Raw genomic sequence first — 226,540 nt, 5'->3', positions numbered from 1 at the left:
TCTGGCCGACGATCAGACGGAGCGGGATTTCAACGCCGGCAAACCGGCTCGGTATCGCGTCTTCTACGAAAAGGGCGGCGTGACCGAGCAGTATCGGCTTCCGTTCTATGCCGTGCCGCCGTCTGCCGGTGAGGTTTCGGCCGCGCGCAGGGCGCTGTCCGAGGCCCGCCGCAACGAAAACCGCGATCTGCTCGAAGCCAGTCGCGACCGCGAGGGAACGCTCAATCGCTCCCTGGACGGAAACCCGCTGACAGGAGGGCTGGAAAATGCCGTTCGATGACACGCTTGCCGCGCCAGCGCCCGGCCTTCGGCTGGCCCAGCCGCCGGCGCGCGCCCCATCCATCCTGGAAACCGCCGGCGCGGCATTCCGGTCCGAAAACCTGATCGGCTCTATCGCGAGCTCTGAGCGGCTCCGGCACGTTCTCGACGGCAACTTTCATGACATCGATCGCGCCTACAACGTGTTCGATGATGTCGCCGGCTATGAGGATCACCTCGACGCATTCGAGAACGTCTTCAATCCCCGCCAGGCGGCGGCGCTCAAAGCCGATATCGACCGCGAAACGAAGGACCGGCAGACATTGGCCGCCTCGGGTTGGACGGGTTTCGGCATGACTGCCGGTGCCTCCGTCCTTGATCCCACGATCCTGCTGCCGGGCGGTGCCCTGGTGAAGTCGGGGCGGGCCGGCTATGCGGTCGGTCGCAGCGCGCTGAGCGTGGGTGTCGCCGCTGGCGTCGGCACCGCCGTGCAGGAAGCCGGCTTGCAGGCCAGCCAGGAGACCCGCACGGCCGGCGAGAGCGTGATCAACATCGGCGGGTCCGTCCTGCTCGGCGGTCTGCTTGGCGCAGGCGCGAGCCGTATCATGAACGGTGTCCAGCATCGCGCGGCCTCCAATGCCCTGAAGGCGGCCGAGCATCCGGAATTCGACGCGGCCACCGATGTGATCCACAAGGAACTGGCCGAGATGGGGGGCGCGCTTCGCAGCGCCGGTGCTGCCGCGGCGCCCGTCGACACGCTCGACGATTTCGGGGTCGCGGGCGCGGCGGCGTCGAAAGTCGCCAGGGCAACGGCACAACTCAACCCGCTGCTCCGCACCATCAACAGCCCCTCGACGCAGGCCCGAAAAGTTGCGTCCCAGATGATGGAAACGCCGGTCTACCTGAAGCAGAACCTTTCCGGCGAGGGCGACACGGCAGCTGAAACGGCCATGCACGAGTATACGCGCGGCGCCGTGGTAAAGGCGCTGGAGGCTCAGCAGAAGGCCTACCTTGCCGCCCGCAAGGCCGGCAATGTGATGACAAAGGCAGAATTTCGCGAGGCCGTCGGCCGGGCGATGCGGCGCGGCGACAAGAGCGATGTTCCCGGCGTGACCGAGGCCGCGCAGGCCTGGCGCACCAGCGTGATCGAGCCGCTGAAGCAGCGAGCGATCGCGGCCGGTATGCTGCCGCCGGACGTGAGCGTATCGACTGCCGAGAGCTATCTCACCCGCATGTGGAACCGCCCGGCGATCGAGGCGAACGAGGGTGAGTTTCGGGCGGTCGTTCGCAACTGGCTTTCTGGATCTCTGGATGATGCCATGCGTGCGGATAGCCAGAGGATCGACCGCCGCGCCAAGAAGCTGATGCGGGAGAAAGGCGATATCGAACTCGGCATTCTCCGCCGCGACGAGGCCATGCGCCGGCGGCTCGATGGTGGTGAGATCTCGCTCGACGATATCGACGAGGACCAGGTGATTTCGCTGGTCAGGCGCTTCACTGCCGGTGAGCGCCCTATGGCGCCAGAGAGCCTGAGCGTGTGGCTGAAGCGCCAGCGCGGCGGCATCTTCGATGCGAACGGCGATCTCGCGGCGGTGTTTCCAGAGGCGCGGTCGATCCCCGGCTTGTTGCGGAAGTCCCGAAAGGGCACCTCCAACCCGGTCGGCGGGGAGGGGCTCGACGATGTCGTGCTGCGCGCCTGGCAGGAAGGCTTTCTGAACGATGCCGGCACTGTGCCGCATGGTGCTGGTCGCGACGGCGGGCGGCCGAGCGTGCAGGATTTCCTTGATGCGCTGGCCACCGATCTGCGCGGCAGTCGGGTTGTGCGCCATGCTGACATCGAGGCGGCGCGGGTGGCGGATGACTTCGATCGGATGCTCGCGGCGTTGGATCGGATGGGTGTCGATTTCGCGCGGCCGATGTTCGGCACCTCGGACGATCTGAGGAACATCGCCAGCACGATCAATCGGGTTCTGAGCGATCTGGATCGGGAGAAGATCGGTAAGCTCGACGCCTCGCTTGCGGACGATCAGGCTCGCGGACGGTTCGATTTCCTCAATGATGCCGATCGCGACGCCTATATCGACGAGATCACCGACGACATCTTCGCCAATGTGACGGGACGTGGGGTCGATGGTGACATGCCTGCCGGTCTCGTCGTGACGAAGCGCGGGCCGCTGAAAGAGCGCGTGTTCAACATTCCCGACGAACTCGTCGAGCGATATCTCGACCACGATATCGAGATGATCGGACGGCGCTATGCGCGGATCATGTCGGCCGACGTCGAGCTGACCGAGCGTTTCGGGGACCCGACCATGAAAGGCCCGATTGAGGCGATCCGGGCCGAATACATCAGCCTCCGCCAGGCGGTCGAGGCCGATCAAGCGATGCCGGGCGCCGACAAGCTCAAGCGGCTGAAGTCGCTGAACAAGCGCGAGAAATCCGATATCCGCGATCTGGAGGCAGTCCGCGATATGCTTCGTGGGGTGTACAGACCCGAGGTGCAGAATACCTCATGGGCGCGCACGCTGAATGCTGCCGGGCAGTTCAACTATCTCCGGAGTCTCGGCGGCGTTCTGATTTCGTCGCTCTCCGACGCGGTGCGCCCGGCGATGGTACATGGCCTGACGGCATACATGCGTGATGGGCTCGTTCCGCTGATCCGGAACATGAAGGCCGTGAAGATGAGCCGGGAGGAGGCCAAGCTTGCCGGCGCGATCTCCGAAAAGCTGCTCGCGTCCCGGCTGGCGACGCTAGCGGAGATCACCGACCCGTATGCGATGAACTCGCCGTTCGAGCGGTTCCTCGAGAACGCGTCGACGGGTTTCACGCGGATGACAGGGCTGCTGCACTGGAACGATTTCCAGAAGGGCATTGCCTCGACGATGACCCAAAACCGCATCCTCGCGAATGTAGAGAAGGCGGCGGCCGATGGGTTCGATGCTCTGCCGGCCAAAGAGCAGGCCTATATGGGCTTTCTCGGCATCGGACAGGGCAGGGCCGAATATATCGGGCGGCTGTTCCAGCAGCATGGGGACACGCTGGACGGCGTGCGCGTGGCGAATACCGAGGCATGGGGCGAGGATGTCGCCGCGGCTAGCCTGCGCCGCGCATACCGTGCTGCGGTGAACAAGGATGTCGACAGCATCATCGTCACCAAGGGCGTCGGCGATACGCCGCTGTTCATGGGAACGCCTGTCGGGCGCGCGCTGCTGCAATTCCGAAGCTTCGCCATCGCCTCGAACCAACGGGTGCTGTTGCGCGGGCTGCAAGAGGACACCACTCGGATGGTCGGTGGCGTGGTCGGCATGGCGACGATCGGCGCTTTCATCTACGCGCTCAAGCAGATCGAGAGTGGACGCGAGATCTCCGACAACCCCGGCACCTGGATTGCGGAGGGCCTGGACCGCTCCGGCATTTTCTCGATGGGCTTCGAGGTCAACAATGCGCTCGAAAAGATCGGCGCCCCCGGCCTCTACACGGGCGCCGCAGCGTTGTTCCCAGACGCAAGTCAGCGCGCGCCGGCCAGCCGCTATGCCGCCCGCTCGAAAGTCGGATCTTTCCTCGGGCCGTCGTTCGAGACCGCCACCGATACCGTTGGTCTGCTGGCGCTCGGCTTCGAAAACATGCGGCGCGCGGCGACCGGTCAGGAGGCGGCAATCGGCGAGGGTGACGTTTCGGCCTTGCGGCGCATGACACCCTTCGCCTCGCTTCCGTACTGGCGCTGGCTGATCGACGGCATGGTAGTTCCTGAGCTGAAAGAGGCAACGAAATGAAGGTGACGCTGAGCGAGACCATGATGCAGGAAGGCCGGCAGTGGTTCGAGCTGACCCTGACCCTTCCGGATGGGCCGGAGCGGTTTCAAGCCGCTCTCACCCAGGCGGCGCAGGCGCATATCACGGACGTGCCGTCGATCGCCCGATGCCTGTCGCTCGCGCATGCGGCGATATCTGTTTCAGGCACTGAAGACCGGTGGGCGTCGTGGTATCGCGACATGAGCCAGCGGCTGATGCAGCGTGCCATAGAAGCGATGTCGCTGCTGGATGCGATGCCGGCGAGTTCGCCCTCGTCTGCCGGGCTGAACTAGCGCTGTTCCTCGTGGGTGTCGGCCGGATCCGGTGGATTTCTGCCGGCAACGCGAGCATCATTCATCGGGCGGAGCGCTCAGGTTTGCCTCGCGCTCGCGACGCTCAAGTTCAGCCTCTACCGCTTGGCGGATGAACTTGGCGCGGTGCTTCGGCTCCTTCGGGCTCGCTATATCCTGTGGCCCGACAAGGGCGTCGATACGTTCCAGCACACTGCTGGGAAAGCGCACGAGTGTCGGGGTCATGTTCAGCGGAGGTCGTCCCATACCGACTCTATAAACGATGTCGCTTATTCCTTCAATCCGCGTGAAACAGATATAAGCGATATCGTTAATTGACACATAAGCGATATCGTTTATAAATCCTTGTCAGCTGCCGATGTTCGGCGCCCACAGAACATTGATGAGGGAATAGTGATGGCTCTTGCACAACCAAACGTCGCCGCGGCAGCGCAGTCTGATGCAATCGACGCGATCGATCGGCTGGATGCCGGTATGGATCTGCTCCTGACGGCTCAGATCGCGCTTCTTGCGGACGGCTGGGTTGACGAGGAGGTGATCGAGGCGGTGCGCAACACAATTGGCAGAGGGCTCGATCATCTTCGTGCCGCGAGGTCGGTGTTGCATAGTCCGAATTGATGGGCTCGCCGGCTGAGTTTCGCCGGCTCGGTCAAAATCGGAGTAGACCATGAACACCGCATTCCTGCTCATGGCGCAGTACAACGCCGCCGCCATAATCCCGATCGAACTGGTCTGCCGCGACTATTTCAGCCACCTGACACCGGTCGAGTTCGCCCGCAAGGCAGGTGCCGGTCAGATCGACATACCGATCACGCGGATCGAGAACGGGAACCGGAAGGCCGCTCGCGGCATCCACCTTCAGGATCTCGCGAACTGGATCGATGCGCGGCGCGAGGCGGCGCAGAAGGAGTGCGACCAGCTGCAGGGGAGGCGGTAGGGCATCCCCACCTTGAGCGGCGCCAACCGCCACAGTACACTTCGACCGCGCGTGTTCGTGGCCCCCGCGCTCACTGCTGCCTGACCTTCAATGGTACGCGCAGAAATAGGGGCCACCTCGCTATCGTGACGGCGCGAGTTTCCGGCCGATGACACGTGAAGCCATTCTTCGGACGCTTGTCTATGTGGGCCTAATCGCCGTCTCGACCCTGCTCTGGTGGGGCATCGTGCAGTTGTGGCTCATGGCGGGCTCGCTGCCGGCGCCGATGTTGCCATAGTGGGTGCGTGTTTAGGATAGCGGCTTGAATAAGCGCCTGCTCGTTCATACCAGCCTTGCAACTTTTGGGACTGCACGCGAATTGTGGCGTGTGATACCCGGTGCGGTTTGTTGACGCCTTTCGCTTGGCGATTCAAACTCGTTAAGAAGCTCAACATAAAATCAAAAAGCAGATTCGTTCGGGTGAGGTGAGAAATGACAAGCCATCTACAGGCGCTGGTTGAGGCGGCGAAAAGGGTCACTACGACCCCCGAACACCGGGAGCAACAGCGGCGTAGCTTCGCCTACGGGAACACGCATTTCGAGAATGCTCAAATCACTCGCGAGATGATTGATCAGCAGGCCGAGAAGTTGATGAGGCAGAAGGCCAATGAGCGAAAGTGAGATGTTCTCTGGGCAGCGCCATAGCCGGGCTGCCGAGGCAGAGCTCCTTCTCGATCCCATCAAAAAGGCAGAAGCTGAAGCGCGAAATGGGCTTCGGCAGTACGATTTGGCCATTCGCATGGCACAGGAAGCAATAGACCGCGGCCAATTCAAACTGCGTGTTTCGGTGGTGCTATCTCTCCAGCGCGAGGCTCTCGAAGGCCTCAGCTCGTATGCGGGCAATTTTCGGCCAGCGGGTGTGGAGATTGAGGGAAGCGGACATCGGCCGCCAGAAGCCCATCTCGTAGCGGAGCTTGTTGAGGAGCTCTGCGACTACGTAAATGATAACTGGGCTGATCAAACAGCGCTGCATCTAGCATCGTACGTGATGTGGCGCCTTAACTGGGTCCATCCATTTTCTGATGGAAATGGGCGGACCTCAAGAATTCTATCCTATCTCGTTTTGTGCATCAAAACCGGATTCGTGCTCCCCGGTACGCCGACAATTCCCGACCAGATTGTCGACAACCGCGCCCCCTATTTCGCCGCGCTTGACGCTGCCGATGCAGCATACGCTTCCGGCCAGATTGATGTGAGCGAAATGGAAACCCTGCTTGGGGGCCTGTTGGCGGTCCAGCTCATGAAGTTTTACGAGCAGGCTGGCGGGAGCTTGCCGAACGTCGCGACCCAAACCCAGTAACCAATTCTGGGGAGGCGCGGTGAGTATGTGGTGAGCTCGCCTTTCGTTACCCCTTGAAAATCCAGTCAATCGGCCATTTTTATTGTCGTAATGGCTGCCTTCCTTCGGCAGGTCGGCGGGGGCAAGGTTGACGACGATCCGCTTCGGCGGCAAGGCGAGGCCGGAGGCATGCAGCGCGGCGCGAACCCGCTCGCGGCTCTCGGCGACCGCCTTGTCGGGCAGGCCGACGATGACGATGCCGGGAAAGCCCGGCGCGATCTGCACCTGCACGTCAACGGGCACCGCCTCGATGCCCTGGAACGCCACCGTCGTGACATGCGCGACCATTGCCCGTCACCCCCCGTTGCGGAATGACGTTACGTCAACTTGGGCGGGAAGACAAGAACAAGGCATGAACATCCGCGCCGGACCGGCGCGGGAACCTGTCGGTTCGTCTGGGGGCCTCAGCGCTTCGCTTCGACCGCGTCCCAGATCAGAGAGGCGATGTCGGCGCCGCCGAAGCGCTTCACTTCGCGGATGCCGGTCGGCGAGGTGACGTTGATCTCGGTCAGGTAGTCCCCGATCACGTCGATGCCGACGAACAGGAAGCCGCGCTTCTTCAGCTCCGGCCCGATCGTCTCGCAGATCTCGCGGTCGCGCCGGGTCAGCTCGATCGGTTCCGGGCGGCCGCCGACATGCATGTTGGAGCGGGATTCGCCATCCGCCGGCACGCGGTTGATGGCGCCGACCGCGACGCCGTCGACCAGGATGATGCGCTTGTCGCCGGCGCGCACCGCCGGCAGATAGCGCTGCACGACATAGGGCTCGCCGCGATAGGCGGCGGCGAAGATCTCGAGTAGCGAGGCGAGGTTCTGGTCGCCCTCGGAAAGGCGGAACACGCCGGCGCCGCCATTGCCGAACAGGGGCTTGATGATGATGTCGCCATGCTCCTGGCGGAAGCGGCGGATCTCGTCGGCATCGCGCGAGACTAGCGTCGGCGGCATCAGCTGCGGATATTCGGTGACGAAGATCTTTTCCGGCGCGTTGCGCACTTCAGCGGGATCGTTCACCACCAGCGTCTTCGGATGGATGCGCTCGAGCAGGTGCGTCGTCGTGATGTAGCCCATGTCGAAGGGCGGATCCTGGCGCAGGAACACGACGTCGAGCGTCGGGAGGTCGGTGCGCTCGGGGTCGCCGAGCGAGAAATGGTCACCCGGGACGTCGCGCACGGTGACCGCCTCGATCGCCGCCTCGACGCGGCCGTCGTTCAGCGACAGCCGGTCCGGCGTGTAGTGGTAGAGCTTGTGGCCGCGCCGCTGGCCTTCCAGCATGATGGCAAAGGTGGAATCGCCACGGATGTTGATGTTGGCGATGTGGTCCATCTGGACGGCGACGGAAAGCGACATGGAGGCCCCCAATGCGGAATAGGCCTCTTATGTCGTGTGGCGGGGCCGAATGGCAATGGCGCTGTCAGCGATCGGTTTGAAAAGCGTCGACGATGTGGTGCGGCAGCCGGCCGGGCAGCACCGCGATGACGTCGAAGCGCAGCATCAGTCCGGCCGCCTGCGGGTGGCGGGCGACGAAGCTTTTCGCCGCGCGCAGCAGCCGGTCGCGCGCCGCCGGCGTGATGGCGAGGATGGCGGCATCGCGGGTTCGCCGCGCCTTCACCTCGACGAAGACGAGCGTGCCGCCGCGCCGCATGACGAGGTCGATCTCGCCGAGCGGGCTGCGGAAGCGGCGGGCGACCGTGCGGTAGCCCTTCAGGTTCAGATAGAGGGCGGCGACCGTTTCGGCGAAACGGCCATGGCGTTCGGAGGCGCGGCGGTCAGGCCGCGCCATCGCCGTCGCGATCCGCGTCGGGATCGTCGTCATCGTCGCCGGTGGCTTCCGCCTTGAGGGCCAGCGCCCGCTGGTAGAGCTCGCGCTTCGGCAGCCCGGTCGCGGTGGCGGCGAGCGCCGCCGCCTGCTTCAGCGGATGCTCGACGAGGAGACGCTGCAGCAACGTGTCGACCTCCTCCGCTTCGGGCGCGGACTCCTGTGGCGGGCCGATCAGGATGACGATCTCGCCCTTCGGCGGCGCTTCCGCGCCATAGGCCTCGGCGAGCGAGCCGAGCGTGCCGCGCCGCACCGTCTCGAAGGTCTTGGTCAGCTCGCGAGCCACCACGGCCGGGCGGTCGGGCCCGAGCGTCTCGGCCATGTCGATCAGCGCGTCGAGGGTCCGGTGCGGGGATTCGTAGAAGATCAGCGTCGCGGGGATGGTGCCGAGTTCGGCGAGCCGCTTCCTGCGGCCGACGGTGCGGTTGGGCAGGAAGCCGGCGAACAGGAAGGTGTCGGTCGGCAGCGCCGCCGCGACCAGCGCCGACAGCAGCGCCGAGGCGCCGGGGATCGGCACGACGCGATGGCCCGCCGCCACCATGTCGCCGACGAGGCGGAAGCCGGGATCGGAGACGAGCGGCGTGCCGGCGTCGCTGACCAGCGCCACCACCTTGCCCTCGGCGAGGGCTGCCAGCAGCTTCGGCCGCTGCCGGTCGGCATTGTGCTCGTGATAGGCCAGGAGCTCGGTGTCGATGCCGTAGTGGCGCGTCAGCACGCGGGTGACCCGCGTGTCCTCGCAGGCGATGATGTCGGCGGCGGCGAGCGTCGCCAGCGCCCGGAGCGTGATGTCGCGCAGATTGCCGATCGGCGTCGCCACGACATAGAGCCCGGGCTCCAGCGCCGGCGCGCGCAGGGGCTGGCCGTCGATCAGGTAGCGCGCGCCGCCGCCCTGTGCCGTGGCATTGTCGCCGCCGCTCATAGCCGGGCCGCGCCGTTGTGGAGATGTGACACTCGACCTGAATTCACCGGATCGTCGCTCGTTGCCCTGAATTGCACCATGCCTTTCCAGTACAGTCATCGCACGCGAATGAACAGGAGAAGGCTGTGGGTTGGTTCCGTACCGAAGGGCTTGGCGAACGGGCGCGGGCGTTTGCGCCGATGCTGGCGGCGCTCGGCCTGCTCGCGGCCTGTTCCTCCACCCTCGACAGCGCCGGTGTCGCGCCGGGGACGCCCGGGACTGCGGCGGCGGGCGGCGAGACGCTCGGCAACGGCACGGTGCGCGTCGCGCTGCTGGTGCCGCGTTCGGCGCCGGGCAATGCCGGCGTGATCGCCACCAACCTGAAGAACGCCGCCGATCTGGCGCTGCGCGAATATCAGGGCCAGGCGAACCTGCAGATCCTGGTCAAGGACGACCGCGGCACGCCGGAAGGCGCGCGCGAGGCGGCGTCGGAGGCGATCGCGCAGGGGGCCGAGCTGATCATCGGGCCGCTCTTCGCCCAGTCGGTGGTGGCGGCGGCCTCGGTCGCCCGGCCGGCCGGCGTGCCGGTCGTGGCGTTCTCGACCGATACCTCGGTGGCGGCCCGAAACGTCTACCTCCTGAGCTTCCTGCCGCAATCCGACGTCGATCGCATCATCGGCTACGCCGCCGGGCGCGGAAAGCGCTCGATCGCGGCGCTGCTGCCCGACAATGGCTATGGCACGGTGATGCAGGCGGCGCTGCAGCGCGTCGCGACGACGAGCGGCGCGCGCATCGTCACCATCGAGCGCTATGGCGCCGACCGCACCGCCATGCAGCAGAAGGCCGAGACGGTCGCCAAGCTGGCGCAGAGCGGCCAGGTCGACGCCGTGTTCATGCCGGATGGCGGCGACGCCGCGCCCTTCCTCGGCCAGGTCCTGAGCGCCAACGGCGTCCGGCCCGGCCAGGTGCAGCTGCTCGGCTCCGGCCAGTGGGACGATCCGCGCATCGCCGCCGCGCCGGCGCTGAAGGGGGGCTGGTACCCCGCGCCGGATCGCGCCGGCTTCGCCGCCTTCGCCAATCGCTACCAGGGCGTGTTCGGCGCCGCGCCGGTCCGCACAGCCTCGCTCGGCTATGACGCGACCAGCCTCGCCGCCGGCCTTTCCTCGCGCTTCGGCAAGGATGGCTTCAAGCCGGCGAACCTCGCCAGCCCGAACGGCTTCATCGGCGTCGACGGTGCCTTCCGCTTCCTGCCGGACGGCACCAACCAGCGCCAGCTCGCGGTCTACGAGCTCGGTGGCGGCACGCCCGTCCAGATCGAGCGGGCGCCGCAGACGTTTGCGCGGACGGGAAGTTCGTAGGACCCCCACTCAACCCTCTCCCGCCAGCGGGCGAGGGGGATCGCCCGCGCTGGTCAGTTCCGCTTCAGTCCGATGAAGCGCAGAGGCCCAAACCCTCGCCCGCTGGCGGGAGAGGGTAGGGTGAGGGTCTTGCTTGTCTTACGCCGCGAGGTCGGCGACGACGGCGTCCAGCACGAACGAACCGGAGCGGGTGCAGCGGATGCGGTTCTCGTCGATCTGCTCGACCATGCCATGCGCGATCAGGTCGCCCAGCCGGCGCGGGTCGAGGTCGCGGCCGGAGATCGCCCGGTAGCGGCGCAGATCGATGCCCTCGATCAGGCGCAGCCCCATCAGGAGCATCTCGTCGCCGGCTTCCTCGGGGTTGAGGATGTCGTCGGTCTCGATGCCGTCGCCCCAGGATTCGACGCGCGCCAGCCATTGCTCGGGCTCGCGCGTGATCGCGGTGGCGTGGCGGCGGCCGTCGATCACCAGCCTGCCATGCGCGCCGGGTCCGATGCCGGCATATTCGCCATAGCGCCAATAGACGAGATTGTGCCGGCATTCGCCGCCGGGCACGGCGTGGTTGGAGATCTCGTAGGATGGGCGGCCGTGCTGCTCGCAGACCTCCTGCGTGATCTCGAACAGCGTCGCGGCGGTGTCCTCGTCCGGGATCGCCAGCTTGCCGGCCTTGTAGAGCTTCTCGAACATCGTGCCCGGCTCGATGGTGAGCTGGTACAGCGACATGTGGTCGGAGGCGCGCTCCAGCGCCTTGAGCAGCTCGGCGCGCCACATCTCCGGCGTCTGGCCGGGGCGGGCGTAGATCAGGTCGAAGGAGAGGCGCGGGAAGGTGGCGCGCGCGATGTCGATGGCGCGCATCGCCTCCTCGACATTGTGGATGCGGCCGAGCGCCTTCAGATCGGCGTCGTTCAGCGCCTGCACGCCGAGCGAGACGCGGTTGACGCCGGCGGCGCGATAGCCGCGGAAGCGTTCCGCCTCGACGCTGGACGGGTTCGCCTCCATCGACACCTCGACGTCGGGCGCGACGTTCCAGGCGGCGCCGATGGCGTCGAGGATGGTGCCGACCGTCTTCGGGTCCATCAGCGACGGCGTGCCGCCGCCGAGGAAGATCGAGTTGACCGTCTTGCCGGGCGACTTGGCGGCCATCGTCTGGATCTCGGTGACGAAGGCTTTCGCGAAACGCTCCTGATCGACCCCCTGATGGCGGACATGCGAGTTGAAGTCGCAATAGGGGCACTTGGCCGCGCAGAACGGCCAGTGCACATAGACGCCAAATCCGGGCTCGATCGGGGCGGTCATCGGCTCACGCCCCGAGCTCGGCGCGGGCGAACAGCGCGAAGGCGCGGGCCCGGTGCGACAGCGCGTCGGTACGCCCGGCCGACCAGCCATGCTTCTCGTCGGCAACCATCTCGCCGAAGGTCCGCTCATGGCCTTCCGGCAGGAAGGCGGGATCGTAACCGAAGCCCAGTTCGCCGCGCGGCGGCCAGACCATGGTGCCGTCGATCTCGCCGCGATAGTAGCGCGTCGTGCCGTCCGGGAAGGCGAGGCAGAGCACGGCGACGAAGCGGGCGGTCCGCTTGTCGGGCGTCACGGCGCCGGCCTGCTGCAGCTTCTCCTCGACATTGCGCATGGCGCGGGCGAAATCGCCGTCGGGCGCCGCCCAATCGGCCGAATAGACGCCGGGATCGCCGCCGAGCGCGTCGACGCAGAGGCCGGAATCGTCCGACAGCGCCGGGAAGCCCGACGCCGTCGCGGCGGCGTGCGCCTTGATCGCGGCGTTCTGCTCGAAGGTATTGCCGGTCTCGGGCGGCACGGGCAGGCCCAGCTCGCCGACCGAGATCACCTTGAGCCCGAACGGCGCCAGCAGGCCGGCGAATTCGCGCAGCTTGCCGGCGTTGTGGGTGGCGATGACGAGCGTGTCGCCCGCCGACAGGCTGTGTTCGGGCTTTGTCATCAGAGGATGGCCAGCTTCTGCAGTTCGACGAGGTCGGCGATGCCGCCCTTGGCGAGCTGCAACATGGCGGTGAGCTCCGCTTCGGTGAACGGCTTGCCCTCGGCGGTGCCCTGGATCTCGACGATGCCGCCGCCGCCGGTCATGACGAAGTTGGCGTCGGTCTCGGCCTCGGAGTCCTCGGCATAGTCGAGGTCGAGCACCGGCGTGCCGCGATACATGCCGACCGAGACGGCGGCGACGTGATCGCGGATGACCTTCGGGCCGACCATGTCGCGCGCCTTCATCCACTGCACGCAGTCATAAAGCGCGATCCAGGCGCCGGTGACCGAGGCCGTGCGGGTGCCGCCATCCGCCTGGATCACGTCGCAGTCGATGGTGATCTGCTTCTCGCCGAGATGGACGAGGTCGACCACGGCGCGCAGCGAGCGGCCGATCAGGCGCTGGATCTCCTGGGTGCGGCCCGACTGCTTGCCGACCGCCGCCTCGCGGCGCATGCGGTCGCCGGTCGCGCGCGGCAGCATGCCGTATTCCGCCGTCACCCAGCCCTTGCCCGAGCCGCGCAGCCAGGATGGCGGCTTCTCTTCGAGGCTGGCGGTGCAGAGCACATGCGTATCGCCGAATTTCACCAGGCAGGAGCCTTCCGCGTGCTTGGCAACGCCGCGTTCAAGCGATACCGCACGCAGGGCGTCCGCGGCGCGTTTCGAAGGTCGCATTGTGGGTATCCTGATTGTTTCGTTGGTCCGCTTGTACAGGCCGCCGGCGCGAAACGTAAAGCCCCGCTTGAACCGGCCGCGGAAATCGACACTTAATCAAGGAGATCGCGGAAATCCGCGCCCCGCAACGAGAGGACCCGCAGTCGTGACCGCCGAGCGCAGGACCCCAGAAGCGATGTCGTCGGCGCTCGCCGCGCTCGACCAGCGCTCGCGCGAGATCTTCCGGCGCATCGTCGACAGCTATCTCGAGACCGGCGAGCCGCTCGGCTCGCGCAACCTGGCCCGCATCCTGCCGATGGCGCTGTCGCCGGCCTCGGTGCGCAACGTCATGGCGGATCTCGAAGGGCTCGGGCTGATCTATTCGCCGCATACCTCCGCCGGCCGCCTGCCGACCGAGAGCGGGCTGCGCCTGTTCGTCGACGCGATGCTCGAGGTCGGCGACCTGACTTCGGACGAACGGCGCGCCATCGAGAGCCGGGTCGCCGGCGGCGGCGCCGGCCGCAGCGTCGACGACGTGCTGTCGGAGGCCGGGCGCATGCTCTCCGGCCTGTCGCGCGGCGCCGGCGTCGTGCTGGCATCGAAGAGCGACCAGCGGCTGAAGCATATCGAGTTCGTTCGGCTCGAACCGACGCGGGCGCTGGTCGTGCTCGTCGGCGAGGACGGCTCGGTCGAAAACCGGCTGATCGACCTCGATCCCGGCACGACGCCGTCGAGCCTGGTCGAGGCGACCAACTATCTCAACATGCATCTGCGCGGCCGCAGCTTGGCCGAGGCGAGGGCCGAGCTCAACCGCCGCCAGCAGCAGGCGCGTGCCGAGCTCGACCAGCTGACGGCGCGCCTGGTCGATGCCGGCCTCGCGAGCTGGGTCGAGGCGAGCGGCGGCCGGCCCGACACGCTGATCGTGCGCGGCCAGGCCAACCTGCTCGACGATGTTCGCGCGGCGGAGGATCTGGAACGCATCCGCCTGCTGTTCGACGATATCGAGACGCAGCGCGAGCTGGTCCGCCTGCTCGGCAGCGCCGAGGAGGGCGAGGGCGTGCGCATCTTCATCGGCTCTGAGAACAAGCTGTTCTCGCTGTCCGGCTCGTCGCTCGTCGTCTCGCCCTATCGCGACAGCGAGAGCCGCGTCGTCGGCGTGCTCGGGGTGATCGGGCCGACGCGGCTCAACTATGCGCGCATCGTGCCGATGGTCGATTACACCGCCAAGCTGGTCGGGCGGCTGATCGGCCCGTAGGCGCGGACGCGACCCTCTGCCGTCTATACAGCGTCACGGCGAGCCGATATGAGAACCCTTCAAAGATAACGGAGGCGACACATGGCGACGGGTACCGACAAACTGGTCACGGTTTTCGGAGGCTCCGGCTTTATCGGCCGTCATGTGGTGCGCGCGCTGGCCAAGCGCGGCTGGCGCGTCCGCGTGGCGGTGCGCAGGCCGGATCTGGCCGGCCATGTCCAGCCGCTCGGCGCCGTTGGCCAGATCATGCCGGTGCAGGCCAATCTGCGCTATCGCTGGTCGGTCGACCGCGCCATCGAGGGCGCCGACGCCGTTGTCAACCTGGTCGGCATCCTCAGTGAGAGCGGCCGGCAGAATTTCAACGCCGTGCACGATTTCGGCGCCCGCGCCGTGGCCGAGGCGACCCGCGCCGCCGGCATTCCGATCCTGGTGCACCAGTCGGCGCTTGGCGCCGACCTGAAGTCCGAATCCGCCTATGCCCGCAGCAAGGCGAAGGGCGAGGCGGCGGTGCTCGAAACCATGCCGGACGCGGTCATCATCCGGCCGTCGATCGTCTTCGGCCCCGAGGACAGCTTCTTCAACCGCTTCGGCGATCTGGCGCGCATCTCGCCCATCCTGCCGCTGATCGGCGGCGGCGAGACCAAGCTGCAGCCGGTCTTCGTCGGCGACGTCGCCGAGGCGATTGCCCGCGCGGTCGAGGGCCAGCTCGCCGGCGGCACCGTCTATGAGCTGGGCGGCCCCGAGGTGAAGACGTTCCGCGGCTGCATGGAACTGCTGCTCGCCGAGATCGATCGTTCGCCGCTGCTCGTCTCGGTGCCGTGGTCGGTGGCGCATTACGGCGCCACGTTTGCGCAGCTGCTGCCGAACCCGCTCCTGACCGTCGACCAGGTCCGCCTGCTCAAGCACGACAACATCGTGTCGACGCAGGCCGAGTCCGAGGGTCGCACGCTCGACGGCATCGGCATCGTGCCGAGCAACATGGCCGCGGTGCTGCCCTCCTATCTGCAACGCTTCAAGCCGCACGGCCAGTTCGACCACAAGCGCACGGCCTGATCGCCGGCGTGACGCCCCAAAAGAAAAGCCCCCTCCCGGCGTCGGGTGGGGGCTTTTTCTTGGGCGGGTCGATGCCGGCCGGCTTCAGCCGAAGGTGAGTAGCGCGGCGAGGCCGACGGCGCCGACGAGGATGCGCCAGTAGGCGAAGGGCGCGAAGCCGCGCTGGCTGACGAAATCGAGCAGCCGGCGCACGACAAAGACGCCGGCGACGAGGGCGGCGGCGAAACCGGCGACGATGTTCCAGGCGCCGGCCGCCGTGATCTGGTCGTGCGTCTTGTAGAGGTCGTAGGCGAAGGCGCCGACCATGGTCGGCATTGCCAGGAAGAACGAGAATTCGGCGGCCGAGCGCTTGTCGCTGCCGAACAGCATCGCGGCGACGACCGAGGCGCCGGAGCGCGACACGCCGGGGATCATGGCGAGGCACTGCGCCAGGCCGATGCCGAAATAGACGCCGAGCGGAAACTCCGTCGCGTCGTGGTAGCGCGGCCGGAGGTCGAGCCGGTCGACCACCAGAAGCACGAAGCCGCCGAGGATCAGCATGACGCAGATCAGCATCGGGCTCTCGAACAGCACCTGCTTGATGAAGCCGTGCGCGAGCACGCCGATGACGACGGCGGGCAGGAAGGCGAGCAGGATACCGGCGACGAAGCGGCGCGTCTGCGGGTCGCTGGGCAGATCGCGCAGCATCTTAACCAGTCGTCCGGAATAGACCGTCAGAATGGCCAGGATAGCGCCGAGCTGGATCAGCACCTCGAAAGCCCGGCCCGGGCTGTCGAAGCCGAGAAAGTGTCCGGCGAGCAGCAGATGTCCGGTGGAGGAGACGGGAATGAATTCGGTCAGGCCCTCGATCAGGCCGAGGACGAGCGCGTTCAGCAGGCTGTGGAGATCCATCATCGGTCCCAGGCGCGGGGTGGGCGGTCGAAAGCCGCGAATCGGCTTGATACTCGCCACAATCGGGGCCTATATGCGGGCGCTGACGCCGTTCCCGCAATCGCCTTTGCCGCGGCAGAATCGCTTCGCGCCCTCATTTCTCGATCTGCCATAGCCGATGCCGTTTCTTCATCATCACTCGTTTTCTGCCGCCTCGCGTTATGCCCGTCTCGTGCTCTCCGAGTATGACGAGATGGTCGAACTCGTCGAAGAGAAGCCGTGGGTGCGAAACGCCGAGCTTCTGGCCCTGAACCCGGCCGGCACGCTGCCGATCTTTGTTGACGACAATGAGACGGTGGTGGCCGGCGGATCGGTGATCGCCGAATATCTGGTCGAGACCAAGGGCGCCCGCATGGGCGAGGTCCGCCTGATGCCGGAGCACGCCGCCGATCGCGCCGAGGTGCGCCGCCTGGTCGAGTGGTTCTCCGGCAAGCTCAATGGCGAGGTGACGAGCTATCTCGTCAACGAGAAGATCTACAAGCGGCAGATGAAGGCGGGCGAGGGCAACACGTCGCCCGATCCCGCGGCGATCCGTGCCGCGCGCGCCAATGTGCGCTATCATATCCAGTATATCGGCTATCTGGCGGCGCGGCGGAACTGGCTGGCCGGGCGCGAGCTGACGCTCGCCGATTTCGCCGCTGCCGCCGAGATCTCCTGCATCGACTATCTCGGCGAGGTGCCATGGGAGGCGGACGAGGCGGCGAAGGCCTGGTATGCGCGGGTGAAGTCGCGGCCGTCCTTCCGGCCGCTGCTGAGCGACGCGGTGCGGGGCATCCCGCCGGCGGCGCATTACGCCGACCTGGACTTCTGAGCACGCCGACACCCAATTCGCTGACACCGAAGCAGCTGGCGGCCGAGAAGGCGCGGCTCGTCGCCGACGCCCGCGCCGAGGGCTTCGACGTCGTCCGCGTCGCGGCCCCCGACGCCATCCCGCTCGCGCCGGAGCGGCTCGCCGCCTTCCTGGCCGAGGGCCATCACGGCAGCATGGCGTGGATGGCGGAGACGGCCGAGCGCCGCGCCGATCCGCGCGTGCTGTGGGCCGATGTCCGCTCCGTCGTCATGCTCGGCATGAATTACGGCCCCGACCAGGATCCGCGGGCGCTGTCCGGCGAGCCGGAGCGCGGCAACATCTCCGTCTATGCGCGGAACCGCGACTATCACGACATCATCAAGGGCAAGCTGAAGCTTCTCGCCGGGCGCCTCGCGTCGCGCACTGGTGCCGAGGTCAAGGTCTTCGTTGATACCGCGCCGGTGATGGAGAAGCCGCTCGCCGCCGCCGCCGGCCTCGGCTGGCAGGGCAAGCACACCAATCTGGTCTCGCGCGAGTTCGGCTCCTGGCTGTTCCTCGGCTCGATCTTCACGGCGCTCGACCTGCCCGTCGACGCGCCCGAGCGCGACCATTGCGGCAAGTGCCGCGCCTGCCTCGACGCCTGTCCGACGAACGCCTTTCCGGCGCCCTACCGGATCGATGCGCGGCGCTGCATCTCCTACCTGACGATCGAGAATTCAGGCCCGATCCCGCGCGAGTTCCGCGCCGCGATGGGCAATCGCATCTATGGCTGCGACGACTGCCTCGCGGCTTGCCCGTGGAACAAGTTCGCCCGCGCCGCGTCCGAGATGAAGCTGAAGCCGCGGCCCGAGCTGGAGCGGCCGGCGCTCGCCGATCTCGCCGCGCTCGACGACGCGGGGTTCCGCGCCTTCTTCGCCGGCTCGCCGGTCAAGCGCATCGGCCGCGACCGCTTCGTGCGCAACGTGCTGGTGGCGATCGGAAACTCGGCGGAGCCGGCGCTGCTGCCGGCGGTGCGAACCCTGCTCGAAGACCCGGCGCCGGTCGTCCGGGGCGCGGCGGTCTGGGCGCTGTCGCGGCTCGCGCCGGATGAATTCGAGCGGGTGCGGATGGCCGCGCAGGCGGCCGAGAGCGACGAGGCCGTGAAAGAAGAATGGCGGGCCCTGGGACCCGCCATCGGATAGCCGTGGGATCGGCGGCGACGGCCGCTCAGCCCTTCAGGACCTTTTTCTCCGCCACCGTGGTGTCGGCGTTCAGGCGGTAGACGATCGGCACGCCGGTCTCGAGCTCGCGCTCGAGGATCTCGGCAGGCGTCAGGCCTTCCAGCGCCATGATCAGGGCGCGCAGCGAATTGCCGTGCGCCGCCACCAGCACCTTCTCGCCGCGCATGACCGGCGGCAGGATGTTGAAGATGTAGTAGGGCCAGACACGGGCGCCGGTGTCCTTGAGCGATTCACCGCCGGGCGGCGGCACGTCATAGGAGCGGCGCCAGATCTTGACCTGCTCCTCGCCCCACTTGGCGCGGGCGTCGTCCTTGTTGAGGCCCGAGAGGTCGCCATAGTCGCGCTCGTTCAGGGCCCGGTCGCGGATCGTCGTCAGGTCGTCTTGGCCGAGTTCGCCGAGGATCAGCTTCAGCGTGTTCTGCGCGCGGGAAAGTTCCGAGGTGAAGGCGAGACCGAAGGAAAGGTCGAGCGCCTTGAGCCGCTTGCCGGCGGCGGTCGCCTCGGCGACGCCCTGCTCGGTCAGCGCGGGATCGCGCCAGCCGGTGAACAGGTTCTTGAGATTCCACTCACTCTGGCCATGGCGCACCAGCACGAGAAGGCGATCCATACGGAAGGCTCCTTTTTCAGTTCAGTCGGTGAAGCCGAGCACGTCGGCCATGGAATAACGGCCCGGCTTGCGGCCGTGGGCCCAGAGCGCCGCCTTGACGGCGCCGCGGGCGAAGAGGGCGCGGTCCGAGGCGTGATGCGACAGCGTGATCATCTCGCCCTCGCCGGCCAGCATCACGGAATGGTCGCCGATGACGCTGCCGCCGCGCAAGGTGGCGAAGCCGATCGAGCCGCGCTCGCGCGGACCGGTGATGCCGTCGCGCACGCGGACGGAATGCGAGGCGAGGTCGATGTCGCGGCCCTCGGCGGCGGCCTGGCCGAGCATCAGCGCGGTGCCCGAGGGCGCGTCGACCTTGTGGCGATGGTGCATTTCCAGCACCTCGATGTCGAAGTCCTCGTCGAGCGCCTTCGCCGCCTGGCGCACCAGCTGCGCCAGCAGGTTGACGCCGAGGCTCATATTGCCGGCCTGCACGATGACGGCATGGCGGGCGGCGGCGTCGATCGCCGCGTGGTCGTCGACGGAGAGACCGGTGGTGCCGATGACATGGACGATGCGGGCCTGCGCGGCGATCTCGGCAAAGGCGAGCGTCGCGGCCGGCATGGTGAAGTCGAGCACGCCCTGCGCCTTGGCGAAGACCGGCAGCGGGTCGTCGGTGACGGCGACGCCGAGCGGCGGCAGGCCGGCGAGCACGCCGGCGTCCTGGCCGAGGAAGGGCGAGCCCTCGCGCTCGATCGCGCCGACCACGGCGACGCCCTCGGTCTCGGTGACGACGCGGGTCAGCGTCCGGCCCATGCGGCCGGCGGCGCCGACGATGACGAGACCCATATCGGTCATGGCGTATTCCCCCGAAGTTCAGTGCGCATATAGCAGGCCCGTCGCCCGCGCGGGAAGGGGCGGCAGGCTAGATCGCCGAGGCCACCTCGATTTCGGAGAGAATGGCCTTGGCGGCGGCCTTCGGATCGGCCGCCTCGATGATCGGCCGGGCCACGACCAGGTGGTCGGCGCCGGCCTTGATCGCCGCGGCCGGCGTCGCGATGCGCTTCTGGTCGCCGACGATCGAGCCGGCGGGGCGGATGCCGGGGGTAACGATCGCCATGCCGGCGCCGACGACGGCGCGCATGGCGGCGGCTTCCTCCGGCGAGCAGACGATGCCGTTCATGCCGGCGGCGCGGGCGTCGGCGGCGCGGCGGGCGACAAGCTCCGCCGGGTTCGTCGCATAGCCGGCGGCCGCGAGGTCGGCCTCGTCCATCGAGGTCAGCACGGTGACGGCGAGCAGGCGCAGATCGCTCGTGCCCTTGCCCTGCACGGCGGCGCGCATCGCCTTCGGATAGGCGTGGATGGTGCAGAAGTGCATGCCGAGCTTGGCGATGTTCTGCACGGCATGCTCGACGGTGTTGTCGATGTCGAGCAGCTTGACGTCGAGGAAGACCTTCTTGCCCTGGTCGACGAGCCGCTCGGCGAAGGCGAGGCCGCCGGCGAAGCAGAGCTGCAGGCCGACCTTGTAGAAGGTGACGGTGTCGCCGAGCGTCGCGACCATTTCCTCGGCCGCGTCGACGGTGGGCACGTCGAGGCCGACGATCAGGCGGTCGCGAATGTCGAGCAGGGGCATGGTCGAGCCTCTTGGTTCGGCCGCGGGGCGGCGTGTCGTATGAATTCGCGCGCGAGGGCGCGCAGGGCAAGGACTGGCGGCGATTTCCTGGCCGGGGAAGGATCGCGAGGCGTTTCGAGGGCCGCGGCTTCGGCAGGCGGGACGGATCAGTGGGTCCGTCTATAGACCCAGACGCGCGCCGGCGGAACGTTCTTCATCACCCAGCCGGTATGGGTCGTCGAGAAGAGGCTTGGATCGGGCGTGACGGGGGAGGCGAGGCCGTAGGAGAACTGGATGAAGGGCTGGCCGGGGGCAAGCCTGGCGAAGGCCGCCTGGATCAGGGCGCTGCGTCGCGCCGGCGGCTGGGTCAGGAGCGGCAGGCTGGAGATGACGGCGCTGACCGGACCGGACACGCAGCCAGCGAGCGTCCGCTCCAGCGCATAGGCATCCCCCTCGACGATTTTCACCCCCGCGAAGCGTTGTTCGAGCAGGCGGCAGAAATCGGAACTGTATTCGATCGAGACGATCCGCTCCGGGGCGACGCCGCGCTCGATCAGGGCCTGCGTGACGACGCCGGTGCCCGGTCCGAGCTCGATCACCGGCAGGTTGTCGTCCGGATCCACGAAGCTCGCCATCAGCTTGGTCAGCGCCTTGCCGGACGGGCTGACGGCGCCCATCGAGAGCGGCTTTTCAATCCAGTTCCGAAAGAAGCGGACCTCGTCGGCAACACGCGCTTTCAGCTTTCGCTTCTGGATTGAGGACATGGAAGACCCGAATCGTTGTGTGGCCGAACTATGCGCGCTTCATCGCGGCAATCCTGTGACGCCTATCGTGTCAGCCGCCGCCGAAAAAGTCTCGGATTCGGGCAAAGAATCCAGCGGATTCCGGGTTGGTTTCCTCCGAGGAGGCCTTCTCGAACTCCTCGAGCAGCTCGCGCTGGCGCCGCGACAGGTTGCGCGGCGTCTCGACGACGACCTGGATGTACATGTCGCCCATCTGGCTCGAGCGCAGCACGGGCATGCCCTTGCTCTTGAGGCGGAACTGCTTGCCGGTCTGGGTGCCTTCCGGAACCTTGACCCTTGTCTTGCCGCCATCGACCGTCGGCACGTCGAACTGGCCGCCGAGCGCCGCCGTGGTCAGCGAGATCGGCACGCGGCAGAAGATATCGGCGCCCTCGCGCTGGAACAGGCTGTGCGGCTTGACCGACAGGAACAAGTAGAGGTCGCCGGCCGGGCCGCCGCGCAAGCCCGCCTCGCCCTCGCCGGACAGGCGGATACGGGTGCCGTCCTCGATACCGGCGGGAATGTTGACGGAGAGCGTGCGTTCCTGCGTCGTGCGGCCGGAGCCGGCGCACTTGTCGCACGGATCGGAGATGATCTCGCCGCGTCCCTGGCAGGTCGGGCAGGTGCGCTCGATCGAGAAGAAGCCCTGCGCCGCGCGCACGCGGCCATGGCCGTCGCAGGTGGTGCAGACCTTGGGGTGCGAGCCGGGCTTGGCGCCGGTGCCGGAGCAGGCGTCACAGGCGATCTTGGTAGGGACATGCACTTCCGCGGTCTTGCCGGAGAAGGCTTCCTCGAGGGTGATCTCCATGTTGTAGCGCAGGTCCGCGCCGCGCTCGCGTCCGCCGGAACGCTGGCCGCCGCCGCGGCGGCCGCCGCCCATGAACTCGCCGAAGATGTCGTCGAAGATGTCCGACATGGACGAGGAGAAGTCGCCGGAGAATCCGGGACCGCCGCCGCCATTCTCGAAGGCGGCATGACCGAAGCGGTCATAGGCGGCCCGCTTCTGCGGGTCCTTCAGCATCTCGTAGGCTTCGTTGATTTCCTTGAACTTGGCCTCGGCAGTGTGGTCGCCGGGGTTCTTGTCCGGGTGGTACTGCATCGCAAGCTTGCGGAAGGCGACCTTCAGGCCCTTGTCGTCGCAATCGCGCGCGACCCCCAGCAATTCGTAATAGTCAACTTTTGCCATGCAACGCCCGTGGTGAAAGCGAGCCGAAACTCAAGAGTAGAGACACAACGGTGTCGTGCCGTGATAGAGGCCCGGCGCGGGGCGCCGGGCCTCCTGGTTCTTGCGAAGACCGATCAGTTCGACTTCTTGTCGTCGTTGACTTCCTCGAAGTCGGCATCGACGACGTCGTCGGAGCCGGCCTTCTCGGCATTGCCTTCGCTGCCGTCAGCCTGCTGCGCAGCGTACATCGCCTCGCCGAGCTTCATCGAGGCCTGGGCCAGCGTGTTGGTCTTCTGCTCGATGGCTTCCGGATCGTCGCCCTCGAGCGCCGTCTTCAGATCGGCGATGGCGGTCTCGATCGTCGACTTGTCGGCGGCCGAGATCTTGGAGCCGAACTCGCCGAGCGACTTCTCGGTCGAATGCACCAGCGCTTCGCCCTGGTTCTTCGCCTCGACGACGGCGCGACGCTTCTTGTCCTCGGCGGCGTGGCTCTCGGCGTCCTTCACCATCTTCTCGATGTCGGCGTCCGACAGGCCACCCGAGGCCTGGATGCGGATCTGCTGCTCCTTGCCGGTGCCCTTGTCCTTGGCCGAGACGTTGACGATGCCGTTGGCGTCGATGTCGAAGGTGACCTCGATCTGCGGCACGCCGCGCGGCGCCGGCGGCAGGCCGACGAGATCGAACTGGCCGAGCATCTTGTTGTCGGCCGCCATCTCGCGCTCGCCCTGGAAGACCCGGATCGTGACCGCGGACTGGCTGTCCTCGGCGGTCGAGAAGACCTGGCTCTTCTTGGTCGGGATCGTCGTGTTGCGCTCGATCAGGCGGGTGAACACGCCGCCGAGGGTCTCGATGCCGAGCGACAGCGGGGTCACGTCGAGCAGCAGCACGTCCTTGACGTCGCCCTGCAGCACGCCGGCCTGGATCGCGGCGCCCATGGCGACGACTTCATCCGGGTTGACGCCCTTGTGCGGCTCCTTGCCGAAGAACTGCTTCACGATCTCCTGGATCTTGGGCATGCGGGTCATGCCGCCGACCAGGACCACTTCGTCGATCTCGCCGGCGGTGAGGCCGGCATCCTTGAGCGCCGCCTTGCAGGGCGCGACGGTGCGCTGCACCAGATCGTCGACGAGCGCCTCGAACTTCGAGCGGGTCAGCTTGATGGCGAGGTGCTTCGGACCCGAGGCGTCGGCCGTGATGAACGGCAGGTTGATCTCGGTCTGCTGCGCCGACGAGAGCTCGATCTTGGCCTTCTCGGCCGCTTCCTTCAGGCGCTGCAGCGCGAGCTTGTCGTTGCGGAGGTCGATGCCCTGCTCGCGCTTGAACTCGTCGGCCAGGTAGCCGACCAGGCGCATGTCGAAGTCCTCGCCGCCGAGGAAGGTGTCGCCGTTGGTCGACTTCACCTCGAAGACGCCGTCGCCGATCTCGAGGATCGAGATGTCGAAGGTGCCGCCGCCGAGGTCATAGACCGCGATCGTCTTGCCGTCGTTCTTGTCGAGACCGTAGGCGAGCGCCGCCGCGGTCGGCTCGTTGATGATGCGCAGCACCTCGAGGCCGGCGATCTTGCCGGCGTCCTTGGTGGCCTGACGCTGGGCGTCGTTGAAATAGGCGGGCACGGTGATGACGGCCTGCTCGACCTTTTCGCCGAGATAGGCTTCCGCCGTCTCCTTCATCTTCTGCAGGATGAAGGCCGAAATCTGGGCGGGGGAGTACTTCTCGTTCTCGACCTCGACCCAGGCGTCACCGTTCGGCCCCTTGACGATCTTGTAGGGGACGAGGTGCTTGTCCTTCTCGACCATCGGGTCGTCGTAGCGGCGGCCGATCAGGCGCTTCACCGCGAAGAAGGTGTGTTCCGGATTGGTGACCGCCTGGCGCTTCGCCGGCTGGCCGACCAGTTTCTCGCCGTCGTCCGTGAACGCGACCATGGACGGCGTCGTGCGCGCGCCCTCGGCGTTCTCGATGACTTTCGGCGCCTTGCCGTCCATGACGCTGAGGCAGGAATTCGTCGTTCCGAGGTCGATACCGATGACCTTAGCCATATTCTCTCTCCTTTCGGCGGGCCGTGCGGACCCTCTCAGAGGCTTCCGCCGTTCCGGTCGCACCGGGACGGCCCCCATGAACACTACGATTTGCGTGGTCTCGGCGAAGGGCCGGCCTGCGCAGGTTCTGGGCGTATATAAGAAGATGCCTAAACCGCCGCAAGTCGGCTCTCAGCCTTGATATGGGTCGATGCGAAGAACCGAGGGAGGCAAGCCGCGAAATGCCTGAAACGCCATCGTCGCGCGAGCATGGCGCCATGCCGGAGGGGTTTCGCCTGTTGCCGAGCCGGTTCGACCGCGCCACGCAGGAGGATTTGCGCGATGCGATCCGCGCCGTCGCGGCCGCGGCGCCGCTCTATCGGCCGACCATGCCGCGGACCGGCAAGCCGTTTTCCGTCCGCATGACCAATTGCGGGCCGCTCGGCTGGGTCTCCGACCAGGCCGGCTATCGCTACCAGGCGACCCATCCGGTCACCGGCCGGCCCTGGCCGCCCATCCCCGAAATGCTGCTCGCGCTCTGGGAGGCGCTTTCGGGCTATCCGCATCCGCCGGAGGCCTGCCTCGTCAACTTCTATGAGCCGGATGCGCGCATGGGCCTGCACCAGGACGCGGACGAGGCCGAGTTCGCCGCGCCGGTCTTGTCCGTCTCGCTCGGCGATACCTGCCTGTTCCGGCTCGGCGGCGTCGACCGCCGCGACCCGACGCGCTCGTTCCGGCTGGCGTCGGGCGACGTGCTGCTGCTCGGCGGCGCGGCGCGGCTCGCCTACCACGGCGTCGACCGGATTTATCCGGGCACATCGACGTTGCTGCAACAGGGCGGGCGCATCAATCTGACGTTGCGGCGGGTCACCAGGCCCGGGCCGGTGTGAGCAGATTTCATCCGATTCCAATTTGTCGGTTAACAAGCCGGGTCATTCGGGTTAACAGCCGTCTTGGTCTGCGTTTCCATACCGCGAGGGAGACATCGTGCCGGAATCGAATGCCGTCCTGATCGTAACGGACATCCAGAATGACTTCCTGCCCGGCGGGGCGCTGGCCGTTTCCGACGGCCATGCCATCGTGCCGCTGGTCAACCGCCTGGCGCGCGGCTTCCAGAACGTCGTGATCACGCAGGACTGGCATCCGGCCGGCCACATCTCCTTCGCCTCGACGCATGCCGGCCGCCAGCCTTTCGAGACGATCGGGCTGCGCTACGGCCAGCAGGTGCTGTGGCCGGATCACTGCATCCAGGGTTCGTCCGGCGCGGAACTGGCGCCCGGCCTCGACATCCCGCATGCGCAGCTGATCATCCGCAAGGGCTACCACGCCCATACCGACAGCTATTCCGCCTTCTTCGAGGCCGATCGCAAGACCCCGACCGGGCTCACCGGCTATCTGTTCGAGCGCAACATCGAGCACGTCTTCGTCGTCGGCCTGGCGCTCGATTTCTGCGTCTTCTGGACGGCGCAGGACGCCCGCGCGCATGGCTTCCAGACCACCGTGATCGAGGACGCCTGTCGCGCCATCGACACCAATGGCTCGCTCGCCGAGGCCAACGCCATCATGGACAAGACCGGAATCCAGCGGATCCAGTCGACGGCCCGTCTCGGCTGACAGCTCTGGTCAGCCCCGGGCCAGCACTTGGTATTCCGCCACGGTCTCGGCGGAGGCGATCAGGCCGGCGAAGCGCTCGGGATTGTCGCGGATGAAGGCCGGCATGCGGTCCAGCGGTTCGATGCGCGGCGTCGCGGCGTCTCCATTTGCCACCGCCTGTTCCAGGATGGCGGCGATCTTGCCGATGATCGCCGCCTCGTCCTCCATGTCCGGCCGGACATGCGAATAGGCCATCATTTTCTCGCGCACCGCAGCGGGGCCGTTCATCGAGGTAAAGTGCCACCCCGCGTCGGGGACACGCACCCAAGGCCGTGGCCGGACGCCGAAAACCATCCGTTTCCATTGCCGCAGCACCGCGAGCACCCGCTTTTCCTTCGGTGCCCAGCCCGGCCCGCCCGAACGCAGCGCCTGCAGCTTGCGGATGTCGCCATGCCGCGCCATGCGCGGCTTGTCCCAGGCCGTCGAAGTCAGCAGGTTCAGAAAATAGGTGTGGTAGTCCATCTCGAGCAGGTGGACGGCCTTGGTGCCGTTCGCCCGGACGATCGCCTCGATCGCGTCCGCGCGCGGGATCTCGTCCACGTCGCAGAGGATGACATAGTCGTCCGGCGCAGCGTCTCTGAGGCCGCGCGCCAGCGCGTTGCGCTGGAACCGTTCCTTCTTGAAATAGTCGTGTTCCTTCTTGCGGCCGCCGAGCGGCAGGTCGTCGACGACGACATGCTCGATCTTGGGGAGGAACCGCGCGAAGCGGGCGCGATTCTCCTGGAAGACCAGCGGCTTGGGCTGGCCGCGGAAGGTATAGGGCGACTCGCACAGCACGAAGCGATCGACGACACCATCGAGTTCGTTCAGCCGCACCTCCAGGAGATCGAGCTCGTTGAAGAAGGTGAAGCAGTCGTAGACTTTCGGCATCGCGAGGCCCGGTGTTTGGCGGTTGTCCTGCCTCTTTAGCCGCCCACGTTGAAGGCCGCCAGTGCCGCCATGTTGACGATGTCGCTGTCGCGCGCCCCGAGCGAGAGGATCTGGACCGGCTTGTCGAGGCCGACCAGCAGCGGCCCGATGACGGTAGCACCGCCCAATTCCTGCAGCATCTTGGTCGAGATCGAGGCCGAGTGGAACGCGGGCATGACCAGCACGTTGGCCGGGCCCGACAGGCGGCAGAACGGATAGGCCGCCATCGCCTTCGGGTTCAGCGCCACGTCGGCGGCCATCTCGCCGTCGAACTCGAATCCGACGCGCCGCCGCTCGAGGATCTGCACCGCCTCGCGCACATGGCGGGAGCGCTCGCTCTCTGGCTGGCCGAAGGTCGAATAGGCGAGCATGGCGACGCGCGGCTCATAGCCGAGGCGCTTGGCGACGCCGGCCGCCTCGACCGCGATGTCGGCGAGCTCCTCGCCCGTCGGCATGTCGTGCACCGCCGTATCGGCGACGACCACGGTCCGGCCGCGGATCAGCGCGATCGACACGCCGATGACCCGGTGGCCGGGCCGGGTGTCGATGACCTTGCGGACGTCGTGCAAAACCGTCGAATAATTGCGCGTGACGCCGGAGACCATGGCGTCGGCGTCGCCGAGCGCCACCATGGTGGCGCCGAAATAGTTGCGGTCGGTGTTGATCAGGCGCTGGCTGTCGCGCAGCAGGTAGCCCTGCCGCTGCAGGCGCGCATAGAGGAAGTCGATATAGGCGGGATTGCGCTGCGACAGCCGCGCATTGTGGATCTCCATTCCGTCCCGGATCTCGATGTCGGCATTCGCCGCCGTCTCGCGGATGATGTCCTCGCGGCCGATCAGGATCGCGGTGCCGAGTTCCTGCGCCACGAAGCTGGCGGCGGCGCGGATGACCTGCTCTTCCTCGCCCTCGGCGAACACCACGCGCTTCGGATTGCGGCGCACGCGCTCGTAGATGCGGGCCAGCGTGCTGACGATCGGGTCGCGACGGGCCGAGAGCTGGATCTTGTAGGCGGCCATGTCCTCGATCGGCTTGCCGGCGACGCCCGAATCCATCGCCGCCTGGGCGACGGCGGCCGGAATGTCCGACAGCAGGCGCGGATCGAATGGCACCGGGATGATGTAGTGCGGCCCGAAACGGGGACGGACGCCCTGATAGGCGGCGGCGACCTCGTCCGGAACATCCTTGCGCGCCAGCGCCGCGAGGGCGTTGGCGGCCGCGATCTTCATGTCCTCGTTGATGGTCGTGGCGCGCACGTCGAGGGCGCCACGGAAGATGTAGGGGAAGCCGAGGACGTTGTTGACCTGGTTCGGATAGTCCGACCGGCCCGTCGCCATGATCGCGTCGTCGCGGATCTCGGCCACTTCCTCCGGCGTGATCTCCGGATCGGGATTGGCCATGGCGAAGATGATCGGCTTCGGCGCCATCGAGCGGACCATCTCCGGCGTCAGCGCACCCTGGGCAGAGACGCCGAAGAAGATGTCGGCGCCCTTCATCGCGTCCTCGAGCGTGCGCGCGTCGGTCGGCGAGGCATGCGCCGTCTTCCACTGGTTCATGCCCTCGGTGCGGCCTTGATAGACCACGCCCTTGGTGTCGCAGAGAATGACGTTCTCGGCCGGCATGCCCATCGCCTTGACGAGCTCGATGCAGGCGATGCCGGCGGCGCCGGCGCCGTTGCAGACGAGGCGCGTCGTCTTGATGTCGCGGCCGGTCAGGTGCAGCGCGTTGATCATGCCGGCGGTGGCGATGATCGCCGTGCCGTGCTGGTCGTCATGGAAGACGGGAATGTCCATCAGCTCGCGCAGGCGGCTTTCGATGACGAAGCAGTCCGGCGCCTTGATGTCTTCCAGGTTGATGCCGCCGAAGGAGGGCCCGAGATAGCGGACCGAGTTGACGAAGGCGTCGACGTCCTCGGTGTCGAGCTCGAGATCGATCGAGTCGATGTCGGCGAAGCGCTTGAAGAGGACGGCCTTGCCCTCCATCACCGGCTTCGAGGCGAGGGGACCCAGATTGCCGAGGCCGAGGATGGCGGTTCCGTTCGAGATGACGGCGACGACGTTGCCGCGCGTCGTGTAATCATAGGCCTTGGACGGATCCTCGGCGATCGCCTTCACCGGCACGGCGACGCCGGGCGAATAGGCGAGCGACAGGTCGCGCTGCGTCGCCATCGGCTTGGTCGGCGTGATCTCGAGCTTGCCGGGCCGGCCATGGGCGTGGAAGTCCAGCGCTTCGGCGTCGGTCAGCACAGGGCCGCTCTTGGCGGGACGTTTGGTCTCGGTCATCGTTTCGGGGCTCGGCGTGGGCGTTTCCGGGGGCGGACGGCATTCGCCGTCTCAAGATGTGGGACGGCGACGATATCACCGGTTTCTGTGATCTCAAGCGGATTGGTATTGTCGGCGAGGGTGAAACACCTTCAACGTTTTGCTAGCGTCCGGCCATGCTCGCGCCAGACCCCGCCACCGACACCGCCCTGCCTCGGCCCACGCCGATGATGGAGCAGTTCCTCGAGATCAAATCCGCCAATCCGGACAGCCTTCTGTTCTACCGGATGGGCGATTTCTACGAATTGTTCTTCGCCGACGCCGAAGTGGCGTCGCGCGCGCTCGGCATCACGCTGACCAAGCGGGGCAAGCATCTCGGCGAGGACATCCCGATGTGCGGCGTGCCGGTGCATGCCGCCAACGACTATCTGCAGAAGCTGATCGCGCTCGGCCATCGCGTCGCGGTCTGCGAGCAGACCGAGGACCCGGCCGAGGCGAAGAAGCGCGGTGGCAAGTCCGTCGTTCGCCGCGCCGTCGTCCGTCTCGTCACGCCCGGTACGCTGACCGAGGACACGCTGCTCGACGCCGGCCGCAACAATTATCTCGCCGCCATCGCTCGCCAGCGCGGCGCCGGCGAGGACGGCCAGGACCGGTTCGCCATCGCCTGGATCGACATCTCGACCGGCGATTTCCGCCTCGCCGAAAGTGACGGGCTCCGTCTCTCGGCCGATGTCGCCCGTGTCGACCCGCGCGAATTGCTGGTGCCGGACAGCTTCTTCGCCGATGAGGTTCTCGGAACCTTCGTACGTGAGCTGCCGGTTTCGGTGACGCCGCTGCCGGGCGCCTTCTTCGACGGCGCGACCGCGGCGAGTCGGCTTGCCGCCTATTTCGGCGTCGGCACGCTGGACGGGCTCGGCTCGTTCTCGCGCGTCGAGCTTTCGGCCGCCGCCGCCGCGCTCGCCTATGTCGAGAAGACGCAGATCAGCGAGCGGCCGCCGCTCGCCCGGCCGATCCGCGAGAGCGACGGCGCCGTCATGCTGATCGACGCGGCGACGCGCGCCAATCTCGAACTGGTGCGCACGCTCTCCGGCGAACGGCGCGGCAGCCTGCTCGCCGCCATCGACCGCACGGTGACCGGAGCCGGTTCGCGGCTGCTGGCCGAACGGCTCGCCAGTCCGTCGACCGATCCCGACCTGATCGGGCGCCGGCTCGACGCGCTCGATCACATGCTGCGTCTCGGCCGTCGCCGCATGGTGCTGCGCGAGGCGCTCGGCGCCAGCCCGGATCTCGCCCGCGCCCTGTCGCGCCTGTCGCTCAATCGCGGCGGCCCGCGCGATCTCGCCGGCATCCGCTTCGCGCTCGACGCGGCGGCGCGGCTGGCGACCGTCCTCGGCGAGGATGGCGCGGATCTGCCCGAGGAGATCGCGGCGGCGCGGACTTCGCTCGTCGAGGCGCCGCACGATCTCGCCGCCGAACTCGCGATCGCGCTTGCCGACGAGTTGCCGCTGCTCCGCCGCGACGGCGGCTTCGTCCGGGCCGGCTACGACGCCGACCTCGACACGACGCGGGCGCTGCGCGACGAGAGCCGCCAGGTGATCGCCGGCCTGCAGGCGACCTACGCCGCCGAGACCGACATCAAGGCGCTCAAGATCAAGCACAACAACGTGCTCGGCTATTTCATCGAGGTGCCGCAGCAGCATGGCGAGCGGCTGCTCGGCGCCGAGTTCGCCGGCCGCTACATCCATCGCCAGACCATGGCCGGCGCCATGCGCTTCATCACCACCGAGCTCGCCGACCTCGAGGCGAAGATCGCCTCGGCCGGCGACCGCGCGCTGGCGATCGAGCAGGCGATCTTCGATACCCTGCTCGCCCGTGTCATCGCGGTGGCCGAAACATTGCGGATGGTTGCCGCAGCGCTTGCCGTCATCGACGTCACGGCGGCGCTGGCAACGCTGGCCGAGACCGACAACTACGCCCGCCCGGTCGTCGACAATTCGCTCGCCTTCGACATTCGGGGCGGCCGCCATCCGGTGGTCGAGCAGGCGCTGAAGCGCGACGGCGGGGCCGCCTTCGTCGCCAATGGCTGCGATCTCGGCGCCCGCAAGGACGGCAAGCCGGGCCTGATCTGGCTGATCACCGGCCCCAACATGGCCGGTAAGTCGACCTTCCTGCGCCAGAACGGCCTGATCGCCATCCTGGCGCAGATCGGATCCTACGTGCCGGCCGAGAGCGCCCATCTCGGCATCGTCGACCGGCTGTTCAGCCGCGTCGGCGCCGCCGACGATCTCGCACGCGGCCGCTCGACCTTCATGGTCGAGATGGTCGAGACGGCGGCGATCCTGAACCAGGCGACCGAGCGCTCGCTGGTCATCCTCGACGAGATCGGTCGCGGCACGGCGACCTTCGACGGCCTGTCGATCGCCTGGGCGGCGATCGAGCATCTGCACGAGGTCAATTGTTCGCGCGGCCTGTTCGCCACGCATTATCACGAGCTGACGGCGCTCTCGCAGCGGCTCGACCGGCTCGAGAACGCCACCGTGCGGGTCAAGGAATGGAACGGCGACGTCGTCTTCCTGCACGAGATCGTCGCCGGCGCGGCCGACCGATCCTACGGCATCCAGGTGGCGAAGCTCGCCGGCCTGCCGGCCTCGGTCGTGGCGCGGGCGCGCGACGTGCTCTCGCATCTCGAGGAGACCGACCGGAAATCGCCGGCGGCGACGCTGATCGACGACCTGCCGCTATTTGCCGCGCTGGCCGTCAAACCGCAGCCTGTCGTGGCGGAAGATCCGCTCGGGCCTGCGCTCGACGGCCTCGCGCCGGACGAAATGACCCCGCGCCAGGCGCTGGAGGCGCTCTACGGGCTGAAGGCGATCCGCGCCGGCAGCGCCTGAGGCCTCTGCCGGCCGGGCGGGTCGGCCGCCGCCCTTGGCGTCGCGGCGAAAAGCGGTCTACGGTCGTTCCCTTCCTGCCACGACCAAGGGTTGCTCGCCTCCATGACCCGAACCGACAAAGCGCCTCCCGCCGGTTCTTCGCTCGCCGCGGAACTGCATGCGATGGCGTCCGGTCTCGACAAGGCCGCGTTGCGCGGCGCCGTGCTCGTGCATCTGAAGCAGGTGTTGCGCGATGGCCGGGCGGCGGCGGAGGCGCAACTGGTCGCCGACGGCCATGGCAGCGCCTGCGCGCGGCGGCTGTCGCAATTGCAGGACGACATCATCGGCGCGATCTACGAGGTCGCGCTGCGCCATGTCTATCCGGCCGAGAATCCGACCTCGGCCGAGCGCATGGCACTGGTGGCGGTCGGTGGCTATGGCCGCGGCATGCTGGCGCCGGGCTCCGACATCGACCTGTTGTTCCTGCTTCCCTACAAGCAGACGCCCTGGGGCGAGAGCATCGTCGAATTCGTGCTCTACATGCTCTGGGATCTCGGCCTGAAGGTCGGGCATGCCACCCGCAACGTCGACGAATGCGTCCGCCTCTCGCGCGGCGACATGACCATCCGCACGGCGATCCTGGAGGCTCGCTTCCTCTGGGGCGACGAGAAGCTGTTCTACGAGCTGACCCAGCGCTTCGACGCCGAGGTGGTCAGGGGCACGGGGCCGGAGTTCATCGTCGCCAAGCTCGCCGAGCGCGATGAGCGCCACCGTCGCCAGGGCGCCTCGCGCTACCTGGTCGAGCCCAACGTCAAGGAAGGCAAGGGCGGCCTCAGGGACCTGCACACGCTGTTCTGGATCGCCAAATATTTCTACCACGTCCGATCCGGCGACGCGCTGGTCGAGGCGGGCGTGTTCTCGCGCTCGGAACTGGCGCTGTTTCGCAAGTCGGAGGATTTCCTCTGGTCGGTGCGCTGCCACCTGCATTTCCTGACTGGACGGCCGGAGGAACGGCTCTCCTTCGATGTGCAGCGCGAGATGGCGGTCCGCCTCGGCTACACCTCGCATCCCGGCATGAAGGATGTCGAGCGCTTCATGAAGCACTACTTCCTGGTCGCCAAGGATGTCGGCGACCTGACGATGATCTTCTGCGCCGGCCTGGAGGAGGAGAACGCCAAGCCGACGCCGCTCCTGAACCGCTTCTTCCCGTTCGGCGCGCGCCGCCGCCATCGCAAGATCACCGGCTCCAGCGATTTCGTCGTCGAGCACGACCGCATCAACATGGCCTCGCCCGAGGTGTTCGCGCGCGATCCGGTCAACCTGATCCGCATCTTCCACCTCGCCGACAAGCACAACCTCGCCTTCCATCCCGACGCGATGAAGCAGGTGACGCGGTCGCTGAAGCTGATCGACGCGAAGCTGCGCGAGGATCCCGAGGCGAATCGACTGTTCCTGGAGCTGGTCGCCTCGCGCAACCAGCCGGAGGTCGTGCTGCGTCGGATGAACGAAGCCGGCGTGCTCGGTCGCTTCGTGCCGGATTTCGGCAAGGTCGTCGCGATGATGCAGTTCAACATGTATCACCACTACACCGTCGACGAGCACCTGATCCGCTCGATCGGCGTCTTGTCGGAGATCGACGGCGGCGATCGGGCCAGCGAGCACCCGCTCGCCAACGCCGTCATGCCGACCATCCAGGACCGCACCGCGCTCTATGTCGCGATGTTCCTGCATGATGTCGCCAAGGGCCGGCCGGAGGATCACTCGATCGCCGGCGCCCGCGTGGCGCGCAAGCTCTGCCGGCGCTTCGGCCTCTCCCCCGCCCAGACTGAGACCGTCGCCTGGCTGGTCGAGCATCACTTGCTGATGAGCATGACGGCGCAGTCACGCGATCTCGGCGACCGCAAGACGATCCAGGATTTCGCGGCGATCGTGCAGAGCCTGGAGCGGCTGAAGATGCTGATGGTGCTGACCATCGCCGACATCAAGGCGGTCGGCCCCGGCGTCTGGAACGGCTGGAAGGGGCAGCTGCTGCGCACGCTCTACTACGAGACCGAGCCACTTCTGACCGGCGGCCACAGCCAGGTGTCGCGCGACGAGCGCGTCGCCGCCGCCAAGGCGGAACTGGCCGAGGCGCTCGCGGACTGGCCGGCCGCCGAGCTCGACCGCTATCTCGACCGCCACTATCCGGCCTATTGGCTCCGGGTCGACCTGCCGCGCAAGATCGCCCATGCGACGCTGATGCGCGACGCCGACCGCTCGGGCAGGACGCTGGCGACGGCCGTCTCCACGCGGGCCTTCGAATCGATCACCGAGATCACCGTGCTGGCGCCGGACCATCCGCGCCTCCTGTCGATGATCGCCGGCGCCTGCACCGCCGCCGGCGGCAACATCGTCGACGCGCAGATCTTCACCACCACGGACGGGCTCGCCGTCGACACCATCTTCATCGCGCGCGAGTTCGAGACCGACGCGGAGGAGACGACGCGGGCGCTGAAGGTCGGCGCGCTGATCGAGCAGGCGCTGTCCGGCGCCGTGGCGCTGCCCGAGGCGATCGCCAAGCGGGCGAAGTCGCGCGCCCGCATCAAGGCGTTCACGGTCGAGACCAACATCCTGCTCGACAATTCCTGGTCGAACCAGTTCACGGCGATCGAGGCGTCGGGCCTCGACAGGCCGGGCCTGCTCTACGACCTGACCCGCTCGATCTCCGATCTCAATCTGAACATCGCCTCGGCGCATATCGCCACCTTCGGCGAGCGGGTCGTCGACGTCTTCTATGTGACCGACCTGACCGCCCGGAAGGTGATGAACGCCAACCGCGAGGCGAGCATCCGTCGCCGCCTGCGCCAGGCGTTCGAGGGAACCCAGCCGGCCGAGAAACCGGCCGTGCGCAAGTCGGGCTGAGCGCGGCGGACGTTGCGTCCGCGGCCTGCCTTACCTTCGCCGGCATGGCGTGCGAGGTGGAAATCGGGGCTTCCCTTCGGCTCCGATTTGAAGCAAGCAAGCCGCCCACGCCTCCTTTGAGCAATCCAGGCCGCCATGTCCCTTCTGAAGAACTTCGTCACCGTCGGCGGGTCGACGACGTCGAGCCGCTTGATCGGCTTCGTGCGCGACATGTTCATGGCCGCGGCGCTCGGCACCGGGCCGGTGGCGGACGCCTTCATGGTCGCCTTCCGCTTTCCCAACCTGTTCCGCCGGCTGTTCGCCGAGGGCGCCTTCGCCTCGGCCTTCGTGCCGCTGTTCGCCGGCAAGCTGGAGGTGGATGGCCGCGAGGAAGCGCGCCAGTTCGGTTCCGAGGCGCTGTCGGCGCTGTTCGCCTTCCTGATCGTGCTGACGGTGGTGGCGCTGATCGCCATGGTGCCGCTCATGTACATCATGGCGCCGGGCTTCGTGTCCGATCCGTCGAAATTCGACCTCGCCGTGCTGATGACGCGGATCTCGTTCCCCTATCTGACGCTGATCTCGCTGCTGGCGCTCTACAGCGGCGTGCTGAACGCCGATGGCCGCTTCATGGCGGCGGCGATGGCGCCGGCGCTGCTCAACGTCGTGCTGGTGGCGGCGCTCGCCTACATCCTGTTCTCGAAGCTCGAGAACACGGCCGAGGCCGGCATCCTGCTTTCCTGGGCGACGCTGATCGGCGGCGTGCTGCAGCTCGCCGTGGTCGTCATCGACGCCGGCCGCAACGGACTGCTTCTGAAGCTGCGCTGGCCGCGGCTGACCGCTGGCGTGCGCAAGCTGACGCGGCTCGCCGTGCCGGGCATGATCGCCGGCGGCGTCACCCAGATCAACATCGTCATCGGCACGATGATCGCCTCCTTCGCGCCGGGCGCGATCGCGATCCTGAGCTATGCCGACCGGCTCTACCAGCTGCCGCTCGGCATCGTCGGTGCCACCATCGCCGTCGTCATGCTGCCGGACCTGTCGCGGCAGCTGCGCGGCGGCCGCGAGGATCTCGCCCACCACACCCAGAACCGCAGCCTCGAATTCGCCATGGCGCTGACGCTGCCGGCGGCGATCGCGCTGTTCGTGCTGGCGAAGCCGATCGTCCAGGTGCTGTTCCAGCGCGGCGAGTTCGGACCGGAATCGACGATCGCGACCGCCCACACGCTGATGGCCTATGCGGTCGGCCTGCCCGCCTTCGTGCTGATCAAGGTGTTTTCGCCCGGCTTCTTCGCGCGCGAGGACACCAAGACGCCGATGTGGTTCGCCACCATCGGCGTCGGCGTCAACATCGTCGGCTCGCTCGCCCTGTTCCCGTCGCTGACCTATGTCGGCATCGCCATCGCCACCAGCATTTCGGGCTGGGTGAATGCGCTGCTGCTCGGCGTGGCGCTGCACAAGCGCGGCCATTTCGTGTTCGACGCCAAGGTCCGGCGGAACATGCCGCTGGTGCTGGGCGCGGCGCTGGCCATGGGCGCGGCCGTGTTTCTGGCGGCGTGGTGGGCGGAGCCCTATTTCGCCGACCACCGCATTGTCTTCCGCGCGATCGCGATGGGGACGATCTGCGCGATCGGCCTGATGCTGTTCGCGCTGTTCTGCCAGCTCGTCGGCGTGGTGCAGTTCGGCGCCGTGCTGGGCAAGTTGCGCAATCGCCGCTGCGGCTGAAGCCAGGCCGCTTGCGTGGCGCGCGCCGCCGCGCGATAAGGCGGCGGAAAAACGGGGTTTCCGATGACCGAATTCAAGACGCGTATCTTTTCCGGCGTCCAGCCGACCGGCAATCTGCATCTCGGCAACTATCTCGGCGCGATCGTCAATTTCGTCGCGCTGCAGGAGCAGAACGAGTGCATCTACTGCGTGGTCGATCTGCACGCGATCACCGTCTGGCAGGATCCGGTCGAGCTGACGCGGCAGATCCGTGAGGTCACGGCCGCCTTTGTCGCCGCCGGCATCGACCCGGTCCGGCACATCGTCTTCAACCAGAGCCAGGTTTCGGCCCATGCCGAGCTCGCCTGGATCTTCAACTGTGTCGCGCGCATCGGCTGGATGAACCGCATGACGCAGTTCAAGGACAAGGCCGGCAAGGACAAGGAAAACGCCTCGCTCGGCCTGCTCGCCTATCCGAGCCTGATGGCGGCCGACATCCTCGCCTACCAGGCGACGCATGTGCCGGTCGGCGAGGACCAGAAGCAGCATCTCGAGCTGACCCGCGACATCGCGCAGAAGTTCAACAACGACTATGCCGAGTCGATCGCCGCGCATGGCTTCGGCGACGCCTATTTCCCGATCACCGAGCCCGTGATCACCGGCCCTGCGACCCGCATCATGTCGCTGCGCGACGGTTCGAAGAAGATGTCGAAGTCGGATCCGTCCGATTATTCGCGCATCAACCTGACCGACGACGCCGACGCGATCGCGCAGAAGATCCGCAAGGCCAAGACCGACGCCGAGCCGCTGCCGAGCGAGACCGAGGGTCTGAAGGGCCGGCCCGAGGCCGACAATCTGGTCGGCATCTACGCCGCGCTCTCCGGCCTCTCCAAGGAGGCGGTGCTCGCCCAGTTCGGCGGCCAGCAGTTCTCTGCCTTCAAGCCGGCGCTCGCCGATCTCGCGGTGGACAAGCTCGGCCCGGTCGGCGGCGAAATGCGCCGCCTGATGGCGGATCCCGGCCATATCGACGCGATCCTCGCCGATGGCGCTTCCCGCGCCGACGCGATCGCCAGGCCGATCCTCGACGGCGTCAAGGACGTCGTCGGCTTCGTCCGCCGCAAGTAATGCCCTAGCAGGATGCGCCGGCCGGCGTCGCGCGCCCGCTTGCGGCGCCGCGCGGCCGGTGGCAGCATCGTGGTATGCTGATGAAGCGCAAGAGCACCGAGGCCGGTCACCGCCGCAAGTTTCTCGCGGTGATCGACGATACCCCCGAATGCTCGCGCGCCGTCATCTATGGCGCGCGACGGGCCGAGCGCACCAGCGGCGCCCTCGTCCTGCTCTATGTCATCGAGCCGACCGGCTTCCAGCACTGGATCGGCGTCGAGAACATCATGCGCGCCGAGGCGACGGAGGAGGCCGAGACGACGCTCGGCCGATTCGCCGACCTGGTCCGCCGCCATTCCTCGATCGAGCCGGAACTGGTGATCCGCGAGGGCACGCGCGCCGAGCAGATCACGGCCCTGATCGAGGCGGACGAGGACATCGCCATCCTCGTGCTCGCCGCCGGCACCGATAAGGAAGGGCCGGGGCCGCTGGTCTCCTCGATCGCCGGCAAGCTCTCGGCGACGTTCCCGGTGCCGATCACCATCGTGCCCGGCACGCTCTCCGACGACGACATCGCCGCCATCGCTTGAAACCTGACCGCAAGACTACGATTTTAGCGGCGAGGTCGTGATTCCGCTTGGATGGACCTGCCACACTGGCTAACATGCCTTCCTAGAAAGATTCTAAACAAGATCGCACGGAGCCCGCATCATGTTCATTCAAACCGAAGCGACGCCGAATCCGTCGACCTTGAAGTTCCTGCCGGGCCGTCTGGTACTGCCGGAGAGCACGGCTGATTTCCGTACCGCCTCCGAGGCCGAGCGTTCGCCGCTCGCCGAGCGCCTGTTCGCCGTCAACGGCGTCGCCGGCGTGTTCCTCGGCCATGACTTCATCAGCGTCACCAAGAAGGATGGCGAGTGGCAGCACATGAAGCCCGCCATTCTCGGCGCCATCATGGAGCATTTCATGGCCGGCGTGCCGGTCATGGCGACGCTGAAGCCGCATGTCGGCGACGAGGAGTTCTTCGACGAGGGCGACGCCGAGCTGGTCGAGACGATCAAGGAACTGATCGAGACGCGCGTTCGTCCCGCCGTGGCGCAGGACGGCGGCGACATCACCTTCCAGGGCTATCGCGACGGCGTCGTCTACCTCAACATGCGCGGCTCGTGCCAGGGCTGCCCGTCGTCGACGGCGACGCTGAAGCACGGCATCCAGAACCTGCTGCGTCACTTCGTTCCGGAAGTGCGCGAGGTCGAGGCCATTTCCTGAGCCGGGAACGCTCGACAGCGTGGCCCGCACGCTCTATCCGGGGCGCATGACCCTGCTCGCCATCGATACGGCCCTCGAGAACTGCTCCGTCGGACTTCTGTCCGGCGGTCACGTCCATTTGCGCGTGGAGACCATCGGCAAGGGCCATGCCGAGCGGCTGATGCCGCAGGTCGAGGCGGCGCTGGCGGAGGCTGGCGTCGAGCCTTCGGCGCTGACGCGGATCGTCGTCTCCGTCGGGCCGGGCTCGTTCACCGGCCTGCGCGTCGGGATTTCGGCAGCCCGCGGTCTTGCGCTTGTCAATCGCATCCCGGTCGTCGGCGTCTCGACGCTCGAGAGCCACGCGGCGCTCGCCGCGCGGGAGCGGACGCCCGAGAGCACGCGCCCCATCCTGGCCCTGCTGCCGGCGCGCGGCGACGAGCTCTACGGCCAGCTCTTCTCGGCGGCGCTCGATCCGCTCGACGAGCCGACGCTCGGCTCGATCGGTCAGTTTGCGGCGCTTTCCGACACTTTCGATGTCGATCTCGCCGGCGCCGGTGCGCCGCGCCTCGAGCGGCCGGAGCGGATCGTTCATGACCGCTCCGCGCCTGACATCGCCATTCTTCTGGAGCGGGGTGCCTTGCTGGATCCGGCAAGCCATCCGCCGAAGCCGCTCTACATCAAGCCGCCCGACGCGCAGCCGCAGCGTCACAAGGGAATCCAGCGCCGATGATGGACATGCTGCTGCGCCCCCGGATCATCATCGATCAGGCCGAGCCGGCCGACGCGGAGCTTCTGGCCGAGATCCATGCCGGCGGCTTCCGGCGCGGCTGGAGCGCCGACGAGATCGACGGTCTGCTCGCCGACGCGACCGTTTCCGGCCGCGTGCTCCGGCGCGAGACGATCTTCGGCGCGCGCCGGCCGCAGGGCTTCATCCTGATCCGCACCGTCGCCGACCAGGCCGAGGTGCTGACGATCGCCGTCGCCCCCGCCAGCCGCGGGCGTGGCTATGGTCGCCAGCTGATGGAGGACGCACTGCGCGGCCTCTATCGCGACCTGGTGCCGGAGATCTTCCTCGAGGTCGACGAGGGCAACGCCGCCGCGGTGGCGCTCTATCGCTCGCTCGGCTTTGTCGAAGTTGGCCGCCGAAAAGGTTACTATGGTGATGGCAAGGGGCCGGGGGGGACGGCCTTGGTCCTGCGCCTGCAGCTCCGATGAACCAGGCCATACGCCGCTTTGCGCGAGGGGGGCAGGAGATGAGTGTGACGCCAGAACTGCAGCATCCGACCAGTCTCGAGGACGCCTGCATCGAGAAGGGCATGCGCATGACCGAGCAGCGCCGCATTATCGCGCGCGTGCTCGACGTCGCCACCGATCACCCCGATGTCGAGGAAGTCTATCGGCGCGCCTCCGCCGTCGATCCACGTATCTCGATCTCCACCGTCTATCGCACGGTGAAGCTGTTCGAGGATGCCGGCATGATCGAACGGCACGATTTCCGCGATGGCCGCAGCCGCTACGAGATGGTGTCGGAGGAACACCATGATCATCTCATCGACCTGCGCAGCGGCGATGTCATCGAGTTCCGCAGCGAGGAGATCGAGGCGCTGCAGGAGCTGATCGCGAAGCGACTCGGCTATCGCCTCGTCGATCATCGGCTGGAGCTCTACGCCGTGCCGATCGACGACAAGGCGGCGAAGGGCGGCAAGGAAGGCGGCTGATGCGTCGCCTCCGGCTGGCGGGCATCCTGGTCGGCCTGCTCGTCACGACCCTGGCGCTGCTGCCGGTGCAGCTCTTCGCCATGCGCTTCCGGCCGAAGCTGGCGGCACGCGTCCCGATGTGGTGGCAGCGCGTCGCGGCGCGCCTGCTCGGCCTCAAGGTGCGGATCGAGGGCGCGCCGGCGACGGACCGGCCGCTTCTCCTCGTCTCCAACCACGTCTCCTGGGTCGACATCGTCACCCTCGGCAGCCTGTTGCCGGTCTCCTTCATCGCCAAGAGCGAGGTCGGCGGCTGGCCGGTGGTGAAATGGCTGGCCCGGCTGCAGCGCAGCGTCTTCATCGACCGTACGCGGCGCACGGCGACGGCGAGCGCCAACAGCGCCATCGCGGCCCGGCTCGCGGCGGACGAGGCGCTGGTGCTGTTCGCCGAGGGCACGACGGGGGATGGCGTCGCCGTGCTGCCCTTCCGCAGCGCGCTGGTCGGGGCGGCGCGCGATGCGGGCGGCGCCGACACGCCGATCCTCGTCCAGCCGGTGGCGATCGTCTATCTCGGCTTCCAGGGCCTGCCGATCGGCCGGCTGCGCATGTCGGAGATCGCCTGGCACGGCGACATGGATCTTGCGCCGCATCTGGTCGGGCTGATCGACATCGGCGCGATCGACGCGGTCGTCGCCTTCGGTACGCCGATCGTCTTCGGGCCGGACAGCGACCGCAAGGCGGTGACCGCCCGGGCCGAGGCCGAGGTGAGGGCGCTGGTCCGCTCCGTGCGGGCGCGAGGCCTGCGCAACGTTCCGGTCACGACAGCGTCACCCGACGCCGCTATTCTCAGCGGGGCAGAAAGCGGCTAGGAAGGGCTTGTGTCGGCACTGCTGCCGGCGCGGGCGATCCTGCCAGAGCCGAACCGTGGCGGTAGATAACCGGATCAATGACCGGAACCCAAGAAAAGAAGCGCGTCTTCATCAAGACCTATGGCTGCCAGATGAACGTCTACGATTCCGATCGTATGACCGATGCGCTGGCCAGCGATGGCTACGAAGCCACCGATAGCGCCGAGAACGCCGATCTCGTCCTCCTGAACACCTGCCATATCCGCGAGAAGGCGGCCGAGAAGGTGTATTCCGAGCTCGGGCGCCTGCGCGTGATGAAGGAAGAGGCGGCGCTCAAGGGCCGCAACGTCACGATCGGTGTCGCCGGCTGCGTCGCCCAGGCCGAGGGCCAGGAGATCGCCCGGCGGGCGCCGGTCGTCGATCTCGTCGTCGGGCCGCAATCCTATCAGCACCTGCCGCAGCTGCTGCGCGACGTGGCGCAGGGCAAGCGCGCCGTCGAGACCGAATTCGCCATCGCCGAGAAGTTCGACCGCCTGCCGGCGGCGACGCGCGAGCGCACCCGGGCGCGCGGCGTGACGGCGTTCCTCACCATCCAGGAAGGCTGCGACAAGTTCTGTACCTTCTGCGTCGTGCCCTATACGCGCGGCGCCGAGGTGTCGCGTCCGGTCGACAAGATCGTCGAGGAGGCGGCGCGGCTGGCCGATGCCGGCGTGCGCGAGGTGACGCTGCTCGGCCAGAACGTCAACGCCTGGCACGGCGTCGGCACGGACGGCCGCGAATGGGGCCTGGGCGAGCTGCTGTTCCGCCTCGCCGAGATCCCCGGCCTCGACCGGCTGCGCTACACGACCAGCCATCCGCGCGACATGGACGACAGCCTGATCGCGGCGCATCGCGACCTGCCGGCCCTGATGCCCTATCTGCACCTGCCGGTTCAGTCGGGCTCGGACCGCATCCTCGCGGCCATGAACCGCAAGCACAAGGCGGACGACTATCTCCGCCTCGTCGACCGGATCCGCGCCGCGCGCACCGACATCGCGCTCTCCTCCGACTTCATCGTCGGCTTCCCGGGCGAGACCGACGCCGATTTCGAGGCGACGATGCGTCTGGTCGAGACGGTCGGCTATGCCGCCGCGTACTCGTTCAAGTACAGCCCCCGGCCCGGCACGCCGGCCGCCGGCCATGATGACCACGTCCCGGACGCGGTGATGTCGGAGCGGCTGCAGCGCCTGCAGGCGCTGATCCTCGACCAGCAAACCGCGTTCAACCACTCCAAGGTCGGCGCCACGATGGACATCCTGTTCGAGAAGGCGGGTCGTCGGGCGGGTCAACTCATGGGCCGGTCGCCCTTCCTGCAGGCGGTGCTGGTCGACGCCGATGCCGCCCGGATCGGCTCGATCGGCCGGGTCGCGATCGACCGCCTCGGAACCAATTCGCTTTTCGGCACGCTTGCCGAGCCCGCTTCGACGTCGATACAGGAAAGCAACGCCGTGGAGGTCATTTCGTGAATGCACGCTCCAATACGCCGTCCTCGGGCGGTCGTGGCTCCGACATGGCGCATGCCTCCGATCTCGCCCATGTCGTGATCGCCTTCGATGACAACCGGCTGGCGAGCGAACTGCTGGGGCAGTTCGACCAGAACCTCGCCATCATCGAGCAGAGGCTTGGCGTCGAGGCGGTGGCGCGCGGCAACCAGGTGACCATCCGTGGTCGGCCGGACGCCTGCGCCCAGGCCCGCCTGGCGCTCGACCTGCTCTATGTGCGGCTGCAGCAGGGCCATGAGGTCGGCCCGGCCGATGTCGAGGGGGCGATCCGCATGGCGGTCGCTGACGACGAGCAGCTGTCGTTGCCGAGCCTCGAGCCGAAGGGCCGGCTCGCCATGGCGCAGATCTCGACCCGCCGGCGCACGGTCATGGCCCGCAATCCCGCCCAGGACGCCTATATCCGCGCCATGGACAGGGCCGAGCTCGTCTTCGGCATGGGGCCGGCCGGCACCGGCAAGACCTATCTCGCCGTCGCCTATGCCGCCGCGCTGATCGAGCGCGGCGACGTGTCGCGGCTGATCCTCTCGCGCCCCGCCGTCGAGGCGGGCGAGCGGCTCGGCTTCCTGCCGGGTGACATGAAGGAGAAGGTCGATCCCTATCTGCGGCCGCTCTACGACGCGCTCTACGACATGATGCCGCCGGAGAAGGTCGAGCGTGGCCTGACCTCCGGCATGATCGAGGTGGCGCCGCTCGCCTTCATGCGCGGCCGCACCCTCGCCAATGCCGTCGTCATCCTCGACGAAGCCCAAAACACCACCTCGATGCAGATGAAGATGTTCCTGACCCGCCTGGGCGAAGGCTCGCGCATGATCGTCACCGGCGACCCGACCCAGGTCGACCTGCCGCCCGGCCAGGTTTCCGGCCTGGTCGAGGCGAGCGAATTGCTGCGCGACGTGCCCGGCATCGTCCAGATCCGCTTCTCCGATGTCGATGTCGTCCGCCATCCCTTGGTCGGCCGCATCGTGCGGGCCTATGACAAGGCCCCGCCGCGTCCGCCGGTGACGCCGCCGCGCGTCCCCCGTTCGGGAGCGGGCGCATGAGTGGCGAGACGCTGCCGATTGCCATCGATCTGCTGGTCGAGGCGGGCGATTGGGCCGGGGAGGACGCGCTGGCCGGACTGGTGGCGCGCGCCGTGGAGGCGAGCTTCGCCGTCGGCCGGCTTCCGGCCATGCGGGGCTCGGAGCTCTCGGTCGTCTTCACCGACGACGCGCATGTCCGCCGGCTGAACGCGGACTATCGCGACAAGGACAAGGCCACCAACGTGCTGTCCTTTCCCGGCAGCCCTCCCGATTCCAAGCTGTTCGGGCCCCTGCTCGGCGATATCGTCGTTGCACGTGAAACAGTGGTCGCGGAAGCCGCCGAGCAGGGGCTGGCATTCGACGACCATCTGACCCATCTGCTGGTGCACGGGTTGCTTCACCTGTTCGGGCATGATCATCTTGAGGATGACGAAGCGGAACGCATGGAGGCTCTGGAGACGGAGATCCTGGCCCGCCTCGGGATCGCCGATCCCTACGCGGAAACCGCGTGACAGCGCGGCGGTAGCGAAACCACTGAAAACGACGGATGATGAGTGATACTGAGTCGCCCGGTTCGAGCGCTGAATCGAACCCCGAACCTCCAAGTAGCCAGGCCGCCGCGCCGGATATCAGGGAGGTTGAACGCGCGCCGGAGAGCTGGCTCGACCGGATCCGCCAGGCCGTCGGCCTGAAGCCGGCCGGATCGCTTCGCGACGATATCGAGGATGCGCTGGAGGCCGACGAGGAGGATGATACCTTCTCCGCCGAAGAGCGGCGCATGCTGCGGAACATCCTGAAGCTGCGCGAGGTCCGCGTCGACGACGTGATGATCCCGCGCGCCGACATCCTCGCGCTCGAGGTCGATGAATCGATCGGCGAGGCCGTCGCCGCCTTCCGCGATTCCGGCCATTCGCGCATGCCTGTCTATCGCGAGACGCTCGATGATCCGATCGGCATGGTCCATATCAAGGACCTGATGGACTACATGATGACCGCGGCGACGACGGATGCCGGGCTCGACTTGAGCCGCGTCAACCTCGCCACCACGCTGGCCGAGACGGCGGTCGTCCGCGAGGTGCTGTTCGTGCCGCCTTCGATGCATGCGACGACGCTGCTTTCGACCATGCAGGCGAAGCGCGTCCAGATGGCGGTCGTGATCGACGAATATGGCGGCACCGATGGCCTTGTCTCGCTCGAGGATGTCGTCGAAACCGTGTTCGGCGACATCGAGGACGAGCATGACGACGAGACCCCGATGATCACGCAGGAGGCGGAAGGCACCTTCCTGGCCGATGCCCGCGCGGATCTCGACGATCTCGAAAAGGTGCTCGGCACGCGGCTCGACCTTGGTTCCGAGCATGATGACGTCGACACGCTGGGTGGCCTGGTCTTCACCCTGCTCGGCCGCATTCCGGCGATCGGCGAGCGCATCGACGTGCCGGGGGGGCTCGAGTTCGAGATCCTCGAATCCGATCCGCGTCGGGTCAAGCGGCTGCGGATCCGCCGCCCCGACGCCGCCGCCGCATGACCGCAGCCGCAGCCTTCCGCTTGGTCGAGGACCGCGTCGCCGCGGTGGAAACATGCGCGTCCGGAGGCCATGGCTGCACGTTCTGAAACTGCGGTGGCGTCGGCCGGACTCCGGCGAGGTCTCCTGACCGCCGGCTGGCGGAGGCTGGCGGCCGCGATCGCCTGCGGCGCGCTGTCGGCGCTCGCCCTGCCGCCGCTCGGCTGGTTCCCCGTGCTCTGGCTGACGCTGCCCGCCTTGGTGTGCCTGCTCGACGGCGCCGAGAGTCCGGCCGGCAGTACCTGGCGTGCCCGGTTGCGGCCCGCCTTCGCGGTCGGCTGGGGCTTCGGCTTCGGCTATTTCGTCGGCGGCCTCTGGTGGATCGGCGCCGCCTTTCTCGTCGACGCGGCCGCCTTCGCCTGGCTGATGCCACTCGCCGTGCTGGCGTTGCCGGCGGGCCTCGCCCTGTTCTGGGGCGCGGGCGCGGCGATCGCGCGGCTGTTCTGGCCGCCTGGATGGCGGCGCGTCGTCCTGCTCGCCGTGTTCCTGAGCCTGGCGGAATACCTGCGCGGCCACATTCTGACTGGGTTCCCCTGGAACGCCTTCGGCTACACCATCATGCCGGTGCCGCTGATGATGCAGGCGGTGTCGCTGGTCGGGCTGTGGGGCATGACGCTGCTCGCCTTCCTGGTCTTCGCCGCGCCGGTACTGCTGTTCCGCGCGACCGGCGGCGGCCGCCGCGCCGACCGGCTTGCCTTCGCCGGGCTGGCGGCGCTCTTCCTGGCCGATCTCGGCTTCGGCGCCTGGCGGCTCGCCACCGTCGAGGTCACGATGGTGCCGGGCGTCCAGCTCCGCCTGGTCCAGCCCTTGATCGCGCAGGACGAGAAATGGGCGTCCGGCCGGGACGACGAGATCCTCGGCCGCTATCTGGGCCTGAGCGCGACCGGCATGCAGGAGGGCGCTTCGGCGCCGTTCACGCACCTGATCTGGCCGGAGACGGCGTTTCCGTTCCTGCTCGAGGAGAAGCCGAACGCGCTCGCCACCATCGGCGCGTTGCTGCCCGAGGGAACGACGCTGATCACCGGCGCGGCGCGGGCCGAGGCGGTCGAGGGCGACGACGAGCCGCGAGTCTTCAACAGCCTGCAGGTGATCGACGCCGACGGCGCCGTCCAAACCAGCTACGACAAGGTGCATCTGGTCCCCTTCGGCGAATATCTGCCTTTCGAGGGGTGGCTGAGGCGCATCGGGCTGCGCCAGATGGTGGCGTTGCCGGGGGGGTTCGACGCGGGCGCCGCGCCGGCGACGATCAAAGTCGCGGGAGCTCCGGCATTCGGCCCGCTGATCTGCTATGAAATCATCTTTCCAGGTGCCGCCATCGACGCCGCCAATCGGCCGGGATGGCTGGTCAACGTGACCAATGACGCTTGGTTTGGCGATACGCCGGGGCCCTGGCAGCACTTGCATCAGGCGGTCATCCGGGGTGTCGAGGAAGGTCTGCCTGTCGTGCGGGCCGCCAATTCCGGAATATCGGCGATTGCCGATCCGTTCGGGAACTTGGTCGCGACGCTCGGGGTAGGAACTATTGGGGTTTTGGATGCTCCCCTCCCCAGCGCCCTTTCGCGGACATTCTATTCACGTTATCGTGATCACCTCTATTTCGCCTTGATCATACTGGCATGGGGGCTGGCCTCTACTGGCGGTTTCAGTAGGACTAAACGGTGCAATTGACACCCGGGTGGTGTGGTTGCATTTTCAGGCGGGCGGGGCTTGTAAGTTCGACGGCAAGGCCGTCGAGTATGAGTGCGGAGACGTAGCGTGTCGGTGCTTACCGCCGTGAACTCTCGTCCCGCATGGGTCTAGGAGAATAAGCCCTTGATGGCTAACAAGAAACAGCCCAATCCGGTTGATACGCATGTCGGTGGACGGGTACGCCTTCGTCGCATGATGCAGGGAATGAGCCAGGAGAAGCTGGGAGAGAGCCTCGGCATCACCTTCCAGCAGATCCAGAAGTACGAGAAGGGCACCAACCGCATCGGTGCCAGCCGCCTGCAGCACATTGCGCAGGTGCTTGAGGTCCCTGTCTCGTTCTTCTTCGAGGATGCGCCTGGCTCCTCGAGCGACGACGGCTTCGCGGAATCGCGCCCCGCCGCCTTCGTGACCGATTTCCTCACCAGCACGGAAGGCCTGCAGCTCAACAAGGCGTTCATTCGCATCAAGGATGCGAAGGTTCGTCGGCGTATCGTCGAGCTGGTGCGCGCCGTAGCCGGTGACGAAACGGAAGACTGAGCAGGCAATCGCGCCGAACCGCGCCGGGGAGCAAGATTGTTTCCCGTTGCGCGGCTTCGATGACATAAGGCTGTTTGCGGCTTGACCAGCAAATCTTACCGGCTAAAAAAGCTCATTGCTTCCGCCGGAGCACCCTGCTCCGGCCCAATTTTGTGCGGGGTCCGTTTCGGTGTCGAGAACGTCCTACCTGTTCACGAGTGAGTCTGTTTCCGAAGGGCATCCCGATAAGGTCTGTGACCGTATCTCCGACGAGATCGTCGATGCCTTCTTCCGCATCGGCCCGGAGCATGGTTGGGATCCCAGCCATCTCCGCGTGGCCTGCGAGGCCCTGGCGACAACCAATCGTGTCGTGATCGCCGGCGAGACGCGCGGTCCGGCGGCGATCACGAAGGATCTCGTGTCCCATATCGCCCGTCTGGCGATCAAGGACATCGGCTACGAGCAGGGCGGCTTCCATTGGGAGACCGCCGAGGTCGACGTGCACCTGCATGCGCAGTCGGTCGATATCGCCCAGGGCGTCGACTCGGCCGGCAACAAGGACGAGGGTGCCGGCGACCAGGGCATCATGTTCGGCTATGCCTGCTCCGAGACGCCGGAACTGATGCCGGCGCCGATCTTCTACGCCCATCGCATCCTGAAGCGCCTGTCCGAGGCGCGCCGCTCCGGCGAGACCCATGCGCTCGGCCCCGACGCGAAGAGCCAGGTGACCGTCCGCTACGAGAACGGCATGCCGGTCGAGGTCACGCAGATCGTGCTGTCGACCCAGCATCTCGACGAGAATCTGAGCTCGAACGACGTCCGCTCCATCGTCGAGCCCTATATCCGCGAGTCCCTGCCGCAGGGCTGGGTCACCGGCAAGACGATCTGGCACGTCAATCCGACGGGCAAGTTCGTCATCGGCGGCCCCGACGGCGATGCCGGCCTGACCGGCCGCAAGATCATCGTCGACACCTATGGTGGCGCGGCCCCGCATGGCGGCGGCGCCTTCTCCGGCAAGGATCCGACCAAGGTCGACCGTTCCGCCGCCTATGCGGCCCGCTATCTGGCCAAGAACGTTGTCGCATCGGGCGCCGCGGATCGCTGCACGATTCAGCTGTCCTACGCCATCGGCGTGTCGCAGCCGCTGTCGATCTATGTCGACCTGCACGGCACCGGCAAGGTCGCGGAATCGAGCGTCGAGGCGGCCCTCGGCCAGGTCATGGACCTGTCGCCGCGCGGCATTCGCGAGCATCTCAAGCTCAACCGGCCGATCTACGCCCGGACCGCCGCCTATGGCCATTTCGGCCGCGCCCCGGACGAGGATGGCGGCTTCTCCTGGGAGCGGACCGACCTCGTGGAACAGATCCGTAAATCACTGTGACTTCCAGCGACGGCGCGTTCAGGCGCGATTCCTTCTATGGCCGGCGTAAGGGGCACAACCTGCGCGCCGGTCAGGCCGATACACTGGCCGACGTCCTCTCCCGCCTCAGCATCGACCTGACCACGCTGCCGCCGTCCCCGTTGACGGCGCTGTTCGAGGCGCCGGTCGACGACGTCGTGCTGGAGATCGGCTTCGGCGGCGGCGAGCATCTCGTCCATCGCGCCACGACCGAGCCGCGGATCGGCCGCATCGGCGTCGAGCCCTTCGTCAACGGCATGGCCAAGGCCACGTCGGCGATCGCCGAGGGTGGACTGACCAATGTCCGCCTGTTCGATCGGGACGCGGCCGAGCTGCTCGACTGGCTGCCGCCGGCGAGCCTCGCGGCGATCGACCTGCTCTATCCCGATCCCTGGCCGAAATTCCGCCACTGGAAGCGCCGCTTCGTGTCGGAGAAGAACCTGACCCGGTTCGCGCGCGTGCTGCGCCCGGGCGGCCAGTTCCGCTTCGCCTCCGACATCGACACCTATGTCGAGTGGACGCTGTTGCATGTGCGCGACCACGCGGAGTTCACCTGGACGGCCCGCGATGCCGACGACTGGCGCCAACCCTGGGCCGGCTGGCCCGGAACGCGCTACGAGCGGAAGGCAATTCGCGAGGGGCGCCGGGGCAACTATCTGACCTTCGAGCGCCGCTGAGCCCGGTTCGCGCCGCCGCCGCGGCGCGAAAATGGCCCCGGATGCCAAGCGCCGCGCGGCTTTTGCTTGCATTGCCGCGCTTCTCGGCCTATACGCCTGTCATTCATCTCAAACGATCGGTTCGTAAGAGAGAGTGGACCCCCGGGCCCGCTCCGGTCGAGCGCACCCTACGAGATCACGCACGGAGCATCCATTTGGCGGACATCGCGCCGGAAAACGAAGCACGCATCGTCACCGAGACGGGGCTCGACGCCCGCGTCGCGGCGATCGTCGAGCCCATCATCGAGGGGCTCGGCTACCGTCTGGTGCGGGTCAAGATTTCCAGCCGCAACGGCCAGACCCTCCAGATCATGGCCGAGCGGCCCGACGGCACCATGTCGGTCGAGGATTGCGGCGCGATCAGCCGCAACATCTCGCCGGCGCTCGACGTCGAGGATCCGATCGCGGCGGCCTATCATCTGGAAGTGTCGTCGCCGGGCATCGACCGTCCGCTGGTCCGCCGTTCGGATTTCGAGCGCTGGGCCGGCCATGTCGTGAAGATCGAGCTCGATGCGCCGGTCGAGGGACGTCGCCGCTATCGCGGCGTGCTGCTCGGCGTCGAGGGCGATGCGACCGGCCTGAAGCTGGAAGATGCGCCGGAAGGCGCGCCGGATCGGGTTCAGCTGCCGCTCGCGAGCATCCATGATGCCAGGCTGGTCATGACCGATGCCCTGGTGGCCGAAACGCTCCGCGAGACCAAGCGTCTCCAGCGCGTCGACGGCCTGGACGACGACGACTTAACAGACGAGACCAGCGACGCCTGAGGCGCGCCGGCACCAAGTTCAGGTTAACGGAGACAGGACGATGGCAGTCAGCGCCAACCGCCTCGAACTATTGCAGATCGCCGACGCGGTCGCCCGCGAGAAGGTGATCGATCGGCAGATCGTCATCGCGGCGATGGAAGACGCGATCCAGAAGGCGGCCCGCTCGCGCTACGGTTCGGAGACCGATGTGCGCGCCGAGATCAACCCGAAGACGGGTGAGATCCGGCTGCAGCGCCTGCTCCAGGTCGTGGACGTGGTCGAAAACCCCTCGGTCGAGATCTCGCTCGAGCTCGCGACGGACCAGAACCCGGCCGCCCGCGTCGGCGACTATATCGCCGAGGCGCTGCCGCCGATGGATTTCGGCCGCATCGCGGCGCAGTCGGCCAAGCAGGTCATCGTGCAGAAGGTGCGCGAGGCCGAGCGCGATCGCCAGTTCGACGAGTTCAAGGATCGCATCGGCGAGATCGTCAACGGCCAAGTCAAGCGCGTCGAGTACGGCAACGTGATCGTCGATCTCGGCCGCGGCGAGGGCATCGTCCGCCGCGACGAGATGATCCCGCGCGAGGCGTTCCGCTATGGCGACCGCATCCGTGCCTATGTCTACGACGTCCGCCGCGAGCAGCGCGGCCCGCAGATCTTCCTGTCGCGCACCCATCCGCAGTTCATGGCGAAGCTGTTCGCGCAGGAAGTGCCGGAGATCTATGACGGCATCATCGAGGTGAAGTCGGTCGCCCGCGATCCGGGCTCCCGCGCCAAGATGGCGGTGATCTCGCGCGACAGCTCGATCGACCCGGTCGGCGCCTGCGTCGGCATGCGCGGTAGCCGCGTCCAGGCGGTCGTCAACGAGCTCCAGGGCGAGAAGATCGACATCATTCCGTGGTCGCAGGATGCCGCGACCTTCATCGTCAACGCGCTGCAGCCGGCCGAGGTCGCCAAGGTCGTGCTCGATGAAGACGCGTCGCGTATTGAAGTTGTCGTCCCGGATGACCAACTATCCCTAGCGATCGGTCGTCGCGGCCAGAATGTCCGCCTCGCCTCGCAGCTCACGGGTTGGGATATCGACATCCTGACCGAGCAGGAAGAATCCGAGCGCCGCCAGAAGGAATTCCAGGAGCGCTCCGCGCTGTTCAACACGGCGCTCGATGCCGACGAGGTTGTCGGACAGTTGCTGGCGTCGGAAGGTTTCGCCTCGCTCGAGGAAATCGCGTTCGTCGAGCCAGACGAGCTCGCCTCGATCGAAGGCTTCGACGAGGAAACGGCGGCCGAGCTGCAGCAGCGCGCCCGCGACTATCTCGACCGGATCGAGGCCGAGCACGACGAAGAGCGCAAGACGCTCGGCGTCGCCGACGAGCTCAAGGAAATCCCGGGCCTCACCAGCTCCATGCTGGTCGCGCTCGGCAAGGACGGCGTCAAGACGATCGAGGATTTCGCCGGCTACGTGCCGGACGATCTCGTCGGCTGGGCCGAGCGGAACGAAGGTGAGACCACCCGCCATGGCGGCGTGCTCGACGCGTTCGGCCTGACCCGCAGCGACGCCGAGAACATGATCATGACGGCCCGCATCAAGGCTGGCTGGATTACCGAAGAGGAGGCCGCCGCTGAGCAGGAAGCGAGCGCCGAAGGCGAAGAGGCCGAGGCCTGAGGGCGTTCTGACCGCGGAGAAGCGATTTGCCGCGTAAGAGCGAACCGACAACACGAAGCTGCATCGTCTCCCGCGAGGCGATGCCGTCCGAGAGGCTGATCCGCTTCGTCCTTGATCCCGAGGGCCGGGTGGTGCCGGATCTGCGGCACCGTTTGCCGGGCCGCGGTGTCTGGGTCACCGCTCGCGCCGACATGGTGGCGCTGGCCGAGAAGAAGCGGCTCTTCAGCCGCGGCTTCAAGGAAGAGGTCAAGGTCGAACCCGGCCTGGCCGACCGAGTGGAAGCATTGTTGGAGGATGCGGCCCTGCATGCCGTCTCCTTCGCCAGGAAGGCCGGTGAGATCGTCACCGGTTTCGCCAAGGTCGAGGCCGCCATCGCGCGTGACGCCGTGGTCGGCATCGTCCAGGCAAAGGAGGCCGGCGCCGATGGCCGGTCGAAGATCGAGGCGGCGCTGAAGCGTCGTTTCGGCCGGGCTGACGCCGTCCCGATTCTCCGGATCTTCCGGTCGGAGCAATTGGATTTGGCATTGGGCCGGTCAAATGTGATACATGCTGCTCTGCTCGCGGGCCGGGCGAGCGAAAATGTGTTAGAGCGTGTCGCCGCGCTCGCCTGTTTTCTGGGTGAAGACGGGCTCGTTGCTATTGGCGATGACGTTGGCGCGATCGACGCGCCGCAAGTGCGTGATACGAACGTGTCGGCAATGGCCGAAGACCCCGCAGGACAGAAGACCGAATGAACGATACGAACAACAGCGGCGACAAGGATATTGGCGGCGCGAAGAAGACCCTGAGCCTCAAGGGCCGCGATCCCGAGCGCGGTACCGTGCGCCAGAGTTTTTCGCATGGCCGGACCAATACGGTTGTCGTCGAGAAGAAGAAGCGGGTTCTGATGCCTGGCAAGGGTGAGCCGTCCTCGGCCGCTCCCGCCGCGCCGCGTCCGTCGCCCGCCCCCGCACCGGGATCCTCCGTGCGCCCGATCCAGTCCTCCGCGCCCTCACGCCAGGGTCCGGCGGCGCCGGCCCCGTCGTCGCGCCCGCAGGGCGGTCGTTCCGGCATGGTGCTTCGCCAGCTGTCCTCTGACGAGCTCGACGCCCGCGCCAAGGCGCTCGCCGATGCGCGTATCCGTGACGCCGAGGAGCGCCGCCAGGCCGAAATCGACGCGATCCGTCGCGCCGAGGAAGAGGCGCGTCTCGCCAAGGAGCGGGAAGAGGCTGCCAAGCGCCAGGCCGAGGAAGACGCGCGTCGCGCCGCCGAGGCCGCGCTGCGCGAGAAGACCGAGGACACCGCTCGCCGGCGTCTCAACGAAACGCCGGCTCCGGCTCGCCAGCCCGCGGCCGCTCAGCCGTCGGCTCGCCCCGCCGCGCCGACGCAGCGGGATCCGAACGCCACCGAGAAGCCGGTGCAGCGCACGTCGGCGCCGGGCGCACGCCCTGCCGGTCGTGGCGCCGACGAGGAGGATCGCTCCGGCGGTCTCCGCCCGTCGACCTCCAAGCGTCCGAAGGCCGTGGATCCGAAGCCGGTCAAGAAGGAAGAGGGCAATCCGCGCGGTCGCCTGACGCTTTCCAACGCGCTGAACGATTCCGAGCGCGAGCGTTCGCTCGCTTCGGTTCGTCGTCGCCGCGAGCGTGACCGCAACCGCCACATCGCGCAGGGGCCGCGCGAGAAGGTCTCGCGCGAAGTCACCATTCCCGAGACGATCACCATCGGCGATCTGGCGAACCGCATGTCGGAACGCGCCGTCGACGTGATCAAGTTCCTGATGAAGCAGGGCCAGTTGCTCAAGGCTACCGACGTGATCGACGCCGACATGGCGCAGATCATCGCCGAGGACATGGGCCACACGGTTCGCCGTGTCGCCGAGTCCGACGTCGAGGAAGGCCTGTTCGACACGAACGAGGAACAGGGCGAACTCGTCTCGCGTCCGCCGGTCGTGACGATCATGGGCCATGTCGACCACGGCAAGACGTCGTTGCTCGACGCCATCCGCAAGACCAATGTGCAGACCGGAGAGGCGGGTGGCATCACCCAGCACATCGGCGCCTACCAGGTCGAGCAGAACGGCCAGAAGATCACCTTCATCGACACGCCCGGCCACGCCGCCTTCACGGCGATGCGTTCCCGCGGCGCCAAGGCGACGGATATCGTGATCCTGGTCGTCGCCGCGGACGATGGCGTGATGCCGCAGACGATCGAGGCGATCAACCACGCCCGGGCCGCCAACGTCCCGGTCATCGTGGCGATCAACAAGATCGACAAGCCGTCCGCCGACCCGACCCGGGTCCGCACCGAGCTGCTGCAGCACGAGGTGTTCGTCGAGTCGATGGGCGGCGAGACGCTGGACGTCGAGCTTTCGGCCAAGACGGGCCAGAATCTCGACAAACTGCTCGAGACCGTCCTGCTGCAGGCCGAGGTGCTCGACCTCAAGGCCGATCCCAATCGTTCGGCCGAAGGCACGGTCATCGAGGCCAAGCTCGACAAGGGCCGCGGCCCGGTCGCGACGGTCCTGGTCCAGCGCGGTACGCTGCGTCCGGGCGACATCGTCGTCGCCGGTTCGGAGTGGGGCCGCGTCCGCGCGCTCCTCAACGACCGCGGCACGGCCATGCCGGAAGCCGATCCGTCGATGCCGGTGGAAGTCCTCGGCTTCCAGGGTGCGCCGGCGGCGGGCGACCGCTTCGCTGTCGTCCCGTCGGAGTCGCGTGCCCGCGAAATCGCCGATTATCGTGCCCGTCAGAAGCGCGAGAAGCAGGTTGCCCGTCAGACGACGGCGCGCGGCTCGCTCGCCGAGATGATGAGCCAGCGCAAAAGCTCCGGCCTCAAGGAATTCCCGCTCGTCATCAAGGGTGACGTGCAGGGTTCGGTCGAGGCGATCGCCGGCGCGCTGGAGGCTCTCGGCACCGACGAGGTGCAGGCCCGCATCATCCTGTCCGGCGTCGGTGGCGTCACCGAGTCCGATGTCACCCTCGCGGCGACGTCGAACGCGGCGATCATCGGCTTCAACGTGCGTGCCAACAAGCAGGCGCGCGACGTGGCCGATCGCGAGGGCATCGAGATCCGCTACTACAACATCATCTACGACCTCGTGGATGACGTGAAGGCGGCGATGTCCGGCCTGCTGACGCCCGAGCGGCGCGAGACGATGCTCGGCAATGCCGAGATCCTCGAGGTGTTCCACATCTCGAAGGTCGGCAAGGTCGCGGGTTGCCGCGTCACCGACGGCACGGTCGAGCGCGGCGCCCATGTCCGCCTCATCCGCGACAACGTCGTCATCCACGAGGGCAAGCTCTCGACGCTCAAGCGCTTCAAGGACGAAGTCAAGGAAGTGCCGGCGGGCCAGGAGTGCGGCATGGCCTTCGAGAAGTACGAAGACATGCGCGCTGGCGACATCATCGAGTGCTACCGCGTCGAGGAAATCAAGCGGTCGCTCTAAGCCCCGCTTGTCGAGGAACGCGACCGGTCCGGCCGCGTTCCTCCAAGGTGATCGGTATATAAGTCGACCGACCGGCTGCGGGCGGCCTGCAAAGGCCGGCCGCGCAAGCCGTTTGCGCGGTACGATGGAGATTTCACGAAATGGCCAGAACGGCTGCCAATGGTAAGAAGATCGGCGTCCCGGGCCAGCGTCAGCTGCGCGTCGGCGAGCTGGTGCGCCATGCCCTTTCCGAGGTTCTCGCGCGCGGCCTGCTGAACGAGCCCGCCCTCGACGGCGTGATCGTCACCATTCCCGAAGTCCGCATGACCAGCGATCTGAAGCTCGCGACCTGCTTTGTGATGCCGCTCGGTGGCGGGGATGCTGAGGCCGTGGTCGAGGCGCTGGAAGCGAACCGCAAGTTCCTGCGCGGCGAGGTTTCGCGCCGGGTTGCCATGAAGTTCGCCACCGACCTCCGCTTCCGCGTCGATACGTCGTTCGGCGAGGGCGCGCGCATCGACGCCCTGCTGCGCTCCGATCCGGTGGTGCGCCATGATATCGAGACGGCGCCGCGCGACGACGATTCCGACGAAGGGTAGCAGATGGCTCAGCGCCAGAAGAAGGGCCGGCCCGTTTCCGGCTGGGTCAATCTCGACAAGCCGCTCGGGATGACCTCGACGCAGGCCGTCGCCGTGGTGAAGCGCCTGTTCGGCGCCCAGAAGGCCGGTCATGCCGGCACGCTCGACCCGCTCGCCACCGGCTGCCTGCCGATCGCGCTCGGCGAGGCGACCAAGACGGTCCCCTATGTCATGGATGGCCGCAAGGTCTACGGCTTCACGGTCCGCTGGGGCGAGGAGACCCGCACCGACGACGCCGAGGGGCAGCCGGTCGCCACTTCCGACGTGCGGCCGAGCCGCGCCGAGATCGAGGCGGTCCTGCCGCAGTTCACCGGCGAGATCATGCAGGTTCCGCCGGCGTTTTCGGCGATCAAGGTCGACGGCGAGCGCGCCTACGACCTGGCCCGCGACGGCGAGGAGGTCGCGCTCGAGGCGCGGCCGATCCAGATCCATCAGCTCGACCTCGTCGACATGCCCGACGAGAACACCGCGGTCTTCGCCGCCGAATGCGGCAAGGGCACCTATGTCAGGGCGATCGCCCGCGACATGGCCCGGGCGCTCGGCACGCGCGGCCATGTCGTCGGCCTCCGTCGGCTCGTCGTCGGGCCGTTCGAGGAAGCGGCGATGATCCGTCTCGACAGCCTCAAGGCGCTGCACGAGGAGGGCGGAGCCGAAGCCTGCGACGAACGGATGGCGTCGGTCGAGACCGCGCTCGGCGGCCTGCTCGAGGTCCGCCTGTCGGAGGTGGACGCGGCCCGGATACGCAACGGCCAGAGCGTCTTGCTGCGCGGCCGCGATGCGCCGGCGAGCGGTGAAACCGTCTATGCGACGGTGGCCGGAACGCTGCTCGCGATCGGCGAAGTCGAGCGGGGTGAATTCCACCCGTCGCGCGTCTTCGTCGGCGGCTGAATGGCGGCTCGGGAAATTTCCGCTGGCTATTGACGCCCAATTCGGCCATATAGGCCGCGCTCCCGGAGGGTTTTGTGGCCCTTCGGGCGTCGTCGCATGGAGCGGCGACCGTGCTGGACGACATCCCGGCACTGGCCGCCTGACCTGCGGCAACGCGACGGCATCGGCCGGCGCGTCGTTCGAGACCGAGATGCCAAGCCTCAGCGAGACGATCCGCCCCGGACGGGAGCGGCACGTCGGAGAGGGAACGGCATCCGGTCATGTCTTGCCAATGCCGGCACCAGCCGGCTGAAGAACCCGAAGAAAGGGATACCCGATGTCGATCACAGCTGCCCGTAAGGCGGAACTGATCAAGGAATACGCCACCGTCGAGAACGATACGGGCTCGCCGGAAGTGCAGGTCGCGGTGCTCTCCGAGCGCATCGCCAACCTGACCGAGCACTTCAAGGGTCACAACAAGGACAACCATTCGCGCCGCGGCCTTCTCAAGATGGTCAGCCAGCGCCGCAGCCTGCTCGACTACCTGAAGAACAAGGACGAGCAGCGCTACAAGACGCTCATCGAGCGCCTCGGCCTGCGTCGCTGAGACAGGCGGGCCTCCGGCCCGCCTCCAAAGACGCCTGTACGGCGCGGCGGCATGGGGCTGCCGCGCATTGCCCGCGGATCAAGCGGTCGAGCCATGGCAGGATCGCCGGATGCTTTACACCTCGAAGGTTTGAAAGCCTCCCGCCGTCTTGCTCATGGCTCCTTTGGCGCATCCGCGCAGGAAAGGAATTGCCATGTTCGATGTTCAACGCGTCGAAATTGAATGGGGCGGTCGCCCGCTCATTCTCGAGACCGGCAAGGTGGCCCGCCAGGCCGACGGTGCCGTGCTCGCCACCTACGGCGAGACGACCGTCCTGGCGACCGTGGTCGCCGCCAAGGCGCCCAAGCCCGGCGTCGACTTCTTCCCGCTGACGGTGAACTATCAGGAAAAGACGTTCGCCGCCGGCAAGATCCCCGGTGGTTTCTTCAAGCGTGAAGGCCGTCCCTCCGAGAAGGAGACGCTGACCTCGCGCCTGATCGACCGTCCGATCCGTCCGCTGTTCCCCGAAGGCTTCCGCTGCGAGACCCAGGTCGTCGCCACGGTGCTCTCGCATGATCTCGAGAACGATCCCGACATGGTCGCCATGGTCGCCGCCTCGGCGGCGCTGACGATCTCGGGCGTGCCCTTCATGGGCCCGGTCGGCGCCGCCCGCGTCGGCCTGATCGACGGCGAGTTCGTGCTGAACCCGCTGCTCGACCAGAACGAGGGCTCGAAGCTCGACCTCGTCGTCGCCGGCACCCAGGACGCTGTGCTGATGGTTGAGTCGGAGGCGCAGGAGCTCTCCGAGGAGACGATGCTCGGCGCCGTCATGTTCGGCCATCGCGGCTTCCAGCCGGTGATCGACGCGATCATCCAGCTCGCCGAGAAGTCCGCCAAGGAGCCGCGCGAGTTTGCTCCCGCCGATCTGTCGGCGATCGAGACCGAGATGCTCGGCATCGCTGAGACCGAGCTGCGCGCCGCCTACAAGAACACCGTCAAGCAGGAGCGTTATGCCGCCGTCGACGCCGTCAAGGCGAAGGTGATCGCGCATTTCTTCCCGGAAGGCGAAGAGCCCCGCTTCGACAAGGAGAAGATCGGCGCGGTCTTCAAGGAGCTCCAGGCCAAGATCGTGCGCTGGAACATCCTCGACACCGGCAGCCGCATCGACGGCCGTGACCTGAAGACGGTCCGTCCGATCGTCTCGGAAGTCGGCGTCCTGCCGCGCACGCACGGTTCGGCGCTGTTCACCCGCGGCGAGACGCAGGCCCTCGTGGTCGCGACGCTCGGCACGGGCGATGACGAGCAGTTCATCGACGCGCTGGAGGGCACCTACAAGGAAACCTTCCTGCTGCACTACAACTTCCCGCCCTACTCGGTCGGCGAGACCGGCCGCATGGGTTCGCCCGGCCGTCGCGAGATCGGTCACGGCAAGCTCGCCTGGCGCGCGGTCCGTCCGGTCCTGCCGGTCCACCACGAGTTCCCCTACACGCTGCGCGTCGTTTCCGAGATCACGGAATCGAACGGCTCGTCCTCGATGGCCACCGTCTGCGGCACTTCGCTGTCGCTCATGGATGCCGGCGTGCCGCTGAAGCGTCCGGTGGCGGGTATCGCCATGGGCCTGATCCTCGAAGGCGACCGCTACGCGGTTCTCTCCGACATTCTCGGCGACGAGGATCACCTCGGCGACATGGACTTCAAGGTCGCCGGTACGGCCGAGGGCGTCACCTCGCTGCAGATGGACATCAAGATCGCCGGTATCACCGAGGAGATCATGAAGGTCGCTCTGGAGCAGGCCAAGGGCGGTCGCGAGCACATCCTCGGCGAGATGGCGAAGGCGCTGACCACCGCGCGTCCGTCGCTCGGCGAGCATGCGCCGCGCATCGAGGTCATCCAGATCCCGACCGACAAGATCCGTGAAGTGATCGGCTCGGGCGGCAAGGTCATCCGCGAGATCGTCGAGAAGACTGGCGCCAAGATCGACATCTCCGACGACGGCACCGTCAAGGTCGCCTCCTCGGACGGCAAGGCGATCACCGCCGCGCTGAACTGGATCAAGGGCATCGCCGCGGAGCCGGAAGTCGGCGCCATCTACCAGGGCACGGTCGTCAAGACCGCCGACTTCGGCGCCTTCGTCAACTTCTTCGGTGCCAAGGATGGCCTCGTCCATATCTCGCAGCTGTCCAGCCAGCGCGTCGCCAAGACCCAGGACGTCGTCAAGGAAGGCGACAAGGTCTGGGTCAAGCTCCTCGGCTTCGACGAGCGCGGCAAGGTTCGCCTGTCGATGAAGGTCGTCGACCAGGAGAGCGGCCAGGAGATCAAGCAGGAGAAGACGGAAGCCGCCGGCGAGTAATCGCCGCTTCCCTCCCGCGAAACACGCAAGGCCCGGCGAGCGATCGCCGGGCCTTTTTCGTTCTTCGGGGGCGTCAGCGTGACCGGTAGAAGGCGAGCGCCTCCGCCTCGGTTGCAAGGATCCAGGCCGATTTGGCGTCGGAATAGGCGTGGGAATCGTCGGGATGCTGGTCGCGGCTTGCCAGCTTGACGGCCTCGTACTCTCGCGCCTTGTCTGCATGCGCGCGGAGAAAATCGCGAAAGGCGAGGTGCCGCTCGATATGCGGCGAACCGGTTTCGAAGATGTGCAGTTGGACGCAGCGCTGGCCGGTCGTGCCGTCCGTCAGCGTCGCGTAGCGCCGGCCGGCCATGCCGTATTCGCCCCACCATTCATAGCCGAGCGCGCGCAGCTGCGGCGCAAGCGCGTCGACCGCGGCCAGCGAGCGGACTTCCGGAATGAGATCGAGGATCGGCTTGGCGACGATGTCGGGGATGGCGGTCGAGCCGATGTGGTGGACGGCGACCAGAAGGGGGCCGAGCGCCTTGGCCAGCCGCTGGCCCTCGCGCGTCGCCGCGTCGCGCCATTCGGGCGAGTGGGGCAGCAGTTCGACCGGGATCGGGGGCGGCATCGGGAACTCCCAGGCTGTGCAGGACAGCCGGGGAGCGTAGTGAATCGGAGGCCCTTCGGAAAGGGCGGTCGCGGATCAGGCGACCATGGTGCCCGGCGCCGCCGCCGTCACCGCGGCGTCGACATGGGTCTCGAACTTCTCGAAGTTCTTCAGGAACATGCCGACCAGCTTCGCCGCCTGGGCGTCGTAGCCGGCCTTGTCAGCCCAAGTCTTGCGCGGATGCAGGATGTGCGGCTCGACGCCGGCGACGTCGGTCGGGACCTGGAAGCCGAAGGTGCGGTCCGTGTAGAACCGGCCCTCATCGAGCGAGCCGTTCAGGGCCGCCGTCAGCAGGGTGCGCGTCGCCTTGATCGGCATGCGGCGGCCGGTGCCGTAGGCGCCGCCGGTCCAGCCCGTGTTGACGAGCCAGCAGGAGACGCCGTGCTCGGCGATCAGGCTGCGGAGCAGGTTGCCGTACTCGGCCGGATGGCGCGGCATGAACGGCGAGCCGAAGCAGGTCGAGAACGTCGCCTGCGGCTCGGTCACGCCCTTCTCCGTGCCGGCGACCTTGGCGGTGTAGCCCGACAGGAAGTGGTACATCGCCTGTTCCGGCGTCAGCTTGGCGATCGGCGGCATCACGCCGAAGGCGTCGGCCGTCAGCATGACGATCGTCTTCGGATGGCCGGCCCGGCCGGTCTCGCTGGCATTCGGGATGAAATGCAGCGGATAGGCGGCGCGGGTGTTCTCGGTCTTCGAGGCGTCATTGAAGTCGATCTGGCGGGTCACCGGATCGATGCCGACATTCTCCAGCACCGTGCCGAAGCGCTTGGTGGTGGCGAAGATCTCCGGCTCGGCCTCGGCCGACAGCTTGATCGTCTTGGCGTAGCAGCCGCCCTCGAAGTTGAAGATGCCGTCCGGGCCCCAGCCGTGCTCGTCATCGCCGATCAGCGTGCGGGCCGGGTCGGCGGACAGCGTCGTCTTGCCGGTGCCGGACAGGCCGAAGAACACGGCCGCGTCGCCATCCGGGCCGACATTGGCCGAGCAGTGCATCGGCATGACGCCCTTCGGCGGCAGGGTGAAGTTCAGGTAGCTGAACACCGACTTCTTCATTTCGCCCGCGTAGGACGTGCCGCCGATCAGCACGATGCCGCGCGTGAAATCGCAGGCGATGACCGTCTCGGTCCGGCAGCCATGCCGATCCGGATTGGCCTTGAAGCTCGGCAGGTCGAGGATCGTCAGCTTCGGCACGAAGGTCTTCAGCGCCGCCGCCTCGGGGCGGATCAGCAGGTTGCGGATGAAGAGCGAATGCCAGGCCTTCTCGGTGAAGACGCGCACCGCGACGTTCTCGGTCAGGTCGGCGCCGCCCTGCAGGTCCTGGGCGAAGAGCTCGCGGCCGGAGGCGTGCGCCAGCATGTCGGCATAGAGGACGTCGAAATGCGCTTTCGAGAGCGCCTTGTTGTTGTCCCACCAGACGGCGTTCTCGGTCAGCGCGTCGCGGACGACGAACTTGTCCTGCGGCGAGCGGCCGGTGTGGACGCCGGTTTCGACGACGAGCGCGCCGTCTGCCGATACCACTGCCTCGCCGCGCCGCAGCGCCTCCTCATAAAGCGCCGGTGCCCCATAGTTCCAGTAGAGACCGGCCAGCCACTTCAAGCCGAACTGCTCGGCGCCATGGGCAGGATTGCGAATGCCGTTCTCGGTCACGGGTCGTCTCCTCTGAGAGGCACCCGCTTCTGTGCGAGGCCTCGCTCCGGGGAAGGGTGCGCCGCAATGGCGGGCCGCACCGGCTCTGTCGACGGGCCACCCCGCCGACAGGCGAGAACCTAGAGGATCGGATTTCGCGACTGCAACAAAAACTGCACAGGCCGAGATGTCGGCACCCGATTAAATCGTTTTAATCGGGTGCCGCAAAGCAAAGGCAGGGTCGAGAACTGTTATTTTGATCTCCAAACAAACAGAATATTCTATTTGTTTGCAAAATGACATTATTGTTCCAACGATCTCGCCTGTTTTGCGAACGACTTCAGGTAGCCGCCGGCCTCGCCTACCGTCGTTGCTCGCGTCGGGAACGGCAGGAAGGCGCGCTGCGTAGCCGTCGCGATGTCAATACCTTCGGGATCGCAGCCAGTCATGCGCCAGTTGCCGGCCGGCAGGTTGAGCAACTTGATCGCATAAAGGGCGATGGCGTCGGCGTGATCGTCGTTCATGTGCTCGACGACGTGCTTCTCGCCGGCAAGAAGTTCTTGGGCGTCTGAGTAATCCAGCAGAAGCCTTTCCGCCGGAACTTGCGCGATGTTGCCGAAGCCGGCGACGAGGTGCGAGCCGGTCACGTTCATGACGTAGTGGTGGAAGCCGGGCAGGGCCGAGGCCCCGGCCGCCTTGCCCTGACGCAGCGCGTAGCGCCAGGCCGCATGCGGATCCTCGGTGCGTTCCACCGTGCCCACCAGGGTGATGCGGGCGCCGGCGAGCGGATTGCCGGTCTCGCCGCCGGGCGCGACCAGGAGCAGCGAGGCGCGCGGGTCGCGCTTCAGATTGTGGGTGTGCACGGCGAGATCGGAAAGGGCGAAGATCGGCCGGCCATCCGGCATCGTCGCCATGGTGGCCAGCGTCGCGAACGGATTGCCCGCCTCGTCCAGGGTCGCCAGGCTTCCGGCGATGGTGCTGCGCATGACAGCGCGGCCCGTGGCGACCGGGTCGAAGGAGGAATTGTCGAGCATCAGGACGTTCCTTTGAAACAGACTGGTTCAAAAGATGATTATCAGCATCAACTTTGTATGTCTCTCACTTCATGGGACTTTTCCGGCCCGTTGGCGTGCCGGGTTTAAATTCGCTAGGTTGCACGCCATATTTTACGCGTATTCCTGCGACGTTTAGGCCGTGCCGGCAGGATTCGCGATTGCCTGTCGCTTCAGGCCGTAAACGCCTTCGGGCACGTCTTCGGGAGAAGCTCATCAATGCCGACGATCGCTCTGGTCGACGATGATCGAAACATCCTCGCCTCCGTGTCGATAGCACTGGAGTCGGAGGGCTATCGCGTCCAGACCTATACGGACGGCGCCTCCGCCCTGGACGGCTTCCAGCAGTCGCTGCCGGATCTCGCCATCCTCGACATCAAGATGCCGCGCATGGACGGGATGGAGCTGCTGCGCAGGTTGCGTCAGCGCACCGATCTGCCCGTGATCTTCCTGACCTCGAAGGATGACGAGATCGACGAGCTGTTCGGCCTCAAGATGGGCGCCGACGATTTCATCAAGAAGCCGTTCTCGCAGCGTCTTCTGGTCGAGCGGGTCAAGGCGGTGCTGCGGCGCTTCCAGCCGCGCGAAGCCGTGGCCGCCACCGCCAAGGTTCCCGATGCCGCCCGCAATCTCGATCGCGGCGCGCTGTCGATGGACCAGGAACGGCACACCTGCACCTGGAACGGCCAGCCGGTGACGCTGACCGTCACCGAGTTCCTGATCCTCTATGCGCTGGCGCAGCGTCCGGGCGTGGTGAAGAGCCGCAACGCTCTGATGGACGCCGCCTATGACGACCAAGTCTATGTCGACGATCGCACCATCGACAGCCACATCAAGCGCCTGCGCAAGAAGTTCAAGGTCGTCGACGACGACTTCGATATGATCGAGACACTCTACGGCGTCGGTTACCGCTTCAAGGAGGCCTGACGGCCGGTCGGGCTCGAGAGAGGCATGACGATCAGTATCGAGGAGCCGATTGCACCGCGCCGACGTCCCTGGCGCCTGCGCCTGCGCATGCTGCGGCGCGGCTTCGGCCGGCTGCTGCGCTCCGTCGGCCTGCATGCCTTTTCCAGCCTGACGCGCCGCATCATCATTCTGAACCTGGCGGCGCTGATCGTCCTTGTCTCGGGCATCCTCTACCTGAACCAGTTCCGCGCCGGCCTGATCGACGCGCGGCTGGAGAGCCTGTTGACCCAGGGCGAGATCATCGCCGGCGCCGTCGCCGGCGCGGCGACCGTCGAGACCAACAACCTGACGATCGATCCCGACCGGCTGCTGGAGCTGCAGGCGGGCGAAAGCCTGATGCCGGGCGAGAACTCGATCGAGGGGCTCGATTTCCCGATCAATCCGGAGCGCGTCGCGCCGGTTCTCCGCCGGCTGATCTCGCCAACCCGCACGCGCGCCCGCATCTATGATCGCGATGGCGCCCTGGTGCTCGATTCCCGCCATCTCTATTCGCGCGGCCAGATCCTGCGCTTCGATCTGCCGCCGGCCGATGAGGAGCCGGCCCTGCTCGACCGCATCTGGCAGTGGGTGAACGTGCATCTGCAGCGCGACGACCTTCCGATCTACCAGGAGCTCGGCGGATCGAACGGCCGCGGCTATCCGGAGGTGGCGACCGCGCTCGAGGGCGGGCCGTCCTCGATCGTCCGCATCACCGAGCGAGGCGAGCTGATCGTCTCCGTCGCGGTGCCGATCCAGCGCTATCGCTCGGTGCTTGGTGTGTTGCTGCTCTCGACCCAGGGCGGCGACATCGACCAGATCGTCCATGCCGAGCGCATGGCCATCGTCCGCGTCTTCCTGGTCTCGGCCGGCGTCGTCGTGCTCTTGTCGATCCTGCTCGCCAGCACGATCGCGGCGCCGCTCCGCCGCCTCGCCGATGCGGCCGACCGCGTGCGTCGCGGCGTCACCGCGCGGCCGCAGATCCCGGACTTCTCCAACCGCCGCGACGAGATCGGCCACCTGTCGCAGGCGCTGCGCGAGATGACCGGCGCCCTGTTCAACCGCATCGAGGCGATCGAGAGCTTCGCCGCCGATGTCAGCCATGAACTCAAGAACCCGCTGACCTCGCTCCGCAGCGCGGTCGAGACGCTGCCGCTCGCCAAGACGGCGGCCTCGAAGAAGCGGCTCAACGACATCATCCAGCATGATGTGCGTCGCCTCGACCGGCTGATCAGCGACATTTCCGACGCGTCGCGTCTCGATGCCGAGCTGGCGCGCCAGGACGCGACGCCGGTCGACGTCGCCGCCGTGGTCGAGGCTGTTGTCTCGATGGCGCGCGATACCTCGCAGCCGGATGGCCCGCGCATCAGCCTCGAGGTGGCGGAAGCCGAGGAGGAGGACGCCTTCGTCGTGCTCGGTCATGACAGCCGGCTGGCGCAGGTCTTCACCAACCTGATCGACAATGCCCGCTCCTTCTGCCGTCAGGACGGCACGGTGCGGGTGATCGTGCGGCGCAGCGGCGCCTCGGTCGATGTCGTCGTCGAGGACGACGGCCCCGGTATCCGGGCCGAGCAGATCGACCGCATCTTCGAGCGCTTCTATACCGACCGGCCGGAGCAGGAGGCGTTCGGCCAGAATTCGGGCCTCGGCCTGTCGATCTCGAAGCAGATCGTCGAGGCGCATCGCGGCCGGATCTGGGCGGAGAACCGTTCCAAGGGCAAGGCCACCAAGGCGGACAGGGCCGAGATCGTCGGCGCCCGCTTCACCGTGCGCCTGCCGTCGGCGTCATCGTGACTGTGTCGGACGCGGCCTCCGACACCATCCATGCCGGCGCCGTCGTCGTCGACGGCGCGGGGGTTCTGGTCCGGGGCGTTTCCGGCAGCGGCAAGTCCTCCCTGCTCCTGGCGCTGCTGATGGCCGACCTCGCCGCCAACCGGCTCGTCGCCGATGATCGCGTCCATCTCGCGGCCGAGGCCGGGCGGCTCCAAGCCCGCGCGCCCGCGACGATCGCCGGCCTGCTGGAGATCCGCGGCCAGGGCATTGTTGCAGTGCCGCATATTGACGCGGCGACGATCGATCTCGTCGTCGATCTCGTGCCGGGCGAACAATGTCCGCGCCTGCCCGAGGCGGCGGCGATGCGGACGGAGCTCGCCGGCATAACGTTGCGGCGGCTTGCGCTTCCGGCCGGCCAGGGCGATGGCTGGATCCGCGTTCGGGCGGCATTGGCCTTCCGCGCTGCGTTTGTTTAGTATTGTTTCTATTCGTCCGGATGTGTCCCGCTTTTTTCTTGCGTTGCGGCAAGGTTCGGTCAAGATGCGGCCCCATTCGGCCCGGCGAGGGCCGGGCGTCTGGTTCAGACGGTTCCGATATCTTCCCTGGCCCCGGTTCGGGGCCGAACTGAGAAAAGCAGGTCATCGAAGGGCATGATTGGCGTCGTCCTTGTTACCCACGGCCAGCTCGCTACCGAGTTCCGGGCGGCCCTGGAGCACGTGGTTGGTCGCCAGACCCAATTCGAGACGATCGCCATCGGGCCTGAGGACGACATGGAGCGTCGCCGACAGGACATCCTCGAGGCGGTGATCGGCGTCGATGACGGCAGCGGTGTGATCCTGCTGACCGACATGTTCGGCGGCACCCCCTCCAACCTCGCCATTTCCGTGATGGAAGCCGGCCGCATCGAGGTGATCGCCGGCGTCAACCTGCCGATGCTGATCAAGCTCGCGAGCGTCCGCCTCGATCGCTCGCTCGCCGACGCGATCGCCGGCGCCCAGGAAGCGGGCCGCAAATACATCAACGTCGCCAGCCAAGTGCTGGCTGGGCACTGAGCGCAGAGCATGTCCGACACCGAAACCGAGGCCAACGGACTGTTCCGCGATCTGCCGATCGTCAACCGCAAGGGCCTGCACGCCCGCGCCTCGGCGAAATTCGTGCAGTGCGCCGATCTGTTCGACGCGCGCATCTCCGTCTCCAAGGATCAGAATACCGTCGGCGGCACCTCGATCATGGGGCTGATGATGCTGGCGGCCGGCATCGGCTCGTCGATCCGCGTCTCGGCCGAGGGCCCGGACGCCGAGGCGGCGCTCCAAGCCATCGCCGAGCTCGTCGCCAATCGCTTCGGCGAAGAGGAATGACGCCGTCCGACGGCGTCACATAAAGACATCTTTATATCCTGATTGCTGCCCGGCGTTGTCTCGGCTATAAGCGCGACACATCCAACGCATGGAGATCAGCAAGATGGCTGCCGCCAACGACTACGCGATCAAGGACATCGGTCTCGCCGATTGGGGCCGCAAGGAACTCGCCATCGCCGAGACGGAAATGCCGGGCCTGATGAGCGTGCGCGCCGAATTCGGCCCGTCGCAGCCGCTGAAGGGCGCCCGCATCGCCGGCTCGCTGCACATGACGATCCAGACCGGCGTGCTGATCGAGACGCTGAAGGCGCTCGGCGCCGACATCCGCTGGGCTTCGTGCAACATCTATTCGACCCAGGACCATGCCGCCGCGGCGATCGCCAAGGCCGGCGTCCCGGTCTTCGCCATCAAGGGCGAGAGCCTCGAGGACTACTGGGAATACACGCACCGCATCTTCGAGTGGGCCGATGGCGGCGTGCCGAACATGATCCTCGACGACGGCGGCGACGCCACGGTGCTGGTACATCTCGGTCTGCGCGCCGAGAACGGCGACACCGCCTTCCTCGACAAGCCCGAGAACGAGGAGGAAGAAGTCCTCTTCGCCGCGATCAAGAAGCGCCTCGCTTCCAAGCCGGGCTGGTATGGCGAGATCGCCCGTTCGATCAAGGGCGTCACCGAAGAGACCACCACCGGTGTGCATCGCCTCTACGAGATGCAGAAGAAGGGCACGCTGCTCTTCCCGGCGATCAACGTGAACGACTCCGTCACCAAGTCGAAGTTCGACAACCTCTATGGCTGCCGCGAGTCGCTCGTCGACGGCATCCGCCGCGGCACCGACGTGATGATGTCGGGCAAGGTGGCGATGGTCGCCGGCTTCGGCGACGTCGGCAAGGGCTCGGCCGCGTCGCTGCGCCAGGCCGGCTGCCGCGTGCTCGTGTCCGAAGTCGACCCGATCTGCGCGCTGCAGGCGGCGATGGAAGGCTATGAAGTGACGACGATGGACGATGCCGCGCCGCGCGCCGACATCTTCGTCACCGCCACCGGCAATGTCGACGTCATCACGATCGACCATATGCGCGCCATGAAGGACCGCGCCATCGTCTGCAACATCGGCCATTTCGACAGCGAGATTCAGATCGCCGCGCTGCGCAATCTGAAGTGGCACAACGTCAAGCCGCAGGTCGATGAGGTCGAGTTCGCCGACGGCAAGCGCATCATCCTTCTGTCGGAAGGTCGCCTGGTCAATCTCGGTAACGCCACCGGCCATCCGAGCTTCGTCATGTCGGCGTCCTTCACCAACCAGACGCTGGCGCAGATCGAGCTCTGGACCAAGCCCGGCCAGTACGAGAAGAAGGTCTACACGCTGCCGAAGCACCTCGACGAGAAGGTCGCGGCGCTGCATCTGGCCAAGATCGGCGTGAAGCTGACGACGCTCAGCGACAAGCAGTCGGCCTATATCGGCGTTTCGCAGTCCGGCCCGTTCAAGCCGGATCACTATCGTTACTGACCGATAAATTCGGGGTGGGCGATCGGCCGCAGCCGGGATCTACCGGTCGTGGCCGGCCCGCTCTTCGGGCGCAATATTTTGACTGCCCGCCGCCTTAACTGGCGGTTAACCACGATCATCTGATGCTGAGGGGCCATGCGGGCGCACCGCGTGGCCCCTTTTCTCGTTGGCCTCGGCTTCACACACGATTCCCCCTGCCGCTACATTGGGGATGATTCGTGGGGAGGCCGCAGTTTGTCGTCGGCGCCGAAACGGGTCGTTTTCATTGTTCTGACGGCGGAAGGGCCTGCCCGCATGCTTTGGCATCGCAGGAATTTGGATGGGATTCGCGGCTCTGGCCGCCGGAGTTCCGCCGTTCCTTCCCTGCGTCGGTCCATGCTGGCCGCCAGCGCGCTGACATCCGCCGGCATGCTCACCCTGTCCTCCACCGGCGCGCAGGCCGCCGCCGGCACGATCGATGCCGGCCGCACGGCCCTCGTCAGCGTGCTGCTCGGCGTAGCGGCCTTTGCCGTGCTCGGCGTCGCCGCGATGCATCGGGCCCGCGCCCGGGCCGATGGCGAGAACGCCGCGCTGCGCCACCAGCTGGCCGATTCGAAGGCCAAGGCGGATCGCGCCGAGGCCCTTGTCGACGCCGACGATCAGCGCCTTGTCGCCTGGAGCGCACCCGGCGAGCCGCCGCTGGTCATGGGTCGCCTGCCGCGTTCCTGCGGCGCGCCCGACGAGCGCGCGGCCTTCCTGGCCTTCGGCACTTGGCTCGTGCCGGCCGCGGCCCGCGCGCTGGACGCGGCGCTCGAAAACCTGCGCGCGCGCGGCGAGACCTTCGCGCTGACGCTGGAAACCACCCGCGGCAGCTTCGTCGAGGCGGCGGGCCGCACGGCGGGCGGCCGCGCCGTCGTCCGCTTCCACGACCTGACGGGCGACCGGCATGCGCTGGCCGAGCTCGCGGCGCGGCATCGCCGCGTCAGCGAGGACGTCGAGGCGATGCGCGAGCTGTTGCAGGCGGCGCCCATGCCGGCCTGGATCCGCGGTCCAGACGGGGCGCTGCGCTGGATCAACAACGCCTTCGTCAATGCTGTAGAGGCGCGCGATCCGCAGGACGCCGTTGCCCGCAACCTCGAGCTTCTCGATACCGCCGGCCGCGACGCGATCCGCGACAGCCACGCCGGCAAGGCGGTCGTCGAGCAGCGCCTGCCGGCGATCTTCGCCGGTTCGCGCCGTGTCTTCGACGTCATCGACGTCGTCTCGGAAACCGGCAGCGCCGGCATTGCCACCGACGCCACTGAGCTCGAGACGGTCCAGCTGCAGATGAAGCGGCTGGTCGAGTTCCACGCCCGGACGCTGGATCAGCTCGCGACCGCGGTCGCCGTTTTCGGTTCCGACCGCCGTCTGCGCTCCTACAACGCGGCCTTCCGCTCGCTGTTCGGCCTCGAGGCGTCGTTCCTCGACAGCCAGCCCGACGAGGGCGCCGTTCTGGAGCGGATGCGCGCCAGCCGCCGCCTGCCCGAGCAGGCCGATTTCAAGAGCTGGCGCAACGAGCTGCTCTCCGCCTACCAGTCGCTCGACGCGCGCGAGCTCTGGTGGCATCTGCCGGACGGGCAGACGCTGCGCGTCCTCGCCAACCCGCATCCGCAGGGCGGCATCACCTGGATCTACGAGAACGTCACCGAGCAGCTGGAGCTGGAGAGCCGCTACAACGCGCTGTCGCGCGTCCAGGGCGAGACGCTCGACCATCTCGCCGAAGGCGTGGCGGTGTTCGGCTCCGACGGCCGCCTCCGGCTGGACAACCCGGCCTTCGCGAAGATCTGGCAGCTCGACAGGAAGCTCCTGTCCAACCACCCGCATATCGGCGAGATCGAGCGCGCCTGCCGGCGCCTGCACGACGCGCCGGAGGAGTGGGCCCGCTTCACCGCCCGTGTCGCCGGGCTCGACGAGAGCCGCGCGCAGAGCCATGGCCGCATGGAGCGCTCGGACGGTCGGGTGATCGACTATGCGATGGTGCCGCTGCCGGGCGGCCAGACCATGGTCACCTTCATCGACGTCAGCGACACGGTGCAGGTCGAGCGCGCGCTGACCGAGCGCAACGAGGCGCTGGAAGCCGCCGACGGCCTGAAGAACGCCTTCATCCAGCATGTGTCCTACGAGCTGCGCTCGCCGCTGACCAACATCATCGGCTTCACCCAGCTGCTGTCCGACGTCTCGATCGGGCCGCTGACCGAGAAGCAGCGCGAATATACCGGCTATATCCTGTCCTCGAGCGGCTCGCTGCTGGCGATCGTCAACGACATTCTCGATCTGGCGACGGTCGACGCCGGCATCACCGCGCTCGATCTCGGCGAGGTCGATGTCGAGCGCACCGTCGCGGCGGCGATCGAGGGCGTGCGCGACCGCCTGCAGGAGGCGCAGCTCGTGCTGGAGACGCACATCCCCGCCGGCATCGGCAGCTTCATCGCCGACGAGAAGCGCGTGCGCCAGATCCTCTACAATCTGCTTTCGAACGCCGTCGGCTTCTCCAGCCATGGCGGCTCGATCGAGCTGAGCGCCGAGCGGACGGCGGATGCGATCGCCTTCACGGTCGAGGACCATGGCCCCGGCATTGCGCCGGAATTCCTCGATTCCGTCTTTGACCGCTTCGAGAGCCGTGCCGCCGGTTCCGCGCGCGGCGGCGCCGGCCTCGGCCTCGCCATCGTCAAGAGCTTCGTCGAGCTGCATGGCGGGTCGGTCGGCATCCGCTCCGAGGAAGGACGCGGCACCGCCGTCACCGTGCACCTGCCGATCCGTCCGACCGAGCTGGCCATCGCCGCAGAATGAGCGCGCCGGATCCGATCCCGATCGCGCTGCCGGACGAGGCGGCGACCGTTCGACTGGCCGAGGACATCGCGGCCAAGCTCGCCATTGGCGACGTCATCGCGCTGCGCGGCGATCTCGGCGCCGGCAAGACCAGCTTCGCCAGGGCCCTGATCCGCGCCGTCGCGGCCGATCCGGCGCTCGAGGTGCCGAGCCCGACCTTCACCATCGTCCAGACCTACGAGGCGCGGCTGCCGATCGCGCATTTCGATCTCTATCGCCTCGGCTCCGCCGACGAGCTCGACGAGATCGGCTTCGACGAGGCCGTAAGCGAGGGCGTGGTGCTGGTCGAATGGCCGGAGCGCGCCGAGGATTATCTGCCCGCCGGCCATCTCGAGATCTCGCTCGAGATCGAGGGAACAGGCCGGCTCGCCACGCTCACGGGTGGCGGCGACTGGCCGGAACGCATCGCGCGAACCCTGGCGATCCGGCGGTTCCTCGATGCGTCCGGCATGGCGCAGGCGACGCGCCGGCACCTGCAGGGCGACGCGTCGACCCGCGCCTATGAGCGTGTCGCGGCGCCGGATGGCCGTCCGGCCGTGCTGATGGACGCGCCGGAGCGTCCGCCGGGCCCCGCGGTGCGCGACGGCCGCACCTATGACGATCTCGCTCACCGCGCCACCAGCGTGCGGCCCTTCGTGGCGATGAGCGACGGCCTGCGCGCGGCGGGCTTCTCGGCGCCGGAAATCCTGGCGGCGGACCTGCCGGCCGGCCTGCTTCTGGTCGAGGATCTCGGCTCCGAGGGCGTGCTGGCGGACGGCGTGCCGGATCCCGAGCGCTACCGCCTCGCCGTCGAGGTGCTGGCGGCTCTGCACGCGACGCCGCGGCCCGCCGACCTGCCCTTGCCGGACGGCAGCGTGCACCACGTGCCGCCCTTCGACTGGGACGCGCTTTCGATCGAGGTCGACCTGTTGCCGCGCTGGTATGCGCGCTGGCAGAGGGGCGCGCCGCTCGGCGGGGCGGCCGAAGCGCGTTTCGCCGCGATCTGGCGCGGGCTCTACGAGACGCTCGACGCGGCCGAGAAGAGCTGGCTGCTGCGTGACTTCCATTCGCCCAACCTGCTCTGGCTGCCGGAGCGGGCGGGCCTGCGGCGGATCGGCATCCTCGACCATCAGGACGCGATGATCGGCGCCAGCGCCTATGACGTCGCCTCGCTACTGCAGGATGTCCGCATCACCGTCGAGCCGGACCTCGAGGCGGCGCTCGCCGACCACTATGTCACCACGCGCCAGGCGCTTGGTCCGTTCGACGAGGCGCGTTTCCGCGAGGCCTATGCGATTTCCGGCGCGCAGCGCGCCACCAAGGTGCTGGGCGGTTTTGTCCGATTGGCGGAAGCGGCCGGCAAGCCCCAATATCTCCGTCACATTCCCCGTGTACGAGGCTATCTCGGGCGGTGCCTGCGCCATCCGGTTCTTTCCGGACTGGCGCTCTGGTATGAAGAACACCTGCCGCTCGACGATTGACGGGCCCCGCCGGGGCCCGGGCCAGCGACGCCAGCAAGAACAATGGAACTGCCCGAGACCATGCCGACGCCCATCTTCCAGACGCCGAACCATCCGAAGCGCGCCATGGTGCTCGCCGCCGGCATCGGCAAGCGCATGCGGCCGGTCACGGCGACGGTCCCGAAGCCGCTGATCGAGATCGCCGGCCGTTCGCTGGTCGACCATGCGCTCGACCGGCTGGCGAATGCCGGCGTCGAGGAAGCCGTCGTCAACGTGCACTACCTGGCCGACCTGGTCGAAACCCATGTGAAGAAGCGCAAGGCGCCGAAGGTGATCGTCTCGGACGAGCGCGGCGGGCTGCTCGAGACGGGCGGCGGCCTCAAGAAGGCGCTGCCGTTGCTCGGCGACGCGCCGTTCTACGTCATGAATTCGGATTCGTTCTGGATCGAGGGGCCGCGCCCGAATCTCGACTGGCTCGCCCGCGGCTGGAACGACGAGACGATGGACGCGCTCCTGATGTTGGCGCCGACCGTCACCGCGATCGGCTATCCGGGACCGGGCGATTTCGTCATGGACAAGGACGGCCGCCTCGCCCGCCGGGTCGAGCGCACCGTCGCGCCCTTCGTCTATTCGGGCACCGCCATCCTGTCGCCGCGCCTGTTCGAGAATGCGCCCGAGGGCTCGTTCTCGCTCAACGTGCTGTTCGATCGCGCGATCGAGAGCGGCCGCCTGTTCGGTGTCCGCATGGACGGCACCTGGCTGCATGTCGGCACGCCGGAAGCAATCCGCGAGGCCGAACTGTCGGTCCTGGAAAGCGCGGCCTGAGGCGGGGATGGCGAGGCCGGCTCCCCGCGTCTTCACGATCCCGCCGGGCACGCCGTTCCTGCCGACCTTTGCCGATGCGCTGCTTTCGGGCCGCTTTGGCGATATTCCGAATCCGGCTAAGGATCCGCTCGCGCTCGCCGATGTGACCATCCTCGTGCCGACGCGCCGCGCCGCGCGCTCCTTGCATGCCGAGCTCCTCGTGCGCCTCGGTGGCCGCGCCGCCATCCTGCCGGCGATCCGTCCGATCGGCGACGTCGACGAGGAGGACCAGATCCTCGAGGCGGCTTCCGACGATCCGGCCGAGCGGCTCGTCCTGCCGGAAGCGATCTCGCGGCTCGACCGGCTGCTGGTGCTGACCCGTCTGACGCTGGCCTGGGGCAGGGCGGTGCGGCGCGAACTGCTTTCGCTCGACGAGAGCGACCCGCTGCTGGTGCCGGCTTCCGCCGCCGATGCCTTTCATCTCGCCGGCGATCTCGCCCGCCTGATCGACGACATCGAGACGACCGGCATCGCCTGGGACCGGCTGGAAACGCTGGTTCCCGACGATCTCGCGCGCTACTGGCAGATCTCGCTCGATTTCCTGCGCATCGTCGGCCAGCAGTGGCCGGCCTTCCTGCGGGAGCGCGGTCTCGCCGATCCCTCCGTGCGACGCGACCATCTCGTGCGGGCATCAGCCCGGCGGCTGGCGTCGACGCCGCCGCGCGGGCCGGTGATCGCGGCCGGCTCGACCGGCTCCATACCTGCCGTCGCCGAGTTGCTCGGCGTCATCGCCGGGCTGCCGCAGGGCGCCGTCGTGCTGCCCGGCCTCGACATGCTGCTGGACGAGACCGGCTGGACCGCGATCGGCGGCCTCGCCGATCCCGTCCGCTCGGCGCCCGGCCATCCGCAATACGGCCTGAAGCAGGTGATCGAGGGCATCGGCGTCGCGCGCGACGAGATCGTTTCGATCGGCGCCATGACGGCCGAGATGACCGAGCGCGCGCGGCTGATCTCCGAGGCGATGCGTCCGGCCGATACGACCGAGGACTGGGCCGTCGCGCCGCCGGTCGCGGCGGCGGCGATCGGCGACATCGACCTCGTCGTCGCCCGGACCGAGCAGGAAGAAGCGGTGGCGATCGCGATCGCCATGCGCGCGGCCATCGAGGAGCCCGGCCGCACCGCGGCGCTGGTGACGCCCGACCGCCGCCTTGCCGGCCGCGTCGCGATCGAGCTCGGCCGCTTCGGCCTGTCGGTCGACGATTCCGCCGGCCGTCCGCTGATGACCTCGCCGCCGGGAACGCTGGCCCGCCTGCTGGTGGCGGCGGCGAAGTCCAACGGCGCGCCCTATGACCTCCTGGCGCTCGGCAAGCATCCGCTGGCCGCCTTCGGCATGGGGCACACGGCCTGCCGCGCGGCGATGGACATCCTCGATCTCGTGCTCTTTCGCGGTACGCTCCTCGCCGATGGCATCGCCGGCCTCGCCGAGGCGGTGGACCGGGCCGAGGCCGAGCTTCCGGAGGCCCGCTACGCGCCGCAGGCGGTGAAGCGGCTCGGCGCTACCGATTGGCAGATCGCCCGCGATCTCGCCTCCCGGCTGGAAGCCGTCCTGGAACCGCTTAGCCGACTCATCGACAGCATCGAGCCCTCCGATGCGGCGACGCTGACGACCGCCGTGGTCGCGGCGCTGAGAGAGGCGGCGGCGGACGCCGACGGCAACGGCGACGCGCTGTTCGAGGACGAGGCAGGGCAGGCGCTGGCGACGCTCCTCGCCGGGCTGATGAGCCCGGATGCCGCCGCGCTGGAGATGGGCGGCTACGAATATCCGGGCTTCCTCGATGCCACCATGGCCGGCGTCGGCGTACCGGCGCGGCCGGGCTCCGATCCCCGGCTCTTCATCTGGGGCGCGCTGGAAGCGCGCCTGCAGACGGTCGACCTGATGGTGCTGGGGGGCCTGGACGAAGGCGTCTGGCCGTCCGACACGCGCACCGATCCCTGGCTCTCGCGCGCGATGCGGGCCGAGCTCGGGCTGGAAGCGCCGGAGCGCAAACTCGGCCAGTCGGCGCATGATTTCACCAGTGCCTTGTCAGCCGGCAAAGTGGTGGTCACGCGGGCCGAGCGGCGCGGCGGCACGCCGACGGTTGCGGCGCGCTGGCTGCAGCGCCTTCTCGCCCGCCTCGGCCAGGACGAGGCGCGGGCGCTGGCGGCGCGCGGCACGCGCTATCTCGATTGGGCGCGCGCGCTCGACCGCGCGACCGCCCCCGTTCCGGTCCACCGGCCGGAGCCGCGCCCGCCCGTCTCGGCGCGGCCGCGCCGGCTCTCCGTTACCGAGATCGAGACGCTGATCCGCGACCCCTATGCGATCTACGCGCGGCGGATTCTGAAGCTGGAGCCACTCGATCCGATCGGCGTCGTGCCGGACGTGGCGCTGCGCGGCACGCTGATCCACGAGGCGCTCGGCGACTTTGTTCAGGCCTGGAAAGGGCCGTTCGATGCGAGCGCGCTCACCGAGCTGCTCGTCATCGGGCGTCGCGTGTTTGCCCGCATCGAGCCGTTCCCGGCCGTCTATGCGCTCTGGTGGCCGCGCTTCGCCGTCATCGCCGACTGGTTCATCGGCTGGGAGGCGAGCCGGGCGGAGATCGCGACCCGTCATGCCGAGATCGGCGGCTCCTGGCCGTTCACCGCGCCGGGGGGCGAGTTCCGCCTGACCGGCCGCGCCGATCGCATCGATCTGCGCCAGGACGGCCGCCTCGAGATCCTCGATTTCAAGACCGGGTCGCCGCCGAGCGCCAAGCAGCTTTCGACCGGCCTGGCGCCGCAGCTGGCGCTCGAGGTGGCGATGGCGCGCGGCGGCGGGTTCGAGACCGTTCCGGCCGGCGTCTCGGTGTCCATTCTCGGCTGGGTCGGCCTCGGCAAGGTCGGCAAGGGCGATCCGTTCTCCTCGGCAGTGACCAAGGACAAGACGGCGGACGAGCTCGGCGACGAGGCGGCGAGCCGGTTGGCAGATCTCATCGCGGCCTTCGACGATGCCCGCCGCGCCTATGTCCCGCGCGCCAGGCCGATGTTCGAGACGCGCTATGAAAGCCCCTATGACCATCTCGCCCGCATCCGCGAATGGTCGCTCGGCGAAGGCGAGGATACGGGCGAATGAGCGGCGTCATCTCGGTCGACGACAAGACCAAATACACGCAGTCGCGGGCCACCGATCCCGAGGTCTCGGCCTGGGTGTCGGCCAATGCCGGCTCGGGCAAGACCTATGTCCTTGCCCGCCGCGTCATCCGCCTGCTGCTCGCCGGCGCCGATCCGGCCTCGATCCTCTGCCTGACCTTCACCAAGGCGGCGGCGGCCGAGATGTCGGGCCGCGTCTTCGACATCCTGGCGGGCTGGACGACGCTCGCCGATGATGCGCTCGCCGCGACGCTTTCCGACTACCAGGGCGCGCCGGCGACGGCGGCGGATCTCGTCCGCGCCCGCCGGCTCTTCGCCCGCGCGCTGGAGACGCCGGGCGGTCTGAAGATCCAGACCATCCACGCCTTCTGCGAGCGCCTGCTGCACCAGTTTCCGTTCGAGGCGAATGTCGCCGGCAGCTTCGAGGTGCTGGACGATCGCGCCGCCTCCGTGCTGACCGCCGAGGCGCAGCGTTCCGTCATCGCCGAGGCCGCCGCGTCGACTGGCACGGCGCTCGGCCGCGCCTTCGCCACCGTGCTCGAAGCGGCGAGCGACCAGGGCATCGAGGCGGCGCTGGCGGCGCTGGTCGCCTCGCGCGACGCGGTGCGCGAATTTATCGTCGGCGCCGGCGACCTGGCGAGTGGCCTGCGCGATCTGCGTCATGCGCTTCATCTCGGTCAGGGCGAGACGGCCGAGAGCCTGCGCGGTCGCCTCGCCGACGAGATCCCGTTCGATGACGACGATCTGCGCCGGCTGGTCGACCGGCTGTCCGCGAGCGGCGCCAACGACAAGAAGAGCGCCGCACGGCTGGCGCCGATCCTGTCGGCCGATACGCCGGAAGGTCGATCGGCAGCCTGGCTCGCCTACTGGATGACCAGCGACGGCGGCAAGCTGCGCGCCCTGTCGAGCCTCGCCGCGAAATCCATCCGCGACGGCTGGCCCGGCCTCGAGGAGACGCTGGAGGCCGAGCGCGAGCGCATCGACTATCTGCTCGATCGCATCGCCTCGGCCGAGGCCTATGCCGTGACGAGCGCGCTCCTGACCCTCGGCGATGCCGTGATCAGCGGCTATGAGCGGGCCAAGCAGCTGCGTGGCGCGCTCGATTTCCAGGATCTGGTGGTGAAGACCGCCAACCTGCTGTTGCGCGCCGACGCGGCCGCCTGGGTTCACTACAAACTCGATCGCGGCCTCGACCACATCCTCGTCGATGAGGCGCAGGACACCAGCCCGCGTCAGTGGCAGGTGATCGAGCGGCTGGCGAGCGAGTTCTTCTCCGGCCAGAGCGCGCGCGACGTCACGCGCACCTTCTTCGCGGTGGGCGACGAGAAGCAGTCGATCTATTCGTTCCAGGGCGCGGTTCCCGCCTGGTTCGCCCGCCAGCGCGAGAAGATGCGCGCCCGCGCCCGGGATGCCGCCGCCCTGTTCCACGAGCTCGAGCTGCAGCTCTCCTTCCGTTCGACGCCGGACGTGCTCGCCGCCGTCGATCGCGTCTTCGCCGCCGAGGAGGCCCATGCCGGGCTGACCCGCGACCGGGTGCCGACGACACATGCCGCGGCCCGTCGGCTCGATCCCGGCCGCGTCACCTACTGGCCGCCGATCGAGGCCGACAAGGCGGCCGTGCCGGAGGACTGGCACACGCCGCTCGACCATCTCGGCACCAAGAGCCCCGAGGTGCGCCTCGCCGAGCGGATCGCCGCGACGATCGCCACCTGGAAGCGCGACGGCGCGACGATCGCCGCCACCGGCAAGAAGATCCGCGAGGGCGGCATCCTGGTGCTGACCCGCAAGCGCGGGCCCCAAACCGACGCCATCAACCGCGCCCTCAAGGCGGCGGGCCTCTCGGTCGCCGGCGCCGACCGGCTGGCGCTCGCGAGCCACATCGCCGTGCTCGACCTGATGGCGCTCGCCGACATCCTCCTGCAGCCGCGCGACGACCTCTCGCTCGCGGCGCTCCTGAAGAGCCCGCTGCTCGGACTGACCGAGGACGAGCTCTACGCGCTGGCGCAGCCGCGCGCCGGCTCGCTCTGGTCGGCGCTCGACCGTTCGACGGAGCCGGCCGCGTTGCGAGCGGCGGAGCAGCTGAAGACATGGCGCGTCCGCGCCGAGCATGCGAGCCCCTATGCCTTCTTCGCGAGGCTGCTGGGGCCGGAGGGCGGCCGGCGGAAGCTGCTGGCGCGGCTCGGGCCGGAGGCGGACGACGTGCTGGACGAGTTCCTGGCGCAGGCGCTGGCGCATGAGCAGGCGTCCGTGCCGTCGCTGCAGGGTTTCGTCGGCTGGATGCGCGAGGCGGCGACCGAGATCAAGCGCGACGCCGACCTCGCCCGCGACGAGATCCGCGTCATGACCGTGCATGGCGCCAAGGGGCTCGAGGCGGACATCGTCTTCCTCGTCGACACCGGCTCGAAGCCGGTCCACGCCAGCCACGACCCGAAGATCGTGGCGCTGGCGGACGATCCCGACGACGCCGACGGCGCACCGCTGGTCTGGATCGCGCCCGGCGCTCGCAAGCCACATGTCGTCGAGGAGGCGCTCGATACGCTGCGGGAAAAGGCGCGCGAGGAATATCGCCGGCTGCTCTATGTCGGGCTGACGCGGGCGCGCGACCACCTGATCGTCTGCGGCACGATGAAGGCGAACACCGGCGCCGAGCGGCTCTGGCACGAACTGGTCGGAACCGCGCTCGGCACCGAGGGGCACACCGTGCCGGTCGACCTCGCCGGCGATGCCTTCGACACGATCGAATGGCGCGAGGACTGGAGCCGGGCGCCCGCGCCGGCGCGGGCCGAATCCGTCGCGCCTTCCGTCTCCCCGGCCATCGCACCGCCTGACTGGCTGCTGCGGCCGGCGCCGGCGGCGCTGCCGCCACCGCGCCGCCTCTCGCCCTCGACGGCGGTCGGCTTCGCCGAGGCCGAGCCTGCCTTTCCGCCGGTGACGGCGCTCGATGCGCGGCTCGACCCCGCGGCGCTGACCGCGCTCGACCGCGGCCGGGTCATCCATCGCCTGCTGCAGGCTCTGCCCGACCATCCGCGCGTGGTTCGCGCCGATGTCGCCGCCCAATATCTCGAAGTCGTCGGCAAGGACTGGGACGCGGCGGCGCGGCAGGCCCTCCTGGACTCGATCCTGCCGATCCTCGATGATGATTCGTTCGCCGAACTGTTTGGTCCCGAGAGCCGGGCCGAGGTGCCGATCGCCGGGCTGATCGAGACGCGGAGCGGGCCGGCCTCGGTTTCCGGGCGGATCGACCGGCTCGTCGTGCTGCCCGACCGGGTGATGATCATCGACTACAAGACCAACCGCCCGGCCCCGCGAAGGCTCGAGGACGTGCCGGGTTCGCACCTCGGCCAGCTCGCGCTCTACCGCGCTGTGCTAGCCGAGCTCTATCCCGATCGGCCGGTCGAGACGGCGCTGCTCTGGACCGAGATCCCGCTGTTGATGGCGATCCCGGCGGCGTTGCTCGATAGTCGCATGGCTGCCATTACCGCCGCGTGAGAGCCGTTCGCCTTGACCCTGATCGGGCGCCTTCCTACCTTAGAACCACTCTTCCCCACACTTTTGAGGGCTTGCCATGGCGACTGCCAAAGTAACGGATAGTTCCTTCGACGCCGACGTTCTGGGGGCATCCGGCCCGGTCGTCGTTGATTTTTGGGCGGAATGGTGCGGTCCCTGCCGCATGATCGCGCCGGCGCTGGAGGAGATCCAGGCGGAGATGGAAGGCAAGGTGACGATCGCCAAGCTGAACATCGACGAGAATCCGGATATCGCGGTGCGCTACGGCGTCCGCTCGATCCCGACGCTGATCCTGTTCAAGGACGGCGAGCCGACCTCGATCCAGGTCGGCGCCGCGCCGAAGAGCCGGCTGGCCGAATGGATCAAGGGCGCGATCTGATCGCCTGCCTGACGATCGACGAGCGTTTCAAACGGGGCCCGCGTGGCCCCGTTTTCCTGTCCGGATGGGGGTAACAGGCCTCTGCCTGTTATCAGCGCGGTAACGTCCCGTTAGCGGCGAGCACCGTGCCGCCGAGATAGAGCGAGCCGCAGATCAGGATGCGCGGCGCGATGCCGGGCGGGAGCGCCTTGCGGATGGCAGCGAGCGCCGCCTCGACCCCCGCCGTGGCGGTCGACGCGATGCCGGCGGCCTCGGATGCGGCGGCAAGCTCGACCGGGTCGCGCCCGGCGTTCGAGCCCTCGATCGGCACCGTGTAGACATGCTGGGCGAGGCCGGCGAAGGGGCGGAAGAAGCCGACCGGGTCCTTGGTGACCAGCATGCCGGCGATCAGGTAGAGCGGCCGCGAGACGCGCTCCTCGAGATCGGCCACCGCCTCGGCGACGACGAGGCCAGCGCCGGGATTGTGGCCGCCGTCGAGCCAGATCTCCGATTCCGGCGGCGCCTGGTCGACCAGCTTGCCGCTGGTCAGCCGCTGCATCCTGGCCGGCCATTCGACGTTCTGCAGGCCCGCCTCGATCGCCGCGACCGGCACGTCGAGGCTGGAGCGGCGGAGCGCCGCGATGGCGGTGCCGGCGTTCACATATTGATGCCGGCCGGGCAGGCGCGGCGGCGGCAGGTCCAGGAGCCCGTCCTCGTCCTGGTAGACGAGGCGGCCGCGCTCGGCATGCGACACCCATTCCTGGTTGCCGACGAAGAGCGGCGCGGCAAGCCTCGCCGCGTCGCGCTCGATGACGTCGAGCACGATCGGCGTCTGCGGCGCCACCACGACCGGACGGCCGCGCTTGATGATGCCGGACTTCTCGTGCGCGATGCCGTCGAGGGCGCTGCCGAAGAACTTCTCGTGGTCGACCGAGATCGGCGTGATCACGGCGACGTCGGGACGGTCGATGATGTTGGTCGCGTCGTAGCGGCCGCCGAGGCCGACCTCGAGCAGCGTCACATCGGCCGGATGGTCGGCGAACAGCTTGAAGGCCGCCGCCGTCGTGATCTCGAAATGGGTGATCGGCGCGCCGTCATTGACCTTCTCGATCTCCAGCAGCGTGTCGACCAGCTCGTCCTCGTCGACGAAGCGGCCGCCGCCGGCCTGGCCGAGGCGGATGCGCTCGTGGAAGCGGACGAGATGCGGCGAGGTGTAGACATGCACGCTGTAGCCGGCCGCCTCCAGCATGGCGCGCAGGAAGGCGGTGGTCGACCCCTTGCCGTTGGTGCCGGCGATGTGCAGCACCGGCCCGAGCTTCGTCTCTGGCGCGCCCAGCTTCGCCATCAGCGGCTTCAGCCGGTCGAGCGAAAGGTCGATTTCCTTGGGGTGAAGCTGGAACAGGCGCTCCAGGATGACGGTGCTGCGATCCATGACGATATCCATGACGCGATCCCGCGGCGCGGGCCGGGGGCCGCGCGAAGGCCGGCCGCGCCCGTGGGCGGCCGGCCGGTCGATGTTGATGTGTCCCTGCGGCGATCAGCTCGCCAGGGCGACGTCCTTGCCGGCCGGGGCCGGCGCCTTTGCCGGCTTGCCGGCGGGCTTCGCCGGCTGCGGCGTGAGGATGCCGCAGAGGCGGGCGATGGTCGACCGCAGCTCGTGGCGATGCACGACCAGATCGACCATGCCGTGCTCGTTCAGGAACTCCGAGCGCTGGAAGCCCGGCGGCAGCTTCTCGCGGATCGTCTGCTCGATCACGCGCGGGCCGGCGAAGCCGATCAGCGCGCCGGGCTCGGCGATCTGGATGTCACCCAGCATGGCGTAGGAGGCGGTGACGCCGCCCGTGGTCGGGTTGGTCAGCACGACGATATAGGGCAACCGCGCCTCGCGCAGCGCGATCACGCCGGCGGTGGTGCGCGGCAGCTGCATCAGCGACAGGATGCCTTCCTGCATGCGCGCGCCACCGGAGGCGGCGAACATCACGAAGGGCTGCTTGCGATTGAGCGCCGCTTCCATGCCGGCGATCACGGCCTCGCCGGCGGCCATGCCGAGCGAGCCGCCCATGAAGTCGAAGTCCTGCACGGCCGAAACCATCGGCACGCCCTCGACCGCGCCGGCGCCGACCAGGATCGCGTCCTGCAGGCCGGTCTTGGTGCGGGCGTCCTTCAGGCGGTCGGTGTAGCGCCGCTCGTCGCGGAACTTCAGCGGGTCGACGGCGACCTCGGGAACGGTGATCGGCTCATACTTGCCGTCGTCGAAGAAATAGGCGAGCCGCTTCGGCGCGCTCATGCGCATGTGATAGCCCGAATTCGGGATCACGTAATGGTTGGCCTCGAGGTCGCGATGGAACACCATCTCGCCGGTCTCGGGGCACTTGATCCAGAGGTTCTCGGGAACCTCGCGCTTGTTCAGAAGGCTTTTGATCTTCGGACGAACGACGTCGTTGATCCAATTCATCGCGTAATCCTTGTTCAGGCTGCGACCGATTTGCGGGCTGCGCGTACGCCGCCCGCCAGATCGGAAACGAGTGCCAGGACGGCCGGCACGGTCGCGGGGGTCGCGCGGCCTTCGCTGTCGAGCGACGCCGCGACGGCCGAAACGATGGCCGAGCCGACGACGACGCCATCGGCATTCGCGCCGATCGCTGCCGCCTGCTCCGCTGTCCTGACGCCGAAGCCGACGGAAACCGGTAGATGGGTGTGGCGCTTGATCCGCGCAACGGATTCGGCGACGCGCGAGGCGTCGGGCGCGGCCGAGCCGGTGATGCCGTTGATCGAGACGTAATAGACGAAACCCGACGTGTTGGCGAGCACCGCCGGAAGGCGCTTGTCGTCCGTGGTCGGCGTCGCCAGGCGGATGAAGTTCAATCCGGCCTCGAGCGCCGGCAGGCAGAGCTCGTCATCGGCCTCCGGCGGCAGGTCGACGATGATCAGGCCGTCGACGCCGGCGGCCTTGGCGTCGGCGACGAAGGCCTCCGAGCCATGCTGGTAGATCGGGTTGTAGTAGCCCATCAGCACGATCGGCGTGGCGTCGTCGGTCTTGCGGAACTCGCGCACGAGATCGAGCGTCTTGACGAGCGTCTGGCCGCCCTTCAGCGCGCGCAGGCCGGCGGCCTGGATCGCCGGGCCGTCGGCCATCGGGTCGGAGAAGGGCATGCCGAGCTCGATCACGTCGGCGCCGGCGCCGGGCAGGGCCTTCAGGAGCGCCAGCGTGGTCGCCGGGTCGGGATCGCCGGCCGTCATGAAGGTGACGAGCGCGGGCCGTCCCTCGGACTTCAGGCTCGCGAAGCGGCGGTCGATGCGGGTTTCAGTCATTTGGATCGTGCCGCCCTTGCTCAGATGTCCATGCCGAGAAGCTTGCCCACGGTGTGGACGTCCTTGTCGCCGCGGCCGGAGAGATTGACGATGATGGTCTTGTCCTTGCCCATGGTCGGCGCGCGCTTGACGGCCTCGGCGATGGCGTGGGCGGATTCGAGCGCCGGGATGATACCCTCGACGCGGGTGCAGAGCTGGAACGCGTCGAGCGCCTCCTGGTCGACGATCGGCACATACTGGACGCGGCCGGTGTCGCGCAGCCAGCTGTGCTCGGGACCGACGCCGGGATAGTCGAGGCCGGCCGAGACCGAATGGCCCTCGAGGATCTGGCCGTCGGCGTCCTGCAGCAGATAGGTGCGGTTGCCGTGCAGCACGCCCGGGCGGCCGCCGGTCATCGAGGCGGCGTGGCCGTTCTCGACGTCGATGCCATGGCCGCCGGCTTCGACGCCGACGATCTCGACATCCTTGTCGTCCAGGAACGGATGGAACAGGCCGATGGCGTTCGAGCCGCCGCCGACGGCGGCGATGATCATGTCGGGAAGGCGACCTTCCTGCTCCAGCATCTGGGCGCGGGCTTCGGTGCCGATCACCGACTGGAAGTCGCGCACCAGCTCCGGATAGGGATGCGGACCCGCCGCGGTGCCGATGAGGTAATAGGTGTCCTCGACATTCGAGACCCAGTCGCGCAGCGCCTCGTTCATGGCGTCCTTGAGCGTGCCGTTGCCAGCGGTGACGGGATTGACCGTCGCGCCCAGCAGCTTCATGCGGAACACGTTCGGCGCCTGCCGCTCGACGTCGGTGGCGCCCATGTAGACGACGCAGGGCAGGCCGAAGCGCGCCGCGACGGTGGCGGAGGCGACGCCATGCTGGCCGGCGCCGGTTTCGGCGATGATCCGCGTCTTGCCCATGCGCTTGGCGAGCAGGATCTGGCCGAGGCAGTTGTTGATCTTGTGGCTGCCGGTGTGGTTCAGGTCCTCGCGCTTGAAGAAGATGCGCGCGCCGCCGAGGTGCTTGGTCAGGCCTTCCGCGAAATAGAGTTTTGAAGGCCGGCCGGCGTAGTAGGTCGAGAGCGCCTGCAGCTCGGCATGGAAGGCCGGGTCCGCCTTGGCGTCGTCATAGGCCTGCTGCAGTTCGAGGATCAGCGGCATCAGCGTCTCGGCGACGAAGCGGCCGCCATAGATTCCGAAATAGCCGCGCTCGTCCGGTCCGGTCTTGTAGGAATTGGGCTGCACGGGAGCGGTCACGACGTCATCCTCTCGCCGGCAGTCGCCGGGCCTTGGTCAGCGTTGGGTCGGAAGCCGCGGATGGCGGCGATGAAGGCGCGGATCCGGTCGGGATCCTTGATGCCGGGCGCGCTTTCGACGCCCGACGAGACGTCGATGCCGGCAGGCCGCGTCAGCGCGAGCGCGCCGGCGACGTTGTCGGGATCGAGCCCTCCCGAAAGCATATAGGAAAGGCCGGGGTCAAGCGCATCGAGCAGCCGCCAGTCGAAGGTTACGCCGTTGCCGCCGGGCAGCGCCGCGCCCTTGGGCGGCTTGGCGTCGAGCAGCAGGCGGTCGGCGACTTCGGCATGGGCGGGGATCCGGGCGAGATCCTCCGCCGCGCTGATGCCGAGCGCCTTCATCACCTTGATGCCGAAGCGCGCGCGGATCTCGGCGACGCGGGCGGCGCTCTCGCCGCCATGCAGCTGGATCCAGTCCGGCTTCACCGTGTCGACGATCGCGGCGAGGCCGGCATCATCCATGTCGACGGTGAGCGCGACGATCTCGGCGCGGCCGCGCACCCGTTCCGCGAGCGCGGCGGCGCGCTCCAGCGTGACGGCGCGCGGGCTTTTCGGGAAGAAGACGAAACCGATCATGTCGGCGCCGGCGGCGAGCGCGGCGTCGACGGTCTCCTCGGTCGAAAGACCACAGATTTTGACGATCACGGACATGGTTCGATCGCTGGCTCGGACGGATCGCGGCGCCTGCCGCAAAAGCTGCGTTTCATATGGCGCAAGGGTTTGGCATGAAAGCGGCGCCAAGTCCAAGGAAGATGATGGCAGGCCAGCCGCGCGGCGGCGCGGCAGGAGGTGTTCAGCTCTCCCTGAGGGAGCCTTCGCCTGACCGCGGATGGCGGTCATGCGATACCCCCGCCCGCAACATCCTGAGGAGGCTTGCGAAGCGAGCCGTCTCGAAGGACGCAGGGTGTCGGGGCGAAGGATCGACTGCATGAGCCCTCCGCGTGCTTCGAGACGCCCCTTCGGGCTCCTCAGCATGTTGAGGACGGTGTCATGCAAGGAGTTCCCACCGAAAGCGGTGAGGTGGCGGTGCTTGTCGATACTGGATTTCACTCGTTCCGATCGCGGGTGTTTCGCCCGGATCTGTCGATCACGCGGCGTCGCGGCGGGGAACGGGCAGCGCGGTCGCCGGGCTGGTGGTGGCGGCGCGGTAGCGCTCGTTCTCGCGGCGCATGTCCTTGGCCTCGTGGCGCAGGCGACGGGCCTGGCGGCGCCATCGGCCCTGGCCGATCCAGGTACCGACGCCGCCGATGACGACGCCGAGCGCGATGGCCGCGAAGAGCAGCACATAGAGCGGCACGGCGATGGCGACGGCGGGATCGGCGGCGTTGAACGGGTCGAGCGACAACGCGACGTCGTGGCGGTTGGCGACGGAGAGCGCCACCGCGACGATTGCGATCGGAACGAGGATGACGACCGCAAGGATCTTCTTCATGGACACCGCCTTGAGCGCTTTCTGGCGAAGGGCAAGCCGCTTCGCGCGGAAGACGCCATCGTAGCATGACGCCGGCCCCTCGCCGGAGCATTTCATGCCGCTACAACCACCGGGCCGCCGATCGGTTCACATCGAACCGGCCGCCGCGCCGGCTATTCGCCGTCGTCTTCACCGTCGTTGAGACGCTCGCGCATCTCCTTGCCCGTCTTGAAGAAGGGCACGTATTTCTCGGTCACCTCGACCTTCGAGCCCGTGCGCGGGTTGCGGCCCTGGCGGGCCGGGCGGTTCTTGACCGAGAACGCCCCGAAGCCGCGCAGTTCCACCCGGTCGCCGCGCGACAGGGCCTCGACGATCTCGTCGAGGATCGAGTTGACGATGTGCTCCACATCCCGCTGGTAGAGATGCGGGTTTTGCTCGGCGATCCGCTGCACCAGTTCCGACTTGATCACCGCGGCGCCCCCTCAGCGTCGTTCAGACCGGTCGGAGCCTGCCAAACGGACAGGAGACCGTCAAGCTGGAGTCTGGCGGGGATTCCCTCGACGAGGCCGGTGGCGCGGACGAGCTCGACCGGCACGCCGATCTCGCGTGCGAGCCAAGCCGCCGCGGCGCTGCCGAGCGAGAAGGGCAGGGCCGATTCCGGCGGCTTCCAGTCGATGACGGAGAGGCGCGCGTTGACGCCCTTTTCCTTGGCGAGCCAGGCGATCGCGGTCGCCTCGCCGCCGATCTCGTCGATCAGGCCGGCCTCGAGCGCCTGGTGGCCGGACATGACGCGGCCATCGGCGAGCGCCAGCGCCTTCGGGCGGTCGAGCTTGCGCCGCTCGGCGACGATGTCGACGAACCAGTCATAGGTGTCGCGGATCATGCTGTCGATGACGGCGAGCGATTCCGGCGAGGGCGGCGCGAAGGGCGACGGCGCGGCCTTCAGCGGCGACGACTTCACCTCGGTCAGCTTGATGCCGAGCTTGTCCATCGCGCCGCTCACCTCGGGCGACTGGAACAGCACGCCGATCGAGCCGGTGATCGAGCTGCGATAGGCGACGACGTGGTCGGCGGCGATGGCGCTCATATAGGCGGCCGAGGCGCCCACCGTGCCGATCGCGGCGACGGTCGGCTTCTTGGCCGAGAGCTTGCGGATGGCGTCGTAGAGCGCCTCGCCGCCGGCCGTGGCGCCACCGCCGGAATTGATCGAGATGATGACGCCCTGGACGGCCGCGCTGGCGCCGATCTCGTCGATCAGCTTCAGCTGCTCGCGGTTGTCGGAGATGAAGCCGGAAATCGTCAGCCGGGCGATGTGCGGGCGCGAGCGGCCGGTCAGCGCCTCGGGGCCGCCGGCCGCCAGCAGCGCGCCGCCGACCACGGCGAGCGCCGCGGCGAGGAAGGCGAGGATGCGCCAGGTGGTCAGCTTCCGCCGGAGGCGGCGGCGGTCGATGATCTGGTCCGCGTCGAGGCTCATGGCTGTGCGTCTCCGGATATCCGCTTAGGCGCAAGGGGTTATCCGTTTTGCGGCGCAAAATCAAACCGGCCGGGCGGCCGGAGCGGCGCCCAAAAAGAAAACGCCCCGGACGAGCCGGGGCGTTTCCTGATCTTGGACAGGCGTGGACGATTACTCGTCGTTGTCCTGGCGGGCCTTGAGGGCGGCGCCGAGGATGTCGCCGAGCGACGCACCCGAATCCGACGAGCCGTACTGCGCGACCGCTTCCTTCTCTTCGGCGATTTCCAGCGCCTTGATCGAGACGGCGACCTTGCGGGCCTTCTTGTCGAAGTTGGTGATGCGGGCATCGACCTTCTCGCCGGCGGCGAACCGCTCCGGACGCTGCTCCGACCGGTCGCGCGACAGGTCGGCGCGGCGGATGAAGGAGGTCAGGTCGCTGTCGGCGATGCGGACTTCCAGGCCCGCGTCGGTGACGGCCAGGATCTCGCAGGTCACGACCGCGCCCTTGCGGAGCTCGCCCGAAGCCTCGACGAACGGATCGCCGCCGACCTGCTTGATGCCGAGCGAGATGCGCTCCTTGTCGATGTCGACGTCGAGCACCTGCGCCTTGACGATGTCGCCGCGGTTGTACTCGTCGATGACCTGCTCGCCCGGACGGTTCCAGTCGAGATCCGACAGGTGGACCATGCCATCGACGTCGCCGTCGAGACCGATGAACAGACCGAACTCGGTCTTGTTCTTGACCTCGCCCTCGACGATCGAACCGATCGGGTACTTCTCGGAGAAGCTCTCCCACGGGTTCGACAGGGTCTGCTTCAGGCCCAGCGAGATGCGGCGCTTGACCGGATCGACCTCGAGGATCATCACGTCGACTTCCTGCGAGGTCGAGACGATCTTGCCCGGATGGACGTTCTTCTTCGTCCAGGACATCTCGGAGACGTGGATCAGGCCTTCGATGCCCGGCTCGAGCTCGACGAACGCACCGTAGTCGGTGATGTTCGTGACGCGGCCCGAGAACTTGGCGCCGACCGGATACTTCGCCTCGATGCCCGACCACGGGTCGGCCTCGAGCTGCTTCATGCCGAGCGAGATGCGGTGCGTCTCGTGGTTGACGCGGATGATCTGCACGCGGACGGTCTGGCCGATCGAGAGCACCTCGGTCGGATGGTTGATGCGGCGCCACGCGATGTCGGTGACGTGCAGCAGGCCATCGATGCCGCCGAGGTCGACGAACGCACCGTAGTCGGTGATGTTCTTGACGACGCCCTCGATGATCTGACCCTCTTCCAGGCTCTGGACGAGCTCGGAGCGCTGCTCGGCGCGGGTCTCTTCAAGCACGGTACGGCGCGAGACGACGATGTTGCCGCGGCGCTTGTCCATCTTGAGGATCTGGAAGGGCTGCGGCGTGTGCATCAGCGGGCCGACGTCGCGAACCGGGCGGATGTCGACCTGCGAGCGCGGCAGGAAGGCAACGGCGCCGTCCAGATCGACGGTGAAGCCACCCTTGACCTGGTTGAAGATGACGCCCGTGACCTTCTCGTTCTTGTTGAACTGCTCCTCGAGGCGGATCCAGCTCTCCTCGCGGCGAGCCTTGTCGCGCGACAGGACGGCTTCGCCGAGGGCGTTCTCGACGCGCTCGAGGTAAACCTCGACGACGTCGCCGACCTTGAGCGTGTTCTCGCGGCCCGGGCCGTTGAATTCCTTGAGCGCCACGCGGCCTTCGGTCTTCAGACCGACGTCGATGACGGCGAGGTCCTTCTCGATGGCGACGATCGTGCCCTTGACGACGCTGCCCTCGAAGAGGTCTTCATTCTGGAAAGATTCCTCGAGAAGCGCGGCGAAATCTTCCCGGGACGGATTGGTAACAGCCATGAAAACTCCTGGTGCCATTGCTGGCATGCGTCGGCGGTTCGTGTTGCGATAACCCGAGGTCTCGATCCTGCCCTCGACGGATATCGGGGCTACCCATATGGCGGACCGACGCTTCCGGACCGGGACTCGGGGGCTGTCGATGCATCCGGAACGCCGAAACGGCCTCGGATGGCTGGATCCGACGCCCTGAACACAAAGACTTGGGCTCTATATAGGGTCCCTGCCGGGGCGACAAGGCCGAACTGGCCGGATTCCGCGCCGTTTGCCGCCCTGGCGCGATCAATCAGTCGTGTCCGGCCTCGACGATCGCGATCGCTGCGGCGAAAGCCGCCTCGGCGTCGAGCGCCGTCGTGTCGAGCCGCACCGCGTCGTCGGCCTGCCGCAGCGGCGCGGCCGAGCGGTGCGAGTCGCGCTCGTCGCGCTCCAGGATCTCGGCCAGGATCCGCTCATAGGGCACGTCGCGGCCCTTGGCGTTGAGCTCGTCGGTGCGGCGGCGGGCGCGCACTTCCGGCGAGGCGGTGACGAAGATCTTGACGTCGGCATCGGGGCAGATCGCCGTGCCGATGTCGCGGCCGTCGAGCACGGCGCCGGGCGGCGTGCGGGCGAAGTCGCGCTGGAAATCGACCAGCGCGGCGCGCACGTCGGCGTGGACGGCGACGCGCGAGGCGAGCTCGCCGGCCTCGCGGCCGCGCAGCTCGGCGTTCTGCAGGTCGGCCGGCTTCAGGGCGCGGGCGACGGCGCCGGCGGCGACGGGATCGTCGAGATCGAGCCCCTGGTCGGCCATCAGCCGGCCGATGGCGCGGTAGAGCAGTCCGGTATCGAGATGGTTGAGCCCGTAGTGACGGGCGAGCTTGACGGCGATGGTGCCCTTGCCGGCGGCGGCGGGTCCGTCGATTGCGATGATCATGCTGCGGGAGGCTCCGCCTTTTCAAATTGCGCGCCGAGCCCGGTCATCAGGCTCTGGAACTCGGGGAAATGCGGCTGGATCGAGCCGGCATCGTCGATCGTCACGCCGGATGGCGCCGCCATGCCGAGGACGAGGAAGCTCATCGCCACGCGCGGATCGAAGCGGGTGGCGACGCGGCCGCCGCCGATCGGCGCGGTGCCGCCGGTGACGGCGAGCGATTCGGGGCCTTCCTCGACGGCGACGCCATTGGCGGCGAGGCCGGCGGCGACGACCGTGATGCGGTCGGAGGCCTTGAGGCGCAGCTCGCCGAGGCCGTCCATCGTCGTCGTGCCCTCGGCGAAGGCGGCGGCGACGGCCAGCAGCGGATATTCGTCGATCATCGACGGCGCCCGCGCCGGCGGCACGGCGACGCCGCGAAGCCGGCTCGAGCGGACGCGGATGTCGCCGACCTCCTCGCCGCCGAGCGCGCGCCGGTTGGTGATCGTGATGTCGCCGCCCATCTCGAGCAGCGTCTCGATCAGGCCGCTGCGCATCGGGTTGAGCAGCACCGATTCGATCGTCAGGTCCGAGCCCTCGATCAGCAGCGCCGCGACCATCGGATAGGCGGCGGCGCTCGGATCGCCGGGAATGGCGATCGCCTGCGCCTTCAAATCGCGCCGGCCCTCGAGGCGGACGACGCGCTCGCCGTCCTCGTTGGTATCGAACTCGATGGCGGCGCCGAAGCGCGCCAGCATGCGCTCGGTGTGGTCGCGCGTCGCCAGCGGCTCGATGATCGTGGTGACGCCCGGCGTGTTGAGGCCGGCCAGCAGCACCGCCGACTTCACCTGCGCCGAGGCGACCGGCATGCGGTATTCGAGCGGCAGCGTGATGTCGGGACCCTTGATGGTCATCGGCAGGCGGTCGTTCGAGCGCGCGATCACCTGCACGCCCATGCGGCGGAGCGGATCGAGGAAGCGGCCGAACGGGCGGCCGCGCAGGGCGGCGTCGCCGGTGAAGGTGGCGGGGATCGCCTGGCTGCCGACCAGCCCCATGGCGAGGCGGATGCCGGTGCCGGCATTGCCGAAGTCGATCACGTCCTCCGGCTCCAGGAAGCCGCCGACGCCGAGGCCGCGCACCCGCCAGGCGCCCGGCGCCGAGCGCGTCACCAGCGCGCCGAAGGCTCGCATCGCCGCGACGGTGGCGAGGATGTCGTCGCTCTCCATCAGTCCGTCGATGCTGGTCTCGCCGATCGCCAGCGCGCCCAGCATCAGCGCGCGGTGCGAGATCGACTTGTCGCCGGGCACGCGGATGCGCCCGGAGAGCGGCGGCGCGGGCGTGGCCGTCAGCGGGGCCGGCGGGCGAAGTTGGGGCGGCATGGGCTCGGGCTCCTCGGACGTTCTGCCGCGCGAAGCGGCGGCCGCGCGCGGGCGGAGAGACCTGAAGGGACGGTCGTCGGATAGCACGGCAATCCTACCGCGTCATCCGGCTCGGGCCACAGCGGGTAAACGTGCTGCGCCGCGAGGCAGAAATGCTTTTGACAGGGCCGATGCGAGTGATTAAGGGAGGCCCGCTCTTTCAACCGATGAGGCACGACGTGGCGAAAGCGGAACTCGGCACCAAGCGGGTCGACCCGGAGACGGGCAAGAAGTTCTACGACCTGAACAAAGATCCTATCGTCTCGCCCTTCACGGGCATCTCCTACCCTCGCTCCTATTTCGAGTCCGGCACCGCCGCCAAGGCGCGGTCGGTCAATGTGACGGATGACGAGGAAGAGGAGGTCGAGGACGAGAACGCGGCGAACGCGGAATTCGTCAGCCTCGAAGAGGCCGATGAAGAAGCGTCTGGCGGCGCGGCGAGCGTCGAAGGCGACGACGACGACGTCGAAATCGGCGACGACGAAGGCGATGACGTCTTCATCGAAGACGAGGAAGAGGAAGGCGACGACGTGGCCGGCATGATCGGTGGCGTCGAGGACGAAGAGTCCTGAGACTATCCACAGGCGCCAGTTCGATTTTCAGAATTGGCGCTTGATTTGGAAAAGAGCGCGGCTTAAGAGTTGCGCCGTTCCGGGGGGGTCCCAACCCCTCCGACTTCTGGAACGAGTGGGGCCATAGCTCAGTTGGGAGAGCGCTTGAATGGCATTCAAGAGGTCGTCGGTTCGATTCCGATTGGCTCCACCAATTCCCCTCCAAAAGGCCGCCCCTCCGGGCGGCCTTTTGCTTTTCGGGCCTGCTGTCGCCCGGTACTCCCTCGAAATCTACGATCCGGCCTCTCGACCGGTTCGCGGGCGCCCGCGAACCGGCCGGCCGCGCCGGGCTAGCGCTTCTTCAGCGACATCAGATAGGCGACGACGTCGCGCTTCTCGTCCTCGAACAGGCGATAGATCGTCATCGGGAAATGGTCGGTCGAGAGGAACTTGCGGAAATAGGCCTCGTCGCGGCCGGTGCGGCGGACGATGTCCTCGTAGCGCGGCGCCATGTCCGGATTCGGCTTGTCGTTGGCGCGCAGGTGGCATTCGCGGCACCATTGGTCGACGACCGCCTTGCCGCGCGCCGCGGCGGCGGGATCCGCCAGCGCCGGGCCGGCCGCGACCAGGCCGCCGATCGTGATCAGAGCAGATATCGCCAGGCGCATTCCAAGACCCCCGAAACCGAATGTCCATCTGGTCTAGCCGAGCCGTGGCGGAGTTTCCACCGCGCGCGATCGGATCGCGGCGCGATCACCATTCGTTCAACCCGGCTTGTCGCGGGCCGGCCGAGACGCCACGTTCGCGGCGGGCTGGTGGGTCGTTGATGTCAATCCGCCGGAGGACCAACATGATGAAACATACTCTGATGCTTGCATCCGTGGGTCTCGTCCTCTCCGCCGGGGCGGCGCTCGCCGCCGACACCTACAACGGCGTCGTGGCGCGGGCCAATCCGATGACGGGCGAGGTGATGCTGCTCGGTGGGGCGACCTTCGTTGTCAGCGAACCTAGCCTGCTGCACGGCGTCGCGCCAGGCGAGCATGTGATCGTCACGGTCAGCCCGAACAACACGGTCGGCATCCAGGAGGATTCCTCCTATGCCGGGGCCGGAGACTCCGCATATTGATTGCAATCGTCTTTGATCCTCGCGCGGATGCGCTGGGACTCGATGGATGGTCCCCGGACGGATGGGATCCGCCCGGGGTTTCGTTTTTCCCGCGCAGCTTTTGCTGGCCGCGCTCTACGCGATGGCAACCGGCTCAGCGCCGCCAGAGGACGCGGGTGCAACCGCAGTTGCCGGCCACTATATGGCCGCCGCGTGAAATTTCGTTCATGCGAGGCCAGATCGGTTGCCGGGCCCGGCCGAGGGGCCATCTCTCGGAAAGACGGGGGAACGTCTCAAGGACAGCAATCATGCGCAAGCTCGTCTTTCTTCTTCCCCTTGCCGGCCTGCTGGTCGGTGGCCCAGCGCTCGCCGCCGATACCGTCGGTGGTGTGGTCGCGCATACGGACCTCTCCATGGGCACGATCACCATCGTCGGTGGGGGCACCTATCGCGTCAGCGAGCCCAGACTGCTTCGCAACGTCGCCCCCGGCGAGCATGTCATCATCACCAAGAACGACAACAATACGATCGGCCTGCAGGAGGACAGCAATTTCTCCGATGGTAGCGGTCAAAACGCGTACTGAGTGTCTACCAAACGAAAAAAGGGCCGCCTTCGGGCGGCCTTTTTTCGTGGCGCGACGGAACTGGCGCCCCCGCCGCCGTCCGAGGCCTTGACGCGGCGGGAGCCGAAATCGGAACCTGTCGGCGCGATGACGACGGGGGCGGCATCGGCCAGGCGCTGCCTCTGGCGGCGCGGCCTGGCGTGCCTTCCCGTCCACCGGACAACAACAGGGAATGAAACGCCATGGCTCTCGAAACGCGCCCGCTCGGGCGGACGGGCATCCCCGTCACCACGCTCGGCTTCGGCTCCGCGCCGCTCGGCGACCTCTTTCACCGGCTCGACGACGAGACGGCGCGCGGCGCGGTCATGGCGGCGGTCGAGGCCGGCGTCACGCTCTACGACACCTCGCCCTTCTACGGCCACGGCCTGGCCGAGCACCGCATCGGCACGGCGCTGCGCGGGGTGCCGCGCAAGTCCTATTCGCTGTCGACCAAGGTCGGACGCTGGATGGATCCGCTCAGGCAGCCGGCCGATGGCAATACCCAGCCGCCGAACTTCGCCGGTGGCCTGCCGCATCCAGCCCGTCTCGACTATTCCTATGACGGCGCCATGCGCTCGCTCGAGCAGTCGCTGATCCGCCTCGGCACCGATCGCATCGAGATCGTGCTGATCCACGACGTCGACGTCTACACGCATGGCAAGGACAAGGTCGACGGCCACTTCAAGGCGGCGATGGACGGGGCCTACAAGGCGCTCGAGAAGCTCCGCGCCGAGAAGGTGATCGACGCGATCGGCGTCGGGCTCAACGAGGCCGACATGTGCGAGCGCTTCGCCCGCGCCGGCGATTTCGACACCATGCTGCTGGCCGGCCGCTATTCGCTGCTCGAGCAGCCGGCCTTGGACAGCTTCCTGCCGCTCGCCGAGCAGAAGGGCATCGGCATGATGCTGGGCGGCGTGTTCAATTCCGGCATCCTCGCCACCGGCCCGGTTCCGGGCGCCAAGTACAATTATCGCGACGCGCCGCCGGAGATCCTGGAGCGGGTGGCCAGGATCCAGAAGGTGTGCGAGGCGCATGGCGTGTCGCTCGCCGATGCGGCGCTGCGTTTCCCGCTCGGCCATCCGGCCGTCGCCTCGCTGGTGATGGGCTCGGTCTCGGCCGACGAGACACGCCGCAACCGCGCCGCCTTCGACCGGCCGGTGCCGGCCGCGCTCTGGGCCGATCTGAAGACCGAGGGCCTGCTCCGCGCCGACGCGCCGACGCCTGCCTGACCGACACCGCCCGGCGGTTGCGCCGCCGGGCTCCCTCCCGCCTGTCCGAATGATCGGCTGTCGGCCCCCGCCCCGGAATGCCGGACGCCCGCAGCGCTCTCGCCCCTATCGCCTCGTCCCTTCCGCGCGCCGGGACCCTGCCGGCGCCGGTGATTGCGTCGTCGGATGACGGGCGCTATAGTTCGTCTTACGCGGGGGAATGTGCGATGAGAAATGTTGTCAGTCGTGGTTTCTTCGAAATTCGAAGCTTTCGACCTGGCCGGCCTGCGCTGCGTCGCCTGCCAATCCTGCTCGCAGCCCTATCAATTTCTTTCCTGAACTGGCCGGACGCGGCGAAGGCCGTGGAATCCGCAGTCGAAATGATACCGGCCGAGCCCCAGGCGACGTCGAGCGGTTCCGGTGATCTGGAATTCGACATCAGCATCGGCGTCACGGCGACGACCAACTATGTCTCGCGGGGCATCACCAACTCGGGCAATGACCCGGCGATCCAAGGCTATATCGAGCCGTCGCTCGGCCCGCTCTACGTCAATTTCTGGTCGTCCAACGTCGATTTCGGCGAAGGCTTCTCCGGCGCCGAGATCGACGCGGCCTTCGGCGTCCGGCCCGAATTCGGTCCGCTCAAGCTCGATCTCGGCTACGTGCACTACTTCTATGCGCCCGAGAGCGTCAGCCCCGATTATGGCGAGCTCTACATCAAGGCGGATTACGAGGTCGAGAAGCTCTTCACCGTCGCCGGCCGGGTCTTCTTCGCGCCCGACTTCAACCAGAGCGGCGACACCGCGACCTTCGTCGCCGGCGGCGTCAAGGTGCCGCTGCCGCACGACTTCTCGCTCTATGGCGGCGTCGGCTACCAGTTCTTCGAGGATCCGAACGCCTTCGAGCAGCTGACCTGGACGGCCGGGCTGTCCTACTCCTGGAAATCGCTGACCTTCGACGCGCGCTACTGGGACACGGACCTGAACGACGACGAATGCGTCGTGCGGAGCGGCTTCGAGGACGGTTGCGGTTCGCGCATCGTCCTCTCGGTGTCGTTCGATACGTCGCTTTCCGCGCTGAAGAACCTGGGCAAATAGCCGGGACCGATCCGCCCCTCGGCGCCTTTCTGGATGCAGTTCCATTGAAACCAGCCTGCGATGGCAGGCACCGCGGTGATGGTTCCTGGTCATGCCAAAGAAATTCCCGACTGCCTTCACGATCCTTTTCTTCCTGATCATCGTCGTCGCCGTCCTGACCTGGCTCATCCCGGCCGGCCAATATGAGCGCGTCTTCAACGCGGTGCTCGATCGCGACGCGCCGGTGCCGGGCACGTTCCATGTCGTCGCGGCCTCGCCGCAGGGCTTCTGGGACATTCTGATGGCGCCGATCGCCGGCCTCTACGACCCGTCGACCGGCAAGGCCAACGCCATCGACGTCGCCGTCTTCGTGCTGGTGATCGGCGGCTATCTCGGCGTCGTCACCCATACCGGCGCCATCGACGCCGGCATCGGCGGTCTCCTGCGCGTCCTCAAGGGGCACGAGATCCTGATGATCCCGATCCTGATGATCGCCTTCGCCGCCGGCGGCACGACCTATGGCATGGCTGAGGAAAGCCTGGCCTTCTACGCGATCATCCTGCCGGTGTTCCTGCGCGCCGGCTATGACGCGCTGACCGGCGTCGCGGTCATCATGCTTGGCGCGGGCATCGGCACGCTCGGCTCCACCGTCAACGCCTTCGCCACCGTGATCGCGTCGAACGCCGCCGGCGTGCCGTTCACGGACGGGCTGGTGCTGCGGCTCGTCCTGCTGGTGCTCTGCCTCGCGGCCGGCATCTTCTTCGTCATGCGCTACGCGGCGCGGGTGCATGCCGATCCCGCCGCCTCCGTGGTCGCCGACCAGCATGACGAGAACCTCGCGCATTTCCTGAAGGGCGCCGGCCGCCATGACGCGCTGCCGGAATTCACCAATGTGCGCAGCCTCATCCTGATCCTGTTCGGCATCACCTTCATCGTGATGCTCTACGGCGTCATCAAGCTCGGCTGGTGGATGGCGGAGATGTCCGCCCTGTTCCTCGGCATGTCGATCCTGATCTGGATCGCCGCCAAGTTCTCGCCCGAGACGCGGATGAACGAGGAGGACTACGTCACCACCTTCGTCAACGGCGCGAAGGACCTCTTGAGCGTCGCCCTGATCATCGGCGTCGCGCGCGGCATCGTCGTCATCATGGACGCCGGCAAGATCACCGATACGATCCTGAACGCGCTGGCGGGGCTGCTCGCCGATTTCGGCCATGTCGCCTTCATCAACGTCATGCTCGCGTTCCAGACTCTGTTGTCCTTCCTGGTGCCGTCCTCGTCGGGGCTCGCCGTGCTGACGATGCCGATCCTGGCGCCGCTGTCGGATTTCGCTGGCGTCAATCGCGACCTCGCGGTCACGGCCTACCAGTCCGCCAATGGCTGGGTGAACCTGTTCAATCCGACCTTCGCCGTGGTGATGGGCGGCCTGGCGATCGGGCGCGTCTCGTATGACCGCTGGCTGCGCTTCCTCTGGCCGCTCCTCGTCATCCTGATGGTCATCATCATCGGCGGCCTCAGCGTCTCCGCGCTGGTCTCGTCCGCGCCGGAACTGCCGGCGGCGCCGGCCCCGCCCGCCGCGACCCAGCCGGCGCCCGGCTGATCCCGATGACGATCGGCAGCGTCGCCTCTTCGCCGGCCGCCGACGCCCCGCGCGAGCTCGGGCTTCTCATGTGCACGGCGCTCGTCGTCGGCAACATGATCGGCTCCGGCATCTTCCTGCTGCCGGCGTCGCTGGCGGCGATCGGCCCGATCTCGATCGTCGGCTGGTTGCTGACCTCGGCCGGCGCCATCGTGCTGTCGATCATCTTCGGGCGGCTGTCGCGCCTCGTCACCAAGACGGGCGGTCCCTATGCCTATTGCGAGGCCGGCTATGGCGAGTTCGCCGGCTTCATCATCGCCTGGGGCTACTGGATCGCGCTGTGGACGGGCAATGCCGGCGTCGCCGTCGCCTTCGCCGGCTATGTCGGCTACCTCGTCCCGGCCGTCGGGCAGTCGCCGACGCTGGCGATGTGGGTGGCGCTCGCCGCCATCGCCGCGCTGACGCTGCTCAACGTGCGCGGCGTGCAGCAGGCCGGCGTGGTGCAGGTGGTGACGACGGCGCTGAAGCTGGTGCCGCTGCTGCTGATCGGCGTCCTCGGCCTGTTCTGGATCGATCCGGCGAACTTCACGCCCGCCAATCTCAGCGGCAAGTCGGACCTCGCCGCGATCTCGGCCGCCGCGGCGCTGACGCTGTGGGCCTATCTGGGCCTCGAATCCGCCACCGTCCCGTCCGGCTCGGTCCGCAATCCCGAGCGCACGATCGCGCGGGCGACCATCCTTGGCGTGCTGATCGCCGCCATCGTCTACATCGCCGTCACCACCGTCGCGATCGGCGTAGTGCCGCCGGCCCAGCTCGGCGCGTCGACGGCGCCGCTCGCCGATGTCGCGCGCGTGCTCTGGGGGCCGACCGGCGGCATCCTCGTCGCGCTCGGCGCCGTGATCTCGACCTTCGGCACGCTGAACGGCTTCACCCTGCTGACCGGCCAGGTGCCCTATGGCGCGGCGAAGGACAGCGTCTTCCCGGCCGCCATGGCGGAGCTCTCCCGCTTCGGCACGCCGGCCAACGCGCTCATCTTCTCGAACGTGCTGGCGGGGCTGCTCGTGGTGATGAATTTTTCGCGCGGCCTGGTCGAGGCGTTCAACACCATCATCCTGCTGGCGGTGATGTCGAGCCTGCTGCCCTATGCGCTCTGCTCCTTCGCCGAGCTGATGATCCGGATCCGGCGCGGACGAGCGCTGGCCGGCGCGCAATCCGCCAAGGTCGCGATCCTGGGGGCGCTCGGCTTCCTCTATTCGGGCTGGGCCATTCACGGCGCCGGCAGCGAGATCGTCTTTCTCGGCGCGCTACTCGTCCTGGCGGGCATCCCGGTCCATGTCTGCATTCAGTGGCGCATTTCCCGGCGGCATGCCGAGACGCCCGCCGCAACCATCGGGAGGAACAGTCCATGAAGCTCGGTGTCCATTCTGAGATCGGCCAGCTCCGCAAGGTCCTCGTCTCCAGGCCATCCCTCGCGCATGAGCGGCTGACCCCGGCCAACTGCCACGATCTGCTGTTCGACGACGTGATCTGGGTGCAGAAGGCGCGCGCCGACCACGCCGATTTCGTGCTGCGGATGAAGGATCGCGGCGTCGAGGTCCACGACATCCAGGATCTCCTGACCGAGGTCTTCGACGATTCGCCCGAGGGCCGGGCCTTCGTGCTCGACCGGAGCATCAGCGACAATCGCGTCGGGCCGACGCTGGCCCGCATCCTGCGCCCCTGGCTCGACGAGCTGGGCGGGCATCAGCTGGCGCGCCACATGCTGGGTGGCATCGTGGTCAGCGACCTGCCGGCCGACCTGGTGACGCCGCTGATGCGGGATGCGCTGTCGCCGACCGAGTTCCTGGTCCGGCCGGTTCCGAACGCGCTGTTCCAGCGCGATCCGTCCTGCTGGATCTATGGCGGCGTCACCGTCAACCCGATGTTCTGGCCGGCGCGCAAGCCGGAAACCCTGTTCCAGCGCGCCGTCTACAAGTTCCATCCCGTCTTCACCGAGAACGAGTTCGACATCTGGTGGGGCGACAGCGACGAGGACTGGGGCGAGACCAGCATGGAGGGCGGCGACGTCATGCCGATCGGCAGGGGTGTCGTGCTGATCGGCATGGGCGAGCGGACGACGCGGCAGGCGGTCAACCAGGTCGCCAGCCGGCTGTTCGCCGCCGGCGCGGCCGAGCGCGTGATCGCCTGCGCGATGCCGAAATCGCGCGCCGCCATGCATCTCGACACGGTGTTCACCTGCCTCGATCACGACAAGGTGACGGCCTTCCGCGAGGTGGTGGACGCCATAACCTGCTACTCCCTGAGGCCGACCGGCGATGACGGGATCGAGATCGTGCGCGAGCGGGCCCATCTCTTCGACATCTACAAGGAGGCGCTCGGCCTATCGGACCTGCTGGTCGTCGAGACGGGCGGCAATGATTTCGAGCAGGAGCGCGAGCAATGGGACGACGGCAACAATGTCGTCGCGCTCGCGCCGGGCGTGATCATTGGCTACGACCGCAACGTTCACACCAATACGTTGCTCCGCAAGGCGGGCATCGAAGTCATCACAATATCGAGCCAGGAACTTGGACGAGGGCGTGGCGGCGGACATTGCATGACCTGTCCGATCGTGCGCGACCCTGCCTACTGATCACAGAGGGAGGGATGGTGAGATGTCATTCAATCTGCGCGGACGCAGCTATCTGAAGCTGGACGACCTGTCCCAGCGCGAGATGCTCTATCTGCTCGAGCTGTCGCGCGACCTGAAGCGGGCGAAATATGCCGGAACGGAGCAGCCGACGCTCGCCGGCAAGGAGATCTGCCTGATCTTCGAGAAGACCTCGACGCGCACGCGCTGCGCCTTCGAGGTCGCCGCCCACGACCAGGGCGCGCATGTCACCTATCTCGATCCCTCCGGCAGCCAGATCGGGCACAAGGAATCGATGAAGGATACCGCCCGCGTCCTCGGCCGCATGTTCGACGCGATCGAGTTCCGCGGCTCCGGCCAGGGCATGGTCGAGGAGCTGGCGAAATATGCCGGCGTCCCCGTCTATAACGGCCTCACCGACGACTGGCATCCGACCCAGATGCTGGCCGACATGCTGACCATGGTCGAGCATTCCGAGAAGCCGAAGAGCCAGATCAGCTATGCCTTCCTCGGCGACGCGCGCAACAACATGGGCAATTCGCTGCTCGTGCTGGGGGCGATGATGGGATGCGACGTCCGCCTTGTCGCGCCGCGCGCCAACCAGCCGCATGACGACGTGCAGGCGCTGGCCAAGCGCATGGCGGCGGAAAGCGGCGCCCGCATCACCATCACCGACGACATCGACAAGGGCGTCAAGGGCGTCGACTTCGTCCACACCGACGTCTGGGTCTCGATGGGCGAGCCGAAGGAGGTCTGGGCCGAGCGCATCAAGCTGCTGACGCCGTACCAGGTCAACATGGCGCTGATGAAGAAGACGGGCAATCCGCGCGTCAAGTTCATGCATTGCCTGCCGGCGTTCCACAACACCGATACCAAGGTCGGCCAGGACATCTTCGAGAAGTTCGGCATCAGCGAGATGGAGGTCACGGACGAGGTCTTCGAGAGCCCGATGAACATCGCCTTCGAGCAGGCCGAGAACCGGCTGCACACGATCAAGGCCATCCTCGTCGCGACGCTGGGGGCCTGACATGGCCCGCATCGTCATCGCGCTGGGCGGCAACGCCCTGCTTCGACGCGGGGAGGAATTGACCGCGTCGAACCAGCGCCGCAACGCCAAGGTCGCCGCCGAGGCGCTGGCGCCGCTGGTGGCCGAGCACGAGGTCGTCATCACCCATGGCAACGGACCCCAGGTCGGCCTGCTCGCCCTGCAGGAGGAGGCCTATCCGGGCGAGGACGCGCCGCTCGACGTGCTCGGCGCCGAAACCGAGGGCATGATCGGCTACATGATCGAGCAGGAGCTCGGCAACCTGATCCCGTTCGAAAGGCCGCTCGCCACCATCCTCACCATGGTCGAGGTGTCGGCCGACGATCCCGCCTTCCAGGACCCGACCAAGTTCATCGGCAAGGTCTATCCCGAGGAGGAGGCCAAGCGGGAAGCCGCGGCGCGCGGCTGGGTCGTCAAGCCGGACGGCAAGTTCTGGCGCCGCGTGGTGCCTTCGCCGGCGCCGAAGCGGATCTTCGAGATCCAGCCCATCCGCTGGCTGCTCGAGAAGGGCGTCGTCGTCATCGCGGCCGGCGGCGGCGGCATCCCGACCATGTACGAGCCGGGCGCCGAGCGGCGGCTGGTCGGCGTCGAATGCGTGATCGACAAGGACCGCGCCTCCGGCCTGCTGGCGCGCGACATCGCCGCCGACGTCTTCGTCTGCGCCACCGATGCCGACGCCGTCTATCTTGACTGGGGCACGCCCGAGCAGAAGGCGATCCGTTCCATCAGCCCGGACGAACTCGACCGCCACAAGTTCCCGGCGGGATCGATGGGGCCGAAGGTCGACGCGGCGAAGGAGTTCGCCCGCCTCGCCGGCGGCCGCTCGATCATCTGCGCGCTGGCCGACATTCCGGCGGCCATCCGCGGCGAGAAGGGCACGACCATCGCCAACGGCCTCTGAGGCCGGATCGGGCTTCGGGCGCCGGGCCGTAAAGGAGGGTCACCTCTCCCATGGGGAGAGGTCGACGGCCGAAGGCCGGCGGGTGAGGGGTTACGCCCTATCCGGATGGTTCCCTACCCCCTCACCCGGAGCTTCGCTCCGACCTCTCCCCATGGGAGAGGTGAAGAAGAGGGTGCGGCAGGGCCCGTCGAATGCGGGCCAGACACTCAGGACGCGGCGCGCGCGCGTAGTGGCTCCGCGGCGCAGGGCACGGGACGCCCCGACCCCATCGCCTCGCGCCGGTCGCAGATCCGCGCCAGCAGCGCGGCATCGTGGCTGACCGCCAGGATGCCGATGCTCCGCTCGGCCGCGAGGCGGCGCAGGAAGGTCCAGATCCGGACCTGGGTCACGGCGTCGAGCATGGCCGAGATCTCGTCGGCGACGAGGTAGCGCAGCCCCGGCGCCAGCGCGCGGGCGATCGCGACGCGCTGCAATTCGCCGCCGGAGAGCTCGTGCGGATAGCGCTGGTCCCAGTCGGGCCGGATGCCGAGCGCGGCGCGGGTCTCCTCGTCGGGCGGGCTCGCCTCGGCCAGGATCCGTCCCACCCGCCAGCGCGGATTGACGGCCAGGATCGGCGACTGCGCCAGGAACTGCACGGGGTGGAAGCCGCCGGCGGCGACGGGGCGGCCGTCGATCACCACGCGGCCGGAATCGGGCCGGACATGCTGCGCCAGGATGCGGCCGAGGGTGGATTTGCCGATGCCCGACGGACCCGAGAGGCCGACGATCTCGCCGGGGGCGATCGCGATCGAGGCGTCGTCGAGCACCGTGCGACCCGACGCGCCGAAGCGGAACGAGATGGCGCGCGCCTCAAGCATGGTGCAGGGCCTCCGGCAAAGAGAAATCGTTCTGCGGCAGGGCCCGCCACAGCGCCCGCGCATAAGCCGAGCGCAGGCCGTCGCCGCGGCCCGAAAACGCGCTCGCCGGCTCGACGTCGATCAGCCGGCCGCCGTCGAGGATGGCGACGCGGTCCGCATAGGGAAGGGCGCCGACCAGGTCGTGCGTGATCAGCATGACGCCCTTGCCGCGCCGCGCGAAGCCGGCGAGGCGGTCGAGCACGCGCGCGGCGTTGTCCGGGTCGAGGCCGTTGGTCGGTTCGTCGGCGAGGATCAGGTCGGCCTCGCCGATCGTGGCGATCGCCATGGCGAGCCGTCGCGCCATGCCGCCGGAAAGGCTGTGCGGGAAATCGCGCGCGATGGCGGGATCGAGCCCCATGGCCTGCAGGGCGGGCTGCGCAAGGCGCGTGGCGTCGCGCTGCGAACGGCCGGCGCGCAGCGCCGCCCAGCGCAGCTGGTCGCCGTTGCGGGCGAGCGGATCGAGATAGCTGACGGATTGCGGCACCAGGCCGATGCGGCGGCCACAGAGCGCCGCCTGCGCCGTGCCGTCGAGCGGCCGGCCGTCGAACCAGAGCGAACCGCGCAGCACGGCGTTCTTCGGCAGGATGCCGAGGATCGCATGCGCCAGCAGGCTCTTGCCCGAGCCCGACGCGCCGACCACCGCCAGGACCTCGCCGGCCTCGAGCGCCAGCGAGATGGCGCCGAGCGCCTCGACCTCGACATGCCGGAACAGCCGGTCGTAGCGTCGGAAATGAAGCGAGAGGCTGTCGATCTCGAGCAGGGTCACGCCCGTTACTCCTGGCTCGCGCGCGGGTCGGTGAGGGTGCGCAGCCCGTTGCCGATGGCGTCGAAGCAGAGCACGACGAGGAGCAGCGACAGGCCGGGGAAGAGCCCGAGCCACCAGCGGCCCGCCGTCAGGTAGCGCATTGATTCCGACAGCAGGATGCCGATCGCCGGCAGCGACGGCTCCAGGCCGAAGCCCAGGAAGGTCAGGCCTGCCTCGTGCAGGATGGCATGTGGGAACATCAGCACCAGCCCGACCAGCATCTGCGGCACGAGATGCGGCAGGAAGTGGTGCCGCGCGACGAACCACCAGGAGCGGCCGAAGCGGCGCGACACGGTGACGTATTCGGCGTGCCGCAACTGCAGGATCTCGGCGCGCAGGATGCGGGTCAGGCGCGGCCAGTGGGTGACCGCCACCGCGATGATGACGGCGGTGGTGCCGCCGCCGAGCGCAAACGAGATCAGGATCAGCAGCACCAGATGCGGCAGGCCCATGGTCGCGTCGACGAGGAACGACACGACGGCGTCGGCGCCGCGCCCGAGCGTCGCCGCGGCCAGCGCCAGAGCCGTCGCGATGACGACCGAGAAGCTCGCCGCCAGCAGGCCGACCTTCAGGCTGACGGCGAGGCCCTTGATCGTGCGGGCGAGCATGTCGCGGCCCATCGGGTCGGTGCCGAACGGGTGCGCCAGCGAAGGCGGCAGCAGGCGGGCGGCGAAATCGGCGCGGATGCCGGTCTGGCCGAGCAGGCCTGCCGCGACGAGGACGCCGAGCACGATGGCAAGACCGGATGCGGCGAGGATCGCCGCCGTGGCGCGGCCGTTGAGGCGGCGCGCGGTCTCGCCATGGTGGGCTGCGAGCGTCATGGCGCGGCTCCCTGCACGGCGTCGGGATCGGCCATGCGCGGGTCGACCAGGCGGTAGAGCGCGTCGGCGATCGTGTTGCCGGTCGACACGAAGAGGGTGGTGAACAGCGTGATGGCGAGCAGCAGCGGCACGTCGCCCCGGATCCCCGCCTCGATGGTGGCGCGGCCGAGGCCCGGATAGGCGAAGACCTGCTCGGCCAGAACGGAGCCGCCGAACAATTCGCCGAGCGAGGCGAACAGCACCGTGATCGCCGGCAGCGCGGCGTTGCGCGCGCCGTGGCGCAGCGCGATGTCGAGCCGCGACGCGCCCTGCGCCTGGGCGTAGAGCACGTAGTCGGAGCGCATGATCTCGATCATCTTGGCGCGGGTGTGCAAGGCGATCTGCGCGATACCGAGGATCGACAGCGCGGCAAGCGGCAGGATCAGGTGGCGGATCCGCTCGACGAGCGTGACGTCCTCGGGCAGCACGCCGACCGGCCCGGCGCAGCAGACCGGCGTCCAGCCGAGCGAGACCGAAAACACCATCAACAGCAGGATGGCGATCCAGAAGGTCGGCGTCGACGCCAGTACATAGGCGTAGACGCGGATCAGCCGGTCGGCCCAGCCGCCCTGCCAGGCGCCGGCGGCGATGCCGAGCGCGAAGCCGAACAGGCCGGAGAAGATCCAGGCCAGCCCCATCAGCACCAGCGAGGTCCTGAAGCGCGTGCCGATCACCTCGGCGACCGGGGCGTTGTAGGTGACGCTCCAGCCGAGATCGCCGGCGAGGAGGTTGCCCAGCCATTTCGTGAACTGCACGCCGACCGGCTGGTCGAGGCCCCATTCGGCCGCGATCAGCGCCCGCTGTTCGGGCCCGACCTTGGCGATGTCCGGCCCGAGATAGGCATTGATCGGATCGACCGGCGACATCTTGGCGAGCGCGAAGGCGACGAGCGCCACCGCGATCAGCACGAGGGCGAGGCGGACGATCCGGAAGGCGATGAAGCGGGGCCAGGGCTGCATGAGTTCGGCCTAGTGCGTTTCAGGCAAGGCGGATGCCCGTTCGCGTGGGGCGACGCGAACGGGCATGGCGTGAGCGGTTCGTCGAAATGCGGAACCGGCTCAGTCGCAGGTCCACTTCCAGTTCTGGATCGACGCCGTGATCGGCCAGCCATGGCCATGCGGTTCGATCTGGGTCTGGCCGACGTCGAGGCATTCCTGGACGAAATAGACGTGGTCGAGATTGGCGAGCCAGGCCCAGCCGGCCTCGCCCTTCGGGCCGAAGCCGGTGGTGCCGTCCCATTCGGCCTTCTGCCAGGCCGGATAGGAAGCTTCCAGGCTCGCCGCCGACTGGGCCTCGGCCAGGTGGCGATCGACCGCTTCGCTGGCGAAATAGCCGGGGTTGAAGTAGCCGATCCCGCCGAAGCCGCTCTGGTAGAGGCTGTAGACCTCGAGCGGGCTGTGGCTGCCCCAGCCGAACAGCACCGGCTCGGCATGCATGACGCGCTCGATCGCCTCCCAGGTGATGCCCTGCGCCGTCGCCTCGATGCCGAGCGGCAGCAGCAGCTCGGCCAGCGTCATGGCGATCGCCTGGCGGGTCGAATCGGAAGCCGGGTAGTTGATCGGGAAGGCGACGCGGACGCCGTCCCTGGCGCGGATGCCGTCCGCGCCGGCAACCCAGCCGGCCTCGTCGAGCAGGGCCTTGGCGGCGTCGAGGTCATAGCCGACGGCGGCCTCGGCATTCGACCAGGGCAGGCCGTCGGCCGGGCCGTAGGCCGGCGTGCCGTGGCCGTGCAGCGCCACGTCGACGATCACCTTGCGGTCGACGCCGAGATTGATCGCCTGGCGGATGGCGCGGTCCGAGGTGACGGCGTTGCCGAGCTTCTCGCCCTTGGCGTTGGTCTTGCCCTCGTCGCGGAGCATCGGGAAGGTCAGGCCGCGATTGTCGACGGTGCGCGAGACGACGGTCTTGAAGCCCTTCGGCACGTTGTCGGCGAGCGCGGCGGGTGCCGAGACCATGTCGACCTGGCCGGCGCCGGCCGCCGCCAGGCTGGTGTCCTCGCCGGTGAACAGGAAGGTGACCCGCTCGAATTCCGGCTTCTTGCCGTAATAGTGGGGGTTGGCCTTGACGATCAGCTGCTCACCCTCGGTCCAGGAGACCAGCTCGTAGGGGCCGGAACCGATCGGCTGGCGCGCATAGCCCTTGCCATATTTCGCCGCCGGCACGATGCCGAGCGCGTAGAAATGCTCGGTGAAGGTGATCCAGGGTTTCTTCAGCCGGATCACGACGGTCGCATCGTCGGTCGCCGTGGCGCTTTCCATGACGGTCAGGTCGAGCGCGCCGCCGGCCTTGGCGGCCTCGGTGAAGGTGAAGGCGACATCGCGGGCGGTGAGCGGCGTGCCGTCGGAGAATTTCGCGTCGGGCCGGACCTGGATCGTCCAGGTCAGGCGATCCTCCGACAGCGACGTTCCGGTGGCGAGGTCCGGCACGGTGTTCATCGCGGGGTCGCGCGAGAGCAGCGTCGACTGGAACAGCGGGTGGCCGTAGCGGCCCCAGCCGAGCAGCGGGTCGTAGCCGGTGTCGGGCTCGCCGCCGATCGCCAGCACCAGCTCGGTCTTTGCCGCCGCGATGGCGTCGCCCGCGAGCAGGGTTCCCGCGACGAGGGCAAGGCCGAGTGCCAGTGCCGGCCTGACGAAGATGCGCATGGGACTGTCCCTGACTGGTGGTCGCGGTGGTGCGGCCCCCTGCCGACAACCTCCGTTTGGTCAAGTCGACCAGAGAGTGTGAGGTCTGTCAACAAAGCTCATACGAAATTCCGGTCACAAATCGCGCGACCGGAAGCGATCGGGGCGCGGCGGGGAACGGGCGGGCGGCGGCGGGGTTGAATCGCGGAGCAGGCGGCCGCCGGGCCGCGACGGCTAGGAGGATGCGATGACCCAGTTCACCGAACAGCAGATCGCCGACGAGGCGCACCGGCTCTGGCTGGCGGAGGGAAGCCCGGAGGGCCGCGCCGCCTGTCACTGGCAGCAGGCGATCCTGAACCTGAAGGCGCGCGCCGGCCAGCCGCCGAAGAGCCAGAGCGAGGTGGCCGGCGAGGCGATGTCGCCGGAGCAGATCGCCGCCGAGCTCTGAGGGCCGGCGCCGGCCTTGCCGGAAGTCCGCGCGATGGGCTCCAAAAGCAAAAGCCCCGCATCCGGTCCGGAATGCGGGGCTTTTGCAGAAATTGGTGCCCAGAAGAGGACTCGAACCTCCACGACTTTCGTCACACGGACCTGAACCGTGCGCGTCTACCAATTCCGCCATCTGGGCGCGGACGGATGAATAAGGGGACCCCGTTGCCTTGTCAATCACGAGACGACGCGCTCGGTCCGGATAATTCGAGGCTGGGGAAAACTTCTGAGCCACCTACGCCGTTCCGCGCGGAACGGCTCGGGTTCCCGGTCGCTGGCCCGGTTCTCCTCCGGCGCGCGGCTTTCTCGCCCTCCGGTTTCCGCCTCGCGCGGACGCCCTCAGAGCGCGTAGCCCGACTGCCGCGCCAGGTCGACCAGCGAGGTGGCCGGGCGCGGGCCGATATGGCTGATCACCTCGCCGGCGGCGAGCGCGCCGAGGGCCGCGGCGGTCTTGAGGTCGAGGCCCTTGGCGACGGCATAGAGGAAGCCGGACGCGTAGAGGTCGCCGGCGCCGGTGGTGTCGATCACGTCCTCGACCACGGTGGCCGGCACGTGCTCGATGCGGTCCGGCGTCACCACATAGGAGCCCTCGGCGCCGACGGTGACGGCGGCGACGCGGCAGTCGTTGCGGAGCGCCTTCAGCGCCGTGTTGAAGCTCGACGTCTCGTAGAACGACTTCAGCTCGACCTCGTTGGCGAACAGGATGTCGATCGTGCCGTCGCAGAGCAGGCGCGTGAAGTCGCCGCGGAAGCGATCGACGCAGAACGCGTCGGACAGCGTCAGCGACACCTGGCGCCCCGCCTTGTGGGCGATGTCGGCCGCCTTGAAGAAGGCGTCGCGGGCGCTCGGCGCGTCCCACAGGAAGCCCTCGAAATAGGTGATCTTGGTGTCGGAGAACAGCGTCGGGTCGATGTCGTCGGGCGTCAGCTCGTGGCAGGCGCCGAGATAGGTGTTCATCGTCCGCTCGCCGTCCGGCGTGATGAAGATCATCGAGCGCGCCGTCGGGGCGCCGCCGACCAGCGGCGAGACGTCGAAGGTGGCGCCGATCGAGCGCATGTCGTGCCGGTAGACGGCGCCGAGGTCGTCGTCCGCCACCTTGCCGACGAAGGCGGTGCTGCCGCCGAGCGAGGCGATGCCGGCGACGGTGTTGCCGGCCGAGCCGCCCGAGGCGGAGATCGCCGGGCCCATGGCGTTGTAGAGCCGCTGCGACTCGGTCATGTCGACCAGGCGCATCGCGCCCTTGACCAGCTGCTGCTCGACCAGGAAGTCCTCTTCCGCCCGCGCCAGAATGTCGACGATCGCGTTTCCGATCCCGAGAACGTCGTAGCGGGCTTCCGTCATGGGTCTGTCCTGAATGGCAAAAGAGAAGAAGATGCAGGTAAGCGCGGCCGCCGGGCCGTCGCCGTGACGGAGCCGGACTATACAGTCGGTCCTTCGCCGCGCAACAGGACTCGCGCGGCGTCCCTCGCGATTGCCTTGCGGCGCGGGCCTCGCCATCCTATCTGCCAACGTCGTTGCCCGGGGGAAACCGCATGTTGCAGGCTGCTTGGCTCGCGCTCACCGACATCTGGACGCCGCCGTTCCGCGCGGTGCTGTGGAAGTCGCTCGCCCTCACTTTGGCGCTCTTGATCCTGATCTGGTTCGGCCTGCAGGCGCTGGTCGTGATGTTCGCCGACTGGCCGAGCCAGCCCTGGATCCAGACCTCTGTGGCTGTTGTCACCGGCTTCGGGCTGGTCGTCGGCCTCGCCTTCCTGATCGCGCCGGTCTCGGCGCTGATGGCCGGTCTCTTCTCGGACGACATCGCGGCGGTGGTCGAGGCGACGCACTATCCGCAGGACCCGCCCGGCCGGGGGCTGCCGTTCTTCAAGGGCCTCGCCGCGACGCTCGGCTTCACCGCCACGGTGATCCTCGTCAACCTCGTCTGCCTGTTCCTGCTGCTGATCCCCGGCGTCAATCTCGTCGCCTTCTTCATCGGCAACGGCTATCTGCTCGGGCGCGAATTCTTCGAACAGGCGGCGGCGCGCTTCCGCCCGGTCGAGGCGGCGCGCGAACTGCGGCGCCAGAACGCGGGGCTGGTGCTCGCCGGCGGCTTCGTCATCGCGCTGTTCCTGGCGATCCCGATCCTCAACCTTTTGACGCCGCTCTTCGCGACGGCGTTCATGACGCATCTCAACAAGCGCGTGACGGGTTCCAGACCGGTCGGAAACTAGGCAAGATGCCCCGACATCACGGGGGAAAGCCATGCTCGCCGACCTTTTGCTCGCCATCGGCCATTTCCTGATCGTCTTCGCCATCGTCACGCTGCTGGCGATGGAGCTGATGCTGCTGAAGCCGGGCCTCTCCGGCGCGGCGATCGAGAAGCTCGGACGGGTCGACGCGCTCTATGGCGGCGTCGCGATGCTCCTGATCGCCGTCGGCTTCGGCCGCGTCTTCCTCGGCCTGAAGGGCTCGGAGTTCTACACCCACAACTGGCTGTTCTGGGCCAAGATCGCCGCCTTCGTGGCGATGGGGCTGCTGTCGATCCGGCCGACGCGGGCGATCCTCGCCTGGCGCCGCCAGGCGAAGGCGGATCCGTCCTTCGCCCCGGGCGCGGCCGAGATCGCGGCGACGCGGCGCATGGTCCATGCCGAGACGGCGGCGCTGGTGCTGGTCGCGATCCTCGCCTCGCTGATGGCGCGCGGCATCGGGCTCTGAGGGGCTCAGGCGATTGTCTTGTCCGGGTAGCGGCAGAGGTCGTTGATGAGGCAGACGGCGCAGTCGGGCTTGCGCGCCTTGCAGACATAGCGGCCGTGCAGGATCAGCCAGTGATGCGCGTGCAGCATGTATTTCGCCGGGATGATCCGGTTCAGCTCCTTCTCGACGGCGTCGACCGTCTTGCCCGGCGCGAGCCCGGTGCGGTTGCCGATCCGGAAGATATGCGTGTCGACGGCGATGGTCGGATGGCCGAAGGCGATGTTCAACACGACATTCGCCGTCTTGCGGCCGACGCCGGGCAGGGCCTCCAGCGCGGCGCGGTCGTCGGGAACCTCGCCGCCATGCAGCTCGACCAGCATGCGCGACAGGCCGATGACGTTCTTCGCCTTGGTGCGATAGAGGCCGATCGTCTTGATGTGGTCGCTGACCTGTTCCTCGCCGAGCGCCAGCATCTTGGCCGGCGTGTCGGCGATGGCGAACAGCGCCCGCGTCGCCTTGTTGACGCCGGCGTCGGTCGCCTGCGCCGACAGCACGACGGCGACGAGCAGGGTGAAGGTGTTGACGCTCTCGAGCTCGCCCTGCGGCTCGGGATCGCGCGCCTGGAAGCGGGCGAACACCTCCTCCACCTCGGCCCTGGTGAAGCGCTTCGGCGGGCGCGCGGCCTTTCGGCGCGGCGGCGGGGCGGGGGGAAGGTGCTGCGGATCGGACATGCATCCTCTATACTGACGAGCCATGAGTGACCGCAATGTCGAGATGGATGCCGGACCTCAGCGTGACGAACTCCTGTTCCACGCAACGCTGAAGCCGTATCGCTCGCTGTCGCCGCGCGGCTTCGCGGCGCTCCTGATGTTCGTCGGCGCCACCTGCTTCCTGAGCGGCCTCCTGTTCTGGTCGATGGGCGCCTGGCCGATCGCCTTCTTCTTCGGCCTCGATCTCCTGATCATCCAGTTCGCCTTCAAGATGAATTACCGCGCCGCGCGCGCCTGCGAGATCGTCGAGCTGAGCCGTGACCGCCTGACCGTGTGCCGGATCGCCGCGAACGGCCGCGCCGAGGATTTCGCCTTCAATCCCTATTGGGCGAAGCTCGAGGTCGATCGCCACGAGGAGTTTGGCATCACGCGCATGGTGCTGGCCTCGCATGGCCGCCGCCTTTCGATCGGCGGCTTCCTCAATCCGGACGATCGCGAGAGCTTCGCCGCGGCCTTTTCCAAGGCGCTCGCCTCGGCCCGCCACGCCTGAGGATGTCGATCCGCACTTGAACAGCGGCCGGCTTCGGCGATATTCCCCGCAATCACATCGGAGCGACGCACGGGGTGAGCATGGCCGACGGCAATCTCTTCATTTTCGGCATGGGTTTTTCCGGCCTCGCCACGGCGCGCCTTGTCCGCGGCGACTACGCCTCGATCGGCGCCACGGTGCGCACCGAGGAGAAGGCGGCGGCGCTCCGGGCCGAGGGCATCGACGCCCATGTCTTCGACGGCGAGACGGTGTCGGACGCTCTGGTCGCGGCGGTGAAGCGGGCGACGCACGTCATCCAGTCGATCCCGCCGGGCACGGCCGGCGATCCGGTGATCACGCTCTTGCGCGACGCGCTCGTCGGCGCGGAGAGGCTCGCCTGGATCGGCTATCTCTCCACCGTCGGCGTCTATGGCGACCATGATGGCGGCTGGGTTGACGAGACGACCGAGCCCAATCCGCTCTCGGGCCGCTCGGTCGAGCGCGTGCGCGCCGAGGCGGAGTGGCGCATCCTCGGCGACGAGCGCGGCATCCCCGTCGCGCTGCTGCGCCTTTCGGGCATCTACGGCCCCGGCCGCAACGCGCTGGTGCAGCTCGCCGAAGGCACGGCGCGGCGGCTGGTGAAGCCGGGCCAGATCTTCAACCGCATCCATGTGGCTGACATCGCGACGGCGGTCGCCGCCGCCGCGGCGCGAAAGGCGTCCGGCGTCTTCAACGTCACCGACGACGAGCCGGCGCCGCCGCAGGACGTCGTCACCTATGCGGCCGAGCTCGCCGGCTATCCCCTGCCGCCGGAAATCGATTTCGCCACCGCCGACCTGCCGCCGATGGTCCGCTCCTTCTATGGCGAGAACAAGCGCGTCGGAAACGGCCGCCTCGCCGCCGATCTCGGCGTGACGCTCGCCTTCCCGACCTATCGCGAAGGCATCGCGGCGCTCTGGCAGGACGGCAGCTGGCGCGGCTGATCAGCCGGCGAGCCACGCCCAGAGCAGCGCCTCAGGCATCAGTTTCTGGCGGAACAGCGACTATGGTGTTGTCTGCTACCGTGTAGCCGAGAGCTGACAAGCGAATCTGCGTCGCGGGAATTGATGCCTGCAACTGGACTGAGATATCCTTAATGGTCGCACCGACGCGGGCTAGTTTCGTTACAACGCTTTTGGGTAGCAAAAGCCGGGAAGCGAATTGGTTCGCTTGTGTCTCTTCGAGGCGAGTGATCGCCTCATTGTAGAACTGTCCAGTCGGCACACTACGGTAGGCCTTACTATCATCGACACCGTCGCCGATCAGGTGAGCGTGCAAGAGGTAGTGACCTAGCTCATGCGCCATAGTGAAGCGTTGACGGTAGTAGGTGTCTGACTTGTTGATCGAAATCTTAAATTTTCCGTCGGGCAGTTTCGCCAGTTGGCCGGCGATTTCTTCATCCAAGTCTGCCTTTTTATCTAGTTCGATTCCCATTCCACGAATGATGGCCTCGATATTCACAGGGGGGCCAAGGTGACGCTTTGCAATTTCGGTGAAATTAGTGCTCATTTTTGTCCCCCTCGAACGCTGCAGCTATCTGGTTTGCAGTCCCTTCCGATATTTGATTTTCATGAGCTTCTGAAGCTCTAAGCATAGATACTATACTATGTTTAATGCGCTCATTATTCAATATGGCCTCTCCCAATATCTCGGGAGTTATCAGGTTGGGTAACTTAGCTGAAATATGGCTGGTAGCTTCCTCTGCGGCAGCGTGTACGGCGGCGCCCCGGATAAGGAAGAAACTCGCGATTGCGCCGAATGCCAGCACTGTTGCCAAGACCGTAAGGCTCAATGAGAGGAGATCCAGGCGACCCAGCTGTGCCGCGACGTTTATCGCGTCGTAGCTCTTTTCACATGAAGGGCAGAAGAGGTCACGAACCGTCTGCCAGGCCGTAGAATTCGATTTTCCAAACGGGCCACCCAGAAAAAGAAAGAGAACAACAGCGAGCCACACAAAATGTGCAAGCATGGATGTCACGGCTAGCGTCAATAGCCATGCACTTTTCCTAGCCATTCCATCCCCCCGGTTTGCGCGGCTGCTTATCATGTACGCTACTAGCAGATGTCAAATTCGAGGGCGGTCTCGAAGACAAGAAAGCGGTTCAGCCCCCATAGCGTTCCGCCTTGATGCTGGCGAAGGGGAGGCCGGCCGAAAGCGCGAGATCGGCGGCGGCGCCGACGAAGGGCGTCGCGCCGCAGATAAAGCTGGTCCTCGGCGGTGCCGGCAGGCTGGCGAGCGCCGCCTCGATCAGCGCGGCGTCGATGCGGCCATGGCGGATGCCGGGCGTGCGCGGCGTCTCGCGTGTCACCGTCGCGAACAGGTGGAAATGCGGCTCGTCGCGGTCGCGCTGCAGCAGCTCGTCGCGCCAGATCAGCTCGTCCTCAGTCCGCGCCGACAGGATCAGTGCGGCCGGGATGTCGGGCGCCGCTTCGGCGCGGTGGCGCAGCATCGCCATCAGCGGCACCAGCCCCGATCCGCCCGCGATCAGTAAGACCGGCCCGCCATCCTCGGCGCGCCAGACGAAATGGCCGCCGATCGGGCCGCGGATCTCGATCGTGTCGCCGATCTCGGCCACTTCGTGGAAGAAGGGCGACACCTCGCCGTCGTCGATCAGGTCGATGGCGAGGTCGAAGGTGCCGGTCGCGTCGGGCGCCGAGGCGATCGAATAGCTGCGCTCGGCCTGGTAGCCGTCCGGCGCGGTGAGGCGCAGGTCGACGTGCTGGCCGGCGGTGAAGCCCGGCCAGTCGGCTGGTCGGAAGGTGAAGATCTTCACGCGCGGCGTGGCGCGCGTGATGGCGGTGATCGTCGCCGGCTGCCAGAGCAGGCGGTCGGGCTGCGGCGCGACGAAGGGCGGGACGTTGGGCATGGCAGAGATGTGAGGAGCGAGGGGAGGGGGCGGGCGGTCTCAGTCGCCCGTGAAGCGTTGCTCTTGCCACGGATCGCCGCGCATGTGGTAGCCCCTGAGCTCCCAGAACCCGGCCTCGTCGCGGTTGGTGAACTGCAGACCGTTCACCCATTTGGCCGATTTCCAGAAATAGAGATGCGGCACCAGCAGCCGCGCCGGCCCGCCATGGTTCGGCGGGATCGGCTGGCCCTCGAAATGGGTCGCGATCATCGCCTTGCCGTTCGTGAGATCGTCGGTCGGCACATTGGTCGAATAGCCGTCATAGGCATGGGCGAGGGTGAAGGGGCTCGGCGCCGCGATGCCGGCCTCGGCCAGGATGTCGTCGATGGTGACGCCCGACCAGGCGGTATTGAACTTCGACCACTTCGTCACGCAGTGGATGTCGCGGGTGAGCTTGGTGCGGGGGAGCTGGTTGAATTCGTCAAAGCTCCAGCTCGCGACCGGGCGCACGCCGTCCTTGACGGTGAAGCGCCAGGTCGCGAGGTCGACGCGCGGCGTCGGCCCGGCCGAGAGGACGGGAAAATCCTCGGTGAGATATTGCCCGGGCGGCAGCCGCTCGACGATGCCGTCGGTGGGACGCCTGCCGGTGAAGCCGCGCGTTGCCATGGCCTTGCTCCGTGTTCGCGGGGCGGATCGGGTATCCGCCCGGCGGGATCGCGCCGTCAGGCGATCGCCTCGACGGCCTGGATCAGTTTCTTCAGGTCCTCGGGCCGCGACAGGCGATGGCCGGCATCCTTGATCAGGGTCAGCACGACATCGTCCTGGGCCAGCTGCGTGACGAGGTCGATCGCGACCTGGTACGGCACCTCGTCGTCGAGGACACCCTGGATGATATGGACCGGCGCGCCGAGCGCAACTGGCCTGTGGCCGATCAGGTGCGCCTCGCCGTCGTCGATCAGCTCCTTGGTGATCAGATAGGGCTGGTCCGAATAGGCGCTCGGCTGCTTCAGCGCGCCGGTCGTCTCCATTTCCTGCCGCTCGGCCGGCGTCATCCGGGCGAGGATCAGGTCGCGCGTCATGTCGACGGCGGGCGCCAGCAGCACGAGGCCGGCGACGCGGCCGGGCTCGGTGCCGGCGAGCTCGAGCGCCAGCAGCAGGGCGATCCAGCCGCCCATCGACGAGCCGACGAGGATCTGCGGCCCCTCGGTCGTGTCGAGCACGGCGCGCGCTTCTTCCAGCCAGCGCGTGATCGTGCCGTCGGCAAAATCGCCGCCGGAGGCGCCGTGGCCGGAATAGTCGAAGCGGGTCAGCGCACGGCCCTTTTCGGCCGCCCATTCGTCCAGCGCCTCGGCCTTCGAGCCGCGCATGTCGGACATGAAGCCGCCGAGGAAGACCACGCCGGGCGCGGCGCCGGGGCGTGCCAGGATGGCGATCGACCGGGTATCGGCGCCGGCGCCGACATCGAGGGTTCTGTGTTCTGACTGCATCACTTGCTCTCCGGTCGCGTGATTCGGACCCCGAACCGGTGCGGGTTGGGCCGAAACGGCGGCTTTCGGTTGACTTTCACGCGGGCTTGGCCGAGTTTCCCCATTCTGCCGGGACGTTTGACCCGCGCGCGCCACGCCTTGCTCCGCCCGGATCGGGTTTCCGCCCGGGCCTAGCCAAAGACGTGGTTCGTACCCATTTAGTCAAGCTACCCGCCGGATTCTTAAACGTTAGAGGAGACTGCCCCCATTCGCCGTCCGTTCAAAGCGCAGGAGCCCACCAAGGAGGGGCCGCGTATCAACCGCGAGATTCGTGGTGTCCGTGAAGTTCAGTTGATCGGAGAGGACGGCCAGAATATCGGCGTCATCTCGATCCAGGATGCGCTTGCCGCCGCGCAGGAGGCCGGTCTGGATCTCGTCGAGATCTCGCCGAACGCCGCGCCGCCGGTTTGCAAGATCCTCGATTTCGGCCGCTTCAAGTATCAGACCCAGAAGAAGGCCAACGAGGCTCGCAAGAACCAGAAGGTCGTCGAGGTCAAAGAGATCAAGATGCGCCCCGCCATCGATGACCACGACTACGAGGTCAAGATGAAGGCGATCAAGCGCTTCTTCGAAGAGGGCGACAAGGTCAAGCTGACGCTCCGCTTCCGCGGACGTGAGATGGCCCACCAGCACCTCGGCATGAAGCTGCTCGAGCGCGTGCGCGACGAGACCGCGGAGATCTCCAAGGTCGAGGCGGAGCCGAAGCTCGAGGGTCGCCAGATGATCATGGTGCTCGCCCCCCGCTGAGTTTCAGCCGACCCAGCGTTCGATGCTGCAAGATGGCGGACCGATCGATCGGCCCGCCCTTATCTTTTCGGGGCCGGTGCGCGCGCTCGCGTCGCCTGGTCCGCTTTGGCTGGCCGGCACGGCTGGCAGGTCACTTCGGACCTTGCCACCTGCGTCCGCGCCCGCTATAAACCCGCCGTTTCCGAGCCGCCCGGCGCGAGGAACGCCGATCCGTTGGCGATTTTCTCAGGGCATGCCGCGTCGGCTCACGAATGCTTCCATGCCGAAGCGACCATCCGGCCGCCCGTCGCAAGACAGGCGCAAGGTGGTTCTCATCTCGGCAGCATGATTAAGGATGAGCAAAATGCCCAAGTTGAAGACCAAGAGCGGCGCCAAGAAGCGCTTCAAGCTCACGGGTACGGGACGCGTCAAGGCAGGCCAGGCCGGCAAGCGCCATGGCATGATCAAGCGCACCGCCAAGTTTGTCCGCAATGCTCGTGGCACGACCACGCTTTCGGACGCGGATGCGAAGATCGTCAAGCAGTTCCTGAACGGCTGATCCGTCCCCCTTACCTGGAGTTTGAACCATGTCGCGAGTTAAGCGGGGCGTAACGTCTCACGCCAAGCACAAGAAGGTCCTGAAGCGCGCCAAGGGCTTCTACGGCCGTCGCAAGAACACCATCCGCACGGCCAAGGCCGCGGTCGATAAGGCCGCCCAGTACGCCTACCGTGACCGCAAGGCCAAGAAGCGCAATTTCCGCGCGCTCTGGATCCAGCGCATCAACGCGGCCGTCCGCGAAGTTGCCGAGAACCTCACCTACAGCCGATTTATCGATGGCCTCGCGAAGGCCGGGATCGAAGTCGACCGCAAGGTGCTGGCCGAACTGGCGATCAGCCAGCCGGCTGCCTTCAAGGCGCTGGTCGATCAGGCTCAGGGCGCCCTCAAGGCCGCCTGAGTGGGGATGGCCGCCTCCGGGCGGCCTCCCGCCGGACTTTCCGGGGCCGGAACGCAACCGCGCCGCCGCCGCTCGTGAGCGGCTGCGGCGTTTGGCGTGATCCGGCGAGCATTCCTCTTCGGATCGAACTGACGATTGATCCGGCGCCGCCCAGGCGCCCATGAGGAATGACATGTCCGATCTCGAACTTCTCGAACGCGACATCCGCGCGGCCATCGACGGCGCTTCCGACGAAGCCGCCATCGAGACGATCCGCGTCTCCGCCCTCGGCAAGAAGGGCTCCGTCTCCGAACTTCTGAAGGGCCTCGGCGGCATGACGCCGGACGAGCGCAAGGTCATGGGACCGGCGCTGAACGGCCTTCGCGACCGCGTCACGGAAGCGCTCACCGCCCGCCGCGCCACGCTGAAGGAAGCCGGCCTCGCCGCGCGCCTTGCGTCGGAAGCGGTCGACGTCACGCTGCCGCTCCGGTCCAGCCCGCTCGAGCAGGGCCGCATCCATCCGATCTCCCAGGTGATCGACGAGATCTCGGCGATCTTCGGCGACCTCGGCTTCGCCATCGCCGAAGGTCCCGACATCGAGACCGACCACTACAATTTCACGGCGCTCAATTTTCCCGTCGGCCATCCGGCCCGCGAGATGCACGACACCTTCTTCTTCAATCCGGACGAGAAGGGCGAGCGGCTGCTACTTCGGACCCATACCTCCCCGGTGCAGATGCGCACGATGGAGAGCCAGAAGCCGCCGATCCGCATCATTGCGCCCGGCCGCACCTACCGCAACGACAGCGACCAGACCCATACGCCGATGTTCCACCAGGTCGAGGGCCTGGTGATCGACACGTCGAGCCATATCGGCCATCTGAAGTGGCTGCTGGAAGAATTCTGCCGCGCCTTCTTCGAGGTCGAGAAGGTCGAGATGCGCATGCGTCCGTCCTTCTTCCCCTTCACCGAGCCGTCGATGGAAGTCGACATCCGCTGCAAGCGGGTCGGCAATGAGGTGCGCTTCGGCGAGGGCGACGACTGGCTGGAAATCCTCGGCTGCGGCATGGTCCATCCGAACGTCATCCGCTTCGCCGGCCTCGATCCCGACGTCTATCAGGGCTTCGCCTTCGGCATGGGCATCGACCGCATCGCCATGCTGAAATACGGCATGCCCGACCTCAGAGCCTTCTTCGACGCCGATCAGCGCTGGCTGAACCATTACGGCTTCCGCCCGCTTGACCTGCCCACCCTCGTCGGCGGCCTGAGCGCGTAAAGGAAAGACCCATGAAATTCACGCTTTCCTGGCTCAAGGAGCATCTTGAGACCACTGCCACGCTCGACGAGATCACCGATGCGCTGACCCGCGTCGGTCTCGAGGTCGAGGAGGTCGAGGACAAGGCGAAGCTGCTCGCCCCCTTCACCATCGCCTATGTCGTCTCGGCAATTCAGCATCCGAACGCCGATCGCCTGCGCGTCTGCATGGTCGATACCGGCTCGGGCGAGCCCGTGCAGGTGGTCTGCGGCGCGCCGAACGCCCGCACCGGCATGAAGGGCGTCTTCTCGCCGGCCGGCACCTACATTCCCGGCAAGGGCATCACGCTCTCCGTCGGCACCATCCGCGGCGTCGAGAGCCACGGCATGCTCTGCTCGGAAGCCGAGCTGGAGCTGTCCGAGGACCATGACGGCATCATCGAGCTGCCGGACGACGCGCCGGTCGGCATGGGCTATGCCGAATATGCCGGCCTCGGCGATCCCGTCATCGACATCGCCATCACGCCGAACCGCCCGGATTGCCTCGGCATCCATGGCGTCGCGCGCGATCTGGCCGCGGCTGGCCTCGGCACGCTGAAGGATCGTTCGGTCGCCCCGGTCGAGGGCAAGTTCCCGTCGCCGGTCGCCGTCCATTTCGATTTCGGCGACACGCCGCCGCTGACGCCGGCCTTCGCGCTCCGCCTGGTGCGCGGCGTCAAGAACGGCCCCTCGCCGGAATGGATGCAGCAGAAGCTGCGCGCCATCGGGCTCCGGCCGATCAACGCGCTGGTCGACATTACCAATTACCTGACCTTCGACCGCGGCCGGCCGCTGCACGTCTTCGACGCGGCCAAGGTCAAGGGCGACCTGACGGTGCGCCGCGCCGTCAGCGGCGAGACGCTGCTGGCGCTCGACGGCAAGACCTACGCGCTCGACCCGTCGATCTGCGTCATCTCCGATGACAACGGCATCGAATCGCTCGGCGGCATCATGGGCGGCGAGGCGTCGGGCTGCTCCGACGACACCGTCGACGTGCTGATCGAATCGGCGCTCTGGGAGCCGCTCAACATCGCCCAGACCGGCCGCAAGCTCGGCATCAACTCGGACGCGCGCTACCGCTTCGAGCGTGGCGTCGATCCGGCCTTCATGCTGCCGGGCCTCGAGCTCGCCACCCGCCTGGTGCAGGAGATCTGCGGCGGCGAGGCCAGCGACGTCGTCGTCACCGGCGCCGCGCCGGAGCCGCATCTGTCGCTTGCCTTCCCGATCGCCGAGGTCAAGCGCCTCGCCGGCATCGACCCGACCGAGGACGAGATCCGCCGCGTGCTGACCGCGCTCGGCTTCACCGTCTCGGGCGCCGCGCCGGTGCTGACCGTCGGCGTGCCGTCCTGGCGTCCTGACGTCGATGGCAAGGCCGACCTGGTCGAGGAAGTCATGCGCATCCTCGGCGTCGACCGCGTGCCGTCGACGCCGCTGCCGAAGTCGGAGAACGTCTCCAAGCCGGTGCTGACGCTCGCACAGACCCGCACCCGCCGCGCCAAGCGGGCGCTGGCCGCGCGCGGCCTGGTCGAGGCGGTGACCTGGTCCTTCGTCGCCAAGCCGGTGGCCGAGGCCTTCGGCGGCGGCAAGCCGGAGCTGGCGCTCGCCAACCCGATCTCGACCGACATGTCGGACATGCGGCCGAGCCTGCTGCCGGGGCTGCTTCTGGCGTCGCAGCGCAATGCCGACCGCGGCTTCGCCGATCTCGCGCTGTTCGAAGTCGGGCAGATCTTCCGCGGCATCAAGCCGGCCGACCAGCTGACATCAGCGACCGGCATCCGCCGCAACACGGCGACGGTCAACGGCGCCGGCCGCCACTGGCAGGGCAAGGCGCCCGCCGTCTCGGTCTATGACGCCAAGGCGGATGCGCTTGCGCTTCTCGATGCGCTCGGCGCCCAGGTGGACAAGTTCCAGATCGTCGCCGGCGCGCCGTCCTGGTTCCATCCCGGCCGCTCGGGCACGATCCAGCTCGGTCCGCAGAACATCATCGGCTGGTTCGGCGAGCTGCACCCGACCGTGCTGGAGGCGCTCGACGTCGACGGCCCGCTCGTCGGCTTCGAGATCTTCCTCGACGCGATCCCCGCGCCGCGCGCCCGGCCGACCAAGACCAAGCCGCCGCTCGAGCTGGTGCCGTTCCAGCCGGTGACGCGCGACTTCGCCTTCGTCGTGGACCGCAATGTCGAGGCGGCGAAGCTGATCCGCGCCGCCCAGGGCGCCGACAAGGCGCTGATCTCTGGTGTTGCCGTGTTCGACGTGTTCGAGGGCGCGTCGATCGGCGCCGACAAGAAGTCGGTCGCGATCGAGGTCACGCTGCGGCCGACCCAGAAGACGCTGACGGACGAGGAGATCGACGCCGTGTCGGCGAAGATCGTCGCCCAGGTCTCGAAGGCGACCGCGGGCGTGCTGCGCTCGTAAGCCTCGGTCCTTGAACAAAAAAAGCCGCCCGGATGCGAGTCCGGGCGGCTTTTTGCATTTTTGGGCCGTGCGGGGGAGAGGGCTCTCACCGCTTTCAGGCACCGTCGCCCCGGCGGAGGCCGGGGCCCATAAACACTGGCCCCGGAAATTCCAGCTCAGCCTTCTGGTCACAGATTGGTGTGTCTGGATCCCGGCCTGCGCCGGGATGACGGCGGAGGGTGGAACAGCCTGGGCGCGTCGACGGCACGGCCGGCCGCACTGCGTGCGTCCACCTCTCCTGAGGGAGGGGGCCGGATGTTCCCTGGACCCTCCTTCGAGGCCCGGCTGCGCCGGGCACCTCAGGATGATGATCGAACTTGGGGATGCCGTCGGGGCCGGCCGGCGGCGTTGCCGCGACAGCAGGCTCCCCCAAAAACGCAAGCGGCACCGGATTCCGCGTTCGCGCGGAGATCCGATGCCGAAACCGAAGATCAGGGGCAGGCTTTCGGGAGCGGCCGCGATGGGGGCGCGGCGTCGCGGCTATTGCAGGCTGACCGTCTCGAGGTCGTTTTCATGCGCGTTCATGACGACGGCCTCGCGGCTGTCGGAAATCATGAGCGGCGTGCCGCCGGCGTCGAGAAGGGCCCAGAACTTCTGCCCCGGGGCGATGGCGGGTGCATCCGGGAACAGGTCGCGGATGTCTTCCGACTTGATCGCCTTGACGAAGGCGATCTGGCCGCTGCCCAGGCCGGCCAGGCTTTCGGGCGAAATGGTGATGCGTGGCTCAGACATGATTGGTCTCCTCAATACGAGCGAGAGGACCGGCGACCTCAGTCGCGAACGCCGATCTCGATCTTGCGGACGATCCGTTCCGGCGTGGGCCGGGCGAGGTCAATCGCAAGCAGTCCATCTTTCAACTCCGCCGAGATGATCTCGATCCCGTCGGCCAGCACGAATGTCTTCTGGAACTGTCGTGCCGCGATGCCGCGGTGAAGGAAGATCCGCTCGCGCTCGTCCGTCTGGCGACCGCGGATGACGAGTTGGTTTTCCTCGACCGTCACTTCCAGCGCCTCGCGCGGGAACCCGGCGACGGCCAGCGTGATCCGGAGGCATTCGTCGCGTGCGTCCGTCTTCTTGATCCGCTCGATGTTGTAGGGCGGATAGCCGTCTCCAGACGCCTTCGCGACCCGATCGAGGGCTCGCTCGATCTCGTCGAATCCGAGAAGCAGTGGACTGGAGAACGCAGAAACGCGCGACATCCACAAAGTCCTTTCACTAAGCGACCTTGTATCCGGACCCTCGAGGAGGCATCCGGCGGGACTATTCCCGTGGCCCCAATATGGTTGTCCGCCGAGCCCGCTTCAAGAACGCGCTTTGGCCCGCCTCGCCAACCTGTCGCCGGCGTGGAAAAATCACGGCGTCTCCCAGGTTCCGGACCGTTCCGAGCGGAACAGCGCGTCGAGCGCGGCCATGTTGGCGAGCGCGTCGTCGAGCCCGTATTGCCAGGGCCCGGTGCCGCGCACGGCGCGGGAGAAAGCCTCCGCCTGCAGCGCGTACTGGTCGACCGGCGGGAAGACGATGGTCTCGGCCGGCTGGCCTGGGCCGTGCAGGTCGAGCAGGATCTTCGACTTCTCGTCGGTCGGGGCCGAGAACGGCGTCTCCATCTCGATCCGCCCTTCGGTTCCGACGATGCCGACGCGCTGGTGACGGAAGGCCTGGGTCGAGAGCTGGGCGCTGAACTGCCTGCCGTCGCCGAAGTTGGCAAGGATCGCGGCGGAGCGGTCCGTCTTCATCGCCGGGTCGCGGTCGATCAGGGCCATGACGCGAACCGGCTCGGCGTCGAAGATCAGCCGGGCCGAGGCGATGGCGTAGCAGCCGATGTCGAGCAGCGCGCCGCCGCCGGTTTCCGGCCGATTGCGGATGTTGGCCGGATCGACGTTCAGGAAGGAGAAGAAGGTCTGCGCGGCGCGCACCGGCCCGATCCGGCCGGCGGCGAGAATCTTGCGCACCTCCTGCCACTGGGGATGGTGGCGGATCATGAACGCCTCGCCGATCAGAACGCCGGCGGGCGCCGCCTTCAGCCGGAGCGCGTCGGCGCGGTCGAGGCCGATCGGCTTCTCGCAGAGCACATGCTTGCCCTTCGCCGCCGCCGCCAGCGTCGTCTCGACATGCAGATGGTTCGGCAACGCATTGTAGATGGCGTCGATCTCGGGATCGTCGATCAGCTCCTGGTAGGAACCGTAGGCACGCGGAATGTCGAAGGCGGCGGCGAAATGGCGCGCCGTGTCGAGCGAGCGCGAGGCGACGGCGGCGACCGTTGTCGACGGGCTCTTCAGCATGGCCGGCACGACGCGTTGCCGCGCGATCCGGGCGGTGCTCAGAATGCCCCAGCGGACCTTTTCCGTCGCGACTTCGCCTGCGAGCTTGCTCATCCGTGCCCTCCCTCTATTTCCCTGCCGGTCAGGTCGCCTTGCGGGGGTGTGACCTGCGTCATTGCAGAAGTCGACATGCTTCGCTAGGAAAACGCAAACGCTTCCGGTCCTTGGGGAATTTTTCTATCATGACGATCCGCCTGCATCGCGGCGACCTGCCCGACCTCGCCCGCTACGGCGCATCCGTCGCGATCGACACTGAGACGCTCGGGCTGAACCCGCATCGCGACCGGCTCTGCGTCGTGCAGCTGTCGCCGGGCGACGGCTCGGCCGACGTGGTGCAGATCGCGCCCGGCCAGAAGGCGGCGCCGAACCTCGTCAAGCTCCTGACCGACCCTGCCGTCACCAAGATCTTCCATTTCGCCCGCTTCGACGTCGCCGTGCTCGGCCATACCTTCGGCATCGAGGTGGCGCCGGTCTACTGCACCAAGATCGCCTCGCGGCTGACCCGCACCTATACCGACCGGCACGGCCTCAAGGACCTGGTCAAGGAGCTGCTCGACGTCGACCTGTCGAAGCAGCAGCAGAGCTCGGACTGGGCGGCGGAGAAGCTGAGCGAGGCGCAGCTCGCCTATGCGGCGTCGGACGTGCTCTACCTGCACGCCCTGAAGACCCGGCTCGACGAGCGCCTGGCGCGCGAGAACCGCACCGCTCTGGCGGAGGCGTGCTTCCGCTTCCTGCCGACCCGCGCGGCGCTCGATCTTGCAGGCTGGCCGGAAGAGGATATCTTTGCGCATTCCTGAGTGGCTGCGGCGGATTCGCCGCGCGCCTTGGTTTGCGCCGCGAAATGTCCATATTGCAGGCGCCTGTGACGCTACGGGCAGGACACATGAACATCGGATGAGAACGGAAGCGGCATGACGACGACGTCTGACTCGCGATGGCTGGCCCCGGGCCCGGAACAGTTCCTGGACGGCCGGGACGGCGCCGACGCGCGTTATCGCGCGGCCAGGCGGCACAGCGTGTTCGTCCGTGTCCTGAAGGTCGCGCTGCCGACGATCAGCCTGGTGGCGGCGGCCGGCTTCTTCGTTTTCACCTATTTCGTGCCCGACCTGCCGGAAGGCGTCGGCTTCGGTTCGATCGATGTCACCAACAACGCCATCGTGATGGAGAACCCGCATGTGTCGGGCTTCACCAACAATGGCCGCTCCTACGAGCTGAAGGCCGACCGGGCCGAGCAGTCGCTCCAGGACACCAAGGTGGTGACCCTGCAGAAGATCGGCGCCACCATCGGCCTCGGCAACGACGACACCGCCAAGGTCGACGCCACCACCGGCACCTATCACGCCGACACGCAGCGCCTCCTGCTCGACAAGTCGATCACGCTGCAGACCTCGACCGGCATCGCCGGCACGCTGCAATCGGCCGACATCGACATGAAGGCCGGCACCATGCGTTCCGACCAGCCGATCGATTTCAGCGCCCAGGGCAGCCGCATCCTGGCCAACAGCGTCGAGGTTCAGGATCGCGGCAAGCGTATTATGTTCCGCAACGGGGTGAAGGTGACGTACACTGCCCCGGCCGACTCCTCTTCCCCGCAGCCCGCAGCACCTTCGGTGATCCAATGACACGACTGTCCCACCGCCGTCTCGTTCTCGCGCTCGCCTTCCTGCCGCTGGCGCTCGGCGCCGTCGAGGCGCGGGCACAGTCCTCCGCCGACCTGTTCAAGGGCTTCCAGACCAACCAGAAGGGTCCGGTCAATGTCGAGGCCGATTCGCTCGACGTCGTCGAGAAGGACGGCCAGCGCATCTCGACCTTCACCGGCAACGTCACCGTGACGCGCGGCGACAGCGTGCTGAAGGCGGGCAAGATCTCGATCTTCTCGGCCGGCTCCAAGTCCGCTGACTCCAAATCCGCCAACGGCGCCAAGGATGGGGCCAAGGACGAGAAGAAGGAGGGCGCCCAGGCCGCCGCCGCCAAGGAGGACACCGCGCTCGAGGGCACGCTGCCGGGCGCCGGCAGCTTCACCCGCATCGAGGCGAGCGGCAAGGTCTACGTCAATTCCGGCCAGCAGACGGCGACCGGCGACACCGCCGTCGTCGACATGGTCGGCAAGCTCGTGACGCTCTCTGGCAATGTCGTGCTGAGCCAGGGGCCGAACGTGATCACCGGCAACAAGCTGACCTGGGACATGACGACCGGCCGCGCCCGGGTCGACCAGACGCCCGGTGCCCGCATTCGCGGCATCTTCACGCCCGGATCCGCGCCGGGCAAGGCGCCCTGAGCGGGTCGGCCGCGAACCGATCCCGTCCGGGATCGCCTGAGGACAGGGCCGGCGGCGCGCCGGATCATCGCACGGAGCGTTGGTGATTTTCTCTCGCCTATTCAACAGGGAGCCGAAGCCGGCTCCGGCCGCGGCGGCCCGCAAGGCGGAGCCGCCAGTCACGCGCTATGCCCCGGACGCCGGCGGCCCGGGCTGGCTGGTCGCGCATGGCCTCGGCAAGAGCTATCGCCGCCGCCGCGTCGTGCATTCGGCGAGTCTCGCGGTCGCGCGCGGCGAGGCGGTCGGCCTGCTCGGCCCGAACGGCGCCGGCAAGACCACCATCTTCTACATGATCACCGGGCTGGTGCAGGCCGACCATGGCCGCATCGAGCTCGACGGCAATGACGTCACCCAGATGCCGATGTACCGGCGCGCCCGGCTCGGCATCGGCTATCTGCCGCAGGAAACCTCGATCTTCCGCGGCATGACGGTCGAGCAGAACATCCGCGCCGTGCTCGAGGTGGTCGAGCCCGACCGCCGCAAGCGCGACGAGGAACTCGATTCGCTGCTCGCCGAGTTCCATATCAGCCATCTGCGCAAGTCGCCGGCCATCGCGCTCTCGGGCGGCGAGCGGCGGCGCTGCGAGATCGCCCGCGCGCTCGCCAGCCGGCCCGCCTTCATGCTGCTCGACGAGCCCTTCGCCGGCATCGACCCGATCGCCGTCGGCGACATCCAGACGCTGGTGCGCCACCTGACCCGGCGCGGCATCGGCGTCCTGATCACCGACCACAATGTGCGCGAGACGCTGGGCCTGATCGACAGGGCCTACATCATCCATGCCGGCGAGGTGCTGATGGAAGGGCGGCCCGACGACATCGTCGCCAGCCCGGACGTGCGCCGGCTCTATCTCGGCGAGCAGTTTACGCTTTAACCGCGCCGCGGCTTGCGATACCAAAAGGGCACGACAAGCAAGTCTTGTACCACTGCCCGGGACCCGCCGCCGAAGAATGGCTCTTTCACAGAAACTCCTGCTGAGGCAGAGCCAGTCCCTGGTGATGACGCCGCAGCTGATGCAAGCCATCAAGCTGCTGCAGCTGTCCAATCTCGACCTGGTCGCCTATGTCGACGCCGAGCTCGAGCGCAATCCGATGCTCGAGCGCGACGACCGCGACGCCGCCGTCGATGCCGGTCCGCCGCTGGCGAGCGGCGACGACGCCGACGAGGACCGCGCCGCCGCCCGCGACGTGGCCGAGGAGCGGCCGGACTGGCTGGAGACGCGGCTCGAAGTGTCGCCGGACGCGATCGCCGCGCGGCTCGACACCGACCTCGCCAATGTGTTTCCCGATGACCACGGCGCCGCCGCGGGCGAGGCCGCCGCGCCGCCGCTCGATCCCTGGTCGATGCCATCGGAGCGCGCCGCGATCAGCGGCGACGACTACAATCTCGAGGCGTTTGTCGCCGCCGAGACCTCGCTCGCCGGCCGGCTCGGCGAGCAGCTCGGCCTGGCCGTCGCCGATCCGGTTCGGCGGCTGATCGGCCAGGCGCTGATCGACGAGGTCGACGCGGCCGGCTACATGCGCGGCAGCGTCGAGGCCATCGCCCATCGCCTCGGCGTGCCGGTGGCCGAGGTCGACGCGGTGCTGGCGATCCTGCAGAGCTTCGAGCCGTCCGGCGTCTGTGCCCGCGATCTCGCCGAATGCCTGGCCATCCAGCTCCGCGAGCGCGACCGCTTCGACCCGGCCATGGCGATGCTGGTCCGCCATCTCGACCTTGTCGCGCGGCGTGATTTCGCGGCCCTGAAGAAGCTCTGCCGCGTCGACGACGAGGATCTGGCCGAGATGCTGCGCGAACTGCGCGCGCTCGATCCGAAGCCCGGCAGCGCCTTCGGCGCGGCGGTGCTGCAGCCGGTGGTGCCGGATGTCGTCGTGCGCGCGGCGCCGGACGGCTCCTGGCGGATCGAGCTCAATTCCGACACGCTGCCGCGGGTGCTGGTCAACCAGAGCTATTATGCCCGCGTCGCCCGCGGCGCCAAGGGCGAGGACCGGACCTATCTGAGCGAGTGCCTGCAGACGGCGAACTGGCTGGTGAAGAGCCTCGACCAGCGGGCCAAGACGATCCTGAAGGTGGCGACCGAGATCGTCCGCCAGCAGGACGCCTTCCTGGCGCATGGCGTCGCGCATCTGCGGCCGCTCAATCTGAAGACCGTCGCCGAGGCGATCGCGATGCACGAATCGACCGTGTCGCGCGTCACCTCGAACAAGTACATGGCGACGCCGCGCGGCCTGTTCGAGCTCAAATATTTCTTCACCGCCTCGATCGCCTCGTCCGAGGGCGGCGAGGCCCATTCCGCCGAGGCGGTGCGCCACCGCATCAAGGCGCTGATCGACGCCGAGCCGGCGGATGACGTCCTGTCCGACGACGCGCTGGTCAAGATCCTCCGCGACGGCGGCATCGACATCGCCAGGCGCACGGTCGCCAAATACCGCGAAGCGCTCAGGATTCCGTCCTCGGTGCAGCGTCGCCGGGAAAAGCAAGCCCTTCTCGTATCTTAAAGTTTTGCCGCCGCCCTTGCCTTGGGCTCGACGGATGACCAAGTCCAAGACATGATGGACGTGCCGGGAAGGCGGTTTCCTTGACTTCCCGACACGCTGTCACTAGAAGGGCGCGGCGCCAAGGGCGGCCGGGGCCTCAGGGCCGGGATGACCGGTTCGATGTCTGGCAGGCCTTGGAAGTGCCGGAACGCGACGTGCCCGACGGGGTCCGCCGTCGTCCAGTTGGATGGGCGAGCCTCGGATCGCAACGACGACCAAGGGGTACGAGAAGTCCATGTCTCTGCGCATCTCCGGTAAGAACATCGAGATCAGCGACGCCTACCGCACGCATGTGGAAGGCCGGTTGAGCGACGCGATCGGCAAGTATTTTGATGGCGGCTATTCCGGCCGCGTGGTTCTGGAGCGCGATGGAACGGGCTATCGAGTGGATTGCGCGCTGCATCTCGACAGCGGCGCCGATCTCCACGCCGAAGGACGTGGCCACGAGATCTATCCGTCCTTCGAGCAGGCGGCGGACCGGATCGAGAAGCAGTTGCGGCGCTACAAGCGCAAGCTGAAGGATCATCGCTACCACGAGCAGCGCAATGGTGCGGCGGAGGCCGAAGCCAGCTATACCGTGCTCGCGGCGACGCCGGACGAGGACGAGGAACTGGCGGCCGACTACAAGCCCATGGTGATCGCCGAGGAGACCAAGGCGCTGCGGACGATGTCGGTCTCGGGCGCGGTGATGGCCATGGATCTCGCAGAATCACAGGTCGTCGTGTTCCGGCACGCCGGCCATGGCGGCGTCAACGTCGTCTATCGCCGTCGCGACGGCAACATAGGGTGGATCGACCCGGCCCAGGCCGGCAAAGGGGATACCGTCGGCAGTTAATTCCGCGTAAGCTTGGAATGAAGCTTCGGCGCGCTCGGGGAGCGCGCCGAACGACGGGTCTCGGACCAAAGGTTTGAACGAGGCATTTTGAACCAAGTCATGGACCTCAGTGATCTGATCAGCCTGGACGGCATCGTCCCGGCCCTGAAAGCCAATGGCAAGAAGCAGGCTCTTCAGGAACTCGCCGAAAAGGCTGCAAAGCTGACCGGTCTCGACGAACGGCAGATCTTCGACACGCTGCTGCAGCGTGAACGGCTTGGCTCGACCGGTGTCGGCAACGGCATCGCCATCCCGCATGGCAAGCTTGCCCAGCTGGACCGTATCCATGGCATCTTCGCCCGGCTTCCCAAGCCGATCGATTTTGAATCGCTCGACGACCAGCCGGTCGACCTGATCTTCCTGCTGCTCGCGCCGGAGAACGCCGGCGCCGACCATCTGAAGGCGCTCGCCCGCATCGCCCGCCTGCTGCGCGAGCCCGGCCTCGCCAACAAGCTGCGCGCTTCCGGCGACCAGGCGGCGCTCTACGCCGTGCTGACGGAAAGCTGCACGGCCGCCAATGTCGTGACGGGCTGACGAAGCGGCCAAACTCGGTCTAGATTGTCCCGGCATGCCTTTCCGCCTGTCGGGGCTCCCCATGAAGATCGCGCGATTTTTCCTCGTCCTGTTGCTGGCCGTCGCCACGGCGCCGGCCGCCATCGCGGAACCGAAGCCGGCCAAGGCGGAGGCTGCCAAGGCGCTGCCGACTAAGGCGCAGCCGACCAAGACGCCGGCTACGAGGCAGACGCTGGAGGAAGCGTTCCGCGGCCGCGCGACCGGCGTCGGCCGCTTCAAGAGCCGGCTTGCCGGCGTCGATCGCGGCTTCGTCGTGACGACCAACGGCCGCCGCAGCGGCGACCATTTCGTCCTCGACCAGCATTTCCGCTTCGACAACGGCTCGCTCGACCGCCGCACCTGGCGCTTCCGGCGCACCGGCCCGAACACCTATGTCGGCACCCGCCAGGACGTCGTCGGCGAGGCGCAGGTGCGCGTCGAGGACGACCGCATCCGCATGTCCTACGACCTGATCACGCGCGGCAGGGACGGCGGCAAGCTCAAGCTGCATTTCGAGGACACGATCCGCCGCACCGGCCGCGACACCATCACCAACAATGGCGTGATCTCGACGCTCGGCATGAATGTCGGCTCGGTCGACGTCACCTTCCAGCGCCAGAAGGGCGAGCGCCGGCGCGCCAAGACGCAGGAAACCGCCGGGCGATAGCGATCTCGCGCCGTCGACGCCGCGCAGGCGTCATTCCTGCGAAAGCAGGAATCCACGGTCCCGCTTTCCCATGCCGATGCTGAATGGATCCCTGCTTTCGCAGGGATGACGGGGAGCGTGGCCGGCGCAAACGCGCCGCCGCTCCCTGAGGGCCCCGCTTCGCCCTCCCCGCAAGGGGGAGGGGATTTCCTGTGAGCCTAGTGCGCCTCGTCCCAATTGTCGGCGGCGCGGGCATCGACGCTCAGGGGCACGCTGAGCGCCACCGCCGGCGACGGCGCGTGCTCCATCACGCGGGTGACGAGCGCCAGCGTCGGCTCGATCTCCGCCTCCGGCACCTCGAAGATCAGTTCGTCATGCACCTGCAGCAGCATGCGCGCGCGAAGCCCCGCCTCCGCCAGCGCCGGCTCGACGCGGATCATGGCGCGGCGGATGATGTCGGCCGCCGTGCCCTGCAGGCGCGCATTGATGGCGGCGCGCTCGTTGAAGGCGCGGATCGAGGCGTTCTTCGAGGCGATCTCGGGATAGTGGCAGCGGCGGCCGAACAGGGTCGTGACATAGCCGAGGTCGCGGCAGGAGCGCTTGGTCTCCTCCATGTAGTCGCGGATGCCCGGGAAGCGCTCGAAATAGCGCTTGATGTAGGCGCCGGCCTCTTCGCGCGCGATGCCGAGCTGGTTGGCGAGGCCGAAGGCCGAGATGCCGTAGATGATGCCGAAATTGATCGCCTTGGCGCGCCGGCGCACGTCGCCCGGCATGCCCTCGACCGGCACGCCGAACATCTCGGACGCGGTGAGCGCGTGGATGTCGATGCCGTTCGCGAAGGCGTTCTTCAGCTGCGGGATGTCGGCGATCTCGGCGAGCAGGCGCAGCTCGATCTGCGAATAGTCGGCAGAGACCAGCTTGTGGCCGGGATCCGCGATGAAGGCGGCGCGGATCTTGCGCCCCGCCTCGGTGCGGACGGGGATGTTCTGCAGGTTGGGCTCGGACGAGGACAGTCGCCCGGTCGTCGTCGCGGCCAGCGCGTAGGAGGTGTGGACGCGCTTGGTCTCGGGATGCAGGTAGGTCGGCAGCGCGTCGGTATAGGTCGAACGCAGCTTGGAGAGCTGGCGCCAGTCCAGGATCTTCTGCGGCAGCTCGTAGCCCTGCTCGGCCAGGTCTTCCAGGATGCTGGCGCCGGTCGCCCAGGCGCCGGTCGCCGTCTTGGTGCCGCCCGGCAGGCCCATGACGCCGAACAGGATGTCGCCGAGCTGCTTCGGCGAGCCGACATTGAAGGGCTGGCCGGCCAGTTCCTGGATCTCGGCCTCGAGCGCGCCGGCCTTCTGGGCGAACTCGCCGGAGAGGCGCGACAGGATCGCCCGGTCGATCGAGATGCCGCGCCGCTCCATCGAGGCCAGCACCGGCACCATCGGCCGCTCCAGCGTCTCGTAGACGGTCGTCATGCCCTCGGCCACCAGGCGCGGCTTCAGCACCTGCCAGAGGCGGAGCGTGACGTCGGCGTCCTCGGCCGCATAGGCGCTGGCGCGCTCGATCGGCACGCGATCGAAGGTGATCCGCGCCTTGCCCTTGCCGGTGACGTCGTCATAGGCGATCGGCGTGTGGCCGAGCCATTTTTCCGACAGCGGGTCCATGCCATGCGCGCCGCGCCCGGCGTCGAGCACGTAGGAGATCAGCATGGTGTCGTCGAACGGCGCCGTCTCGATGCCGTAGCGGGCCAGCACCAGCCAGTCATATTTGAGGTTCTGCGCCACCTTGAGCACCGAGCGGTCCTCGAGCAGCGGCTTCAGAATCGCGAGCGCCGCGCGGATCTCGAGCTGGCCCTCGACCAGCCCTTCGGTGAACAGCCCGTCGCCCTCGCCGCGATGGGCGAGCGGGATGTAGCAGGCCTCGTTCGGCGCGATCGCCAGCGAGACGCCGACCAGCTCGGCCTGCATCGGGTCGAGCGAGGTGGTTTCGGTGTCGACGGCGACGACGCCGCGCTCGGTGGCCCGCGCCACGAAATCGAGCAGCCGCTCCTCGGAGCGGATGGTCTCGTACCGGGAATGGTCGAAGGGGAGCGCGCGGATGTTCCGCGCCCGCTCGGCGGCGTGGGCGGCCGGGGTCAGCCCGGCGATGTCGGCGATCGGCGCCGTCGCGCCGTCGGGGCCGGCAGGGGCTTGCGCTGCCTCGGTCTGGCGGCTGGGGGCGACCAGGGCGCTGTTGGCCTCGACGGCGCCGGATTCGACGCCCGTCGCCGCGGCGACGCGGCCGGTCAGCGTCGTGAACTCCATCGCCTTCAGGAACGCGATCAGCTGCTCGCCGATGACCGGGCGGACGCCGAGCCGGTCGATCGGCTCGGCGAGCGGCACGTCGCGGTCGAGCGTCACGAGCTGCATCGAGATGCGCGCCAGATCGGCGTTGGCGATCAGCGCCTCGCGCCGCTTCGGCTGCTTGATCTCCGGCGCGCGCTCAAGAAGCGTCTCGAGGTCGCCATAGGTCTCGATCAGCTGCGCCGCGGTCTTGATGCCGATGCCGGGCACGCCGGGCACGTTGTCGACCGAGTCGCCGGCGAGCGCCTGCACGTCGGCGACCTTTTCCGGCGGCACGCCGAATTTCTCGATCACCTCGTCGCGGCCGATCGTCTTGCCCTTCATCGTGTCGAGCATCTGCACGCCCGGCTCGATCAGCTGCATCAGGTCCTTGTCGGAAGCGACGATGGTGACGTCCGCGCCGGCGGCGACCGCCTGCTTGGTATAGGTGGCGATCAGGTCGTCGGCCTCGAAACCCTTCTGCTCGATCGACGGCACGTTGAAGGCGACCACGGCCTGGCGGATCAGGCCGAACTGCGGCCGCAGGTCCTCCGGCGGCTCCGGCCGATGCGCCTTGTACTGGTCGTAGAGCGCGTTGCGGAAGGTGGTCGAGGAATGGTCGAAGATGACGGCGAGATGGGTCGGTTTGACGCCGGCCTCGTTCGCTTCCTTCAAGAGCCGCCACAGCATGTTGCAGAAGCCGGCGACGGCGCCGACCGGCAGGCCGTCCGACTTGCGCGTGAGCGGCGGCAGCGCGTGATAGGCGCGGAAGATGTAGGACGATCCGTCCACCAGGAAGACGTGGTCGCCTTTCTGGACGGGGCGCGAGGCGATGGCGGGAGCGAGCGTTTCTGACATGCGCGGACTATGCCCGCGGCCATCCGATTTGGCTACAGCGCGCGACGCGATGGCGGCGGTTCTGCTGCCATCGTCTTGCCGGTCGGGGAAGGGTCAGTTCCTGGCGGCCGGGGCGGCGGCCACGACGACGCTCGCCACCGCGAGGCAGGCCAGGATGCCGGCGAGCGCCAGCACCATCTGCATCAGCGGGCCGTCGGTGATGCCGGCGGTCGCGGCGAGCGCAGCGATCAGGCCGAGGCCGATCGCGCCGCACAGGCTGCCGAGCCGCTCGCGGGCGAAGGCGGCGACGATGACCCTGAGGCTGCCGGCCGTCAGCAGGCCGAAGATGAGGAAGGCGGCGTAGAGCGCCCACTCTTCCGAGGGCGGCAGCAGCGGCGCGAAGGGGGCGAGGCCGGTCAGCGCCGCGGCACCGAGGATCGGGCGGCGCGACAGGCTGGTGACGGCGGTCGCGGCGAGCGCGCCGGTCATGTAGACGAAGGCGGTGAGCGCGATCGGGGTCAGCGCGGCGAGGGCGGCGGCCGGCTCAAGCGGCGCCTTGCCGCCGAAGAAGAGCACGAGCGTCGCCGACGCGGCCAGGGTCGCGGCCGTCCGTACCGTCGCCTGCTGTCTCGTCTGTTCCGCCACCTGTGCCATTGCCGTCTCCCTCGAGCGACCTGTTGCTTAACGATGTGTTAGCCATCTTCGTTCCCGGGCGCTGTTATTCGGGTCACAGATCAGCCCAGCTTGTGGATGAGGTAGCGCGCGCCGCGCCGAATGCTTGCCCGCGGCGATCAACTCCCCCTCAAATCGCCGTATTCATCCGGCATTCGGGCCGAAGTTCCGGCGCTGTTAGCGCTTTTTTGACCTTTCTGTGGAAGACGAAACCAGTATGGCGAGACCGCCCCCGGGCCGCGATCGGATCGAGCCGGTGCTCGACAGGTCGCAGGAGACCCCGTCGAGCGCATTCGACATCCGGCTTGGCGAGGACGATCGGACCGCCGGCGGCCGCGCCGAGCCGCGCGCCGGCCGGGACCGCGCCGAGCGGTCCGACGAGCGGCCGAAGGCGGCCGATCGGACCGAGCGCAGCGAGCCCTCCTTCGGCCCCGCCGGCGGGCGGGACGAACCGGCCTGGGACGATGTTCATTTCGACGAGCCTGGTCGCGCGGAGCCGCGCCTGGACGATGCCGGGCGGGACGAGCCGCCGCGCGCGAGCCGTCCGCGCCGCGCCGCCCCGAGCGATGCGCCGCGCCTCGGCGCGCCCGAGCCGGGCCCCGACGAGCGCAAGGCGCGGTCGCGCCGCGAGCCCGAGATCGGCGCCGCCGACCGGCGGGGCCGCCAGGCAGACCCGGACGTCCTCGACGTCGACATTGAGGATGCGGAATTCATCGATCTCGATGAAGATGACCCCATGGCCGATTCCCGCCGCTCCAGATCCCGTCGCTCCAAGGCCGCCCCGTCCCGCAAGAAGGGGCGCGCGCGGGGGCGCAGGCGTTCGGGCGGCTCCGGCCTCGGCCGGTTCATCCGCGGCAGCGTCAAATGGGCGCTGATCCTGATGTTCTGGGGCACGGTGGCGCTCGGCGGCACCATCGCCTATTTCGCCACCCAGCTGCCGTCGACGGCCGACTGGGCGGTGCCGAAGCGGCCGCCCAACATCAAGGTGCTGGCGAATGACGGCTCGCTGATCGCCAATCGCGGCGACACGGGCGGCGAATCCGTCCGGCTCGACGAACTGCCGCCCTATCTGAGCCAGGCCGTCATCGCCATCGAGGACCGCCGCTTCTACAGCCATTTCGGCGTCGATCCGCTCGGCCTGGTCCGCGCGGCCTATGTCAATTTCCGTTCCGGCGACGTCGTGCAGGGCGGCTCGACCGTGACGCAGCAGCTCGCCAAGAACCTGTTCCTGAAGCCGGAGCGCACGCTGGACCGCAAGATCCAGGAAGCGATCATGGCGCTGTGGCTGGAGAGCAAATACTCCAAGGCGCAGATCATGGAGTCCTACCTGAACCGCGTCTATCTCGGCGCCGGCACCTATGGCGTCGACGCCGCCTCGCGGCGCTATTTCGGCAAGTCGGCGCGCGACATCTCGCTGAAGGAGGCGGCGATCCTGGCCGGCCTGCTGAAGGCGCCGTCGCGCTTCGCGCCGACCTCGGCGCCCGAGGCCGCCAATGCGCGCGCCAACGTCGTGCTCGGCGCGATGCGCGAGGCCGGCTTCATCACCGCCGCGCAGCAGAAGGAAGCCGCCGCGATCACCATCAAGGCGCGCCCCGAGGCCGAGGGCGGCGCCGGCCGCTACGTCGCCGACTGGGTCGCCGACCTGGTGCCCGAGGTGGTCGGCGCGCTGGAGCAGGACGTGGTCGTCGAGACGACGATCGATCCGCATCTCGAGGCCGCCGCCGGCAAGGCGCTGAGCGAGGCGCTCGACAAGAACGGCAAGGCGTTCGGCGTGTCGCAGGGCGCGCTGGTGGCGATCGATGGCACCGGCGCCGTGCGGGCGCTGGTCGGCGGCCGCGACTACCAGAAGAGCCAGTTCAACCGCGCCGTCGAGGCGAAGCGCCAGCCGGGCTCCGCCTTCAAGCCCTTCGTCTATCTGGCGGCGCTCGAATACGGCCTGGTGCCGGAATCGATCCGCGTCGACGAGCCGATCCGCATCGGCAACTGGGAGCCGAAGAACTACGGCAGGAACTACAAGGGGCCGGTGACGCTGCAATCGGCGCTGGCGCTGTCGATCAATACCATCGCCGTGCAGCTCGCCAACGAGATCGGCCCGGAACACGTGGTCAAGACGGCCGAGCGGCTCGGCATCACCTCGCCGCTGCAGCCGAACCCGTCGCTGGCGCTCGGCACCTCCGAGGTCAGCCTGCTCGAGCTGACCGACGCCTATGTGCCCTTCGCCAATGGCGGCTTCGCGGCCACGCCGCATGTCATCACGCGGGTCAAGGACGTTTCCGGCAAGACGCTGTACGAGCGGCCCGGCGCGGCGGCGAGCCAGATCATCGACCCGCTCTATGTCGGCATGATGAACAGCATGATGACCGACACGCTGCAGCGCGGCACCGGCCGCAAGGCGGCGATCCCGGGTTGGCAGGCGGCGGGCAAGACCGGCACGACCAACGATTCCAAGGATGCCTGGTTCGTCGGCTACACCTCGAACCTGACGGCCGGTGTCTGGCTCGGCAACGACGATTCCAAGCCGACCAAGAGAATGACCGGCGGCAGCCTGCCGGCGCAGATCTGGCAGCGCTTCATGACCGAGGCGCACAAGGGCGTCACCGTCGCGGCGCTGCCGGGCAATTATGCCTATCGCGACCCCGACAGCTTCCAGGAAGCGCCGACCGAGTTCGACGGCCAGTCGACGGTGCAGGGCGGCCTGGTGGACGAATATGGCGAGGTCGTCGGCGGCGGGCAGCAGGCCTATCCCGCTCCGGGCCGGCCCAACGCCCAGTGGCAGACCGGTCCCGGCGTCGAGCGCGGCCAGGGCTATGGCGATCGCAGCTATGGCGACGGCAACTCTGGCGGCCGCGACAATGGCGGCCAGTATGGCGGCTATGCCGATCCCGAATCGGCCGCCGGCTGGAGCGACGGCGACTATCAGGCGCCGCCGCCGGGCGCGCGCATCTATCGCGAGGGTGATCCGTCCTATGGCGTCGAGCGCGGCGTGCCGATGCCCCCGGCCGGCGTCGGCGAACGCGCCGGTTCCGGCACCCAGCAGGCGCGGCCGCAGCGGCCGAACCTGCTCGACAGGCTGTTCGGCGGCTGAACCGCCGGTTCGCGGCGCGGGCCCGGAGGTGGACATTGCCGGCGGGGCGTGGATAGTGGCGCCGCGCCCGGCGTGGTGCTTCGGTCTGCAGCCAGCGTCGGGGGATGCGGGCGCGGCCGGCCAGGGAGTATCCGGCGATGGCCGACAAGCGCAGTCTCTACACCGAGTTGGATGTCGCGCCCGGCGCCACGCCGGCCGAGATCGACAAGGCCTACCGGCAGCGCGCCCGCACCGCGCATCCCGATGCCGGCGGCTCGTCCGAGGCGTTCCACAAGCTTTCGCATGCCTATGCCGTGCTGTCGGATCCCGAGCGCCGCAAGGCCTATGACGAGACCGGCTACGAGGGCGAACTCGCCGCCGACGACATTGTCGGCCGCGCGATGGAGCGCATCCAGGCGCTGGTTGTCTCCGTGCTGGAAAGCGACCTGCCTTTCGAGCAGGTCGACCTGATCGCCCCGATCCGCGACACGCTGACCAAGCAGAAGAGCGATGTCGGCGCCGGCATCCGCAAGCTCGAGAAGCAGGCGAAGCGCGCCGAGGCGATGGCGGCCCGCTTCCGCCGCCAGTCGGGCGACAACATCATTCGCAAGTCGCTGGAGCGCCGCGCCGCCGACACCCGCGAGATGGCGGAAAAGACCCGCCGCGAGGAAGCCGTCTTCGCCAAGGCGATCGAGCTGCTCGCCGATTACAGCTTCGATTTCGAGCCGCCGCCGAAGCCGGCGGCGCCGCCCCGGCCGCCGGAGGCCGCCAAGCCCGCCGCCGCGCCGAAGGCTCCCGAGCCGCCCAAGCCGGAACCGCCCAAGCCCGGCGCCCCCAAGCCCGGCTCGCGGCCGACGCTGAACTTGGTGCGCTGAGCGCGAGGCGGGGCACCCTCTTCACCTCTCCCATGGCGAGAGGTGAAGAGGAGCCAGAAAAGACGGTTCTGCAGCTCTCGATCTCAACATCCTGAGGAGGCTTGCGCGAGCAAGCCGTCTCGAAGGACGCACCGTCTGAGGGCCAATCTTCATGCCGCCACCGCTCTGCGTGCTTCGAGACGGCCCTCCAGGCCTCCTCAGCATGTTGAGGATGGCGTTACGCGAAGGTCTCCCCATGGGAGAAGTGAACGGGGCTTGCTCGATCTAGCCGGCAACGGCCCTCGCCGCGGTGAAATAGTTCCGGATGAAGTCGCGTTCGATCAGCAGGTGGCGGAACTCGTCGGCGTGCGGGCCGTCATAGATCAGCGTGAACGGGCCGCGGAAGCCGGCCGCGTCGGCTGCGTCCAGACAGCGGCGATAGTCCTCCGCATGCAGGACGCCGCTCGAGAAGTCGGCCTTGGCGTGGCAGCAGGTGGCGAGATCGAAGATCGCTTCCAGATCGGCGTATTTCTCCTCGCCCGACCAATTGCCGAAATCGCCGTTGAGGCCGACCGTGTCGTCGAGGCGGTCGAACAGATAGCGCACCTCGTTCGGGCCGGGCAGCAGCTCGAACCAGTTCTCGGTGATGACGCGCACGCCGCGCGCCTCGCCGTAGTGGCCGAGCCGGGTCAGCCCTTCGATGCTGCGATCGAGCGCCGCGCGCGTCGGGGCGCGGCGGCCGGCGATGACGCGGGCCTGCTCGGCGCCGAACTCGGCGGCGGTGTCGATCCAGCCCTCCATCCAGGCGAGGTCGCGCTCGCGGGTTTCCGGGTTGGTGATGTCGCCATATTCGATCAGGAGCGTCTGCAGCGTGACGCCGGCCTCGGCGAGCGCCGCGCGCAGGGCCGCCGCAAAGTCGCCGTCGCGCCGCGGCACGTGGAACGAGCAGATCTCGATGCGGTCGATGTCGAGCGCGGCGATGGCGCGCGGCATGTCGAGCAGCGTCATCCGACCGGGCCCGTAGGTCGGCTCGGCGACGGCCTCGACGTCGTGGTCCGGCCGGTTCGGATAGGTGAGGCCGAGCGCGCGATGCAGGCTCCAGCTCGAAACGGCGAGCGCCGGCAAGGCGCCTCGGGTGACGCGGTCATGCTTCATCGAAAGGGTCCGGAGTTCGAGGCGGTCATGCGGGGCAGTCGGAAACGAGGTGGCGCAGCCGTCTGGCGGCGTCTCGCATCGTGACGGGCGGCGAGGGGAAGATCAATCGGCGCCGACGGCGTGCAGCGCGGCGCCGTGGCGGTTCAGCCAGGTTTTCGCCTGTTCCATCCCGGGGCAGATGGCGGCGACATGGCGCCAGAAGCGGGGCGAATGGTTCATTTCGCGCAGATGCGCCACTTCGTGCGCGGCGAGATAATCCAGCACCTCGGGTGGCGCCATGATGATCCGCCAGGAATAGGCGATCGTGCCCGATGACGAGCACGAGCCCCAGCGGCTGATCGGGTCGCCGAGCCGGATCGTCTTCACGGTGACGCCGAGCGTCGCCGCATGCCGGGTGGTCGCCGCCTCGAGGTCGCGCCGGGCCTCGCGCTTCAGATAGTCGGTGACGCGGCGGGCGATATGCTCGGCACCGCCGGTGACGACCAGGCACGGTCCGTCGCCGGTATCCTCGATGCGGACCAGACCACGGCCTTCGCGGTGGACGATCCGGACCGGGACGCCCCGGATCGGGATCGTGCCGCCGTCGGCGATCGGCGCCGCGTCCGGCAGGGCGGCCAGGCGGGCCCGCAGCCAGCCGCGATGCCGATCGAGGAAATCCCGCGCCTCGGCGAGCTTGCCGCGCGCGGGAATCGTGACCACCGGCTCGCGCACCGAGCCGCGGACGCGCAGCGTGTAGCGGCGGGCACGGTCGTTCCAGACGATCGTCACCCGAACCGGCTCGCCGTCGATCTCGACATGGCAATGGTCCGGCTTCGGGTCGGGTCGCGGGCGGGAACTGGGGGAAAGGCGGGAAAGAAAGCCCATGCTTCGGTCGGTGCAGGCGGTGATTCGCCACGACGGATCATGGCATGAAAAAGGGCCGCCTCGCGGCGGCGGAGGCCGCTTAAAACGAAAAGAGCCGCGCGGCGCGCGGCTCCATTTCGTGACGCAAAGGCGAAGTCAGAGGTCGATGATCGGGCCGCTGTTGCGCTCGCCCGGCGTCTGGGCGTCGCGGCGGGCCGCGTCGCGCTCGGCCTTGAAGCGGTCGAACTCCTCCTGGTCGCGGGCGCGTCGCAGGTTGCGCACGAAGGCGTCGAACTCTGCGCGCTCCTCGTCGAGCTTGCGGCGCTCCTCGTCGAGGCGCTTCAGCTCGGCGGCGCGATAATCGTCGAAGGCGGCGTTGCCGCTCTGGCTGTGATAGGCGCCCCAGCGCTGGTCGCGCCGGCCCTGCCAGCCGCAGCCCGAGAAGGAGCGCTTGAAGTCGTCGCGCACGCCTTCCGCGTTGCGACGGAACTCGGGCAGCCTGTCGCCCCAGAGGATATAGGCGAGCATGGCGAGGCCGAGCGGCCAGAACACGAAGAAGCCGAGGACCATCAGCGCGATGGTGAGCGGCGTCCAGCCCGGACGCAAGGCCTGTGTGTGGGACATGGTTCCTTCCTCTCTCGCACCCCCAGTGTTCCGGAAGTGGGAAAGGTCGGATCGTCCTTCAAGGGAAAATCGGACTCAGGCTTCCGTTGCGGCTTCCTGGGCGGCGAGCAGGCGTTTCGCCTGACCGACCCAGTCCTCGCGGGCGATCCGGCCGCGCAGGCCGAGGCGGGCATCCAGCGCCGTCGCCTGCTTGGCCGTCAGGCGGGCGAGCTGGGCGAGCTCGTGGACGCCGGCGGTGTTGAGGCTCGCCTGGAGCTTCGGACCGATGCCGGCGATCCGCGTCAGCTCGTCCGTCGGCTCGGCCACGGCCTTCGCGGCGCGCGGCTTCTCCGCCGCGGGCTTCTCCGCCACGGGTTGGGCCGCCACGGGGTTGGCTGGCTTGCCCGTCGCAGGCTTGGCGGCGGCCGGTTTGGCCGTCGCGGGCCGGGAGGCCTTGACCGGCCCGGCGGCCGGGGCGGCGGCGCGGCGGCGCTGGTCGTGCGTCAGCACGAAGTCGCTGATCCGGGGCGCGATCTCGGCGCGGAAGCGCGAGCCGTTGAAGACGCCGTAATGGCCGACCTTGGGCTGCACGTAATGCGCCCGCATGTCGGCCGGGATATTGGTGCACAGATGCTGCGCCGCCTCGGTCTGGCCAACGCCCGAGATGTCGTCGTTCTCGCCCTCGACGGTCAGGAGCGCGATGTTGCGGACTGCCTTCAGGTCGACCTGCACGCCGCGATGGGTCATCGTTCCCTTCGGCAGTGCCTGCTGGATGAAGACGGTATCGACCGTCTGCAGGTAGAACTCCGCCGTCAGGTCCATGACGGCCAGATATTCGTCGTAGAAGTCGCGGTGCTTATCGGCCGAGTCGCCGTCGCCTTCGACCAGATGCTTGAACAGGTCGCGATGCGCCGTGACATGGCGGTCGAGGTTCATGCTCATGAAGCCGGTCAGCTGCAGGAAGCCCGGATAGACATCGCGCATGGCGCCGGGGTGGGGGAAGGGCACCTTCATCACGACATTGTCGCGGAACCAGTCGAGGCTCTTGCCGGTGGCGAGCTCGTTGACGGCGGTCGGGTTGATGCGGGTGTCGATCGGCCCGCCCATCAGCGTCATCGAGCGCGGCGCCAGGCGGTCGCCCGCCGCCTCCATCAGCGCGGCCGCCGCGATCACCGGCACGGCCGGCTGGCAGACGCCGATCACATGCACGTCCTCGCCGAGGAAGTGCAGGATCTCGATCAGGTAGTCGATATAGTCGTCGAGATCGAACGAGCCGTCGGCGAGCGGCACCATGCGGGCGTCGATCCAGTCGGTGATGTAGACCTCGTGTCGCGGCATCAGCGCCTCGACGGTGCCGCGCAGGAGCGTGGCGTAGTGGCCCGACATCGGCGCGACGATCAGAAGCTTCGGATCGCGCCGCGGCGTCTCCAGCGCGCGCTCGAAATGCAGCAGGTTGCAGAACGGGCGCTGCCAGACGGTCTTCTCCGTCACGGCGACGCGCGTGCCGCCGACCAGCGTCGTGGCGAGGTCGAAGCTCGGCTTGCCGTATCGCCGGGTCGTCCGCTCGAACAGCTCCAGCCCGGCCTGCCAGTTGCGGCCGAGCGCCGTCTGGCCGAGCGGGTTCATCGGGCTCTTCAACATCTGGCTGAACATGTCTGCCGCCGCGCGCATCGGCGACAGCGCGGCGTGGTTCAGCTCGTAAAGCTCATAATAGGACAAGGGACCCATGATGCCGTCCATCTGCCGCTCCGCTAGGGATCGGACCGGCCGGGATTCCGTCAGGCATTGCGGGCGGCGGCCAGCCTTGTGCAATGCAACATGTAAGGATGATTTTCAGGTGGATGCAAGATGCGCATGCGCGATGAAGCGGGTCGAAATGGCGTGAAACGCCCCTCGCGCGACGTCCGCATGCTATAAGCCGGCCGGGAAACGGCAAAAAAGAGCCCGGGACGCCGGCGCGCGGCCCCGGATGACAGGTGAAGCAGGAATGCCCGATCAAGCCCATCGCTCGCAGGACTATGAAGGCCGCCGCCTCAAGCTCGACACGCTGGTGCGGCTCCGATGGCTGGCGATCGCGGGCCAGACGGCGAGCGTCGTCGTCGTCCGCTTCTGGCTCGGCTTTCCGATGCAGATCGGCCTTTGCCTGGCGGCGATCGCGCTGTCGGCCTGGCTCAACCTGTTCCTCAAGATCCGCTATCCTTCCAGCCTCCGGCTTTCCGGCCGCACGGCGGCGCTGCTGCTCGGCTACGACGTGCTGCAGCTGTCCGCGCTGCTCTATCTCACCGGTGGCCTGCAGAACCCGTTCGCGATCCTGATCCTGGTGCCGGTCATGGTGTCGGCGACGACGCTGGCGCCGCGGCTCACCGTGATGCTCGGCGGGCTGGTGATCGTCGCCGTGACGGTGCTGGCGCTCTGGCACATGCCGCTGCCTTGGGAGGCCAACGCCTTCATCGCGCTGCCCTTCCTCTACATCCTCGGCGTCTGGGTGGCGCTCACCTGCGCCGTCGTCTTCATGGGCGTCTACGCCTTCCGCGTCGCCGAGGAATCGCGCCAGCTGGCCGATGCGCTGATGGCGACCGAGCTGGTGCTGGCGCGCGAGCAGCATCTTTCCGCCCTCGACGGGCTCGCCGCCGCCGCCGCGCACGAGCTCGGCACGCCGCTCGCCACCATCGTCCTCGTCACCAAGGAGCTGGAGCGCGAGCTGCCGCCCGACAGCCCCTATGCCGAGGACATCGGGCTGCTGCGCAGCCAGTCGCAGCGCTGCCGCGACATCCTCGGGAAGCTGACCTCGCTCTCGACCCAGTCGGACCAGCACATCGACCGCCTGCCGGTCAGCCATCTGCTCTCCGAGGTGGTCGATCCGCACAAGGACAGCGGCATCGACATCCAGGTGAAGCTGGAGAGCGAAAGCGGCAGCGAGCCGGTCGGCCGGCGCAATCCCGGCCTTCTCTACGGCCTCGGCAATCTGGTCGAGAACGCCGTCGACTTCGCCGAGACGACGGTCGAGATCACCGGCTCCTGGACGCGCGACAACGTCACCGTGGTGATCGCCGACGACGGCCCCGGCTTCGCCTCCGAGGTGATCGACCATATCGGCGAGCCCTATGTCACGACGCGGGCACCGACGACCGACGCCGATCCGGACCAGGAGGATCACGAGGCGGGCGGCCTCGGCCTCGGTTTCTTCATCGCCAAGACCCTCTTGGAGCGGACCGGCGCCCGGCTCGAGCTCTCCAATCGCGAGGCGCCGGCGCATGGCGCGATCGTGCGCATCGTCTGGCCGCGCGACGCGATGGATCGTCTCGGCGAGTCCGGCCAGGCCGACCTGCCGGCGCCAATCGGCGTCGAATCGCTCGCCGGGCACAGTTGATGTCGAGAGAAACGGCGCATACGGCCCGAATTTGGCCAACTTGGCGGCCTCGCGGCCTTGGCGTGGCGGCTTCGGATGCCTATAACCCGCATGGGAAGGAACAAAGACTTGGGGAGGGGCGGAGTTAAGCGTCTATGACAGACTTAGAATCGTCCGGCCTGTCCGGTACGGACTCCTCGCTCATCATTGTTGATGACGACAAGGCCTTCTTGCAGCGTCTTGCGCGCGCAATGGAAGCACGCGGTTTCACCGTCGACACGGCCGATACGGTCGCCGAAGGCATGCGCAAGGTGGACCAGAAGCCGCCGGCCTATGCGGTGGTCGACATGCGCCTCGAGGACGGCAACGGCCTCGACGTGATCGAACTGATCCGCAAGCGCCGCCCGGAATCGCGCATGGTCGTGCTGACCGGCTACGGCAACATCGCCACCGCCGTGACTGCGGTGAAGCTCGGCGCCGTCGACTATCTGGCGAAGCCCGCCGATGCCGACGAGGTGTTCGCCGCGCTGACGCGCGATCCGACCGAGCGCGCCCTGCCGCCGGACAATCCGATGTCCGCCGACCGCGTCCGCTGGGAACATATCCAGCGCGTCTACGAGCTCTGCGAGCGCAACGTCTCCGAGACGGCCCGCCGGCTCAACATGCACCGCCGCACGCTGCAGCGGATCCTGGCCAAGCGCGCCCCGCGCTGACCGGCCGATCCCGGCAGAGATGAAAACGGGCGCCGCGGCGCCCGTTCGCATTTTGGGAACGGGGTCGGAGCCCGCCTCTACGGCAGGGCGGCGACGACGATGATCTCGACCAGATGCGCCGGGGTGGCGAGCTTCGATTCGCCCGTGGCGCGCGCCGGCGGGTTGGCCTTGTCGACCCAGACGTCCCAGACGGAGTTCATGGTGGCGAAGTTCGCCATGTCGGCGAGCCAGATCTGCGCCGACAGGATGCGCGACTTGTCGGTGCCGGCCTCGGCCAGCAGCGCGTCGATCGTGTCGAGCACGGTCTGGGTCTGCTTGGCGACGTCATCGCCCGGATTGCCGACCTGGCCGGCGAGATAGACGGTGTTGCCGTGGACGACGCCGGCGCTCATGCGCGGACCGGGCTGGATGCGACGGATGCTGCTCATAAAAATTCCCTTCTGAGAGTGGCCGTTTTCGTCTAGCGGCAAGCGCAAACGCCTTCAAGCCCGGCCGGCCTGCCGTCGCGATCCCGCCGACTTTTCAGATGATTTCGGGAAATCCGGCATCCGGGTCGTAGAGGCCGTGCAGGCGATGGGCGGCGGCCTGGGCGAAGCGCAGCGTCATCGCCTTGCGCCGCGCCGCGACGAGCGGCAGGTGGGGCGCCTCGCGCAGGATCTCGGCGCCATAGGCGTCGGCCAGGATCAGGCCGGCGGCTTCGGGAAAGATCTCCGCCGGCACGCCGGCATGGCTGGCGAAATAGAGCCGGTCGCAATAGGGCGCGTAGTCGGGCCATTTGCCGTCGGCGCGGAAGTCGGCGATCGACGACTTGATCTCGACGATGGTGATCTCGCCGGAAGGGCCGAGCGCGATGACGTCGGCGCGGCGCCCGGTCGCCAGCACCAGCTCGGTGACGATCGCATGGCCGCGCGCGCGGAAAAGCCGGCCGACGCCGCGCTGGATGGCGAGCGCCTGATCCGACTGGCGGCCGTCGCGCGGCACCGCTAGGGCAGGGGAATAAACCATGAACGAATTTTGCCACGCCACAGCGCCGATGGAAAGGCCGGGATGTTCGGCCGTTCGGGGGAGGCGGGGGGCGAATATCTGCAACGCTCCGCTTCCAACATCCTGAGGAGGCCCGAAGGGCCGTCTCGAAGGACGCACGAAGGTTGTGCCGGGTCGACAGGAGCCTTGCGGGTCTGCCCTGCGTCCTTCGAGGCCCGAGCGGCGCTCGGGCACCTCAGGATGTTGGGCATGGGTAGCCCGCAACCCGGCCGGCGAAGCACCGCCCGTTAGTCGGTGGCGGCTTGCTTGAGCGCGGAGCGCCGGGTGAGGGGGCAGGGAACCATCCGGAAAGGCAGTAAACCCTCACACGCCCGGCCTGCGGCCCCCAGGGGAGACGTGAAAACGGAAATCGCGCGAAGTCGGAGAAGAAAACTACCGCCAGCGATTGTGCAGCCAGAGCCACTGGTCGGGGTTCTCGCGCACCCAGCCCTCGACGGTCTCCATCACCTTGGCGGTGCCGCCGTCGATGTCGATCAGGCCCTCGGCATCCCTGGGCATGTCGAGGGGCGGCGTCAGCTCGACGCGGAAGCGGCCACCGGGCAGGCGGATGGTGCGCGCGCCGTGCACCGGGCAGTCATAGTGGCGGGCGAGGCGGGCGACGAGCGGGTTGGCGTGCACCGGGCGGCCGAAGAACGGCACCTGCGGGCCGCGGCCGTGATGCTGGTCGGTCAGGATGCCGAGATGCTCGCCGCGATCGAGCGCCGCGCCGACCTCGAAGGTGGCACCGCGGTTCGAGGCGACGAGCTTGCCCATCATCTGCTCGCGCTGCTGCATCAGGTCTTCGGCGATGACGTTGTTGGTCGGCGCGCGGAACAGCGACACGACCGGCAGGCCGAAGCGGGCGGCGACGACCGCGAGGATTTCCCAGTTGGCGAGATGCGCCGAGAAGATGATGCCGGGCTTGCCGTCGTCGCGCATGGCGAGGAACTGGTCGACGCCGACGACCTCAATCCGGCCCTCGCCGAGGCGCTCGGGATCGATGTCGACCAGCTTGTCGAGGAAGACATACTCGACCATGGTCTGGCCGAGCCCCGTCCAGACGCCCTGCAGGATCTTTTCCCGCTCGGCCTCGGACTTTTCGGGGAAGGCGGCGGCGAGGTTCTTCCGCGCCAGCTTGGTTTCCGAGACAAAGCGGCCGACGAAGCGGGCGACGGCGCCGCCGACGCGGCCGGCGCGCTCCTCGCCGAGCGAGCGCACGCCGGCGACCAGCCCGCGCACGCCGAAGGCGATCGACGCGTGGGCCGCCTTCGAGCGCGTGATGCGCCGCATCAGCTTCTTGAACGGCTTCTTCTTTTTGCTCGGCAGCGCCATCGGATCAGAGCGTGACGATGATCTTGCCGAAGACCTGGCGCTGTTCGATCCGGTCGAGCGCCGCGTCGATGTTGTCGAACGGCACGGTGCTGTCGATGACCGGCGTGACGATGCCGGCGCCGATCTTGGCGAGCGACTGCTCGATGTTCTCGATCCGGCAGCCGAACGAGCCGATCAGGCGCAGCTGCTGCTGGTAGAGCTGGAACAGGTTGATCTCGGTCGAGATGCCGGTGGTCGAGCCGCAGGTGACGAGCGTGCCGCCGCGCTTCAGCGAGAACACGGAGCCGGCCCAGGTGTCGACGCCGACGTGCTCGAACACGACGTCGCAGCCGCGCTTCTTGGTCAGCTTGCGGACGACGCCCTCGAAGCGTTCCTCGCGGTAGTTGATGACGTGGTCGGCACCGAGCGCCTTGGCCTTCTCGCCCTTCTCGTCACTGCCGACGGTGGTGATGACCGTGGCGCCGACCGCCTTGGCGAGCTGGATCGCCGCCGTGCCGATGCCGCTGCCGCCCGCCTGGATCAGGATGGTCTGGCCGGCCTCGAGCTTGGCGTTGTCGAACAGCATGTGCTGCACGGTGCCGAAGGTGATCGGGGTGCAGGCGGCGTCCTGCACCGAGACATTGTCCGGCGCCGGCACGACGTGGCGGGCCTTCAGCGTGACGTAGTCGCAGGCGAGGCCGTCGATGTGGAAGCCGCGCACGCCGGCGACGTTCTCGCAGAGATTGTCCTTGCCGGCATGGCAGGCCGGGCAGGTGCCGCAGGTCTCGGCGCCGTAGATGGCGACGGTCTGGCCGACGCGGACGCTGGAAACCTCGGAACCGACGGATTCGACCGTGCCGGCGGCTTCCGCGCCCACCGTCAGCGGCAGCTTGCGCTTGGCGAAGGCCATGCCGCGCCAGCCCCAGACGTCGATGTGGTTCAGCGCGACGGCGCCGATCTTGACGCGCACCTCGCCGGGACCCGGCTCGGCGGACATCGGGACATCAACGATGGAAAGCTTGCGGTCGGCGAGCAGCTGGAGGGCGCGCATGGAATATCCGGTCTTGTGGTCTGAACAGGGCCTGCTTTAGCGTTTCGGCGCCCAACATGCCAGTGGCACGGGGCGGACCGAGCGTCGCGGTCAGGCCGGGCCGGCCGCGATCACCAGGCAGGCGTTCTGGCCGCCGAAGCCGAACGAGTTCGACAGCACCATCGAAACCGGCGCCTCGCGGGCGGTGTTCGGCACCACGTCGAGGGCGATCGACGGGTCGGGCGTGTCGTGGTTGATGGTCGGCGGGATCAGGCCGCTGCGGATGGTCTGGATCGAGAACACCGCCTCGATCGCGCCGGCCGCCGTCAGCGTGTGGCCGATCATCGACTTGTTGGAAGAGATCGGGATCTGCTTGACGTGCTCGCCGAACACGGCCTCGAGCGAGAGGCCTTCCATCTTGTCGTTTTCCGGCGTGCTGGTGCCGTGCGCATTGATGTAGTCGACCGCGTCCGGGCCGATGCCGGCGTCGCCGAGCGCCTGGCGCATGGCGCCGATGACGGGCGAACCGTCCGGCTTCGAGCGGGTGCGGTGGAAGTCGTCGGCCTGTTCGCCGACGCCGCGGATGACGGCGAGGATCTCGGCGCCGCGCGCCACCGCCGCATCATAGTCCTCGAGCACGAGTGCGCCGGCGCCCTCGGCCATGACGAAGCCGTCGCGGTTCTTCGAGAACGGGCGCGAGGCGAGCTCGGGAACCTCGTTGTTGGTCGAAAGCGCCGAGAGCAGCGAGAAGCGGATCAGCGATTCGATCTGCACGGAGCCGTCCGTGCCGATGCAGAGCGCCGCCTCGGTATCGCCGCGCCGGATCGCCTCAACGCCGAGCTGGATCGCGGTCGCGCCCGAGGCGCAGGCCGTCGACAGCGAGATCGGCGCGCCGCGCGTGCCGAACCGGTCGGCCGTCTTCTCGGCGACGCAGGCATAGAGCGCGTAGTCGTAGAGGTCGGGATCGTTCGCCGCGAGGGCGCTGCCGATCATCCGGTCATAGGGATCGGCGATGTCCGGATTGCCGTTGTCGTAGAGGTCGCGCTTGACCGACCAGTCGAGTTCGACCGGCGGCACGGCCATGAACAGCATGCCGGGGAAATCGCCCGGCGCGCCGATCTTGGCGCGCGTGATCGCCTCGTCGGCCGCGAGTTCGGCCAGCTTCTCGGTCAGCACGGCGGAGCGCGGCGCCTCGTCGAACAGGAAGTCGACGGTGCCAGCGATCGTCGTCCTGAGATGATCGACAGGGAAGCGGTTGATGCGGTGGATGCCGGACGTGCCGGCGGTCAGCGCCGACCAGTTGTCGTCGACGCCCTGGCCGAGCGAGGTGACGACGCCCATGCCGGTGACGGCGACGACGGGACGCCCGAGATGATCACGCGTCTTGCCCGGGATCTTGCCCATGATCTTGACCTTTCTCAGTCGATCGCTTCGACGAGCGCCATGCCTTCGCCGCGCCAGAACCCCCAGCTCGTGGCAATGATCTGGGTGGGCGCCTCGGCGGCTTCAAGCTCCAGGCCAGTCGGATCGGCCGGGCGGTAGAAGCCCTTTCGCGACAGCGCCAGGGCGGCGAGCGCGACCTGGGCCGGGAAGGCGGCCTCGAGGCCGTTGCCGATCAGGCTCTGCGGCGCGCGCACGGGACCGACGGTGCCCGCGGCGACGAGTTCTTCCAGCAGCGCGCGTTCTTCCAGCGTGGCCGGGCCGATGCCGGTCGCGCCCGAGAGCACGCCGACGGGCTTGTCGCCGAGCGCCGGCTTCAGCGTCTCGACCTGGCCGCGCGCCACGGCGGCGGCCTGTCCGGGCTCGCGGCGGCTGCGGCCGGAAAGCACCGGGCCGAGCTTGGCATAGGCCGTCTTGCCGCGCGCCTCGGCGCTGGCGCGGGATTCGAGCACCAGGAACACGCCGATCGAGCCGGTGACCATGCCGCCGCCGGCATTCGCCCGCTCCCAGACGGAGTTGACGGCGCCCTGCCACAGCGTGTTGCCGAGCGCCAGGCTCAGCAGCATGTCCTTGCGTTCGGCGTTGTAGGCGGCGCCGACGAGGAACTGCTCGCCCTGGCCGGCGCGGATGCGCCGGGCGGCGATCTCGACGGCGCTGATGCCGGCGAGTTCCTCGCCCATGAAGGTGCGCGACGAACCGGTGACCTTGTGGACGATCGAGATGTTGCCGGCGAGCAGGTTGGAGAGCTGCGCCAGGAACAGGGTCGGCCGCAAGTCATTGGCCAGCCGCTCGTTCAGGAAGGCTTCCGGCTGGGCGCCGCCGCTCAGGCCGGCCAGGATCTGGCCGTCGACGTCGACGTCACGCTCGCCGCCGCCCGCCGCGACGATCATGTCCATGTGCGCGAGGCGCTCGAGATCGCCGGCGAGGCCGGCATCGGCGAGCGCCAGGCCGGCCGCATAGGTGCCGAGGCGCTGCCACGGCTCCATCTGGCGCTGATCGGCCTTGCGCGGGATCTGCTTGTCGAGCTCGAGCGGCACCATCGGCAGGACCGGGAACGGCGCGAAGCGCTCGGTCTCGGCCGCGGCGGGCTTCGGCGGATCGATCGCCAGCGCCTGCCAGTGCGCGTCGAGCCCCTCGCCGAGCGAGGAGATCAGCCCGATGCCGGTGATCCAGACCTCGTGACCGTCATCCATGCCAGGCTTGTCGCTCATGCCACGTCTCCGACCGGCGTCAGGCCGATCTGCTGCACCCGCGCGCGCATGTTCTCGACGAGCTCGGGCGCGGGGAAGTCCATCACCTTGAGCGTCAGCTCGGCCTCGCAGACCGGGCCGTTCTGCTCGATCTTCGCCTCGGTCACGGCGAAGCCGGAGCCGTCATGGGAGAGCGTCGCATAGACGTCGAGTTCGGCGCCGGGCTCGATGAAGCGGCGGAACTTGGCCTTCTTGCAGCCGGCGAAGAACGGCATGCGCGAGAGGCCGTTGAGGCCGAGGATCAGGAAGCCGGACGCCTGCGCCATGGTCTCGATCAGGAGCACGCCCGGCATGATCGGATAGCCGGGGAAGTGACCCTCGAACACAGGGCTCGTCTCGGGGACGAAGGCCTTGGCATGAATCCGACCGGTCGCGGCGTCGAAATCGACGATGCGATCGATCATCTGGAAATATTCGAGACGCATGGCCGCGCGGCGCCGATCCGATCAGGCGTTCTTCTTGGCGACGAGATCGTCGATGTGGGCGCAGAGGTTCTTCAGGAGGAAGTACTCCTCGACCGAAGCCTTGCCGGCGTTGACTTCCTGGGTCCACTGCTCGAGCGGGATCTTGATCCCGAACTTCTTGTCGAGCGCGAAGACGATGTCGAGGAAATCGAGGCTGTCGATGCCCAGATCGTCAATGGCGTGCGACTCCGGCGTGATCTTCTCACGCGGAATTTCGCTGGTCTGGGCAATCACATCGGCGACGACGTCGAACGTGGAAGACATGACGGTCACGTAATCCTATCTCTAGAATGGCTCTCGTATTCCGGGGCCGGGGCGCGATCTAGCAGCGGTGTTGAAGGGTGCGCGGCAGACACGTCAGCCGGTCCCGCAAGCCAAGGCAGCAGGGAATCCATCCGCCCTGATACCGCGTGCCGTCGAGAAATACCAGCCTGTCGCGCCGGTGCGACGAATTCGTTCCCCCTGTGAGGCTATCGCGCATCGGATCAGGCCACGGCGACGACGTCGACCTCGACGTCGAGCTCGTGGTCGCCCGAGGTGACGATGACGCCGTCGACCGGCGCGGCGTCGGAATAGTCGCGGCCGACCGCCAGCACGACGTGGTCCTCGGCCACCTGCACGCCATTGGTGGGGTCGAGCCCGACCCAGCCGATGTCGCGGCCGCACCAGACCGCGACCCAGGCATGGGTGGCGTCGGCGCCTTCGAGGCGCGGCTGCCCCGGCGGCGGCAGCGTGCGCAGGAAGCCGCTGACATAGGCGGCCGGTAGGCCGAGCGTGCGGAGCCCGGCGATCATCACATGGGCGAAGTCCTGGCAGACGCCGGCGCGCTTGGCGAAGGCGTCGCCCGGCAGCGTCGTGACGTCGGTCGCGGTCGGATCATAGGCGAAGTCGGCCTTGATCCGGCGGGTCAGGTCGAAGGCGGCGGCGAGGATCGGTCGTCCGGGCGGAAAGCTCGCCGCCGCATAGGCGCCGATGGCCTCGTCGATGGCGATGGCGCGGCTCGCGAACAGGAAATGCACCGGCGAGGTCGGCCCGAGATCGGTATCCGCCACGGCCTGGTCGCGGATCTGCTCGAAGGCCGGGGTCGCGTTGGCGTCGAGCGGCGGGCCGGCCTCGACGGCGACGCGCGCCCGGGTTTCCAGCGTCAGCGCCTCATGCGGAAAGGCGAAGGCGACGGTGGTGATCCTATTGCCGAAGAAGTCGAGCCCGTCGTGCCGCTCGGTCGGCGCCGGGGTGATGACGAGGTCGGCGGCGATGACGCGCTGGCCGGCGCGCGCCACGGGCAGCAGGCGCAGCACCTGGCGCGCGAAGGGCACCGGCGCGGCGTAGCGGTAGCGCGTCGTCTGGCGGATGTCGTAGAGCATCAGGCTGTGCCCTCCGCCGGCTCTGCCGGTCGCCGGTGGGTGAAATAGGCAAGCGCGATCTCGTCGGAGATTCGCATCAGGTCGCGCTCGAAGCCGAGGATGTGGTCGATGCCGAGCGCCGCCGCGTCGGCGGTGCCGGTCTCGGCGGCGAGGCGGGTGGCGAGGCGGTCGGCCGGGCCGAGAAGGCCGGCGGGCGCATGGGCCGGCAGCTCCAAGAGTAATTGCCGGATGCGCTCGGCCTGGAAGGCAAGGGCGCGCGGGTTGCGGCTGTCGAGCAGCACCAGATCGACCACCGGCACGCGCGCCGGCAGCATCACGTAGCGGATGCGGTAGGTGATGTGGCTGTCGGCGAGTTCGAGCAGCGCGTCGAGCTCGCCGGGCCTTCCCGACATGCCGCAATAGCGGACGGCGCGGGCGATCGCGAGGCCGCGCTCGATGCGCCGCCCCGTCTCCAGGAAGCGCCAGCCATGCTGGCGCACCATGTTCTCGTGCACCAGGCCGGAGAAGGCGGCGATCAGGCGCAGCGCCGCATTGGCGCGCTCGAGGATATCGCTGTCGGTCTCGCCCTCCAGCGGCTGCTGCATCAGCGCCTCGAGGTCGGCGACGCAGCGCCAGGCGTCGGGCGACAGGCGGTCGCGGATCACGGACGCCGCGCGGCGGGAGGCCTCGGCGAGGCGCGGCGCGGTGTTGAAGGCGCCGCGATCGGTGAGGATCGCCAGCGCGCGGGCCGAGGGCGTCGCGTGCTCGTCGTCGTCGACGGAGCCGGCTTCGGCCAGCGCCGCGTCGAGCCGTTCGACCACCGCGGCGCCGTCATGCTCGGCATCGACATGCCGCCCGGCGATGGCGCGCACCAGCCGCAGCGCCGCTTCCGTGCGCTCGACATAGCGGCCGAGCCAGAACAGGTTTTCCGCCGCCCGGCTCGGCAGCGTCGAGGTGACGCGCTGCAGGGCGACCTTGTCCGGCGAGGGAAGCAGGGTCGTCTCGGCCACCGGCTCGTCGGAAAGGACCCAGACATCGGCCGAGGCGCCGCCCTGGTGCAGCGTCACGGCGCGGGCGTCGGGCTGGTCGGAGATGCGGCAGAAGCCGCCCGGCATGACGGTCCAGCCGTCGCGACCGCGGGCGACGTAGAGGCGCAGGATCGACGGCCGCGGTTCGAGCCGGGCCTCGTCGCCGGTGCCGCGCCAGGTCGGGGTGGTGGAGAGCTTCACCGCCTCCTGGCCGACGAAATCGGCGCCGCGCCGGCCGAGCGCGCGGATCAGCTCGGCCTTGTGCCCCGGCGTGATCGCCGAGCCGAGCATGGCGCCGCGATCGAGCAGGCCGGGCACGCTGCCGCCGAGCGCCGGTGCGATCACCATGCGGTCGAATTCGGCGACGACATGATCGCGCTCCAGCGTCTGGCCGCACCACCAGGTGGCGACGTTGGGCAGGATCAGGTCCTCGCCGAGCACGCGGCGGGCGAGGCCGGGCAGGAAGCCGAGCATGGCGCGCGCCTCGACCAGCCCCGCGCCGAGCGCGTTGGCGATGGCGACGTTGCGCTGCCGCACCGCGCCGGCGAGGCCCGGCACGCCGAGCCGCGAGGCGGGGTTCAGTTCCAGCGGGTCGGCGAAATCGGCGTCGAGGCGGCGCAGCAGCACGTCGGCGCGCTTCAGCCCCGAGATGGTGCGCATGTAGACCGTGTCGTCGCGCACGGTGAGGTCCTCGCCCTCGACGAGGACGAAGCCGAGATAGCGGGCGAGATAGGCGTGCTCGAAATAGGTTTCGTTGAGTGGCCCTGGCGTCAGCAGCGCGACGCGCGTTTCCTCATGCCGGTTCAACGCGTTCAGCCCCGCGCGAAAATCCTGGAAGAAGCCGGCGAGCCGCTCGACGTTGAAGGAACGGAAGATGTCGGGCAGCGCGCGCGACAGCGCGATGCGGTTCTCGAGCGCGTATCCGGCGCCGGAGGGGGCCTGGCTGCGGTCGGAGACGACCCACCAGCGGCCGTCCGGGCCGCGGCCGACATCGACGGCATAGAAGCGTAGGTGATGGCCGCCGACCGGGCGGGCACCGACAAGCGGGCGCAGATATTCCGGGCTGCCGGCGATGATCGCCGCCGGCAGCGCGCCATCGGCGGCGAGCCAGCCTTCGCCATAGGCGTCGCCGAGGATCGCGTCGAGCAGGCGGGCGCGCTGGATCAGCCCGGCTTCGAGGCGGGCCCATTCCTTCGGCTCGATCAGGAACGGGACATGCGAGAGCGGCCAGGGGCGCTCGTCGCCGTTCTCTTCGCCATAGACGCGGAACACGACGCCGGAATCGGCGAGATGCCGGTCGGCGAGCGCGAAGCGGTGCTGCACCTCGGCCGGGCCGAGATCGGCCATCGTCTCGACGAAGCGCATCCAGTGCGGCCGGATCGCGCCGTCCGGGCCGATGAACTCGTCGGCGACGCCCGGCAGCGGCCGGTAGTTGGCGATCAGCCTTTCGGCGCGGTCGGCGGCTTCGCGGCTCCGGCGGTTCGTCTGCTTGCGCGTCACGTTCGCCTCAGAGGTTGGCCGGACGACGCAGGTCGAGCGTCATCGGGAATTCCGGCGAGCCGCTTTCCGGCATCGGCATGAACGGGCCGCTGGTGTGGCCGATCGCCTCGAAGCGCGCCAGCCGGCGCGCCTCCGCCTCGTAGGAATTGACCGGGAAGGTGTCGTAGTTGCGGCCGCCGGGATGGGCGACGTGGTAGACGCAGCCGCCGAGCGAGCGCTGCGACCAGCCGTCGACGATGTCGAAGGTGAGCGGCGCATGGGCGGGGATGGTCGGGTGCAGGCCGCGGGCCGGCTGCCAGGCCTTGTAGCGGACGGCGGCGACGGAATGGCCGGCCGTGCCGGTCGCCGTCATCGGCACGCGGCGGCCGTTGCAGGCGATGATGTGCCGGCGCGGGTCGAAGCCCTCGGCCTTCACCTGGATGCGCTCGACGGATGAGTCGACATAGCGCACCGTGCCGCCGATCGCGCCTTCCTCGCCCAGCACATGCCACGGTTCCAGCGCCTGCCGCAGTTCGAGGCGGACGCCCTGCTGCTCGATCGCGCCGATGAACGGGAAGCGGAACTCGCGCTGCGCCTCGAACCAGGCGGGATCGAAGGCGTAGCCGGACTGCTGCAAATCGCCGAGCACATCTTGGAAATCCGACCAGATGAAATGCGGCAGCATGAAGCGGTCGTGCAGCTGCGTGCCCCAGCGCATCAGCGCGCCCTGCTGCGGGGTCCGCCACAGCATGGCGATCAGCGCCCGGACGAGGAGCTGCTGCGCGAGCGACATGCGGTAGTCCGGCGGCATCTCGAAGGAGCGGAACTCGACGAGGCCGAGGCGGCCGGTCGGGCCGTCCGGCGAATAGAGCTTGTCGATGCAGATCTCGGTGCGGTGCGTATTGCCGGTGACGTCGACCAGGAGGTTGCGGAACAGCCGGTCGACCAGCCAGGGCGGCGGCTCGGCGCCTGCCCCCGGCGCCGGCACGGCGGCGAGCGCGATCTCCAGCTCGTAGAGCCCGTCATGCCGCGCCTCGTCGATGCGCGGCGCCTGGCTCGTCGGGCCGATGAACAGGCCCGAGAACAGGTAGGAGAGCGAGGGGTGGCGCTGCCAGTAGAGCACGAGGCTCTTCAAAAGGTCGGGCCGGCGCAGGAACGGGCTGTCGGCCGGATGGGCGCCACCGACCACGACATGGTTGCCGCCGCCGGTGCCGGTGTGGTGGCCGTCGGTCATGAACTTTTCCGTGCCGAGCCGCGACTGCCGCGCCTCCTCGTAGAGCTCGCGGGTGATCGCGACGCATTCGTCCCAGTTCGCGGCGGGCTGGACGTTGACCTCGATCACGCCGGGGTCCGGCGTTACCTTGACGACGTGGAGGCGCGGGTCGATCGGCGGCGGATAGCCCTCGACATGCACGCAAAGCCCGAGCGCGCGGGCGCTTTCCTCCAGCGTCGCCAGGAGCTCGAGATAGTCCTCCAGCCGCTCGGTCGGCGGCATGAACACGCAGAGCCGGCCGTCGCGCGGCTCGACCGAGAGCGCCGTGCGCACCGACGAACCGGGCGCGAGGAACTGTTCGACCAGCTTTTCGCGCTCGCCCTCGGCACTGTCGGAGCCGGCGGCGGTGAGGCGCGCCATCTCCTCGGCGCGGCGAGCCGCGTCGTTCTGCGCGAGCTGTTCGGGATCGGGCAGCGGCGCGGTGATCGAGCCGGGATCGGCCTGCACGATGAACGGATAGGACGAGACCGGCACATAGGGGAGCGACGAGAGCGGCAGGCGGAATCCGACCGGGCTGTCGCCGGGCACGAGGAACATCTTGCCGCGCCGGAGCGGCCATTTCTCCGACATCCAGCGGCCTTCCGCCCGCGCCTGCCAGCGCTGCACCGGCAGGATGTAGCCGGACGGCTCGGCGAGGCCGCGCTCGAACACGCGGGCGATGCGGGCGCGCGCCTCCGGGTCGTCGAGCTTTGAGTCGGCCGGGGTGACGTTCTCCGGCAGCTCCGCTTCCTTCAGCACCCAGTGCGCCGGATCCTCATAGGCCGGCACGACGTGGTCGGCGGAGATGCCGAGCCGGCCGGAAAGCTCGGCGAGGAGCGCGCCGGCCTGGTCCGGCGTGGCGTGGAGATCGTCCGCCTCGGCGGCGATCAGCGCGGAATCGCGCCAGATCGGCTTGCCGTCCTTGCGCCAGTAGAGCGCGAAGGTCCAGCGCGGCAGGCTCTCGCCCGGATACCATTTGCCCTGGCCGTAATGCAGGAAGCCGCCGGGCGCGAAGCGCGTGCGCAGCCGGCGGACCAGTTCGTCGGCGCGCCCCCGCTTGGTCGGGCCGACGGCCTCGGTGTTCCATTCCGGCGCCTCGTAGTCGTCGATCGAGACGAAGGTCGGTTCACCGCCCATGGTGAGGCGCACGTCGTCGCACGCAAGGTCGGCGTCGACCCGCCGGCCGAGCCCGTCGAGCGCCGCCCAGCTTTCATCCGAGAACGGGAGCGTCACGCGAGGATTTTCCGCCACCCGGTCGACGCGCATGTCGAATTCGAACGCGGTCTCGGTGCCGGGATCGGCCACAAAGGCGCCGGTGATCGGCGCGGCCGAGCGGTAATGCGGTGTGGCGCAGAGCGGCAGGTGGCCCTCGCCGGTGAACAGGCCGGAGGTCGGGTCCATGCCGATCCAGCCGGCGCCGGGGATGTAGACCTCGGCCCAGGCGTGCAGGTCGGTGAAGTCGACGGCCGCGCCGGCGGGACCGTCGAGCGCGGCGATGTCGGGTTTCAGCTGGATCAGGTAGCCGGAGACGAAGCGGGCGGCGAGGCCGAGATGGCGCAGGATCTGCACCAGGAGCCAGCCGGAATCGCGGCAGGAGCCGGCGCGCGAGGCCAGCGTCTCCTCCGGCGCCTGTACGCCCGGCTCCATGCGGATCAGGTAGCGGATGTCGTTCTGCAGGCGCTGGTTCAGCCCGACCAGGAAGGTGACGATCTGGGTTGGCTCACGCGGGATGGTCGCCAGGAATTCGGCGAGCAGCGGCCCGGCCGGCTCGGGGTCCAGATAGGCGGCGAGTTCCTCGGCCAGCGCCGGCTCATAGGCGAAGGGAAACTGCTCGGCATTGGGTTCGACGAAGAAGTCGAACGGATTGTAGACCTCGAGATCGGCGAGCAGGTCGACCTCGACGGCGAATTCGGTCGTCTTTTCCGGAAAGACGAAGCGCGCCTGCCAGTTGCCGTGCGGATCCTGCTGCCAGTTCACGAAATGGTTGGCCGGCGTCACCTTGAGCGAATAGCTCGGCACCTTGGTGCGGCAATGCGGGGCCGGGCGAAGCCGGATCACCTGCGGTCCGAGCGCGACGGGCCGGTCGTAGCGATAGCGGGTGACGTGGCGAAGCGCGGCGAGGATCGACATTGGCGGTCAGGCTCTCCATGGGCGTTCGCGATGGGACGCGACGACCGGAGCGACGCAAGATTCGCGCCATGCGGGCCCCTGTTGCCGCGTCCGCCCGAAGCTTAGGGCAGGATGGGTCTGGTCTGGAATACTCGCTCTGCTGTTCGTTTCCCGGCCGCGGCGGAAGGGGCGGTGGCCGGAGGCCGGTGAGGGTTTTGCCCTCACCGAAGTTTTTTGGCCCGCGCCGCGGGGCGCGAGCCTGTTCCGAGGATGGGCGCGACGCGCCTACATCTTCACCACGGTCGAGCGGAATTTGGAGGCGAGATACTCGCCCGATCCGACCGCCGGATATTTCGCCGTCTCGCCCGCCGTCAGGCAGGTCGGGATGCAGACGATCTCGGCGTCCCAGTTGGGCTGGTGGAAGAACGCCATCGACTGGCGCCGGGCCGAACGGCCGATGTCGCGCGGCGGAATGGTGACGCGGTGCAGCGTCGACTTCCACTGGTCGTTGGTCCAGCGCTGCATCAGGTCGCCGATGTTGATGACGAAGCTGTCCGGAATGGCGGGGACGCGGTGCCACTGGCCGTCCAGGCCCTTGACCTCAAGGCCGCCCGGCGCGTCTTCCTGCATCAGGATGGTGAGCGAGCCATAGTCGGAATGCTCGCCGGCGCGCAGCTGGCCCGGCATCGGATCCTCGGTCAGGTCCGGATAGTTCAGGAGGCGCAGCGCGCTCGCCTCATGGTCGATGAAGCGGTCGAAATAGGTTTCGTCGAGATCGAGCGCGAGCGCGAAGAAGCTCATGATGCGGCCGGCCAGCGCCGACATCTCGCGATAATAGGCCTGCGTCGCGAGGCGGAATTCGTCGCCGAGCGGCCAGGGATTGGCGGAGAACACGAAGGCCTCGGCGTCGTCGCCGGGCTTGTGGTCGAGGCGCTGGAAGGCGGACGGGCCGAAGGAGAAGGTCTCCTTCAGGTCAGCCGGCTTTGCCTGGCCGAGCGACGCGGCGAGCGTCTCGCCCTTGACCGGGCTGTAGCCATAGGGATAGCCGGGATACGGCATGGCGGCGGTCATCTTTTCGTCGAGCGGACGATCGAAAAAGGCGCGGGTCGCGTCCCAGCCGCGCTGCACGACGGCGCGGTCGGCGCCATGGCCGGTAACGAGGAAGAAGCCTGTCTCGCGGCAGGTGCGGCCGATGGCATCGGCGATGGCGCGGGAGCCCTGGGGGTCGGAGAGATCGATGACGGGAACGATCGACATGGTTTTCCTTCGTCCATGACCAAATTGCGCGAGGAGATTATGGGGCGGCAGGGTGGTTGGGAACCGGCAATCGGTGGAGCATGCACATGAATGAGGCTTCGGTCGCCTCGATCGGCGACGCGCGCGCCGTCACCGCCGCGCCGCCGTCGTCGCGCATCGCCGCGCTCGACGTGGCGCGCGGCGTGGCGCTCGTCTGCATGGCGATCTTCCACGGCGCCTGGGACGTCGCCTTCCTGCACATCATCCGCTTCGACCCCGGCGCCTCGATCGGCTGGATCGTGTTCGCCCGCGCGATCGCCGGCGCGTTCCTGATGCTGGTCGGCATCAGCCTGGTGCTGTCGGTCCGGCGCGGCTTCCGCCTCCGGCCGTATCTGAAGCGGCTGGCGATGATCGTCGCCGCCGCGGCGCTGGTCTCGCTCGCCACTTTCTTCGCCATGCCGGAGGGGTGGATCTTCTTCGGCATCCTGCACCAGATCGCGCTGGCGAGCGTGCTCGGCCTCCTCTTCCTGCGGCTGCCGGCGCCTGTCGTGCTGCTCGCCGCCGTCGCCGTCTTCGTGCTGCCCTTCGTCTACCGCGATCCCGTCTTCGCCCAGCCGGCGCTCTGGTGGGTCGGCCTGGCGCCGAAGCCGCCGGCCTCGTTCGACTATGTGCCGCTGTTTCCCTGGTTCGGCGTCGTGCTCTTCGGCATGGCATCCGCCAAGCTCGGCGTCGCGCGCGGCTGGGACAAGCGGCTCGCAACCTGGCAGCCGCGCGTCGCGCCGGGCCGCTGGCTCGCCTTCGCCGGCCGCCATTCGCTCGCCGTCTACCTGATCCACCAGCCCCTGCTCTACGCTTTCTTCTTCGCTCTCGCCGCCATCTTCGCGCCGAACGGCGCCGAGAACGCCTCGCGCGCCGATTGCGTCGAGCGCTGCGTCGCGGTCGGCAAGGACGCGCCCTCCTGCCAGACCTATTGCGGCTGCGTGTTCGGCGAACTGAAGGAGCGCCAGCTGATGGCGCCGTTCCTGGCCCGCACGCTCAACGACGACCAGACCCTGCGCGTTCAGGAGACGGTCGCCGTCTGCTCCGCCACCACCTTCCCCCCGGTCGACGAGGCGCCCGCCGCCGCGCCGCAACCCGAGAATTGAGGCCCCGATGTCCGACCCTGTCCGCACGCCGATCGTCCAGTTCGGCACCAGCCGCTTCCTGCAGGCGCATGCCGACCTGTTCCTGTCCGAGGCGCGTGGCCTCGGCCAGCCGGTCGGCCCGGTCACCATCGTCCAGACCACCGGCTCCGGCGCCCGCTCGGGTCGGCTCCGGGCTTTCGACGGCACGCCGATCCCGATCGTCATCCGCGGCATCGAGGCAGGCGCGCCGGTCGAGCGCACGGCCGAGGTGACCTGCCTGGTGCGCGGCCTCTCGGTGGTCGAGCAGTGGGACGAGGTCGCGCGGATCGTGGCGGAGGAGGCGGAGATCCTGATCTCGAACACGTCGGATGCCGGTTTCGCGCTGGTCGAGGGCGAGCGCCTGGGCGCCGGCGTGCCGCAATCCTTCCCGTTGAAGCTTCTGAAGCTGCTGGTCGCCCGGCACGAAGCCGGCGGCGCGCCGCTGACGCTGTTTCCCTGCGAGCTGATCCCGCGGAACGGCGACGTTCTGAAGGCCATGCTGGGGAAGCTTGCCGTCGAGAACGACCTCCCGTCGGCCTTCCAGGACTGGCTCGGCGCCTGCGTCTTCGCCAATTCGCTGGTCGACCGCATCGTCTCCGAGCCGATCGAGCCGGCTGGCGCGGTCGCCGAGCCCTATGCGCTCTGGGCGATCGAGAAGCAGCCGGGCCTCGTCGCGCCCTGCATCCACCCGGATGTGCGGATGGTCGACGACCTCGCCGTCTATGAGCGACTGAAGCTCTTCATCCTCAATCTAGGCCATACCGTGCTGGCCGAGGCCTGGCGCCGCGAGGGCCGGGGCGAGGGCGAGCTGGTGCGCGAGATCGTCGCCGACCCGGCGATGCGGGCGGCGCTCGACGCGATCTATGACGAAGAGGTGCTGCCGATCTTCGCGGCCGGCGGCATCGCCGAGGCGCCCGCTTACCGGGAGAGCGTGCTGGAGCGGTTCGAGAATCCCTATCTCGCCCACCGCTTGGCCGAGATCTTCGGCAACCACGCCGAGAAGAAGCGCCGCCGCATCGGCGGCCTGCTCGCGTGGAAGCAGGCGATCGGCCTCGACCTGCCGACCCCGCGCCTGGAGGCGATCCTGGCGTCCGACATCGGGTGAGGGGCGGAGATCGTTCGTCAAACTCGACCATCATCCTGAGGTGCCCGGCGAAGCCGGGCCTCGAAGGAGGGTCCAGGGAGCGCTCCGCTGGAACCTCCTTCGAGGCTTCGCTGGCGCGAAGCGCCTCAGGATGATGGCGGAGCTGGTCATTCGAGCGACCGCTTTCTAAAGCGCGGCTGCATGGATCCCAACTCTCGCCGTCATCCCTGCGAAAGCAGGGACCCATGCAGCCGCGCTCTGGGAGGCTCACGCGTCGAACAACCCGGCGGAAATGGATCCCAGGTCAAGCCCGGGATGACGGCGGAGCTAGGGGATGGTGGGACCGAGGGGAATCCGGTCCACGACGTTGGCCACAAGCGACCGGCCAGCCGAACCCGTCTTGCCGCCTACCGCGCGTTATACCCGCGATACCAGCCGACGAAGCGGTCGATGCCTTCGTCGATCGAGGTCTTGGGCTGGAAGCCCAGCGTCTCGGCCGAGAGGGCGATGTCGGCGAAGGTTGCCGGCACGTCGGCGCGGCGCATCGGCTCGAAACGGATCTCGGCCTTGCGGCCGGTCGCCCGCTCGATCGTGGCGATGAAGTCGAGCAGCGGCACGGGGCTGTTGTTGCCGAGGTTGAAGATGCGGTTCTCGCCCGGCTTCGGCGTCCGGTCGATCGCGCCCAGCACGCCGGCGACGATATCGTCGATATAGGTGAAGTCGCGCTCCATCAGGCCGTTGTTGAAGACGGGGATCGGGCGGCCTTCGAGGATGGCGCTGGTGAACAGCCAGGCGGCCATGTCGGGCCGGCCCCAGGGGCCGTAGACCGTGAAGAAGCGCAGGCCCGACGAGGCGATGCCGTGCACATGGGCGTAGGAGTGGGCGATCAGCTCGCCGGCGCGCTTGGTGGCGGCGTAGAGCGAGGCCGGACGGTCGGTCCGGTCGGTCTCGCGGAACGGCACGTCCTCGTTCAACCCGTAGACCGAGGAGGACGAGGCGTAGACGACGTGGCGAAGCCTGGGCAGGCGCCGCGCCGCCTCGAACATCACCACCTGGCCGGTGACGTTGCTGTCGGCATAGGCGATCGGGTTCTCGATCGAATAGGCGACGCCGGCCTGGGCGGCGAGATGCACCACCGTCTCGATGTCGGCGTGGGTGGTGACGAGCCGCTCCATCGCCTCCATGTCGCTGACGCTGGCCTCGACGAATTCGAAATGCCGCTCGGCCTGCAGCCGGTCGAGCCGGGCATGCTTCAACGCTGGGTCGTAATAGGCGTTGAGGTTGTCGACCCCGATGACGGAGTCGCCGCGAGCGAGCGCTGCCCGCGCGACATGCGAACCAATGAAGCCTGCGACACCGGTGACGAGCATTTTCATTCCTCTCGCTTAGCCGATTTTCGCGCCGCCACAAAGGTGGTCGCTGCGTCGAGGGCTTGGGCGCGTTCCCATCCACGCGCCGATCCGCTATGACTGGCGCAGCGTCTCCTTTGGCGCGGATCGAATGCTGGACGTCGCATGATCTCCCAGAAGGCCAAATACGCATTCAAGGCGCTCATTCATCTGGCCAGGCAGCCGAGCGGGCAGACGACGCAGATCGACGACATCGCCCGCCAGGCCGGGGTGCCGCGCAAGTTCCTCGAACATATCCTGCTCGACCTGAAGCATCGCGGCATCATCGCCAGCCGGCGCGGCCGGTCCGGCGGCTACGCCATGCTGAAGGCGCCGGCCGAGGTGACGATCGGCCAGGTGCTGCGCGCCATCGACGGTCCGATCGCGCCGCTTTCCTGCATCTCCCGCACCGCCTACCAGCCCTGTCCGGATTGTCCCGACGAGGCGGCCTGCGCCGTTCGGCGTATGTTTGCGGGGCCTTACGAAACCCAGTTGCGGGCGCTGGAGGCGACGACGCTGGCCGATGCCCTGACGGGCGGGACGGAGGCGGCGGATCTGGACATGTCGCGCGAGATCGTTTCTGCTGACAGCCGGTTCTAGGAAGGATTTTCTAGGACGACCCGCGGCGAAGGCCGGCGGTGGTTTGAAATTGTCGATCGCTTATGTCGAGATAAAGGCATCATCGAACAGGGAGTGCACGATGGTTCGCCCGGTTTTCTCGCTCGCACGACGCCTACGCCCCGCTGTCGCCGCCGCCGCGATGGGCCTGGCGATGGCCGTCACCCCGGCACTCGCCGACACGCAGCTGCTCAATGTCAGCTACGATCCGACGCGCGAATTGTACAAGGACTACAACGCCGCCTTCGCCAAGCACTGGAAGGCCGAGACGGGTGAGACCGTCACCATCCAGCAGTCGCATGGCGGCTCCGGCAAGCAGGCCCGCTCCGTCATCGACGGTCTCGACGCCGATGTCGTGACGCTGGCGCTCGAGGCCGACATCGACGCCATCGCCAAGGCGAGCGGCAAGATCCCGGCCGATTGGCGCGGCCGCCTCCCGCACAATTCCTCGCCCTATACCTCGACGATCGTCTTCCTCGTCCGCAAGGGCAATCCGAAGGCGATCCAGGACTGGGGCGACCTGATCAAGGACGGTGTCGAGGTGATCACGCCGAACCCGAAGACCTCGGGCGGCGCACGCTGGAACTATCTCGCCGCCTGGGCCTACGCCAACAAGGCTTTCGGCAATGACGAGGCGAAGACGAAGGAATTCGTCGGCACGCTGTTCAAGCACGTGCCGGTGCTCGACACCGGCGCCCGCGGCTCGACCACGACCTTCGCCCAGCGCGGCATCGGCGACGTGCTGCTGGCCTGGGAGAACGAGGCCTTCCTGGCGCTCGAGGAACTCGGCCCCGACAAGTTCGACATCGTCGTGCCGCCGCTCTCGATCCTGGCGGAACCGCCGGTCGCGCTGGTCGACGGCAATGTCGACACCAAGGGCACGCGCAAGCAGGCGCAGGCCTATCTCGACTATCTCTATTCGCCGGAGGGCCAGAAGATCGCGACCAAGCACTTCTACCGCCCGGCCAAGCCGGAGCTGGTCGATGCCGCCGCGCTCGAGCGCTTTCCCAAGATCGAACTGGTGACCATCGACGATCCGCAATTCGGTGGATGGGCCAAGGCCCAGCCGGAACATTTCGGCGAGGGCGGCATTTTCGATCAGATCTACAAGCCGAACTGACGGGACAAGATGGCCGCAACGACCATCGCATCGGTCCGGAAGTCGAGCGTCATCCCGGGTTTCGGGTTGGCGCTCGGCGTCACTCTGACCTATCTCAGCCTGATCGTCCTGATCCCGCTCGCCGGCCTGTTCTGGCGCTCGGCGAGCGGCGGTCTCGACCAGTTCATCCGCATCGCCACCGATCCGCGCACGCTCGCGGCGCTGCGTCTTTCCTTCACCGCCTCCTTCTACGCCGCGGCCGTGAATCTCGTCTTCGGCCTGATCCTCGCCTGGATCCTGGTGCGCTACAGATTTCCCGGCCGGCGCTTCATCGATGCCGTCATCGACCTGCCCTTCGCCCTGCCGACGGCCGTCGCCGGCATCGCGCTGACGACGCTCTATGCGCCGAATGGCTGGATCGGCTCGCTGCTGCAGCCCTTCGGCATCCGCATCGCCTATACCGAGACGGGCATCATCATCGCGCTGATCTTCATCGGCCTGCCCTTCGTCGTGCGCAGCGTGCAGCCGGTGCTGGAGGATCTCGACCGCGAGGTCGAGGAGGTCGCGGCGACGCTTGGCGCGACGCGGCGCCAGACGGTGCGGCGGGTGGTGATGCCGGCGCTGCTGCCGGCCTCGCTGACCGGTTTCGCGCTCGCCTTCGCCCGCGCCGTCGGCGAATACGGCTCGGTCATCTTCATCGCCGGCAACAGCCCCTACAAGACCGAGATCGCGCCGCTGCTGATCGTCATCAAGCTGGAGGAATTCTCCTATGCCGGCGCGACGACGATCGCCGTATTGATGCTGCTCGCCTCGTTCCTGATCCTCCTCGTGATCAATCTCATCCAGAGCTGGAGCCTCAGGAGGTTCGGCGATGTCTGACGGGGCCTTCACGACGGCGCGCCTGCCGGGCGCGTCCGCCATCCATTTCCGGCCCGTGACGATGGAGCGGCGGCGCGTTCGCGTCGCGTTGATCCTCGTCTCGCTCGCCTTCCTCGCGCTGTTCCTGATGATGCCGCTGGTCGCGGTGTTCGTCGAGGCGTTCCGCGGCGGCCTGCCGGCCTATTGGGAGGCGATCTTCGAGCCCGACGCGGCGGCGGCGATCCGCCTGACGCTGCTGGTCGCGGCGATCTCGGTGCCCTGCAACCTCGTCTTCGGTCTGGCGGCGTCCTGGGCGATCGCCAAGTTCGACTTCAGGGGCAAGAGCCTGCTGAACACGCTGATCGACCTGCCGTTCTCGGTCTCGCCCGTCATCGCCGGCCTGATCTACGTCCTGCTCTTCGGCTCGCAGAGCCTGCTCGGGCCCTGGCTGAAGAGCGAGGGCATCCAGGTGATCTTCGCCGTGCCGGGCATCGTGCTGGCGACGATCTTCGTCACCTTCCCGTTCGTCGCGCGCGAACTGATCCCGCTGATGGAGCAGCAGGGCAGGGGCGACGAGGAGGCGGCGCTGTCGCTCGGCGCCTCCGGCTGGCAGGTGTTCTTCCGCGTCACGCTGCCCAACGTCAAATGGGCGCTGCTCTACGGCGTGCTGCTCTGCAACGCCCGCGCGATGGGCGAGTTCGGCGCGGTTTCCGTGGTGTCCGGCCACATTCGCGGCCTGACCAACACCATGCCGCTGCATGTCGAGATTCTCTACAACGAGTACAATTTCGCGGCCGCATTCGCCGTCGCCTCGCTGCTGGCGCTGCTGGCTCTCTTTACACTGGTGGTCAAGTCGGTCTTGGAATGGCGTTATGCCGAAGAGATCGCCGCGACGCGCCGCCACTGAGGAAACTCACATGAACGCGATCACCCCAATCGAACCGGGTGCATCCGTGGCGCTCGGCGCGCCCATCGACGTGACGATCGAGAACGTCCAGAAGGCGTTCGGCGACACGCCCGCGCTGCATGGCGTCTCGCTCGACGTCAAGGCGGGCGAGCTGGTCGCCCTGCTCGGGCCGTCCGGCTCCGGCAAGACGACGCTGCTCCGCATCCTGGCCGGCCTCGACGCGCCGACCGCCGGCCGCGTGCTGTTCGGCGGCGAGGACGCGCTCGGCCTCAGGGTGCAGGACCGCAATGTCGGCTTCGTGTTCCAGCATTACGCGCTGTTCCGCCACATGACGGTGTTCGACAACATCGCGTTCGGTCTCACCGTCCGCGCGCGCGGCGAGCGGCCGGCCAAGGCCGAGATCCGCAAGCGCGTGCTGCATCTCCTCGACCTGGTGCAGCTCTCGGGCCTCGACAAGCGCTATCCCTCGCAGCTATCCGGCGGCCAGCGCCAGCGCGTGGCGCTCGCCCGCGCGCTCGCCATCGAGCCGCGCGTGCTGCTGCTCGACGAGCCCTTCGGCGCCCTCGACGCCCAGGTGCGCAAGGATCTGCGCCGCTGGTTGCGCGAGATCCACGACCGCACCGGCCACACCACCTTCTTCGTCACGCACGACCAGGAAGAGGCGCTCGAGCTCGCCGACCGCGTCGTCGTCATGTCGAAGGGCCGGATCGAGCAGGTCGGCACGCCGGACGAGATCTATGACGCGCCGGCGAGCCCGTTCGTCTTCGGTTTCATCGGCGAATCCTCCTTCCTGCCGGTCACCGTCGTCGACGGCGCCGTGCAGTTCGACGGCGCGCCGCTCGATCTCGCCGCGCTCGGCACGCCCTCCGGCCCTGCGACGCTCGGCTTCCGCCCGCACGACGTGACGATCGTCGACGACGACCAGCCGGCGCTGACCGGCCAGATCGTCGCCGAACGCCGGCACGGCGGCGCCCGCCGCCTCGACGTCGAGGTCGGTCCGGAGCGCCACCGCGTCGAGATCGACATGGCGGTGGAGCATTCCCGCCGCGAGGGCGGCATGGTCGCCTTCCGGCCGCATCGCTGGCGCATCTTCGCCCGCTGAGGCCGGCCCTTCCCCGCTTTCGCGGTTCCGCCTAGTCTGACCACGGGCAGGGTTTTCGATCGGGGAGGAACCGGGATGAAGCGCTCGCGCGTCAACGAGATCATGCTGGAAGGGGACGCGTTCATCCGCTCCTTCGGCTATGTCATGCCGCCATTCGCCTACTGGACGCCGGATGAGTTCCGCGCCCGCAAGGCCGACGCCGCCGGCATTCTCGACGGCAAGCTCGGCTGGGACATCACCGATTTCGGCGCCGGCCGCTTCGATGCGCTCGGCCTGTTCCTGTTCACCGTCCGCAACGGCAATCCGGCCGATCTCGCGTCGGGGCGCGGCATGCTCTACGCCGAGAAGATCATGATCGCGCGGAAGGATCAGGTGACGCCGATGCACCGGCACGGGGTCAAGGCCGAGGACATCATCAACCGGGGCGGCGGCACGCTGACGCTGGAGCTCTTCGCCGCCGATCCGGACGGATCGATCGACCGCAGGGCCGAGGTCGTCGTGCCGTCCGACGGCGTCATCCGCGCCCTGCCGGCCGGCGGCAAGCTGCGCCTCGAGCCTGGCGAGAGCGTCACGCTGCTGCCCGGCGTCTGGCATTCGTTCTGGGGCGAGGGCGCCGACGTGCTGGTCGGCGAGGTGTCGACCGTCAATGACGACCTGACCGACAATGTCTTCGCCGATCCGGTCGGCCGCTTCGCCGAGATTGAGGAGGACGAGGATCCCGTCCACCTCCTCGTCTCGGACTATGAGCGCTGGCTGGCGGGCTAGCCGCGCTCCATCCTGAGATCCAGGATCGGCGCGAAGCCGCCATAGATCATGCGCTGGCCGTCGAACGGCATGGTGATCGCGTCCGGCCGCATGCGCGGATCGGCCATGACCTTCTCCCAGCCGGCGACGCGCGCTTCCTTGGACGGCCATTCGATCCAGGAATAGACGACCGTCTCGTCGTCCTTCGCCTGCACCGCGCGGCGGAAATCGGTGACCTTGCCGTCCGGCACGTCGTCGGCCCAGGTCTCGACCACCCGGGTCGCGCCATGCTCGAGAACCACCGGCGTGGTGAGCGCCGCCATGGCGCGATAGGCCTCCTTGTTGGCCTTCGGCACGGCGATCAGCGTGCCGTCGAGATAGCCCATGCCCGGGCTCTCCCCGCCGTCCTCCAAAATCGCCTGGAAGCCGCCAAAGATCATGCGCCTGGCATCGAAGGGCATGGTCTCGCTCATCGCCTGCATGCGCGGGTCGCTCATGATCTTCTCGTTCGCCGCGTCGCGCGCGGCGCGGTCGGGATATTCGAACCAGGAGAACAGCACGACCTCGCCGTCCTCGGCCGCGACGGCGCGGCGGAAATCGGTCACCTTGCCATCGGGCACGTCGTCGCCCCAGCCCTCGACCATGCGGGTCATGCCGAATTCCCGGAAGACCGCGGCCGCCTCGGCGGCGTGCTGGCGATAGGCTTCCTTGTTGGCGGCCGGCACGGCCGTCACGAATCCCTCGACATAGGTCATTGCGGTATCCTCCACGTCGTTTCGTGTGGTTGGTCCGTTCGCGCCGGCGGGTCTTCCTCCCCCGCCTCGGCGGCGCGGCGCCCGGTGGGCAACGGATGTCAGAGGCGAAGGTTCACTTGACATTTTACGTTGATATCAACATAATTACCGGCATGTCAAATGCGGGCCCCGTGCCTTTCTCGACCACCCTGCATGTTCGCGATCATTGCCTGTGCCTCGCCGCCCAGCGGGCGGCGCGGGCGCTGGCGCGCCGTTTCGACGAGGCGCTGAAGCCGGTCGGGCTGACCAGCGGCCAGTTCTCGCTGCTGATGTCACTGAACCGGCCAGAGCCGCCCACGATTGGTTCGGTGGCGGCCTTGCTCGTCATGGACCGCACGACGCTGACCGCCAATCTGAAGCCGCTGGAGCGGCAGGGCCTGCTGACGGTGACGGTCGATCCGGCCGACCGGCGGGGGCGGCGGCTCGCGCTGACCGAGGCCGGGCGCGCGACGCTCGCCGCCGCCGTGCCGATCTGGACGGCGGTGCATGCCGAGGTCGAGGCGCCGCTCGGGGAGGGCGGGGCGGACCGGCTGCGGGCCGGTCTGTCGGCGCTCGCCTGAGGGACGGCCAAGGCAGCAGCCAAGAAAAAAACCTCCGTCCAGGGGCTGGGCGGAGGCTTGGCGGGGCGTCAGGGCCCGGGGCTGCGGCGGGTCAGACGCCGTCGACGGACGTGAAGCCCTCGAAATTCGGATGGCCGAGGAACATCGGCTTGCGGTCGCCGGCGCCCTTGTGGGAATCGCGGAACTGCTGCGACTTGGTCCAGGCGATGAAGTTCTCTTCGGTCTGCCAGACGGTGTGCGACGAATAGAGCGTGTAGTCTTCCGCCGTCGCCCCCTTCAGCAGGTTGAAGGAGACGTAGCCCTCCAGCTCGTTCAGGTGGCGGGGGCGCGTGCGCCAGACCTCCTCGAACTCGGCTTCCATGCCCTTGATGACTTTGAAGCGGTTCATGGCGATGTACATGATGTTGTTCCGTTTGCGTGCCGATGAGGTGCGTGAAGGGGTGATGCGCGCCGAGTGCGGCGAAAGAAGGTGAGGAGGGACGACCGGAAACCGGCCTCCCCCCTCGCGTCTGTCCGCCGTCACCACACCGCCGGACAGACGGGTTCGGTTCAGGGCCTCAGAACTGCATCTTCGCCGTCAGCAGGAAGGTGCGGCCGCGGCCGGTCGGCGGGACGTAGCCATAGGAGGCGACGTTCGAGAGCGCCGGCGTATAGGTCTTGTCGAACAGGTTGGTCACATTGGCCGAGAGGTCGAGGCCGTTGTCGAACTTGTAGTTGGCGAAGGCGTCGACCAGCGTGTAGGCGGCCCAGTCGTCGTTCGGGCCGTATTCGCCGTCGCCGCCATCGACCTCGCCGACATAGTTGAGGCGACCGCCGACGGTCAGGCGCTGGTCGAAGAAGCGGGCGCCGGCCGTGAGGACGAAGACGTTCTCCGGCAGGTAGCTGGTGGCGCCGAGGCCATCCGTCTGCGCCGGCAGGTCGGACTTGGCATGGGTATAGGCCACGTTGCCGAAGACGAAGCCGGCGTCATAGGCCGCTTCGAGTTCGAAGCCCTGCACGACCGAGGTGCCCGGATTGTTGGCGAAATAGGTGCCGGAGGACGGGCTGCCCGACGGGAAGCGCACCACCTTGGCAGTGATGTAGTTCTCGATGTCCTGATAGTAGTAGTTGGCCTTCAGGCGGAACATGTCGCCTTCGGTGAGCAGGCCGTCCGTCTTGACGTTGGCGCCGACTTCCCAGCCCTTGGCGATTTCCGGCTCGAGGAAGGGGTTCGGGAACATGGTGACGAACGGGCCGCCCGGATGCGAGCCGCCCAGCATGGTTTCCTGGATCGTCGGGGCTCGGAACGTCTCGGCATAGGTGATGTACGGCTGCAGCCACTCGAGCGGGTTCAGCGCCACGGTGATGCGCGGATCGAGGCGTCCGTCCGAATTGTCGATGTTGTAGGTGCCGATCGGCAGGCCGGCCGGGTTGTTGCCGCTGATCGTCGTGTCGCCCTTGACCGAGTAGAAATCGTAGCGCAGGCCGGCGATCACATCGACGATGTTGTAGCTGAACGTCGTCTCCGAGAAGACGCCGCCAATGTCGCTCTTGCCGCTCGGATTGACGCCGCCGGCCTTGGACGGGTCGACCGTGTTGTAGGAATCGACGGTGTCGTGGAAATACTCGAAGCCGTAGGTCGACGAGACGGCGACGCTGCCGAGGGCGAAGTTCGACGTGTTCGAAATGTCGAAGCCGACGCCCTGGTCCTCGATCGTCCGGCCGCGCGCCGTGTAGCCGGGGCTGATCGGGGAATCGTACGTCATCTTGACGTCGTTGTAGTAGAAATTGCCGCGAACGTTGACCAGCTCGCTGTCGGGGGCCCAGTTGAAGCCGGCGGTATAGGTGTCCGACCGGACCGTCTGGTTGTAGCTGTTGGCCGCGAAGTCGTTGTCGTAGAGCACGGCGCCGAGGTTGATCTTGAGATCGTCGGTCGGCGCGAACTCGGCCTTGGCGAGGCCCGAGATCAGGTTGCGGTTGGTGTTCGCGACGGTGACGCCGTCGCCGTTCTTGTAGTCGTTCGGGCTCGAGTAGCTGATTGCGCCAGCAATCGCCGCGCCGCCGCCGGCCGAGCGCAGGGCGCCCGCCGCCATTTCCGAGAAGCCGACATTGTTGCTGCCCCAGGTCAGCGTCGCCAGCGCGCCCCAGTTCTTGCCGTCGGTCAGGATGTCGTCGACGCCGAGCGTGCGGACATTGGCCTGGCCCATTAGCGCGCCGGCGCCGCCGGCGGTCGAGACGGCGCCGCGGGTGACGTCGACGCCGGCGACCAGCGCCGGATCGACATAGGCGAAGCCCTGCGCCTCATGGCTGGTGAAGCGGAAATTCTGGCGCACGCCGTCGATCGTCGTGTTGACGCGGCCCGAGCCCTCCAGGCCGCGGATGTTCACCGACAGGCCGGAATTCTCGATCGAGTCGCGCGAGAAGGTGCCGGGCATGGCGCGCAGAACGTTGCCGATGTTGCGCTGGCCGAAGAGCTGGATCTCGTCCTCGGTGGCGGTGCTGACCGGACCCGGCGTCGCGAACGGATTCTTCCAGCCGTCCTGCGAGGTGGTCGAGACGATCGGCGACAGGAAGCTCGCTTCGCCCTTGGCGGCCTTCTTCTTCAGTTCCTCGTCGGTTTCGCCGCTGGTTGCCGCGGCCGGCGTCGTCGCCGCCTGGGCCTTGGCCGCCGTCGCGGAGAAGGCGGAGAGGAGTGCCGCGGCCGTTCCAGCCATCAGCCACGTCTTATGTCGAACGACACGCATGCGAGCCCCAATGCAAAAAGTTCTGGGATTGGGCCTGGCTGGCTATCCGGGCGGCGCGTCGGTCGCGCAACCCCGGCTCTGGCGTGCTTGGCGATGGGCATCTCCCGGCCGTCTCCGGCGCCCCGGATCGAGGCGGCGCGGCGATGTCGGTGATGTTTCGCTTGCGGAGATACGAAAAGATGAGTACGTCAGTCAACTAAATTGTTGCGAATTATTCGCAAGTTTAGAACCAGTCAAAACGACGTTCCCAGCAAGCGGGCGGGACAGGCATGCAACAGACGCAATCGACAGGAACTTCCCCGGACGCGGCCCCGGCGGGCGCGGGGCCGCGCGTGGTGTCCAGCGCCGATCTGCTCGACGGAGCGCGGGAAATCATCATTCGCCATGTCGGCGAGGACTACAGGCTGCGCCTGACGCGCGCCGGCAAGCTGATATTGAACAAGTAGACGGGATCATGATGAGGCTCGCGCACACTTCCCCCTTCCACGGCGCGCCGCGCGCCATCGATCGCTTCGCCGGCCGCCGGGTCCAGATCCTGTTCGGCCTCGCCGTCGCGGTCGGCATCACCCTCTCCGCCATCGTGCAGACGGTCGCGGCCGAGCGGGTGTTCCAGGACGCCACCGGCCGCTCGGTCAAGATCGGCAGCACCGATCGCATCGTCACCATCGGCGGCGACATCACCGAGATCGTCTTCGCGCTCGGCGCCGGCGACCGCGTGATCGCCCGCGACACCACCTCGTCCTATCCGCCCGAGGCCGCCGCCAAGCCGGATGTCGGCTACATGCGCGCGCTTTCGGCCGAGGGCGTGCTGTCGGTCAAGCCAGACCTGATCATCGCCGTCGAGGGCTCCGGCCCGAAGGATGCGATCGACCTGCTCGAATCCGCCTCCGTGCCGATCGTCATCGTGCCGGAGCGCCGGTCCGGCGACAGCATCGTCGCCAAGATCCGCCTGATCGCCGACATCCTCGGCGAGAAGGAGAAGGGCGACAAGCTGGCCGATACGCTCGCCGCCCGCTTCGCCGCGCTCGAGGGCGCCATCGCCAGGATCCCGGAAGGCGAGCGCAAGAAGGCCGTCTTCCTGATGAGCCTGAACGGCGGCAAGCCGCTCGCGGCCGGCCATAACACGGCCGCCGATTCGATGATCCAGCTCGCCGGCGGCATCAACCCGATGGGCGCCGTCGAGGGCTACAAGCCCGCTTCCGACGAGGCGCTGGTCGCCGCCGCCCCGGAAGTCGTCGTGATGATGATCGGCCAGAGCGGTCCGCCGAAGCCGGAAACCGTGTTCGATTCGCCGGCGCTGCGCGCCACCCCTGCCGCGAAGGATCAGGCTCTCGTCGCCATGGACGGCCTCTACCTGCTCGGCTTCGGCCCGCGCACGGCCGACGCCGCCCGCGATCTCGCCAAGGCCCTCTATCCGTCGCTCGATCTGCCCGAATGGCCGGCGGCGAACTGATGAGCCTCGTCATGACAGCCCCGGTCGCCGGCGACCGTCGCGGTCGCGCCAATCTGGTGACCGGCATCCTCGTCTTCGTGCTGATCGGCGCTTCGGTGATCTCGCTCTGCGTCGGCCCGTCCGGGCTTTCCACCACCGAGGTGGCGGGTCTGCTTGGCGATGCGATGGCCGGCCGCTTCTCCGAGATCAACAGCGTCAACCACGTCATCCTGTTCGACATCCGCATGCCGCGCACGCTGCTCGGCGCCATGGTCGGCGCGGCGCTGGCGCTGGCCGGCGCGATGATGCAGGGGCTGTTCCGCAACCCGCTCGCCGATCCCGGCCTCGTCGGCGTGTCGGCCGGCGCGGCCCTCGGCGCGGTGCTGGTGATCGTGCTCGGCGGCGCCTTCCTCGCTCCGGTGATGGATTTCCTCGGCATCGGCGCGCTGCCGATCGCCGCCTTCTTCGGCGGTCTCGGCACGACGCTGCTGCTCTACGGCATCGCGACGCGGCGCGGCCGCACCTCGGTCGCCACCATGCTGCTGGCCGGCATCGCGCTCGGCGCCATCGCCGGCGCCATCACCGCCTATCTCGTCTTCCGCAGCAATGATTTCCAGCTGCGCGAGCTGACCTTCTGGTCGATGGGCGGCCTCGGCGGCGCGACCTGGAACAAGCTCGCTCTCTCGCTACCCTTCATCATCGGCGTCTTCATCGCCATGCCGTTCACGGCGCGCGGGCTGGATGCGCTGGTGCTGGGCGAATCCGAGGCGCGCCATCTCGGCTTCAACACCCAGTGGCTGAAGAGCCTGATCATCTTCGTCGTCGCGCTCGCCGTCGGCGTGTCGGTGGCCTTCGCCGGCATCATCGGCTTCGTCGGCATCGTCGTGCCGCATGTGCTGCGCCTGGTCATCGGGCCGGAGCACCGCACGCTGCTGCCGGCGACGGCGCTGCTCGGCGCCACGCTCTTGATCGTCGCCGACATGATCTGCCGCACCATCGTCGCCCCGGCCGAGCTGCCGATCGGCATCGTCACGGCCACGATCGGCGCGCCCTTCTTCCTGTCGATCCTGCTCAGGAAGCGCGGCGTGGTCGACCTCTAGGGCCACGACCGGTTCCGGCAATCGTTCAAGACCGGGTGGCGGCGTCGGCCTGGCGCGCCACCCCAAGACAATCGATCCTGAAAAGCGGACGCCCCCATGCTCGAAGTCCAGAACCTGACCGTCCGCGCCGGCAAGCGCGCCATCCTCGACCGCGTCTCGCTCAAGGTCGCCCCCGGCGAGCTCACCGTCGTGGTCGGCCCGAACGGCGCCGGCAAGTCGACGATCATGAAGGCCGTCACCGGCGAACTGCGCCCGGCCGAGGGCACGATCACGCTGGAGGGCCGCGGCATCGGCGCCTATCCGGCCTACGAGATGGCGCGCCGCCGCGCGGTGCTGCCGCAGGCCTCGTCGCTCGCCTTTCCCTTCACCGTGCACGAGGTCGTGCGGCTCGGCACCAGCGGCGCCATGCCGGCGGCCGATCGCGCCGCCCGCGTCTCGGCGGCGCTCGCCCGCGTCGACCTGAACGGCTTCGGCGGCCGCTTCTTCCAGGAGCTTTCGGGCGGCGAGCAGCAGCGCGTGCACCTCGCCCGCGTGCTGTGCCAGGTCTGGGAGCCGGTCGTCGACGGCGTGCCGCGCTATCTGTTCCTCGACGAGCCGACGGCGAGCCTCGATCTGCGCCACCAGCTGCTCACCCTCGATACCGCCCGCGCCTTCGCGGCGGCGGGCGGCGGTGTCGTGGCGATCCTGCATGATCTCAACCTCGCGGCGCTCTATGCCGACAAGATCCTCGTCGTCAGCGCCGGCCGCATCGCCGCCGATGGCGCGCCGCGCGAGGTGCTGACCGACGCGATGATGCGCGAGGTGTTCGGCGTCAGCGTGCAGGTCGGCGGCGTGCCGGCCGACGCGCCCTTCATCCTGCCGCACACGGCACGCGCGTCCTGATCCAAAACTTATCACCTGTCGTTGCAGGCATGGGGAGAACGTGATTTCACGCCGCCCTGTCATGGCCTAGATTGCGCCTCCCGCAACCATGGACAGGGATTCGAACATGGCAGCCAAGAAGTCCGTGCCGACGCGCACGGTCCTGATCATCGATGTCGGCACGTCGTCGGTGAAGGCTGCCCTGTTCGACGAAAACGGCCGCACCCTGCGCTCGGCCGACGCTCCCGTGACGACCTCGGTTCCCCATCCCGGCTGGGCCGAGCAGGATCCGGCGCTCTGGTGGAAGGCGACGGTCGCCGCCGTCAACGGCCTCGCCGTCGACAGTCTGCCGATCGCCATCACGCTGACCGGCTCGATGCAGAACGTCATCCTGCTCGGGCGCGAGGGCACCAGTCTGCGGCCGGCGCTGCTCTATAGCGACGCCCGCGTCAGCGAGGCCGAGATGGCCGCGCTCAAGGCGCAGTTGCCCAAGGATTTCGAAAAGCGGATCGGCAACCGCGCCGAGCCGGCGCTTTGCCTGTTCCGGCTCGACTGGCTTCTGAACAACGAGGCCGACATCATGGCGCGCGTCGAGCGCGTGCTGTTCGGTGCCAAGGACGCGATGATCCACCGGATGACCGGCCGCGCCGTCGTCGATCCGACCTGCGCGACGACGACGGGCCTGCTCAATCTCGCGGCGCGCCACTGGGACGCGACGATCCTGGCCGCGATCGGCATGTCGCCGGCGATCCTGCCCGACATCCTCGACGCCGACGCGCTGGCCGGCCCGCTGCTGCCGGAGCCGGCGGCCGCCCTCGGCCTGGTGCCCGGCATTCCGGTCTATGTCGGCGCCGGCGACGGCGGCGCCACCGCCTGGGGCACGTCGAGCGAGCGGCACGACCAGCCGCACGCCTATCTCGGCACCACGGGCTGGATCGCCGCCACCATGCCCTATTCGGTGGCGAAGCCGCCGCGCGACGCCTATACGCTCGCCGCGCCGGTCGGCACCGACGTCATCGTCATCTCGCCCTTCCTCGCCGCCGGCCTCGCCATCGACTGGTTCGCCGGCGTCGCCGGCCGCTCCGTCGCCGAGCTCTACGCGGCAGCCGAGAAGCATGACGCCAGCCCGCCCGGCGCGCTGTTCCTGCCCTATCTGATCGGCGAGCGGGCGCCGTTCTCCGATCGCGCCGTGCGCGGCGCCTTCCTTGGCCTCGACCGCGAGCATGCGTCCGACACGCTCGCCTATGCCGTCCTGGAAGGGCTCGCCCACGCCATCCGCGACAATCTCGATGCCCTGCCGATCCCGCCCAAGTCGATTGCGCTGGCCGGCGGCGTCGCCGGCAGCCTGACGGTCGCGCATCTGATCGCCGACGTCACCGGCGCCCGCGTCACCGTGCCGTCCGCGAGCCGCATCGTCACCGCCTATGGCGCCTTCCGCATCATCGCGCCGATCATCGGCCTGGCGCCGAAGGGGGCTGCCGCAAAGGCGGCCGCGACGACCAAGACGAAGGCGAAGACCAGCCGCAAGACGAGCGCCGTCGCCAGCGACGAGACGGTGGTCGCGCCGCGTCCCGAGCGCGCCCAGCGAGCCGCCCGACGCTTCGCCGCCTATCGTCAGGCGGCCGGCCAGGCGCGGGCGCTCGCCGACGCGCTCGACCCGGCGCTCTGAGGCGCTTTTTGGCCGCTTGCGCCGGGGGCGGGGGAGGCGATATCACTGGCGCCGAACCCAAGGGGGAGAACAAAAAATGCGGGTTGGAATTCTCGGACTGGCCTTTGCGGGCCTGATGGCTTCGACGGTCGCGTCGCACGCCGCCGACGTGGCGGTGCTGACGCCCTATCAGAGCTCGGTTGCCACCAACCAGATGATCACCGTGTTCCAGGACAAGGCCAAGGCGGCCGGCTGGAACGCCACCGTGGTCGACACGCGCGGCGACATGGGCCAGCTCGCCAGCCGCATCGAGGACGTCGTCAACGCCAAGGTCGCGGCCATCGTGCTCGTCAGCGTCGACCCGACCCAGATCCAGGACCAGGTCAGCGCCGCCGCGGCGGCCGGCATCCCGGTCGTCACCATCGACGGCGGCAAGGCGCCCGGCGTCGCGCTCAACGTCACCTCGGACAATTTCGAGCTCGGCACCAAGCTGTCCGACTTCCTGTTCGAGAAGCTCGGCGGCAAGGGCAACATCGTCAAGTTCTTCCATTCCGCCCATCCCGGCGTGCACCAGCGCGAGCTGGCGCTCGACGCGGCGCTGAAGAAGAACCCGGACATCAAGGTCATCGCCGAGCACTATGTCGTGGTGCCGGGCCCGATCGACGACGTCCGCAAGGCGACCGAGAACCTGCTCAAGAGCCAGGGCGACCAGATCGACGCGGTCTGGGCCGCCTGGGACGAGCCGGCGATCGGCGCGCAGCTCGCCATCGAGGCCGACAAGCCCGACGCCAAGATCATCATCGCCGGCATCGACGGCAATCCGCAGGCGATCGAGCTGATCAAGGCGTGCTCGCACATCAAGGGCACCGTCAGTCAGGACTTCGACGCCATGGCCGGCCTCGCCGCCGAGGGCCTCGCCGGCATCCTCGCCGGCAAGACGCCGGAGAAGGCCGAGATCTACGCCCCGGCCAAGCTGATCACCCCGGAGACGCTGGGCGTCACCTGCCCGTGAGTTGCTCGTGACCTTTGCGCCTTTCCTCGCGCTGGACGGCCTAGTCAAGCATTTCGGCGCGACGAAAGCCCTCGATGGTGCCGATCTCGCGATTGAAGCGGGATCGGTGCACGCGCTTGTCGGCGAGAATGGCGCCGGCAAGTCGACCCTGATCAAGACGCTCTCCGGCCTCTACCAGCCGGACGCCGGTACGATCCGCCTCGACGGCGCGCCCGTCACGATCGACGGCCCGCGCGCGGCCGAGGCGATGGGCCTGCGCTTCATCCATCAGGAACTGAATCTCGTCCCGCATTTCGACGCCGTCGGCAACGCCTGGATCGGCCGCCGCCATCCGCGCCGCGGTCCGTTCATCGACGGTCGCGCCATGCGGGCGAAGGTGGCGGAAGTGGCGGCGCGCATCGCGCCCGACCTGCCGCTCGACAGGCCCGCCGCGCGGCTGACGCCGGGCCAGCGCCAGATGGCGGAGATCGTCCGCGCGCTGATGGAGCCGGCCCGCCTCGTCGTCATGGACGAGCCCACCTCGAGCCTGTCGGAAGGCGAGGCCGAGCGGCTGCATGCCGTCGTACGCCAGCTCGCCGCCGAGGGCTGCGCGGTCCTCTTCATCTCGCACCGCCTCGACGAGGTGCTCGACCTCTGCGGCCGCTACACCGTGCTGCGCAACGGCCGCACGGTCGGCGCCGGCGCGATCGCCGAGATCGACCGCGCCGGGCTGGTGGCGCGGATGTCGGGGCAGGGGACGTTGGGAACGGGCTCGGGCGAGCCCTCTCTCCCCTTGCGGGAGAGAGTTGGAGAGAGGGGTACCACCTCAGTCTCTCCGGTAGAATCCTTCGCTTCCCCGGCATTCCCCCACCCCAACCCTCCCCACAAGGGGGAGGGGGCGAGCGGCCAAAAACCCGTCCTCGCCGCCGATCTGGCCTTTGGTCCCGCCGGCAGCCGCATCGCCATGCAGCTGCGGCCGGGCGAGATCGTCGGGCTCTATGGCCTGGTCGGCGCCGGGCGCTCGTCGCTCTTGCGCACGCTCTGGGGCGCGACGCCGGGGCGCGGGTTGATCGCCATCGACGGCCAGGTGCCCGGGCATGGGCCGGCCGGCCGCATCGCCCGCGGCATGGCCTATGTGCCGGAAGACCGCCGCCGCGAGGGCCTCGCCCTGGCGCTCTCGATCGAAGACAATTTGGCGCTGGCGCATCTTGCCGATTTCCGCGCCCGCCGTTCCCTCCCGCTGCCCTCCAAGGCGAAGATCCGCGCCTTCGCGAAAAGGACTGGCGACCGCCTCCGCCTCGTCGCCGCCGGCCCGGACAGCTCGCCGGCGACGCTTTCCGGTGGCAACCAGCAGAAGCTCCTGTTCGGCCGCTGGCTCGGCCGCCCGATCCGCGTCCTCCTCGTCGACGAGCCGACGCGCGGCGTCGATGTCGGCGCCAAGGGCGAGATCCATGCCGAGATGCGCCGCATCGCCTCGGACGGCGCCGCCGTCCTGATGGCGACGAGCGACATCGAGGAACTCGCCGCGCTTTCCACCCGCGTCCTCGTGCTCCATGCCGGCCGGCTGGTCGCCGAGCTCGACGGCGCCTCGCTCACCCGCGCGGCCGTGGTTGCTGCCGCCTTCGGCCATGCTCCCGACGAGCCCCGGCCGCCCTCGGAACTCTCCGCATGATCCTCTTCCGCCGCTACGGCACGCTCTTCGCGCTGGCGCTGATCGTCCTCGTCTTCGCCGTTGCCTCGCCGCAGGCCTTCGGCACGGTCTCGAACCTCGTCAACATCACGCAGCAGATGTCGCTGCTCGCCATCGTCGCCATCGGCGCGACCTTGGTGATGGTGCTGGGCGAGTTCGACCTCTCGGTTTCCGCCGTCGTCTCGTTCGCCGGGATTTCCGCCGCCGCGCTGTTCGCCGCCGGCGTGCCGATCGCCATCGTCATGCTCGCCGTGCTCGCCGCCAGCCTCGCCATGGGCGCGGTCTCCGGTTTCCTCGTCGCGCGCTATCGGGTGCCGAGCTTCATCGCCACGCTCGCCTTCGGCACGGTGATCGGCGGTTTGACCTTCTGGATCTCGAACGGCGCGACGCTGTTCTCCGGCATCCCGGCCGTCTTCCGCGATCTCGGCCGCGGCACGATCCTGGGTGTGCCGGTGCCGACCCTCTGGCTCGCCGGCGTCGCTGTTGTCTTCTGGCTGCTGCTCGACAAGACCGAGTTCGGTCGCCGCCTCTATGCGATCGGCGGAAACCGCGAGGCGGCCCGTCTCGTCGGCCTGCCGGTCCGTCGCGACATGGTGGTCGCCTTCGCGCTCTGCGCCGCGCTCGCCGGCCTCGCCGGCCTGCTCCTGACGGCGCGGCTCGGCAGCGCCCATCCGACCGGCGGCGGCGGCTACCTGCTGCAGGCCTATGCGGCCGTCTTCCTCGGCATGACGGCGTTCCGCGAGGGCGAGCCGAGCGTGCCGGGCACGCTGGTCGGCGCGGCGATCATCGCCGTCGTCTCGAACGGTCTCACCATCCTCGGCGTGCCGAGCTTCCTGCAGGATCTTCTGACCGGCGCGATCATCCTCGCCGCCGTCCTGGTCCGCAATGTCGCCCGCGAGGAGCGCTGAGCGGGCAAGAATCGAGGACGCAGGTCAGGGCGAAGCTGCAACACCTCTCCCTGAGGGAGAGGTCGGGCCGAAGGTCCGGGTGAGGGTTTACGCCCTCTCCGGATGGTTCCCTAAACCCTCACCCGCCGCACTCTGTGCGTCGACCTCTCCCTCAGGGAGAGGTGAAGCAACGAGGTGCTTCCTTCCGCCGAAGGCCGCGAGGCTGGCGCCGGCGACGACGAGAAGGGTCGCGGCGAGCAGGGTGAGGCTCGGTTCCGCCTGGCCAGTCAGCACCAGGATCAGCGTCGAGAGCGGCGGCGCGGCGTAGGACATGGCGCCGAGCAGCGCCAGCCTGCCATGCTTGGTGGCGTGGTCCCAGGCGACGAAGGCGGCGCCGATCGGGCCGATGCCGAGCGCGAGCAGCGACAGCCAGGCGCCTGGATCCGGCATGACGAAGGTCTCGCCGATGGCGACATGGCAGAGCGCCGCCAGCACGGCGACGAGCGCGCAGACGACGATCATCGGCTCGCTGCCGGGCGCGTTGATGCGGTTGTTCAGCACCGAATAGAGCGACCAGGTGAAGGCGCAGACGAGCGCCGCCAGATAGCCCGCCATCGCCGTGCCGCTCGCCTCGACCGGGCCGGGGCCGCCGACGAGCAGCAGCGTCGCGGCGAAGCCCATGACGGCGCCGAGGATCTGCGGCCGGCCGAGCTTCGTCGTCCCGCCCGGGATCAGGCCGGAGAACAGCACGATGAGCAGCGGCCAGAGATAGTTGATCAGGCTCGCCTGCGCCGGCGGGGCGAGGCGCAGCGCCGCGAAATAGAGCGCGTGATAGGCGAAGATCGCGGTCGTCGTCAGCACCCAGGCCCGCATCGGCCAGAGCGTCAGGCCGTGCTTGACGCCGGACCACCCCCGCATGGCCGTGAAGCCGACGAGCGCGGCGACGGCCGCGATCGCAAAGGTGATGGCGAGCGCCTCGAAGGTCGGCACGGCCCGGCTCGCTCCCGTCAGCGCGGCGAGGCAGGCCCAGAGCCCGATCGCCGCCGCGCCGATCGCGGTCGCGGAGCCGGATTCGCGCCTCAATTGGCGGACCGCACGGTGCCGGTGGCGGCGTCGATGGCGTCGAAAGTCTTGACGATCGGGTGCGTCGTGTCGGGCGGGATCACGACCTCGCCGCGGTCGAGCCCGATCGTCCTCATCCCGGCCTCGCGCGCCGCGTCGAGCTCGCGCGTGTTGTCGGAGAGGAACAGGATTTCTTCCGGCGCGAGGCCGATCTCCTTGGCGATCGCCGTATAGGACGACGCTTCCAGCTTCGAGCCGATGGCTGTGTCGAAATAGCCGGAGAAGAGCGGCGTCAGGTCGCCGGAATGGGTGAAGCCGAAGATCAGCTTCTGCGCCAGCACCGAGCCGGAGGAATAGACGTAGAGGGCGAGGCCGGACGCCTTCCAGGCGGTCAGCGCGGCGACGGCGTCGGGATAGATGTCGCCCTTGAGCAGGCCGGAGCGATAGCCGTCCTCCCAGATCATGCCCTGCAGCGTCTTCAGCGGCTTGGCCTTGCGGTCCTCGTCGATCCAGCCCTGCAGCAGGGCGATCGTGCCGGCCTGGTCGAGGTCGGGCCGGGCCGCCAGCTCGCGCGCCTCGGCAAGCGCCTCGGCGACGGCGGGATCGGCGGCGTGCTCGGTGATGAAGCTGCCGAGCCGGCTCTTCGCATAGGGGAACAGCACGTCCTTGACGAAGGAGATCGAGGAGGTGGTCCCCTCGATATCGGTCAGCACGGCGCGAATGGACGGGGTCGGCATCGATAAGGCCCTGTTGGTTGTGGCACTTCCGGCTCTACTCGATTACGTGAAGGCGGTCATCTCCTTTGGCGTGGAGCCTCTCATGAAAGTCGACGGCGTCGCCTATCGTTCGATCTGGCGCGATCCCTCCGAGACGACGGTCACCGTCATCGATCAGACGTTGCTGCCGCATCGTTTCCAGACGCTGCCGATCTCGAACGTCGCCGATGCGATCGACGCGATCAAGCGGATGGTGGTGCGCGGCGCGCCGCTGATCGGCGTCACCGGCGCCTATGGCTATGCGATGGCGATGCGCGACGATCCCTCCGACGCCAATTGCGACGCCGCCTTCGACGCCATCAATGCGGCCCGGCCGACGGCCGTCAACCTGCGCTGGGCGCTGGAGCGCGTGCGCGACGAGGTCCGCAAGCATCCGCCGGCCGGGCGCGCCGCCGCCGCCTATGCCGCCGCCGACCGGCTGCATGCCGAGGACATCGAGACCAATGGCACCATCGCCGCCAACGGCGCCCGGCTGATCCGCGAGATCTGGGAGGCGAATGGCCGGTCGCGGCCGGTCAACGTGCTCACCCATTGCAACACCGGCTGGATCGCCTGCGTCGACTGGGGCACGGCGCTGGGCGCGATCTACCGCGCCCATGACGACGGCATCCCCGTCCATGTCTGGGTCGACGAGACGCGCCCGCGTAACCAGGGCGCCAGCCTGACGACGTGGGAGTTGGGCGCGCATGGCGTGCCGCACACGCTCGTCGTCGACAATGCCGGCGGTCATCTGATGCAGCACGGCCAGGTCGACATCTGCCTCGTCGGCGCCGACCGTGTCACCGCGTCCGGCGACGCCTGCAACAAGATCGGCACCTATCTGAAGGCGCTCGCCGCCAAGGATAATGACGTACCCTTCTACGTCGTTCTGCCCGGCTCGACGATCGACTGGCGCATCGAGGACGGCGTCACTGGCATCGAGATCGAGGAGCGCGCGGGCGACGAGGTCACGCACATCTCCGGCATCGCCGGCGACGGCTCGATCGTCAAGGTGCGGCTGACGCCAAAGGGCACGCGGGCCGGCAATCCGGCCTTCGATGTCACCCCGGCGCGGCTGGTGACGGGCCTCGTCACCGAGCGCGGCGTGGCGCCGGCAAGCCGCGACGGCCTGCGCAAGCTCTATCCCGAGCGGGGATAGGGCGGTTCGGCCGCTATGGCGGGCCGGTGCGGATCGGCCCCTGCGGGCGGGTTTCGGTCGTGCCCTGGCGCAGCCCGCCCTTCGCCGAGCGGCAGAAGCAGGTCGTGCCGACGCGCTCGAGGCGGCCGAGCGGACAGGTGCCGGCCATGACGCGGCACTGGTTGGCGGTCGGGCCGGGCACCTTCGGCGCGCCCGGCGTCTGGATCCTGGGGATCGGGACGTCGAACATCTTCGGCTGGGTGAACAGGCCGGGCTGCTGGAACAGGTCGCGCGCCCCGGCCGGCATCGTCGCCAGGCTGAGCAGGACGGCCAGAGCGCCGAGGAGCGCGAAGCGGTTCATTTTCACTCTCCATGCGGCGCGCGGTGCGCCGGCCGCCATTCTAGAACCGATCGGCATCCGATAGAAACGCGGAACGGCCTCGGCCCCCGGCCCGGTCGCGTTTTCTTGTCGCGAGCCGGCGTCGACTTCGCCGCAAGACGCTCCGGCAGCGCCAATCGGCCCGGCGCTGCACAGATTTCCAGCGGGCTTCCGGTGGCGGGGCGGCTATGTTAGGAAGGCCACGAACAGCGCTGGAGGCCGAATGCCGCCAACGCTGAGAGGATCGTGTGCGTGCCCGATTTGTGAGAGGGCGCGCCAAACAGAGGTAGAGTGACGGCATGGCAGACCGCCCGTCGAGCTTCGACTATGAGGCTCTGCTCGCCTGCGGGCGGGGAGAATTGTTCGGCGAGGGCAATGCGCAATTGCCGCTGCCGCCCATGTTGATGTTCGACCGCATCACGTCGATCAGCGAGGAAGGCGGCGAGTATGGCAAGGGCCATATCCGCGCCGAGCTCGACGTCAATCCCGACCTCTGGTTCTTCCAGTGCCACTTCAAGGGCGATCCGGTGATGCCGGGCTGCCTCGGCCTCGACGCGATGTGGCAGATGCTGGGCTTCTTCCTCGGCTGGAGCGGTTCGCCCGGCCGCGGCCGCGCGCTCTCGACCGGCGAGATCAAGTTCTCCGGCATGGTCGTCCCGAGCGTCAAGAAGGTCGAATACGGCGTCGATCTGAAGCGCGTCCTGCGCTCGAAGCTGGTGCTCGGCATCGGTGACGGCTGGTTGAAGGCGGATGGCGTCACCATCTACCGCGCCAAGGACCTCCGTGTCGGCCTGTTCCAGGGCGACGCGACACCTGCCGTCGGTTGATGGCGGGGCCGGCCCTCGCGGGCCGGCCGGTCATGGCCGAACGATAGAATTCAGGAAGGACACCGAGCGATGAAGCGGGTCGTAGTGACCGGGACGGGTATCGTCTCCTCCATCGGCAACAACACCCAGGAAGTGCTGGCGAGCCTGCACGAAGCCAGGAGCGGCATCACCGCCGCCAAGGACTTCGCCGAGCTCGGCTTCCGCTGCCAGGTCCAGGGTCGGCCGACGCTCGATCCGGCCGAGGTCGTCGACCGCCGCGCCATGCGCTTCCACGGCGGCGGCACCGCCTGGAACCATGTCGCCATGGAGCAGGCGATCCGCGATTCCGGCCTCGAGGAAAACGAGGTCTCGAACGAGCGCACCGGCATCATCATGGGCTCGGGCGGCCCGTCGACCCGCGCCATCGTCGAGGCGGCCGACATCACCCGCGAGAAGGGCCCGAAGCGCGTCGGCCCGTTCGCCGTGCCGAAGGCGATGTCCTCGACCGCGTCGGCCACGCTCGCCACCTGGTTCAAGATCAAGGGCGTCAACTATTCGATCTCGTCCGCCTGCGCGACGTCCAATCATTGCATCGGCAACGCCTATGAGATGATCCAGTACGGCAAGCAGGACGTGATGTTCGCCGGCGGCTGCGAGGAGCTCGACTGGACGCTCTCCGTGCTGTTCGACGCCATGGGCGCGATGTCGTCCAAGTACAACGACCGCCCGGCCGTCGCCTCGCGTCCCTATGACAAGAACCGCGACGGCTTCGTCATCGCCGGCGGCGCCGGCGTGCTGGTGCTGGAAGAGCTCGAGCATGCCAAGGCGCGCGGCGCCCGCATCTATGGCGAGGTCGTCGGCTACGGCGCCACCTCGGACGGCTACGACATGGTCGCGCCGTCGGGCGAGGGCGCCATCCGCTGCATGCGCCAGGCGATCTCGACCGTGAAGGGCCCGATCGACTACATCAACCCGCACGCCACCTCGACGCCGGCCGGCGACGCCCCGGAGATCGAGGCGATCCGCACCGTGTTCGGTTCGGGCGACAAGTGCCCGCCGATCTCCGCCACCAAGGCGCTGACCGGCCATTCGCTGGGCGCGACCGGCGTGCAGGAAGCGATCTACAGCCTGCTGATGATGAACAACCGCTTCATCGCCGAATCGGCCAATATCGAAGAGCTGGATCCGGCCTTCGCCGACATGCCGATCGTGCGCAAGCGCATCGACGACGCGAAGATCGACACCGTTCTTTCCAACTCCTTCGGTTTCGGCGGCACCAACGCCTCGCTGGTCCTCCAGCGCTACGTCGCCTGAGACCCAACTCCAACAAGGACTTCCGTATGACGACACCGATCAGCAACCTGATGAGCGGCAAGCGCGGCCTCATCATGGGTGTCGCCAACGATCATTCGATCGCCTGGGGCATTGCGCGGACGCTGGCCGCGCATGGCGCCGAGCTCGCCTTCACCTATCAGGGCGAGGCGTTCGGCCGGCGGGTCAAGCCGCTGGCCGATTCGGTCGGCGCCAAGCTGCTCCTCCCCTGCGACGTCGAGGACGTCGCCTCCGTCGACGGCGTCTTCGCGGCGCTGGAGAAGGAATGGGGCAAGATCGACTTCATCGTCCACGCCATCGGCTTCTCCGACAAGAACGAGCTGAAGGGCCGCTACGCCGACACGACGCGCGACAATTTCGTGAAGACGATGGTGATCTCCTGCTTCTCCTTCACGGAGATCGCCAAGCGCGCCGCGGCGCTGATGACGGATGGCGGCTCGATCCTGACGCTGACCTATGGCGGCTCGACCCGCGTCATGCCGAACTACAACGTCATGGGCGTCGCCAAGGCGGCGCTCGAATCCTCGGTGCGCTACCTCGCCATGGATTTCGGCGGCGACAACATCCGCGTCAACGCGATCTCGGCCGGCCCGGTCCGCACGCTCGCCGGCTCCGGCGTCGCCGATGCGCGCATCATGTACAACTACCAGAAGAAGAACTCGCCGCTCCGCCGCACCGTCTCGCTCGACGAGATCGGCGGCTCGGCGCTGTATCTGCTTTCGGACCTCGGCGCCGGCGTCACCGGCGACGTGCATTTCGTCGATTCCGGCTACAACATCGTCTCGATGCCGCGGCTGGAAGAGCTGAAGGTGCACGAGGCGAACGCCGAGGCCAACAACCCGCAGGCGGTCGAGTAGGTCTTCGGGCCTCTGCCGTGAATTCGAAGGGCGCCCGCTGTGGCGCCCTTTTTCGTTTTGGGGTGGGGGTGGTCTGTCCGCTCGCCGTCATCCGGGGCTTTTCTTAGCTTGGCTCCCGCTAGCCGAAGAACACGGCCATGGATCCCTGCTTTCGCAGGGATGACGGCGAGGGGGGAGGTTACGACGCGATTTCTCCGTAGAGATCGAGCCAGTTGGGGTTCGAACGTTCGACCAGCTCGATCTTCCAGCTCCGTTTCCAGAGCTTCATCTGCTTCTCACGGCGGATGGCTGATTCCATCGTGTCGTGGCCCTCGTAGTAGACCAAGGTTCTGATCCGGTAGCGGCTCGTGAAGCCGCCAAGGAAGCCTTCCCGGTGCTGCCATACCCGCTGCGGAAGATTGCTGGTCACGCCGATATAGAGCGTGCCATTGCGGGCGCTGGCCATGATGTAAACACACGGTTGCATGTATCTAGCGTTGCATGCCCGACCCTCGCCGTCATCCCTGCGAAAGCAGGGATCCATGTCGGTCGCGCGCTCAGCCGTTCCGATGAACCCGACGCCCCCACTGGCACGAAGCCCCGCCGGCCTCTATGACGTCGGCCATGCTGCCCGTCGACGACGTCCTCCCCGAACTCCGATCCGTGCTCGAAGGCCGGACCAGCGCCGTGCTGGTGGCGCCGCCCGGCGCCGGCAAGACGACGCGTGTGCCGCTCGCGCTGCTCGACGCGCCGTGGCGGGGCGATCAACGCATCCTGATGCTGGAGCCGCGCCGGCTCGCCGCCCGTGCCGCCGCCCGCCGCATGGCCGAGACGCTCGGCGAGGAGGTCGGCCAGACCGTCGGCTATCGCGTCCGCCTGGAGAAGAAGGTTTCGGCGAGAACGCGGATCGAGATCGTCACCGAGGGCGTCTTCACCCGCATGATCCTCGACGATCCCTTGCTCGACGGTGTCGCGGCGGTGATCTTCGACGAGTTCCACGAGCGCAGCCTCGACGGCGACCTCGGCCTCGCGCTCGCCCTCGATGCGCAAGCCGGACTGCGCGAGGATCTGCGCATCCTCGTCATGTCGGCGACGATCGACGGCGCGCGCGTCGCTAGGCTGCTGGGCGATGCGCCGGTGGTCGAGAGCCTCGGGCGCATGTTCCCGGTCGAGACCCGGCATGGCGGCCGCGACCCCGCCCGCCGTATCGAGGACGACGTCGCCGACGCGGTCCGCCGCGCGCTCGCGGCGGATACCGGCAGCCTGCTCGTCTTCCTGCCGGGGCAGGCGGAGATCCGCCGCGTCGCCGAGCGGCTGGAGGGGCGGGTCGGCGACGGCGTCGAGATCGCGCCGCTCTATGGCGCGCTCGATTTTTCCGCGCAGGATCGCGCGATCCGCCCGGCCTTGCCGGGCAAGCGCAAGGTGGTGCTCGCGACGTCGATCGCCGAGACCTCGCTGACCATCGAGGGCGTGCGCGTCGTCATCGATTCCGGCCTCGCCCGCGCGCCGGTCTACGAGCCGGCGACCGGGCTGACACGGCTGGAGACGCGCCGTGTGTCGCGTGCCTCGGCCGACCAGCGGCGCGGCCGCGCCGGCCGCACCGAGCCCGGCGTCTGCTACCGGCTCTGGGAGGAGGGCCAGACGGCGGCGCTCGCCCCGTTCGACCGGCCGGAGATGCTGGAGGCCGACCTCGCGCCGCTCGTCCTCGATCTCGCCAGCTGGGGCGTCGCCGATCCCGCGCAACTCGCCTTCCTCGATCCGCCGCCGAAGCCCGCCTGGGAAGAGGCCGTCGCGCTGCTCACCCGGCTCGATGCGCTCGATGCCGATCGCCGGCTGACGAAGGAGGGCGAGGGGCTGGCCCGTCTCGCCGTCAGCCCGCGCCTCGGCCATATGCTGCGCAAGGGCGCTGGCCTCGGCCATGGCCGCCTCGCCGGCGCCATCGCGGCGCTCCTCTCCGAGACCGGGCTCGGCGGCAACGACGCGGATCTACGCGAGCGGCTGCGCCGGCTGTTTTCCGCCCGCGATCCGCGGAGCCGGGATTCGCTCGCGCTCGCCATGCGCTGGGCCCGCGAGGCCGGGGCGAGGGGCGAGGATGGTCGCGCCGAGATCGAGGAGGCGGGTCTCCTGACCGCCTTCGCCTTCCCGGATCGCATCGCCATGGCGCGCGGTGCGCCCGGCGCCTTCGTCATGGCGAACGGACGTGGCGGCGTGCTCGATCCGGCCGATGCGCTGGCGCGCGAACCGTTCCTCGCGGTGGCGAGCCTGCAGGGCGCGGCCGAGAATGCCCGCATCCTCGCCGCCGCGCCGATCTCGCGCGACGAGATCGAGGCGCATTTCGGCGAGCAGATCGTCGAGGAGGAGGGCGTCGCCTTCGATCCGCAGACCGGTTCTGTCCGTGGCCGCATCGTGCGTCGCCTCGGCCGGCTGGTCTTGGCGGATCGCGCCAGCAGCAAGGTCTCGGACGCGGCGGTGCAGGCGGCGCTGCTCTCGGAGATCCGCCGGCGCGGCGTGGCCGAACTGCCGTGGGAAAAATCGGCGGAGCAGTTCCGCGCCCGCGTCGCCTTCCTGCATGCTCGTTTGGGCGGCGACTGGCCGGATGTTTCCGACGCGGCGCTGGCCGAAAGCCTCGACGACTGGCTCGGGCCGTATCTCACCGGAAAACGCCGGCTCGATGCGGTCACGCCGGGCGTGCTGCACGAGGGGCTGGCGAGCCTGGTGCCGTGGGATAAGCGGGCGACGATGGATCGCCTCGCGCCGACCCACTTTGATGCGCCGTCCGGTTCGCGCGTGCCGATCGATTATTCGGATCCGAACGGGCCCGTGCTGGAGATCCGGGTGCAGGAGCTGTTCGGGCTCGACCGCCACCCCTCGGTCGGCGACGGCGGCGTGCCGCTGACGGTGACGCTGCTGTCGCCGGCGCACCGGCCGATCCAGATCACCAAGGACTTGCCCGGCTTCTGGCGCGGCTCGTGGCGGGACGTCCGCTCCGACATGCGCGGTCGCTATCCGAAGCATGTCTGGCCGGACGATCCGCTCGTCGCCCAGGCGACGGCGCGGGCCAAGCCGCGCGGCAGGTGATCGGTCGTCGACTCGGAATTGCCATTCTGTGGCGGCAAGGTCGGTCGATGCCGAATCACCCCGATCGTCGCGGAAAGGAACGACCATGAAGATTGATCCCGTCGCCATCGATGCGGCCGTGACCAAGGATGCGCTTCTGGTGAGCCTTGCCGACGGGCGCGAGCTCGCGACCCCGATCGAGTGGTTCCCGCGCCTCGTCGGCGCGACGCGGGCCGAGCGCGAGAACTGGCAGATCACCGGCCGTGGCGAAGCGCTGCACTGGCCCGATCTCGGCGAGGACATCGCCGTTGCGAGCCTGCTCCGGATCAGCTGAGTTTTAGGCGCCTACCCGTCTCAGGCCGAGGTCTCGGCTTCCCAGCGGCGCTGCATCTCGGCCGGTGTCACTTCCTCGATCTTCTGCGACAGCGTCCAGCGATGGCCGTAGGGGTCGAGAATCTGGGCGATGCGCTCGCCGAAACTCTGGTCTGCGGTGGCGCGCAGCAGCGTCGCGCCGGCCGCCAGCGCCCGCTCCACCATCGCGTCGATCGAGCGGGTGTCGAGGTGGAACGTCACCGGCGAGCCGCCGATCGTGTCAGGGCTGACGGCGCCGAAGTCGGGATATTCGTCGGCGATCATCATCAGCGTCTCGCCGAAGCGCAGCTCGGCATGGCCGACCCTGCCGTCCGAAGGGTCCGTCATGCGGAAGATCTCCTCGGCGCCGAAGGCAGCCTTGTAGAAATCGATCGCCTCGGCGGCGTTTCTGGCGATGAAATGGGGGCTGACCCGAAGTGTCGTCGGTTCCACGGCCTCTCTCCCTGTCGTCTCCCTTGCACCCCGTCCTAGATTAAGTTACGTTCCGTAACGTAATGAGTCAAGCAGGTCCTCCCAGACGGAAGCCCGGCCGGCCGCCCAGCGTCGAAGCCCGCGAGCGCGCGCTGCGCGCGGCGCATGAGATCCTGATGGCGGAAGGCTTCGGGCGGCTGTCGATCGAGGCGGTCGCGGCGCGCTCCGGCGTCGGCAAGCCAACGCTCTACCGAAGCTGGGCCAATGCGCAGGAACTGGCGCTCGCCGCCCTGATCGCCAATCCGCTGCCCGAGGTCGAGGCGCAGGAAGCGACGGCGACGGCGCGGGCGCGGCTTCTCGCGCAGATGCGCGGCCTCGTCACCGCCTTCGCTTCGACGCGCGGGCGCCAGGTCACGCTGGCGCTGGCCTCGGCCGATCCTGAGAGCGAGTTCACCAAGGCGTTTCGCAACAAGGTGATCCTGGCCAGCCGCGAGACGGGGCGGGCGATCCTGCAAGGCGCGATCGCCGGCGGCGAGATCGCGTCGCCACCGGATCTGGAGGTGCTGCTCGACATGATCTACGGGCCGGTGTTCTACCGGCTTCTGGTCGGCCACCAGCCGCTCGACGCGGCGCTCGCCGACGCCGTGGTCGAAACGGCCCTCCGGGCGGTCGCGCGCTGAGCGTCCCCTTCGCCCTCCCCACAAGGGGGGCTGGCAGTGGCCCTATTTCAGCCAGCGGCGGCCGTCGGTGACGACGCCGAACAGCTCGGGGTGGCGCGCATAGGCGGTGATGCCGGCCAGCGCCGGCTCCGGGTGGACGACGACCGAGGTCGGCATCCGGTCCATCATCGCCTGGTGCGGCACCTTGTCGATGAAGGCCTGGCGGAATCCGCTCTGCCGCAGGAAGGGCGCGATCTTGGCGGCGATGCCGCCGGCGAGGAAGACGCCGCCGCAGGCCATGAAGGTCAGCGCCAGATTGCCGGCGAGGCGGCCGAGATGCACGCAGAACAGTTCCAGCGCCTCCTCGGCGGTGGCGTCCGAGCGCTCGATCGCGGCGGCGGTGATTTCGGACGGATCGTCGAAGCGCGGCGCGACGCCGTTGGCGCCGGCAACCGCGCGGTAGAGGCGGACGAGGCCGCTGCCGCAGAGCAGCGTCTCGCCCTCGATGCGGGCGAAGGCGTCGCCCTGGTAGGGGCGCTCGAGATGCGGCCAGATCTCGAAGTCGCGGGCGCTCACCGGGGCGAGGTCGATATGGCCGCCTTCGCCGGGAACCGGCACCCAGGCGCCGTTGGCGTGGATCAGCGCGGCGGCGCCGAGGCCCGTGCCGGGGCCGACCACCACCTGCGGCGCGTTGGCGACCGGGGCGCCCGCGCCGACCGGCAGCAGGTCGGCGCCGGAAAGCGCCGGCAGCGACAGCGACAGCGCCTCGAAATCGTTGAGCAGGATCACCTCGTCGAGGCCGAAGCGGGCGATCATCCGGCGCGGCTCCACCACCCAGTGGCAATTGGTCAGCGGCACCCGGTCGCCCTGGATCGGCCCGGCCAGCGCCAGCACGGCCGAATGCGGCCTCGCGTCGGGCGGCAGCACGGCGGCGATGGCGTCGTCGATGGTGGCGAAGTCGGCGGTCAGCACGCTCGCGAAGCGCAGCGGCGGCGAGTTCTCGTCCGGCACCAGCGCGAAGCGGGCATTGGTGCCGCCGATATCGGCGATCAGCGCCGGGAACGGGACGAAGGCGCGTGGGGTGGGGGTGCTGGTCATGGTGCCTTGCGTTGGCTGCGGAGCGGGCGTCATGTCTGCAGGAAGGCGTCGGGATGGGCGATGAGCAGGTCGGCCGTCGCCGCGTTCAGCGCCATCGGGATGTCGTAGAGCACGCCGAGCCGCATCAGCGCCTTGACGTCGACGTCATGCGGCATCGGCGTCAGCGGGTCGACGAAGAAGATCAGGCCCTTGATCCGGCCCTCGGCGATCAGCGCGCCGATCTGCTGGTCGCCGCCGAGCGGGCCGCTCTTCAGCCGCGTCACCGACAGCTCTGGCACCGCGTCGATCACGCGGCCGCCGGTCGTGCCGGTGGCGAAGAGATCGAACGCTCCCAGCCGCGCCCGATGCGCGACGGCGAAGGCGACGAGGTCGTCCTTCTTCTTGTCGTGGGCAACCAGCGCGAGGGCCGGACGGATCGCCATGCAACAGTTCTCCACGCGGTCGCCGCGACCGCGGAGCCAGTGATAGAAAAATCGGGGTCCGAGGAAAAGCTGAAAGTGGAGCGGTGCGACGTCGTTTTGGCGGCAGGCGGCGATTTCTTGACCAGTTGAATAAACAATTGCGGCCACCTAAGCTGCGAACCGACGTCCGTACGGCAGGGAAAGAACGGCGGACGGCGGCGCGCCCGACCAAAGAAAGCGCATGAAATTTGTCGGGCGCCATGCGAAATTGGGAACAATGCCGCTTGTCGGTGTAAGGGATTATTTCGACCTAGCCCCGAAAAGGCCGGTCGGAACGGGGCCTTCCAGAGGAGACATCTACCATCATGATCCGCAACTTCATCGGAGCGGCCGTCGTGGCGCTCATGGCGACGGGTTCGGCCTGGGCTGCCGACGTCAAGCCGGCGCTGGTCTACGGCACGGGCGGCAAGTTCGACAAATCCTTCAACGAAGCCGGCTATAACGGCTCGGAGAAGTTCAAGGCCGAGACGGGCATCGACTACAAGGATTTCGAGCCGCAGAACGACACCCAGGGCGAGCAGGCGATCCGCAACTTCGCCAAGCGTGGCTTCAACCCGGTCGTGGCGCTCTCCTTCGCCTGGACCGACGCCGTCGCCAAGGTCGCCAAGGAATTCCCCGACACCCAGTTCGTGCTGGTCGACTCGGTCGTCGACGCCCCGAACGTCCGTTCCGTCACGTTCAAGGAGCAGGAAGGCGGCTATCTCGTCGGCCTTCTCGCGGCCGAAAAGTCCGCCTCCAAGAAGGTCGGCTTCGTCGGCGGCATGGACATCCCGCTGATCCGCAACTTCGCCTGCGGCTACGCCATCGGCGCCAAGGCTGGCGGCGCTGAGTTCATGCAGAACTACATCGGCACCACCGGCGCCGCCTGGAACGACCCGGTGCGCGGCGGCGAGCTCGCCAAGGCGCAGATGGAGCAGGGCGCGGACGTGATCTACGCGGCGGCCGGCGCCAGCGGCCTCGGCGTGCTGCAGACCGTGGCCGACGCCGGCAAGCTCGGCATCGGCGTCGACTCGAACCAGAACCACCTGCATCCCGGCAAGGTGCTGACCTCGATGGTCAAGCGCGTCGACGTCGCCGTGCACAACGCCTTCTCCGACGTCAAGGACGGCAAGTTCACCGCCGGCACCCAGGCGCTCGGCCTCAAGGAGAACGGTGTCGACTGGGCGCTCGACGACAACAATCGCAGCCTCGTCACGGCCGAGATGGAAGCTTCGGTCAACAAGGCGCGCGAGGACATCGTCGCCGGCAAGATCGAGGTTCACAACTACAACACCGACGAGAAGTGCCCCGTTAACTGAGGCGCCGGGAGCCGCCCCGCCCCGGCGGGCGGCTCCGCTCATCTGGATGCTGCAACGCCTGGCCCCGCGGGGCCAGGCGGACGCTGATCCCCAGACGGTCCGTCGCGACATCGACGGGCCCTTTCGCCGCAGTCTATCGGGATCGCCCCCATGAACGCTCCGACCGCCGCTTCCACGCCCGCCATCGAACTTGTCGGCATCGACAAGCGCTTCGGGCCGGTGCACGCCAACAAGAACATCAACCTGTCGGTCGCCAAGGGCTCGATCCACGGCATCATCGGCGAGAACGGGGCCGGCAAGTCGACGCTGATGTCGATCCTGTACGGCTTCTACCATGCGGATTCCGGCCAGATCCTCGTCGACGGCAAGGAAATCCGCATCACCGACAGCCAGACCGCGATCCAGGCCGGCATCGGCATGGTCCACCAGCACTTCATGCTGGTCGAGAATTTCTCCGTGCTCGAGAACGTCATGCTCGGCGTCGAGGGCGGCCCGCTGCTGAAGCGCGGCGTCGCCGCCGTCCGGGCCGAACTTGGCCGCATCGAGCGCGAATACGGGCTCGAGGTCGATCCCGACGCCCTGATCGAGGATCTCCCCGTCGGCAAGCAGCAGCGGGTCGAGATCCTGAAGGCGCTCTATCGCGGCGCCGAGGTGCTGATCCTCGACGAGCCGACGGGCGTGCTGACCCCGGCCGAGGCCGATCACCTGTTCCGCATGCTGGCGCAGCTGAAGGCGCAGGGTAAGACCGTCATCCTGATCACGCACAAGCTGCGCGAGATCATGGCGATCACCGACACCGTCTCCGTCATGCGCCGCGGCGAGATGGTGGCGACGCGCAAGACGTCCGAGACCACCATGGCGGAGCTGGCCGAGCTGATGGTCGGCCGCCGCGTGCTGCTGCGCGTCGAGAAGGACGAGGCCAAGCCCGGCCCGGTCATCCTGTCGGTCGAGAACCTGACGGTGAAGGACGCGCGCGGCGTCACCATGGTCGACAATGTCTCGTTCCAGGTGCGCGCCGGCGAGATCGTCGGCATCGCCGGCGTCGCCGGCAACGGCCAGTCCGAGCTGCTGGAGGCGATCGCCGGCATCCGCAAGCCCGCTTCCGGCCGCATCCTGCTGAATGGCGAGCCGGTCGAGCGCCTCGATCCCGCGAAGCTGCGCAAGAAGGGCCTCGCCCATGTGCCGGAGGACCGGCACCACATGGGGCTGGTGCTCGCCTTCGAGGAATATGAGAACGCCATTCTCGGCTACCAGGACGACCCGAAATATCTGAAGGGGCCGTTCCTCGACATCGACGCCATCCGCAAGGACGCGGTGGCGCGGATCGAGGATTACGACATCCGCCCCGCCGATCCGCGCCTGAAGACGGCCAATTTCTCCGGCGGCAACCAGCAGAAGATCGTGCTGGCCCGCGAGATCGAGCGCGATCCGGCCTGCCTGCTGGTCGGCCAGCCGACGCGCGGCGTCGACATCGGCGCCATCGAGTTCATTCACAAGCGCCTCGTCGCGCTGCGCGACCAGGGCAAGGCGATCCTGCTCGTCTCGGTCGAGCTGGACGAGATCCGCTCGCTCTCGGACCGCATCCTGGTGATGTTCGCCGGCACGATCGTCGGCGAGCCGGCGCCGCATGCCGGCGAGCAGGAGATCGGCCTGATGATGGCCGGCATCGGCAGGGAGGCGGCGGAATGAACGCGATCGTCTTGGCTCCCGCCCTTTCCGCCAGTTCCCGAAACCCTCAGCCGCCGGCTTCGCCGTCGACCTCTCCCTCGGGGAGAGGGGAAGACCCCGGCATGCGCCCTCTCAACGGATTGCACCCATGAGCGCCCCCCTTGGAACCCTGCCGCGCTGGGTCAATTACGGCCTTCTGCCGCTTCTCAACGTCGCCGTGGCGTTCGCCGTTTCCGGCCTCGTCGTTCTGTTCATCGGCGAGAACCCGATCGATGCGGTCCAGTACCTCGTCGTCGGCGCGCTGGGGGATGGCGAGGGCATCGCCTTCACCCTCTATTACGCCACCAACTTCATCTTCACCGGGCTCGCCGTCGCGGTCGCCTTCCATGGCGGCCTGTTCAACATCGGCGGCGAGGGGCAGATCTATCTCGGTGGCCTCGGCGCGGCCTTCGCCGCGCTGGCGCTCGACCGCTACATGCCCTGGTACGTGACCGCCGTCGTGGCGACGGCGGCGGCCTTCGCGTTCGGCGCGCTGTGGGCGCTGATCCCCGCCTGGCTGCAGGCGAAGCGCGGCAGCCACATCGTCATCACGACGATCATGTTCAACTTCATCGCCGCGTCCCTGATGGTCTATCTGCTGGTGCACGTCATCAAGCCGCCGGGCAACATGTCGCCGCAGACCCGCCTCTTCGAGGAGGGCGGCCAGCTGCCCAAGCTCGGCTGGCTGATGCAGTGGTTCGGGCTCGACATCGGCGCCGCCCCCTTCAACGTCTCGTTCCTGATCGCGCTCGTCGCGGTGGTGGCGGTGTGGCTGCTGATCTGGCGCACCCGCTTCGGCTACGAGATCCGTACCATGGGCACCAATGCGACGGCGGCGGTCTATGCCGGCATCCCCTATGTGAAGACGGTCGTCGTCACCATGCTGATCTCCGGCGGCCTCGCCGGCATGATGGCGCTGAACCCGGTCATGGGCGACGCCGGCAAGCTGCAGATCGACTTCCCGGCCGGCGCCGGCTTTGTCGGCATCGCGGTGGCGCTGATGGGCCGCTCGCATCCGGTCGGCATCGTCATCGCCTCGATCCTGTTCGGCGTGCTCTATCAGGGCGGCGCCGCGCTCGCCTTCGACATGCCGAACATCTCGCGCGAGGTGATCATCCTGATCCAGGGCCTGGTGATCCTGTTCGCCGGCGCGCTGGAGCACATGTTCCGTCCGGCGCTGATCGCGATCTTCGCGGCGAAGCCCAAATCCCGGACGGCCTCCGCCGCCGGCGCGGCCTGAGGAGCGATCATGGAAAGCCTGTTCGCCGATCTGATCCAGATCTTCGCCGCCACGGTGCGTCTGTCGGTGCCGCTCATCTTCACGGCGCTCGCCGGCCTCTATGCCGAGCGCTCCGGCATCTTCGACATCGGCCTCGAGGGCAAGATGCTGTTCTCGGCCTTTTCGGCCGCCTCGGTCGCCACCGTCACCGGCTCGCCCTGGCTCGGCCTCTTCGCCGCGATCCTCACCGGCGTGCTGCTGAGCCTCGTGCATGGCTTCGCCTCGATCACCCAGCGCGGCAACCAGATCATCTCCGGCGTGGCGATCAACTTCATCGCCTCCGGCCTGACGATCCTGCTCGGCAATGCCTGGTTCGGCCAGGGCGGTCGCACGCCGCAGCTCGCCAATTCCGCCCGCTTCACCGAGATCACCCTGCCTTTCGCGGCCGAGATCGCGCCGATCCCCTTCCTCGGGCCGCTCTATTCCGGGCTGATTTCCGGCCAGAACATCCTCGTCTACCTGGCCTTCCTCGCCGTGCCCTTCACCTGGTGGGTGCTCTACCGCACCCGCTTCGGCCTGCGGGTGCGCGCCGTCGGCGAGAATCCGGGCGCCGTCGACACCGCCGGCATTTCCGTTACCTGGCTGCGCTACCGCGCGCTGATCTGCTGCGGCATTCTCGCGGGCTTCGCCGGCACCTATCTGTCGGTGGCGCAGTCGGCGAGCTTCATCCGCGAGATGTCGGCCGGCAAGGGCTACATCGCGCTCGCCGCCCTCGTCTTCGCCAAGTGGAAGCCGCTCAACGTGCTTCTGACCTGCCTGCTGTTCGGCTTCCTCGACGCCGCGTCGATCCGCCTGCAGGGCACCATCATCCCCGGCATGGGCGAAGTGCCGGTCCAGCTGATCCAGGCGCTGCCCTACATCCTGACGGTGGTCCTGCTTGCCGGCTTCATCGGCAAGGCGATCCCGCCCAAGGCCGGCGGCGTGCCCTATGTGAAGGAGCGCTGAGATGACCACCGTGCTGGACGCCGAAACGCGGGCCGATCTCTTCGAGCGGGCGCAGGCCGTCCGCCTCAACGCGCACGCGCCCTATTCGCAGTTCTTCGTCGGCGCCGCCATCCTGACCGAGGACGGCAAGGTTTATGTCGGCGCCAACTGCGAGAACGCCTCCTATCCCGAGGGCTGGTGCGCCGAGACCTCGGCGCTCGGCCAGATGGTCGCCGCCGGCATTCCGGGCGAGGGCCGCCGTGTCGCCGCCGTTGTCGTCGTCGCCGACCGGGTCGATGGCGGCATCGTCTGCACGCCCTGCGGCGGCTGCCGGCAGCGGCTCAAGGAATTCTCGCATCCGAAGACGCTGATCCATTGCGCCGACCCGACCGGCGCCGGCCAGGACTTCACCATGGCCGAGCTGCTGCCGGCCGGCTTCTCGCGGGACGAGCGGCTTTGACGGCCGGCTCGCGCGACGACGGCCGCGCCGCGGCGGCGATCGTCCGGGCGCGGCGCGACGCGCCCTACCGCCTCGGCATCGTGCTCGGCTCCGGCCTCGGCCCGCTTGCCGACGCGGTCGAGGACGCGGTTGTCATCCCCTATGCCGAACTGCCCGGCCTGCCGGTGTCGAAGGTCTCCGCCCATGCCGGCGCGCTGGTCGCCGGCTGGCTCGAGGGCGTCGACGTCCTGGTCTTCTCCGGCCGCTCGCATTTCTACGAGGCGGGCGACGCGGCGGTGATGCGCAACGCCATCGGCATGCTTTCCGCGCTCGGCTGCGAGGGCGTCATCCTCACCAACGCGGCCGGATCGCTGCGCGAGGAGATGGGCCCGGGCTCGCTGATGATGCTCGACGACCACATCAATTTCTCCGGCGGCAATCCGTTGATCGGCGAGGCGAGCGACGCCCGCTTCGTCGGCATGACGACGGCCTACGATCTCGGCTGGCGCGCCGCCTTCGAGCGGCTGGCGGAAACGGCCGGTATCCCGCTGTCGCGCGGCGTCTACATGTGGTTCTCCGGTCCCTCCTTCGAGACGCCGGCCGAGATCCGCATGGCGCGCATCCTCGGCGCCGACGCCGTCGGCATGTCGACCGTGCCGGAGGCGATCCTGGCGCGCTTCTTCGATCTGCGCGTCGTCGCCTTCTCCAACATCACCAATCTCGGCGCCGGCATGACCGGGGCCGAGCTGTCGCACCAGGAAACCAAGGACATGGCCCCGGTCGGCGCGAAGAAGCTGGAAAAGCTGATCCGCCGGTTCCTGAGGGACCAGGCGGGCTGAGAGCCGTTTTGGGCGCGGGACCTTCTTCACCTCTCCCCGCGGTGATGCAGCGCTCGGTCCGCCAACATCCTGAGGAGCCTTGCGCAGCAAGGCGTCTCGAAGGACGCACGGCCTAGGGGCGGTTCATCGAATGGCACGACGGCTCTGCGTGCTTCGAGACGCCCCTTCGGGGCTCCTCAGCATGTCGGCCGGGGTGCCGTGCAAAGGCCTCTTTCCGGGAGAGGTGAGGTAAGCTTCGTCGGGATTGGCAGCCGGCCGAATGGCTGGCTCAAGGGAGAGAGTGGAAAAAACATGCTGCCGCAGGAAATCATCCGCCAGAAGCGCGAGGGCGGCGTGCTCTCGGCCGAGGCGATCCGCTTCATGGTCGAGGGGCTGACCGACGGCTCCGTCTCCGAGGGCCAGGTCGCCGCCTTCGCCATGGCGGTTTTCTTCCGCGGCATGTCGCGCGACGAGGCCGTGGCGCTGACCTTGGCCATGCGCGATTCCGGCAATGTGCTCGACTGGTCGGAGCTCGACGGCCCGGTCGTCGACAAGCACTCGACCGGCGGCGTCGGCGACAATGTCTCGCTGATGCTGGCGCCGATGGTGGCGGCCTGCGGCGCCTATGTGCCGATGATCTCCGGCCGCGGCCTCGGCCATACCGGCGGCACGCTCGACAAGTTCGACGCGATCCCCGGCTACAAGAGCCAGCCCGACCTGCCGCTGTTCCGGAAAGTCGTGCGCGAGGTCGGCACGGCGGTGATCGGCCAGACGGCGGATCTCGCGCCGGCCGACAAGCGCCTCTACGCCATCCGCGACGTCACCGCGACGGTCGAATCGATCCCGCTGATCACCGCCTCGATCCTGTCGAAGAAGCTCGCCGCCGGCCTGCAGGGCCTCGTCCTCGACGTCAAGACCGGCTCCGGCGCCTTCATGGCGACGCGGGCCGAGGCGCGGGCGCTGGCCGAGAGCCTGGTGCAGGTGGCGAACGGCGCAGGCGTCGCCACCACGGCGCTGATCACTGACATGGACGAGCCGCTCGCGACCGCCGCCGGCAATGCCGTCGAGGTTAGGAACGCCGTCGACTATCTGACCGGCGCGGCGCGCGACTCGCGGCTGCATGAGGTCACCGTCGCGCTCGCCGCCGAGATGCTCGTCACTGCCGGCCGCGCCGCCGACGCCGCCGAGGGCCGGGCCAGGGCCGAGGCGGCGCTCGCCTCCGGCCAGGCGGCGGAAATCTTCGGCCGCATGGTCGCCGGCCTCGGCGGCCCCACCGATTTCGTCGAGCGCGTCGGCGACTATCTTCCGCGCGCCGCCATCGTGCGGGACGTCCTGGCCGAGGGCGAGGGCCATGTCAGCGCCATCGACACCCGCGCCGTCGGCGTCGCGGTGATCGAGCTGGGCGGCGGCCGCCGCGTCGCCTCCGACACGATCGACCTCTCGGTCGGCTTCACCGATCTCGCCGGCCACGGCGCGAGGCTCGACGCGAAAACCCCGCTCGGCCGCGTGCATGCGAAGACCGAGGCGGACGCCGACCGCGCCGCCTCGCTCCTCCGCGCCGCCTACCGCCTCGGCGAAAAGCCGGCCCCCCGCCCGGCCGTGCACGAGCGTATCGAGGGCTAGTCGTCGGGGGGCCAAGGCCTCGTTCCCTCCCCCTTGTGGGGAGGGCTAGGGAGGGGGTACCACCTCGCGTTTTCCAGGAAGTGCACATCGGCAGAGATCGGTGCCGGTACCCCCACCCCGACCCTCCCCACAAGGGGGAGGGGGAAGGGCGTGCGCCGACCCGCCGCCCAACAAAAAAGCCCCCTCCGGAGAGGGGGCTCTTGAAAGCATGAAGGCCGAAAGTCTCAGACCCAGCCGCCGTCGACGATGTAGCTCTGGTTGGTGCAGCCGGAGGCCTCGTCGGAGGCGAAGAACAGCACCGGCTTGGCGATGTCGTCCGGGTAGAGCTTGCGCTTCAGGCACTGCTTGTTCATCAGGTCGGCCTCGGCTTCCGGCGTCAGCCAGAGGTCGATCTGGCGCTGCGTCATGATCCAGCCGGGGACGACCGAGCAGACGCGGATGTTGAACGGGCCGAGGTCGCGGGCCAGGCCTCGCGTCAGGCCCTGCACGGCCGACTTCGCCGAGGTATAGGCCGGCATGCCGCCCTGGCCGATCATCCACGAGGTCGAGCCCATGTTGATGATGGCGCCCTTGCCGGCGGCCTTCATGTCCTCGACCACGGCCTGCGCCGCGAAGAACTGGTGGCGGATGTTGACCTGGTAGCGCTCGTCCCAATATTCGGGCGTCACGTCTTCCAGCTTGTGGCGCTGGTCGTGCGCGGCGTTGTTGATCAGGATGGTGATCGGCCCGAGTTTTTCCCGCACATTCGAAATCGCCTGGCGCAGCGCCGCGATGTCGCGCAGGTCGCATTTCTCGAAATGCACGGTGCCGGTGGCGGAAAGCCCCTTCACCAGCGCTTCCGAGGCCTCGGCGTTGATGTCGAGGAAGCCGACCTTCGAACCCTGCGCGACGAAGTGGCGGACGATGGATTCGCCGATCCCGCTGCCGCCGCCGGTGATCAGGACCGTCCGGTCCCGGAGGCTCGGATAGATGGCGCCGCTGGTCATTGATGTCTCCGTCCCTGGCTTTGTTCGCGGCGCGCGGCCGCGCTGAAACTGCGAAAAATGCTTGCGCTGTCTGCAAGCCGCCGGTCACCCGGCCCGCGCCTGTTCTAAGCCAAAGCCGGGACGAGCGGAACCGAAATCTGAGGGGCGTACGTCAGGGGAGGGGAGGACTATGGTGTCGATGCAGAGAGTCTCGCGGCAACCACAGGGAGAATATCTAGCTCTCGTCCGTCGTCGCTGATCCAGACAGGGCTATCATTTGTGCTTCTCTCGAGGTCATGTCGAAATACGTGTGCTGATGGATCTTCGAGGGCGGTCGTGACAATATATATAATGTAGCTCGATCTGTGCTCTTTTGAATTCATCTTGTTATATTCGTTTGGTGTAAGTTCCACCATTAGCGCCGAGCCAGATAGCCCCTTAACTTCAATCTTTAGTATCTCGCCGGCGGCAGAAGTCGCTTCGAGATCCCAGCCAAGATTGTCTGCCTCGACACTCCTTACGGCGTGATTCCCTCCGTCTGGGGACTTGAAGTATGCCGTGGCGTGCTGGATTGCAGCTCTCTCAATCTTCCTACGGAGCTCCGGGTCAGATTGACTTGGCGCTCCCCTGGAGGCTAAGCGCTTTCCGCCGCTGTCTATGTATTCAGCAACGTCTTTTCTGAAATTGTCATCTTTCCCGTACCAGATAGGGCTCTGTCCTAGATTTCCCTCTTCTTTTGCTGTCGGAATGAGGAATACGCGAGCGTCAACTTTGAGCAACTTGGCCTTATCAGCGGGCGCCTCTATATGATAGTCAACCTCAATTGATCGCTCACGCTTGATTCGTACGTGTCCGATGTCCCGATACACAGTGGCATCACGATACCAGCCGACGATGTAAGTACGCCTGTTTCGGGGATTTCGAGCGAGCCAGACTACGGTAATTCCAGAAATCGATTTGGATGATCGTAGGCCGCCTAGTCGCGCCAGATTGATGCGCGCTGACCGAGGAACATAGCCGTATAGTTTCCCTCTTCTTGGAACGAAATTCCAGGTTTCGTATCCAATGTTGCTATGCTTCAAATGCCCAAATCCGCCCAAGGTTGGATCGCTTGCGGAGAGTCCGGCATATTCAATCATCCAGCCAACGTTTACGAACAGCAATTGCGTCACTGGATTGTTATCCTCGCAGGTCGGGAGCTGGTAGGAAAAGAATATCGCCCAGCTAATACGATCGAACTTGCTAGTGTCGTTAGGATGGCACGTAGTTGTTAGTCCTGCAATCAGGGGGTGTTAATATTGGTCGATTGGCGTTGTGCTGCGTCACCCCCTGCATTGGGGGGCTCGCACTGCCTCCATCCCCCTCACCCCGCAAACCGCTTCGCCCCGAACACGCACGCGATGACGGCGACCGTCGCGGCGAGCATGCTGGTCGAGACCGGTTCGCCGAGCAGGAGGGCGGCGAGCGCCAGGCCCATCAGGGGCTGCAGCAGCTGCAGCTGGCCGACGGCGGCGATGCCGCCGAGCGCCAGGCCGCGATACCAGAAGACGAAGCCGATCAGCATGCTGAACAGCGAGACATAGGCGAGGCCGAGCCAGGCCGGCGTTGCGATCGAGCCGAGGCTTTCGGGGCGGACGAGGAGGGCGACGACGAGCATGGGCGGCAGCGACAGCACGAGCGCCCAGGAGATCACCTGCCAGCCGCCGAGCCGGCGGGACAACCTCCCGCCCTCGGCATAGCCGAGGCCGCAGACGAGGATGGCGCCGAGCATCAGGAGATCGCCGGCGGGGCTCGCTGCAATCCCTTGTGAAAGGGCGAAGCCGGCGACGGCGGCGCTGCCGAGGCCGGAGAACAGCCAGAAGGCCGGGCGCGGCCGCTCGCCGCCGCGCAGCACGCCGAAGAGCGCGGTCGCGAGCGGCAGCAGGCCGACGAAGACGATCGAATGCGCCGCCGTGACATGGCGGAGCGCCAGCGCGGTCAGGAGCGGGAAGCCGACGACGACGCCGAGCGAGACAATGGCAAGCGGCACGAGGTCCCCCTTCGCCGGGCGCGGCGCGCGCAGGAGGGCGAGCAGCACCAGGGCGAGAAAGCCGGCGATGGTGGCGCGCGCGACCGTCAGGAAGACGGGATCGAAACCGACGACGGCGAGCCTTGTTGCCGGCAGCGAGCCGGAAAAGATCGTCACCCCGATGAAGCCCGAGAGCCAGCCATCCGTCGTCCTGTCCATTTTCTTCCTGTCTCTTCTTTCTTGCGCTCGCGGGGCGGGCGGGTCCGAGGCGGCCACTGCAAAACGCCGCCCGCAACAGGCTGAGGAGGCCCGCAAAGCCGTCTCGAAGCACGCAGGCGCGGTCGTGCCATCGATCGGGTGCCCCGGGGCCGTGCGTCCTTCGAGGCCCGAGCTCCGCTCGGGCGCCTCAGGATGATGGCAATCGGGCGTTGCGGGACGGCCACCCTCGCTCGCCTGCCCGGTTGCCCTTTACCTCTCCCTGAGGGAGAGGTCGGCCCGGCAGGGCCGGGTGAGGGTTTGCGGCCTCTCCGGATAGTTCCCTAAACCCTCACCCGCCGGCCTTCGGCCGTCGACCTCTCCCTCAGGGAGAGGTGAAGGGGTGCCATCCCAAGTTCCCTCGTCTATCCCGCCTTTCCCATCGCCACGCCAGAGACGGTGCGATACAGTTGCGCCAAACTGTACCGGTCACGGGAGCGATACGGATGGAGGCGGGCGGGACGCGGATCGAGCGGGTGATGGCGGCGATCCGGGGCCGGGTGGCGAGCCGCAGCCTGCCGGCCGGCGCCAGGCTGCCGTCGATCCGGGCGCTGGCGAAAACCATGCAGGTCTCGGCCGCGACGGTGGTCGAGGCCTATGAGCGGCTGGGGGCGGAGGGGCTGATCCGGGCGCGGCCGGGCTCCGGCTTCTATGTCGCGAGCGCCGCGGCGCCGCTGTCGCTTGCGGCGATCGGGCCGAAGCGCGACCGCGCCATCGATCCGCTCTGGGTGTCGCGCCAGTCGCTCGATGCGGAAACGGGGGATCTGAAGCCCGGCTGCGGCTGGCTGCCGCCCGACTGGCTGCCCGAGGCCGGCATGCGGCGGGCGCTGCGAGGGCTGGCGCGGGCCGAGGGCGCGGCGCTGTTCGACTACGGCACGCCGCTCGGCCTGCCGGCGCTGCGGCAGTGGATCGCCCGCCGGCTGGCGGAAAAGGGGGTCGAGGCGGCGCCCGACGCCATCCTGCTTACCGAGAGCGGCACGCAGAGCATCGATCTGATTTGCCGGCTCATGGTCTCGCCCGGCGACGTCGTGCTGGTCGACGACCCCTGCTATTTCAATTTCCAGGCGCTGTTGCGGGCGCATCGGGTGACCATCGTCGGCGTGCCGATGACGCCGAACGGGCCGGATGTCGAGGCGTTCGGACAAGTCTGCGCGGAAAGGAAGCCGCGGCTCTACATCACCAATTCGGCGATCCACAACCCGACCGGCGCGACGCTCTCGCCGGTCACGGCGCATCGGATCCTGAAGCTCGCCGACGAGCACGGGATCACCATCGTCGAGGACGACATCTTCGCCGATTTCGAGCTGACGCCGGCGCCGCGCCTCGCCGCCTTCGACGGGCTGGAGCGGGTGGTCGAGATCGGCTCCTTCTCGAAGACGCTGTCGGCCTCGGCGCGCTGCGGCTTCATCGCGGCGCGGCCGGACTGGATCGAGGCGCTGACCGATCTGAAGATCGCGACGACCTTCGGCGGCGGCAGGCTCAATGCCGAGCTGACGCTGGCGCTGCTGCGCGACGGTTCTCATCGCAGGCATCTCGACGGGCTGCGGCTGCGGCTCGCCCGCGCGTTCGCCGAGGTGACGCCAAAGCTCCGCGCGCTCGGCCTCCGGCCCTGGATCGAGCCCGAGGCCGGCATGTTCCTGTGGTGCCTGCTGCCGGACCAACTCGACGCCGCCGACGTCGCCCGCGCGGCGCTGGAAGAGGGCGTCGTGTTGGCGCCCGGCAACGTGTTCAGCGTCTCGCAGACGGCCGGCAGCTATATGCGCTTCAACGTCGCGCAATGCGCGGATCCCCGCGTCTTCACCGTGCTGGCGCGGGCGATCCGGCAGGCGGCGGCCGCGCCGCTCAGGCGAGAAGGCTCTCCGCCCCCGTCTTCGCCCTGACCGGGATCTTCAGGTAGCGGACGCCGTTCGCCTCGGCCTCCGGGAAGCGGCCGGCGCGGATGTTGACCTGGATCGAGGGCAGCAGCAGCACCGGCGCCGCGAGCGTCGCGTCGCGCGTCTCGCGCAGAAGGACGAATTCGTCCTCGCCGGCGCCGCTTGCCGAGGCGCCGACATGCACATTGGCGGCGCGCTGGTCGGCGACCGTCGTCTCCCAGGCATAGTGGTCGCGGCCCGGCGCCTTGTAGTCGTGGCAGAGGAAGAGTTTCGTCTCGCCCGGCAGCTCAAGCAGGCGGCGGATCGAGCGGTAGAGCGTGCGCGCGTCGCCGCCCGGGAAATCGGCCCGCGCCGTGCCGTAGTCCGGCATGAACAGCGTGTCGCCGACAAAGGCGGCGTCGCCGATCCGGTAGACGATGTCGGCCGGCGTGTGGCCGGGCGTGTGCATCACGGAGAATTCCAGCGTGCCGAGCGGGAAGCGGTCGCCATCGGCGAAGAGCCGGTCGAAATCGCTGCCGTCGGTCTTGAGGTCGGTGGCGTTGAACATCGGCCGGAAGATCTTCTGCACGGCCTTGATGTGCTCGCCGATGCCGATCTTCGCCCCCGTCTTCGCCTTGATGTAGGGCGCGCCGGAGAGGTGGTCGGCATGGGCGTGGGTCTCGAGCGCCCAGACGATCGCGTAGCCCGCCTCCGCCGCCGCGGCGAGGATGGCGTCGGCCGAGCGCACGTCGACCGTGCCGGCGCGATGGTCATAGTCGAGCACCGGGTCGATCACCGCCGCCTGGCCGGTCATGGGATCGGCGACGAGATAGCTGATCGTGTTGGTCGGCTCGTCGAAGAAGGCGCGGATGACGGGCGCGGTCCGGTTCGCTTCGGTCGTCATGCTGAATTCCTTTCGTTGGATTGCTTGACATATATATTAGCGATATCTAATTTAGCAATCACTAAAGCAAAGGAAACGCGATGCCCGCCAGCCTGGATCTCGATCCGCTCGATCTCGCCGCCTTCGAGGCCAAGGCCACGGAGGTCGCCGAGCTGCTGCGCGCGCTCGGCAACGAGCGGCGGCTGATGATGCTGTGCAAGCTGGTCGAGCAGGGCGAGATGACGGTCGGCGCGCTGGCCGATGCGGTGGCGCTCAGCCAGTCGGCGCTGTCGCAGCATCTCGCCAGGATGCGGGACGAGAACATCGTCACCTTCCGGCGCGACGGCCAGACGCTCTGGTACCGCATCGCCGACCCGCGCATCGAGGAAATGATGGCGGTGCTGCACCGGCTCTATTGCCGGCCGCCCGTCGCCTGCTGACCCTCGAAGTAGCTCAAGAAAACTCGGAAGAACCACAAAGGAAGATCATGTCGCTGCAACCGATCACCCCCGCCAGGGCCCAGCAACTCGTCGCCGCCGGCGCCGTCCTCGTCGACATCCGCGATCCCGACGAATATCGCCGCGAGCACATCGCCGGCGCGCGGCCGCGGCCGCTTTCGACGCTCGGCGCCTCGCTCGATACCGAGCCCGGCCGCATCGTCATCTTCCAGTGCCGCTCCGGCGCCCGCACCTCGGCGCATGAAGCTCGCCTTGCGGCGGCGGCCGGCTGCGAGGCCTATCGCCTCGATGGCGGGCTGGACGCCTGGAAGAAGGCGGGCCTGCCGGTGGTCGCCGACAAGCGCCAGCCGCTCGAGCTGATGCGCCAGGTGCAGATCGGTGCCGGCAGCCTCGTGCTCGTCGGCGCCGCGCTCGGCACCTTCGTGAACCCGGCCTTCTATGCCCTGTCGGCCTTTGTCGGCGCCGGCCTCGTCTTCGCTGGCGTGACGGGCACCTGCGCCATGGCGCGCATCCTGCGGCGGATGCCGTGGAACCGTCCCGCCGTGACGGCGGCCTGACGAGAAGGAGAGAGGCATGACCATCGTGTTCTCGGATCTGCTGGCATCCGGTTTCGGCTCGGTGGTCGGCTTCGTTCTCGGCCTGGTCGGCGGCGGCGGGTCGATCCTCGCCGTGCCGTTCCTGGTCTATGGTGTCGGTGTCGCCTCGCCGCATGTGGCGATCGGCACCGGCACCGTCGCCGTCGCCGTCAGCGCGCTGGCCAATCTGGTGCCGCATTGGCGCTCCGGGCGGGTCAAGTGGCGCTGCGGCGCGGTCTTCGCGCTTTCCGGCGTCGTCGGCGCGCTGGCCGGGGCCGAGCTCGCCAAGGCGGTCGACGGCCAGCGTCTGCTGATGCTGTTCGGCGTGCTGATGGTGGTGGTCGGGCTGGTGATGTTGCGGCGCCGCGGCGCCGCCGGCGATCCGGATGTCCATCTGTCGCGCGCCACCGCCCGCCAGCTTCTGCCCCGCCTTGTCGCCGCCGGCTTTTCGGTTGGCGCGCTGTCGGGCTTCTTCGGCATTGGAGGCGGCTTTCTGATCGTGCCGGGTCTGATGCTGGCGACCGGCATGCCGCTCGCCTTCGCCATCGGCACCTCGCTGGTCGCCGTCAGCGCCTTCGGCGCGGCGACGGCGTCGAGCTACGCCATGAGCGGGCTGGTCGACTGGCGCCTGGCGGCGATTTTCGTGCTGGGCGGCCTGGTCGGCGGTCTCGGCGGCGCGGCGCTCGGCCGCAAGCTTTCGGGGCGCAAGGCGCTGCTCGGCCAGATCTTCGCCGGCGTCGTGATCACCGTCGGCACTTACGTCCTGCTGCGCGGCTTCCTCGCCTGACGGCTGGCGGCCGCGCTCAGTTCGGCGCGTGGAGGGACAGCCATTTGAAGATCGCCCGCTGCACGGCGGCGAAGAACATCGCCGTCGTGATGCCGAACATCATCAGCCCGTTCGCGGCCTGCAGCGGCGCCAGCAGCCGCGTGCGGTCCTGCAGCACGACATCGCCGTAGCCGAGCGAGGTGAAGGTGACGCCGGAGAAATACCAGGCGGTCTGCATCTCGTCGAAGGCGCCGAGCCCCCTGTAGATCAGCGCCCAGAGCGTGATCTGCACGATGTTGCCGAACATCAGAACGATCATAAGCACCGAGAACTGAATGAAGACCGTCCGTCGCGGCGTCGGCCCGAGCGGTCGATTCTCGACATGGGCGAAGTAGCGCACGGCGACGACGGAGGCGAGTGCCTGCAGCGCCAGACAGGCCGCCATGGCGAGGAAGCCGAAGGAGACGATGAGGATCACGGCGGCGGCCCGGCGCCCGGCCCGTCCTTCGCGGCGGGGCGCCGCCGCAGCCAGTCCATCATCAGCACGAAGCCGACGGCGAGCAGCACAGGCCCGACGAACAGGCCGAGCAGCCCGTCGGCGAGCATGCCGCCGATGACGCCGATCAGGATGATCGGCATTGGCACCTCGAGGCCGCGGCCGAGCAGCATCGGCTTCAGCACATTGTCGCTGAGCCCGGCGACCAGGGCCCAGACCGCGAAGAGGACGGCCGGCGTCGGCGGCTCGGTCAGGAAGACGTAGAGGATGACGGGCAGCGTCAGCAGCGTCACCGGCACCTGCACGATGCCGAGCAGAAGCGCCGCCAGCGTCAGCAGGCCGGCCGCCGGCAGGCCGATGGCGAAGAAACCGAGGCCGACCAGGAGCGCCTGCACCACCGCCACGCCGAGGACGCCGAGCGCCACGCCGCGGATGGTGGCGACGGTGAGCGCGATCAGTCGCGCGCCGCGCGCCGCGTCGCCGGCGACGCGCTCCATCAGGCTCTGCGAGAACGCCGCCGCGCCCTTGCCATAGGCAACGAGCACGGCCGCGATGCCGAAGGACAGCACGAAGGACAGCTCCGTCGTCGCCAGGCCGCTCGCGAACGAGACCAGCCAGGCCGCCGGCGCGCTCAGCACCTCGCGGTACTTGGTCAGCGCCGCCGGCATGTTGCTGGCGACCAGCGTCCAGAACTCCTTCAGCTTCGCGCCGACGAGCGGCACCTCGGCCAGCCGGGGCGGCGGCGGCGGCAGCGTTAGGCTGTGGTCCTGCAGGCCGGAGATAAGGGTAACGAGCGAGGAGCCGAGCGAGGTCACGACGATGACCATGGGCACCAGCGCGACGACGACGCCGACCAGCCCGATCAGCAGCGCTGCGTTGCGATTGCCCATCTGGTTGGCGAGGTGCCGATGCAGCGGATAGAGCATCACGGCGAGGATGATCGACCACAGCAGGATGCCCGTGAAGGGCAGCAGGATCCGGACGCAGACATAGGCGAGCGCCGCGACCAGCCCGATCCGGAGGGCTGTGTCGAGCAGGTTCAGGCGCGGCGGCGAGACAGTTGAAGTCGGAAGCTTCCGATCCATCGTGCGAGCCCTCTGAGAAATTCTAGCAGCGCGCCGGCTGGAAGGCGATGGGGGCGCGTGCCGACTTCACGATCGTTGGGGCCGCCGCCTTGGCGCGCCTGCATCCGGTTTTCGGGCTGGTTGCCGGAGCGGTTGCGTTTCTCCCGTCGTTCGGGGTTCACTCCGCCAAACAGGAATCGAAAGGCCTCGGTCGCCACGGGCGCCCGATGATCGGTAGACATGCTCAGCGAACGATCCGTCCTCCGCACCTCGATCGCCGCGACCTTCGTGGTCGCCGCCTTCGGCATCGTGTTCGGGCTCCTGTCCGGCTCGTTCTCGATCGCGTTCGATGGCTTCTATGCGCTCGCCGATGCCGGCATGACGACGCTGTCGCTCGTCGTCGCCAGCCTGATCCTGCGCTCGGCCGAGAGCGACGCGCTGTCGGGCAAGCTGCGCAACCGTTTCAGCATGGGCTTCTGGCATCTGGAGCCGATCGTGCTGGGGCTGAACGGCACGCTTTTGATCAGCGTCGCCGTCTATGCGCTGATCAACGCGATCATCTCGATCCAGTCCGGCGGCCGCGAGCTCGAATTCGGCTATGCCATCGCCTATGCGGCGACGACGCTTCTCGCCTGCATCGTGATGGCGCTGGTCGGCTGGCGGGCGAACCGGCGGATCCAGTCCGATTTCATCGACCTCGATATCAAGTCGTGGCTGATGTCGGGTGGCATCAGCGCCGCGCTCTTGGTCGCCTTCCTGATCGGCTACGCCGTGGAAGGCACGCCGCTCGACTGGATCGCGCCCTATATCGACCCGGCCGTGCTCGCGATCATCAGCCTCGTCATCATCCCGATCCCGATCGCCACCGTGCGCCGCGCCGTCGCCGACATGCTGTTGCTGACGCCGCCGGAGCTGAAGGCGCATGTCGACGCCGTGGCCGAGGAGACGGTCGCCCGGCATGGCTTCCTCGGCTATCGCGCCTATGTCGCGCGGGTCGGCCGCGCCCGCCAGATCGAGCTCTATTTCATCGTGCCGAAGAACGGCCCGGCCGAAAGGCTGGAGGCCTGGGACCGGATCCGCGACGAGATCGGCGATGCGATCGGCGACGAAAGCCACAATCGCTGGCTGACCATCGCCTTCACGACGGATACGGGCTGGGCCGAATAGAACGCTTCGGGCGAGGTGGCGCCGCACTTTTTTCGTCGCGGCATGTCGAACTTCGCCGCCGCCATTCGTTGAGGCAGGGAGACGCGGCGTTTTCGCCGCGTCGTCGAGGACCGAGCGAAGGGAAAAGGCCATGGCCCATGATCAGATGACGCCGCCGGATCTGGTTCCGGCGGCGGAGCTCGCCGCCCGCAATCGGGCGCGGATGCCGAACGAGAGCGACGCCTATCGCAAGGCGCGCACCGAGCTGCTCGCGGCCGAGATCGAGCTGCGCCGCCATATCGAGCAGGTCGCCGCGCAGCGCCGGGCGTTGCCGCCGGGCGGCCCGGTCACGAAGGACTATCGCTTCGTCGGCGAGAACGGCCCGGCCACGCTCGCCGATCTCTTCGGCGACAAGCAGACCCTCATCGCCTACAGCTACATGTATGGTCCGCAGCGCCAGCGGCCGTGTCCGATGTGCACCTCGCAGATGAGCGCCTGGGACGGCGAGGCGGAGGATATCGGCCAGCGCGCCGCCTTCGTCATGATCGCGCGCTCGCCGATCGAGAAGCTCGTCGCCTTCAAGCAGGAGCGCGGCTGGAAGGCGCTGAAGCTCTTCTCCGACGTCACCGGCGACTATACGCGCGACTATGTCGATCCGAGCGACGGCGACAGCCCCGGCCTCAACGTCTTCACCCGCCGCGACGGCACGATCCGGCACTTCTGGGCCGCCGAGATGGGTTTCGAGACGGCCGATCCCGGCCAGGACCCGCGCGGCGCGCCGGATACGATGCCGCTCTGGACCATGCTCGACATGACGCCGGAAGGTCGCGGCACCGACTGGTATCCGAGCCTCGAATACCGCTGAGGCAATCGTCCCCGTTCAGGGAGTTTTCCGATGCAATATGCCTGTCTGGTGCATGTCGACGGCGCGGCCATGGCCGCGCTGTCGAAGGAGGAGCAAGCGCGGCTCACCGACGAGACGATCGCGCATGACTGGGAGCTGCGCCGCAGCGGCCGGCTGATCCTGGCGCGGCCGCTCGAGCCGCCGGAGAACGCGGCGATCGTGCGCGTCCGCGCGGGGCGAACCACCGTCACTGACGGCCCCTATGCCGAGGCGAAGGAATTCCTCGGCGGCTTCCTGATCGTCGAGGCGGACGACATGGCGGCGGCCGTCGCGATCGCCGGCGCTTGCCCGATGGCGCGGTTCGGCAGCCTCGAGGTGCGGCCGCTGCTCGTCCAGACGCACAGCGTCACGGGCGAAGCGCGGCCGTCGCTCGATTGCAGCGTCTATTCGAGGCCTTCGAACAGCGCCGTCGACAGGTAGCGCTCGGCGAAGGACGGGATGATGATGACGATCGTCTTGCCGGCGCTTTCCGGCCGGGCGGCGACCTCGAGCGCGGCGGCGATCGCGGCGCCTGAGGAGATGCCGACCGGGATGCCCTCGACCTTGGCGATCAGGCGTGCCGTCTCCAGCGCCGTCGCGCTCGTGACCTGCACCACCTCGTCATAGATCGAGGTGTCGAGCACGCCCGGCACGAAGCCGGCGCCGATGCCCTGGATCTTGTGCGGGCCGGGCGCGCCGCCGGAGAGCACCGGGCTCTCGGCCGGCTCGACCGCGATCACCTTCAAGGAAGGCTTGCGCGGCTTCAGCACCTGGCCGACGCCGGTGATGGTGCCGCCGGTGCCGATGCCGGAAACCAGGATGTCGATGCCGCCATCCGTGTCGTTCCAGATCTCCTCGGCCGTCGTCTCGCGGTGGATCGCCGGATTGGCCGGGTTCTGGAACTGCTGCGGGATGATCGCGTCGCCGATCTCGGCCTTCAGCTCCTCGGCGCGGGCGATTGCGCCCTTCATGCCCTTGGCGCCCTCGGTCAGCACCAGCTCGGCGCCGAGCAGGCGCAGCATCTTGCGCCGTTCGATCGACATCGTCTCCGGCATGACGAGGATCAGCCGGTAGCCGCGCGCCGCGGCGACGAAGGCGAGCGCGATTCCGGTATTGCCGGAAGTCGGTTCGATCAGCGTCGTCTTGCCGGGGACGATCTTGCCCTCGGCCTCGAGCGCGTCGACCATGGCGACGCCGATGCGGTCCTTGACGCTGGCGATCGGGTTGAAGAATTCGAGCTTGGCGAGGAGGTTGGCGTCGATTCCCTTCAGCTTCGCCAGCCGGTCGAGCCGGACGATCGGCGTGTCACCGACCGTGTCGGTGATCGAGGCGTAGACCTTGCCGCGCCCGCGCTTGCCCGCCTGTTCTGATCCGTCAGCCATGCCGTGTCTCCCTGTTTCGTCCGGCGCCCTGTGCGCGAAGCCTAGATGCCTACTTGCCGCCCGTCGAGCCGAAGCCGCCGGCGCCGCGCGCCGTCTCGGCCGAGAATTCCGTCACCACGTCGAAACGCGGCCGAACCACCGGCACGAACACCATCTGGGCAATGCGGTCGCCGGGCTCGATCGTGATCGGCGTCGTGCCCTCGGCATTGCGGTTCCAGACGCTGACCAGGATCGGCCCGAGATAGTCGGCGTCGATCAGGCCGGTCGAATTGCCGAGCACCAGGCCCGTCTTGTGACCGAGGCCGGAGCGGGGAAGGATCATGGCCGCCACGAACGGATCGCGGATGAAGAGGGCGAGCCCGCTCGGCACCAGCACGGCGGGCGAACCGGCCTCGATCTGGAGCGGCGCGTCGATGGCGGCGCGCAGGTCGATCGCCGCCGCCATGTCGCTCTGATAGGCGGGCAGGCCCCACGTTGCGAGGCGCGGGTCGAGCACCTTCAGTTCGATGGTCGGCTGGTGCGGCACGGCACGCTCCTCATGCTGAATGAATGGTTACCGGAAGGCTAGCGCGGCAGCGTGCCTTCGGCGCGGATGGCGGTCGAGAAATCGGGGCTGTCGCCGGCGGCTATGCCGAGCGCGCTGATCGCCGCGCGCCGTCGGAACTCCGTCTCCGACAGACCCGTCTCAAAGCCTTGGTTCTGGTAGATATAGCTCGGCAGATAGCCCGACAGCAGGATGCGGTAATCGAAGGGCAGCGCCGGATCGAGCGCTCGCAGCAGGCGGAACACCACCGTCGTGCAGTTGGTGGTGACGGTGTTGTAGAAGGTCGGCACGGTCGCAAGCCGGTTGCCGGTCTCGACATAGGACCAGAACAACTCCCGCATGCCCGCCTTCGGCATGTGTACCGGATAGCGATAGACGTCCTCGCCGCGGATGTTGGTCCTGAGGCGGATGATGTCGCGCTCGTCGGCGGCGATCAGCGCCAGGTCGAACTCCTTGAAGAAGCCGCCAATCGAGGAGAAGCTCTCGCCCTTCTCCTTGCGGATTTCCGCTGAGAAAACAACGTGATCGCCACCCTCGAAGCCGAACGAGACGAGCGTGTGGGCGATCGCGGGGCCCGACCAGTAGGAGAGGAACAGGTCGACCGTCTCGACCTTGGAGAGGTCGTAGGTCCGCGTCTCCCAGCGCGGCGTGAACGCGGTCTCGCTCACCCAGTCGAAATTGCGGACGTTCTCCAGCGTGACGATGTCGCCGTCGCGGGCGCCGGTGACGATGTGCTCGACGTCCGGCGCCCATTCATGGTCGAAGCTCGGCTGGATCGAGGCCCACCAGAACCCAGCGGCGACCAACGCCAGCAGATAGGCGGCACGGGAAATCCACCAACGCATTGAAATATCGAGGAAAAGAACGCCGAGCGCGAAGACCGCCCAGACGGCGATGGCGACCTTCCTGCCCATCTCCGGCAGCGGCAGCTGGTACCAGAAGGCGAGGCCGACCAGCGCCGCCGTCAAGGAGATGGCAAGCCAGAGCAGCAGGCGGCCGAGCCACCGGAAGAGTGTCGCGAGCGTGCGTATGGCCCCGTCCTTCCCCGTCAGGCGGTCTTGGCGAGACGGTCGACGATCCAGTCGACGAGGCGTCGGGCCACCGCGTCCTTCGGCAGCTCGGGCCAGCTCTCGATACCGCCGGCAGTGACGAGATGCACCGTGTTGGCCGCGCCGCCCATCACGCCGGTCTCGGGCGAGACGTCGTTGGCGACGATGACGTCCGCGCCCTTGCGGCCGAGCTTTTTCTTTGCGTTTTCAAGCACATCGTCCGTCTCGGCGGCGAAGCCGACGACGAGGCCGGGCCGGCCGTCCTTGCGGTGGGCGATGGTCGCGAGGATGTCGGGGTTCTCGGTGACATGGAGCGGCGGCACATTTCCGCTGCCGTCCTTCTTCAGCTTCGAGGCGGCCTCATGCGCCGGGCGCCAGTCGGCGACGGCGGCGGCGAAGACGGCGATGTCGGCCGGCAGCGCGATCTCGACGGCCGCCAGCATGTCGCGCGCCGTCTCGACCCGGCGGACCGAGACGCCGTCGGGATCGGCGAGCCCGACCGGCCCGGCGACCAGCGTCACGCGGGCCCCGGCGGCGGCCGCCGCTGCCGCGATGGCAAAACCCTGCTTGCCGGAGGAGCGGTTGGCGATGTAGCGGACCGGGTCGATCGGTTCGTGCGTCGGCCCCGCCGTCACCAGAACATGTTTTCCAATCAATGGTTTGCTGGAGTCTGGAACGCCATTGGCTGTTGCCGCGTCGGCTCCAAGAATGGCCTCGACGGCGGCGACGATGGCGAGCGGATCGCTCATCCGGCCGGTGCCGGCCTCGCCGCTCTCGGCCATCTCGCCGCGCTCGGGTCCGACGAAGCGGATGCCGTCGGCGGCGAGCTGCGCCACGTTGCGCTTCGTCGCCGGATGCGTCCACATGGCCGGGTTCATCGCCGGGGCGACGAGGACGGGCAGGTTGGTCGCGAGCAGCACGGCGCCGGCGAGATCGCCGGCATGGCCGCCCGCCATCTTCGCCATCAGATCGGCGGTGGCCGGCGCGACGACGATGAGGTCCGCCTCGCGGGCGAGCCGGATATGGCCGACATCCTGCTCCGCCTCGCGGTCGAACAGCTCGGTATAGACGGTGCCGCCGGCGAGCGCGCCGGCCGCCAGCGGCGTGACGAACTCGGTCGCGCCCTTCGTCATCACGACGCGCACGGTGGCGCCGCGCTCCTTCAGGCGACGGATCAGGTCGAGGCTCTTATAGGCGGCGATGCCACCGGCGATGATCAGCAGTATGCGCTTTTCCGCCAGCGTCGCCGTGACATCCGCCATGACCTTCTCCCCTATCTCTCCGCGCGGCGGCGCCGCGTCAGGTGAACGCATTCCAGGCGAGCAGGATCACCGCCAGCCAGACGCCGATCGTCAGCCAGCGATTGCCGCGTCCCTCGGCCCGGCCGATCGCCTCGACCGTTTCCGGAGACAGCGTGATGCCGTCGCGGGTGGCGTCGCTCATTTGCTGCGCGATGCGGGCGCCATGCTGCAGCATGACGGGCAGCCGCGTCACGGCATGGCCGATCTCGCCGAGACCGGTCGCCGCCTCCTCGATCTTGCCGACCGGACCGAGATTGCGCTCGATCCATTCGCGCACTACCGGTTCCGAGGTCGCCCACATGTCGAACTCCGGGTCGAGCGAGCGGGAGACACCCTCGACGACGACCATGGTCTTCTGCAGCATCAGGAGCTCCGGCCGCGTCTGCATGTCGAACAGCTCGGTCACCTCGAAGAGAAGCGTCAGCAGGTTCGCCATCGAGATGTCGCTGGCCGGCTGGCCGTGGATCGGCTCGCCGATGGCGCGCAGCGCCTGGGCGAAATCCTCCGGCGCATGGCGTGCCGGGACATAGCCGGCCTCCATGTGCACCTCGGCGATGCGCAGATAGTCGCGGCGAATGAAGCCGTAGAGGATTTCGGCGAGGAAGCGGCGTTCGGCCCTTCCGAGCCGGCCCATGATGCCGAAATCGACGGCGACGACGTCGCCGGCCGCGTCGACGAAGAGATTGCCCTGGTGCATGTCGGCATGGAAGAAGCCGTCGCGCACGGCATGGCGCAGGAAGGCCTGCATCAGCCGCCGGGCGACTTCCTTGAGATCATGCCCCGCCGCCGCGATGCCGGCCGGGTCCGAGAGCTTGACGCCGTCGATCCATTCGAGCGTCAGCACGTCGCGCGCCGTGCGCGACCAGTCAACTTTCGGCACACGAAACCCGGGGTCGCCCTGGGTCCGTTCGGCCATTTCGGAGAGAGCCGCCGCCTCGAGGCGGAGGTCCATTTCCATGGAGACCGAGCGGGCCAGCGTGTCGACGACGGCGATCGGCTTCAGCCGCTTCATCGCCGGGTCGATCCGCTCGACCAGATTGGCGCCGGCATAGAAGGTCTCGAGGTCGCGATGGAAGCGTGTGCGGACGCCGGGGCGCAGCACCTTGACCGCGACGGCGCGGGTCGTGCCGTCGGCCTCGATCACCTCGGCCTTGTGCACCTGCGCGATCGAGGCGGCGGCGATCGGCGGCGAGAACTCCGGGAAGATGGCGTCGACGGGCTTGCCGAGATTGCGCTCGATCACGACCCGGGCGGCCTGTTCGCCGAACGGCTCGATCTCGTCGCGCAGCCTGCCGAGCGCCTCGGCGACGTCCTCGCCGACGAAATCGGGCCGCGTCGCCATGAACTGGCCGAGCTTCACATAGGAGGGGCCGAGCTTGTTCAGTGCCGCGGTGATGCGCTCGCCGCGGTCGGCGGCTGCGGCCGAGCGGCGCTCCAGCAGGCGGCCGAGCCGCACGCCGAGGCGGGCCGGCGGCGGCACGTCGTCGATGTCGACCAGGCTGAACGCGCCTTCGCGCGCCAGAACGAAGCCGGCCGCTGCGAGGCGGAAGAGAGCGGCGATGCCGAGCGCCATTGCGTCAGATTTTCCAGCCCGAGTGGATGGCGGCGATGCCGCCCGTCAGATTGCGATAGGAGACCTTCGAAAAGCCGGCCTGCCGGATCATCTCGGCGAAGCGTTCCTGATGCGGGAAGCGACGGATCGATTCGACGAGATAGCGGTAACTCTCGGAATCGCCGGCCACCACCTTGCCCATCGCCGGGATCAGGTTGAACGAATAGAAGTCGTAGATCTTGTCGAGACCGGGCACGTCGACGTCGGAGAATTCGAGGCAGAGGAAGCGGCCGCCCGGCTTCAGCACGCGGTAGGCCTCCTTCAGCGCCTGGTCGATGCGCGGCACGTTGCGGATGCCGAAGGCGATCGTATAGGCGTCGAAGCGGTTGTCCTCGAAGGGGAGCTCCTCGGCATTGCCCTCGACGAAGGTGACGTGGTCGGCGAGGCCGCGCTTCGCCGCGCGCTCGCGGCCGACTTCCAGCATCGAGGCATTGATGTCGCAGACGGTCGAGCGGGCGGACTTATGCGAACGCTCGACGATGCGGAACGAGATGTCGCCGGTGCCGCCGGCGACGTCGAGCACTTCGAAGGGCCGGTTGCGCGGCGGCGTCAGCCAGGACACCATCGCGTCCTTCCAGACGCGGTGCAGGCCGGCCGACATGAAGTCGTTCATCAGGTCGTAGCGGGACGCGACCTTGTGGAACACCTCGTTGACCATGCCCTGTTTGGCATCGACATCGACGTCCCGGAAGCCGAACGAGGCGCGGCCCGTCTCGGGCGCTGCGTCGGAAGCATCGGTCGGCTTCAGAGTTTCGGTCGCCATCGCGTCCCACTCCTTATATTAGGCATACGAGCCAGCGATCGGAATGCGGGGCCATTCGCATGGCGGCAACGCCGCCGCCCGATCTGGAAAAACGAAGTCCTTGATAGCCGAAGCGCTTTCCATGCGCCACGGCCCCGACACCCGCAGAGTTGACGCAGCCTAAATGCCAGAGCTTCCCGAGGTCGAAACCGTCCGCCAGGGCCTAGCCCCCACCATGGAAGGCGCCGTGATCGAAAGGCTGGAGCAGCGCCGGCCCGATCTGCGTTTTCCCTTTCCCGATCGCTTCGCCGAACGACTGACCGGCCGGCGCATCGAAGGGCTCGGGCGGCGCGCGAAATATCTGCTCGCCGATCTCGATGACGGCGCCGTCGTCATCATGCATCTCGGCATGTCCGGCTCGTTCCGGATCGAGGAGGGCCCGCTGGCCGAGCCCGAGACGCCGGGCGAATTCCACCACCCCCGCGGCAAGGCGCTGGCGCATGACCACATCGTCTTCCATCTCTCCAATGGCAAGCGCGTCGTCTACAACGACCCGCGCCGCTTCGGCTTCATGGATCTGGTGCCGCGCGCCGAGATCGCCACGGCCCGCCATCTCGCCGGGCTCGGCATCGAGCCGGTCGGCAACGCCTTTGACGGCAAGGTGCTGCACGATCTGTTCGCGGCGAAGAAGGCGCCGCTGAAGGCGGCGCTGCTCGACCAGAGCCTCGTCGCCGGCCTCGGCAATATCTATGTCTGCGAGGCGCTGCACATGTCCGGCCTGTCGCCCGAGCGAGCGGCCGGTACGCTGACGGCGAAGGCGGCGGAGCGGCTGGCGACGGCGATCCGCGACGTGCTCGGCGCGGCGATCGCGGCCGGCGGCTCGTCCTTGCGCGACCATCGCCAGGCGAATGGCGAGCTCGGCTATTTCCAGCATTCGTTTCGCGTCTATGACCGGGAGGGCGAGCCCTGTCCGAACCTGAGCTGCACGGGCGTGATCGAGCGCAAGGTGCAGTCGGGCCGCTCCACCTTCTATTGCGCCCGCTGCCAGAAGTGAGGCCGGGTCCCGGGTCGTGGCGCTTGAACGTGCGGGCGGCCTCCGCTAGGCCTGCGCCAGAGCCATCCCGCTGATTTGCGTCGGCAAGGGGAGGGCGAGGATCGCAAGCCGGGAGCCTGCCATGTCGACTGAGAGCCAGCCCTACGAGTCCCAGTCCTACGAGACCGTGATCGTCGAGGCGGATGGCGGGGTCGGCATCATCCGGCTGAACCGCCCCAAGGCGCTCAACGCGCTGAGCCGCCAGCTGATCGCCGATCTCAATGCGGCGCTCGACGCCTTCGAAGCGGACGACGCGATCGGCGCCATCGTGCTGACCGGCTCCGAAAAGGCCTTCGCCGCCGGCGCCGACATCAAGGAGATGCAGGCGCTCGGCTATGTCGACGTGTTCCTGGACGATTTCGTCGCCCGCTGGGAGCGCCTGGCGGCGACCCGCAAGCCGGTGATCGCGGCGGTTTCCGGCTTCGCGCTCGGCGGCGGCTGCGAACTCGCCCTGATGTGCGATCTTGTCATCGCCGCTGACAACGCGCGCTTCGCCCAGCCCGAGATCACGCTCGGCCTGATCCCCGGCGCGGGCGGCACGCAGCGCCTGGCGCGCGCCGTCGGCAAGGCGAAGACCATGGACATGGTGCTGACCGGGCGGATGATCGACGCGACGGAGGCCGAGCGGATCGGCCTCGTCTCGCGCGTCGTGCCGGCGGCGGAGCTCGTGGAGACGGCTGTCGCGGCGGCCGGCAAGATCGCCGGCCTGTCGCGTCCCTCGGTGCTGATGGCCAAGGAGGCGGTCAACCGCGCCTTCGAGGGCCCGCTCTCCGAGGGCATCCGCACCGAGCGCCGGCTGTTCCATTCGCTGTTCGCGACCGAGGATGCGCGCGAGGGCATGGCGGCGTTTCTCGACAAGCGTCCGCCGGCATTTCGCAACCGCTGATTCCGGCGGATCGTGATTGACGGCGCGCGAGCGTCCGACTATAAGCCGCCCATGAACCGGGCGGCGTCATGGCCGCCCCTTCCGTTTAGCCCGAATTCCTTGGGGTTCCCTTGGGGTCTGAGGCACGGAAGTCCACCGAACCGCTTTTTTAGGAAGGCCCCTCATGGCCAATACGCCGTCCGCCAAGAAGGCGACCCGCAAGATTGCTCGCCGTGCCGAGGTCAACCGCACGCGCCGCAGCCGTATGCGCACCTACGTCCGCAAGGTCGAAGAGGCGATCGCTTCGGGCAACGCCGCCGCCGCCGCCGAGGCGCTCAAGAGCGCCCAGCCCGAGCTGATGCGCGCCGCCCAGAAGGGCGTGCTGCACAAGAACACCGCTTCCCGCAAGGTCTCGCGCCTTGCCGCCCGCGTGAAGGCGATCTCTGCCTGAGGCAGAGATTCTGGGGATTGACAAAAGCCCGGCTTCGGCCGGGCTTTTTTGTTATGCGGGTAAGTGTTTGTCCGGCCTTAGAAATGCCGCGAAGCTGAATCCGGCGCGCGCCGCGCCATCCCTGCTTCGCACCGTTTCTATAGCAATATCAACATCTTAGCTGGCGGTGGTCAGTTGTCTTGTCGACTCGGTCGGATTCCGATCGAGTCAAGGGGGAGCGGCCGAATATTTTTCGCCCGCTTCGCAACCATTCCGGGTCGCGCGCGCCGCCTTCTGAACCCTTTGACTCGTAAGGGATTCGCGAGGGCACCCGGGCGATGCGGGGGGTGGGGGCGACAACATGGCCGGCAGGGAAGGGCGAATCTTGGCCTTGCGCCGTTGCGACCCCCCGACCCGCTGTGTATTTTCCCCCTCATGGATACGGCAGCGCTAGTTGTCGTTTGCCGGAGGGGTGAGCCGGCGCTGATTAAAACGGGCGTTTCTCGCCTTCCAGAGTCTAGAGGCGAGACGGCATTGAAATCGCGGACATTCAGTTTGCTCTATATGTAGTGCTTTTGCGTTTTTGATTGCTTCCGCGTTCTGGAAGAACCTCCACCACCCTGTATCAACTTGAGTTTTACATAGCATGTGGTCCGACGATCATGTGCGTGAGGGGGCGTTATGTCTCGTTCGCCTGCCGGCAGCTATGCCGGCGACGTTTCGGCCGATGAGGCTTGGGAAGGTTTGTCCAGTGAACCGCAGTCGATGCTGATCGACGTGCGGACCCGGGCTGAGTGGGCCTATGTCGGGATCGTCGATCTGAGCGCGATCGGCAAGGAGACGCTGCTCGTCGAATGGCAGAGCTATCCGACGATGGCGGTCAATACCGACTTCGCTGACGTGCTGGCCGCCGAGCTCGAGCGGCGCGGCGTCGGCAGCGAGACGGCGCTGTATTTCATCTGCCGGTCCGGCGCACGCAGCCTCGCGGCCGCGAACGCCCTGGCGGAAGCCGGCTTCGACCGGTGCTTCAACATTTCCGGCGGCTTCGAAGGGCCGCTGGACGAGGGCCGACATCGCGGTTCCGTGGATGGCTGGAAAGCCGCGGGACTGCCATGGGTCCAGTCATGACCAGATGCCAATCGACACGAGAGGGGCTCAGATGCGGGACGACAGGTCGGGCGAGTTTGGATCGGGGGCTTCTGCCCTGCGGGCGATCGCCGTCGATGAGGATCAGCCGATGAGCGGGCGTGCGGATGCGGCGCTGTGGGAGCGCGTCAAGACGCGCCTGCGGACCGAGCTGGGCGAAGACGTGTTTTCGAGCTGGTTCGCCCGCGTCGAGTTCGAGAGCGCCGACGGCGCCTCGGTGAACCTGTCCGTTCCGACCCGCTTCCTGAAATCCTGGATCCAGGCGCACTACATCGAGAAGCTGCTCGGCCTCTGGTCGGTCGAGGTCGAGAGCCTGCGTCGCGTCGAGCTGGTGGTCCGTGGCGCCGTCCGGGCGCGTGCCCCCGCCAAGGTCGAGAAGCCGCAGGCCGCCGCGCCGGCAGCCCCCGCGCCGACCTTCATTCCGGCCGCGAGCGCCGCGCCGGTCGTCACCGCTGCCGCCGCGCCCGCCCGCGCCGATCTCGATGGTGATGGCTCGCCGGTCGATCCGCGCTTCACCTTCGACACCTTCTGCGAGGGTGGCGCCAACCGCGTCGCCTATGCCGCGGCCCGCGCCGTGGCCGAAACGCCGGCTGGCCGCCCGACGCCCTACAACCCGCTCTATCTCCATGCCGGCGTCGGCCGTGGCAAGACGCATCTGCTGCACGCCGTCGCCCAGGCGGCGCGTCGCGCCGATCCGAGCCGCAAGGTCGTCTATCTGACCGCCGAGCACTTCATGTTCCGCTTCGTCGCGGCGCTGAAGAACCAGTCGGCGATCGCCTTCAAGGAGAATCTCCGCGAGATCGACCTGCTCCTGATCGACGACCTGCAGTTCCTGCAGGGCAAGTCGGTGCAGCAGGAGTTCTGCCACATGCTGAACGCGCTGATCGACGGTGCGCGGCAGGTGGTGGTGGCGGCCGACCGGCCCGCCGCC

The 226,540-nt window shown here is 68.1% G+C and carries 213 protein-coding genes, 2 tRNA genes and 1 pseudogene (2 of these 216 cut by a window edge); 127 read left to right on the top strand and 89 right to left on the bottom strand.

From position 1 onward, the window contains the following. The 3 genes in view from G539_RS26450 to G539_RS0122635 are tightly spaced (each overlapping or abutting the next) and all read left to right on the top strand, a layout consistent with a single transcriptional unit that may run on beyond the window. On the top strand, positions 1-280 hold the final stretch of the coding sequence (locus G539_RS26450) for a phage tail tip lysozyme (protein ID WP_156912098.1). The gene continues 2,408 nt to the left of window position 1, outside the view; only the last 280 of its 2,688 coding nucleotides appear in the window; its start codon lies beyond the left edge, outside the window; its stop codon occupies positions 278-280. Continuing rightward, a complete protein-coding gene (locus G539_RS0122640; protein WP_029077233.1) occupies positions 267-4,031 on the top strand; it encodes a hypothetical protein in 3,765 nt (1,254 codons plus the stop codon). Before G539_RS26450 ends, G539_RS0122640 begins: the two co-directional genes overlap by 14 nt. Further along, positions 4,028-4,342, top strand: a complete 315-nt coding sequence (locus G539_RS0122635) for a hypothetical protein (protein ID WP_029077232.1) — start codon at positions 4,028-4,030, stop codon at positions 4,340-4,342. The genes G539_RS0122640 and G539_RS0122635 overlap by 4 nt, the downstream gene beginning before the upstream one ends. 57 nt (positions 4,343-4,399) lie before the next feature. Here the strand turns inward: G539_RS0122635 and G539_RS26865 are convergent, their stop codons facing one another. Continuing rightward, positions 4,400-4,681, bottom strand: a complete 282-nt coding sequence (locus G539_RS26865; protein WP_245576949.1) for a hypothetical protein — start codon at positions 4,679-4,681, stop codon at positions 4,400-4,402. Positions 4,682-4,756: 75 nt separating this feature from the next. Here G539_RS26865 and G539_RS27460 point away from each other — a divergent pair, with 75 nt between their 5' ends. The 3 genes from G539_RS27460 (at position 4,757) to G539_RS25880 (ending at position 6,636) form a co-directional block, all read left to right on the top strand. Next, positions 4,757-4,978: a hypothetical protein gene (locus G539_RS27460; RefSeq protein ID WP_156912097.1), complete on the top strand. Its 222-nt coding sequence runs from the start codon at positions 4,757-4,759 to the stop codon at positions 4,976-4,978. Positions 4,979-5,027: 49 nt separating this feature from the next. Then, positions 5,028-5,297, top strand: coding sequence for a pyocin activator PrtN family protein (locus G539_RS25885; RefSeq protein WP_035832290.1), 270 nt, complete (start codon positions 5,028-5,030; stop codon positions 5,295-5,297). Positions 5,298-5,943: 646 nt separating this feature from the next. Beyond that, positions 5,944-6,636, top strand: coding sequence for a Fic family protein (locus tag G539_RS25880; RefSeq protein ID WP_342665084.1), 693 nt, complete (start codon positions 5,944-5,946; stop codon positions 6,634-6,636). An 84-nt stretch (positions 6,637-6,720) separates the two neighbouring features. Here the strand turns inward: G539_RS25880 and G539_RS26860 are convergent. The 4 genes and pseudogenes from G539_RS26860 to rsmI all read right to left on the bottom strand — a co-directional run. Then, positions 6,721-6,963: pseudogene (locus G539_RS26860) on the bottom strand (magnesium chelatase domain-containing protein); the annotation flags it as partial. Between the two features lie 116 nt (positions 6,964-7,079). After that, positions 7,080-8,021 (bottom strand): glutathione synthase, encoded by a 942-nt coding sequence (gene gshB / locus G539_RS0122595; protein WP_029077226.1) that lies wholly within the window; start codon positions 8,019-8,021, stop codon positions 7,080-7,082. Between the two features lie 64 nt (positions 8,022-8,085). Beyond that, complete coding sequence (locus G539_RS0122590) at positions 8,086-8,487, bottom strand: YraN family protein (protein ID WP_245576948.1); 402 nt, start codon at positions 8,485-8,487, stop codon at positions 8,086-8,088. Continuing rightward, positions 8,441-9,409 carry a 16S rRNA (cytidine(1402)-2'-O)-methyltransferase gene (gene rsmI / locus G539_RS25875; RefSeq protein WP_035832287.1) on the bottom strand — a complete coding sequence of 323 codons (969 nt, stop codon included), beginning with the start codon at positions 9,407-9,409 and terminating at the stop codon, positions 8,441-8,443. The genes G539_RS0122590 and rsmI overlap by 47 nt, the downstream gene beginning before the upstream one ends. Before the next feature lie 125 nt (positions 9,410-9,534). Here rsmI and G539_RS25870 point away from each other — a divergent pair, with 125 nt between their 5' ends. Beyond that, positions 9,535-10,746, top strand: a complete 1,212-nt coding sequence (locus G539_RS25870; RefSeq protein ID WP_245576947.1) for a penicillin-binding protein activator — start codon at positions 9,535-9,537, stop codon at positions 10,744-10,746. 138 nt (positions 10,747-10,884) lie between these two features. Here G539_RS25870 and hemW read toward each other — a convergent pair whose 3' ends face one another. Genes hemW through rph form a run of 3 tightly spaced genes read right to left on the bottom strand, consistent with a single transcriptional unit; the run spans position 10,885 to position 13,410 of the window. Beyond that, positions 10,885-12,042: a radical SAM family heme chaperone HemW gene (gene hemW / locus G539_RS0122575; protein ID WP_029077224.1), complete on the bottom strand. Its 1,158-nt coding sequence runs from the start codon at positions 12,040-12,042 to the stop codon at positions 10,885-10,887. A gap of 4 nt (positions 12,043-12,046) precedes the next feature. Then, a complete protein-coding gene (rdgB, locus tag G539_RS0122570; protein ID WP_051231936.1) occupies positions 12,047-12,697 on the bottom strand; it encodes an RdgB/HAM1 family non-canonical purine NTP pyrophosphatase in 651 nt (216 codons plus the stop codon). Beyond that, positions 12,697-13,410, bottom strand: coding sequence for a ribonuclease PH (gene rph / locus G539_RS0122565; RefSeq protein ID WP_029077222.1), 714 nt, complete (start codon positions 13,408-13,410; stop codon positions 12,697-12,699). Before rph ends, rdgB begins: the two co-directional genes overlap by 1 nt. Positions 13,411-13,585: 175 nt before the next feature. Between rph and hrcA the strand changes: the two genes are divergently transcribed. Next, positions 13,586-14,644: a heat-inducible transcriptional repressor HrcA gene (hrcA, locus tag G539_RS0122560; protein WP_029077221.1), complete on the top strand. Its 1,059-nt coding sequence runs from the start codon at positions 13,586-13,588 to the stop codon at positions 14,642-14,644. Positions 14,645-14,725: 81 nt separating this feature from the next. After that, positions 14,726-15,697 (top strand): complex I NDUFA9 subunit family protein, encoded by a 972-nt coding sequence (locus tag G539_RS0122555; RefSeq protein WP_029077220.1) that lies wholly within the window; start codon positions 14,726-14,728, stop codon positions 15,695-15,697. 84 nt (positions 15,698-15,781) lie between these two features. On the opposite strand, the gene G539_RS0122550 is transcribed toward G539_RS0122555, so the two are convergent. Continuing rightward, positions 15,782-16,588 carry an undecaprenyl-diphosphate phosphatase gene (locus G539_RS0122550; RefSeq protein WP_029077219.1) on the bottom strand — a complete coding sequence of 269 codons (807 nt, stop codon included), beginning with the start codon at positions 16,586-16,588 and terminating at the stop codon, positions 15,782-15,784. A 157-nt stretch (positions 16,589-16,745) separates the two neighbouring features. Between G539_RS0122550 and G539_RS0122545 the strand changes: the two genes are divergently transcribed. Beyond that, on the top strand, positions 16,746-17,438 hold the full coding sequence (locus G539_RS0122545) for a glutathione S-transferase family protein (protein ID WP_029077218.1): 693 nt from the start codon (positions 16,746-16,748) through the stop codon (positions 17,436-17,438). Next, positions 17,435-18,598: a tRNA epoxyqueuosine(34) reductase QueG gene (gene queG / locus G539_RS27455; protein WP_425402377.1), complete on the top strand. Its 1,164-nt coding sequence runs from the start codon at positions 17,435-17,437 to the stop codon at positions 18,596-18,598. The genes G539_RS0122545 and queG overlap by 4 nt, the downstream gene beginning before the upstream one ends. 25 nt (positions 18,599-18,623) lie before the next feature. Here queG and G539_RS0122535 read toward each other — a convergent pair whose 3' ends face one another. The 6 genes from G539_RS0122535 to dnaK form a co-directional block, all read right to left on the bottom strand. Further along, positions 18,624-19,244: a 2,3-bisphosphoglycerate-dependent phosphoglycerate mutase gene (locus G539_RS0122535; protein WP_029077216.1), complete on the bottom strand. Its 621-nt coding sequence runs from the start codon at positions 19,242-19,244 to the stop codon at positions 18,624-18,626. 21 nt (positions 19,245-19,265) lie between these two features. Next, positions 19,266-20,078: a 4-hydroxy-tetrahydrodipicolinate reductase gene (gene dapB / locus G539_RS0122530; RefSeq protein ID WP_035832282.1), complete on the bottom strand. Its 813-nt coding sequence runs from the start codon at positions 20,076-20,078 to the stop codon at positions 19,266-19,268. Positions 20,079-20,145: 67 nt separating this feature from the next. Continuing rightward, on the bottom strand, positions 20,146-20,853 hold the full coding sequence (gene pyrF, locus G539_RS0122525; RefSeq protein WP_029077214.1) for an orotidine-5'-phosphate decarboxylase: 708 nt from the start codon (positions 20,851-20,853) through the stop codon (positions 20,146-20,148). Between the two features lie 146 nt (positions 20,854-20,999). Next, the gene (locus G539_RS0122520) at positions 21,000-21,596 is read right to left on the bottom strand and encodes a class I SAM-dependent methyltransferase (RefSeq protein WP_029077213.1); all 597 of its coding nucleotides are present in this window, start codon (positions 21,594-21,596) and stop codon (positions 21,000-21,002) included. Positions 21,597-21,666: 70 nt separating this feature from the next. Continuing rightward, entirely contained in the window at positions 21,667-22,800 is a 1,134-nt protein-coding gene (gene dnaJ / locus G539_RS0122515; RefSeq protein WP_029077212.1) for a molecular chaperone DnaJ, read from the bottom strand. Positions 22,801-22,913: 113 nt separating this feature from the next. After that, positions 22,914-24,815, bottom strand: coding sequence for a molecular chaperone DnaK (gene dnaK, locus G539_RS0122510; RefSeq protein WP_029077211.1), 1,902 nt, complete (start codon positions 24,813-24,815; stop codon positions 22,914-22,916). Between the two features lie 221 nt (positions 24,816-25,036). Between dnaK and G539_RS0122505 the strand changes: the two genes are divergently transcribed. Continuing rightward, complete coding sequence (locus tag G539_RS0122505; protein ID WP_425402375.1) at positions 25,037-25,684, top strand: alpha-ketoglutarate-dependent dioxygenase AlkB; 648 nt, start codon at positions 25,037-25,039, stop codon at positions 25,682-25,684. Between the two features lie 94 nt (positions 25,685-25,778). Beyond that, positions 25,779-26,408, top strand: a complete 630-nt coding sequence (gene pncA, locus G539_RS0122500) for a bifunctional nicotinamidase/pyrazinamidase (protein WP_029077209.1) — start codon at positions 25,779-25,781, stop codon at positions 26,406-26,408. A 9-nt stretch (positions 26,409-26,417) separates the two neighbouring features. On the opposite strand, the gene G539_RS26445 is transcribed toward pncA, so the two are convergent. Continuing rightward, a complete protein-coding gene (locus G539_RS26445) occupies positions 26,418-27,317 on the bottom strand; it encodes a glycosyltransferase family 17 protein (protein WP_051231934.1) in 900 nt (299 codons plus the stop codon). Positions 27,318-27,352: 35 nt separating this feature from the next. Beyond that, entirely contained in the window at positions 27,353-29,635 is a 2,283-nt protein-coding gene (locus tag G539_RS27450) for an NADP-dependent malic enzyme (RefSeq protein WP_029077208.1), read from the bottom strand. A 155-nt stretch (positions 29,636-29,790) separates the two neighbouring features. Here G539_RS27450 and mutS point away from each other — a divergent pair, with 155 nt between their 5' ends. The 26 genes from mutS (at position 29,791) to pnp (ending at position 60,650) form a co-directional block, all read left to right on the top strand. Beyond that, positions 29,791-32,505 carry a DNA mismatch repair protein MutS gene (gene mutS, locus G539_RS25860; RefSeq protein WP_035832277.1) on the top strand — a complete coding sequence of 905 codons (2,715 nt, stop codon included), beginning with the start codon at positions 29,791-29,793 and terminating at the stop codon, positions 32,503-32,505. Between the two features lie 102 nt (positions 32,506-32,607). Continuing rightward, positions 32,608-35,385 (top strand): [protein-PII] uridylyltransferase, encoded by a 2,778-nt coding sequence (locus G539_RS0122480; RefSeq protein ID WP_029077207.1) that lies wholly within the window; start codon positions 32,608-32,610, stop codon positions 35,383-35,385. A 135-nt stretch (positions 35,386-35,520) separates the two neighbouring features. After that, the gene (gene murJ / locus G539_RS0122475; RefSeq protein ID WP_029077206.1) at positions 35,521-37,086 is read left to right on the top strand and encodes a murein biosynthesis integral membrane protein MurJ; all 1,566 of its coding nucleotides are present in this window, start codon (positions 35,521-35,523) and stop codon (positions 37,084-37,086) included. Positions 37,087-37,149: 63 nt separating this feature from the next. Next, entirely contained in the window at positions 37,150-38,190 is a 1,041-nt protein-coding gene (trpS, locus tag G539_RS0122470; RefSeq protein WP_029077205.1) for a tryptophan--tRNA ligase, read from the top strand. Between the two features lie 74 nt (positions 38,191-38,264). Beyond that, positions 38,265-38,759 (top strand): universal stress protein, encoded by a 495-nt coding sequence (locus G539_RS0122465; RefSeq protein ID WP_029077204.1) that lies wholly within the window; start codon positions 38,265-38,267, stop codon positions 38,757-38,759. Positions 38,760-38,880: 121 nt separating this feature from the next. Then, positions 38,881-39,438, top strand: coding sequence for a NifU family protein (locus tag G539_RS0122460; RefSeq protein WP_029077203.1), 558 nt, complete (start codon positions 38,881-38,883; stop codon positions 39,436-39,438). 19 nt (positions 39,439-39,457) lie between these two features. Beyond that, positions 39,458-40,147 (top strand): tRNA (adenosine(37)-N6)-threonylcarbamoyltransferase complex dimerization subunit type 1 TsaB, encoded by a 690-nt coding sequence (gene tsaB, locus G539_RS0122455; protein WP_051231932.1) that lies wholly within the window; start codon positions 39,458-39,460, stop codon positions 40,145-40,147. Continuing rightward, the gene (locus tag G539_RS0122450; protein ID WP_035832274.1) at positions 40,144-40,632 is read left to right on the top strand and encodes a GNAT family N-acetyltransferase; all 489 of its coding nucleotides are present in this window, start codon (positions 40,144-40,146) and stop codon (positions 40,630-40,632) included. Before tsaB ends, G539_RS0122450 begins: the two co-directional genes overlap by 4 nt. A gap of 38 nt (positions 40,633-40,670) precedes the next feature. Beyond that, positions 40,671-41,135 (top strand): Fur family transcriptional regulator, encoded by a 465-nt coding sequence (locus tag G539_RS0122445; RefSeq protein WP_029077200.1) that lies wholly within the window; start codon positions 40,671-40,673, stop codon positions 41,133-41,135. Then, positions 41,135-41,980, top strand: a complete 846-nt coding sequence (gene olsA / locus G539_RS0122440) for a lyso-ornithine lipid O-acyltransferase (protein WP_029077199.1) — start codon at positions 41,135-41,137, stop codon at positions 41,978-41,980. The genes G539_RS0122445 and olsA overlap by 1 nt, the downstream gene beginning before the upstream one ends. 77 nt (positions 41,981-42,057) lie before the next feature. After that, positions 42,058-43,464: a tRNA (N6-isopentenyl adenosine(37)-C2)-methylthiotransferase MiaB gene (miaB, locus tag G539_RS25855; protein ID WP_035832273.1), complete on the top strand. Its 1,407-nt coding sequence runs from the start codon at positions 42,058-42,060 to the stop codon at positions 43,462-43,464. Between the two features lie 44 nt (positions 43,465-43,508). Further along, a complete protein-coding gene (locus G539_RS25850; protein WP_156912110.1) occupies positions 43,509-44,540 on the top strand; it encodes a PhoH family protein in 1,032 nt (343 codons plus the stop codon). Further along, on the top strand, positions 44,537-45,031 hold the full coding sequence (ybeY, locus tag G539_RS0122425) for an rRNA maturation RNase YbeY (protein WP_029077198.1): 495 nt from the start codon (positions 44,537-44,539) through the stop codon (positions 45,029-45,031). Before G539_RS25850 ends, ybeY begins: the two co-directional genes overlap by 4 nt. A gap of 38 nt (positions 45,032-45,069) precedes the next feature. Beyond that, positions 45,070-46,047, top strand: coding sequence for a hemolysin family protein (locus G539_RS0122420; RefSeq protein WP_245576945.1), 978 nt, complete (start codon positions 45,070-45,072; stop codon positions 46,045-46,047). 69 nt (positions 46,048-46,116) lie between these two features. Further along, on the top strand, positions 46,117-47,751 hold the full coding sequence (lnt, locus tag G539_RS25845) for an apolipoprotein N-acyltransferase (protein WP_051231927.1): 1,635 nt from the start codon (positions 46,117-46,119) through the stop codon (positions 47,749-47,751). Between the two features lie 144 nt (positions 47,752-47,895). Next, positions 47,896-48,309 carry a helix-turn-helix domain-containing protein gene (locus tag G539_RS0122410; RefSeq protein ID WP_029077196.1) on the top strand — a complete coding sequence of 138 codons (414 nt, stop codon included), beginning with the start codon at positions 47,896-47,898 and terminating at the stop codon, positions 48,307-48,309. A 169-nt stretch (positions 48,310-48,478) separates the two neighbouring features. Next, positions 48,479-49,669, top strand: a complete 1,191-nt coding sequence (gene metK / locus G539_RS0122405) for a methionine adenosyltransferase (protein WP_029077195.1) — start codon at positions 48,479-48,481, stop codon at positions 49,667-49,669. Continuing rightward, on the top strand, positions 49,666-50,364 hold the full coding sequence (trmB, locus tag G539_RS0122400; RefSeq protein WP_029077194.1) for a tRNA (guanosine(46)-N7)-methyltransferase TrmB: 699 nt from the start codon (positions 49,666-49,668) through the stop codon (positions 50,362-50,364). Before metK ends, trmB begins: the two co-directional genes overlap by 4 nt. A gap of 194 nt (positions 50,365-50,558) precedes the next feature. Further along, positions 50,559-51,167 carry a ribosome maturation factor RimP gene (rimP, locus tag G539_RS0122395; RefSeq protein ID WP_029077193.1) on the top strand — a complete coding sequence of 203 codons (609 nt, stop codon included), beginning with the start codon at positions 50,559-50,561 and terminating at the stop codon, positions 51,165-51,167. A 40-nt stretch (positions 51,168-51,207) separates the two neighbouring features. Next, positions 51,208-52,809, top strand: a complete 1,602-nt coding sequence (gene nusA / locus G539_RS0122390; protein WP_029077192.1) for a transcription termination factor NusA — start codon at positions 51,208-51,210, stop codon at positions 52,807-52,809. Between the two features lie 26 nt (positions 52,810-52,835). Continuing rightward, a complete protein-coding gene (locus tag G539_RS0122385; protein ID WP_029077191.1) occupies positions 52,836-53,543 on the top strand; it encodes an RNA-binding protein in 708 nt (235 codons plus the stop codon). After that, a complete protein-coding gene (infB, locus tag G539_RS0122380) occupies positions 53,540-56,233 on the top strand; it encodes a translation initiation factor IF-2 (RefSeq protein ID WP_029077190.1) in 2,694 nt (897 codons plus the stop codon). The genes G539_RS0122385 and infB overlap by 4 nt, the downstream gene beginning before the upstream one ends. A 140-nt stretch (positions 56,234-56,373) precedes the next feature. Next, entirely contained in the window at positions 56,374-56,808 is a 435-nt protein-coding gene (rbfA, locus tag G539_RS0122375; RefSeq protein WP_035832270.1) for a 30S ribosome-binding factor RbfA, read from the top strand. A 3-nt stretch (positions 56,809-56,811) separates the two neighbouring features. Then, positions 56,812-57,735, top strand: coding sequence for a tRNA pseudouridine(55) synthase TruB (gene truB / locus G539_RS0122370; protein WP_029077188.1), 924 nt, complete (start codon positions 56,812-56,814; stop codon positions 57,733-57,735). Positions 57,736-58,051: 316 nt separating this feature from the next. Beyond that, on the top strand, positions 58,052-58,321 hold the full coding sequence (rpsO, locus tag G539_RS0122365; RefSeq protein WP_029077187.1) for a 30S ribosomal protein S15: 270 nt from the start codon (positions 58,052-58,054) through the stop codon (positions 58,319-58,321). Positions 58,322-58,514: 193 nt separating this feature from the next. After that, positions 58,515-60,650 (top strand): polyribonucleotide nucleotidyltransferase, encoded by a 2,136-nt coding sequence (pnp, locus tag G539_RS0122360; protein ID WP_029077186.1) that lies wholly within the window; start codon positions 58,515-58,517, stop codon positions 60,648-60,650. Between the two features lie 73 nt (positions 60,651-60,723). On the opposite strand, the gene G539_RS0122355 is transcribed toward pnp, so the two are convergent. The 3 genes from G539_RS0122355 to G539_RS0122345 form a co-directional block, all read right to left on the bottom strand. Further along, positions 60,724-61,257, bottom strand: coding sequence for a GrpB family protein (locus G539_RS0122355; RefSeq protein ID WP_029077185.1), 534 nt, complete (start codon positions 61,255-61,257; stop codon positions 60,724-60,726). A gap of 75 nt (positions 61,258-61,332) precedes the next feature. Further along, positions 61,333-62,940, bottom strand: coding sequence for a phosphoenolpyruvate carboxykinase (locus G539_RS0122350; protein ID WP_029077184.1), 1,608 nt, complete (start codon positions 62,938-62,940; stop codon positions 61,333-61,335). Positions 62,941-63,221: 281 nt separating this feature from the next. After that, a complete protein-coding gene (locus G539_RS0122345; protein ID WP_051231926.1) occupies positions 63,222-63,953 on the bottom strand; it encodes a HugZ family pyridoxamine 5'-phosphate oxidase in 732 nt (243 codons plus the stop codon). 237 nt (positions 63,954-64,190) lie between these two features. Here G539_RS0122345 and G539_RS0122340 point away from each other — a divergent pair, with 237 nt between their 5' ends. The 12 genes from G539_RS0122340 to trxA all read left to right on the top strand — a co-directional run bounded on the left by G539_RS0122340 (position 64,191) and on the right by trxA (position 81,692). Then, positions 64,191-64,898: a response regulator transcription factor gene (locus G539_RS0122340; RefSeq protein ID WP_029077182.1), complete on the top strand. Its 708-nt coding sequence runs from the start codon at positions 64,191-64,193 to the stop codon at positions 64,896-64,898. Between the two features lie 24 nt (positions 64,899-64,922). Continuing rightward, a complete protein-coding gene (locus G539_RS0122335) occupies positions 64,923-66,707 on the top strand; it encodes a sensor histidine kinase (protein ID WP_029077181.1) in 1,785 nt (594 codons plus the stop codon). Continuing rightward, positions 66,704-67,162 carry an HPr kinase/phosphorylase gene (locus G539_RS0122330; protein ID WP_245576944.1) on the top strand — a complete coding sequence of 153 codons (459 nt, stop codon included), beginning with the start codon at positions 66,704-66,706 and terminating at the stop codon, positions 67,160-67,162. Before G539_RS0122335 ends, G539_RS0122330 begins: the two co-directional genes overlap by 4 nt. A gap of 174 nt (positions 67,163-67,336) precedes the next feature. Further along, the gene (locus tag G539_RS0122325; protein ID WP_029077179.1) at positions 67,337-67,738 is read left to right on the top strand and encodes a PTS sugar transporter subunit IIA; all 402 of its coding nucleotides are present in this window, start codon (positions 67,337-67,339) and stop codon (positions 67,736-67,738) included. A gap of 9 nt (positions 67,739-67,747) precedes the next feature. After that, positions 67,748-68,044: an HPr family phosphocarrier protein gene (locus G539_RS0122320; protein WP_029077178.1), complete on the top strand. Its 297-nt coding sequence runs from the start codon at positions 67,748-67,750 to the stop codon at positions 68,042-68,044. Between the two features lie 103 nt (positions 68,045-68,147). After that, positions 68,148-69,551 (top strand): adenosylhomocysteinase, encoded by a 1,404-nt coding sequence (gene ahcY / locus G539_RS0122315; protein ID WP_029077177.1) that lies wholly within the window; start codon positions 68,148-68,150, stop codon positions 69,549-69,551. Between the two features lie 375 nt (positions 69,552-69,926). Beyond that, positions 69,927-72,359 carry a sensor histidine kinase gene (locus tag G539_RS0122310; protein WP_029077176.1) on the top strand — a complete coding sequence of 811 codons (2,433 nt, stop codon included), beginning with the start codon at positions 69,927-69,929 and terminating at the stop codon, positions 72,357-72,359. Then, positions 72,356-73,858: a tRNA (adenosine(37)-N6)-threonylcarbamoyltransferase complex ATPase subunit type 1 TsaE gene (gene tsaE, locus G539_RS0122305; RefSeq protein WP_029077175.1), complete on the top strand. Its 1,503-nt coding sequence runs from the start codon at positions 72,356-72,358 to the stop codon at positions 73,856-73,858. Before G539_RS0122310 ends, tsaE begins: the two co-directional genes overlap by 4 nt. Positions 73,859-73,918: 60 nt before the next feature. Continuing rightward, a complete protein-coding gene (locus tag G539_RS0122300) occupies positions 73,919-74,662 on the top strand; it encodes a nucleotidyltransferase family protein (RefSeq protein WP_245576943.1) in 744 nt (247 codons plus the stop codon). Positions 74,663-74,669: 7 nt separating this feature from the next. Then, a complete protein-coding gene (addB, locus tag G539_RS0122295; RefSeq protein WP_029077173.1) occupies positions 74,670-77,789 on the top strand; it encodes a double-strand break repair protein AddB in 3,120 nt (1,039 codons plus the stop codon). Then, positions 77,786-81,295, top strand: coding sequence for a double-strand break repair helicase AddA (addA, locus tag G539_RS0122290; RefSeq protein WP_029077172.1), 3,510 nt, complete (start codon positions 77,786-77,788; stop codon positions 81,293-81,295). The genes addB and addA overlap by 4 nt, the downstream gene beginning before the upstream one ends. 76 nt (positions 81,296-81,371) lie before the next feature. After that, the gene (gene trxA, locus G539_RS0122285) at positions 81,372-81,692 is read left to right on the top strand and encodes a thioredoxin (protein ID WP_029077171.1); all 321 of its coding nucleotides are present in this window, start codon (positions 81,372-81,374) and stop codon (positions 81,690-81,692) included. Between the two features lie 91 nt (positions 81,693-81,783). On the opposite strand, the gene G539_RS0122280 is transcribed toward trxA, so the two are convergent. From G539_RS0122280 to aroA, 11 genes are all read right to left on the bottom strand, one after another. Continuing rightward, positions 81,784-83,103, bottom strand: a complete 1,320-nt coding sequence (locus G539_RS0122280; RefSeq protein ID WP_029077170.1) for a bifunctional folylpolyglutamate synthase/dihydrofolate synthase — start codon at positions 83,101-83,103, stop codon at positions 81,784-81,786. Between the two features lie 105 nt (positions 83,104-83,208). Continuing rightward, positions 83,209-84,126 (bottom strand): acetyl-CoA carboxylase, carboxyltransferase subunit beta, encoded by a 918-nt coding sequence (gene accD, locus G539_RS0122275; protein WP_029077169.1) that lies wholly within the window; start codon positions 84,124-84,126, stop codon positions 83,209-83,211. 14 nt (positions 84,127-84,140) lie between these two features. Continuing rightward, positions 84,141-84,983, bottom strand: a complete 843-nt coding sequence (gene trpA, locus G539_RS0122270; protein WP_029077168.1) for a tryptophan synthase subunit alpha — start codon at positions 84,981-84,983, stop codon at positions 84,141-84,143. Between the two features lie 20 nt (positions 84,984-85,003). Continuing rightward, a complete protein-coding gene (gene trpB / locus G539_RS0122265) occupies positions 85,004-86,227 on the bottom strand; it encodes a tryptophan synthase subunit beta (protein WP_029077167.1) in 1,224 nt (407 codons plus the stop codon). After that, a complete protein-coding gene (locus G539_RS0122260) occupies positions 86,224-86,916 on the bottom strand; it encodes a phosphoribosylanthranilate isomerase (protein WP_029077166.1) in 693 nt (230 codons plus the stop codon). Before G539_RS0122260 ends, trpB begins: the two co-directional genes overlap by 4 nt. 436 nt (positions 86,917-87,352) lie before the next feature. Then, positions 87,353-87,697, bottom strand: coding sequence for a lipopolysaccharide assembly protein LapA domain-containing protein (locus tag G539_RS0122255; protein ID WP_029077165.1), 345 nt, complete (start codon positions 87,695-87,697; stop codon positions 87,353-87,355). Positions 87,698-87,849: 152 nt separating this feature from the next. Beyond that, the gene (locus G539_RS0122250) at positions 87,850-88,146 is read right to left on the bottom strand and encodes an integration host factor subunit beta (RefSeq protein ID WP_029077164.1); all 297 of its coding nucleotides are present in this window, start codon (positions 88,144-88,146) and stop codon (positions 87,850-87,852) included. Beyond that, complete coding sequence (gene sppA / locus G539_RS25840; protein WP_035832265.1) at positions 88,143-89,150, bottom strand: signal peptide peptidase SppA; 1,008 nt, start codon at positions 89,148-89,150, stop codon at positions 88,143-88,145. The genes G539_RS0122250 and sppA overlap by 4 nt, the downstream gene beginning before the upstream one ends. Before the next feature lie 150 nt (positions 89,151-89,300). After that, positions 89,301-91,001 (bottom strand): 30S ribosomal protein S1, encoded by a 1,701-nt coding sequence (gene rpsA, locus G539_RS0122240; protein WP_029077163.1) that lies wholly within the window; start codon positions 90,999-91,001, stop codon positions 89,301-89,303. Positions 91,002-91,284: 283 nt separating this feature from the next. Next, positions 91,285-91,908, bottom strand: a complete 624-nt coding sequence (gene cmk, locus G539_RS0122235; protein ID WP_029077162.1) for a (d)CMP kinase — start codon at positions 91,906-91,908, stop codon at positions 91,285-91,287. Beyond that, positions 91,905-93,263: a 3-phosphoshikimate 1-carboxyvinyltransferase gene (aroA, locus tag G539_RS0122230; protein ID WP_156912096.1), complete on the bottom strand. Its 1,359-nt coding sequence runs from the start codon at positions 93,261-93,263 to the stop codon at positions 91,905-91,907. The genes cmk and aroA overlap by 4 nt, the downstream gene beginning before the upstream one ends. A gap of 218 nt (positions 93,264-93,481) precedes the next feature. On the opposite strand from aroA, the gene G539_RS0122225 reads away from it, so the two are divergent. Beyond that, positions 93,482-93,874, top strand: a complete 393-nt coding sequence (locus G539_RS0122225) for a TIGR02300 family protein (protein ID WP_029077160.1) — start codon at positions 93,482-93,484, stop codon at positions 93,872-93,874. Positions 93,875-93,991: 117 nt separating this feature from the next. Further along, positions 93,992-94,067: transfer RNA gene (locus G539_RS0122220), tRNA-Ala, on the top strand. Positions 94,068-94,203: 136 nt separating this feature from the next. On the opposite strand, the gene G539_RS0122215 is transcribed toward G539_RS0122220, so the two are convergent. Further along, on the bottom strand, positions 94,204-94,521 hold the full coding sequence (locus tag G539_RS0122215) for a c-type cytochrome (RefSeq protein WP_029077159.1): 318 nt from the start codon (positions 94,519-94,521) through the stop codon (positions 94,204-94,206). A gap of 182 nt (positions 94,522-94,703) precedes the next feature. Between G539_RS0122215 and G539_RS0122210 the strand changes: the two genes are divergently transcribed. The 9 genes from G539_RS0122210 to arcC all read left to right on the top strand — a co-directional run bounded on the left by G539_RS0122210 (position 94,704) and on the right by arcC (position 103,998). Further along, complete coding sequence (locus G539_RS0122210; RefSeq protein ID WP_084640190.1) at positions 94,704-94,979, top strand: hypothetical protein; 276 nt, start codon at positions 94,704-94,706, stop codon at positions 94,977-94,979. A gap of 287 nt (positions 94,980-95,266) precedes the next feature. Beyond that, a complete protein-coding gene (locus G539_RS0122205) occupies positions 95,267-95,542 on the top strand; it encodes a hypothetical protein (RefSeq protein WP_029077157.1) in 276 nt (91 codons plus the stop codon). Positions 95,543-95,763: 221 nt separating this feature from the next. Further along, positions 95,764-96,789, top strand: coding sequence for an aldo/keto reductase (locus tag G539_RS0122200; protein ID WP_029077156.1), 1,026 nt, complete (start codon positions 95,764-95,766; stop codon positions 96,787-96,789). A 341-nt stretch (positions 96,790-97,130) separates the two neighbouring features. Then, entirely contained in the window at positions 97,131-97,865 is a 735-nt protein-coding gene (locus tag G539_RS0122195) for a TorF family putative porin (protein WP_169516681.1), read from the top strand. Positions 97,866-97,956: 91 nt separating this feature from the next. Then, entirely contained in the window at positions 97,957-99,444 is a 1,488-nt protein-coding gene (locus tag G539_RS25835) for a YfcC family protein (protein ID WP_084640187.1), read from the top strand. A 5-nt stretch (positions 99,445-99,449) separates the two neighbouring features. Beyond that, entirely contained in the window at positions 99,450-100,832 is a 1,383-nt protein-coding gene (locus G539_RS25830) for an amino acid permease (RefSeq protein ID WP_051231924.1), read from the top strand. Continuing rightward, complete coding sequence (gene arcA / locus G539_RS0122180) at positions 100,829-102,055, top strand: arginine deiminase (protein WP_029077154.1); 1,227 nt, start codon at positions 100,829-100,831, stop codon at positions 102,053-102,055. The genes G539_RS25830 and arcA overlap by 4 nt, the downstream gene beginning before the upstream one ends. Positions 102,056-102,077: 22 nt before the next feature. Further along, positions 102,078-103,079, top strand: a complete 1,002-nt coding sequence (locus tag G539_RS0122175) for an ornithine carbamoyltransferase (RefSeq protein ID WP_029077153.1) — start codon at positions 102,078-102,080, stop codon at positions 103,077-103,079. 1 nt (position 103,080) lies between these two features. After that, positions 103,081-103,998, top strand: coding sequence for a carbamate kinase (arcC, locus tag G539_RS0122170; RefSeq protein ID WP_029077152.1), 918 nt, complete (start codon positions 103,081-103,083; stop codon positions 103,996-103,998). Positions 103,999-104,204: 206 nt separating this feature from the next. On the opposite strand, the gene G539_RS25825 is transcribed toward arcC, so the two are convergent. The 5 genes from G539_RS25825 to G539_RS0122145 all read right to left on the bottom strand — a co-directional run bounded on the left by G539_RS25825 (position 104,205) and on the right by G539_RS0122145 (position 109,201). Further along, a complete protein-coding gene (locus tag G539_RS25825; protein WP_051231922.1) occupies positions 104,205-104,855 on the bottom strand; it encodes an ABC transporter ATP-binding protein in 651 nt (216 codons plus the stop codon). Continuing rightward, on the bottom strand, positions 104,848-105,660 hold the full coding sequence (locus tag G539_RS25820) for an ATP-binding cassette domain-containing protein (protein WP_035832264.1): 813 nt from the start codon (positions 105,658-105,660) through the stop codon (positions 104,848-104,850). The genes G539_RS25825 and G539_RS25820 overlap by 8 nt, the downstream gene beginning before the upstream one ends. A gap of 5 nt (positions 105,661-105,665) precedes the next feature. Beyond that, positions 105,666-106,520: an ABC transporter permease gene (locus G539_RS0122155; protein WP_029077151.1), complete on the bottom strand. Its 855-nt coding sequence runs from the start codon at positions 106,518-106,520 to the stop codon at positions 105,666-105,668. Next, positions 106,517-107,518, bottom strand: coding sequence for an ABC transporter permease (locus G539_RS0122150; protein WP_029077150.1), 1,002 nt, complete (start codon positions 107,516-107,518; stop codon positions 106,517-106,519). The genes G539_RS0122155 and G539_RS0122150 overlap by 4 nt, the downstream gene beginning before the upstream one ends. Before the next feature lie 99 nt (positions 107,519-107,617). Beyond that, positions 107,618-109,201 (bottom strand): ABC transporter substrate-binding protein, encoded by a 1,584-nt coding sequence (locus tag G539_RS0122145; RefSeq protein WP_029077149.1) that lies wholly within the window; start codon positions 109,199-109,201, stop codon positions 107,618-107,620. A 226-nt stretch (positions 109,202-109,427) separates the two neighbouring features. On the opposite strand from G539_RS0122145, the gene G539_RS25815 reads away from it, so the two are divergent. Then, a complete protein-coding gene (locus G539_RS25815) occupies positions 109,428-109,628 on the top strand; it encodes a DUF2934 domain-containing protein (protein ID WP_035832263.1) in 201 nt (66 codons plus the stop codon). Between the two features lie 92 nt (positions 109,629-109,720). On the opposite strand, the gene G539_RS0122135 is transcribed toward G539_RS25815, so the two are convergent. Continuing rightward, positions 109,721-109,805: transfer RNA gene (locus G539_RS0122135), tRNA-Leu, on the bottom strand. A 200-nt stretch (positions 109,806-110,005) separates the two neighbouring features. Next, positions 110,006-111,007, bottom strand: coding sequence for an adenosine kinase (locus G539_RS0122130; protein ID WP_029077148.1), 1,002 nt, complete (start codon positions 111,005-111,007; stop codon positions 110,006-110,008). 191 nt (positions 111,008-111,198) lie between these two features. Here G539_RS0122130 and G539_RS0122125 point away from each other — a divergent pair, with 191 nt between their 5' ends. Together G539_RS0122125 and G539_RS0122120 are read left to right on the top strand one after the other, a co-directional pair. Beyond that, on the top strand, positions 111,199-111,876 hold the full coding sequence (locus tag G539_RS0122125; RefSeq protein WP_029077147.1) for a sulfate transporter family protein: 678 nt from the start codon (positions 111,199-111,201) through the stop codon (positions 111,874-111,876). Between the two features lie 31 nt (positions 111,877-111,907). After that, entirely contained in the window at positions 111,908-112,360 is a 453-nt protein-coding gene (locus tag G539_RS0122120; RefSeq protein ID WP_029077146.1) for a DUF2214 family protein, read from the top strand. A gap of 5 nt (positions 112,361-112,365) precedes the next feature. Here the strand turns inward: G539_RS0122120 and nth are convergent, their stop codons facing one another. After that, on the bottom strand, positions 112,366-113,070 hold the full coding sequence (nth, locus tag G539_RS0122115) for an endonuclease III (protein WP_029077145.1): 705 nt from the start codon (positions 113,068-113,070) through the stop codon (positions 112,366-112,368). 22 nt (positions 113,071-113,092) lie between these two features. Between nth and G539_RS0122110 the strand changes: the two genes are divergently transcribed. Beyond that, entirely contained in the window at positions 113,093-113,599 is a 507-nt protein-coding gene (locus G539_RS0122110) for a DUF2244 domain-containing protein (protein ID WP_029077144.1), read from the top strand. Positions 113,600-113,679: 80 nt separating this feature from the next. Further along, on the top strand, positions 113,680-114,561 hold the full coding sequence (locus G539_RS0122105) for an NAD-dependent epimerase/dehydratase family protein (RefSeq protein WP_029077143.1): 882 nt from the start codon (positions 113,680-113,682) through the stop codon (positions 114,559-114,561). Between the two features lie 31 nt (positions 114,562-114,592). Here the strand turns inward: G539_RS0122105 and G539_RS0122100 are convergent, their stop codons facing one another. The 5 genes from G539_RS0122100 to G539_RS0122085 all read right to left on the bottom strand — a co-directional run bounded on the left by G539_RS0122100 (position 114,593) and on the right by G539_RS0122085 (position 117,950). Next, positions 114,593-115,126 carry an ImmA/IrrE family metallo-endopeptidase gene (locus G539_RS0122100; protein ID WP_084640185.1) on the bottom strand — a complete coding sequence of 178 codons (534 nt, stop codon included), beginning with the start codon at positions 115,124-115,126 and terminating at the stop codon, positions 114,593-114,595. Continuing rightward, the gene (locus tag G539_RS27250) at positions 115,116-115,595 is read right to left on the bottom strand and encodes a hypothetical protein (protein ID WP_210162842.1); all 480 of its coding nucleotides are present in this window, start codon (positions 115,593-115,595) and stop codon (positions 115,116-115,118) included. The genes G539_RS0122100 and G539_RS27250 overlap by 11 nt, the downstream gene beginning before the upstream one ends. A gap of 124 nt (positions 115,596-115,719) precedes the next feature. Then, the gene (locus G539_RS0122095) at positions 115,720-116,484 is read right to left on the bottom strand and encodes a ferredoxin reductase (protein WP_051231920.1); all 765 of its coding nucleotides are present in this window, start codon (positions 116,482-116,484) and stop codon (positions 115,720-115,722) included. Positions 116,485-116,523: 39 nt separating this feature from the next. Further along, positions 116,524-117,129: a sulfite oxidase-like oxidoreductase gene (locus G539_RS0122090; RefSeq protein WP_029077140.1), complete on the bottom strand. Its 606-nt coding sequence runs from the start codon at positions 117,127-117,129 to the stop codon at positions 116,524-116,526. Between the two features lie 56 nt (positions 117,130-117,185). Then, positions 117,186-117,950, bottom strand: a complete 765-nt coding sequence (locus G539_RS0122085) for an alpha/beta hydrolase (protein WP_029077139.1) — start codon at positions 117,948-117,950, stop codon at positions 117,186-117,188. 246 nt (positions 117,951-118,196) lie between these two features. Between G539_RS0122085 and infC the strand changes: the two genes are divergently transcribed. The 5 genes from infC to pheT all read left to right on the top strand — a co-directional run bounded on the left by infC (position 118,197) and on the right by pheT (position 123,355). Next, complete coding sequence (gene infC, locus G539_RS0122080) at positions 118,197-118,736, top strand: translation initiation factor IF-3 (RefSeq protein WP_029077138.1); 540 nt, start codon at positions 118,197-118,199, stop codon at positions 118,734-118,736. A gap of 343 nt (positions 118,737-119,079) precedes the next feature. Continuing rightward, positions 119,080-119,274: a 50S ribosomal protein L35 gene (gene rpmI, locus G539_RS0122075; RefSeq protein WP_018182351.1), complete on the top strand. Its 195-nt coding sequence runs from the start codon at positions 119,080-119,082 to the stop codon at positions 119,272-119,274. 28 nt (positions 119,275-119,302) lie between these two features. After that, positions 119,303-119,671: a 50S ribosomal protein L20 gene (rplT, locus tag G539_RS0122070; RefSeq protein ID WP_029077137.1), complete on the top strand. Its 369-nt coding sequence runs from the start codon at positions 119,303-119,305 to the stop codon at positions 119,669-119,671. 172 nt (positions 119,672-119,843) lie between these two features. Next, positions 119,844-120,926 (top strand): phenylalanine--tRNA ligase subunit alpha, encoded by a 1,083-nt coding sequence (gene pheS, locus G539_RS0122065; protein ID WP_029077136.1) that lies wholly within the window; start codon positions 119,844-119,846, stop codon positions 120,924-120,926. 11 nt (positions 120,927-120,937) lie between these two features. Beyond that, positions 120,938-123,355 (top strand): phenylalanine--tRNA ligase subunit beta, encoded by a 2,418-nt coding sequence (gene pheT / locus G539_RS0122060; RefSeq protein ID WP_029077135.1) that lies wholly within the window; start codon positions 120,938-120,940, stop codon positions 123,353-123,355. A gap of 519 nt (positions 123,356-123,874) precedes the next feature. Here the strand turns inward: pheT and G539_RS0122055 are convergent. The 3 genes from G539_RS0122055 to G539_RS0122045 form a co-directional block, all read right to left on the bottom strand. After that, positions 123,875-124,126, bottom strand: coding sequence for a BQ00720 family protein (locus G539_RS0122055; protein ID WP_029077134.1), 252 nt, complete (start codon positions 124,124-124,126; stop codon positions 123,875-123,877). Between the two features lie 38 nt (positions 124,127-124,164). Beyond that, positions 124,165-124,593 carry an Hsp20 family protein gene (locus tag G539_RS0122050; protein ID WP_029077133.1) on the bottom strand — a complete coding sequence of 143 codons (429 nt, stop codon included), beginning with the start codon at positions 124,591-124,593 and terminating at the stop codon, positions 124,165-124,167. 153 nt (positions 124,594-124,746) lie between these two features. Further along, complete coding sequence (locus tag G539_RS0122045) at positions 124,747-125,766, bottom strand: Gfo/Idh/MocA family protein (RefSeq protein WP_029077132.1); 1,020 nt, start codon at positions 125,764-125,766, stop codon at positions 124,747-124,749. Between the two features lie 128 nt (positions 125,767-125,894). On the opposite strand from G539_RS0122045, the gene G539_RS0122040 reads away from it, so the two are divergent. From G539_RS0122040 to G539_RS26435, 8 genes are all read left to right on the top strand, one after another. Beyond that, on the top strand, positions 125,895-126,509 hold the full coding sequence (locus G539_RS0122040) for a ribonuclease D (protein WP_029077131.1): 615 nt from the start codon (positions 125,895-125,897) through the stop codon (positions 126,507-126,509). Between the two features lie 114 nt (positions 126,510-126,623). Next, positions 126,624-127,334 (top strand): LPS export ABC transporter periplasmic protein LptC, encoded by a 711-nt coding sequence (lptC, locus tag G539_RS0122035; RefSeq protein WP_029077130.1) that lies wholly within the window; start codon positions 126,624-126,626, stop codon positions 127,332-127,334. Next, a complete protein-coding gene (locus G539_RS26440) occupies positions 127,331-127,990 on the top strand; it encodes an LptA/OstA family protein (protein WP_051231919.1) in 660 nt (219 codons plus the stop codon). Before lptC ends, G539_RS26440 begins: the two co-directional genes overlap by 4 nt. 79 nt (positions 127,991-128,069) lie before the next feature. Continuing rightward, positions 128,070-128,900: an LPS export ABC transporter ATP-binding protein gene (gene lptB, locus G539_RS0122025; RefSeq protein ID WP_425402374.1), complete on the top strand. Its 831-nt coding sequence runs from the start codon at positions 128,070-128,072 to the stop codon at positions 128,898-128,900. A gap of 76 nt (positions 128,901-128,976) precedes the next feature. Beyond that, the gene (gene rpoN, locus G539_RS0122020; RefSeq protein WP_029077128.1) at positions 128,977-130,521 is read left to right on the top strand and encodes an RNA polymerase factor sigma-54; all 1,545 of its coding nucleotides are present in this window, start codon (positions 128,977-128,979) and stop codon (positions 130,519-130,521) included. Between the two features lie 274 nt (positions 130,522-130,795). Next, the gene (gene hpf, locus G539_RS0122015; RefSeq protein ID WP_029077127.1) at positions 130,796-131,395 is read left to right on the top strand and encodes a ribosome hibernation-promoting factor, HPF/YfiA family; all 600 of its coding nucleotides are present in this window, start codon (positions 130,796-130,798) and stop codon (positions 131,393-131,395) included. A gap of 99 nt (positions 131,396-131,494) precedes the next feature. Next, the gene (gene ptsN / locus G539_RS0122010; RefSeq protein WP_029077126.1) at positions 131,495-131,968 is read left to right on the top strand and encodes a PTS IIA-like nitrogen regulatory protein PtsN; all 474 of its coding nucleotides are present in this window, start codon (positions 131,495-131,497) and stop codon (positions 131,966-131,968) included. Positions 131,969-132,029: 61 nt separating this feature from the next. Next, positions 132,030-132,653: a DUF3833 family protein gene (locus G539_RS26435; protein ID WP_051231917.1), complete on the top strand. Its 624-nt coding sequence runs from the start codon at positions 132,030-132,032 to the stop codon at positions 132,651-132,653. Positions 132,654-132,850: 197 nt separating this feature from the next. Here the strand turns inward: G539_RS26435 and polA are convergent, their stop codons facing one another. Beyond that, positions 132,851-135,793 carry a DNA polymerase I gene (gene polA, locus G539_RS0122000; protein WP_051231915.1) on the bottom strand — a complete coding sequence of 981 codons (2,943 nt, stop codon included), beginning with the start codon at positions 135,791-135,793 and terminating at the stop codon, positions 132,851-132,853. Between the two features lie 93 nt (positions 135,794-135,886). Beyond that, the gene (locus G539_RS0121995; protein ID WP_029077124.1) at positions 135,887-136,426 is read right to left on the bottom strand and encodes a hypothetical protein; all 540 of its coding nucleotides are present in this window, start codon (positions 136,424-136,426) and stop codon (positions 135,887-135,889) included. A 235-nt stretch (positions 136,427-136,661) separates the two neighbouring features. Between G539_RS0121995 and G539_RS25800 the strand changes: the two genes are divergently transcribed. Together G539_RS25800 and G539_RS27445 are read left to right on the top strand one after the other, a co-directional pair. Continuing rightward, positions 136,662-139,529: a transglycosylase domain-containing protein gene (locus G539_RS25800; RefSeq protein WP_051231913.1), complete on the top strand. Its 2,868-nt coding sequence runs from the start codon at positions 136,662-136,664 to the stop codon at positions 139,527-139,529. Positions 139,530-139,666: 137 nt separating this feature from the next. Beyond that, entirely contained in the window at positions 139,667-140,383 is a 717-nt protein-coding gene (locus G539_RS27445) for a DnaJ domain-containing protein (protein WP_051231911.1), read from the top strand. 264 nt (positions 140,384-140,647) lie between these two features. Here G539_RS27445 and G539_RS0121980 read toward each other — a convergent pair whose 3' ends face one another. From G539_RS0121980 to phaZ, 4 genes are all read right to left on the bottom strand, one after another. Continuing rightward, the gene (locus tag G539_RS0121980) at positions 140,648-141,517 is read right to left on the bottom strand and encodes a sugar phosphate isomerase/epimerase family protein (RefSeq protein WP_051231909.1); all 870 of its coding nucleotides are present in this window, start codon (positions 141,515-141,517) and stop codon (positions 140,648-140,650) included. Between the two features lie 102 nt (positions 141,518-141,619). Further along, positions 141,620-142,381 (bottom strand): M48 family metallopeptidase, encoded by a 762-nt coding sequence (locus G539_RS0121975; RefSeq protein WP_029077122.1) that lies wholly within the window; start codon positions 142,379-142,381, stop codon positions 141,620-141,622. Positions 142,382-142,516: 135 nt separating this feature from the next. Further along, entirely contained in the window at positions 142,517-142,984 is a 468-nt protein-coding gene (locus G539_RS25790) for a DUF2852 domain-containing protein (protein WP_035832261.1), read from the bottom strand. A gap of 75 nt (positions 142,985-143,059) precedes the next feature. Next, positions 143,060-144,703 (bottom strand): polyhydroxyalkanoate depolymerase, encoded by a 1,644-nt coding sequence (gene phaZ / locus G539_RS0121965; protein ID WP_245576942.1) that lies wholly within the window; start codon positions 144,701-144,703, stop codon positions 143,060-143,062. Positions 144,704-144,950: 247 nt separating this feature from the next. Here phaZ and G539_RS25785 point away from each other — a divergent pair, with 247 nt between their 5' ends. Both G539_RS25785 and G539_RS0121955 read left to right on the top strand, forming a co-directional pair. Beyond that, the gene (locus G539_RS25785; protein ID WP_051231907.1) at positions 144,951-146,333 is read left to right on the top strand and encodes an ActS/PrrB/RegB family redox-sensitive histidine kinase; all 1,383 of its coding nucleotides are present in this window, start codon (positions 144,951-144,953) and stop codon (positions 146,331-146,333) included. A 134-nt stretch (positions 146,334-146,467) separates the two neighbouring features. After that, on the top strand, positions 146,468-147,025 hold the full coding sequence (locus G539_RS0121955) for an ActR/PrrA/RegA family redox response regulator transcription factor (protein ID WP_029077120.1): 558 nt from the start codon (positions 146,468-146,470) through the stop codon (positions 147,023-147,025). Positions 147,026-147,102: 77 nt separating this feature from the next. Here G539_RS0121955 and G539_RS0121950 read toward each other — a convergent pair whose 3' ends face one another. The 12 genes from G539_RS0121950 to G539_RS0121895 form a co-directional block, all read right to left on the bottom strand. Then, complete coding sequence (locus tag G539_RS0121950; RefSeq protein ID WP_029077119.1) at positions 147,103-147,453, bottom strand: RidA family protein; 351 nt, start codon at positions 147,451-147,453, stop codon at positions 147,103-147,105. Positions 147,454-147,547: 94 nt separating this feature from the next. Further along, complete coding sequence (locus tag G539_RS0121945) at positions 147,548-148,030, bottom strand: MmcB family DNA repair protein (RefSeq protein WP_029077118.1); 483 nt, start codon at positions 148,028-148,030, stop codon at positions 147,548-147,550. A gap of 411 nt (positions 148,031-148,441) precedes the next feature. Next, positions 148,442-149,380 (bottom strand): lipid A biosynthesis lauroyl acyltransferase, encoded by a 939-nt coding sequence (locus tag G539_RS0121940; RefSeq protein ID WP_245576941.1) that lies wholly within the window; start codon positions 149,378-149,380, stop codon positions 148,442-148,444. Positions 149,381-149,384: 4 nt separating this feature from the next. Next, positions 149,385-150,410, bottom strand: coding sequence for a zinc-binding dehydrogenase (locus G539_RS0121935; RefSeq protein WP_029077116.1), 1,026 nt, complete (start codon positions 150,408-150,410; stop codon positions 149,385-149,387). A 90-nt stretch (positions 150,411-150,500) separates the two neighbouring features. Then, entirely contained in the window at positions 150,501-151,793 is a 1,293-nt protein-coding gene (locus G539_RS0121930) for a beta-ketoacyl-ACP synthase (RefSeq protein ID WP_035832259.1), read from the bottom strand. 14 nt (positions 151,794-151,807) lie between these two features. Further along, positions 151,808-153,040: a beta-ketoacyl-ACP synthase gene (locus tag G539_RS0121925; RefSeq protein ID WP_029077114.1), complete on the bottom strand. Its 1,233-nt coding sequence runs from the start codon at positions 153,038-153,040 to the stop codon at positions 151,808-151,810. Beyond that, positions 153,037-153,504 (bottom strand): 3-hydroxyacyl-ACP dehydratase FabZ family protein, encoded by a 468-nt coding sequence (locus G539_RS0121920; RefSeq protein WP_029077113.1) that lies wholly within the window; start codon positions 153,502-153,504, stop codon positions 153,037-153,039. The genes G539_RS0121925 and G539_RS0121920 overlap by 4 nt, the downstream gene beginning before the upstream one ends. Before the next feature lie 21 nt (positions 153,505-153,525). Next, positions 153,526-153,807 (bottom strand): acyl carrier protein, encoded by a 282-nt coding sequence (locus G539_RS0121915; protein WP_018182383.1) that lies wholly within the window; start codon positions 153,805-153,807, stop codon positions 153,526-153,528. A 221-nt stretch (positions 153,808-154,028) separates the two neighbouring features. Then, positions 154,029-154,907, bottom strand: a complete 879-nt coding sequence (locus tag G539_RS0121910) for a transglutaminase family protein (protein ID WP_029077112.1) — start codon at positions 154,905-154,907, stop codon at positions 154,029-154,031. Further along, positions 154,907-157,414 carry a circularly permuted type 2 ATP-grasp protein gene (locus G539_RS0121905; RefSeq protein WP_029077111.1) on the bottom strand — a complete coding sequence of 836 codons (2,508 nt, stop codon included), beginning with the start codon at positions 157,412-157,414 and terminating at the stop codon, positions 154,907-154,909. The genes G539_RS0121910 and G539_RS0121905 overlap by 1 nt, the downstream gene beginning before the upstream one ends. A 7-nt stretch (positions 157,415-157,421) precedes the next feature. Continuing rightward, the gene (locus G539_RS0121900) at positions 157,422-160,775 is read right to left on the bottom strand and encodes a transglutaminase family protein (protein ID WP_029077110.1); all 3,354 of its coding nucleotides are present in this window, start codon (positions 160,773-160,775) and stop codon (positions 157,422-157,424) included. A gap of 264 nt (positions 160,776-161,039) precedes the next feature. Then, positions 161,040-162,011, bottom strand: a complete 972-nt coding sequence (locus G539_RS0121895; protein ID WP_029077109.1) for an isopenicillin N synthase family dioxygenase — start codon at positions 162,009-162,011, stop codon at positions 161,040-161,042. Positions 162,012-162,097: 86 nt separating this feature from the next. Here G539_RS0121895 and G539_RS25780 point away from each other — a divergent pair, with 86 nt between their 5' ends. Beyond that, complete coding sequence (locus tag G539_RS25780) at positions 162,098-163,135, top strand: heparan-alpha-glucosaminide N-acetyltransferase (RefSeq protein WP_051231905.1); 1,038 nt, start codon at positions 162,098-162,100, stop codon at positions 163,133-163,135. 7 nt (positions 163,136-163,142) lie between these two features. Next, positions 163,143-164,258 (top strand): mannitol dehydrogenase family protein, encoded by a 1,116-nt coding sequence (locus G539_RS0121885; RefSeq protein WP_029077108.1) that lies wholly within the window; start codon positions 163,143-163,145, stop codon positions 164,256-164,258. Between the two features lie 386 nt (positions 164,259-164,644). On the opposite strand, the gene G539_RS0121880 is transcribed toward G539_RS0121885, so the two are convergent. Continuing rightward, on the bottom strand, positions 164,645-165,613 hold the full coding sequence (locus G539_RS0121880) for an NAD-dependent epimerase/dehydratase family protein (RefSeq protein ID WP_029077107.1): 969 nt from the start codon (positions 165,611-165,613) through the stop codon (positions 164,645-164,647). Between the two features lie 138 nt (positions 165,614-165,751). On the opposite strand from G539_RS0121880, the gene G539_RS0121875 reads away from it, so the two are divergent. The 6 genes from G539_RS0121875 to G539_RS0121850 all read left to right on the top strand — a co-directional run bounded on the left by G539_RS0121875 (position 165,752) and on the right by G539_RS0121850 (position 170,974). Then, complete coding sequence (locus G539_RS0121875) at positions 165,752-166,225, top strand: RrF2 family transcriptional regulator (protein ID WP_029077106.1); 474 nt, start codon at positions 165,752-165,754, stop codon at positions 166,223-166,225. A gap of 160 nt (positions 166,226-166,385) precedes the next feature. Beyond that, the gene (locus G539_RS0121870) at positions 166,386-167,363 is read left to right on the top strand and encodes a sulfate ABC transporter substrate-binding protein (RefSeq protein WP_245576953.1); all 978 of its coding nucleotides are present in this window, start codon (positions 166,386-166,388) and stop codon (positions 167,361-167,363) included. Between the two features lie 9 nt (positions 167,364-167,372). Then, positions 167,373-168,221: a sulfate ABC transporter permease subunit CysT gene (cysT, locus tag G539_RS0121865; protein WP_029077104.1), complete on the top strand. Its 849-nt coding sequence runs from the start codon at positions 167,373-167,375 to the stop codon at positions 168,219-168,221. Between the two features lie 61 nt (positions 168,222-168,282). After that, complete coding sequence (gene cysW / locus G539_RS0121860; RefSeq protein ID WP_051231971.1) at positions 168,283-169,107, top strand: sulfate ABC transporter permease subunit CysW; 825 nt, start codon at positions 168,283-168,285, stop codon at positions 169,105-169,107. 64 nt (positions 169,108-169,171) lie between these two features. After that, positions 169,172-170,209 (top strand): sulfate/molybdate ABC transporter ATP-binding protein, encoded by a 1,038-nt coding sequence (locus G539_RS0121855; RefSeq protein ID WP_029077102.1) that lies wholly within the window; start codon positions 169,172-169,174, stop codon positions 170,207-170,209. 75 nt (positions 170,210-170,284) lie between these two features. Then, positions 170,285-170,974, top strand: a complete 690-nt coding sequence (locus G539_RS0121850; RefSeq protein WP_029077101.1) for a D-lyxose/D-mannose family sugar isomerase — start codon at positions 170,285-170,287, stop codon at positions 170,972-170,974. On the opposite strand, the gene G539_RS26855 is transcribed toward G539_RS0121850, so the two are convergent. Then, positions 170,971-171,708: a DUF1428 domain-containing protein gene (locus G539_RS26855; RefSeq protein WP_029077100.1), complete on the bottom strand. Its 738-nt coding sequence runs from the start codon at positions 171,706-171,708 to the stop codon at positions 170,971-170,973. The two genes, G539_RS0121850 and G539_RS26855, sit on opposite strands and share 4 nt — an antisense overlap. Positions 171,709-171,860: 152 nt before the next feature. Between G539_RS26855 and G539_RS0121840 the strand changes: the two genes are divergently transcribed. After that, positions 171,861-172,307: a MarR family winged helix-turn-helix transcriptional regulator gene (locus G539_RS0121840; RefSeq protein ID WP_029077099.1), complete on the top strand. Its 447-nt coding sequence runs from the start codon at positions 171,861-171,863 to the stop codon at positions 172,305-172,307. Between the two features lie 91 nt (positions 172,308-172,398). On the opposite strand, the gene hmuQ is transcribed toward G539_RS0121840, so the two are convergent. Together hmuQ and G539_RS0121830 are read right to left on the bottom strand one after the other, a co-directional pair. After that, a complete protein-coding gene (gene hmuQ / locus G539_RS0121835) occupies positions 172,399-172,707 on the bottom strand; it encodes a heme-degrading protein HmuQ (protein ID WP_029077098.1) in 309 nt (102 codons plus the stop codon). 157 nt (positions 172,708-172,864) lie between these two features. Beyond that, on the bottom strand, positions 172,865-175,000 hold the full coding sequence (locus tag G539_RS0121830) for a TonB-dependent receptor domain-containing protein (protein WP_084640176.1): 2,136 nt from the start codon (positions 174,998-175,000) through the stop codon (positions 172,865-172,867). 299 nt (positions 175,001-175,299) lie between these two features. Here G539_RS0121830 and hemP point away from each other — a divergent pair, with 299 nt between their 5' ends. The 8 genes from hemP to G539_RS0121790 all read left to right on the top strand — a co-directional run bounded on the left by hemP (position 175,300) and on the right by G539_RS0121790 (position 183,660). After that, positions 175,300-175,476, top strand: coding sequence for a hemin uptake protein HemP (gene hemP / locus G539_RS26850; RefSeq protein WP_084640174.1), 177 nt, complete (start codon positions 175,300-175,302; stop codon positions 175,474-175,476). Between the two features lie 8 nt (positions 175,477-175,484). Then, positions 175,485-176,483, top strand: coding sequence for a heme/hemin ABC transporter substrate-binding protein (locus G539_RS0121820; RefSeq protein WP_029077096.1), 999 nt, complete (start codon positions 175,485-175,487; stop codon positions 176,481-176,483). Next, positions 176,465-177,562 carry a FecCD family ABC transporter permease gene (locus G539_RS0121815; RefSeq protein WP_051231904.1) on the top strand — a complete coding sequence of 366 codons (1,098 nt, stop codon included), beginning with the start codon at positions 176,465-176,467 and terminating at the stop codon, positions 177,560-177,562. The genes G539_RS0121820 and G539_RS0121815 overlap by 19 nt, the downstream gene beginning before the upstream one ends. 96 nt (positions 177,563-177,658) lie before the next feature. Further along, the gene (locus G539_RS0121810; protein ID WP_029077094.1) at positions 177,659-178,444 is read left to right on the top strand and encodes a heme ABC transporter ATP-binding protein; all 786 of its coding nucleotides are present in this window, start codon (positions 177,659-177,661) and stop codon (positions 178,442-178,444) included. A gap of 106 nt (positions 178,445-178,550) precedes the next feature. Next, positions 178,551-180,092 (top strand): xylulokinase, encoded by a 1,542-nt coding sequence (locus tag G539_RS0121805; RefSeq protein ID WP_029077093.1) that lies wholly within the window; start codon positions 178,551-178,553, stop codon positions 180,090-180,092. A 76-nt stretch (positions 180,093-180,168) separates the two neighbouring features. Next, positions 180,169-181,083, top strand: a complete 915-nt coding sequence (locus G539_RS0121800; protein WP_035832256.1) for a sugar ABC transporter substrate-binding protein — start codon at positions 180,169-180,171, stop codon at positions 181,081-181,083. A gap of 7 nt (positions 181,084-181,090) precedes the next feature. Next, positions 181,091-182,734 carry a sugar ABC transporter ATP-binding protein gene (locus tag G539_RS0121795; RefSeq protein ID WP_029077091.1) on the top strand — a complete coding sequence of 548 codons (1,644 nt, stop codon included), beginning with the start codon at positions 181,091-181,093 and terminating at the stop codon, positions 182,732-182,734. Beyond that, the gene (locus G539_RS0121790; RefSeq protein WP_029077090.1) at positions 182,731-183,660 is read left to right on the top strand and encodes an ABC transporter permease; all 930 of its coding nucleotides are present in this window, start codon (positions 182,731-182,733) and stop codon (positions 183,658-183,660) included. Before G539_RS0121795 ends, G539_RS0121790 begins: the two co-directional genes overlap by 4 nt. An 87-nt stretch (positions 183,661-183,747) precedes the next feature. Here the strand turns inward: G539_RS0121790 and G539_RS25765 are convergent, their stop codons facing one another. After that, the gene (locus tag G539_RS25765) at positions 183,748-184,722 is read right to left on the bottom strand and encodes a DMT family transporter (protein ID WP_051231900.1); all 975 of its coding nucleotides are present in this window, start codon (positions 184,720-184,722) and stop codon (positions 183,748-183,750) included. After that, a complete protein-coding gene (gene mtnC, locus G539_RS0121780; protein WP_029077089.1) occupies positions 184,719-185,438 on the bottom strand; it encodes an acireductone synthase in 720 nt (239 codons plus the stop codon). Before mtnC ends, G539_RS25765 begins: the two co-directional genes overlap by 4 nt. 82 nt (positions 185,439-185,520) lie before the next feature. Here mtnC and mtnA point away from each other — a divergent pair, with 82 nt between their 5' ends. Then, positions 185,521-186,615, top strand: a complete 1,095-nt coding sequence (gene mtnA, locus G539_RS0121775; RefSeq protein ID WP_029077088.1) for an S-methyl-5-thioribose-1-phosphate isomerase — start codon at positions 185,521-185,523, stop codon at positions 186,613-186,615. Positions 186,616-186,628: 13 nt separating this feature from the next. Here the strand turns inward: mtnA and G539_RS0121770 are convergent, their stop codons facing one another. Then, positions 186,629-186,955, bottom strand: coding sequence for a hypothetical protein (locus tag G539_RS0121770; RefSeq protein ID WP_029077087.1), 327 nt, complete (start codon positions 186,953-186,955; stop codon positions 186,629-186,631). Positions 186,956-187,272: 317 nt separating this feature from the next. Here G539_RS0121770 and fabA point away from each other — a divergent pair, with 317 nt between their 5' ends. From fabA to fabI, 3 genes are all read left to right on the top strand, one after another. Continuing rightward, a complete protein-coding gene (gene fabA / locus G539_RS0121765) occupies positions 187,273-187,800 on the top strand; it encodes a 3-hydroxyacyl-[acyl-carrier-protein] dehydratase FabA (protein WP_029077086.1) in 528 nt (175 codons plus the stop codon). A gap of 69 nt (positions 187,801-187,869) precedes the next feature. Continuing rightward, the gene (gene fabB, locus G539_RS0121760; protein ID WP_029077085.1) at positions 187,870-189,093 is read left to right on the top strand and encodes a beta-ketoacyl-ACP synthase I; all 1,224 of its coding nucleotides are present in this window, start codon (positions 187,870-187,872) and stop codon (positions 189,091-189,093) included. Positions 189,094-189,119: 26 nt separating this feature from the next. Further along, a complete protein-coding gene (gene fabI, locus G539_RS0121755) occupies positions 189,120-189,968 on the top strand; it encodes an enoyl-ACP reductase FabI (RefSeq protein ID WP_029077084.1) in 849 nt (282 codons plus the stop codon). Between the two features lie 178 nt (positions 189,969-190,146). Here fabI and G539_RS0121750 read toward each other — a convergent pair whose 3' ends face one another. After that, positions 190,147-190,434, bottom strand: coding sequence for a GIY-YIG nuclease family protein (locus G539_RS0121750; RefSeq protein WP_029077083.1), 288 nt, complete (start codon positions 190,432-190,434; stop codon positions 190,147-190,149). A gap of 137 nt (positions 190,435-190,571) precedes the next feature. Between G539_RS0121750 and hrpB the strand changes: the two genes are divergently transcribed. Both hrpB and G539_RS0121740 read left to right on the top strand, forming a co-directional pair. Then, positions 190,572-193,025, top strand: a complete 2,454-nt coding sequence (hrpB, locus tag G539_RS0121745; protein ID WP_245576939.1) for an ATP-dependent helicase HrpB — start codon at positions 190,572-190,574, stop codon at positions 193,023-193,025. An 85-nt stretch (positions 193,026-193,110) separates the two neighbouring features. Then, positions 193,111-193,338 carry a DUF2442 domain-containing protein gene (locus G539_RS0121740; protein ID WP_035832254.1) on the top strand — a complete coding sequence of 76 codons (228 nt, stop codon included), beginning with the start codon at positions 193,111-193,113 and terminating at the stop codon, positions 193,336-193,338. A gap of 20 nt (positions 193,339-193,358) precedes the next feature. Here the strand turns inward: G539_RS0121740 and G539_RS0121735 are convergent, their stop codons facing one another. After that, entirely contained in the window at positions 193,359-193,808 is a 450-nt protein-coding gene (locus G539_RS0121735; RefSeq protein WP_029077080.1) for a VOC family protein, read from the bottom strand. Positions 193,809-193,870: 62 nt separating this feature from the next. Here G539_RS0121735 and G539_RS0121730 point away from each other — a divergent pair, with 62 nt between their 5' ends. Continuing rightward, a complete protein-coding gene (locus G539_RS0121730) occupies positions 193,871-194,467 on the top strand; it encodes a TetR-like C-terminal domain-containing protein (RefSeq protein ID WP_029077079.1) in 597 nt (198 codons plus the stop codon). A 42-nt stretch (positions 194,468-194,509) separates the two neighbouring features. Here G539_RS0121730 and glk read toward each other — a convergent pair whose 3' ends face one another. Both glk and G539_RS0121720 read right to left on the bottom strand, forming a co-directional pair. Further along, positions 194,510-195,544, bottom strand: a complete 1,035-nt coding sequence (gene glk / locus G539_RS0121725; protein WP_029077078.1) for a glucokinase — start codon at positions 195,542-195,544, stop codon at positions 194,510-194,512. Positions 195,545-195,573: 29 nt separating this feature from the next. After that, positions 195,574-195,966: a methylglyoxal synthase gene (locus G539_RS0121720; protein WP_029077077.1), complete on the bottom strand. Its 393-nt coding sequence runs from the start codon at positions 195,964-195,966 to the stop codon at positions 195,574-195,576. A gap of 344 nt (positions 195,967-196,310) precedes the next feature. Between G539_RS0121720 and G539_RS0121715 the strand changes: the two genes are divergently transcribed. The 7 genes from G539_RS0121715 to deoA all read left to right on the top strand — a co-directional run bounded on the left by G539_RS0121715 (position 196,311) and on the right by deoA (position 204,093). Next, positions 196,311-197,303 carry a BMP family lipoprotein gene (locus tag G539_RS0121715; protein ID WP_029077076.1) on the top strand — a complete coding sequence of 331 codons (993 nt, stop codon included), beginning with the start codon at positions 196,311-196,313 and terminating at the stop codon, positions 197,301-197,303. A gap of 150 nt (positions 197,304-197,453) precedes the next feature. After that, a complete protein-coding gene (locus tag G539_RS0121710) occupies positions 197,454-198,992 on the top strand; it encodes an ABC transporter ATP-binding protein (protein ID WP_029077075.1) in 1,539 nt (512 codons plus the stop codon). Positions 198,993-199,119: 127 nt separating this feature from the next. Further along, complete coding sequence (locus tag G539_RS0121705) at positions 199,120-200,250, top strand: ABC transporter permease (protein ID WP_029077074.1); 1,131 nt, start codon at positions 199,120-199,122, stop codon at positions 200,248-200,250. A 9-nt stretch (positions 200,251-200,259) separates the two neighbouring features. Further along, the gene (locus G539_RS0121700; protein ID WP_029077073.1) at positions 200,260-201,234 is read left to right on the top strand and encodes an ABC transporter permease; all 975 of its coding nucleotides are present in this window, start codon (positions 200,260-200,262) and stop codon (positions 201,232-201,234) included. Between the two features lies 1 nt (position 201,235). After that, the gene (cdd, locus tag G539_RS0121695; protein WP_029077072.1) at positions 201,236-201,673 is read left to right on the top strand and encodes a cytidine deaminase; all 438 of its coding nucleotides are present in this window, start codon (positions 201,236-201,238) and stop codon (positions 201,671-201,673) included. Beyond that, positions 201,670-202,491 carry a purine-nucleoside phosphorylase gene (locus G539_RS0121690; protein ID WP_281173913.1) on the top strand — a complete coding sequence of 274 codons (822 nt, stop codon included), beginning with the start codon at positions 201,670-201,672 and terminating at the stop codon, positions 202,489-202,491. The genes cdd and G539_RS0121690 overlap by 4 nt, the downstream gene beginning before the upstream one ends. A 291-nt stretch (positions 202,492-202,782) precedes the next feature. Continuing rightward, positions 202,783-204,093 carry a thymidine phosphorylase gene (deoA, locus tag G539_RS0121685; RefSeq protein WP_029077070.1) on the top strand — a complete coding sequence of 437 codons (1,311 nt, stop codon included), beginning with the start codon at positions 202,783-202,785 and terminating at the stop codon, positions 204,091-204,093. Between the two features lie 224 nt (positions 204,094-204,317). On the opposite strand, the gene G539_RS0121680 is transcribed toward deoA, so the two are convergent. From G539_RS0121680 to G539_RS0121675, 3 genes are all read right to left on the bottom strand, one after another. Beyond that, positions 204,318-205,079, bottom strand: a complete 762-nt coding sequence (locus G539_RS0121680) for an SDR family NAD(P)-dependent oxidoreductase (protein WP_029077069.1) — start codon at positions 205,077-205,079, stop codon at positions 204,318-204,320. 167 nt (positions 205,080-205,246) lie between these two features. Further along, complete coding sequence (locus tag G539_RS26845; protein ID WP_084640170.1) at positions 205,247-206,230, bottom strand: protein NO VEIN domain-containing protein; 984 nt, start codon at positions 206,228-206,230, stop codon at positions 205,247-205,249. Positions 206,231-206,421: 191 nt separating this feature from the next. After that, positions 206,422-207,285 (bottom strand): DMT family transporter, encoded by an 864-nt coding sequence (locus tag G539_RS0121675; RefSeq protein WP_029077068.1) that lies wholly within the window; start codon positions 207,283-207,285, stop codon positions 206,422-206,424. Positions 207,286-207,767: 482 nt separating this feature from the next. Between G539_RS0121675 and G539_RS25760 the strand changes: the two genes are divergently transcribed. Next, positions 207,768-209,201: an aminotransferase-like domain-containing protein gene (locus G539_RS25760; protein WP_051231898.1), complete on the top strand. Its 1,434-nt coding sequence runs from the start codon at positions 207,768-207,770 to the stop codon at positions 209,199-209,201. Here G539_RS25760 and G539_RS25755 read toward each other — a convergent pair. Next, positions 209,164-210,078, bottom strand: coding sequence for an MBL fold metallo-hydrolase (locus tag G539_RS25755; RefSeq protein ID WP_035832251.1), 915 nt, complete (start codon positions 210,076-210,078; stop codon positions 209,164-209,166). The two genes, G539_RS25760 and G539_RS25755, sit on opposite strands and share 38 nt — an antisense overlap. Positions 210,079-210,158: 80 nt before the next feature. On the opposite strand from G539_RS25755, the gene G539_RS0121660 reads away from it, so the two are divergent. Genes G539_RS0121660 through G539_RS0121650 form a run of 3 tightly spaced genes read left to right on the top strand, consistent with a single transcriptional unit; the run spans position 210,159 to position 211,877 of the window. After that, positions 210,159-210,497, top strand: coding sequence for an ArsR/SmtB family transcription factor (locus G539_RS0121660; protein ID WP_029077067.1), 339 nt, complete (start codon positions 210,159-210,161; stop codon positions 210,495-210,497). Positions 210,498-210,544: 47 nt separating this feature from the next. Next, positions 210,545-211,072 (top strand): rhodanese family protein, encoded by a 528-nt coding sequence (locus G539_RS0121655; RefSeq protein WP_029077066.1) that lies wholly within the window; start codon positions 210,545-210,547, stop codon positions 211,070-211,072. A 16-nt stretch (positions 211,073-211,088) separates the two neighbouring features. After that, complete coding sequence (locus G539_RS0121650; protein WP_029077065.1) at positions 211,089-211,877, top strand: sulfite exporter TauE/SafE family protein; 789 nt, start codon at positions 211,089-211,091, stop codon at positions 211,875-211,877. A gap of 16 nt (positions 211,878-211,893) precedes the next feature. Here the strand turns inward: G539_RS0121650 and G539_RS0121645 are convergent, their stop codons facing one another. Together G539_RS0121645 and G539_RS0121640 are read right to left on the bottom strand one after the other, a co-directional pair. Continuing rightward, on the bottom strand, positions 211,894-212,334 hold the full coding sequence (locus tag G539_RS0121645; protein ID WP_029077064.1) for an ion channel: 441 nt from the start codon (positions 212,332-212,334) through the stop codon (positions 211,894-211,896). After that, the gene (locus G539_RS0121640) at positions 212,331-213,437 is read right to left on the bottom strand and encodes an AI-2E family transporter (protein WP_029077063.1); all 1,107 of its coding nucleotides are present in this window, start codon (positions 213,435-213,437) and stop codon (positions 212,331-212,333) included. The genes G539_RS0121645 and G539_RS0121640 overlap by 4 nt, the downstream gene beginning before the upstream one ends. A gap of 219 nt (positions 213,438-213,656) precedes the next feature. Between G539_RS0121640 and G539_RS0121635 the strand changes: the two genes are divergently transcribed. The 3 genes from G539_RS0121635 (at position 213,657) to G539_RS0121625 (ending at position 215,886) form a co-directional block, all read left to right on the top strand. After that, positions 213,657-214,583: a cation diffusion facilitator family transporter gene (locus G539_RS0121635; RefSeq protein WP_029077062.1), complete on the top strand. Its 927-nt coding sequence runs from the start codon at positions 213,657-213,659 to the stop codon at positions 214,581-214,583. Positions 214,584-214,713: 130 nt separating this feature from the next. After that, complete coding sequence (locus G539_RS0121630) at positions 214,714-215,427, top strand: DUF899 family protein (protein WP_245576938.1); 714 nt, start codon at positions 214,714-214,716, stop codon at positions 215,425-215,427. A gap of 30 nt (positions 215,428-215,457) precedes the next feature. Further along, on the top strand, positions 215,458-215,886 hold the full coding sequence (locus G539_RS0121625; protein WP_029077060.1) for a YciI family protein: 429 nt from the start codon (positions 215,458-215,460) through the stop codon (positions 215,884-215,886). On the opposite strand, the gene cysK is transcribed toward G539_RS0121625, so the two are convergent. From cysK to ubiE, 6 genes are all read right to left on the bottom strand, one after another. Next, positions 215,850-216,827 (bottom strand): cysteine synthase A, encoded by a 978-nt coding sequence (cysK, locus tag G539_RS0121620; RefSeq protein WP_029077059.1) that lies wholly within the window; start codon positions 216,825-216,827, stop codon positions 215,850-215,852. The genes G539_RS0121625 and cysK overlap by 37 nt on opposite strands. Before the next feature lie 49 nt (positions 216,828-216,876). After that, entirely contained in the window at positions 216,877-217,353 is a 477-nt protein-coding gene (gene dut / locus G539_RS0121615) for a dUTP diphosphatase (protein WP_029077058.1), read from the bottom strand. Between the two features lie 38 nt (positions 217,354-217,391). Next, positions 217,392-218,339, bottom strand: a complete 948-nt coding sequence (locus G539_RS0121610) for an Lnb N-terminal periplasmic domain-containing protein (protein ID WP_245576937.1) — start codon at positions 218,337-218,339, stop codon at positions 217,392-217,394. An 80-nt stretch (positions 218,340-218,419) separates the two neighbouring features. Continuing rightward, positions 218,420-219,682, bottom strand: a complete 1,263-nt coding sequence (gene coaBC / locus G539_RS0121605) for a bifunctional phosphopantothenoylcysteine decarboxylase/phosphopantothenate--cysteine ligase CoaBC (RefSeq protein ID WP_029077056.1) — start codon at positions 219,680-219,682, stop codon at positions 218,420-218,422. A 37-nt stretch (positions 219,683-219,719) separates the two neighbouring features. Further along, positions 219,720-221,294 carry a 2-polyprenylphenol 6-hydroxylase gene (gene ubiB / locus G539_RS0121600; protein ID WP_029077055.1) on the bottom strand — a complete coding sequence of 525 codons (1,575 nt, stop codon included), beginning with the start codon at positions 221,292-221,294 and terminating at the stop codon, positions 219,720-219,722. Positions 221,295-221,298: 4 nt separating this feature from the next. Next, the gene (gene ubiE / locus G539_RS0121595) at positions 221,299-222,096 is read right to left on the bottom strand and encodes a bifunctional demethylmenaquinone methyltransferase/2-methoxy-6-polyprenyl-1,4-benzoquinol methylase UbiE (protein ID WP_029077054.1); all 798 of its coding nucleotides are present in this window, start codon (positions 222,094-222,096) and stop codon (positions 221,299-221,301) included. Between the two features lie 163 nt (positions 222,097-222,259). On the opposite strand from ubiE, the gene mutM reads away from it, so the two are divergent. The 5 genes from mutM to dnaA all read left to right on the top strand — a co-directional run. Further along, positions 222,260-223,129, top strand: coding sequence for a bifunctional DNA-formamidopyrimidine glycosylase/DNA-(apurinic or apyrimidinic site) lyase (mutM, locus tag G539_RS0121590; RefSeq protein WP_029077053.1), 870 nt, complete (start codon positions 222,260-222,262; stop codon positions 223,127-223,129). A 121-nt stretch (positions 223,130-223,250) separates the two neighbouring features. Continuing rightward, a complete protein-coding gene (locus tag G539_RS0121585; RefSeq protein WP_035832241.1) occupies positions 223,251-224,054 on the top strand; it encodes an enoyl-CoA hydratase in 804 nt (267 codons plus the stop codon). A 163-nt stretch (positions 224,055-224,217) separates the two neighbouring features. Beyond that, entirely contained in the window at positions 224,218-224,484 is a 267-nt protein-coding gene (rpsT, locus tag G539_RS0121580) for a 30S ribosomal protein S20 (RefSeq protein ID WP_029077051.1), read from the top strand. Between the two features lie 660 nt (positions 224,485-225,144). Beyond that, entirely contained in the window at positions 225,145-225,591 is a 447-nt protein-coding gene (locus G539_RS0121575) for a rhodanese-like domain-containing protein (protein ID WP_029077050.1), read from the top strand. 109 nt (positions 225,592-225,700) lie between these two features. After that, on the top strand, positions 225,701-226,540 hold the 5' portion of the coding sequence (gene dnaA, locus G539_RS0121570; protein WP_029077049.1) for a chromosomal replication initiator protein DnaA. Its footprint extends 603 nt past the window's final position; the window shows 840 of its 1,443 coding nt (coding positions 1-840); its start codon is at positions 225,701-225,703; its stop codon lies beyond the right edge, outside the window.

Source organism: Kaistia adipata DSM 17808, from assembly GCF_000423225.1.
GTDB classification, from domain to species: Bacteria; Pseudomonadota; Alphaproteobacteria; order Rhizobiales; family Kaistiaceae; genus Kaistia; species Kaistia adipata.
The sequence above is the reverse complement of the archived record's forward strand: the minus strand, read 5'-3'. Positions and strand labels throughout refer to the sequence as shown.

Coding starts and splice junctions, on each gene's coding strand:
- G539_RS0122640 (WP_029077233.1), top strand. CDS start 267: ATGCCGTTCGATGACACGCTTGCCGCGCCAGCGCCCGGCCTTCGGCTG.
- G539_RS0122635 (WP_029077232.1), top strand. CDS start 4,028: ATGAAGGTGACGCTGAGCGAGACCATGATGCAGGAAGGCCGGCAGTGG.
- G539_RS27460 (WP_156912097.1), top strand. CDS start 4,757: ATGGCTCTTGCACAACCAAACGTCGCCGCGGCAGCGCAGTCTGATGCA.
- G539_RS25885 (WP_035832290.1), top strand. CDS start 5,028: ATGAACACCGCATTCCTGCTCATGGCGCAGTACAACGCCGCCGCCATA.
- G539_RS25880 (WP_342665084.1), top strand. CDS start 5,944: ATGAGCGAAAGTGAGATGTTCTCTGGGCAGCGCCATAGCCGGGCTGCC.
- gshB (WP_029077226.1), bottom strand. CDS start 8,021: ATGTCGCTTTCCGTCGCCGTCCAGATGGACCACATCGCCAACATCAAC.
- G539_RS0122590 (WP_245576948.1), bottom strand. CDS start 8,487: ATGACGACGATCCCGACGCGGATCGCGACGGCGATGGCGCGGCCTGAC.
- rsmI (WP_035832287.1), bottom strand. CDS start 9,409: ATGAGCGGCGGCGACAATGCCACGGCACAGGGCGGCGGCGCGCGCTAC.
- hemW (WP_029077224.1), bottom strand. CDS start 12,042: ATGACCGCCCCGATCGAGCCCGGATTTGGCGTCTATGTGCACTGGCCG.
- rdgB (WP_051231936.1), bottom strand. CDS start 12,697: ATGACAAAGCCCGAACACAGCCTGTCGGCGGGCGACACGCTCGTCATC.
- rph (WP_029077222.1), bottom strand. CDS start 13,410: ATGCGACCTTCGAAACGCGCCGCGGACGCCCTGCGTGCGGTATCGCTT.
- hrcA (WP_029077221.1), top strand. CDS start 13,586: ATGTCGTCGGCGCTCGCCGCGCTCGACCAGCGCTCGCGCGAGATCTTC.
- G539_RS0122555 (WP_029077220.1), top strand. CDS start 14,726: ATGGCGACGGGTACCGACAAACTGGTCACGGTTTTCGGAGGCTCCGGC.
- G539_RS0122550 (WP_029077219.1), bottom strand. CDS start 16,588: ATGGATCTCCACAGCCTGCTGAACGCGCTCGTCCTCGGCCTGATCGAG.
- G539_RS0122545 (WP_029077218.1), top strand. CDS start 16,746: ATGCCGTTTCTTCATCATCACTCGTTTTCTGCCGCCTCGCGTTATGCC.
- G539_RS0122535 (WP_029077216.1), bottom strand. CDS start 19,244: ATGGATCGCCTTCTCGTGCTGGTGCGCCATGGCCAGAGTGAGTGGAAT.
- dapB (WP_035832282.1), bottom strand. CDS start 20,078: ATGACCGATATGGGTCTCGTCATCGTCGGCGCCGCCGGCCGCATGGGC.
- pyrF (WP_029077214.1), bottom strand. CDS start 20,853: ATGCCCCTGCTCGACATTCGCGACCGCCTGATCGTCGGCCTCGACGTG.
- G539_RS0122520 (WP_029077213.1), bottom strand. CDS start 21,596: ATGTCCTCAATCCAGAAGCGAAAGCTGAAAGCGCGTGTTGCCGACGAG.
- dnaJ (WP_029077212.1), bottom strand. CDS start 22,800: ATGGCAAAAGTTGACTATTACGAATTGCTGGGGGTCGCGCGCGATTGC.
- dnaK (WP_029077211.1), bottom strand. CDS start 24,815: ATGGCTAAGGTCATCGGTATCGACCTCGGAACGACGAATTCCTGCCTC.
- G539_RS0122505 (WP_425402375.1), top strand. CDS start 25,037: ATGCCTGAAACGCCATCGTCGCGCGAGCATGGCGCCATGCCGGAGGGG.
- G539_RS26445 (WP_051231934.1), bottom strand. CDS start 27,317: ATGCCGAAAGTCTACGACTGCTTCACCTTCTTCAACGAGCTCGATCTC.
- G539_RS27450 (WP_029077208.1), bottom strand. CDS start 29,635: ATGACCGAGACCAAACGTCCCGCCAAGAGCGGCCCTGTGCTGACCGAC.
- mutS (WP_035832277.1), top strand. CDS start 29,791: ATGCTCGCGCCAGACCCCGCCACCGACACCGCCCTGCCTCGGCCCACG.
- G539_RS0122480 (WP_029077207.1), top strand. CDS start 32,608: ATGACCCGAACCGACAAAGCGCCTCCCGCCGGTTCTTCGCTCGCCGCG.
- murJ (WP_029077206.1), top strand. CDS start 35,521: ATGTCCCTTCTGAAGAACTTCGTCACCGTCGGCGGGTCGACGACGTCG.
- trpS (WP_029077205.1), top strand. CDS start 37,150: ATGACCGAATTCAAGACGCGTATCTTTTCCGGCGTCCAGCCGACCGGC.
- G539_RS0122465 (WP_029077204.1), top strand. CDS start 38,265: ATGCTGATGAAGCGCAAGAGCACCGAGGCCGGTCACCGCCGCAAGTTT.
- G539_RS0122460 (WP_029077203.1), top strand. CDS start 38,881: ATGTTCATTCAAACCGAAGCGACGCCGAATCCGTCGACCTTGAAGTTC.
- G539_RS0122450 (WP_035832274.1), top strand. CDS start 40,144: ATGATGGACATGCTGCTGCGCCCCCGGATCATCATCGATCAGGCCGAG.
- G539_RS0122445 (WP_029077200.1), top strand. CDS start 40,671: ATGAGTGTGACGCCAGAACTGCAGCATCCGACCAGTCTCGAGGACGCC.
- olsA (WP_029077199.1), top strand. CDS start 41,135: ATGCGTCGCCTCCGGCTGGCGGGCATCCTGGTCGGCCTGCTCGTCACG.
- miaB (WP_035832273.1), top strand. CDS start 42,058: ATGACCGGAACCCAAGAAAAGAAGCGCGTCTTCATCAAGACCTATGGC.
- G539_RS25850 (WP_156912110.1), top strand. CDS start 43,509: ATGGCGCATGCCTCCGATCTCGCCCATGTCGTGATCGCCTTCGATGAC.
- ybeY (WP_029077198.1), top strand. CDS start 44,537: ATGAGTGGCGAGACGCTGCCGATTGCCATCGATCTGCTGGTCGAGGCG.
- G539_RS0122420 (WP_245576945.1), top strand. CDS start 45,070: ATGAGTGATACTGAGTCGCCCGGTTCGAGCGCTGAATCGAACCCCGAA.
- lnt (WP_051231927.1), top strand. CDS start 46,117: ATGGCTGCACGTTCTGAAACTGCGGTGGCGTCGGCCGGACTCCGGCGA.
- nusA (WP_029077192.1), top strand. CDS start 51,208: ATGGCAGTCAGCGCCAACCGCCTCGAACTATTGCAGATCGCCGACGCG.
- infB (WP_029077190.1), top strand. CDS start 53,540: ATGAACGATACGAACAACAGCGGCGACAAGGATATTGGCGGCGCGAAG.
- rbfA (WP_035832270.1), top strand. CDS start 56,374: ATGGCCAGAACGGCTGCCAATGGTAAGAAGATCGGCGTCCCGGGCCAG.
- truB (WP_029077188.1), top strand. CDS start 56,812: ATGGCTCAGCGCCAGAAGAAGGGCCGGCCCGTTTCCGGCTGGGTCAAT.
- rpsO (WP_029077187.1), top strand. CDS start 58,052: ATGTCGATCACAGCTGCCCGTAAGGCGGAACTGATCAAGGAATACGCC.
- pnp (WP_029077186.1), top strand. CDS start 58,515: ATGTTCGATGTTCAACGCGTCGAAATTGAATGGGGCGGTCGCCCGCTC.
- G539_RS0122355 (WP_029077185.1), bottom strand. CDS start 61,257: ATGCCGCCCCCGATCCCGGTCGAACTGCTGCCCCACTCGCCCGAATGG.
- G539_RS0122345 (WP_051231926.1), bottom strand. CDS start 63,953: ATGCTCGACAATTCCTCCTTCGACCCGGTCGCCACGGGCCGCGCTGTC.
- G539_RS0122340 (WP_029077182.1), top strand. CDS start 64,191: ATGCCGACGATCGCTCTGGTCGACGATGATCGAAACATCCTCGCCTCC.
- G539_RS0122335 (WP_029077181.1), top strand. CDS start 64,923: ATGACGATCAGTATCGAGGAGCCGATTGCACCGCGCCGACGTCCCTGG.
- G539_RS0122325 (WP_029077179.1), top strand. CDS start 67,337: ATGATTGGCGTCGTCCTTGTTACCCACGGCCAGCTCGCTACCGAGTTC.
- G539_RS0122320 (WP_029077178.1), top strand. CDS start 67,748: ATGTCCGACACCGAAACCGAGGCCAACGGACTGTTCCGCGATCTGCCG.
- ahcY (WP_029077177.1), top strand. CDS start 68,148: ATGGCTGCCGCCAACGACTACGCGATCAAGGACATCGGTCTCGCCGAT.
- G539_RS0122310 (WP_029077176.1), top strand. CDS start 69,927: ATGCTGGCCGCCAGCGCGCTGACATCCGCCGGCATGCTCACCCTGTCC.
- tsaE (WP_029077175.1), top strand. CDS start 72,356: ATGAGCGCGCCGGATCCGATCCCGATCGCGCTGCCGGACGAGGCGGCG.
- G539_RS0122300 (WP_245576943.1), top strand. CDS start 73,919: ATGCCGACGCCCATCTTCCAGACGCCGAACCATCCGAAGCGCGCCATG.
- addB (WP_029077173.1), top strand. CDS start 74,670: ATGGCGAGGCCGGCTCCCCGCGTCTTCACGATCCCGCCGGGCACGCCG.
- addA (WP_029077172.1), top strand. CDS start 77,786: ATGAGCGGCGTCATCTCGGTCGACGACAAGACCAAATACACGCAGTCG.
- trxA (WP_029077171.1), top strand. CDS start 81,372: ATGGCGACTGCCAAAGTAACGGATAGTTCCTTCGACGCCGACGTTCTG.
- G539_RS0122280 (WP_029077170.1), bottom strand. CDS start 83,103: ATGGATCGCAGCACCGTCATCCTGGAGCGCCTGTTCCAGCTTCACCCC.
- accD (WP_029077169.1), bottom strand. CDS start 84,126: ATGAATTGGATCAACGACGTCGTTCGTCCGAAGATCAAAAGCCTTCTG.
- trpA (WP_029077168.1), bottom strand. CDS start 84,983: ATGACTGAAACCCGCATCGACCGCCGCTTCGCGAGCCTGAAGTCCGAG.
- G539_RS0122260 (WP_029077166.1), bottom strand. CDS start 86,916: ATGTCCGTGATCGTCAAAATCTGTGGTCTTTCGACCGAGGAGACCGTC.
- G539_RS0122255 (WP_029077165.1), bottom strand. CDS start 87,697: ATGAAGAAGATCCTTGCGGTCGTCATCCTCGTTCCGATCGCAATCGTC.
- sppA (WP_035832265.1), bottom strand. CDS start 89,150: ATGAGCCTCGACGCGGACCAGATCATCGACCGCCGCCGCCTCCGGCGG.
- rpsA (WP_029077163.1), bottom strand. CDS start 91,001: ATGGCTGTTACCAATCCGTCCCGGGAAGATTTCGCCGCGCTTCTCGAG.
- cmk (WP_029077162.1), bottom strand. CDS start 91,908: ATGATCATCGCAATCGACGGACCCGCCGCCGCCGGCAAGGGCACCATC.
- aroA (WP_156912096.1), bottom strand. CDS start 93,263: ATGCCGCCCCAACTTCGCCCGCCGGCCCCGCTGACGGCCACGCCCGCG.
- G539_RS0122215 (WP_029077159.1), bottom strand. CDS start 94,521: ATGCGCCTGGCGATATCTGCTCTGATCACGATCGGCGGCCTGGTCGCG.
- G539_RS0122210 (WP_084640190.1), top strand. CDS start 94,704: ATGATGAAACATACTCTGATGCTTGCATCCGTGGGTCTCGTCCTCTCC.
- G539_RS0122205 (WP_029077157.1), top strand. CDS start 95,267: ATGCGCAAGCTCGTCTTTCTTCTTCCCCTTGCCGGCCTGCTGGTCGGT.
- G539_RS0122200 (WP_029077156.1), top strand. CDS start 95,764: ATGGCTCTCGAAACGCGCCCGCTCGGGCGGACGGGCATCCCCGTCACC.
- G539_RS25835 (WP_084640187.1), top strand. CDS start 97,957: ATGCCAAAGAAATTCCCGACTGCCTTCACGATCCTTTTCTTCCTGATC.
- G539_RS25830 (WP_051231924.1), top strand. CDS start 99,450: ATGACGATCGGCAGCGTCGCCTCTTCGCCGGCCGCCGACGCCCCGCGC.
- arcA (WP_029077154.1), top strand. CDS start 100,829: ATGAAGCTCGGTGTCCATTCTGAGATCGGCCAGCTCCGCAAGGTCCTC.
- G539_RS0122175 (WP_029077153.1), top strand. CDS start 102,078: ATGTCATTCAATCTGCGCGGACGCAGCTATCTGAAGCTGGACGACCTG.
- arcC (WP_029077152.1), top strand. CDS start 103,081: ATGGCCCGCATCGTCATCGCGCTGGGCGGCAACGCCCTGCTTCGACGC.
- G539_RS25825 (WP_051231922.1), bottom strand. CDS start 104,855: ATGCTTGAGGCGCGCGCCATCTCGTTCCGCTTCGGCGCGTCGGGTCGC.
- G539_RS0122155 (WP_029077151.1), bottom strand. CDS start 106,520: ATGACGCTCGCAGCCCACCATGGCGAGACCGCGCGCCGCCTCAACGGC.
- G539_RS0122150 (WP_029077150.1), bottom strand. CDS start 107,518: ATGCAGCCCTGGCCCCGCTTCATCGCCTTCCGGATCGTCCGCCTCGCC.
- G539_RS0122145 (WP_029077149.1), bottom strand. CDS start 109,201: ATGCGCATCTTCGTCAGGCCGGCACTGGCACTCGGCCTTGCCCTCGTC.
- G539_RS25815 (WP_035832263.1), top strand. CDS start 109,428: ATGACCCAGTTCACCGAACAGCAGATCGCCGACGAGGCGCACCGGCTC.
- G539_RS0122130 (WP_029077148.1), bottom strand. CDS start 111,007: ATGACGGAAGCCCGCTACGACGTTCTCGGGATCGGAAACGCGATCGTC.
- G539_RS0122125 (WP_029077147.1), top strand. CDS start 111,199: ATGTTGCAGGCTGCTTGGCTCGCGCTCACCGACATCTGGACGCCGCCG.
- G539_RS0122120 (WP_029077146.1), top strand. CDS start 111,908: ATGCTCGCCGACCTTTTGCTCGCCATCGGCCATTTCCTGATCGTCTTC.
- nth (WP_029077145.1), bottom strand. CDS start 113,070: ATGTCCGATCCGCAGCACCTTCCCCCCGCCCCGCCGCCGCGCCGAAAG.
- G539_RS0122110 (WP_029077144.1), top strand. CDS start 113,093: ATGAGTGACCGCAATGTCGAGATGGATGCCGGACCTCAGCGTGACGAA.
- G539_RS0122105 (WP_029077143.1), top strand. CDS start 113,680: ATGGCCGACGGCAATCTCTTCATTTTCGGCATGGGTTTTTCCGGCCTC.
- G539_RS0122100 (WP_084640185.1), bottom strand. CDS start 115,126: ATGAGCACTAATTTCACCGAAATTGCAAAGCGTCACCTTGGCCCCCCT.
- G539_RS0122095 (WP_051231920.1), bottom strand. CDS start 116,484: ATGCCCAACGTCCCGCCCTTCGTCGCGCCGCAGCCCGACCGCCTGCTC.
- G539_RS0122090 (WP_029077140.1), bottom strand. CDS start 117,129: ATGGCAACGCGCGGCTTCACCGGCAGGCGTCCCACCGACGGCATCGTC.
- G539_RS0122085 (WP_029077139.1), bottom strand. CDS start 117,950: ATGCAGTCAGAACACAGAACCCTCGATGTCGGCGCCGGCGCCGATACC.
- rpmI (WP_018182351.1), top strand. CDS start 119,080: ATGCCCAAGTTGAAGACCAAGAGCGGCGCCAAGAAGCGCTTCAAGCTC.
- rplT (WP_029077137.1), top strand. CDS start 119,303: ATGTCGCGAGTTAAGCGGGGCGTAACGTCTCACGCCAAGCACAAGAAG.
- pheS (WP_029077136.1), top strand. CDS start 119,844: ATGTCCGATCTCGAACTTCTCGAACGCGACATCCGCGCGGCCATCGAC.
- pheT (WP_029077135.1), top strand. CDS start 120,938: ATGAAATTCACGCTTTCCTGGCTCAAGGAGCATCTTGAGACCACTGCC.
- G539_RS0122055 (WP_029077134.1), bottom strand. CDS start 124,126: ATGTCTGAGCCACGCATCACCATTTCGCCCGAAAGCCTGGCCGGCCTG.
- G539_RS0122050 (WP_029077133.1), bottom strand. CDS start 124,593: ATGTCGCGCGTTTCTGCGTTCTCCAGTCCACTGCTTCTCGGATTCGAC.
- G539_RS0122045 (WP_029077132.1), bottom strand. CDS start 125,766: ATGAGCAAGCTCGCAGGCGAAGTCGCGACGGAAAAGGTCCGCTGGGGC.
- G539_RS0122040 (WP_029077131.1), top strand. CDS start 125,895: ATGACGATCCGCCTGCATCGCGGCGACCTGCCCGACCTCGCCCGCTAC.
- lptC (WP_029077130.1), top strand. CDS start 126,624: ATGACGACGACGTCTGACTCGCGATGGCTGGCCCCGGGCCCGGAACAG.
- G539_RS26440 (WP_051231919.1), top strand. CDS start 127,331: ATGACACGACTGTCCCACCGCCGTCTCGTTCTCGCGCTCGCCTTCCTG.
- rpoN (WP_029077128.1), top strand. CDS start 128,977: ATGGCTCTTTCACAGAAACTCCTGCTGAGGCAGAGCCAGTCCCTGGTG.
- hpf (WP_029077127.1), top strand. CDS start 130,796: ATGTCTCTGCGCATCTCCGGTAAGAACATCGAGATCAGCGACGCCTAC.
- ptsN (WP_029077126.1), top strand. CDS start 131,495: ATGGACCTCAGTGATCTGATCAGCCTGGACGGCATCGTCCCGGCCCTG.
- G539_RS26435 (WP_051231917.1), top strand. CDS start 132,030: ATGAAGATCGCGCGATTTTTCCTCGTCCTGTTGCTGGCCGTCGCCACG.
- polA (WP_051231915.1), bottom strand. CDS start 135,793: ATGTCAGAAACGCTCGCTCCCGCCATCGCCTCGCGCCCCGTCCAGAAA.
- G539_RS0121995 (WP_029077124.1), bottom strand. CDS start 136,426: ATGGCACAGGTGGCGGAACAGACGAGACAGCAGGCGACGGTACGGACG.
- G539_RS25800 (WP_051231913.1), top strand. CDS start 136,662: ATGGCGAGACCGCCCCCGGGCCGCGATCGGATCGAGCCGGTGCTCGAC.
- G539_RS27445 (WP_051231911.1), top strand. CDS start 139,667: ATGGCCGACAAGCGCAGTCTCTACACCGAGTTGGATGTCGCGCCCGGC.
- G539_RS0121980 (WP_051231909.1), bottom strand. CDS start 141,517: ATGAAGCATGACCGCGTCACCCGAGGCGCCTTGCCGGCGCTCGCCGTT.
- G539_RS0121975 (WP_029077122.1), bottom strand. CDS start 142,381: ATGGGCTTTCTTTCCCGCCTTTCCCCCAGTTCCCGCCCGCGACCCGAC.
- G539_RS25790 (WP_035832261.1), bottom strand. CDS start 142,984: ATGTCCCACACACAGGCCTTGCGTCCGGGCTGGACGCCGCTCACCATC.
- phaZ (WP_245576942.1), bottom strand. CDS start 144,703: ATGGACGGCATCATGGGTCCCTTGTCCTATTATGAGCTTTACGAGCTG.
- G539_RS25785 (WP_051231907.1), top strand. CDS start 144,951: ATGCCCGATCAAGCCCATCGCTCGCAGGACTATGAAGGCCGCCGCCTC.
- G539_RS0121955 (WP_029077120.1), top strand. CDS start 146,468: ATGACAGACTTAGAATCGTCCGGCCTGTCCGGTACGGACTCCTCGCTC.
- G539_RS0121950 (WP_029077119.1), bottom strand. CDS start 147,453: ATGAGCAGCATCCGTCGCATCCAGCCCGGTCCGCGCATGAGCGCCGGC.
- G539_RS0121945 (WP_029077118.1), bottom strand. CDS start 148,030: ATGGTTTATTCCCCTGCCCTAGCGGTGCCGCGCGACGGCCGCCAGTCG.
- G539_RS0121940 (WP_245576941.1), bottom strand. CDS start 149,380: ATGGCGCTGCCGAGCAAAAAGAAGAAGCCGTTCAAGAAGCTGATGCGG.
- G539_RS0121935 (WP_029077116.1), bottom strand. CDS start 150,410: ATGCGCGCCCTCCAGCTGCTCGCCGACCGCAAGCTTTCCATCGTTGAT.
- G539_RS0121930 (WP_035832259.1), bottom strand. CDS start 151,793: ATGGGCAAGATCCCGGGCAAGACGCGTGATCATCTCGGGCGTCCCGTC.
- G539_RS0121925 (WP_029077114.1), bottom strand. CDS start 153,040: ATGAGCGACAAGCCTGGCATGGATGACGGTCACGAGGTCTGGATCACC.
- G539_RS0121920 (WP_029077113.1), bottom strand. CDS start 153,504: ATGCGTCTCGAATATTTCCAGATGATCGATCGCATCGTCGATTTCGAC.
- G539_RS0121915 (WP_018182383.1), bottom strand. CDS start 153,807: ATGTCTTCCACGTTCGACGTCGTCGCCGATGTGATTGCCCAGACCAGC.
- G539_RS0121910 (WP_029077112.1), bottom strand. CDS start 154,907: ATGCTCTACGACATCCGCCAGACGACGCGCTACCGCTACGCCGCGCCG.
- G539_RS0121900 (WP_029077110.1), bottom strand. CDS start 160,775: ATGTCGATCCTCGCCGCGCTTCGCCACGTCACCCGCTATCGCTACGAC.
- G539_RS0121895 (WP_029077109.1), bottom strand. CDS start 162,011: ATGTCGATCGTTCCCGTCATCGATCTCTCCGACCCCCAGGGCTCCCGC.
- G539_RS25780 (WP_051231905.1), top strand. CDS start 162,098: ATGAATGAGGCTTCGGTCGCCTCGATCGGCGACGCGCGCGCCGTCACC.
- G539_RS0121885 (WP_029077108.1), top strand. CDS start 163,143: ATGTCCGACCCTGTCCGCACGCCGATCGTCCAGTTCGGCACCAGCCGC.
- G539_RS0121880 (WP_029077107.1), bottom strand. CDS start 165,613: ATGAAAATGCTCGTCACCGGTGTCGCAGGCTTCATTGGTTCGCATGTC.
- G539_RS0121875 (WP_029077106.1), top strand. CDS start 165,752: ATGATCTCCCAGAAGGCCAAATACGCATTCAAGGCGCTCATTCATCTG.
- G539_RS0121870 (WP_245576953.1), top strand. CDS start 166,386: ATGGGCCTGGCGATGGCCGTCACCCCGGCACTCGCCGACACGCAGCTG.
- cysT (WP_029077104.1), top strand. CDS start 167,373: ATGGCCGCAACGACCATCGCATCGGTCCGGAAGTCGAGCGTCATCCCG.
- cysW (WP_051231971.1), top strand. CDS start 168,283: ATGGAGCGGCGGCGCGTTCGCGTCGCGTTGATCCTCGTCTCGCTCGCC.
- G539_RS0121850 (WP_029077101.1), top strand. CDS start 170,285: ATGAAGCGCTCGCGCGTCAACGAGATCATGCTGGAAGGGGACGCGTTC.
- G539_RS26855 (WP_029077100.1), bottom strand. CDS start 171,708: ATGACCTATGTCGAGGGATTCGTGACGGCCGTGCCGGCCGCCAACAAG.
- G539_RS0121840 (WP_029077099.1), top strand. CDS start 171,861: ATGTCAAATGCGGGCCCCGTGCCTTTCTCGACCACCCTGCATGTTCGC.
- hmuQ (WP_029077098.1), bottom strand. CDS start 172,707: ATGTACATCGCCATGAACCGCTTCAAAGTCATCAAGGGCATGGAAGCC.
- G539_RS0121830 (WP_084640176.1), bottom strand. CDS start 175,000: ATGGCTGGAACGGCCGCGGCACTCCTCTCCGCCTTCTCCGCGACGGCG.
- hemP (WP_084640174.1), top strand. CDS start 175,300: ATGCAACAGACGCAATCGACAGGAACTTCCCCGGACGCGGCCCCGGCG.
- G539_RS0121820 (WP_029077096.1), top strand. CDS start 175,485: ATGATGAGGCTCGCGCACACTTCCCCCTTCCACGGCGCGCCGCGCGCC.
- G539_RS0121815 (WP_051231904.1), top strand. CDS start 176,465: ATGGCCGGCGGCGAACTGATGAGCCTCGTCATGACAGCCCCGGTCGCC.
- G539_RS0121810 (WP_029077094.1), top strand. CDS start 177,659: ATGCTCGAAGTCCAGAACCTGACCGTCCGCGCCGGCAAGCGCGCCATC.
- G539_RS0121805 (WP_029077093.1), top strand. CDS start 178,551: ATGGCAGCCAAGAAGTCCGTGCCGACGCGCACGGTCCTGATCATCGAT.
- G539_RS0121800 (WP_035832256.1), top strand. CDS start 180,169: ATGCGGGTTGGAATTCTCGGACTGGCCTTTGCGGGCCTGATGGCTTCG.
- G539_RS0121790 (WP_029077090.1), top strand. CDS start 182,731: ATGATCCTCTTCCGCCGCTACGGCACGCTCTTCGCGCTGGCGCTGATC.
- mtnC (WP_029077089.1), bottom strand. CDS start 185,438: ATGCCGACCCCGTCCATTCGCGCCGTGCTGACCGATATCGAGGGGACC.
- mtnA (WP_029077088.1), top strand. CDS start 185,521: ATGAAAGTCGACGGCGTCGCCTATCGTTCGATCTGGCGCGATCCCTCC.
- G539_RS0121770 (WP_029077087.1), bottom strand. CDS start 186,955: ATGAACCGCTTCGCGCTCCTCGGCGCTCTGGCCGTCCTGCTCAGCCTG.
- fabA (WP_029077086.1), top strand. CDS start 187,273: ATGGCAGACCGCCCGTCGAGCTTCGACTATGAGGCTCTGCTCGCCTGC.
- fabB (WP_029077085.1), top strand. CDS start 187,870: ATGAAGCGGGTCGTAGTGACCGGGACGGGTATCGTCTCCTCCATCGGC.
- fabI (WP_029077084.1), top strand. CDS start 189,120: ATGACGACACCGATCAGCAACCTGATGAGCGGCAAGCGCGGCCTCATC.
- G539_RS0121750 (WP_029077083.1), bottom strand. CDS start 190,434: ATGCAACCGTGTGTTTACATCATGGCCAGCGCCCGCAATGGCACGCTC.
- hrpB (WP_245576939.1), top strand. CDS start 190,572: ATGCTGCCCGTCGACGACGTCCTCCCCGAACTCCGATCCGTGCTCGAA.
- G539_RS0121740 (WP_035832254.1), top strand. CDS start 193,111: ATGAAGATTGATCCCGTCGCCATCGATGCGGCCGTGACCAAGGATGCG.
- G539_RS0121730 (WP_029077079.1), top strand. CDS start 193,871: ATGAGTCAAGCAGGTCCTCCCAGACGGAAGCCCGGCCGGCCGCCCAGC.
- glk (WP_029077078.1), bottom strand. CDS start 195,544: ATGACCAGCACCCCCACCCCACGCGCCTTCGTCCCGTTCCCGGCGCTG.
- G539_RS0121720 (WP_029077077.1), bottom strand. CDS start 195,966: ATGGCGATCCGTCCGGCCCTCGCGCTGGTTGCCCACGACAAGAAGAAG.
- G539_RS0121715 (WP_029077076.1), top strand. CDS start 196,311: ATGATCCGCAACTTCATCGGAGCGGCCGTCGTGGCGCTCATGGCGACG.
- G539_RS0121710 (WP_029077075.1), top strand. CDS start 197,454: ATGAACGCTCCGACCGCCGCTTCCACGCCCGCCATCGAACTTGTCGGC.
- G539_RS0121705 (WP_029077074.1), top strand. CDS start 199,120: ATGAGCGCCCCCCTTGGAACCCTGCCGCGCTGGGTCAATTACGGCCTT.
- G539_RS0121700 (WP_029077073.1), top strand. CDS start 200,260: ATGGAAAGCCTGTTCGCCGATCTGATCCAGATCTTCGCCGCCACGGTG.
- cdd (WP_029077072.1), top strand. CDS start 201,236: ATGACCACCGTGCTGGACGCCGAAACGCGGGCCGATCTCTTCGAGCGG.
- deoA (WP_029077070.1), top strand. CDS start 202,783: ATGCTGCCGCAGGAAATCATCCGCCAGAAGCGCGAGGGCGGCGTGCTC.
- G539_RS0121680 (WP_029077069.1), bottom strand. CDS start 205,079: ATGACCAGCGGCGCCATCTATCCGAGCCTCCGGGACCGGACGGTCCTG.
- G539_RS0121675 (WP_029077068.1), bottom strand. CDS start 207,285: ATGGACAGGACGACGGATGGCTGGCTCTCGGGCTTCATCGGGGTGACG.
- G539_RS25760 (WP_051231898.1), top strand. CDS start 207,768: ATGGAGGCGGGCGGGACGCGGATCGAGCGGGTGATGGCGGCGATCCGG.
- G539_RS25755 (WP_035832251.1), bottom strand. CDS start 210,078: ATGACGACCGAAGCGAACCGGACCGCGCCCGTCATCCGCGCCTTCTTC.
- G539_RS0121660 (WP_029077067.1), top strand. CDS start 210,159: ATGCCCGCCAGCCTGGATCTCGATCCGCTCGATCTCGCCGCCTTCGAG.
- G539_RS0121655 (WP_029077066.1), top strand. CDS start 210,545: ATGTCGCTGCAACCGATCACCCCCGCCAGGGCCCAGCAACTCGTCGCC.
- G539_RS0121650 (WP_029077065.1), top strand. CDS start 211,089: ATGACCATCGTGTTCTCGGATCTGCTGGCATCCGGTTTCGGCTCGGTG.
- G539_RS0121640 (WP_029077063.1), bottom strand. CDS start 213,437: ATGGATCGGAAGCTTCCGACTTCAACTGTCTCGCCGCCGCGCCTGAAC.
- G539_RS0121635 (WP_029077062.1), top strand. CDS start 213,657: ATGCTCAGCGAACGATCCGTCCTCCGCACCTCGATCGCCGCGACCTTC.
- G539_RS0121630 (WP_245576938.1), top strand. CDS start 214,714: ATGGCCCATGATCAGATGACGCCGCCGGATCTGGTTCCGGCGGCGGAG.
- G539_RS0121625 (WP_029077060.1), top strand. CDS start 215,458: ATGCAATATGCCTGTCTGGTGCATGTCGACGGCGCGGCCATGGCCGCG.
- cysK (WP_029077059.1), bottom strand. CDS start 216,827: ATGGCTGACGGATCAGAACAGGCGGGCAAGCGCGGGCGCGGCAAGGTC.
- coaBC (WP_029077056.1), bottom strand. CDS start 219,682: ATGGCGGATGTCACGGCGACGCTGGCGGAAAAGCGCATACTGCTGATC.
- ubiB (WP_029077055.1), bottom strand. CDS start 221,294: ATGGCGCTCGGCATCGCCGCTCTCTTCCGCCTCGCAGCGGCCGGCTTC.
- ubiE (WP_029077054.1), bottom strand. CDS start 222,096: ATGGCGACCGAAACTCTGAAGCCGACCGATGCTTCCGACGCAGCGCCC.
- mutM (WP_029077053.1), top strand. CDS start 222,260: ATGCCAGAGCTTCCCGAGGTCGAAACCGTCCGCCAGGGCCTAGCCCCC.
- G539_RS0121585 (WP_035832241.1), top strand. CDS start 223,251: ATGTCGACTGAGAGCCAGCCCTACGAGTCCCAGTCCTACGAGACCGTG.
- rpsT (WP_029077051.1), top strand. CDS start 224,218: ATGGCCAATACGCCGTCCGCCAAGAAGGCGACCCGCAAGATTGCTCGC.
- G539_RS0121575 (WP_029077050.1), top strand. CDS start 225,145: ATGTCTCGTTCGCCTGCCGGCAGCTATGCCGGCGACGTTTCGGCCGAT.